The 230,686-nt window shown below is 67.8% G+C and carries 202 protein-coding genes, 1 tRNA gene, 1 other RNA gene and 5 pseudogenes (2 of these 209 cut by a window edge); 81 read left to right on the top strand and 128 right to left on the bottom strand.

Features of this window, described 5'->3' with window-relative positions:
- On the bottom strand, window positions 1-1,080 hold the 5' portion of the coding sequence (locus ACKY0X_RS09635; RefSeq protein WP_409429244.1) for a PGRS repeat-containing protein. The gene continues 1,569 nt to the left of window position 1, outside the view; 1,080 of the gene's 2,649 nt are visible here — the first part of the coding sequence; it begins with the start codon at window positions 1,078-1,080; its stop codon lies beyond the left edge, outside the window.
- Between the two features lie 148 nt (window positions 1,081-1,228).
- The gene (locus ACKY0X_RS09630; protein ID WP_409429243.1) at window positions 1,229-1,450 is read right to left on the bottom strand and encodes a DUF2892 domain-containing protein; all 222 of its coding nucleotides are present in this window, start codon (window positions 1,448-1,450) and stop codon (window positions 1,229-1,231) included.
- A 220-nt stretch (window positions 1,451-1,670) separates the two neighbouring features.
- On the opposite strand from ACKY0X_RS09630, the gene ACKY0X_RS09625 reads away from it, so the two are divergent.
- Window positions 1,671-2,870, top strand: a complete 1,200-nt coding sequence (locus tag ACKY0X_RS09625) for an NAD(P)/FAD-dependent oxidoreductase (RefSeq protein ID WP_409429242.1) — start codon at window positions 1,671-1,673, stop codon at window positions 2,868-2,870.
- Here the strand turns inward: ACKY0X_RS09625 and pheT are convergent.
- The 5 genes from pheT to ACKY0X_RS09600 form a co-directional block, all read right to left on the bottom strand.
- A complete protein-coding gene (gene pheT, locus ACKY0X_RS09620) occupies window positions 2,867-5,350 on the bottom strand; it encodes a phenylalanine--tRNA ligase subunit beta (RefSeq protein WP_409429241.1) in 2,484 nt (827 codons plus the stop codon). The two genes, ACKY0X_RS09625 and pheT, sit on opposite strands and share 4 nt — an antisense overlap.
- A complete protein-coding gene (gene pheS / locus ACKY0X_RS09615; RefSeq protein WP_409429240.1) occupies window positions 5,350-6,393 on the bottom strand; it encodes a phenylalanine--tRNA ligase subunit alpha in 1,044 nt (347 codons plus the stop codon). The genes pheT and pheS overlap by 1 nt, the downstream gene beginning before the upstream one ends.
- Window positions 6,394-6,516: 123 nt before the next feature.
- The gene (locus tag ACKY0X_RS09610) at window positions 6,517-8,649 is read right to left on the bottom strand and encodes a hypothetical protein (protein WP_409429239.1); all 2,133 of its coding nucleotides are present in this window, start codon (window positions 8,647-8,649) and stop codon (window positions 6,517-6,519) included.
- Window positions 8,650-8,828: 179 nt separating this feature from the next.
- Window positions 8,829-12,953, bottom strand: a complete 4,125-nt coding sequence (locus tag ACKY0X_RS09605) for a PE family protein (protein WP_409429238.1) — start codon at window positions 12,951-12,953, stop codon at window positions 8,829-8,831.
- Between the two features lie 142 nt (window positions 12,954-13,095).
- On the bottom strand, window positions 13,096-14,001 hold the full coding sequence (locus ACKY0X_RS09600) for an adenylate/guanylate cyclase domain-containing protein (protein ID WP_409429237.1): 906 nt from the start codon (window positions 13,999-14,001) through the stop codon (window positions 13,096-13,098).
- A gap of 155 nt (window positions 14,002-14,156) precedes the next feature.
- Between ACKY0X_RS09600 and ACKY0X_RS09595 the strand changes: the two genes are divergently transcribed.
- The gene (locus ACKY0X_RS09595; protein WP_409429236.1) at window positions 14,157-15,275 is read left to right on the top strand and encodes an oxygenase MpaB family protein; all 1,119 of its coding nucleotides are present in this window, start codon (window positions 14,157-14,159) and stop codon (window positions 15,273-15,275) included.
- Here ACKY0X_RS09595 and ACKY0X_RS09590 read toward each other — a convergent pair.
- From ACKY0X_RS09590 to infC, 4 genes are read right to left on the bottom strand one after another with little or no spacing between them, the layout of a single operon-like run.
- Window positions 15,272-16,054 (bottom strand): TrmH family RNA methyltransferase, encoded by a 783-nt coding sequence (locus ACKY0X_RS09590; protein WP_409429235.1) that lies wholly within the window; start codon window positions 16,052-16,054, stop codon window positions 15,272-15,274. The two genes, ACKY0X_RS09595 and ACKY0X_RS09590, sit on opposite strands and share 4 nt — an antisense overlap.
- 14 nt (window positions 16,055-16,068) lie before the next feature.
- Window positions 16,069-16,458 (bottom strand): 50S ribosomal protein L20, encoded by a 390-nt coding sequence (gene rplT / locus ACKY0X_RS09585; protein WP_024442881.1) that lies wholly within the window; start codon window positions 16,456-16,458, stop codon window positions 16,069-16,071.
- Window positions 16,459-16,515: 57 nt separating this feature from the next.
- Window positions 16,516-16,710: a 50S ribosomal protein L35 gene (gene rpmI, locus ACKY0X_RS09580; protein ID WP_046285567.1), complete on the bottom strand. Its 195-nt coding sequence runs from the start codon at window positions 16,708-16,710 to the stop codon at window positions 16,516-16,518.
- A gap of 26 nt (window positions 16,711-16,736) precedes the next feature.
- Window positions 16,737-17,360: a translation initiation factor IF-3 gene (gene infC / locus ACKY0X_RS09575; RefSeq protein WP_234784656.1), complete on the bottom strand. Its 624-nt coding sequence runs from the start codon at window positions 17,358-17,360 to the stop codon at window positions 16,737-16,739.
- A 439-nt stretch (window positions 17,361-17,799) separates the two neighbouring features.
- Here infC and lysX point away from each other — a divergent pair, with 439 nt between their 5' ends.
- The 4 genes from lysX (at window position 17,800) to ACKY0X_RS09555 (ending at window position 23,991) form a co-directional block, all read left to right on the top strand.
- Window positions 17,800-21,084: a bifunctional lysylphosphatidylglycerol synthetase/lysine--tRNA ligase LysX gene (gene lysX / locus ACKY0X_RS09570; RefSeq protein WP_409429570.1), complete on the top strand. Its 3,285-nt coding sequence runs from the start codon at window positions 17,800-17,802 to the stop codon at window positions 21,082-21,084.
- 59 nt (window positions 21,085-21,143) lie between these two features.
- On the top strand, window positions 21,144-22,427 hold the full coding sequence (locus ACKY0X_RS09565) for an alpha/beta hydrolase (protein ID WP_409429569.1): 1,284 nt from the start codon (window positions 21,144-21,146) through the stop codon (window positions 22,425-22,427).
- 145 nt (window positions 22,428-22,572) lie between these two features.
- Window positions 22,573-22,812 carry a hypothetical protein gene (locus tag ACKY0X_RS09560; RefSeq protein ID WP_409429234.1) on the top strand — a complete coding sequence of 80 codons (240 nt, stop codon included), beginning with the start codon at window positions 22,573-22,575 and terminating at the stop codon, window positions 22,810-22,812.
- A gap of 3 nt (window positions 22,813-22,815) precedes the next feature.
- The gene (locus ACKY0X_RS09555) at window positions 22,816-23,991 is read left to right on the top strand and encodes a winged helix DNA-binding domain-containing protein (RefSeq protein WP_409429233.1); all 1,176 of its coding nucleotides are present in this window, start codon (window positions 22,816-22,818) and stop codon (window positions 23,989-23,991) included.
- Here ACKY0X_RS09555 and ACKY0X_RS09550 read toward each other — a convergent pair.
- A complete protein-coding gene (locus ACKY0X_RS09550) occupies window positions 23,918-24,760 on the bottom strand; it encodes a hypothetical protein (protein ID WP_409429232.1) in 843 nt (280 codons plus the stop codon). The genes ACKY0X_RS09555 and ACKY0X_RS09550 overlap by 74 nt on opposite strands.
- 131 nt (window positions 24,761-24,891) lie before the next feature.
- Between ACKY0X_RS09550 and ACKY0X_RS09545 the strand changes: the two genes are divergently transcribed.
- The gene (locus ACKY0X_RS09545; RefSeq protein ID WP_409429231.1) at window positions 24,892-25,533 is read left to right on the top strand and encodes a TetR/AcrR family transcriptional regulator; all 642 of its coding nucleotides are present in this window, start codon (window positions 24,892-24,894) and stop codon (window positions 25,531-25,533) included.
- A gap of 14 nt (window positions 25,534-25,547) precedes the next feature.
- Here ACKY0X_RS09545 and uvrA read toward each other — a convergent pair whose 3' ends face one another.
- The gene (uvrA, locus tag ACKY0X_RS09540) at window positions 25,548-28,454 is read right to left on the bottom strand and encodes an excinuclease ABC subunit UvrA (RefSeq protein WP_409429230.1); all 2,907 of its coding nucleotides are present in this window, start codon (window positions 28,452-28,454) and stop codon (window positions 25,548-25,550) included.
- A gap of 57 nt (window positions 28,455-28,511) precedes the next feature.
- Here uvrA and ACKY0X_RS09535 point away from each other — a divergent pair, with 57 nt between their 5' ends.
- Window positions 28,512-29,198, top strand: a complete 687-nt coding sequence (locus ACKY0X_RS09535; protein WP_409429229.1) for an MBL fold metallo-hydrolase — start codon at window positions 28,512-28,514, stop codon at window positions 29,196-29,198.
- 139 nt (window positions 29,199-29,337) lie between these two features.
- Here the strand turns inward: ACKY0X_RS09535 and ACKY0X_RS09530 are convergent, their stop codons facing one another.
- Entirely contained in the window at window positions 29,338-29,571 is a 234-nt protein-coding gene (locus tag ACKY0X_RS09530; protein ID WP_409429228.1) for a hypothetical protein, read from the bottom strand.
- Window positions 29,572-29,737: 166 nt separating this feature from the next.
- Between ACKY0X_RS09530 and ACKY0X_RS09525 the strand changes: the two are divergent.
- The 3 genes and pseudogenes from ACKY0X_RS09525 to ACKY0X_RS09515 form a co-directional block, all read left to right on the top strand.
- Window positions 29,738-29,924, top strand: a pseudogene (locus ACKY0X_RS09525) (MBL fold metallo-hydrolase); the annotation flags it as partial.
- 708 nt (window positions 29,925-30,632) lie between these two features.
- Window positions 30,633-32,201, top strand: a complete 1,569-nt coding sequence (locus ACKY0X_RS09520; protein WP_409429227.1) for a toll/interleukin-1 receptor domain-containing protein — start codon at window positions 30,633-30,635, stop codon at window positions 32,199-32,201.
- Window positions 32,202-32,527: 326 nt separating this feature from the next.
- Window positions 32,528-32,713, top strand: a pseudogene (locus ACKY0X_RS09515) (MBL fold metallo-hydrolase); the annotation flags it as partial.
- 13 nt (window positions 32,714-32,726) lie between these two features.
- On the opposite strand, the gene ACKY0X_RS09510 reads toward ACKY0X_RS09515, so the two are convergent.
- From ACKY0X_RS09510 to ACKY0X_RS09500, 3 genes are all read right to left on the bottom strand, one after another.
- The gene (locus ACKY0X_RS09510; RefSeq protein ID WP_409429226.1) at window positions 32,727-33,389 is read right to left on the bottom strand and encodes an RES family NAD+ phosphorylase; all 663 of its coding nucleotides are present in this window, start codon (window positions 33,387-33,389) and stop codon (window positions 32,727-32,729) included.
- Window positions 33,386-33,781, bottom strand: a complete 396-nt coding sequence (locus tag ACKY0X_RS09505) for an XRE family transcriptional regulator (protein ID WP_409429225.1) — start codon at window positions 33,779-33,781, stop codon at window positions 33,386-33,388. The genes ACKY0X_RS09510 and ACKY0X_RS09505 overlap by 4 nt, the downstream gene beginning before the upstream one ends.
- A 331-nt stretch (window positions 33,782-34,112) precedes the next feature.
- Window positions 34,113-34,559 (bottom strand): universal stress protein, encoded by a 447-nt coding sequence (locus ACKY0X_RS09500; RefSeq protein WP_046285560.1) that lies wholly within the window; start codon window positions 34,557-34,559, stop codon window positions 34,113-34,115.
- 178 nt (window positions 34,560-34,737) lie between these two features.
- Here ACKY0X_RS09500 and ACKY0X_RS09495 point away from each other — a divergent pair, with 178 nt between their 5' ends.
- Window positions 34,738-36,354 (top strand): glycosyltransferase family 39 protein, encoded by a 1,617-nt coding sequence (locus tag ACKY0X_RS09495; RefSeq protein WP_409429224.1) that lies wholly within the window; start codon window positions 34,738-34,740, stop codon window positions 36,352-36,354.
- A 5-nt stretch (window positions 36,355-36,359) separates the two neighbouring features.
- On the opposite strand, the gene ACKY0X_RS09490 is transcribed toward ACKY0X_RS09495, so the two are convergent.
- Entirely contained in the window at window positions 36,360-36,719 is a 360-nt protein-coding gene (locus tag ACKY0X_RS09490) for an Rv2640c family ArsR-like transcriptional regulator (protein WP_409429223.1), read from the bottom strand.
- 102 nt (window positions 36,720-36,821) lie between these two features.
- Between ACKY0X_RS09490 and ACKY0X_RS09485 the strand changes: the two genes are divergently transcribed.
- Both ACKY0X_RS09485 and arsB read left to right on the top strand, forming a co-directional pair.
- A complete protein-coding gene (locus tag ACKY0X_RS09485; protein ID WP_409429222.1) occupies window positions 36,822-37,217 on the top strand; it encodes an ArsI/CadI family heavy metal resistance metalloenzyme in 396 nt (131 codons plus the stop codon).
- A pseudogene (gene arsB, locus ACKY0X_RS09480) lies at window positions 37,217-38,251 on the top strand (ACR3 family arsenite efflux transporter); the annotation flags it as partial. The gene ACKY0X_RS09485 and the pseudogene arsB, both read left to right, overlap by 1 nt.
- Window positions 38,252-38,268: 17 nt before the next feature.
- Here arsB and ACKY0X_RS09475 read toward each other — a convergent pair.
- Together ACKY0X_RS09475 and uvrB are read right to left on the bottom strand one after the other, a co-directional pair.
- A complete protein-coding gene (locus ACKY0X_RS09475; RefSeq protein WP_409429568.1) occupies window positions 38,269-39,699 on the bottom strand; it encodes an MFS transporter in 1,431 nt (476 codons plus the stop codon).
- A gap of 68 nt (window positions 39,700-39,767) precedes the next feature.
- A complete protein-coding gene (uvrB, locus tag ACKY0X_RS09470) occupies window positions 39,768-41,948 on the bottom strand; it encodes an excinuclease ABC subunit UvrB (protein ID WP_409429221.1) in 2,181 nt (726 codons plus the stop codon).
- 46 nt (window positions 41,949-41,994) lie between these two features.
- Between uvrB and ACKY0X_RS09465 the strand changes: the two genes are divergently transcribed.
- Window positions 41,995-42,534 (top strand): DUF402 domain-containing protein, encoded by a 540-nt coding sequence (locus tag ACKY0X_RS09465; protein ID WP_409429220.1) that lies wholly within the window; start codon window positions 41,995-41,997, stop codon window positions 42,532-42,534.
- Here the strand turns inward: ACKY0X_RS09465 and ACKY0X_RS09460 are convergent.
- The 3 genes from ACKY0X_RS09460 to ACKY0X_RS09450 form a co-directional block, all read right to left on the bottom strand.
- Window positions 42,506-45,415 carry an RND family transporter gene (locus ACKY0X_RS09460; RefSeq protein WP_409429219.1) on the bottom strand — a complete coding sequence of 970 codons (2,910 nt, stop codon included), beginning with the start codon at window positions 45,413-45,415 and terminating at the stop codon, window positions 42,506-42,508. The two genes, ACKY0X_RS09465 and ACKY0X_RS09460, sit on opposite strands and share 29 nt — an antisense overlap.
- Window positions 45,412-45,801 carry an MmpS family transport accessory protein gene (locus ACKY0X_RS09455; protein ID WP_065039591.1) on the bottom strand — a complete coding sequence of 130 codons (390 nt, stop codon included), beginning with the start codon at window positions 45,799-45,801 and terminating at the stop codon, window positions 45,412-45,414. The genes ACKY0X_RS09460 and ACKY0X_RS09455 overlap by 4 nt, the downstream gene beginning before the upstream one ends.
- A gap of 71 nt (window positions 45,802-45,872) precedes the next feature.
- Window positions 45,873-46,472, bottom strand: coding sequence for a TetR family transcriptional regulator (locus ACKY0X_RS09450; protein WP_409429218.1), 600 nt, complete (start codon window positions 46,470-46,472; stop codon window positions 45,873-45,875).
- Window positions 46,473-46,604: 132 nt separating this feature from the next.
- Between ACKY0X_RS09450 and ACKY0X_RS09445 the strand changes: the two genes are divergently transcribed.
- Window positions 46,605-47,030, top strand: coding sequence for a hypothetical protein (locus ACKY0X_RS09445; RefSeq protein WP_065039566.1), 426 nt, complete (start codon window positions 46,605-46,607; stop codon window positions 47,028-47,030).
- 11 nt (window positions 47,031-47,041) lie between these two features.
- Here the strand turns inward: ACKY0X_RS09445 and coaE are convergent, their stop codons facing one another.
- A complete protein-coding gene (gene coaE / locus ACKY0X_RS09440; protein ID WP_409429217.1) occupies window positions 47,042-48,265 on the bottom strand; it encodes a dephospho-CoA kinase in 1,224 nt (407 codons plus the stop codon).
- A 30-nt stretch (window positions 48,266-48,295) separates the two neighbouring features.
- The gene (rpsA, locus tag ACKY0X_RS09435) at window positions 48,296-49,735 is read right to left on the bottom strand and encodes a 30S ribosomal protein S1 (RefSeq protein WP_409429216.1); all 1,440 of its coding nucleotides are present in this window, start codon (window positions 49,733-49,735) and stop codon (window positions 48,296-48,298) included.
- A 174-nt stretch (window positions 49,736-49,909) separates the two neighbouring features.
- Here rpsA and ACKY0X_RS09430 point away from each other — a divergent pair, with 174 nt between their 5' ends.
- Together ACKY0X_RS09430 and ACKY0X_RS09425 are read left to right on the top strand one after the other, a co-directional pair.
- On the top strand, window positions 49,910-51,037 hold the full coding sequence (locus ACKY0X_RS09430; RefSeq protein WP_409429567.1) for a PrsW family intramembrane metalloprotease: 1,128 nt from the start codon (window positions 49,910-49,912) through the stop codon (window positions 51,035-51,037).
- Window positions 51,038-51,055: 18 nt separating this feature from the next.
- Window positions 51,056-52,021: an NAD(P)H-dependent flavin oxidoreductase gene (locus tag ACKY0X_RS09425; RefSeq protein WP_409429215.1), complete on the top strand. Its 966-nt coding sequence runs from the start codon at window positions 51,056-51,058 to the stop codon at window positions 52,019-52,021.
- A gap of 6 nt (window positions 52,022-52,027) precedes the next feature.
- Here the strand turns inward: ACKY0X_RS09425 and ACKY0X_RS09420 are convergent, their stop codons facing one another.
- Window positions 52,028-53,545: an HNH endonuclease signature motif containing protein gene (locus ACKY0X_RS09420; RefSeq protein ID WP_409429214.1), complete on the bottom strand. Its 1,518-nt coding sequence runs from the start codon at window positions 53,543-53,545 to the stop codon at window positions 52,028-52,030.
- Between the two features lie 88 nt (window positions 53,546-53,633).
- On the opposite strand from ACKY0X_RS09420, the gene ACKY0X_RS09415 reads away from it, so the two are divergent.
- Complete coding sequence (locus ACKY0X_RS09415) at window positions 53,634-53,978, top strand: transposase (RefSeq protein WP_085266571.1); 345 nt, start codon at window positions 53,634-53,636, stop codon at window positions 53,976-53,978.
- 35 nt (window positions 53,979-54,013) lie between these two features.
- Window positions 54,014-54,925 (top strand): transposase, encoded by a 912-nt coding sequence (locus ACKY0X_RS09410; protein WP_409428474.1) that lies wholly within the window; start codon window positions 54,014-54,016, stop codon window positions 54,923-54,925.
- 48 nt (window positions 54,926-54,973) lie between these two features.
- Here the strand turns inward: ACKY0X_RS09410 and polA are convergent, their stop codons facing one another.
- Together polA and ACKY0X_RS09400 are read right to left on the bottom strand one after the other, a co-directional pair.
- On the bottom strand, window positions 54,974-57,688 hold the full coding sequence (polA, locus tag ACKY0X_RS09405) for a DNA polymerase I (RefSeq protein ID WP_409429213.1): 2,715 nt from the start codon (window positions 57,686-57,688) through the stop codon (window positions 54,974-54,976).
- Window positions 57,681-58,571: a LysR family transcriptional regulator gene (locus tag ACKY0X_RS09400; RefSeq protein WP_409429212.1), complete on the bottom strand. Its 891-nt coding sequence runs from the start codon at window positions 58,569-58,571 to the stop codon at window positions 57,681-57,683. The genes polA and ACKY0X_RS09400 overlap by 8 nt, the downstream gene beginning before the upstream one ends.
- Before the next feature lie 70 nt (window positions 58,572-58,641).
- On the opposite strand from ACKY0X_RS09400, the gene ACKY0X_RS09395 reads away from it, so the two are divergent.
- Genes ACKY0X_RS09395 through ACKY0X_RS09380 form a run of 4 tightly spaced genes read left to right on the top strand, consistent with a single transcriptional unit; the run spans window position 58,642 to window position 61,723 of the window.
- Complete coding sequence (locus ACKY0X_RS09395) at window positions 58,642-59,790, top strand: FAD-dependent monooxygenase (RefSeq protein ID WP_409429211.1); 1,149 nt, start codon at window positions 58,642-58,644, stop codon at window positions 59,788-59,790.
- 49 nt (window positions 59,791-59,839) lie between these two features.
- The gene (locus ACKY0X_RS09390; protein ID WP_065042208.1) at window positions 59,840-60,283 is read left to right on the top strand and encodes a Zn-ribbon domain-containing OB-fold protein; all 444 of its coding nucleotides are present in this window, start codon (window positions 59,840-59,842) and stop codon (window positions 60,281-60,283) included.
- Window positions 60,280-61,482, top strand: coding sequence for a lipid-transfer protein (locus tag ACKY0X_RS09385; RefSeq protein WP_409429210.1), 1,203 nt, complete (start codon window positions 60,280-60,282; stop codon window positions 61,480-61,482). The genes ACKY0X_RS09390 and ACKY0X_RS09385 overlap by 4 nt, the downstream gene beginning before the upstream one ends.
- Window positions 61,483-61,492: 10 nt before the next feature.
- Window positions 61,493-61,723, top strand: a complete 231-nt coding sequence (locus ACKY0X_RS09380; protein ID WP_409429209.1) for a DUF167 domain-containing protein — start codon at window positions 61,493-61,495, stop codon at window positions 61,721-61,723.
- Here the strand turns inward: ACKY0X_RS09380 and ACKY0X_RS09375 are convergent.
- Window positions 61,698-64,004, bottom strand: coding sequence for a PEP/pyruvate-binding domain-containing protein (locus ACKY0X_RS09375; RefSeq protein ID WP_409429208.1), 2,307 nt, complete (start codon window positions 64,002-64,004; stop codon window positions 61,698-61,700). The two genes, ACKY0X_RS09380 and ACKY0X_RS09375, sit on opposite strands and share 26 nt — an antisense overlap.
- A gap of 480 nt (window positions 64,005-64,484) precedes the next feature.
- On the opposite strand from ACKY0X_RS09375, the gene gjpA (ACKY0X_RS09370) reads away from it, so the two are divergent.
- A complete protein-coding gene (gene gjpA / locus ACKY0X_RS09370; RefSeq protein ID WP_409429207.1) occupies window positions 64,485-65,576 on the top strand; it encodes an outer membrane porin GjpA in 1,092 nt (363 codons plus the stop codon).
- A gap of 47 nt (window positions 65,577-65,623) precedes the next feature.
- Window positions 65,624-68,131 (top strand): PGRS repeat-containing protein, encoded by a 2,508-nt coding sequence (locus tag ACKY0X_RS09365; RefSeq protein WP_409429206.1) that lies wholly within the window; start codon window positions 65,624-65,626, stop codon window positions 68,129-68,131.
- Between the two features lie 63 nt (window positions 68,132-68,194).
- Here ACKY0X_RS09365 and ACKY0X_RS09360 read toward each other — a convergent pair whose 3' ends face one another.
- On the bottom strand, window positions 68,195-68,860 hold the full coding sequence (locus tag ACKY0X_RS09360) for a GntR family transcriptional regulator (protein WP_409429205.1): 666 nt from the start codon (window positions 68,858-68,860) through the stop codon (window positions 68,195-68,197).
- A gap of 596 nt (window positions 68,861-69,456) precedes the next feature.
- Between ACKY0X_RS09360 and gjpA (ACKY0X_RS09355) the strand changes: the two genes are divergently transcribed.
- On the top strand, window positions 69,457-70,533 hold the full coding sequence (gjpA, locus tag ACKY0X_RS09355; protein WP_409429204.1) for an outer membrane porin GjpA: 1,077 nt from the start codon (window positions 69,457-69,459) through the stop codon (window positions 70,531-70,533).
- A gap of 48 nt (window positions 70,534-70,581) precedes the next feature.
- Window positions 70,582-72,744: a PGRS repeat-containing protein gene (locus ACKY0X_RS09350; protein ID WP_409429203.1), complete on the top strand. Its 2,163-nt coding sequence runs from the start codon at window positions 70,582-70,584 to the stop codon at window positions 72,742-72,744.
- 64 nt (window positions 72,745-72,808) lie between these two features.
- Here the strand turns inward: ACKY0X_RS09350 and ACKY0X_RS09345 are convergent, their stop codons facing one another.
- The 6 genes from ACKY0X_RS09345 to ACKY0X_RS09320 form a co-directional block, all read right to left on the bottom strand.
- A complete protein-coding gene (locus ACKY0X_RS09345) occupies window positions 72,809-73,462 on the bottom strand; it encodes a GntR family transcriptional regulator (RefSeq protein ID WP_409429202.1) in 654 nt (217 codons plus the stop codon).
- Window positions 73,463-73,470: 8 nt separating this feature from the next.
- The gene (prcA, locus tag ACKY0X_RS09340; RefSeq protein WP_409429201.1) at window positions 73,471-74,217 is read right to left on the bottom strand and encodes a proteasome subunit alpha; all 747 of its coding nucleotides are present in this window, start codon (window positions 74,215-74,217) and stop codon (window positions 73,471-73,473) included.
- Window positions 74,214-75,101: a proteasome subunit beta gene (gene prcB, locus ACKY0X_RS09335; protein ID WP_409429200.1), complete on the bottom strand. Its 888-nt coding sequence runs from the start codon at window positions 75,099-75,101 to the stop codon at window positions 74,214-74,216. Before prcB ends, prcA begins: the two co-directional genes overlap by 4 nt.
- A complete protein-coding gene (locus ACKY0X_RS09330; protein ID WP_024441366.1) occupies window positions 75,098-75,292 on the bottom strand; it encodes a ubiquitin-like protein Pup in 195 nt (64 codons plus the stop codon). The genes prcB and ACKY0X_RS09330 overlap by 4 nt, the downstream gene beginning before the upstream one ends.
- Window positions 75,293-75,375: 83 nt before the next feature.
- The gene (gene dop / locus ACKY0X_RS09325; protein ID WP_409429199.1) at window positions 75,376-76,884 is read right to left on the bottom strand and encodes a depupylase/deamidase Dop; all 1,509 of its coding nucleotides are present in this window, start codon (window positions 76,882-76,884) and stop codon (window positions 75,376-75,378) included.
- Window positions 76,885-76,906: 22 nt separating this feature from the next.
- Complete coding sequence (locus tag ACKY0X_RS09320; RefSeq protein WP_409429198.1) at window positions 76,907-77,596, bottom strand: TetR/AcrR family transcriptional regulator; 690 nt, start codon at window positions 77,594-77,596, stop codon at window positions 76,907-76,909.
- Window positions 77,597-77,680: 84 nt separating this feature from the next.
- Here ACKY0X_RS09320 and ACKY0X_RS09315 point away from each other — a divergent pair, with 84 nt between their 5' ends.
- Window positions 77,681-78,094: a hypothetical protein gene (locus ACKY0X_RS09315; protein ID WP_409429197.1), complete on the top strand. Its 414-nt coding sequence runs from the start codon at window positions 77,681-77,683 to the stop codon at window positions 78,092-78,094.
- 6 nt (window positions 78,095-78,100) lie between these two features.
- Here the strand turns inward: ACKY0X_RS09315 and arc are convergent, their stop codons facing one another.
- Entirely contained in the window at window positions 78,101-79,924 is a 1,824-nt protein-coding gene (gene arc / locus ACKY0X_RS09310) for a proteasome ATPase (protein WP_046284116.1), read from the bottom strand.
- A 165-nt stretch (window positions 79,925-80,089) separates the two neighbouring features.
- Between arc and ACKY0X_RS09305 the strand changes: the two genes are divergently transcribed.
- The 3 genes from ACKY0X_RS09305 to ACKY0X_RS09295 are packed head-to-tail and all read left to right on the top strand — an operon-like array spanning window position 80,090 to window position 81,425.
- Entirely contained in the window at window positions 80,090-80,584 is a 495-nt protein-coding gene (locus tag ACKY0X_RS09305; RefSeq protein WP_064889992.1) for a hypothetical protein, read from the top strand.
- An 11-nt stretch (window positions 80,585-80,595) separates the two neighbouring features.
- A complete protein-coding gene (locus ACKY0X_RS09300; protein WP_409429196.1) occupies window positions 80,596-81,129 on the top strand; it encodes a hypothetical protein in 534 nt (177 codons plus the stop codon).
- A gap of 2 nt (window positions 81,130-81,131) precedes the next feature.
- On the top strand, window positions 81,132-81,425 hold the full coding sequence (locus ACKY0X_RS09295; protein ID WP_409429195.1) for a DUF503 domain-containing protein: 294 nt from the start codon (window positions 81,132-81,134) through the stop codon (window positions 81,423-81,425).
- Between the two features lie 10 nt (window positions 81,426-81,435).
- Here the strand turns inward: ACKY0X_RS09295 and ACKY0X_RS09290 are convergent, their stop codons facing one another.
- Complete coding sequence (locus tag ACKY0X_RS09290) at window positions 81,436-82,272, bottom strand: tRNA (adenine-N1)-methyltransferase (RefSeq protein ID WP_409429194.1); 837 nt, start codon at window positions 82,270-82,272, stop codon at window positions 81,436-81,438.
- Window positions 82,273-82,316: 44 nt separating this feature from the next.
- Between ACKY0X_RS09290 and ACKY0X_RS09285 the strand changes: the two genes are divergently transcribed.
- Window positions 82,317-83,150, top strand: coding sequence for a RecB family exonuclease (locus ACKY0X_RS09285; RefSeq protein WP_409429193.1), 834 nt, complete (start codon window positions 82,317-82,319; stop codon window positions 83,148-83,150).
- Complete coding sequence (locus ACKY0X_RS09280) at window positions 83,147-83,926, top strand: thioesterase family protein (RefSeq protein ID WP_409429192.1); 780 nt, start codon at window positions 83,147-83,149, stop codon at window positions 83,924-83,926. The genes ACKY0X_RS09285 and ACKY0X_RS09280 overlap by 4 nt, the downstream gene beginning before the upstream one ends.
- A gap of 6 nt (window positions 83,927-83,932) precedes the next feature.
- Here ACKY0X_RS09280 and ACKY0X_RS09275 read toward each other — a convergent pair whose 3' ends face one another.
- From ACKY0X_RS09275 to metH, 5 genes are all read right to left on the bottom strand, one after another.
- Complete coding sequence (locus ACKY0X_RS09275; RefSeq protein ID WP_409429191.1) at window positions 83,933-84,415, bottom strand: DUF4126 family protein; 483 nt, start codon at window positions 84,413-84,415, stop codon at window positions 83,933-83,935.
- Window positions 84,416-84,485: 70 nt separating this feature from the next.
- Window positions 84,486-85,346 carry an ATP phosphoribosyltransferase gene (hisG, locus tag ACKY0X_RS09270; protein WP_409429190.1) on the bottom strand — a complete coding sequence of 287 codons (861 nt, stop codon included), beginning with the start codon at window positions 85,344-85,346 and terminating at the stop codon, window positions 84,486-84,488.
- Window positions 85,347-85,348: 2 nt separating this feature from the next.
- Window positions 85,349-85,630 (bottom strand): phosphoribosyl-ATP diphosphatase, encoded by a 282-nt coding sequence (locus ACKY0X_RS09265; RefSeq protein WP_046284100.1) that lies wholly within the window; start codon window positions 85,628-85,630, stop codon window positions 85,349-85,351.
- A 79-nt stretch (window positions 85,631-85,709) separates the two neighbouring features.
- On the bottom strand, window positions 85,710-86,414 hold the full coding sequence (locus ACKY0X_RS09260) for an HAD family hydrolase (RefSeq protein WP_409429566.1): 705 nt from the start codon (window positions 86,412-86,414) through the stop codon (window positions 85,710-85,712).
- Window positions 86,415-86,423: 9 nt separating this feature from the next.
- Window positions 86,424-90,170, bottom strand: a complete 3,747-nt coding sequence (metH, locus tag ACKY0X_RS09255) for a methionine synthase (RefSeq protein WP_409429189.1) — start codon at window positions 90,168-90,170, stop codon at window positions 86,424-86,426.
- A 202-nt stretch (window positions 90,171-90,372) separates the two neighbouring features.
- Between metH and ACKY0X_RS09250 the strand changes: the two genes are divergently transcribed.
- A complete protein-coding gene (locus tag ACKY0X_RS09250) occupies window positions 90,373-91,239 on the top strand; it encodes a PAC2 family protein (protein WP_046284102.1) in 867 nt (288 codons plus the stop codon).
- Between the two features lie 67 nt (window positions 91,240-91,306).
- Here the strand turns inward: ACKY0X_RS09250 and ACKY0X_RS09245 are convergent, their stop codons facing one another.
- From ACKY0X_RS09245 to ACKY0X_RS09210, 8 genes are all read right to left on the bottom strand, one after another.
- Window positions 91,307-92,185, bottom strand: coding sequence for an SDR family oxidoreductase (locus ACKY0X_RS09245; protein WP_409429188.1), 879 nt, complete (start codon window positions 92,183-92,185; stop codon window positions 91,307-91,309).
- Window positions 92,186-92,214: 29 nt separating this feature from the next.
- Window positions 92,215-93,450: a cysteine--1-D-myo-inosityl 2-amino-2-deoxy-alpha-D-glucopyranoside ligase gene (mshC, locus tag ACKY0X_RS09240; RefSeq protein WP_409429187.1), complete on the bottom strand. Its 1,236-nt coding sequence runs from the start codon at window positions 93,448-93,450 to the stop codon at window positions 92,215-92,217.
- Window positions 93,451-93,474: 24 nt separating this feature from the next.
- A complete protein-coding gene (locus ACKY0X_RS09235; protein ID WP_105295369.1) occupies window positions 93,475-94,260 on the bottom strand; it encodes a 3'(2'),5'-bisphosphate nucleotidase CysQ in 786 nt (261 codons plus the stop codon).
- A gap of 24 nt (window positions 94,261-94,284) precedes the next feature.
- Window positions 94,285-95,112: an SCO1664 family protein gene (locus ACKY0X_RS09230; RefSeq protein WP_409429186.1), complete on the bottom strand. Its 828-nt coding sequence runs from the start codon at window positions 95,110-95,112 to the stop codon at window positions 94,285-94,287.
- Complete coding sequence (locus ACKY0X_RS09225; protein WP_047321343.1) at window positions 95,096-95,689, bottom strand: DUF3090 domain-containing protein; 594 nt, start codon at window positions 95,687-95,689, stop codon at window positions 95,096-95,098. Before ACKY0X_RS09225 ends, ACKY0X_RS09230 begins: the two co-directional genes overlap by 17 nt.
- A 61-nt stretch (window positions 95,690-95,750) precedes the next feature.
- A complete protein-coding gene (locus ACKY0X_RS09220) occupies window positions 95,751-96,437 on the bottom strand; it encodes a histidine phosphatase family protein (RefSeq protein WP_409429185.1) in 687 nt (228 codons plus the stop codon).
- Window positions 96,434-97,288: an undecaprenyl-diphosphate phosphatase gene (locus ACKY0X_RS09215; RefSeq protein WP_409429565.1), complete on the bottom strand. Its 855-nt coding sequence runs from the start codon at window positions 97,286-97,288 to the stop codon at window positions 96,434-96,436. Before ACKY0X_RS09215 ends, ACKY0X_RS09220 begins: the two co-directional genes overlap by 4 nt.
- Before the next feature lie 60 nt (window positions 97,289-97,348).
- Window positions 97,349-97,642 (bottom strand): hypothetical protein, encoded by a 294-nt coding sequence (locus ACKY0X_RS09210; RefSeq protein WP_024440462.1) that lies wholly within the window; start codon window positions 97,640-97,642, stop codon window positions 97,349-97,351.
- Between the two features lie 125 nt (window positions 97,643-97,767).
- Here ACKY0X_RS09210 and ACKY0X_RS09205 point away from each other — a divergent pair, with 125 nt between their 5' ends.
- The 3 genes from ACKY0X_RS09205 to ACKY0X_RS09195 are packed head-to-tail and all read left to right on the top strand — an operon-like array spanning window position 97,768 to window position 100,143.
- Window positions 97,768-98,808: a YncE family protein gene (locus ACKY0X_RS09205; protein WP_409429184.1), complete on the top strand. Its 1,041-nt coding sequence runs from the start codon at window positions 97,768-97,770 to the stop codon at window positions 98,806-98,808.
- The gene (locus tag ACKY0X_RS09200) at window positions 98,805-99,071 is read left to right on the top strand and encodes a DUF5703 family protein (RefSeq protein WP_409429183.1); all 267 of its coding nucleotides are present in this window, start codon (window positions 98,805-98,807) and stop codon (window positions 99,069-99,071) included. Before ACKY0X_RS09205 ends, ACKY0X_RS09200 begins: the two co-directional genes overlap by 4 nt.
- Window positions 99,072-99,075: 4 nt before the next feature.
- A complete protein-coding gene (locus tag ACKY0X_RS09195) occupies window positions 99,076-100,143 on the top strand; it encodes a quinone-dependent dihydroorotate dehydrogenase (RefSeq protein ID WP_409429182.1) in 1,068 nt (355 codons plus the stop codon).
- A gap of 84 nt (window positions 100,144-100,227) precedes the next feature.
- On the opposite strand, the gene ACKY0X_RS09190 is transcribed toward ACKY0X_RS09195, so the two are convergent.
- Both ACKY0X_RS09190 and ACKY0X_RS09185 read right to left on the bottom strand, forming a co-directional pair.
- Entirely contained in the window at window positions 100,228-100,758 is a 531-nt protein-coding gene (locus ACKY0X_RS09190) for a YbhB/YbcL family Raf kinase inhibitor-like protein (RefSeq protein ID WP_064890018.1), read from the bottom strand.
- 38 nt (window positions 100,759-100,796) lie between these two features.
- Window positions 100,797-102,143 (bottom strand): M20/M25/M40 family metallo-hydrolase, encoded by a 1,347-nt coding sequence (locus ACKY0X_RS09185; protein WP_409429181.1) that lies wholly within the window; start codon window positions 102,141-102,143, stop codon window positions 100,797-100,799.
- Between the two features lie 108 nt (window positions 102,144-102,251).
- Here ACKY0X_RS09185 and ACKY0X_RS09180 point away from each other — a divergent pair.
- Window positions 102,252-102,337 (top strand) — tRNA-Leu (locus tag ACKY0X_RS09180).
- Here ACKY0X_RS09180 and ACKY0X_RS09175 read toward each other — a convergent pair.
- Window positions 102,319-102,969 (bottom strand): recombinase zinc beta ribbon domain-containing protein, encoded by a 651-nt coding sequence (locus ACKY0X_RS09175; protein ID WP_409429180.1) that lies wholly within the window; start codon window positions 102,967-102,969, stop codon window positions 102,319-102,321. The two genes, ACKY0X_RS09180 and ACKY0X_RS09175, sit on opposite strands and share 19 nt — an antisense overlap.
- A 357-nt stretch (window positions 102,970-103,326) precedes the next feature.
- Between ACKY0X_RS09175 and ACKY0X_RS09170 the strand changes: the two genes are divergently transcribed.
- Entirely contained in the window at window positions 103,327-104,724 is a 1,398-nt protein-coding gene (locus tag ACKY0X_RS09170) for a hypothetical protein (RefSeq protein WP_409429179.1), read from the top strand.
- Between the two features lie 314 nt (window positions 104,725-105,038).
- Here ACKY0X_RS09170 and ACKY0X_RS09165 read toward each other — a convergent pair whose 3' ends face one another.
- From ACKY0X_RS09165 to ACKY0X_RS09150, 4 genes are all read right to left on the bottom strand, one after another.
- Window positions 105,039-108,047: a DEAD/DEAH box helicase gene (locus ACKY0X_RS09165; RefSeq protein ID WP_409429178.1), complete on the bottom strand. Its 3,009-nt coding sequence runs from the start codon at window positions 108,045-108,047 to the stop codon at window positions 105,039-105,041.
- Between the two features lie 753 nt (window positions 108,048-108,800).
- Window positions 108,801-111,434, bottom strand: coding sequence for a hypothetical protein (locus tag ACKY0X_RS09160; RefSeq protein WP_409429177.1), 2,634 nt, complete (start codon window positions 111,432-111,434; stop codon window positions 108,801-108,803).
- Window positions 111,431-112,297 carry a zeta toxin family protein gene (locus ACKY0X_RS09155; protein WP_409429176.1) on the bottom strand — a complete coding sequence of 289 codons (867 nt, stop codon included), beginning with the start codon at window positions 112,295-112,297 and terminating at the stop codon, window positions 111,431-111,433. Before ACKY0X_RS09155 ends, ACKY0X_RS09160 begins: the two co-directional genes overlap by 4 nt.
- Window positions 112,281-112,754: a helix-turn-helix domain-containing protein gene (locus ACKY0X_RS09150; protein WP_409429564.1), complete on the bottom strand. Its 474-nt coding sequence runs from the start codon at window positions 112,752-112,754 to the stop codon at window positions 112,281-112,283. The genes ACKY0X_RS09155 and ACKY0X_RS09150 overlap by 17 nt, the downstream gene beginning before the upstream one ends.
- Before the next feature lie 421 nt (window positions 112,755-113,175).
- Here ACKY0X_RS09150 and ACKY0X_RS09145 point away from each other — a divergent pair, with 421 nt between their 5' ends.
- Both ACKY0X_RS09145 and ACKY0X_RS09140 read left to right on the top strand, forming a co-directional pair.
- Window positions 113,176-113,946 carry an NAD(P)H-dependent oxidoreductase gene (locus ACKY0X_RS09145; RefSeq protein WP_409429175.1) on the top strand — a complete coding sequence of 257 codons (771 nt, stop codon included), beginning with the start codon at window positions 113,176-113,178 and terminating at the stop codon, window positions 113,944-113,946.
- Between the two features lie 77 nt (window positions 113,947-114,023).
- Complete coding sequence (locus ACKY0X_RS09140) at window positions 114,024-114,737, top strand: phosphoribosyltransferase (RefSeq protein WP_409429174.1); 714 nt, start codon at window positions 114,024-114,026, stop codon at window positions 114,735-114,737.
- On the opposite strand, the gene ACKY0X_RS09135 is transcribed toward ACKY0X_RS09140, so the two are convergent.
- On the bottom strand, window positions 114,734-115,075 hold the full coding sequence (locus ACKY0X_RS09135) for a hypothetical protein (protein WP_409429173.1): 342 nt from the start codon (window positions 115,073-115,075) through the stop codon (window positions 114,734-114,736). The two genes, ACKY0X_RS09140 and ACKY0X_RS09135, sit on opposite strands and share 4 nt — an antisense overlap.
- Window positions 115,076-115,119: 44 nt before the next feature.
- Window positions 115,120-115,923, bottom strand: a complete 804-nt coding sequence (locus ACKY0X_RS09130) for a DivIVA domain-containing protein (RefSeq protein ID WP_046286882.1) — start codon at window positions 115,921-115,923, stop codon at window positions 115,120-115,122.
- A gap of 520 nt (window positions 115,924-116,443) precedes the next feature.
- On the opposite strand from ACKY0X_RS09130, the gene ACKY0X_RS09125 reads away from it, so the two are divergent.
- Window positions 116,444-117,241 (top strand): DUF2249 domain-containing protein, encoded by a 798-nt coding sequence (locus ACKY0X_RS09125; RefSeq protein WP_409429172.1) that lies wholly within the window; start codon window positions 116,444-116,446, stop codon window positions 117,239-117,241.
- Window positions 117,242-117,255: 14 nt separating this feature from the next.
- Here the strand turns inward: ACKY0X_RS09125 and ACKY0X_RS09120 are convergent, their stop codons facing one another.
- From ACKY0X_RS09120 to ACKY0X_RS09040, 17 genes are all read right to left on the bottom strand, one after another.
- Window positions 117,256-117,546, bottom strand: coding sequence for a YggT family protein (locus ACKY0X_RS09120; RefSeq protein ID WP_409429171.1), 291 nt, complete (start codon window positions 117,544-117,546; stop codon window positions 117,256-117,258).
- A gap of 70 nt (window positions 117,547-117,616) precedes the next feature.
- Window positions 117,617-118,279, bottom strand: coding sequence for a cell division protein SepF (locus tag ACKY0X_RS09115; protein WP_409429170.1), 663 nt, complete (start codon window positions 118,277-118,279; stop codon window positions 117,617-117,619).
- A gap of 155 nt (window positions 118,280-118,434) precedes the next feature.
- Entirely contained in the window at window positions 118,435-119,142 is a 708-nt protein-coding gene (pgeF, locus tag ACKY0X_RS09110; protein WP_409429169.1) for a peptidoglycan editing factor PgeF, read from the bottom strand.
- A gap of 65 nt (window positions 119,143-119,207) precedes the next feature.
- Window positions 119,208-120,371: a cell division protein FtsZ gene (gene ftsZ / locus ACKY0X_RS09105; RefSeq protein ID WP_409429168.1), complete on the bottom strand. Its 1,164-nt coding sequence runs from the start codon at window positions 120,369-120,371 to the stop codon at window positions 119,208-119,210.
- A gap of 256 nt (window positions 120,372-120,627) precedes the next feature.
- Window positions 120,628-121,623, bottom strand: coding sequence for a cell division protein FtsQ/DivIB (locus tag ACKY0X_RS09100; RefSeq protein WP_409429167.1), 996 nt, complete (start codon window positions 121,621-121,623; stop codon window positions 120,628-120,630).
- On the bottom strand, window positions 121,620-123,104 hold the full coding sequence (gene murC, locus ACKY0X_RS09095; protein ID WP_409429166.1) for a UDP-N-acetylmuramate--L-alanine ligase: 1,485 nt from the start codon (window positions 123,102-123,104) through the stop codon (window positions 121,620-121,622). Before murC ends, ACKY0X_RS09100 begins: the two co-directional genes overlap by 4 nt.
- 52 nt (window positions 123,105-123,156) lie before the next feature.
- Window positions 123,157-124,302 carry an undecaprenyldiphospho-muramoylpentapeptide beta-N-acetylglucosaminyltransferase gene (gene murG, locus ACKY0X_RS09090; protein WP_409429165.1) on the bottom strand — a complete coding sequence of 382 codons (1,146 nt, stop codon included), beginning with the start codon at window positions 124,300-124,302 and terminating at the stop codon, window positions 123,157-123,159.
- A 3-nt stretch (window positions 124,303-124,305) separates the two neighbouring features.
- Window positions 124,306-125,832 (bottom strand): putative lipid II flippase FtsW, encoded by a 1,527-nt coding sequence (gene ftsW / locus ACKY0X_RS09085; RefSeq protein WP_409429563.1) that lies wholly within the window; start codon window positions 125,830-125,832, stop codon window positions 124,306-124,308.
- Between the two features lie 5 nt (window positions 125,833-125,837).
- On the bottom strand, window positions 125,838-127,325 hold the full coding sequence (gene murD / locus ACKY0X_RS09080) for a UDP-N-acetylmuramoyl-L-alanine--D-glutamate ligase (RefSeq protein ID WP_409429164.1): 1,488 nt from the start codon (window positions 127,323-127,325) through the stop codon (window positions 125,838-125,840).
- A gap of 1 nt (window position 127,326) precedes the next feature.
- Window positions 127,327-128,406: a phospho-N-acetylmuramoyl-pentapeptide-transferase gene (gene mraY / locus ACKY0X_RS09075; protein WP_409429163.1), complete on the bottom strand. Its 1,080-nt coding sequence runs from the start codon at window positions 128,404-128,406 to the stop codon at window positions 127,327-127,329.
- Window positions 128,403-129,908: a UDP-N-acetylmuramoyl-tripeptide--D-alanyl-D-alanine ligase gene (murF, locus tag ACKY0X_RS09070; RefSeq protein WP_409429162.1), complete on the bottom strand. Its 1,506-nt coding sequence runs from the start codon at window positions 129,906-129,908 to the stop codon at window positions 128,403-128,405. The genes mraY and murF overlap by 4 nt, the downstream gene beginning before the upstream one ends.
- Entirely contained in the window at window positions 129,905-131,458 is a 1,554-nt protein-coding gene (locus ACKY0X_RS09065) for a UDP-N-acetylmuramoyl-L-alanyl-D-glutamate--2,6-diaminopimelate ligase (RefSeq protein ID WP_409429161.1), read from the bottom strand. Before ACKY0X_RS09065 ends, murF begins: the two co-directional genes overlap by 4 nt.
- Window positions 131,459-131,565: 107 nt before the next feature.
- On the bottom strand, window positions 131,566-133,563 hold the full coding sequence (locus tag ACKY0X_RS09060) for a peptidoglycan D,D-transpeptidase FtsI family protein (RefSeq protein WP_409429160.1): 1,998 nt from the start codon (window positions 133,561-133,563) through the stop codon (window positions 131,566-131,568).
- The gene (locus ACKY0X_RS09055; protein ID WP_409429159.1) at window positions 133,560-134,675 is read right to left on the bottom strand and encodes a hypothetical protein; all 1,116 of its coding nucleotides are present in this window, start codon (window positions 134,673-134,675) and stop codon (window positions 133,560-133,562) included. The genes ACKY0X_RS09060 and ACKY0X_RS09055 overlap by 4 nt, the downstream gene beginning before the upstream one ends.
- Window positions 134,672-135,886: a 16S rRNA (cytosine(1402)-N(4))-methyltransferase RsmH gene (rsmH, locus tag ACKY0X_RS09050; protein ID WP_409429158.1), complete on the bottom strand. Its 1,215-nt coding sequence runs from the start codon at window positions 135,884-135,886 to the stop codon at window positions 134,672-134,674. Before rsmH ends, ACKY0X_RS09055 begins: the two co-directional genes overlap by 4 nt.
- Window positions 135,861-136,292 carry a division/cell wall cluster transcriptional repressor MraZ gene (mraZ, locus tag ACKY0X_RS09045; protein WP_024440488.1) on the bottom strand — a complete coding sequence of 144 codons (432 nt, stop codon included), beginning with the start codon at window positions 136,290-136,292 and terminating at the stop codon, window positions 135,861-135,863. Before mraZ ends, rsmH begins: the two co-directional genes overlap by 26 nt.
- 315 nt (window positions 136,293-136,607) lie before the next feature.
- The gene (locus ACKY0X_RS09040; protein WP_046283782.1) at window positions 136,608-137,009 is read right to left on the bottom strand and encodes a DUF3040 domain-containing protein; all 402 of its coding nucleotides are present in this window, start codon (window positions 137,007-137,009) and stop codon (window positions 136,608-136,610) included.
- A gap of 239 nt (window positions 137,010-137,248) precedes the next feature.
- Between ACKY0X_RS09040 and ACKY0X_RS09035 the strand changes: the two genes are divergently transcribed.
- A complete protein-coding gene (locus ACKY0X_RS09035) occupies window positions 137,249-137,875 on the top strand; it encodes a GNAT family N-acetyltransferase (RefSeq protein WP_409429157.1) in 627 nt (208 codons plus the stop codon).
- A gap of 54 nt (window positions 137,876-137,929) precedes the next feature.
- Entirely contained in the window at window positions 137,930-138,622 is a 693-nt protein-coding gene (locus tag ACKY0X_RS09030) for an LppM family (lipo)protein (protein ID WP_409429156.1), read from the top strand.
- 3 nt (window positions 138,623-138,625) lie between these two features.
- Here the strand turns inward: ACKY0X_RS09030 and ACKY0X_RS09025 are convergent, their stop codons facing one another.
- Window positions 138,626-139,519 (bottom strand): mycobacterial-type methylenetetrahydrofolate reductase, encoded by an 894-nt coding sequence (locus tag ACKY0X_RS09025; protein ID WP_409429155.1) that lies wholly within the window; start codon window positions 139,517-139,519, stop codon window positions 138,626-138,628.
- Between the two features lie 223 nt (window positions 139,520-139,742).
- Here ACKY0X_RS09025 and idsA2 point away from each other — a divergent pair, with 223 nt between their 5' ends.
- Both idsA2 and ACKY0X_RS09015 read left to right on the top strand, forming a co-directional pair.
- Window positions 139,743-140,792, top strand: a complete 1,050-nt coding sequence (gene idsA2 / locus ACKY0X_RS09020; protein WP_409429562.1) for a bifunctional (2E,6E)-farnesyl/geranyl diphosphate synthase — start codon at window positions 139,743-139,745, stop codon at window positions 140,790-140,792.
- A 15-nt stretch (window positions 140,793-140,807) separates the two neighbouring features.
- Window positions 140,808-142,331 (top strand): alpha-(1->6)-mannopyranosyltransferase A, encoded by a 1,524-nt coding sequence (locus ACKY0X_RS09015; protein ID WP_409429154.1) that lies wholly within the window; start codon window positions 140,808-140,810, stop codon window positions 142,329-142,331.
- A gap of 4 nt (window positions 142,332-142,335) precedes the next feature.
- On the opposite strand, the gene ACKY0X_RS09010 is transcribed toward ACKY0X_RS09015, so the two are convergent.
- The gene (locus ACKY0X_RS09010) at window positions 142,336-142,740 is read right to left on the bottom strand and encodes an Rv2175c family DNA-binding protein (protein ID WP_409429153.1); all 405 of its coding nucleotides are present in this window, start codon (window positions 142,738-142,740) and stop codon (window positions 142,336-142,338) included.
- Window positions 142,741-142,792: 52 nt separating this feature from the next.
- Here ACKY0X_RS09010 and ACKY0X_RS09005 point away from each other — a divergent pair, with 52 nt between their 5' ends.
- Complete coding sequence (locus ACKY0X_RS09005; protein WP_409429152.1) at window positions 142,793-143,992, top strand: protein kinase domain-containing protein; 1,200 nt, start codon at window positions 142,793-142,795, stop codon at window positions 143,990-143,992.
- A gap of 30 nt (window positions 143,993-144,022) precedes the next feature.
- Here ACKY0X_RS09005 and ACKY0X_RS09000 read toward each other — a convergent pair whose 3' ends face one another.
- The 3 genes and pseudogenes from ACKY0X_RS09000 to ACKY0X_RS08990 form a co-directional block, all read right to left on the bottom strand.
- Window positions 144,023-145,417 (bottom strand): class II 3-deoxy-7-phosphoheptulonate synthase, encoded by a 1,395-nt coding sequence (locus tag ACKY0X_RS09000; RefSeq protein WP_409429151.1) that lies wholly within the window; start codon window positions 145,415-145,417, stop codon window positions 144,023-144,025.
- Window positions 145,418-145,451: 34 nt separating this feature from the next.
- Window positions 145,452-145,940, bottom strand: a complete 489-nt coding sequence (locus ACKY0X_RS08995; RefSeq protein WP_409429150.1) for a polyadenylate-specific 3'-exoribonuclease AS — start codon at window positions 145,938-145,940, stop codon at window positions 145,452-145,454.
- Between the two features lie 188 nt (window positions 145,941-146,128).
- Window positions 146,129-146,962, bottom strand: a pseudogene (locus tag ACKY0X_RS08990) (hypothetical protein); the annotation flags it as partial.
- A 93-nt stretch (window positions 146,963-147,055) separates the two neighbouring features.
- Here ACKY0X_RS08990 and ACKY0X_RS08985 point away from each other — a divergent pair.
- A complete protein-coding gene (locus ACKY0X_RS08985; RefSeq protein ID WP_409429149.1) occupies window positions 147,056-148,351 on the top strand; it encodes a glycosyltransferase 87 family protein in 1,296 nt (431 codons plus the stop codon).
- Here the strand turns inward: ACKY0X_RS08985 and ACKY0X_RS08980 are convergent.
- From ACKY0X_RS08980 to ACKY0X_RS08960, 5 genes are all read right to left on the bottom strand, one after another.
- Window positions 148,312-149,046, bottom strand: coding sequence for a 1-acyl-sn-glycerol-3-phosphate acyltransferase (locus ACKY0X_RS08980; protein ID WP_046283771.1), 735 nt, complete (start codon window positions 149,044-149,046; stop codon window positions 148,312-148,314). The two genes, ACKY0X_RS08985 and ACKY0X_RS08980, sit on opposite strands and share 40 nt — an antisense overlap.
- Window positions 149,047-149,171: 125 nt before the next feature.
- Complete coding sequence (locus ACKY0X_RS08975; protein ID WP_409429148.1) at window positions 149,172-149,570, bottom strand: hypothetical protein; 399 nt, start codon at window positions 149,568-149,570, stop codon at window positions 149,172-149,174.
- On the bottom strand, window positions 149,567-150,826 hold the full coding sequence (locus ACKY0X_RS08970; RefSeq protein ID WP_409429147.1) for an ArsA family ATPase: 1,260 nt from the start codon (window positions 150,824-150,826) through the stop codon (window positions 149,567-149,569). Before ACKY0X_RS08970 ends, ACKY0X_RS08975 begins: the two co-directional genes overlap by 4 nt.
- Before the next feature lie 35 nt (window positions 150,827-150,861).
- Window positions 150,862-151,299: an SRPBCC family protein gene (locus ACKY0X_RS08965; RefSeq protein WP_409429146.1), complete on the bottom strand. Its 438-nt coding sequence runs from the start codon at window positions 151,297-151,299 to the stop codon at window positions 150,862-150,864.
- A gap of 81 nt (window positions 151,300-151,380) precedes the next feature.
- Window positions 151,381-151,776: a polyketide cyclase / dehydrase and lipid transport gene (locus tag ACKY0X_RS08960; RefSeq protein ID WP_065039651.1), complete on the bottom strand. Its 396-nt coding sequence runs from the start codon at window positions 151,774-151,776 to the stop codon at window positions 151,381-151,383.
- Between the two features lie 185 nt (window positions 151,777-151,961).
- On the opposite strand from ACKY0X_RS08960, the gene ACKY0X_RS08955 reads away from it, so the two are divergent.
- Window positions 151,962-153,764, top strand: coding sequence for an AMP-dependent synthetase/ligase (locus tag ACKY0X_RS08955; RefSeq protein ID WP_409429145.1), 1,803 nt, complete (start codon window positions 151,962-151,964; stop codon window positions 153,762-153,764).
- A 75-nt stretch (window positions 153,765-153,839) separates the two neighbouring features.
- On the opposite strand, the gene ACKY0X_RS08950 is transcribed toward ACKY0X_RS08955, so the two are convergent.
- From ACKY0X_RS08950 to ACKY0X_RS08935, 4 genes are all read right to left on the bottom strand, one after another.
- Window positions 153,840-154,982: a glycosyltransferase family 4 protein gene (locus ACKY0X_RS08950; protein WP_409429144.1), complete on the bottom strand. Its 1,143-nt coding sequence runs from the start codon at window positions 154,980-154,982 to the stop codon at window positions 153,840-153,842.
- A 112-nt stretch (window positions 154,983-155,094) separates the two neighbouring features.
- On the bottom strand, window positions 155,095-155,859 hold the full coding sequence (locus ACKY0X_RS08945) for a hypothetical protein (protein ID WP_409429143.1): 765 nt from the start codon (window positions 155,857-155,859) through the stop codon (window positions 155,095-155,097).
- A gap of 64 nt (window positions 155,860-155,923) precedes the next feature.
- Window positions 155,924-157,060 (bottom strand): peptidoglycan hydrolase RipC, encoded by a 1,137-nt coding sequence (ripC, locus tag ACKY0X_RS08940; protein ID WP_409429561.1) that lies wholly within the window; start codon window positions 157,058-157,060, stop codon window positions 155,924-155,926.
- A 184-nt stretch (window positions 157,061-157,244) separates the two neighbouring features.
- Complete coding sequence (locus ACKY0X_RS08935) at window positions 157,245-157,511, bottom strand: hypothetical protein (protein WP_409429142.1); 267 nt, start codon at window positions 157,509-157,511, stop codon at window positions 157,245-157,247.
- A gap of 115 nt (window positions 157,512-157,626) precedes the next feature.
- On the opposite strand from ACKY0X_RS08935, the pseudogene ACKY0X_RS08930 reads away from it, so the two are divergent.
- A pseudogene (locus ACKY0X_RS08930) lies at window positions 157,627-159,519 on the top strand (DEDD exonuclease domain-containing protein); the annotation flags it as partial.
- On the opposite strand, the gene trpD reads toward ACKY0X_RS08930, so the two are convergent.
- Window positions 159,457-160,539: an anthranilate phosphoribosyltransferase gene (gene trpD, locus ACKY0X_RS08925; protein WP_409429141.1), complete on the bottom strand. Its 1,083-nt coding sequence runs from the start codon at window positions 160,537-160,539 to the stop codon at window positions 159,457-159,459. The pseudogene ACKY0X_RS08930 and the gene trpD overlap by 63 nt on opposite strands.
- Before the next feature lie 171 nt (window positions 160,540-160,710).
- Here trpD and ACKY0X_RS08920 point away from each other — a divergent pair, with 171 nt between their 5' ends.
- Genes ACKY0X_RS08920 through ACKY0X_RS08900 form a run of 5 tightly spaced genes read left to right on the top strand, consistent with a single transcriptional unit; the run spans window position 160,711 to window position 165,673 of the window.
- On the top strand, window positions 160,711-161,322 hold the full coding sequence (locus tag ACKY0X_RS08920; protein WP_046283762.1) for a heme-copper oxidase subunit III: 612 nt from the start codon (window positions 160,711-160,713) through the stop codon (window positions 161,320-161,322).
- Window positions 161,319-162,194: a cytochrome c gene (locus ACKY0X_RS08915; RefSeq protein ID WP_233428645.1), complete on the top strand. Its 876-nt coding sequence runs from the start codon at window positions 161,319-161,321 to the stop codon at window positions 162,192-162,194. Before ACKY0X_RS08920 ends, ACKY0X_RS08915 begins: the two co-directional genes overlap by 4 nt.
- Window positions 162,191-163,360 (top strand): ubiquinol-cytochrome c reductase iron-sulfur subunit, encoded by a 1,170-nt coding sequence (locus tag ACKY0X_RS08910; RefSeq protein ID WP_065038661.1) that lies wholly within the window; start codon window positions 162,191-162,193, stop codon window positions 163,358-163,360. Before ACKY0X_RS08915 ends, ACKY0X_RS08910 begins: the two co-directional genes overlap by 4 nt.
- On the top strand, window positions 163,357-164,982 hold the full coding sequence (locus tag ACKY0X_RS08905; RefSeq protein WP_065038655.1) for a cytochrome bc complex cytochrome b subunit: 1,626 nt from the start codon (window positions 163,357-163,359) through the stop codon (window positions 164,980-164,982). The genes ACKY0X_RS08910 and ACKY0X_RS08905 overlap by 4 nt, the downstream gene beginning before the upstream one ends.
- A 58-nt stretch (window positions 164,983-165,040) precedes the next feature.
- Window positions 165,041-165,673: a pyridoxal 5'-phosphate synthase gene (locus ACKY0X_RS08900; RefSeq protein WP_409429140.1), complete on the top strand. Its 633-nt coding sequence runs from the start codon at window positions 165,041-165,043 to the stop codon at window positions 165,671-165,673.
- 27 nt (window positions 165,674-165,700) lie between these two features.
- Here the strand turns inward: ACKY0X_RS08900 and ACKY0X_RS08895 are convergent, their stop codons facing one another.
- The 4 genes from ACKY0X_RS08895 to ACKY0X_RS08880 form a co-directional block, all read right to left on the bottom strand.
- The gene (locus tag ACKY0X_RS08895; protein WP_409429560.1) at window positions 165,701-166,327 is read right to left on the bottom strand and encodes a DUF2561 family protein; all 627 of its coding nucleotides are present in this window, start codon (window positions 166,325-166,327) and stop codon (window positions 165,701-165,703) included.
- An 11-nt stretch (window positions 166,328-166,338) separates the two neighbouring features.
- Complete coding sequence (locus tag ACKY0X_RS08890) at window positions 166,339-167,253, bottom strand: MmpS family transport accessory protein (protein WP_409429139.1); 915 nt, start codon at window positions 167,251-167,253, stop codon at window positions 166,339-166,341.
- Window positions 167,254-167,383: 130 nt separating this feature from the next.
- Entirely contained in the window at window positions 167,384-167,803 is a 420-nt protein-coding gene (locus ACKY0X_RS08885) for a cytochrome c oxidase subunit 4 (RefSeq protein WP_409429138.1), read from the bottom strand.
- A 10-nt stretch (window positions 167,804-167,813) separates the two neighbouring features.
- Window positions 167,814-168,893: a cytochrome c oxidase subunit II gene (locus tag ACKY0X_RS08880; protein WP_409429137.1), complete on the bottom strand. Its 1,080-nt coding sequence runs from the start codon at window positions 168,891-168,893 to the stop codon at window positions 167,814-167,816.
- 194 nt (window positions 168,894-169,087) lie between these two features.
- On the opposite strand from ACKY0X_RS08880, the gene asnB reads away from it, so the two are divergent.
- Window positions 169,088-171,043 (top strand): asparagine synthase (glutamine-hydrolyzing), encoded by a 1,956-nt coding sequence (asnB, locus tag ACKY0X_RS08875; RefSeq protein WP_409429136.1) that lies wholly within the window; start codon window positions 169,088-169,090, stop codon window positions 171,041-171,043.
- An 86-nt stretch (window positions 171,044-171,129) separates the two neighbouring features.
- On the opposite strand, the gene ACKY0X_RS08870 is transcribed toward asnB, so the two are convergent.
- The 3 genes from ACKY0X_RS08870 to ACKY0X_RS08860 form a co-directional block, all read right to left on the bottom strand.
- On the bottom strand, window positions 171,130-172,104 hold the full coding sequence (locus ACKY0X_RS08870) for a carbohydrate kinase family protein (protein WP_409429135.1): 975 nt from the start codon (window positions 172,102-172,104) through the stop codon (window positions 171,130-171,132).
- A gap of 124 nt (window positions 172,105-172,228) precedes the next feature.
- Entirely contained in the window at window positions 172,229-172,585 is a 357-nt protein-coding gene (locus tag ACKY0X_RS08865) for a HesB/IscA family protein (RefSeq protein ID WP_024440524.1), read from the bottom strand.
- Between the two features lie 109 nt (window positions 172,586-172,694).
- On the bottom strand, window positions 172,695-173,822 hold the full coding sequence (locus ACKY0X_RS08860; RefSeq protein WP_409429134.1) for a glycerate kinase: 1,128 nt from the start codon (window positions 173,820-173,822) through the stop codon (window positions 172,695-172,697).
- A gap of 69 nt (window positions 173,823-173,891) precedes the next feature.
- Here ACKY0X_RS08860 and ACKY0X_RS08855 point away from each other — a divergent pair, with 69 nt between their 5' ends.
- The 5 genes from ACKY0X_RS08855 to ACKY0X_RS08835 all read left to right on the top strand — a co-directional run bounded on the left by ACKY0X_RS08855 (window position 173,892) and on the right by ACKY0X_RS08835 (window position 178,999).
- Window positions 173,892-174,569, top strand: a complete 678-nt coding sequence (locus ACKY0X_RS08855) for a DUF3043 domain-containing protein (RefSeq protein ID WP_409429133.1) — start codon at window positions 173,892-173,894, stop codon at window positions 174,567-174,569.
- Window positions 174,570-174,600: 31 nt separating this feature from the next.
- On the top strand, window positions 174,601-175,659 hold the full coding sequence (gene cobT / locus ACKY0X_RS08850) for a nicotinate-nucleotide--dimethylbenzimidazole phosphoribosyltransferase (RefSeq protein WP_409429132.1): 1,059 nt from the start codon (window positions 174,601-174,603) through the stop codon (window positions 175,657-175,659).
- Window positions 175,656-176,390, top strand: coding sequence for an adenosylcobinamide-GDP ribazoletransferase (locus ACKY0X_RS08845; protein ID WP_409429131.1), 735 nt, complete (start codon window positions 175,656-175,658; stop codon window positions 176,388-176,390). Before cobT ends, ACKY0X_RS08845 begins: the two co-directional genes overlap by 4 nt.
- Window positions 176,391-176,515: 125 nt before the next feature.
- Window positions 176,516-176,692: a hypothetical protein gene (locus tag ACKY0X_RS08840; protein WP_409429130.1), complete on the top strand. Its 177-nt coding sequence runs from the start codon at window positions 176,516-176,518 to the stop codon at window positions 176,690-176,692.
- Between the two features lie 174 nt (window positions 176,693-176,866).
- A complete protein-coding gene (locus ACKY0X_RS08835) occupies window positions 176,867-178,999 on the top strand; it encodes a PE family protein (protein ID WP_409429129.1) in 2,133 nt (710 codons plus the stop codon).
- On the opposite strand, the gene ACKY0X_RS08830 is transcribed toward ACKY0X_RS08835, so the two are convergent.
- Together ACKY0X_RS08830 and gcvT are read right to left on the bottom strand one after the other, a co-directional pair.
- Complete coding sequence (locus tag ACKY0X_RS08830; RefSeq protein ID WP_409429128.1) at window positions 178,996-180,102, bottom strand: branched-chain amino acid aminotransferase; 1,107 nt, start codon at window positions 180,100-180,102, stop codon at window positions 178,996-178,998. The genes ACKY0X_RS08835 and ACKY0X_RS08830 overlap by 4 nt on opposite strands.
- Window positions 180,103-180,125: 23 nt before the next feature.
- Window positions 180,126-181,220 carry a glycine cleavage system aminomethyltransferase GcvT gene (gene gcvT / locus ACKY0X_RS08825; RefSeq protein WP_409429127.1) on the bottom strand — a complete coding sequence of 365 codons (1,095 nt, stop codon included), beginning with the start codon at window positions 181,218-181,220 and terminating at the stop codon, window positions 180,126-180,128.
- Window positions 181,221-181,252: 32 nt separating this feature from the next.
- Here gcvT and ACKY0X_RS08820 point away from each other — a divergent pair, with 32 nt between their 5' ends.
- Both ACKY0X_RS08820 and ACKY0X_RS08815 read left to right on the top strand, forming a co-directional pair.
- Window positions 181,253-182,341, top strand: coding sequence for an adenylate/guanylate cyclase domain-containing protein (locus tag ACKY0X_RS08820; RefSeq protein WP_409429126.1), 1,089 nt, complete (start codon window positions 181,253-181,255; stop codon window positions 182,339-182,341).
- A 9-nt stretch (window positions 182,342-182,350) separates the two neighbouring features.
- Complete coding sequence (locus tag ACKY0X_RS08815; RefSeq protein WP_409429125.1) at window positions 182,351-183,895, top strand: leucyl aminopeptidase; 1,545 nt, start codon at window positions 182,351-182,353, stop codon at window positions 183,893-183,895.
- 13 nt (window positions 183,896-183,908) lie between these two features.
- Here ACKY0X_RS08815 and ACKY0X_RS08810 read toward each other — a convergent pair whose 3' ends face one another.
- Complete coding sequence (locus ACKY0X_RS08810) at window positions 183,909-184,817, bottom strand: hypothetical protein (protein ID WP_409429124.1); 909 nt, start codon at window positions 184,815-184,817, stop codon at window positions 183,909-183,911.
- Window positions 184,818-185,049: 232 nt separating this feature from the next.
- Here ACKY0X_RS08810 and sucB point away from each other — a divergent pair, with 232 nt between their 5' ends.
- From sucB to ACKY0X_RS08785, 5 genes are read left to right on the top strand one after another with little or no spacing between them, the layout of a single operon-like run.
- Window positions 185,050-186,822, top strand: a complete 1,773-nt coding sequence (gene sucB, locus ACKY0X_RS08805) for a 2-oxoglutarate dehydrogenase, E2 component, dihydrolipoamide succinyltransferase (protein ID WP_409429123.1) — start codon at window positions 185,050-185,052, stop codon at window positions 186,820-186,822.
- Window positions 186,823-186,865: 43 nt separating this feature from the next.
- The gene (locus ACKY0X_RS08800) at window positions 186,866-187,774 is read left to right on the top strand and encodes a TIGR01777 family oxidoreductase (RefSeq protein WP_409429122.1); all 909 of its coding nucleotides are present in this window, start codon (window positions 186,866-186,868) and stop codon (window positions 187,772-187,774) included.
- A 27-nt stretch (window positions 187,775-187,801) separates the two neighbouring features.
- Window positions 187,802-188,497, top strand: coding sequence for a lipoyl(octanoyl) transferase LipB (gene lipB, locus ACKY0X_RS08795; protein WP_409429121.1), 696 nt, complete (start codon window positions 187,802-187,804; stop codon window positions 188,495-188,497).
- Window positions 188,494-189,450 carry a lipoyl synthase gene (locus ACKY0X_RS08790; protein ID WP_409429120.1) on the top strand — a complete coding sequence of 319 codons (957 nt, stop codon included), beginning with the start codon at window positions 188,494-188,496 and terminating at the stop codon, window positions 189,448-189,450. The genes lipB and ACKY0X_RS08790 overlap by 4 nt, the downstream gene beginning before the upstream one ends.
- A 47-nt stretch (window positions 189,451-189,497) precedes the next feature.
- Window positions 189,498-190,250 (top strand): DUF4191 domain-containing protein, encoded by a 753-nt coding sequence (locus ACKY0X_RS08785; RefSeq protein WP_064887713.1) that lies wholly within the window; start codon window positions 189,498-189,500, stop codon window positions 190,248-190,250.
- Between the two features lie 15 nt (window positions 190,251-190,265).
- Here the strand turns inward: ACKY0X_RS08785 and ACKY0X_RS08780 are convergent, their stop codons facing one another.
- A complete protein-coding gene (locus ACKY0X_RS08780) occupies window positions 190,266-190,736 on the bottom strand; it encodes an RDD family protein (RefSeq protein ID WP_409429119.1) in 471 nt (156 codons plus the stop codon).
- A gap of 123 nt (window positions 190,737-190,859) precedes the next feature.
- Here ACKY0X_RS08780 and glnA (ACKY0X_RS08775) point away from each other — a divergent pair, with 123 nt between their 5' ends.
- Window positions 190,860-192,296: a type I glutamate--ammonia ligase gene (gene glnA, locus ACKY0X_RS08775; protein ID WP_065039834.1), complete on the top strand. Its 1,437-nt coding sequence runs from the start codon at window positions 190,860-190,862 to the stop codon at window positions 192,294-192,296.
- Between the two features lie 71 nt (window positions 192,297-192,367).
- Here glnA (ACKY0X_RS08775) and ACKY0X_RS08770 read toward each other — a convergent pair whose 3' ends face one another.
- A complete protein-coding gene (locus ACKY0X_RS08770; RefSeq protein ID WP_409429118.1) occupies window positions 192,368-192,490 on the bottom strand; it encodes a hypothetical protein in 123 nt (40 codons plus the stop codon).
- A 125-nt stretch (window positions 192,491-192,615) separates the two neighbouring features.
- Here ACKY0X_RS08770 and ACKY0X_RS08765 point away from each other — a divergent pair, with 125 nt between their 5' ends.
- On the top strand, window positions 192,616-193,998 hold the full coding sequence (locus ACKY0X_RS08765; protein WP_409429117.1) for an HNH endonuclease signature motif containing protein: 1,383 nt from the start codon (window positions 192,616-192,618) through the stop codon (window positions 193,996-193,998).
- 363 nt (window positions 193,999-194,361) lie between these two features.
- On the top strand, window positions 194,362-195,759 hold the full coding sequence (locus ACKY0X_RS08760; protein ID WP_409429116.1) for a PE-PPE domain-containing protein: 1,398 nt from the start codon (window positions 194,362-194,364) through the stop codon (window positions 195,757-195,759).
- A 16-nt stretch (window positions 195,760-195,775) separates the two neighbouring features.
- Here ACKY0X_RS08760 and ACKY0X_RS08755 read toward each other — a convergent pair whose 3' ends face one another.
- The 4 genes from ACKY0X_RS08755 to ACKY0X_RS08740 are packed head-to-tail and all read right to left on the bottom strand — an operon-like array spanning window position 195,776 to window position 202,381.
- Window positions 195,776-196,396 carry a PaaI family thioesterase gene (locus ACKY0X_RS08755; protein WP_409429115.1) on the bottom strand — a complete coding sequence of 207 codons (621 nt, stop codon included), beginning with the start codon at window positions 196,394-196,396 and terminating at the stop codon, window positions 195,776-195,778.
- A gap of 39 nt (window positions 196,397-196,435) precedes the next feature.
- Window positions 196,436-199,462: a bifunctional [glutamine synthetase] adenylyltransferase/[glutamine synthetase]-adenylyl-L-tyrosine phosphorylase gene (locus tag ACKY0X_RS08750; RefSeq protein ID WP_409429114.1), complete on the bottom strand. Its 3,027-nt coding sequence runs from the start codon at window positions 199,460-199,462 to the stop codon at window positions 196,436-196,438.
- A gap of 16 nt (window positions 199,463-199,478) precedes the next feature.
- Window positions 199,479-200,819 carry a type I glutamate--ammonia ligase gene (gene glnA, locus ACKY0X_RS08745; protein WP_065041313.1) on the bottom strand — a complete coding sequence of 447 codons (1,341 nt, stop codon included), beginning with the start codon at window positions 200,817-200,819 and terminating at the stop codon, window positions 199,479-199,481.
- Between the two features lie 20 nt (window positions 200,820-200,839).
- On the bottom strand, window positions 200,840-202,381 hold the full coding sequence (locus ACKY0X_RS08740; RefSeq protein WP_409429113.1) for an alpha/beta hydrolase: 1,542 nt from the start codon (window positions 202,379-202,381) through the stop codon (window positions 200,840-200,842).
- A gap of 193 nt (window positions 202,382-202,574) precedes the next feature.
- Here ACKY0X_RS08740 and panB point away from each other — a divergent pair, with 193 nt between their 5' ends.
- The 3 genes from panB (at window position 202,575) to ACKY0X_RS08725 (ending at window position 205,937) form a co-directional block, all read left to right on the top strand.
- The gene (gene panB / locus ACKY0X_RS08735) at window positions 202,575-203,414 is read left to right on the top strand and encodes a 3-methyl-2-oxobutanoate hydroxymethyltransferase (RefSeq protein ID WP_409429112.1); all 840 of its coding nucleotides are present in this window, start codon (window positions 202,575-202,577) and stop codon (window positions 203,412-203,414) included.
- Window positions 203,415-203,513: 99 nt separating this feature from the next.
- A complete protein-coding gene (locus ACKY0X_RS08730) occupies window positions 203,514-204,917 on the top strand; it encodes a CHAD domain-containing protein (protein ID WP_409429111.1) in 1,404 nt (467 codons plus the stop codon).
- A gap of 516 nt (window positions 204,918-205,433) precedes the next feature.
- The gene (locus ACKY0X_RS08725) at window positions 205,434-205,937 is read left to right on the top strand and encodes a toll/interleukin-1 receptor domain-containing protein (RefSeq protein WP_409429110.1); all 504 of its coding nucleotides are present in this window, start codon (window positions 205,434-205,436) and stop codon (window positions 205,935-205,937) included.
- 172 nt (window positions 205,938-206,109) lie between these two features.
- Here the strand turns inward: ACKY0X_RS08725 and ACKY0X_RS08720 are convergent, their stop codons facing one another.
- From ACKY0X_RS08720 to ACKY0X_RS08660, 13 genes are all read right to left on the bottom strand, one after another.
- Window positions 206,110-207,870, bottom strand: a complete 1,761-nt coding sequence (locus tag ACKY0X_RS08720) for an AIPR family protein (RefSeq protein ID WP_409429109.1) — start codon at window positions 207,868-207,870, stop codon at window positions 206,110-206,112.
- 430 nt (window positions 207,871-208,300) lie between these two features.
- Window positions 208,301-208,689: RNase P RNA component class A (rnpB, locus tag ACKY0X_RS08715), an RNA gene on the bottom strand.
- 18 nt (window positions 208,690-208,707) lie between these two features.
- The gene (locus ACKY0X_RS08710; protein ID WP_409429559.1) at window positions 208,708-209,196 is read right to left on the bottom strand and encodes a CAP domain-containing protein; all 489 of its coding nucleotides are present in this window, start codon (window positions 209,194-209,196) and stop codon (window positions 208,708-208,710) included.
- A 16-nt stretch (window positions 209,197-209,212) separates the two neighbouring features.
- A complete protein-coding gene (locus ACKY0X_RS08705) occupies window positions 209,213-209,770 on the bottom strand; it encodes a hypothetical protein (RefSeq protein ID WP_409429108.1) in 558 nt (185 codons plus the stop codon).
- Between the two features lie 14 nt (window positions 209,771-209,784).
- Window positions 209,785-210,291 (bottom strand): mammalian cell entry protein, encoded by a 507-nt coding sequence (locus tag ACKY0X_RS08700; protein ID WP_409429107.1) that lies wholly within the window; start codon window positions 210,289-210,291, stop codon window positions 209,785-209,787.
- Window positions 210,258-211,694: an MCE family protein gene (locus tag ACKY0X_RS08695; protein WP_409429106.1), complete on the bottom strand. Its 1,437-nt coding sequence runs from the start codon at window positions 211,692-211,694 to the stop codon at window positions 210,258-210,260. The genes ACKY0X_RS08700 and ACKY0X_RS08695 overlap by 34 nt, the downstream gene beginning before the upstream one ends.
- A 1-nt stretch (window position 211,695) precedes the next feature.
- The gene (locus tag ACKY0X_RS08690; RefSeq protein ID WP_409429105.1) at window positions 211,696-212,811 is read right to left on the bottom strand and encodes a virulence factor Mce family protein; all 1,116 of its coding nucleotides are present in this window, start codon (window positions 212,809-212,811) and stop codon (window positions 211,696-211,698) included.
- On the bottom strand, window positions 212,808-214,115 hold the full coding sequence (locus tag ACKY0X_RS08685; RefSeq protein WP_409429104.1) for an MCE family protein: 1,308 nt from the start codon (window positions 214,113-214,115) through the stop codon (window positions 212,808-212,810). Before ACKY0X_RS08685 ends, ACKY0X_RS08690 begins: the two co-directional genes overlap by 4 nt.
- A gap of 1 nt (window position 214,116) precedes the next feature.
- On the bottom strand, window positions 214,117-215,385 hold the full coding sequence (locus ACKY0X_RS08680) for an MCE family protein (RefSeq protein ID WP_065041700.1): 1,269 nt from the start codon (window positions 215,383-215,385) through the stop codon (window positions 214,117-214,119).
- Complete coding sequence (locus tag ACKY0X_RS08675) at window positions 215,382-216,410, bottom strand: MCE family protein (RefSeq protein ID WP_409429103.1); 1,029 nt, start codon at window positions 216,408-216,410, stop codon at window positions 215,382-215,384. Before ACKY0X_RS08675 ends, ACKY0X_RS08680 begins: the two co-directional genes overlap by 4 nt.
- Window positions 216,407-217,684, bottom strand: a complete 1,278-nt coding sequence (locus ACKY0X_RS08670) for an MCE family protein (RefSeq protein WP_409429102.1) — start codon at window positions 217,682-217,684, stop codon at window positions 216,407-216,409. The genes ACKY0X_RS08675 and ACKY0X_RS08670 overlap by 4 nt, the downstream gene beginning before the upstream one ends.
- Before the next feature lie 4 nt (window positions 217,685-217,688).
- Window positions 217,689-218,492, bottom strand: coding sequence for an ABC transporter permease (locus tag ACKY0X_RS08665; RefSeq protein WP_065153560.1), 804 nt, complete (start codon window positions 218,490-218,492; stop codon window positions 217,689-217,691).
- Window positions 218,489-219,253: an MlaE family ABC transporter permease gene (locus ACKY0X_RS08660; RefSeq protein WP_065041696.1), complete on the bottom strand. Its 765-nt coding sequence runs from the start codon at window positions 219,251-219,253 to the stop codon at window positions 218,489-218,491. Before ACKY0X_RS08660 ends, ACKY0X_RS08665 begins: the two co-directional genes overlap by 4 nt.
- 360 nt (window positions 219,254-219,613) lie before the next feature.
- On the opposite strand from ACKY0X_RS08660, the gene ACKY0X_RS08655 reads away from it, so the two are divergent.
- Window positions 219,614-220,336 carry a 2OG-Fe(II) oxygenase gene (locus ACKY0X_RS08655; protein ID WP_409429558.1) on the top strand — a complete coding sequence of 241 codons (723 nt, stop codon included), beginning with the start codon at window positions 219,614-219,616 and terminating at the stop codon, window positions 220,334-220,336.
- Here the strand turns inward: ACKY0X_RS08655 and ACKY0X_RS08650 are convergent.
- The 3 genes from ACKY0X_RS08650 to ACKY0X_RS08640 form a co-directional block, all read right to left on the bottom strand.
- A complete protein-coding gene (locus tag ACKY0X_RS08650) occupies window positions 220,321-220,968 on the bottom strand; it encodes a class I SAM-dependent methyltransferase (RefSeq protein ID WP_409429101.1) in 648 nt (215 codons plus the stop codon). The two genes, ACKY0X_RS08655 and ACKY0X_RS08650, sit on opposite strands and share 16 nt — an antisense overlap.
- Entirely contained in the window at window positions 220,965-221,930 is a 966-nt protein-coding gene (locus ACKY0X_RS08645) for an NAD(P)/FAD-dependent oxidoreductase (protein ID WP_409429100.1), read from the bottom strand. The genes ACKY0X_RS08650 and ACKY0X_RS08645 overlap by 4 nt, the downstream gene beginning before the upstream one ends.
- 78 nt (window positions 221,931-222,008) lie before the next feature.
- Window positions 222,009-223,130: a YeiH family protein gene (locus ACKY0X_RS08640; RefSeq protein ID WP_409429099.1), complete on the bottom strand. Its 1,122-nt coding sequence runs from the start codon at window positions 223,128-223,130 to the stop codon at window positions 222,009-222,011.
- 236 nt (window positions 223,131-223,366) lie between these two features.
- Here ACKY0X_RS08640 and ACKY0X_RS08635 point away from each other — a divergent pair, with 236 nt between their 5' ends.
- A complete protein-coding gene (locus ACKY0X_RS08635; protein WP_409429098.1) occupies window positions 223,367-223,942 on the top strand; it encodes a helix-turn-helix domain-containing protein in 576 nt (191 codons plus the stop codon).
- Window positions 223,943-223,959: 17 nt separating this feature from the next.
- Here the strand turns inward: ACKY0X_RS08635 and ACKY0X_RS08630 are convergent, their stop codons facing one another.
- The 3 genes from ACKY0X_RS08630 to ACKY0X_RS08620 are packed head-to-tail and all read right to left on the bottom strand — an operon-like array spanning window position 223,960 to window position 226,944.
- Window positions 223,960-225,054: a bifunctional RNase H/acid phosphatase gene (locus tag ACKY0X_RS08630; protein WP_409429097.1), complete on the bottom strand. Its 1,095-nt coding sequence runs from the start codon at window positions 225,052-225,054 to the stop codon at window positions 223,960-223,962.
- Between the two features lie 25 nt (window positions 225,055-225,079).
- The gene (locus ACKY0X_RS08625; RefSeq protein WP_409429096.1) at window positions 225,080-225,814 is read right to left on the bottom strand and encodes a zinc ribbon domain-containing protein; all 735 of its coding nucleotides are present in this window, start codon (window positions 225,812-225,814) and stop codon (window positions 225,080-225,082) included.
- Entirely contained in the window at window positions 225,811-226,944 is a 1,134-nt protein-coding gene (locus ACKY0X_RS08620; RefSeq protein WP_409429095.1) for a Nif3-like dinuclear metal center hexameric protein, read from the bottom strand. Before ACKY0X_RS08620 ends, ACKY0X_RS08625 begins: the two co-directional genes overlap by 4 nt.
- Window positions 226,945-227,005: 61 nt before the next feature.
- On the opposite strand from ACKY0X_RS08620, the gene ACKY0X_RS08615 reads away from it, so the two are divergent.
- The 4 genes from ACKY0X_RS08615 to ACKY0X_RS08600 are packed head-to-tail and all read left to right on the top strand — an operon-like array spanning window position 227,006 to window position 229,907.
- Window positions 227,006-227,689 (top strand): HAD-IA family hydrolase, encoded by a 684-nt coding sequence (locus tag ACKY0X_RS08615; protein WP_409429094.1) that lies wholly within the window; start codon window positions 227,006-227,008, stop codon window positions 227,687-227,689.
- Window positions 227,682-228,176, top strand: coding sequence for a low molecular weight protein-tyrosine-phosphatase (locus tag ACKY0X_RS08610; RefSeq protein WP_046286087.1), 495 nt, complete (start codon window positions 227,682-227,684; stop codon window positions 228,174-228,176). The genes ACKY0X_RS08615 and ACKY0X_RS08610 overlap by 8 nt, the downstream gene beginning before the upstream one ends.
- Complete coding sequence (locus ACKY0X_RS08605) at window positions 228,176-229,012, top strand: SURF1 family protein (protein WP_409429093.1); 837 nt, start codon at window positions 228,176-228,178, stop codon at window positions 229,010-229,012. Before ACKY0X_RS08610 ends, ACKY0X_RS08605 begins: the two co-directional genes overlap by 1 nt.
- A gap of 34 nt (window positions 229,013-229,046) precedes the next feature.
- Window positions 229,047-229,907, top strand: a complete 861-nt coding sequence (locus ACKY0X_RS08600) for an LLM class F420-dependent oxidoreductase (RefSeq protein ID WP_409429557.1) — start codon at window positions 229,047-229,049, stop codon at window positions 229,905-229,907.
- A 3-nt stretch (window positions 229,908-229,910) separates the two neighbouring features.
- On the opposite strand, the gene fadD8 is transcribed toward ACKY0X_RS08600, so the two are convergent.
- A protein-coding gene (fadD8, locus tag ACKY0X_RS08595) for a fatty-acid--CoA ligase FadD8 (RefSeq protein ID WP_409429092.1) crosses the window boundary here: on the bottom strand, window positions 229,911-230,686 show its 3' portion. Its footprint extends 817 nt past the window's final position; only the last 776 of its 1,593 coding nucleotides appear in the window; the start codon falls outside the window, past its right edge; it ends in the stop codon at window positions 229,911-229,913.

The raw sequence follows: 230,686 nt of genomic DNA, 5'->3' as shown, positions 1-230,686 counted from the left end.
GCCGTTACCCAGCGTTCCATCGCTGCCGCGAGCGCCCTGCTGGCCCACTAGGCCGGCGGTACCGCCGGCACCGCCGACTCCGACGCTGCTACCGGCGTTGCCACCGGTACCACCGTTGCCGCCGCTGCCGCGGGTCGCGGCGTCGCCGATTGCCCCGCCGCCGCCCCGGCCGCCGTCGCCGCTGTTGCCGCCGGCGCCACCCCCGCCGCCGTTGGCGAACATCCCCGCGGCATTGCCGCCCTGACCGCCCGCGCCGCCGGCCCCGCCGACACCGCCAACCCCGCCGACACCGCCGCCCAGCGCCCACTGCCCCGCCGCACCGGTCACACCCACACCACCGTCGCCGCCGGCACCGCCGAGGCCGCCCAAGCCGAACAGCCACCCGGGCGCGGCCCCGCCGTCACCGCCGGCACCACCGGCCCCGCCGGCGATCCCGGCCCCGCCTTCGCCGCCCGCACCGCCGGAACCGGCCATCAGGCCACCGGAGCCGCCGTCGCCGCCGGCCAAACCGGCCGCTCCCGCCCCGCCGGCGCCGCCGTTGCCGATCCAGCCCACGGCGTCGCCGCCGTCGCCACCGGCCACGCCCTGGCCGGTGCCGTCATAGCCCGCCCCACCGTCGCCGAACCACAATCCGCCGTTCCCGCCGTCCGGGTTCTGCAGCGTTCCGTCAGTACCGTTTCCGATCAGGAACTGCCCGGACACCTGGTTGATGAAGTCGTCGACCTGGGTTCCGAACGGGCTGGCGATCCACTGCTGCAGGCCGTCGTGCAAGGGCTCATAGAACCACTGGTCGAGGAACGCCGTTGCATTCCAGGTATCGGCCGCGGCCGGCTCCGCCGATGCCTCGCCGAACCCGGACAACAGCGCATCCCACGCTGAGGGTTCGGTCCAGCCGTCGAAATCCGCTGGCGCAGTTTGGATCCACGCGGCGGGATCGAACAGGTCCTCGAATCCGAAGTCGGCCTGCGCCTCGGGTGCCGCACACAACGGCATCACCCCGAAAGCCAGGAATCCGGCCACCGTGCTCGTGGCCCCCACCGCCCGCTGCCGGTTGACCCGGCCGTGTCCTTGAGCATCCATGACGCACCCCATCCCCGCCCCCGCCCGGTGACTCCGAACGTCTCAGGAAACAGTCAACGAAGCGCAAACGCGGCGCACATCATCCAAACGGATGATCTTCAGGTGAACCTTCGCCGGGAAGCACGACGCGTCACCGCAACGGCGCGGGCTACGGGATCAAGCTGTCGCCGCGAATCCCGCACTCCGCGGAGGTGCGTATGCCCAGGCGGTACAGCACCAGACTCGCCGGACACCAGCCCAAGAACGCATCAAGCAGCAGGCTGAAGCCCACAAAACCGGTCAGGATCAGCCACAGGGGGCTGACGAAGTGCGCCAGCGTCGAGCTGACGAGCACCACCGTCCCCGCCATCAGGTGCAGAACACGCTCCAAGGGCCACCCCGATGGGCGCGGCGGCTTGAAAGCCGACCGCTCAGTTCCGGCAGCATGCTGGTCGCGTTTCATCGGCGTCCTCTCTCGTGGGCGGCTCGGCGGTCAGGTCCCGCCATGGACGACTTCCCCAATACCCGCTAGGGTATCTAGCATACCCCAGCGGGTATGTACGGATTTGGCCCGATGGACTGCACGAAGCCATCCAAGGAAGGAACAGCCCATGCCACAGGACCCGGCCGCCAAGAAATTGCTCATCCTCGGCGCCGGCGTCGGCGGCTTGAGCGTCATCAAGGAGATCGCCGAATACGACTCGGCAGCAGCGATACTCGACGAGATCGACATCACCATCGTCGACGAGGACTTCTCCCACTTCCTCGGATTCACCCTGCCGTGGGTGATGCGAGGCTGGCGCGCAGCCGACAGCGTGCCGATCCGGCCCACCGAAGCTGCACTGAGTCGGGTCAACCGGGTCACCGGTCGAGTCAGCGCGATCGACCCTCGGCGGCGAGAGGTCACCCTCGCCGACGACACCACGCTGGAGTTCGACGCCCTGATCCTGGCCACCGGTGCGCGCAACGCCGTGGATCGGGTGCCGGGGCTGGCCGATGCGGTGATCAACGGGGTGGCAGTTCACTACTACGACTACGACGCCGCGGCCGAGGCGCATCGTGCCCTGAGCGGTTTCTCCGGAGGGCGACTGATGTTCCTGGTGACCTCACCGGTCTATCGCTGCCCAGTGGCGCCCTACGAGGGCGCGATGCTCGCGGCCGACCTGCTGGAGGCCACCGGCGCACGGGCTGCCACCGAGATCACCGCCTACACGCCCGAAGCGCAACCCATGCCGTCCGCCGGCCCCTACGCCGGGGTAGAGCTCATCGCTTTCCTACAGCAGCGGGGCATCGCATTTCATGCCGAACACCAGGTCGCCGCCGTTGACGCCGCGCGCCGGACAGTCACATTCGACAACGGCACCGAGGCCGGTTTCGACTTGTTGATGTTCATCCCGCCGCACCGCCCGGCCGTCACCATCGGCGACGAGGAGTGGATCAGCGTCGATACCGCCACCATGGGAACCCGACACCCGGGCATCTACGCGATCGGCGACACCACGAGCGTCACCACCCCGTGGGGTCGATCGTTGCCCAAGGCAGCGGCCTTCGCCCGCAACGGCGCGGTGTCGGCGGCCCGTAGTGCCCTGCATTACCTCGGGGTCATCGACGGCACCGAGGAACTCTCCGGACAAGGCTACTGCTACCTGGACACCGGGGCCGGCGCGTCATCGCGGGGCGCCGGTGACTTCTTCGCCGAGCCCCCGCAGATTCACCTCAGCACCCCGTCGGCGGAGCTCAACCGGCAGAAGACCGACGAGGAACACCAGTGGCGGGCGCTGTGGGAGACCGAAACCCCGCTCCTGCGTTAGCGCAGCACGGCGCCGACGGCCTCGCCGGCGCGGGCGACGGCGGCATCGCGGGCCGCACTCGCCTCGTCCTCGGTCAGCGTGCGATCGGCGGCCCTAAAGCGCAGCGCGAACGCCAGCGACTTGTGGCCCTCGCCGACCTGCGGACCGGTGTAGACGTCGAAGAGCGCGATGTCCTCCAGCAGCTCACCGGCGCCCTCGCGCACCGCGTCGGCCACCGATTGGGCGGTCACCTTCTCATCGACCACCAGGGCCAGGTCCTGGAACACCGCCGGGAACGGCGACACCCGGGGAGCCGGCAGCGCCGCGGTCACTCCGATGGCGTCCAGGTCGAGTTCGACCGCACAGGTGCCCTTGGGCAGGCCCGCGCGCTCGATGACGGCCGGGTGCAGCTGGCCGGCGTGACCGATCACGGTCTCGCCGACGAGCACCTCGGCGCAGCGGCCCGGATGCCACGGCAGGTAGGCCGCGGAGCGCAGCGTGACCTCGACGCCGCTGGCACGGGCGATCACCCGTGCCGCCTCGATGGCGTCGGCGGCCTCCACCGGCCGGCCCGGGCCCCACGGTCCGCGGGGCTCGGCCAGGCCGGTCAGCGCGACCGCGATGTGCTGCGGCTGGCGCGGCAGGGCGGCGTCGATCCCGGCGATCTCGGCATCGGTCGGGCGCCGGGCGGGCGTGACGGCCGGGAATTCGGCTGGGCCCACCGACTGCACCACCTGCGCGATGGCAAACAGCGCGACGTCATTCATGCCGCGGGACACGTTGCGGCCCAAGGCTTCCAACAGGCTGGGCAGCAACGTGCTGGCCAGCTGGGGCCGGTCGGCCTCCAGCGGGTTGAGCACCGATACCGTGGCGCGGCGCGGGTCGTCATCGGCCAGCCCCCAGGTGTCGAACACCCCGGCGGGCAGGAACGGTGTGGTGAGCACCTCGACGTAGCCGGCCAGGGCCAGCGACTTGCCGATTGCGCGGCGCCGACGCTGGGTGGCGGTCAGGCCACGCCCGGCCGGTGCGGCGGGCAGCACCGACGGGATGGACTCCAGCCCCTCCAGCCGCAGCACCTCCTCGACCAGGTCGGCAGGCTGACGCAGGTCCGGCCGCCAGCTCGGCGGGGTGACGGTCAGGACGTCACCGGCGACCGCCACCTCGCAGCCGATCTGGGTCAGTCGGCGAACGGTGGTGCCCTCGGGGTAGCCGACTCCCGCGGTGCGGTCCGGCAGGTCGGCGGGAATCTCGATGGGAGCCTGGCTCCAGTCCTCGACGGGCGGGTCGCCACGCCAGTCGGTCAGGCCCGAACCGATGACTCCCCCAGCGATTTCGGCCAGCAGCCTCGCGCAGCGATCCAGCACGGCCACCGAGATGGCCGGGTCCACCGAGCGCTCGTAGCGCCGGGCGGCCTCGCTGGGCAGGTGCAGCCGCCGTGCGGTCCGCGATACCGCCGCGGGATCCCAGATTGCGGCTTCCAGCAGCACATCGGTTGAGTCGTCGCGCATTTCGGTGCTACCCGAGCCCATCACCCCGCCGATCGCGGCGGTGGCGACGTCGTCGACGATGAGCACGTCGACCGGCTCGAGCTTGCGCTCGATGTCATCCAAGGTGGTGACGGTCTCGCCGGCCGCGGCGAAGCGCACGCCGAAGCCGCCGGTGATGCGGGCCCGGTCGTGGGCGTGCATCGGGTGGCCGAGTTCGACCATGACGTAGTTGGTGGCGTCGACGGCCGGGGAGATCGCCCGGATCCCGCACAGCGCCAGGCGGCGTTGCAGCCACCACGGCGAGACCGCCGCCGGGTCAATACCGGTGACGCTGCGCAGCGCAAAGCGGCGCACCCCGGTGCCGGGTTGCACACTCAGCGGCCACGCCTCACCGTCGGCGGGCAACGCCGGAACCGCGGCTGGGTCTACGAAGTCCAGGTCCAGCGCGTTGGCGATGTCGCGCGCCAGCCCGCGTACCGACATGCAGTAGCCGCGGTCGGGGGTGATGGCCAGCTCGTAGACCACGTCGTCGAGACCTAGCACTTCCGCGGCATCCGCACCCGGCTCGGCGGTGCCTTCCGGCAGCACCAAGATGCCGGAATGATCTGTGCTCAGCCGTATTTCGGATGCCGAGCAGATCATGCCGTCGGAGGTGCGGCCGTAGGTCTTGCGGGTGGCAATCGCGAAATCACCGGGCAGCACCGCGCCGGGCAGTGCCACCGCGACCAGGTCGCCGACGACGAAATTGCTAGCACCGCAGACGATGTCGCGCGGCTCGGCTTCGCCGACGTCGACTCGGCAGGCCCGGATCGGCTTCTTGAACTCGGTGAGTTCCTCGATCTCGACGACCCGGCCGACCTTGAACGGCCCGGTGACCGGGCCCAGGGTGTGCACGCCCTCGACCTCGTGGCCGATCCGCAGCAGCGCCTGCTCGAGCTCGTCGGGGGTGATATCCGAGCAGCCTGGCGCACCGGCAACCAGGGCTTCCTTCAACCAGCTGTAGGGAATACGCATCAGGCACCCACCCCGAACGGCAGGGAGAACCGGACGTCGCCCTCGACCATGTCGCGCATGTCGGGGATTCCGTTGCGGAACTGCAGGGTTCGCTCCAATCCCATGCCGAAGGCGAAGCCGGAGTATTGGGTCGGGTCGATGCCCACCGCGCGCAGCACGTTGGGGTGCACCATTCCGCAACCGCCCCATTCCACCCAGCCGGGTCCGCCCTTCTTGCCCTCGAACCAGATGTCGACCTCGGCCGACGGCTCGGTGAAGGGGAAGAAGTGCGGCCGGATGCGGGTCTTGGCAGCCGGACCGAACTCCGACTGGGCGAAGGCGTCCAGGGTGCCACGCAGGTGTGCCATGGTCAGGCCGCGGTCGACCGCAAGCCCCTCGACCTGGTGGAACACCGGGGTATGGGTGGCGTCGAGTTCGTCGGTGCGGAAGGTGCGCCCGATCGAGACGACGTAGACCGGCAGTTCGCGGGCCAGCAGGGCACGGATCTGCACCGGCGAGGTGTGCGTGCGCAGCAGTTGCCGCGATCCGGCCGGGGCGATGTGGAAGGTGTCCTGGTCGCTGCGCGCGGGGTGGTCGACCGGGAAGTTCAGCGCGTCGAAGTTGAAGTGTTCGGCTTCGACCTCGGGGCCTTCGACCAGTTCCCAGCCCATCGCGACGAAGGTGTCGGCGACGTGTTCGGCCAGCATGGTGATGGGGTGCCGTGCGCCGACGGGCTTGCGGGCCGAGGGCAGGGTGACGTCGATGCTTTCGGCGGCCAGCACGGCGGCATCGCGCTCGGCGCGCAGCGCCGCCAGGCGCTCGTCGTAGGCGCGCTGGGCGTCGGTGCGGACGGCGTTGACGCGCTTGCCCGCGTCGGCGCGGTCGGCCTTGTCGAGCTTGGCCAGCGCTTGGCGTGCCAGCGCCAGCGGCGCCTTGTCACCGAGGTGCTCGGTTTTGGCGTGGGCCAGCGCGTCCAGGTCGGCGGCCGCGGCAAAGGCGTTACAGGCCGCGCTGACCGCAGCGGCCAGGGCGTCCTCGGACAGATCGACGGGCAGATCGGCCACGCGGCGGCGTTCTCCTCAGGTGCGCGGGTCGGACTGCGACACGACTGTGACGCAGGTGCCGATCCTATCCGGGGTGACCTGGACGACGGCACCGCGGCCGTCTCCCGTAGCCGCGTGGCAGAGCTAGGGCGCTCCGGCGCCGCCGAAACCGCCAACTCCGCCCGCCCCGTCGATGCCGAGATAGCCGGGTTCACCGCCCCGGCCGGAGAGGGTTCCCGAGGAACCGCCTCCACCGCCGTCACCGCCGGTACCGCCACTGGCGACACCGGGGACCCCGTTACCACCGGCTCCGCCGTACCCGCCGTAGCCACCCGCCGCCGAGCCGTCGACGTTGTCCCCGCCGTGCCCGCCGAAACCGCCGGCGCCCGCGCGGGGTGGCGACTCTCCGGGCCGCAGGGTCCCGGCGCTGTCCCCGCCGACACCGCCAGGGCCGCCGTCTCCGCCGGCGCCGCTTTGACCGGTACCCCCGGCACCCCCAACACCGCCATCACCGCCTCGCCAGGTTCCGGTTGTTCCCGCGCCGCCGGCACCACCGTCACCACCGGCGGTGGAGACGCTAGTCCCACCGGCGCCCCCCGCTCCGCCGGAAGCGCCCCAGCTGACCACGTCGGCACCGGTCAGACCGGCCGCGCCACTGCCACCATCCCCACCGTTACCGGCGACGCCGGAAATGGTCATACCGCCGGCACCGCCGGCACCACCGGTGCCGTTGTACGCCAAGGTCATACCCGGAACGAAACCCGTTACGCCGGTAGCGGAACCGGCGGCGCCGCCAGCACCGCCGTTGCCGGCAATGCCGAAGCTGCTCGCCCCGCCTGCACCGCCGGTACCGCCGGGACCGCCTTCAAACGAGCCGCTGCCGCCGTTACCCCCCATGCCACCGCTGCCCGCCGTGCCGTGAACGCTGGCACCGCCGACCCCTCCGGTCCCGCCGAGCCCTCCGAAGCTGCCGGTCCCGGGGGCGGCGTAGTTGTTGCCACCGGCGCCGCCTACACCCCCGGAACCGCCTACGCCGGTGTCGCTGGAGCCACCAGCGCCTCCTGCACCACCGCGACTACTGCCGCGACCATCGCCGCCCGCGCCGCCGTTACCGCCGACACCCGCCTGGTCGATGCCGGTGCCGCCGGTACCGCCTCGTCCGCCGTTTCCACCCCCAGCGGCGAAGTTCCCGTTGCCGTCTCGCCCCCCATCGCCACCGGCACCGCCATTACCGCCGGCGCCGCCGATTCCATTTGAGCCGACGAACCCGTATTGGCCCACCCCGGCTCCGGCGGCACCGCCGTTGCCGCCATCACCGCCGTTGGTCCCGACAAGCCCATGCTGGAATGCATCGACTCCGCCCACGGCACCCGCGCCGCCCCGGCCACCCGCGCCCCCGTCGCCGCTGTTGCCGATCCAGGTGCCGGCATTGCCGCCGGAACCGCCGTTCCCGCCGACGCCGCCGGCCGCGCCAGCCGGATTCGCGGTGGTGGGCGCGATCCCGCCCCCGCCGGTGCCGCCGACCCCGCCGTTGCCGCCGAATCCGAACAACGCGACCACATCGCCGCCGGCGCCACCGTTGCCGCCGGGATGCTCACCCGCGAGGCCGCCGGTGTCGGCCCACCCGGTACCGCCCATACCACCGGCACCACCGTCGCCCATCCACCAGCCACCGGCACCGCCGAGGCCGCCGTCCCCGGCCTCGACGATCCCGCTATCACCCGGCGCAGCACTGAATCCCGCTCCGCCGACCCCACCGTTGCCGAACATGCCGGCCATCCCGCCGACCCCGCCGTCAGGGGCCGACGCCGTCCCAGCAAGCCCGGCCCCGCCGTCACCGAACCAGAAGCCGCCGTCGCCAGCATCCCCGATCCCGGGCACCCAGCCGAACAGCGACGTGTTCGGACCATCGAACCCGTCGACACCGTTGCCGATCACATCCCGGCCGAACAGCAGCACCGAGGGCGCGTTGACCACGTCTAGCCACCACGCATTGGCCGGATTGGTGAGCATTGCCTGCAGGCTGTCGTACATCGGCAGATAGAGGTCTTCGTGGTACCAACTGGCCACATCGAAGGCCGCCAGCGAGCCAGCATCGGCCGGGGTCGGTTCGGAGAAGGCCGCCCAGAATGCCGGATCGAACAAGTCCTCAAATCCCAGATCCGCCCGAGCAGCCGGCGGCGCCGCCAACGCCCCGCATGCCAAGAACGTCCCCGCGGCTCCCACCGCTCTCATGGCTTTCCGCCGGTTGATCCGGGCGTATCGCTGCCCACCCATCGTCCCCTCCGTCCCTTCTGCCGTCCGAAGACTTCGGACGGCTCAGGGATTACTTAACTCGCGCGAGGGGTGCCGAACATCAGCCAAATGGCTGAGATCTAGCTTGCCGACAGAAACGGCAGACTGCCGAGACGACGAAGGCCCCGCACGTGGTGTGCAGGGCCTTCGCCGTGTGGGTTTTAGCTGCTGGGCGCCTTGGGTTCGGCTCCGTCGCCGCCAGCGCCGCCTTCGACGCCGTTCTTGTCGGTAGGCGCGGCGGGCTTGGTGCCGGCCTCGCCGGCCACGCTGCCCGACTTGCCGCCGGTGCCTCCGGTCCCGCCGGCCCCGCCCTTGATACTGCCGACGCCGTCGCCGCCGTCACCACCTTGACCGCCCTTGCCTCCCTCGCCTTCGGTGTCGGTTGCGGTGCTGCTGCCACCGTTGCCGCCCGCGCCGCCGGCGCCAACCTGGACGGCCTTGCCGTTGGTCGGCGCGGTGCCGCCGTTGCTGGTCAGGCTGCCGCCATTACCGCCCTCGCCACCGACACCACCGTTGCCTTCGGTGCTGTTGCCACCGGCCCCACCAGCGCCGCCGTTCTGGGCCCGCCAGCTCCCGCCGCCGCCGTCGCCGCCCTTGCCGCCGTTGCCGCCGTCACCGGTGGTGCCGGTTCCGCCGGCCCCACCAGCGCCGCCGATGCCGCCGGAGCCGAACTTGTTGCCGCCACTGATGCCGTCGGCGGCCTTACCGCCGGTCCCGCCATCGCCACCGGTCTCACCGTTGCCGCCGGCGCCACCGGCGCCACCGCTGCCGCCATAGCCGAGGATCTGGCCCTTGCCGGCCACGCTGCCGTTGGCGTCATTCCAGCCGGAGCCCACGGCGCCGTTCCCGCCGGCGCCGCCGTCGCCGCCAGCCTTGCTGGTGCTGGCCCCACCGGCACCGCCGCTGCCGCCGCTGCCGCCGGTGATGGTGCCCTGCCCGCCCTGACCGCCTGCACCGCCCCTGCCGCCTTCACCGCTGACGGCAGGGGTGGCGTCGCCCTCGGGGGCCTTGACGGTCGCGGCGCCACCAGCACCGCCGGCGCCGCCGGCACCGCCCCAGATGACCCGGGTGTCGGCCGGAGCGGTGTCTGCACCACCGTTGCCGCCAGTGCCACCGGCGCCGCCGTTCCCGGTCGTTGCCGCACCACCGGCGCCGCCAGCGCCACCAGCGCCAGAGATACCGACGATGGTGCCGGCCCCGAACTGTTTGCTGAATCCGTCGATGCCCCAGGTGCCGTCGGACTTCCAGCCGGTTGCGACGGCTCCGGCACCGCCATCCCCGCCCTTGCCGCCGTTGCCCGAACCGGTAACTGCGCCACCCGCGCCACCGGCGCCACCGGCGCCGCCATATTGGGTTCCGGTGCCGGCGTCGCCGCCCTTGCCGCCGTCACCACCGTTGCCGGTACCGGCGGCCGTGCCGCCCTTGCCGCCGGCGCCGCCGTTCCCGCCCTTGGTGGCAGTGCTGGTATCGCTCTCAGTCGTTTTGGGTGAAGCTTTGCCGCCGTCACCACCGTTGCCACCGTTACCGGTAGCCGTACCGCCCGCACCGCCGTTGCCGCCAGCGCCACCATTGCCGCCGGTGGTTGCGTTGCCGGTGTTTGTCTCGCCGTCCCCACCGTGGCCGCCGGCGCCACCATTGCCGTTGGTTCCACCGGTGCCGCCGTCACCGCCGGCACCACCATTGAGGTGGAGAACATCGCCGTCCGCGCCGTTTCCGCCGTTGCCGCCGTGCACCTGGTGGGGGTCATAGATCCCTTGACCGTCCGCACCCGCGGTGCCGGCTTCGCCGCCGGTGCCGCCGGTCCCTACGTCGCCCGCCGCGCCGCCCTTACCCACAGCGCCCACGCTGCCAACGTTTCCGCCCTTACCGCCGGAACCGTAGCCATACTGCCCCTTCGAATCCCAGTCCCCGTTAGCGCCGTTACCACCGCTGCCGCCCGCGCCCGCTTGGCCACCGTCGCCGCCGTCTCCGCCGCTGCCGTTGGTGCCGGACTCGGATCCACCGCCGGCACCGCCCTTGCCGCCATTGCCACCGCTGTAACCGGCACCTCCGTTGCCGCCGTTGCCGGTGCCGCCATCTTCGAAGCTGCCGTTACTGCCCGTCAGGCCGGTACCGCCGTTACCACCGTCGCCGCCATTACCGCCCTGGCCGCCAGCACCGGTGCCGGCGGCCTTGCCGCCATTACCGCCCTGGCCGCCGTGACCGCCGTTGCTCGCGACGGAGCCGTTGCCGTCGGCTCCCTTGCCCCCGGTCCCACCGTCGCCGCCGTTGCCGTTAGACCCGACGTACGCGTTGCCGCCGTTGCCGCCACTGCCACCGTCGCCGCCGTAGGCTCCGTCGCCACCGTTGCCGCCCTGGCCGCCGTCGTTGTGCTGCGCGGTACCGGCGGCACCGTCACCACCGTCACCGCCCTTACTGGCTTGGGAAGGAGCGGTACTGCCCTGACCGCCGTTGGCACCGTCTTCGGCGTCGGCACCGCCAGCCGCACCGCCGGCTCCGCCGTTGCCAGCCGCCGCGCCGTTCTCACCGGCCTGACCGCCGTCGCCGCCCTTGCCATCGCCGCCGTTTGCCCAGGTGCCGTTCGCACCGTTGCCGCCGTCACCGCCCGCACCGACCGCGCCACCCACACCGCCGGCTCCACCGTTGCCGCTCTTTCCGGCGATGCTGTCCTCGCCGCCGCCCTTAGCTCCACCCTGACCGCCGACACCGCCCACGCCGCCGCCGAAGCCGTTGCCGCCTTGACCACCATTGCCGCCGTCTTCGCCCGCAGTGGTGGCGTCATCCCCGTTCGTGCCCTTTATGCCGTCATGCCCAGCACCGCCGACGCCGCCAACACCGCCATTGCCACCGTTGCCCGCGTCGGTACCGCCTGCACCGCCGTTACCGCCGACGCCACCCTTTCCGCCGACAGACCCGAGGCCATCCATGTCATCGCCATTGGTGCCACTGATGCCGCCAGCACCACCGGTACCACCCGCGCCGCCGTTGCCGATCTTGCCGCCGTCACCACCGTTGCCGCCATTGCCGCCGGTGCCCGCCTCTTGCGTGGCATTTCCGGCACCACCGGCGCCGCCCGTGCCACCGATACCACCGTTACCGCTGTCGCCAGCGTCGCCGCCATCGCCGCCAAGACCGCCATTGCCCGCTATGTGGTCATCGGTAGCGTCAGCCCCAGCACCACCGGTACCGCCCTTACCACCGTCACCCTTGACATCACTGTCAGCGCCGTCCGCGCCCTTGAGGCCGAGCGAGCCGCCGTCACCGCCCTTGCCGCCTACACCAGCGGCGCCACCAGCACCACCGTTGCCGCCGGTTCCACCATTGAGGTTGGCCGCATCGCCCGCTGCGCCGGTACCGCCCTGGCCGCCCTCGCCACCGGCACCACCCTTGCCGCCCGCACCGCCGGTGCCGAACAGGGAACCGCTCGCGGCACCGCCATTGCCACCCTTACCGCCAGTGTCGCCCGCGGACCCCGTGCCGCCGACGCCGTTGCCGCCGTCAGCCCATGAGCCGGTAGTCCCGATCGCGCCGATCTGGCCCGCACCACCGTCACCACCCGCGCCGCCGATGCCGAACAGCCAGCCCATCGCGGCGCCACCGTTGCCGCCGTCTCCACCATCGCCGCCGGCGCCACCCGCGCCGCCGAGCCCCATGATTGAGCCGCCGAGGCCGCCCGCACCGCCGTCACCGCCCAAAGCTCCCGCGCCACCGGCGCCGCCATTGCCGAACCAGCCGGCGTTACCACCGGCGCCTCCGCCAACGGCGGCGTCCGCGTCCTCGTCAGCGCCCGCGGAGTAGCCGGCACCGCCGTCACCGAACCAGAGGCCGCCGTTGCCGCCGTTGACGCTCTCCGCAGTGCCGTCCGCACCATTGCAGATCAGGCCACAGTAATCCGGATTCGTGTTCAGCGAGTTGACTATGTCGATGATCCAGGCGTTGGCCGAGTTGTCGATAAACGACTCCATGCTCGCGTGGAACGGTTGGTAGAACAGGGTGTTGAACAGCGCCGATATGTCGAACGCGCCTGTGTCGGCGGCGGCACCCGGGTCTGCCGATGCGTTGAACCACGATCCGATGTCCCAGGCGTTGCTGTCCCAGCCGCTGTCCGAGCCTGAGATCGGGGTGAAGAGGTCAGTCAGCCAGTCGAAGTCCCAGTCGGCGCGGGCTGTAGGGGCCGCTGCCAGGGGCGCCATGCCAAATGTCAGGAACGCCGCCGCGGTGCCACCGGCACCAACCAGCCGATTCGTCTTACGGCGGTTGTTCCGACGCTGCTGCCGACCTGACATGATTCCCCGCTTCTGCTTTAAGGCGACCTGTGTAAACCGGTCAAATAGTTACCTTGCTCACCGCAGGGTATTCCAAGGAACGGGGTTCATCCACTCGTGTGAGCCAACCTGACCGGCCCACAAGGAAGTTAACGAGGCGCAATCAGTCGGCGCTTGAAGGGCTCTGGCGAACTACCTTCAGGCGGTACATCGTCAGATCTGCCGGTACGCCGCTGGTCTTGGCCGCGAGCACCTGACGGCGTGCTCGCTTGGCAACCACACCCAGTTCATCGAGGGCGGCCGGGTCGATCCGTTCCAAAGTCGGCCCGGAAACCACGATCCCGCCCTTGGCGGCGCGTTCCATGACCCGGGCGGCAATATTGACGTCCACACCGAGCCAGTCGTCGGCCAGCCGCTGGGGCCTGCCGGTGTGGATGCCGGCCCGCATCCGCGGCGTGTGTCCGTTGACCTCGACCTCGCGGATGGCCTCTTGTGCATCCAGGACCGCGGCGACTGCCACCAGCGGATCCCGGAACACGGCCATCAGCCCATCGCCCATCCGTTTCACGATGCGGCCGCCGGCGTCCAGCAGCGGCGGCTCGATCGCCCGCGACACCCGGCGCAGCAGGGTCAGGGTGGCGTCGTCGCCGGACTGCAGCGACCACGTTGAGAAGCCGACCAAATCAGTTAAGACCAGCGTTGCCTCAGCATTGCCCGGCACCCGGGACATTCGTTGGGTCAGGGCCTGCCAGACCTGCAGCGCGCCCAGGCTGACTTCACGCGAGGCCGCCGAGCGATCGCCCATCAGGCGGTCGGCCGCCCGCGCGGCGGCCTGTGGTCCCCCATCTCCGGCGGTCGACAGCGGATCACCGAATTCCGGATCCCCGGGCAACACTCGCCGCACCCGCCGGACCAAGTCCACGATCCGGACGTCGTTGGTGGTGCGGTTCAGCCAGGCCGCGGCCTCATCCAGGGAGAACGTCGGGCGGCGGTTGGTGCTGGGCTCGTCGGACATCTCCACCGCCTCCCCGAGCCCATCAGCCTGCCGAGGGGCCGGCTCGAGGTCCATGGGATTCAGGGTAGGTGGCGCTCGCCGAGACCGGCAATGACCCCGACAGTGGCACACGACACGGTTGGCGTTTTCGGGGCGACGCGCCACAACCAATGTAGACAACGATCGTTGTCACAATTATCGTAGTTTCAGGTTCCAAGACAGGAGACGTGATGACCGTTACGCCGACCGCATCCGTTGAGCAGGCGCCCGCGCCCGCCGACGAAAGTGCCCCGAGCGTTGCCAAGACCCCTCCCAAACCCGCTACCGCGGTTGAGCCGTTGAACTCCGATTCGTTGACCTGGAAGTACTTCGGCGACCTGCGCACCGGCATCATGGGCGTTTGGATCGGCGCCATCGAGAACATGTACCCCGGCCTGGGCGCCGGCGTGACCGAGCACTCCAGCATCTTGAGCGAGCCGATGCAGCGCGTGACACGGTCGGTGTACCCGATCATGGGCGTCGTCTACGACGGCATCCGGGCCCAGCACACCGGTGCCTCGATCCGCGACTACCACCGCGACATCAAGGGCGTCGACGAGAAGGGCCGGCGCTATCACGCGCTGGACCCCGACACCTTCTATTGGGCGCACGCCACGTTCTTCATGTTGATCATCAAGCTCGCCGAATACTTCGACGGTGGGCTCACTCTGGCCGAGAAGCGCCAGCTCTTCGACGAGCACGTGCAGTGGTACCAGATGTATGGCATGAGCATGCGCCCCGTGCCGAAGTCCTGGGAAGAGTTCTGCGAGTACTGGAACCGGGTGTGCGAGGACGAGCTGGAGCTGACGCCGGCCGCCATCGACATCTTGAACATCCGCATCCCGAAGCCCTGGTTCGTCCCCATGCCCGACGCGGTGTGGCACCAGATGTTCAAACCGGCACTGGCCGCCCAACGCTGGGTGGCGGCCGGACTGTTCGAGCCGGTGGTGCGAGAGAAGGCCGGTCTGCGCTGGTCAGAGGGCGACGAGGTGCTGCTACGGCTGCTGGGCAAGGTCAGCCACGTGGCATTCAGCTTCGTGCCGGACGAGATTCGGCTGCACCCGCGCGCGCTGGCCGGATACCGACGCGAGCAGGGCAAGATCCCCAGCGACACACCGCCGATCGAAGCCCCGTGGTTCAGCGGACCGCCAAAAGATCGGCGCCGCAGCGGAATGCACTACGTCCCGCCGGTCAGCCGGGGCATGAAACTGGTCGAGCGTGCCGGTGCGCTGATGCACAGCACCTTCTCGCTGGCCGCCGGCAGCGGTCTGACCCCGCGGCCACCGCGCCGTAAGCCCAAGGCCGCCTAAGCGCGGCGCTGGGCTCGCGCGCTCTGGTAGAGGCAGATCGCTGCTGCGGCAGCAACATTGAGACTCTCAGCGCCGCCGGCCATCGGGATGTGCACCCGGTGGTCGGCGGCGGCTGCGGCCTCGGCCGGCAACCCCTGGGCCTCGGGGCCGAACAGCCACGCGGTGGGCGCGGTCAGCACCGGATCGGCGTCGTCGAGGCTTAGTTCGCCGTCAAGGGCCGTCGCCAGCACCTGCAGTCCCGCCTGTCCCATCGCAGTGAGCACGGCATCGGTGTCGGCAGCCACCACGACCGGGACGTTGAAGATGCTGCCCGCGGACGAACGCAGACACTTGCCGTTATAGGGGTCGACGCTGTTGCCGGTCAGCACCACCAGGTCGGCACCGGTGGCGTCGGCGATGCGAATCAGAGTGCCGGCGTTACCGGGCTCGCCGATGCCCACGGCCACCGCCACCAGTCGCGGGGCATCGGCCAGCAATGTGTGCAGCTCCGCTTCGGCGTGCGCGCACACCGCGATCAATCCGGCCGGAGTGACGGTGTCCGACAAGGCTTTTGCCGCGCGATCGGTCACCAGCTGGACCGGTACCTGCGCTGAAGCCAGCAGATCGTGGTGACGCTGCGCCGCCGATTCGGTGGCGAAGACCTCAAGGACCAGACCGCGTGCGATCGCGGCCTCGATCAGATTAGGCCCCTCGGCCAGGAAGCGCTGTTCGCGCTTCCTGGCCACGTGCCGATGCAGCTTGACCGCCGCGACCACCCGGGCCGAACGTTCGGTCAGCATCGGCTCGGTTCGGGTCAGGCAGCCTCGCCGGAAGGCGCGTTGACATCCTCGGGCAGCGCGGCCCGAGCGACCTCGACCAGCGCGGTGAATGCAGCCGCGTCGCTGACGGCGATCTCAGCGAGGTTCTTGCGGTCCACCTCGACACCGGCGGCCTTGAGGCCCTGGATCAGCCGGTTGTAGGTGATGTCGTTGGCGCGGGCCGCCGCGTTGATGCGGGAGATCCACAGCTTCCGGAACTCACCCTTGCGGGCACGACGGTCCCGGTAGGCGTAGGTCATTGAGTGCAGCTGCTGCTCTTTGGCCTTGCGGTACAGCCGCGACCGCTGGCCACGGTAGCCCTTCGAAGCCTTCAGGACTGTACGGCGCTTCTTCTGGGCGTTGACTGCGCGCTTTACGCGTGCCATGGGGTGTTCCTACTCTCGTTGGGCGTAAGGGGAATTGCGATGCGGAGAAAGCGGCAATTAGCCGTTCAGCATCGCGTTGACGCGCTTGGTGTCGCTGGCAGCCACATCGGTGCGGCCGGCCAGACGACGGGTGCGGGTGCTCGGCTTGTGCTCGAGCAGGTGGCGGGCGTTCGCCTTCTGCCGGACGATCTTGCCGGTTCCGGTGCGACGGAATCGCTTCGAAGCGCCGCTGTGGGTTTTCGCCTTGGGCATGTTTCCTCAGTTCTGCTGTCGGGTTTTTAGTTCTCGGGCTGCTGCTCGGCCGCATCCGCCGCGGGGGCGGGAGCGGTGGCGGGTGCGGGGGGAACCGCGCCTCCACCGGCGTCTTCTGCAGCCTTGGCACGGGTTTTCGCGCCGCGGTGCGGTGCCAGCACCATCGTCATGTTGCGTCCGTCTTGCTTGGCGGAGGTCTCGACGAAGCCGTACTCGGCGACGTCGGCGCCCAGCCGCTGCAGCAGGCGGTAGCCGAGCTCGGGCCGGGACTGCTCACGGCCGCGGAACATGATCGTCACCTTGACCTTGGCCCCGGCTTCGAGGAAGCGGACCACGTGGCCCTTCTTCGTCGCATAGTCGTGGTCGTCGATCTTGGGACGCAGCTTCTGTTCCTTGACGACGGTCTGCTGCTGGTTCTTGCGAGACTCGCGCTCCTTCTGAGCCGCCTCGTACTTGTACTTGCCGTAGTCCATGATCTTGCAGACCGGCGGTTTGGCGGTCGGTGCGACTTCGACAAGGTCGAGATCGGCATCCGCGGCGACGCGAAGCGCATCCTCGATGCGCACAATGCCTACCTGCTCCCCGCCCGGGCCGATCAAACGAACCTCAGGTACACGAATGCGCTCGTTGACGCGGATCTCAGTGCTGATGGGACCTCCTTGGGTAGTCTTCGGTCGCGGCCGCCGCAGTGCTCGTCCGGACGCAGCGGCGCTGACCCCACCCACCAGCAAAAAAGCCCTGCACGAAGCAGGGCCCATACCGACCGATCACGGCTTGAAATAGCATCAAACCGCCTGCGCAGCGCGCAGAGCAGGCGGTTTGCACCGCCTGCGACCGGACCACTGAGCCGCAAGGATTGCTCCTGGGCCAGTGGTGGGAGGGAACTCCACTTGCTGTCCTGGCGTACGCCGGGACGGTCGCGAAAGCGAGTCTAGCAGCAGTTCAGGGCTGCTTCCTCCCAGCGATCACACCCACCGGCGATTCCTCACATATTTTTCGCGGCTTTTCTGCTTATTCTCGCGGGCTATGACCCTGACAGTGTCGCCCGTGCCGCGCTCACGCAGCAGCTCGAACACCCGGTTGCACTGGGTGCCTTCCGCGGCCGCCTGGGCCGTCGGTATCGCCGCCGCATTGTCGCTGCTGGCGAGCATGTCACCAGTGATCCGGTGGGCAATCCGGGTGCCCCGGGAGTTCATCGACAAGTACCTGTTCAATTTCCCGGACACCAGCCTGGCCTGGGCATTCGTCCTGGCCCTGCTGGCGGCCGCGCTCAGCGCGCACAAACGCATCGCCTGGTGGTTGCTGATCGCCAACCTGGTGGTCGCCGGCGGCTGGAACGTCAGCCGGCTGGTGTCGGACACCTCCGACCGTTTCCAAGTCATCAGCGGTGTCGCGGGCCTGGTGCTGCATGTAGTCACGATCGTGGTGCTGGTGTTGGCCCACGGCGAGTTCTGGGCCAAGGTACGGCGCGGAGCGTTGCTCAAGTCCGCCGCGACGCTGGTCGCCGGGTGGGCGGTGGCGATTCTGCTGTGCTGGGGTCTCATCGAGCTGTTCCCCGGCACGGTGACACGCCCGTTGCGCCTGCCCTACGTGGTGAACCGGGTGGTCGGCTTCGGGCTGCTCGAACCGGACTTCTTCCCCGGCAAGCCGGACTTCGGGCTCAAGGCCCTGTGTGGGCTGCTCGGGGCGCTGGCCCTGATCATCGCGGCCATCGTGCTGTTTCTGTCGCAGCGCGCCGACAACGCCCTCACCGGCCAGGACGAGTCGGCGATCCGCGGGCTGCTCGAGCAGTACGGCCAGAACGACTCGCTGGGCTACTTCGCCACCCGTCGCGACAAGTCGGTGGTGTTCGCCCCCAACGGGCGCGCCGCCATCACCTACCGGGTCGAGGTGGGCGTCTGCCTGGCCAGCGGCGATCCGGTGGGCGACCCGCGGTCGTGGCCGCAGGCCATCAACACCTGGTTGCGGGTCTGCAAGGACTACGGCTGGGCACCCGGCGTGATGGGGGCCAGCTTCGCCGGCGCGCAGGCCTACCGCGACGCCGGGCTGAGCGCCCTGGAATTGGGCGACGAGGCGATCTTGCGGCCCTCGGAGTTCAAACTGTCCGGCCCGGACATGCGCGGGGTGCGCCAGGCCGTCACCCGCGCCCGCCGCTCGGGTCTGACGGTGCGGATGCGCCGGCACGGCGAGATCGGCGCCGACGAGATGGCCCGCGTCATCGAACACGCCGACGCCTGGCGCGACACCGAATCCGAGCGCGGGTTCTCCATGGCGCTGGGCCGACTGGGCGATCCGGCCGACGCCGACTGCCTGCTGGTCGAGGCGGTACGCGGCGATCCGCGTACCGGGGAGGTCGTGGCGATGCTGTCGCTGGTGCCGTGGGGGCACAGCGGGGTGTCGCTGGATCTGATGCGCCGATCCCCGCAATCCCCCAACGGCACCATCGAACTGATGGTCAGCGAACTGGCACTGCAGGCCACCACCATCGGCGTCAGCCGGATCTCGTTGAACTTCGCGATGTTCCGGGCCGCCTTCGAACAGGGCGCGCAGCTGGGCGCCGGTCCGGTGCTGCGACTGTGGCGGCGGCTGCTGATGTTCTTCTCCCGCTGGTGGCAGCTGGAGACGCTGTACCGGTCGAACATGAAGTATCGGCCGGAGTGGGTGCCGCGCTATGCCTGCTACGAGGACGCCCGGCTGATCCCCCGCGTCGGGGTCGCCTCGGTGATCGCCGAAGGCTTTCTGGTGCTGCCCTTCTCGCGGCGCAACGAGCAGCACACCGGACACCATTCCGCCGTGCCGGCGACGATGGCCGCCTCCGGGCGGCTGCACAGCGACGGGACCGCCCCCGACACCATCGACGGCGCTGCCGCCGGCGACTTCACCGAGTCCACAGAGACGCTCCCCCGGCTTCCCGAGCAGGTCCGGGTCCGGATGGCCAAGCTGAAGTCGTTGCAGGACAGCGGCGTCGACGCCTACCCGGTGGGCGCCGCGCCCAGCCACAGTGTGAGCCAAGCCCTGGCCAGTGGCACCGAAGAGGCCGTGTCGGTGGCCGGGCGGGTGTTGCGGATGCGCGACTACGGCGGGGTGCTCTTCGCCCAGCTGCGTGACTGGTCCGGTGAGGTGCAGTTGCTGCTCGACAACTCGGTGCTCGCGCACGCCGACGGCGATGCGCGCGCCGCGGACTTCAGCGCGGGTGTCGATCTCGGCGACCTGGTCGAGGCGACCGGCCGGATGGGCCAGAGCCGCAACGGGACACCGTCGCTGCTGGTGACGCACTGGCGGTTGGTCGGCAAATGCCTGCGCCCACTGCCCGACAAATGGAAGGGCCTGACCGACCCCGAGGCCCGGGTGCGGACCCGCTACGTGGACCTGGCGATCAACTCGCAAGCGCGCGCGCTGATCACAGCCCGCAGCAATGTGCTGCGCTCCATCCGGGGCACCTTGTTCGCCAAGGGGTTTTTGGAGGTCGAGACACCGATCCTGCAGCAGCTGCACGGCGGGGCCAACGCGCGCCCGTTCGTCACCCACATCAACGCCTACGACCTGGACCTGTATCTGCGCATCGCCCCGGAGCTCTACCTCAAGCGGCTGTGCGTCGGCGGGGTGGAGCGGGTGTTCGAGCTGGGCCGGGCGTTTCGCAACGAGGGCGTCGACTACAGCCACAACCCGGAGTTCACCCTGCTGGAGGCCTACCAGGCCCACGGCGACTACCTGGCCTGGATCGACGGGGCCCGCGAGCTGATCCAGAACGCTGCGGTGGCGGCCAACGGTGCCCCGGTGGTGATGCGACCGGGCGCCGGCGACAAGCTCGAAGCGGTCGACATCTCCGGGCAGTGGCCGGTGCGCACCGTGCACGACGCGGTGTCCGATGCGCTCGGCGAGCAGATCGACGCCGGCACCGATGTGGCCACGCTGCGCCGGTTGTGCGACCGCGCCGGCGTCCACTACCTGCGGCAGTGGGATGCCGGGGCGATAGTGCTCGAGCTCTACGAGCACCTGGTCGAGGCCCGTACCGAGCAGCCCACGTTCTACACCGACTTCCCCACCTCGGTCTCGCCGTTGACCCGGCCGCACCGCAGCAAGCCGGGAGTGGCCGAGCGGTGGGACCTGGTGGCGTGGGGCGTCGAGCTGGGCACCGCCTACAGCGAACTCACCGATCCGGTGGAGCAGCGCCGACGGCTGCACCAGCAGTCGCTGCTGGCCGCCGGCGGGGACCCCGAGGCCATGGAACTCGACGAGGACTTCTTGCAGGCCATGGAGTACGCGATGCCGCCGACCGGCGGGCTGGGCATGGGCGTGGACCGCGTCGTCATGCTCATCACCGGCCACAGCATCCGGGACACCCTGCCGTTCCCGCTGGCCAAGCCGCGTTGAGCCGCATTCCGGTCCATCATGGAGGGGTGATTCTGGCGAGTGGCGAACACACCTCGCTGATGCATGGCTGGATCCCGGTCACGGTGCAGGCAGCGGCGGTGTTGTCGCTGGTCCTGGCCGTGGGCTGGCGGTCGCGCCGCTGGCTATGGCGGCTGCCGCTGATCGCCGCCCTGGGGCTCGCCGCGGCGGGGTGCGCGTACTGGTTCGTCACCGACGACGGCCTGTCCGGGCAGCCGCCGCCGATAACTCTGTGGCTGTGGATCGCGTTGACCGGTGCCGCCGCGGCGCTGCTGGTCTTGGGCTGGCGCGGTGCGGCCTGGTGGCGCCGCGGCATCGCCATTCTGGCGGTGCCGCTGTGTCTGATCAGTGCGGGTTTGACGCTCAATGCCTGGGTCGGTTACTTCCCGACCGTGCAGAGCGCCTGGGGCAACCTGACGTCGGGGCCGCTGCCCGACCAGAGCGATTTGGCCGCGGTGGATGCGATCGCCGGCTCGGGCACCCTGCCCTCGCGCGGCCACGTGCTGCAGGTGACGATTCCCGCCGACGCTTCGCATTTCAAGCATCGCGGCGAACTGGTGTATCTGCCGCCGGCGTGGTTCGCCCAAAAACCGCCGCCGGCCCTGCCGGCCGTGATGATGATCGGCGGCGAGTTCAACACGCCCGCCGACTGGCTGCGTTCCGGGGGCGCGATCAAAGCCGTCGATGACTTCGCGGCCGCCCACCACGGCAATGCACCGGTGCTGGTGTTCGTCGACTCGGGAGGCTCCTTCAACAACGACACCGAATGCGTCAACGGTCCGCGTGGCAACGCCGCCGACCATCTGACCGAGGACGTGGTGCCGTACGTGATCTCGCACTTCGGGGTCAGCGCCAAACCGTCGCAGTGGGGTGTGGTCGGCTGGTCCATGGGCGGCACCTGCGCGGTCGACCTGACCGCGATGCACCCCGACAAGTTCAGCGCCTTTGTCGACATCGCCGGCGATCTGAGCCCCAACGCGGGAACCCGCTCCCAGACCATCAGCCGGCTGTTCGGCGGCAGCGTCGACTCCTGGGCCGCGTTCGACCCGTCGACGGTGATCGCCAAGCACGGCCGGTATTCCGGGGTTTCGGGGTGGTTCGCAGTGGACAGCAGCGCAGTCAAGGCCGATACCGGCGGTCAGCTCGCCGCCGCGAAGTCACTGTGCACACTGGGCCGGGCCAACGGCATCGACTGCGCCGTGATCAGCGAGCCGGGCCAACACGACTGGCCGTTCGCCGGAAGGGTGTTCACCCACGCGCTGCCGTGGCTGGCCGCCCGGCTCAGCACCCCCGGGGTGGCGCCGGTGGGGTTCCCGAGCGTGTGACGCGGCGGTCGCGGGTGTGCTCTCGCCAGCCGCGAGTGGGAATCTGACGACGCAGCATCGGCGTGTCACGTCGTCAGATTCCCACTCGACCAGTACTGAGCGTTGATGGTCCGCTACTTCGACCGCCGGCGGTAACGTGTCGGGCATGGGCGACGAACCGACCGACCCGCAAACCGATCCCGGATTCGACGACGCCGGCGTTCCGACCTTCGAATCGGTGCGCGACAAGATCGCGAGCCGCTATCAGACCTCGATCGGCAGTCAGGAATTGGACGCCGAGACCCCCGAGGGCCGCAGCGTCGACAAGCAATTCCAGGACAGGCAGCACGCGGCCGCCGACCGACTGGAGCAGATCCGCAAGTCAATGCGCGAGGGTGAGCACTGAGACGTGCGCAGCTTCACCATCGTTGAGCGGCGAAACCGTTTGGCGCGCAGACACTTCTTGTCCCCCGACACCGCCAACGAGCCGATCACCCGGATCGCGGCGACGCTGATCGGCTTGCACGCCACCGATCCCGCCACCCCGTACCTGTCACTGTGGGCACGTTCGTCACCGTTCGGCGTCGCCGACCTCGACAGCGCACTGTATGAAAAGCGGTCGCTGGTCAAGCATTTGGCGATGCGCCGCACCCTGTGGATGGTCGATCCCGCCGATCTGCCCGCCGTGCAGGCCGCGGCCAGCGACCGGGTGGCCGACACCGAACGGCGCAAGCTGATCGCCGAGGTGGCCAAAGCCGGCGTGGCCGATGACGGCGAAAAGTGGCTGACCCAGGCTGCCGCCGCGGTCCTACGCCACCTCGACGAGAACGGCCCGGCTAGCAGCGCCGCATTGCGCGCGGCCCTGCCCGAGCTGGCCGGCACCTACGATCCCGCGCCCGGCAAGTCCTACGGCGGCCAGACCCATCTGGCACCCCGCGCGCTGACCGTGCTGGGCGCCCAGGGCCACATCGTGCGGGGTCCCAACGACGGCGGCTGGACCTCGTCGCGGCCGCAGTGGACGACCGCTGCGGACTGGCTCGGCGAGCCGGGCGTCAAGATCACCGCCGAGGCGGCGCAGGCGGACCTGGTCCGCGCCTGGCTGCGGGCGTTTGGCCCGGCTACTGCCGAGGACATCAAGTGGTGGTTCGGCACCACCAAGACCGCGATCCGAAAGGCGTTGAGCGACATCGGCGCCGTCGACGTCGACCTGCACGGCACACCCGGGCATGCGCTGCCCGACGACCTGGAGCCCGAACCCGACGTCGAGCCGTGGGGTGCGCTGCTGCCGGGACTCGACGTCACCACGATGGGCTGGTATCACCGCGACTGGTACCTCGGCGAGCACCGCGGCCAACTCTTCGACAACACCGGCAACGCCGGGCCCACGGTGTGGTGGAACGGCCGGATCGTGGGCGGCTGGTGTCAGAACGCCGCCGCCGCGGTGCAGTTGCAGCTCCTGGAAGACCCGGGCCGAAAAGCCCGCGCCGTACTGGAAAAGCGGGCACGGGAGCTCACCGAGTGGCTGGACGGAGTGCGGGTGCCGCCGCGGTTCCCGTCGCCGCTGGTGAAGGCGGCACAGCGCTGACGGCGTAGTTTCCCGAACCGGTGAACTGCCTCTTGAGCATCACGTACCCCCAGGCCAGTACCAGCCACGGCGCGATCAACCACGGGCCGTTCAGCAGAATGAACTTGACGCCCAGATCCATGAAGCTGTCGGTATTGATCGACGGAAAGCCGGCGATGATCTCGGTGCCGTAGTAATACCAGGTCAGGACTGTGTGCGTGACGGCTGTCGACATCACCAGCAAGGTTCCCCGGTAGTCGGTGAACTTGGATCGGAACAGCAGGACGAGTCCGGTGACGCCGACGCAGGCGTTGATCACCGACAGCACTTCGATCATCAAGAAGTTGGGTTCGGCGTCCAGATAGCGCAGGTCGCCGCCGTCGATGTAGTTCCACCAGGGATACGCCCACGCCGCATCGCGGGCCCCGGCGATGGCCTTGTGCAGGATCAGCCAGCCGAGTTCCCAGGTCAGATGCGTGATGTAGGAGCAGACCACGAACGGCAGAGCCACCGCCTGGAGGCGTTGAAATCGGGTCCAGGTCCGAAGCGACGGTATCGGCAGGAACGCCGCAAAAATGCCCAGGAAGTAGGCAACGGTCGCCTGCACGACCATGGCATCGGCGATGACGGGTCGGTCGACGCTGCTGTGAAATGCCAAGTAGCTGTATGTCGGAAACGCCAAGGCCAGTGAGCCGAACGCCACGATCCATACGATGCGCAGTCCGCGCGACCGCGGAAGTGTCGCCGAAATCTGCGGTGAGCTTTCCCGGCTCAGCTCTGCGGTCGCCATCGGCGCACCTCTCCCGTCTCGCCCAACCACCTGTAGTAATCTCGATTCTGTTACACAGAATCGTGATTACTGTGGCACCGTAGCACCTCGTGGACACTGGGCCAACGGTCAATCGAGAGCAGGTGGCGGCCATGGGAGCGAACCGATCCACGCCCCCTGTCGCCGACATGGCCGACGCACGCAGGGCCATGTACCAACAGCAGATCGTGGCGGCAGCCGAGTACGAGTTCAGTCGCACCGGCTTCGCCGACGCACGGGTGAGCGACATCGCCAAGACCGCCGGGGTGTCACTTGCGACGGTCTACAAGTATTTCGGCGGCAAAGACGAAATCTGGGATGCCCTCAACGCCGCGCGCATGCAGGAGTTCGTCGCCGCCGTGCGCGTACGCACAGACGAAATCGACTCCCCGCTCGAGGCGATCCTGGTCGCGGCGCGTGCCGAGGTTGAGTTCTTCGCAGCACATCCCCACTTTCTGCAGCTGCACATCAATGAAGGCCTGAGCTGGGCATCGGCGTCAGCTGACTTGGGCCGCGGAGGTCAGCGGGCCGCGTGGCGAACGGGCATGGACATGATCACCCGTGCGGCCGAGGTCGCGGTGGGCGCAGGCCAAATCACGCACCTGCCGCCGCGAATCGCTGCGGCACTGGTCATCTCGGCGTTGCAGATTTGGCTCACCGACTGGGTCTCGGCGGGCAAAACCGAGCCGATCGAGGCTGTCGCCGACGCAGTCGTACGGCACCTGCGAGTCAGCCTCGGCGCTGAGCCGGCTTAGCCAAACACGGGACCCTAGGCGCTGGCCTTACGCCGCCGTTTGACGGCTTTGGCGGGTTTGGCTGGCGGGCCCAGGATTTCGGCGAGGAACTTGCCGGTGTAGCTCTCCGGCACGGCCACCACATCCTCGGGTGTGCCGGTGGCCACCACCGTGCCGCCGCCGGCGCCGCCTTCGGGGCCCATGTCGACGATCCAGTCCGCGGTCTTGATCACGTCCAGGTTGTGCTCGATGACGATCACCGTGTTGCCCTTGTCGACCAGGCCGTTGATGACGACCAACAGTTTGGCGATGTCCTCGAAATGCAGGCCGGTGGTGGGCTCGTCGAGGATGTAGACCGTCCGGCCGGTGGAACGCTTCTGCAGTTCGGAGGCCAGCTTCACGCGCTGCGCCTCTCCCCCGGACAGCGTCGGCGCCGGCTGGCCCAGCCGCACATATCCCAGTCCGACGTCTACCAGGGTGCGCAGGTAGCGGTGGATGCCGGTGATCGGCTCGAAGAACTCCGCCGCCTCCTCGATAGACATGTCCAGCACCTCGGCGATGGTCTTGCCCTTGTAGTGCACCTCCAGGGTCTCCCGGTTGTAACGGGCACCGTGGCAGACCTCGCAGGGCACATAGACGTCCGGCAGGAAGTTCATCTCGATCTTGATGGTGCCGTCGCCGGTGCACGCCTCGCAGCGGCCGCCCTTGACGTTGAACGAGAACCGGCCGGGCTGATAGCCGCGCACCTTGGCTTCGGTGGTGGCCGCGAACAGGGTGCGGATCTTGTCGAACACCCCGGTGTAGGTGGCCGGGTTGGACCGCGGCGTGCGCCCGATCGGCGACTGGTCCACCCGCACCAGCTTGTCCAGGTGATCGAGTCCGGTGATCCGGGTGTGCCGGCCGGGCACCAGCCGGGCGCCGTTGAGCTTGTTGGCCAGCACCGTCGCCAGAATGTCGTTGACCAGGGTCGACTTGCCCGAGCCGGACACCCCGGTGACCGCGGTGAGCACGCCGAGCGGAAACGTCACGTCGACACCGGACAGGTTGTGTTCGCGCGCGCCGACCACCCCGAGTTGACGCTTGGCGTCCACCGGCCGGCGGTTCTCCGGAACCGCAATGCTTTTCGCGCCGGACAGGTAGGCGCCGGTGATCGAGTCGGTGTTGCTCAACAGGTCGCTGTAGGGACCGCTGTGCACGATCTTGCCGCCGTGCTCCCCCGCCGCCGGGCCGATGTCGACGATCCAGTCGGCGTGCGCGATGGTGTCCAGGTCGTGCTCGACGACGATCAGCGTGTTGCCCAGATCGCGCAGCCGCACCAGGGTTTCGATCAGCCGCCGGTTGTCGCGCTGATGCAGCCCGATCGACGGCTCATCGAGCACGTAGAGCACGCCGACCAGGCCCGAGCCGATCTGGGTGGCAAGCCGAATGCGTTGCGCCTCACCACCGGACAGGGTTCCGGCGGCCCGCGACAGCGTCAGATACTCCAGTCCGACGTCGAGCAGGAAGCTCAGCCGGGACTGGATCTCCTTGAGCACCTGCCCCGCGATGGCCTGCTCGCGCGGGCCCAGGGTCAAGGCGTTGAGGAAGTCCGCGCAGTCCGCGATCGACAGCTCACTGACCTGCGCAATGGATTTGCTGCCGTAGTCGCCCGCGGCCAGCGTGACCGCCAGGATCTCCGGCTTGAGCCGGGTGCCGGCGCACTCCGGGCACGGCACGTCACGCATGAACCCGGCGTAGCGTTCCTTCATCTGCTCGGATTCGGTCTGCTCCATCTTGCGCTGCAGGAACGCCATCACACCTTCGAAATCGGTGTAGTACGAGCGCGTCCGGCCGTAGCGGTTGCGGTAGCGCACGTGTACCTGCTCGTCGGAGCCCTCCAGGATCGCCTTGCGGGCCTTGGCCGGCAGTTTGCGCCACGGGGTGTCGACGTCGAAGCCCATCGCCTCCCCGAGGCTGGCCATCATCCGGGTGAAGTACTCGCTGGTGGGGCCCATCGACCAGGGCACTACCGCGCCCTCGGCCAGGGTGCGATCCGGGTCGGGCACCACCAGGTCGGCGTCGACCTCCTTGCGGATGCCCAGGCCCGCACACTCCGGGCAGGCCCCGTAGGGCGAGTTGAACGAGAACGACCGCGGCTCCAGGTCGTCGACCGACAGCGCGTGCCCGTTGGGGCAGGCCAGCTTCTCGGAGAACCGCTGTTCGCGGTGTGGGTGGTCGTCGTCCCGGTCGACGAACTCCAGCACCACGATGCCGTCGGCCAGCCCCAGCGCGGTCTCCACCGAGTCGGTGAGCCGCTGCTTGGCCGACTCCTTGACGGTGAGGCGGTCGACGACCACCTCGATGTCGTGCTTCTCCTGCTTCTTGAGCTTGGGCGGATCGGTCAGGGAGTGCACCACGCCGTCGACGCGCACTCGGCTGTAGCCCTGGGTGTTGAGCTTCTCGAAGAGGTCGGCGAACTCCCCCTTGCGGGTGCGCACCACCGGCGCCAACACCTGGAACCGCAGGCCCTCGTCCATGGCCAGTACCTGGTCGACGATCTGCTGCGGGGTCTGGCGGGCGATCCGCTCGCCACAGACCGGGCAGTGTGGGGTCCCGGCGCGGGCATAGAGCAACCGCAGGTAGTCATAGACCTCGGTGATGGTGCCGACCGTCGAGCGCGGGTTGCGGTTGGTGGACTTCTGGTCGATGGACACCGCCGGCGACAGGCCCTCGATGAAGTCCACGTCGGGCTTGTCCATCTGGCCCAGGAACTGGCGGGCGTAGGCGGACAGGGATTCGACATAGCGGCGCTGGCCCTCGGCGAAGATGGTGTCGAAGGCCAGCGAGGATTTACCCGAACCGGACAGCCCCGTGAACACGATCAACGCGTCACGCGGCAGGTCCAGATCCACACTGCGCAGGTTGTGTTCCCGCGCACCCTTGACGATCAGCCGGTCAGCCACGGGTCCATGCTAGGTGGCCCTACCGACAACCAGCTCAGGGCCAGTACCGTGACGGTCATGACCTCCCAGATCGCGGTGGACGACAACTACACCGGACACGTCGAGCCCGGAACCGCGGCACGGCGCACCCTGCCCGGGGCCACCATCATCAAGGCGTCGGTGGGCCCGATGGACAACAACGCCTACCTGGTGACCTGCACCAACACCGGCAAGACGCTGCTGATCGACGCGGCCAACGACGCCGAGAACCTGGTGGCGCTGGTGCGCGAGCACGCCCCGGACGTGGCGCTGATCGTCACCAGCCACCAGCACTTCGACCACTGGCAGGCGCTGACCGCGCTGGCCGAGGCCACCGGGGCGCCGACGGCCGCCCACGCCCTGGACGCCGAGCCGCTGCCGGTCACCCCGGAGCGCATCCTGGCCGACGGCGACACCGTGACCGTCGGCGATCTGAGCTTCGACGTGATCCACCTGCAGGGCCACACCGAGGGATCGGTGGCACTGGCGCTGGACGGCCCGGCCACCGGCGGCGTGACGCAGTTGTTCACCGGCGACTGCCTGTTCCCCGGCGGTGTCGGAAAGACTTGGCAGCCCGGGGATTTCGAACGCCTGCTGGGTGACGTGAGCCGCAAGGTGTTCGACCGCTTCGGCGACGACACCGTCGTCTACCCCGGGCACGGTGATGACACCGTATTGGGGGCCGAGCGCCCCCACCTGGCGGAGTGGCGCGAACGGGGTTGGTGAGGCGAATTCCGCAGCCCTGGCGGGAGCACGGCAGCCACATTGACTGCTTCGCGCAGCGCCCCAGTGGGTGAATAGAACGGCGCGGCTTGGAAACGACTTGACCCCGCCACTTCAGTGACGGGGTCAAGCTGTCGATCGGCTAGCAGGCGGAGTTCCGGAGAATCTCCTCGTACTTGTCCACGCCGAGATCGTCACGACCTCGAATTGCGATCCACGCCTGGATCGTCGTCGGGTTCAAGGCGGTCGTCATAGGGTGCTCTCCCACCAAAGGCAGGCGCGCAACCAACTCCGACACCACTGCATCGATGTTCACGCCAGTAGCAGTGGCCTCGACGAACTCCCGCACATCTGCACGGGTGATCTCGATCTTCATCTATTTTCTCTTTTCTGTGCCCCGGGCATGCCGGGATCCAGGCGACAGTTCAACACTCCGCCGCGCGCCCAAGTTCCCGAGTAGGCGCCCCTCGGCGTGGACGTTGACATGGTCCGGCACTGGCGACCCGGACTTCGTGAGTTTCATCCTTGGACCAAGTTGCCTCGGGGACGGCCTGTTTCCCGGCGGTCCTGGAAGGAAGCCCAGATTAGTTCGATTCGCTGATGGGCGGCCTCGAAAGCAAGGTATTCGGCCGCTATAGCGATAACACGGTCGCCTGCCCCGGCCACGGAGACGACACCACGATCGGCGTCGAACGGCCGCATCTCGCCGAGTGGCGCGAACGCGGTTGGTGGGTTTGCCGTGAATGCGGGATGCGACGGCGCGCAGCGACACGCCCGAACGACGCTGGGGGCTTCAACTTGTAGTCGCGTAGCCGCCGCGAGTCACGGGTTGCACGGGATGCGTCGAAAGCATCTGCACGCCAACCGCTCGACATGTTGATACGCCAACAATGCAAGAAGCGAACGCTGTTGCTCTGCAAACAGTTTCAGCGACATTACACGTTGAGCTGGCGTCAATCAGGGCATAATTTGGCGCACGTGACGACAGCCAGTTCCGACTCCCCGGCCGCACTCGCACGCATCACCTAGCCTGCCGACGCCGACCAGCTCGGCCCGTGGACGACCGACAGCGACAGCGACAGTCAGTTTCGCCGCTTCACGATCCACACCTCGACGGTTCTCACCGTGGCTAGCCACACGGTTGAAGTTCGCGCCGAGGGTGAGCAGCACGATAACGGCACTACATGGCGCACAATCTCCGTCGAAACGGACGAGTTCGACGGGCTCGCCGCGCTCACCCCGATCGACGCCGCCGACCGGATCGACCTGCCGCGGCGATACCGACCGCGCGACACGAGAAGGCCCGCCAACGCGCGAGACTGCCAGGACTGCCATCAGGGGCGCGACATTTGGAGCGCGCGGACACGTCGCTCCCCGTCTCACGGCCCCGTCAATATTAGGATCTGAGGGTCCGTTGGACGCACCGAACGGACGCAGGTGATTTTGCGCCTAGATAACACCAACGAACTGAAAGAGCAAGGGGATGACTTGAACGCTGCTTCAGCCGACGGCAAGCACGCTTTCATCTCTTACGTCCGTGAGGACAAGGACGAGGTCGACAGGTTATGCCGGCATCTGGAGAACGCCGGGATCCCGTACTGGCGGGACAGGAAAGATCTCGCCCCCGGCGACAAGTGGAAAGACAAGATCCGCGATGCTATTGCCTCTGGATCAATTGCATTTCTCGCTTGCTTCTCTGAGCAATCAAGGGCCAAAGAAAAGTCCTACATGAACGAGGAATTGCACTTAGCTGTCGAGCAATATCGATTGAGGCCACCCGACCGAACTTGGCTCATCCCCGTGCGCTTCGACAGCGGCGATATCCCTACCTGGAATCTTTCGACGACGGACACTCTTAGCGACCTGGACTACGCTGACCTGTTCGGAACCGACTACGCTGACAACGCAATCAAGCTGATGGAGGCCGTGAAACGCGCACTTGGTTTGACCGGCATCGACTCTTCCACGCGACGAACGGCCCTTGAGGAAACCTCCGAATCCGACAAACCTCGGTCGTTTAGGCAACTCACAAAAGAACTCATCCGTGACCGCGATCGAGAAATCGATCTGGACGATATCGTCAGCGCAGAGGTGGCACGGGTAAGGACCGCGATGCGCGATGCCGAGCGCTTTCCGACGGACTGGAAGGGAGGAACGAATAATCAGCTCGCATTGGACGGAGCGCAGGCGGCGAATGACTATTGGCGTCTTACCGAGCCCTTCTGCTGGTCGCTGCAAGTTGCTGCCCGATACGGCACCGCCGAGACACTAACCCCGTGGGTCAAGGGTTTGAAAGCATTTGCCACTGAGGCTTGCAAGATCGCTGGAGGACACACCTTCTTACTCCACCTACGGCACGTGCCTTCGCTTGTCGCGGTGTTCGTCGCCGCAATGGCGTCCTCGGGTCAAGGCAAATGGGACAACTTCAAAACGCTGCTGATCGACAACACGGTAACCGACCGGAGTTACGATGCCCAGCCCAAACTTTCGATGGTTGAGACTGTCAACCCATACACGCCCTTCGACAACGATTCGATCACCCAACTACTCGTCAACGCGCTAGTGATGGGGCAGGACCTCGAAGCGACGCAGGCTGCGATCGACAGAAAAGAAGGGATGAATTACCACACTTCCTCCTCGGCGTGGCTGCATCGGATATTGCGGCCGATCTTCGACGAACAGTTTCCTGATGACGAAGACTACGATGCCGCCTTCGACTCAACCGAAGTCATTCTCGGGTTAGTCGATCAAGACCTGTTGAACCTGAGGCACGGAGCAGACCAGCAGCGTCAGTGGTTACGGGAAACTCATTGGCTCGGACAGTCAACTTGGCGGTCGCGGCGACATGGGAACCCACTCGAAGAATTCGTCGACGACCTCGCAAAGCAGTACTCCAGCTATGCGCCGCTCCAGGCCGGACTTTTCGGCGGAGGTTACGAACGAGCCAAGACCGCCACAGAGCAATACCGGGAGTCCTTCAACCAGATGCGCAACCGCTTCTGGTGAATCAACATCGGCAACCACGGCTGACCAGTGTGTTGGCAGTGCGGCGCCGCTCGGGCGCGTGGAAAAAGCCGGAGAGATACGAGCGCCTATGCCTACGAGGTGCACCACGGCGGCCTCGGGGAGTACTCCCCCACCCCGTATGGGGCGCCTCCCGCGGCGGCGGGGATGAACGACGCTGCACGCGCGGGGCGCTCGGGGGATGGTGGTGCGGCTGCACCATTTCCGCAGAACTCTCGGCGCTTCACCTGTTTGGACCCCGTTAGGGCAGGCACGGAGCATGTAGCGCGACCCGCTCCCGCGGGTGTATTCACGGTTTGGAGCCGACGGTATTCCCGGGCGGCTTCGGAAAGACTTGGCAGCCAGGAGATTTCGCGCGCCTGCTGGGTGACGTGAGCCGCAAGGTGTTCGACTGCTTCGGCGACGACACCATCGTCGTACCCAGGCACGGCGATGACACCGTTTTGGGGGTCGAGCGACCGCACCTGGCGGAGTGGCGCGAACGGGATTGGTGAATTCCCCCGCCGGTTAGGCAGGGCAGGAAGCCTCCAGGTCCAGATTCCACTCAGTCGTGACGGTGAGAAGCGGACCGGGAGCGGGGTCCGTCAGAGGAATGGTTTCGCCCACGAGGTCCGCGTCTCCGCAGCCCTCAAATAGGGCCACACAAGGTTGAGCGTCAAGCCGAGACAAAAATCTCACGGCAGCCACACCGTCGTCGTAGAGCTCACCAGCGATCGTCTGGGTAACCACGCGTCGACTCGTCGTGATTTCGTGCAGATCAAGGTGCTCCATGCCATGTTCGACCAGAAGCGGGGCATGCCTGTCTTCTATCTGTTGACGCACTGCCCCGTCGGTTAGGTCAACCATCGGGCCGTCCAGTCTTAGTAGCGCTGGAACTAGCACGTTCTGGCGACGCCAGCTTGCAGTTACCGGCTCCGAGGCGAAGTCTTCAGCCGCTTCGGGCCCGTATCGCTCGATATGCCTGAGCTTGGCACCGAGATTTGGCCGGAGGTCTGCCAGCACCTCGCGGAGGCAGGTTTCGGGCAAGTCGGCCAGATAGAGAGTGCGGAAGCGGTGGTGAATATCGTCGAAGCGATGACTGAAGCTGTATAGCTCGCGCGGCGTGAATCCAAGTGGACTTGCGTGGTAGCCAACTCGCCACAACAGCAGTTCGGAGCCGACTTTGGTCACGCCTGAAAGCTAGCGACCTGTCTAGCCGCTTGCACGACCATCGCGAAATCAGCCGTGTCGGACGCGTCGCCGAGAACTTCGACTGGCGCACGATCGTCGAGACGCGTGTTCGTGCCAAACAACCAGGCCCGAGCAGTCTTGGCGTCGTACGCATCAACAAGCATTCGGACAACTTTGTAGCCCTCGCGCAACCTGCGTTCGGTTACATCGTGCGGTTCCGGGCCGCCTACCCGCGCGTATCGGCCGATCTGTTTTGCATCGGCAAGTCCTGCGAGGGCTGCAGCGATTCGTTGTCCGACCACTTCCTGCAGGTAGCTGGCGATTTCACGGACTGGGCGGGTTGTTGCCTCGAAATCGAGCTTCTCGGCGGCGCTGGCTGTTAGAACAGACATGCTGGGACCTCCGGACGGGCTGTATCCACTCACGAGGCTACCACTAAACCTACTTAAAACAACACCCTAAACAACACCACACCGTGCTGTGCCAGGGTATACGTGCCAGCGGACCTCCTTACGGATTTTGTCCTGCCCTATACGTCGCGCCGCGGCACACCCGAAGCCTCCTCCGATACCGTCGAGCTTCTGGCGACGCCTACTGGGTGACGTCAGCCGCAAGGTATTCGCACTGGCGGAGTGGCGCGAACGGGGTTGGTGAATCTCCCCGGCGGTCAGCGAGCCTCGACGGAGGAGAGGCGAAGCTGGACCGCCGTACTAGCCCCGGCGGCTAGCCGGTGGTGTGAACGATCAGCACATCGATCTTGGAGCGCCGTGACACGTTGGCCGGCACCGAACCGAGCAGCCGCCCGGCGATGGTACTCAGGCCGACGTTGCCGACCACCAGCAGGTCGGCCTTGACCGACTCCGCCAGCTCCACCAGCGCGTCGACCGGGGCGCCGACGATGGCCTTCTCCTCGACCTCGTAGGCGCCGGCTGCGATGGCCCGCTCCTTGGCCTCCTTGAGGATGGCGTAGATCGGGGCGTTGCCCGAAGCCTTGTAGCCCTCGTCCTTCAGAGCGTCGGCGGCGCGGGGGTCGTCGGCGTGCGGCAGGTAGGCGGTGGCGATGACGACCTTCGCGCCTTCACCGGACGCCAGATGAGCCGCGCGGTCGACGGCGCGCAGCGACGAGTCCGAGCCGTCCGTACCGACCACCACGGTCTTGTAGCCGCTCATTGGTAACCCTCCCGGTGCATTTGTCGCCTGTTCGCAAATTGAGCCATGGCGACATTAACGCGTCGACGGCCCCGATGGGGGCGATTGGCGTCACATGTCGTTTGCGGCGCGGCGCGCCCAGCCGTCTGACCGGCCAGGAAGCCCCCTCTGGCAGGACTCGTGACGTAGCTGACATGCCGTGTCCAACGGTAACGTGGAATGTCATCACCGTCACCGCTACCGACAGCGCACGCCGTTGAGCCAGGTACTGAGCCCGGCCCCGGCGCGGACTGAGGCGGGTCCGCCACTGCGCCAACCGCGCTCACCGGATGCGGCCGTAATCGCCGCCGCGGCAACGGTGATCAGCGTCATCGGCGCCAGCCGGCCGTCGCTGTGGTTCGACGAAGCAGCCACCATCTCGGCGGCGACGCACCGCTCCCTGCCGGAACTGTGGCGATTGCTCACTCACATCGACGCGGTACACGGGCTGTACTACCTGGTGATGCACGGCTGGTTCGCGGTGTTCCCCGCGACCGAATTCTGGGCGCGGGTGCCGAGCAGTCTGGCCGTCGGCGTCGGGGCTGCGGGAGTGGTGGTGCTGTCCCGCGGGTTCACCGGCCGGCAGGTATCGATGTGCGCCGGTGCGCTTTACGCGATATTGCCGCGGATGACGTGGGCCGGTGTCGAGGCGCGCCCGTATGCGTTCTCGGCGATGGCCGCGGTTTGGCTCACGGTGCTGTGGGTGACCGCGACTCGGCGCAACACCGTGCGATTGTGGGTGGGCTACGGCGTGGCCGTCGTGGCGGCGACGCTGCTGAACACCTTCACCGTGCTGATGGTGGCGGTACACGCAGTGGCGCTGCGACAGGTGGGGGCCGACGATTCGGCGCGACGGAAATGGGCTGCGGCGGCCGGGATCGCACTTGCCGTGCTGGCCCCGTTCCTCTGGTTCAGCCAGGGCCAGATCCGGCAGGTCGCCTGGATTCATGCGCTGAACCCGCAGACCTTCATCGAGATCGTCCAGCAGCAGTACTTCGACAACAGTGTGCCGTTCGCGATCCTGGCGTGGCTGATGCTCGCGAGCGCCATCGTCGCCGTTCGAAACGGCACCCGCCGGTCCCCGGGCGCCGAGACCCGACGGCTCGCGGCGCTGTGCGTGGCCTGGATGCTCATCCCGACCGTGGCCACGCTGGCCTATTCGGTGGTGGTGAAACCTGTTTACTACCCGCGGTATTTGATCGGCACGGCTCCTGCGATGGCAATCGCGCTGGCGATCGCGGTCACCACCATCGCCACTTCGCGCCGCGGCGTGATTGGCATCGTCGCCGTGTTGGCGATCGCGGCGTTGCCCAATTACGTTGCCAATCAACGCGATCGCTACACCAAGGAAAAGGGCTGGGACTACAGCGCGGTCGCCGACGTGATCGTCGCGCACGCCCGGCCCGGGGACTGCCTGCTGATCGACAACACCACCAGGTGGCTACCCGGCCCGATCCGGGCGCTGACCGCCGCGCGTCCCGAGGCGTTCGCGAAGCTGACCGACCCTGGCCTGGGGCCGCACCGCCAAACCCTGGGGCGGCTGTGGGATGGCCATCTGGGGGTGTCGGCACTGAAAGATCAGTTCGACCGTTGCCCGGCGATCTGGACCATCACCGATCACGACCGCAGTCTGCCGGCCCATCAGCGGGCCGTGATGTTGCCATTTGGAACCCGGTTTGCGCGTACCCCCGACGGCCAGATGCTGCACGCGTTGCGCTTCCACGTAATCGAACGCTGGCAGTTCACCTTCGCCCAGGTGATCAAGTCCACCCGCTGAACACCCTAGGTGCAGCAGTTGGGGTCCAGTGCCGCGCACAATGCCTGCAAGGCATCCGGACGCACCCGGTGGAACATGTTCATCCCCCGCCGGTCTGACACCACAAAACCGGCCTTGCGCAGCTGTGTCAGGTGGTGACTGACGGTGGATTCGCTCAAGCCGAGCGCCGCGGCCAGGTCGCCGGACTTCTCCTCTCCGGCGGCCGAGCTGAACAGATACGACACGATCTTGACCCGAACCGGGTCCGCTAACGCCTTGAGCCGCAACGCGATCTGCAACGCATCAGCGTCAGTCATGGGCCCCGCGGCAACCGGGGCGCAACACACCGGCGCGGTGGTGTCGATCACCGGCAGCGCTTTGGGCATGCATCCATCATGACACAGTTCATTGACATATATCGAAAAGGTGGGAATGCTGACCCCAGGATCACTAGTTCGACATATGTCTCACAACCGGAGGTGGTTGCCATGTCCCGCGTACAACTCGCACTCAACGTCGATGACCTCGACGCCGCGATCGCGTTCTACTCCCGGCTGTTCGATACCGAGCCGGCCAAGGTCAAGCCCGGCTACGCCAATTTCGCGATCGCCGACCCGCCGCTGAAGCTGGTCCTGCTGGAAAACCCTGGTCACGGCGGGACGCTGAACCACCTCGGCGTCGAGGTGGCCTCGACCGAGATCGTCCACTCCGAGATCGCCCGCCTGGGCGAAGCCGGCCTGTTGACGGAGACGGAAATGGGCACCACCTGCTGCTACGCCGTCCAGGACAAGGTCTGGGTCAGCGGCCCAGACCGCGAACGCTGGGAGGTCTACACCAAGATCGCCGATGCCGAGTCCGCCGCAACCCCGGCCTCGTGCTGCTGATGGGCGACGACGCAACCTCTACAAGACTGTCCACCCTGGACCGATTGCTACCGGCCTGGATCGGACTGGCCATGGTCGCCGGCCTGGCCCTGGGGCGGATGATCCCAGGTCTGGGTGACGGCCTCAGCGCGGTGCAGGTCGACGGGATCTCGCTGCCGATCGCCGCCGGACTGCTGATCATGATGTATCCGGTGCTGGCCAAGGTCCGCTACGACCGGCTCGACGCCGTCACCTCCGATGGGCGGCTCCTGCTCAGCTCGCTGCTACTGAACTGGGTTGTCGGTCCGGCGGTGATGTTCGCCCTGGCCTGGCTGCTCCTCGCCGATCTGCCCGAATACCGCACCGGGCTCATCGTGGTCGGCCTGGCCCGCTGCATCGCCATGGTCATCATCTGGAACGACCTGGCCTGCGGGGACCGCGAAGCCGCGGCCGTCCTCGTCGCGCTCAATTCGGTCTTCCAGGTCGTCATGTTCGCGGTGCTGGGCTGGTTCTACCTTTCCCTGCTGCCCGGCTGGCTGGGACTGCCGCAGACGAGCATCGAAGTCTCGCCATGGCAGATCGCCAGGTCAGTCGCGATCTTCCTCGGGATACCGCTGGCCGCCGGGTACTTGACCCGCCGTTGGGCCGAACGCACCAAGGGCCGCGGCTGGTATGAGAGCCGGTTCTTGCCACGGATCGGACCCTGGGCGCTTTACGGACTGCTCTTCACGATCGTCATCCTTTTCGCGCTCCAAGGCGATCAGATCACCCACCGCCCCCTCGACGTGGTCCGTATCGCGATTCCGCTGCTGGCCTATTTCGGGGTCATGTGGGGCGGCGGCTACCTCGTCGGGGCCGCGCTCGGCCTGGGTTATGCGCGCACCACCACCCTGGCGTTCACCGCCGCCGGCAACAATTTCGAGCTCGCCATCGCGGTGGCGATCGCCACCTGGGGCGCGGCCAGTGGGCAAGCCCTAGCCGGGGTGGTCGGGCCCCTCATCGAGGTTCCCGTCCTGGTCGGCATGGTCTACGCGTCGCTGGCTCTGCGAAACCGTTTCGGGGCCGTACCGCCTCAATCAGCGCCACCGACGAGTGCACCGGCACCCCGGCTGGCCCGATAGGAGACCACGAACCCCATTGCGGCGAGCACGGCGAAGATCGCGAACAGCCAGCGCGCCGCGGGCTGGCCGGCGCTCATCGCGGTGTTGACCACCAGGCCGGCGATGCCGGCGCCGAACGCCCCGCCGATCAGCGTGACGGTGTTGACGGCGGCGGCGGCGGTACCGCCCTCGGCAGGATCGTCGACGCAGCTCATCGCCCACGCCGACAGGTGCGGCCAGCCGGCACCGACACCGATGCCCACGACCAGCAGTGCCAGCGCCCAGATCGCGCCGACCGCGGTCGGGTTGTAGTGGCTCATCCGGGCGAACGCGACCACCGCTAAACCCGCCGACATCACCAGCGGCGCGCTGATCACCAGGCCGATGACCACCCGCACCTTGCTCACCGACGCGCTGGCGATCTCGCTGAAGGTCCACCCGGTCGACAGCGCCGCGCCCAGGAAGCCGGCCATCACCGGCGGCAGGTGGGCCAGCCGTTGCCCGAGTAGCGGGATGTACAGGTTGGCCTTCGTGGTGGCCATCAGCAGGCCCAACGTCAGGTAGATCCACTTCTCCCGGCCGGGCTGGAACGCGCTGGACGGCAACACCGCCGACGACGACCGCCGGTCCACCACCAGAAACAGGGCCAGCAGGGCCCCGCCGACCAGTAGCAGCCCCATCGCCCCGATCAGGCTGCGCGGCAGCTGCGCGACGCTGACCGCCAGCGCGGCGCCGCCCAGTAGCAACAGCGACCGCACCGGGAACTTCACCGACTCGCCGCGGTGCCCGGTGCTCCCGGCCGGCAGCACCACACTGACCGCCACGCCCATCGCCACGGTCAGTATCGCCATGAGGCCGAACGCCCATCGCCAGATGCCGAACTGGGCGAATAGGCCGCCGGCCGCCGGCCCGACCAGGGTGCCGACACCCCACATGGCGGACACCAGCCCCGAGGCCCGCGTCCACAGCCAGCTGGGCAGGACGGCGTTGATCAGCGCCCACCCCAGCCCGGCCAACAGGCCGCCGCCCATGCCCTGCAGGGTGCGACCGACCAGCAAGACTTCCATCTGGGGCGCCAGCGCACAGAGCACCGTGCCCAGGCCGAAGGACAGCAGGCCGATCAGGTAGGCCGAGCGGGAACCCACTCGGACCAGCACCGCGTTGGCCGCGGCCGCGGCGATCACCGATCCGACCAGGTACAGGGTGGTCACCCAGGCGTAGAACCGCTCACCGCCGATGTCCTTGATGGTGTTGGGCAGCAGGCTGATCGTCAGGAACTCGTTGGTGGCGTACAGCGCCACACCGCCGGCCAGCACGGCCGCGGTGCCGAGATAGCGCCTACCGAGCAGCTCACGCCAGCTGCCAGCGCTCACAGCGGAGTCATGCACCACTGCTTCAGTCAGTTCCACCACCGCTTGCAGTCAATCACGGATCACCATCACACGCGAAAATGGATCGCCTGCCTGGCGCGTCACTTGATTCCGGCCGCGTCCATACCCCGCAGTTCCTTCTTGAGGTCGGCGATCTCGTCGCGGATCCGGGCCGCCAGCTCGAACTGCAGATCACGCGCCGCGTTCATCATCTGCTCGGTGAGGTCCTTGACCAGATCGGCCAATTCGGCCCGTGGCATGTTGCTGGTGTCGCGGCCTTCGAAGACCCCGGCAGAAACGTATTGGCCCGCGCGTCCCAGTTCTCCCTGGGCGCGCCGCCCGCGCGAGGCATTGCGGCCCGACCCGGCGACCTCGATGGATTCAGTGTCCTCCACCTCCCGATACACCTGGTCGAGGATGTCGGCGATCTTCTTGCGCAGCGGCTGGGGGTCGATGCCGTTGGCCTCGTTGTAGGCGATCTGCTTGGCCCGGCGGCGTTCGGTTTCGTCGATGGCCTCCCGCATCGAGTCGGTGATCTTGTCGGCGTACATGTGCACTTCGCCGGAGACGTTGCGGGCGGCGCGGCCGATGGTCTGGATCAGGCTGCGGGTGGAGCGCAGGAAGCCCTCCTTGTCGGCGTCGAGGATCGACACCAGCGACACCTCCGGCAGGTCCAGACCCTCGCGGAGCAGGTTGATGCCGATCAGCACGTCGTAGTCGCCGAGCCGCAGCTGCCGCAGCAGCTCCACCCGCCGCAGCGTGTCGACCTCGGAGTGCAGGTAGCGCACCCGGATTCCCATCTCCAGCAGGTAATCGGTGAGGTCTTCGGCCATCTTCTTGGTCAGCGTGGTGACCAGCACCCGCTCGTCGGCAGCGGTGCGCTGCCGGATCTCGGCGATCAGGTCGTCGATCTGGCCCTTGGTCGGCTTCACCACGACCTTGGGGTCCACCAGGCCGGTCGGGCGGATCACCTGCTCGACGAACTCGCCGCCGGCCTGAGCCAGCTCGTAGGGCCCCGGGGTGGCCGACATGTAGACCGTCTGGCCGATCCGGTCGGCGAACTCCTCCCAGGTCAGCGGCCGGTTGTCGCATGCCGACGGCAACCGGAACCCGAACTCCACCAGGTTGCGCTTGCGCGACATGTCGCCCTCGTACATGGCGCCGATCTGCGGCACGGTGACGTGCGACTCGTCGATGATGAGCAGGAAGTCCTCGGGGAAGTAGTCGATGAGGGTGGCGGGGGCCGTTCCGGCGCCGCGACCGTCGATGTGCCGCGAGTAGTTCTCGATGCCCGAGCAGAAGCCGACCTGGCGCATCATCTCGATGTCGTAATTGGTGCGCATCCGCAGCCGCTGGGCCTCCAGCAGTTTTCCGTGGTTCTCCAGTTCTTCGAGCCGGGCGGCCAGCTCCTCCTCGATCGTGGAGATGGCCTGCGACATCCGTTCCGGGCCGGCGACGTAGTGGGTGGCCGGGAAGATGCGCAGCGAGTCGACCTTGCGCACCACGTCCCCGGTGAGCGGATGCAGGTAGTACAGCGCCTCGATCTCGTCGCCGAAGTATTCGATGCGGACCGCCAGCTCTTCGTAGGAGGGAATGATCTCGACGGTGTCGCCACGCACCCGGAAGGAGCCGCGGGTGAACGCCATGTCGTTGCGGGTGTACTGCACATCCACCAGCAGCCGCAGCAGGCCGTCCCGCGGCACCTCCGCGCCGACCTGCAGCTCCACCGAGCGGTCCAGGTAGGACTGCGGGGTGCCCAGGCCGTAGATGCAGGACACCGAGGCGACCACCACGACATCGCGCCGGGACAGCAGGCTGGAGGTCGCCGAGTGCCGCAGCCGCTCGACGTCGTCGTTGATCGAGCTGTCCTTCTCGATGTAGGTGTCGGTCTGCGCGATATAGGCTTCCGGCTGGTAGTAGTCGTAGTACGAGACGAAGTACTCGACCGCGTTGTGCGGCAACATCTCTCGTAGCTCATTGGCCAGCTGCGCGGCCAGCGTCTTATTGGGCGCCATCAGCAGGGTGGGCCGCTGCAGCCGTTCTATCAGCCAGGCCGCGGTGGCCGATTTGCCGGTGCCGGTGGCGCCCAGCAGCACCACGTCCTTCTCCCCCGAGGTGATGCGGCGTTCCAGGTCGGCGATGGCGGCCGGCTGGTCACCGGCCGGCTGGAACTCGCTGACGACGTCGAACCGGCCGCCGGCGCGGACGATGCCTTCCACGGCGTCTGCGGCGGGCCGGTACTCCGAATGCGCGACGATAGGGTGTTCGGTTGCGAAGGCCACGGAAACCAGAGTAGGCCCGAGGGCCGACAGCGAGAGGCGGCCAGCGGTGCATCCACCCAAGGAAGAGACCTTCGACCTACGCGGCTACACCAACACCGACCCGAAAGGGGTGGTGCGCGACGTCGACGTCTACACGGTGCACCCGTGGGGCCTCTACCTGGCCCGCCCCACCCCGGGCCGGGCCCAATTCCACTACCTGGAGTCCTGGCTGCTGCCGTCGCTGGGCCTGCGTGCGACCGTCTTCCACTTCAGCCCCGGGTATGAACGCGACCAGGACTTTTACCTCGACGTCGGCGAGTACACGGCCGGACCGGAACGCTGGCACTCCCGGGACCACTACCTGGATCTGGTGGTCCGCACCGCATCCGGCGTCGAGCTCGCCGACACCGACGAGCTGATGGCCGCCGTCGCCGAAGGCCTGCTGAGTCAGCACGACGCCGAACATGCGGTGCTGCGCGCGGTGGCCGCCGTCGACGGCCTGGCCCGCAACGGCTACGACCTGCACCGATGGCTGGCCGGCCAAGGCATGCCGGTGACCTGGCCGGTCAGCGACGGGCTTAGGGGGTCACCACCGGGATCTCGGTAGTCGCCGGGTCGTCGGCCCCAGGTTCGGCCCCACGGTCGGTCATAGCCGGCCGGTTGCGGGTGAGCGATGAGGTGGGCAGCACCTTGATCGGCCACCAGAACCAGCGGCCCAGCAGCGCCGCGATCGACGGCGTCATGAACGCCCGGATGATGAAGGTGTCGAACAGCAGACCCAGGCAGATCGCGGTCCCGGACTGACCGATCGAGACCAGGTCACTGCTGATCATCGCGCCCATGGTGAACGCGAACACCAGGCCCGCCTGGGTGGCCACGCTGCCCGATCCCCCGACGCCGCGGATGATCGCGGTATTCATCCCGGCGCCGAGTTCTTCCTTGAATCGGGATACCAGGAGCAGGTTGTAGTCCGATCCCACCGCCAACAGGATGATCACGGTGAACGGCAGCACGAACCAGTGCAGTTGCAGGCCGAGGATGTGCTGCCAGATCAGCACCGACAGCCCGAACGACGAGCCTAGGGAGACCGCGATCGTTCCGACGATCACCGCGGCCGCCACGAGGCTGCGGGTCAGCACCAGCATGATGATCATGATCAGGCACAGGGATGCCATCACCGCCAGCATCATGTCGTATCGCAGGAACTCGCCGATGTCGTGATAGGTCGGCGCCGTGCCGCCGATGTAGACCCGGGCTCCCTGTAGCGGAGTGCCCTTGATCGCCGCCTTGGCCGCGGTCAGCTCCTCCTCGGTCTTGGACAGCGCCGCGTTGCCGGCCGGGTCGCCCTCGTGGGTGACGATGATCTGCGCGGACTTCCCGTCCGGCGAGACCATCAACTTGAGGCCCTTCTGGAAGTCGGCGTTGTCGAAGGCTTCCGGCGGCAGGTAGAAGAAGTCGTCGTTCTTCGCAGCGTCGAAGGCCTGCCCCATGACGGTCGCGGTGTCGGTCATCCGCGCCATCTGGTTGATCATCCCGTTGAACGTGCTGTACATCGTCAGCATCGTTTCGCGGATGTCCTTGGAAATGGCGATCATCGGCGGGAGCTGCGACACCATCTGCGGCATCAGGGTGTCCATGTGCTCCAGGTCGCCCAGCATCGCCGTCATCTTGTCGCTGAGATTGTCGACCCCGTCGAGCCCGTCGAAGATCGACCGCAACGACCAGCACATCGGGATGCCGGAGCAGTGCGGCTCCCAGTAGAAGTAGTTGCGCATCGGACGCCAGAAGTCGTCGAAATCAGCCATGTGGTCCCGCATTTCATCGGTGACCTGCTTCATCTCGGTGGTGTGGCCCACCATGTCGTGGGTGACTCCGGCCTGCTCCGACATCAGAGCGTGCATGCGCTCCATGATCTCGATCATCGAACCGAGCTGATCGGTCATATGCAGCATGTCGGCCATCCGGCCCTTGAGATAGTCGAGGTTCTCGGTGATGGGCACCGACTGCATGCTCAGCTGAAACGGCACCGAGCTGTGGTCGATCGGTGCCCCCAGCGGCCGAGTGATGCTCTGTACCTTGTCGATTCCGTCCAGTCGGAAGATGTTCTTCGCGATCCGATCCAGTACCAGCATGTTGCCCGGCGTCCGCAGGTCCTGGTCGGTCTCGACGAGCACGATGTCGGGGTTCATCCGAGCCTTGGAGAAGTGTCGATACGACGCCTCATAGCCCTGAATCGACGGCAGGCTCTTGGGGATGTAGTACTGGTCGTTGTAGTTCACCGAGTACGACGGCAGCACGCCGATCCCGATCAGGGCGACGATCATGGTCACCACGAAGATCGGCCCGGGCCACCGCACGATCGCGGTCCCGATCCGGCGCCAGCCCCGCGCCGAGAGTTTCCGCTTGGACTCCAGCAGGCCGAATCGAGTGCCCAGCAGCAGAACCGCGGGGGTGATCGTCATCGCCGCGGCGACCACGACCAGCATGCCGACCGCACACGGCACACCCATGGATGCGAAGTACGGCAGCCGGGTGAATTTCAGGCAGAACGTGGCGCCGGCGATCGTCAGACCCGAGCCCAACACCACATGCGAAACACTGTGGTAGGTGGTGAAGTACGCGGTGATGCGGTCTTGGCCCGCCGCCCTGGCCTCCTGATAACGGCCGATGAAGAAGATCGCGTAGTCGGTCCCGGCCGCGATCGCCAATGAGGTCAACAGGCTCACCGCGAACGTGGACAGCCCCATGATCTCGAAGTGGCCCAGAACGGCCACGATCCCGCGCGCGGCACCCAGTTCGACGAAGACCGTGAACAAGATCAGCAGGACCGTTGCGATCGAGCGGTAGATCATCAGCAGCATGACCGTGATCACCACGAAGGTGATCGCCGTCATCTTGAGCATGCTCTCGTCGCCGGCGTCGTTCATGTCCATCGTCAGGGCGGCCTGACCGGTCACATAGACGTGCAGGCCGGGCGGCGGCGAGCTGCCGTCGACGATGTCGCGCACCGACTGCACCGATTCCTTGCCGGTGGTGGTGCCCTGGTCGCCGACCAGGTTCAGCTGCACGTAGGCGGCCTTGTCGTCCATGCTCTGGGCGCCGCCGGCGGTGATCCGGTCGCCCCAGAAGTCCTGCACGTATTCGACGTGCTCGGTGTCGGCACGCAGCTTCTCCACCAAGCCGTGGTAGTAGGTGCGCGCCTGCTCGCCGAGCGGTTCGTCGCCCTCCAGCAGGACCATCACCATGCTGTCGGAGTCGAACTGCTCGAAGTTGGCGCCCTGCTTCTTGATCGCCTGGTAGGACTGGGCGTCCTTGGCCGCCAAGGACACTGAGTGTGCCTTGCCGACCTCTTCGAGCTGCGGCACAACGACGTTGACGACGACGGTGAGCGCCAGCCACGCCACCACGACCAGCAGCGGTACGCGGTGAATGAACCTTGCGACGCGGGAATGCGTGACGGTGTCGGTGGGCGTGCTCACGTCGCTCATGCCGACTTCACCAGACAGAAGACCTGGGCGTTATGGGTGTCGACGGTCTGTTCGTCACGCACCTCGCCGTTGACGGTGATGCGGCAGCCGATGGAGCTGCTGTCGCCCTGGGCGACCACGTTGGCGAAGATGGACGTCAGCTTGGTGGAGATGGTGAACGACCACGGCAAGGTCGTGAAATCGGCACGCTGCGGCTGTGAGTTCTCGTCAAGGTAGTTCACCTGGCCAACCGTCCCCTCGGGTCCGAACACTTCATAGATGACGTCTTTGGGGATCACGGGTCTGGACTCGTCGATGAAGGCGGTGGACGCGGGTTTGGGCGCCATCACCGCATGGATACGAAAACCCGCAAACCCTGCCAGCGCCGCCACCAGGACCACGACCATCGGAATCCAGGCGCGCTTCACGAAGTCAAAAATGTTCTTTCCCTTTCGCTTTCGCGTTAGGCCCAAGGGCTCTAAAGGTGTTGCAGGGGTTCCAGCAGGCTCACACAGCGCCGGACTTCGTCCGACAACGAGCCGGCCTCCGGGTCGCGCGACCAGCGCTGGATGCCGGTGTTCGCCGTCGCCATCACCGCGCTGGCGACGACTTCGACGCGCCGATCGTCGCTGGGCGACTGGAGTCGCTGGGCGATCAGCTCGACCAGCTGCGTTTCCAGCTCGGCCAATTCGGCGGTGTGTAACCGGAGCAGCTCCGGGATCTCGCAGATCATCCGCAGCAGCGTGGTGAGGCCGACCGAGTTCTCGGTGTGGACCTCGATGTGGTTGATCACCAGTTCGGCCACGTCGGCCATCAGGCGCTCTGCGCCCGGCCCATTCCGCACCACGGCGCTGAGCTCCGGGTCGAACGGCGGGAACGGCAGCACCACCGACGTTTCCTTGTTCGGGAAATAGTTGAAGAAGGTACGTACACAGACACCCGCGCGCTCGCTGATCATCGGCACCGTCACCGCGTCGTAGCCCTGCTCGGCGATCAACTCGACCGCCGCGCGATGGATCGCCGCTTCGGTTTCGCGCCGCCGGCGTTCCCTCAGCGAGCTGACCTGCGGCGCATCCACTCGGAAATCATTGCACACAATGCAAACTTTGCGTGCCATGCAAATTTTGTGATTCCGATCTCTCGGCCGCGCGGACTGTGACGCACGCTATGCCCGAGGGGCATTGCCCCGACCGCGCTAAACTCCGCTGCTATGAACGCCAAACTGCGAATCGGTGTCGCCGCTGCCACCACCGCAGCCGTGCTCGGGTGCGGTCAGCTGATCCCCGCTCCGGCGGCCGCCGCCGACGAACTGCACAACGTGACCTACATCGCGAAGGTCGACGCCTGGTCCAGCGGCAACGTGGTCACCTTCATGCGCAACGACACCGAGACCGCCAGCGCGGACCTCGATGCGTTCGGAACCCCGTTCGAGGCCAATACCGTGATGGCCGACCCCAGCAAGGCCGGCATGGTGATCCGGCTGCGTTTCCCGACCACCGCGACCGTGCATTGCGAAATCAAGGTCGATGACGTCACCACGGTCAAGAGCGAGCGCTTCGTCAATACCTGGGGCAACACCAATGACCCCCACACCGGCGCGATGTTGTGCGGCGCGCTGATCAGCAGCATGGCCTGATCAGCTGTCTCCTAGGGACGCCACCCGGTGTCGTCGGCCCAGGCCCAGGCCCACGCCCGCCGATAAGCGGTGTCGAACCACGGTTCCTTGACGTCGCAGTACGCGTCGATGTCGCCGTCGGCGGCCGCGCGTTCGGCGGCGCGCTTGATCGCCAGATAGTCGGCCCGAGCCTCGGCATCAGCGGACAGCCACGCCGGAAACAGCAGGGCGAACTGCTGATTGGGCCAGCCCGCGACCCGGATGTGGACGTTGGTGGCCCGCCCCGGGTCGGCGGAGGCGTGAAACCGCTTCTGCCACAACGCCGGGTCATCGCTGTGATCGAACTCGGCGACGGTGCTGCGGGCATCGGGCTTGCCGCTGTCGGCGGTGATCGTCTCCAACCGCGGGTATCCGGCAGCCAGCAATGCCTCGGCCAGTTCGTCCGCCACCGCCAGGGATTCGACCGTGATCTGCACGTCGATAACGTCTTTGGCGTCCAGTCCGGACACCGAGGTTGACCCGATGTGATCGAGGCGGATCGCCCGGTGACCACAGGTGGTACGCAGTCGGGCCAAGATGCGCTGCGCCTGGTCCGGCCAGGTCGGGTCGGCCGGCACCAGCCGTGTCGAAGACGGTACTGCCCGGCGGTTGGTGAGATTGTGCGCGAACGGCAGGATCCGCTGCTCCCACAGCTCAAGTGCTTTGGCGGCCAGGTCATCCGGGCTTCCGGAGTTGTCCAGCCAGACATCGGCGACGTCGCGCCGTTGCGGCTCGGTGGCCTGCGCGGCGATCCGGGCCCGGGCGTCTGCCTCGGACATGCCGCGAATCTCGGTCAGCCGGGCCACCCGAGTCTCCACTTCGGCGTGCACCACGACCACCAGCGGGAACAGCGGTGCCATCTGCGACTCGACCAGCAGCGGAATGTCCTCGACGATCACCGCATCCGTCCCGGCCGCGGCGATCAGCTCCGAACGGCGTTGCGCCACCAGCGGATGCACGATGCCGTTGAGCGTGGCCCGCTTGTCGTCGTCACTGAATGCGATCGCGGCCAGCGCCGGACGGTCCAAAGCTCCGTCCGGAAGCAGGATGCCCGGCCCGAAGGCCTCGACCAATTTGGCGAGGCCTTCGGTACCGGGCTCCACAACTTCACGGGCGATGACGTCACCGTCAACGATGACGCCACCGTGGCGGCTGAAGGTAGCCGACACCGTCGACTTACCGGCGCCGATACCGCCGGTCAGACCGATACGCAGCATCTGCGCCCCTTCAGCCCGCTTGGGCGCGATTTAGGCGCTGTTACCGGCGAGCTTCTCACGCAGGGCAGCGAGCTGCTCGTCGCTGGCCAGCGAACCACCGGCCGGAGCCTCGTCGCGGTGCGAACCGTTGGCACCCGAGCGCGGCTCGGCGTGCTCGGCAGCGGCGAACTTCTCCATCTGCGCGGTGTGCATCTTGTGACGACGCTCGGCCTCGGCGTAGCGGGCCTCCCACTCGGTGCGCTGCTTGTCGAAACCTTCGATCCACTCGTTGGTCTCGGCGTCGAAGCCCTCGGGGAAGATGTAGTTGCCCTGCTCGTCGTAGCTGTCGGCCATGCCGTACTTCGAGGGGTCGAACTCCTCGGTGTAGTCCTCGTTGGCCTGCTTGAGGCTCAGCGAGATCCGGCGGCGGTCCAGGTCGATGTCGATGACCTTGACCATGGCGTCGTCGCCAACCGCGACCACCTGGTCCGGGACCTCGACGTGGTGCTCAGCCAGCTCGGAGATGTGCACCAAGCCCTCGATGCCCTCCTCGACACGGACGAACGCACCGAACGGCACCAGCTTGGTGACCTTGCCCGGGACGATCTGACCGATCGCGTGGGTGCGGGCGAAGTGGCGCCACGGGTCTTCCTGAGTGGCCTTGAGCGACAGCGAAACCCGCTCGCGGTCCATGTCGACGTCGAGCACCTCGACGGTGACCTCGTCGCCCACCTGAACGACCTCGGACGGGTGGTCGATGTGCTTCCAGGACAGCTCGGAGACGTGCACCAGGCCGTCCACGCCGCCCAGGTCGACGAAGGCGCCGAAGTTGACGATCGAGGAGACGACACCCTTGCGGACGGCGCCCTTCTGCAGCTGGTTGAGGAACTCGCTGCGCACCTCGGACTGGGTCTGCTCCAGCCAGGCACGACGGGACAGCACCACGTTGTTGCGGTTCTTGTCGAGCTCGATGATCTTGGCTTCGATCTCTTTGCCGATGTAGGGCTGCAGGTCGCGGACCCGGCGCATCTCCACCAGCGAGGCCGGCAGGAAGCCGCGCAGGCCGATGTCGAGGATCAGGCCGCCCTTGACGACCTCGATGACGGTGCCCTTGACGGCCTCGTCCTTCTCCTTGAGCTCTTCGATCGTGCCCCAGGCGCGCTCGTACTGGGCGCGCTTCTTGGACAGGATCAGACGACCCTCTTTGTCCTCTTTGGTCAGGACCAGGGCCTCGACCTCATCACCGACGGACACCACCTCGTGGGGGTCGACGTCGTGCTTGATGGACAGTTCGCGGGAGGGGATGACCCCTTCGGTCTTATAACCGATGTCGAGCAGGACCTCGTCCCGGTCAACCTTGACGATCGTCCCCTCGACGATGTCGCCATCGTCGAAGTACTTGATCGTTTTGTCGATGGCGGCGAGAAAGTCCTCGGCCGAGCCGATGTCGTTGACGGCTACTTGCGGCGAGGTGACGGTGGGACTTGGCATGTGTTGGGTTGCTCCGGACATTTTGGCGTAGTAGGGACTCAGCTGTTCTCACGCATGCTGCGCATGCGGTCGCCCGCGATCTGGTCTAGGACTAGTCGAGGACTACCTGTTGAGGCTACTCGACGCGTTGCACGCTGGACAAACCGGTGGCTACGCTCCCTCGCTATGCCTCAGATGCGGAACCGGCGAAGGGTCGGAGCGCCGCTCATTGTGATCGTCCTGCTCGCCGTCCTCACCGTGTTCCTGTTGCTGCTGTTCACCGCGGCTAACCCGAGCGGAACCCTGACAGCGCTGGTACTGGCGAGCATGTCGATGCTGGTGGTGCTGTTGTGCTATCGCTGGCTGGACCGCTGGGAGCCCGAGCCGCGCCGACTGCTGCAACTGGCGTTCTTGTGGGGCGCATCGGTGGCGGTGGTGCTGGCGGTCGGGCTGGAGACCTTCGGGTCCTCGGTCGCCACGGTACGGCCGCTGGTGTCGAAGGCCTTCGACATGGCGGCCATCCAGGCGCCGTTCATCGAGGAGGCCGCGAAAGGCCTGTTCCTGCTGGTCATGTTGACCGGGCGCCGACGGCTGGCGCTGAACTCGCTGACCGACTGCATGGTGTACGCGGGCGTCGTGGCGGTGGGTTTCGCCTGGATGGAGGACATCGTCTACATCGCGCCGGCCGAGTCACCGGCCCAGATGGCCGCGGTGGCCATCGCCCGGCTGATCTTCGGTCCGTTCGCCCACCCGCTGTTCACCACGATGACCGGAATCGGAGTGTTCTTCGCGCTGCGCCGCCACGGATTCTGGTCGAAGGCCATCGTGATCCTGATCGGCTACCTGGCCGCGGTCGCGATGCACGCCTCGTGGAACGCCTCGCTGGCGATGGGCGGCGGGCGGCTCTTCCTGGTGACCTACGTGTTCTGGCTGGTTCCGGTGTTCCTGCTGATGGTGCTACTGGGGATGTTGAGCCGCCGGCATGAGCAGCAGCTGGTTGCCAGCAAGCTGCCCGGCATGGTGGCCGGCGGCCTGATCAGCGCCAACGAGGCGACCTGGCTGGGCTCGATCCGCAGCCGCAAGCTCGCGATCCGTGAGGCCACCCGCATCGGTGGCCGGCCCGCCGGCAAGGCGGTCAAGAACTTCGCCGTGCAGGTGGTCCAGCTGGCGTTCATCCGGGATCGCATCGACCGGGGTTTCGGTGATCCCGAGGTGTTCGCGGTGCAGCAGGAGGACGCCTACGGGGTGGTCGCCGCCCGCACGGCTGCGCCGGTGCTCTACACGATGGCCGGGTATCACTCTCCCCTGCCGGTGCGGCGCTGATCTCCGGGAGGCATCGCGATGTCGCTGCGCAATCGCCTCACCGACTACTTCGGTATCGAGCACCCGATCGTGCTGGCGCCGATGGCGCAGGCATCCGGCGGCCGGCTCGCCGCGGCCGTCACCCATGCCGGTGGGCTCGGTCTGCTCGGCGGGGGTTATGGCGACCCTGACTGGGTGCAGCGCGAATTCGATGCCGCGGGCGAAGCGCGCGTCGGCTGCGGATTCATCACCTGGAGCCTGGCCCGCGCGCCGGAGGCTCTCGCTGTCGCACTCGACCGGAACCCGGCGGCGATCATGCTGTCCTTCGGTGATCCCGAGACGTTCGCCGGAGACATCCGCGATGCGGGCGTTCCGCTGATCTGCCAGGTGCAGACCCTGGACCAGGCGCAGGCGGCGCTGCGGGCGGGCGCGAACGTGATCGTGGCCCAAGGCGCCGAGGCCGGTGGCCACGGAATGTCGCGCCGCTCGACCATGACGTTTGTCCCGGCCGTCGTGGACCTGGTGGCCGAGCGCTCCCCGGAAACGTTCGTGGTGGCCGCGGGCGGGATCGGCGACGGGCGCGGGGTGGCCGCGGCACTGGCGCTCGGCGCCGACGGCGTTCTCATCGGTACGCGGTTCTGGGCCGCCAGCGAGGCACTCGTGTCACCGAACGCGCACCAGCGAGCCATTGAAGCCAGCGGCGAGGACACCGTCCGCACCCGCGTGTACGACCTTGTGCGACAACTCGATTGGCCCGCCCACTACGACGAACGGGCGCTGCGCAACACGTTCCTGCAGAGCTGGCACGGCGACGAGGGCCACTTGCTGGCCAATCTGCCCGCGGCCATCGCCGCCTTTGAAGCCGGGCTCGCCGCAGCGGACTTCGACATTGCGCACATCCTGATCGGCGAGGCCGTCGGCCTTATCCACGACGTGGCGCCCGCGGGTGCCATCGTGGCGCAGATCGTTCAGGACGCGACCCGAATCCTGAACCGCGGCTCGTGACGGCCGTTAGAAGGGTGGTGGGTCGTCGTCTGCGGTGGAGGTGGCTTTGGGGAACCAGACGGCGTCGAATGCAGCGTGTCGCGCTTCGCGGGCTTTATGGTTCTGGTTGCGTTCGGTAGCGATACGGGCCGCGCGGTGTTGGGCGCGGGTGCGCCGTCGGCGGGGCATCATCGCGGTGCGCTCACCACAGCGGTCATCGACGCGCTGTCGCGGTGTCGGCAGGTCCCCGGTGGGCACGCACAAGTGCGGGAACAGCCACGAACTGCCCGGGGTGGTGACGTAAGTGCACCCCGACGGCGACGTCAGGATCACCGTGCCATCGGGCAACTGCTGATCTCGCCACCCCCAAAACGTCTTCACCAAATGATGGGTGCGGCAATAACATTTGAGATTCGACGCATGCGTGGGCCCACCGTCACCGTAGGCAATCGTATGGTCCAGATCGCAGTCGAGCGCCGGGCGGTCACAACCGGGCCAACGACACGTCATATCCCGGCACCGCACAAAATCCGCCAACGCCTTCGACGGCACATACCCCGGCTCCGGCGGAGCATCGCCGGGATGCACCAACGACACCAACCGGGCCGATCGGGCGAGCTCAGCAACCACCTCCGGCGGGATCAACCCCTCGGCCCCGACCAACGAGCCCGGCGCAACCCCAGTCCCATCGACGCTGGCCCGCTCAGCGATCACATGAATCAACACCGGTGAGGCCGCCGCCCGGCCTCCCGCCGCGCAGTCCGGGCGCCCGCAGCGACAACCCAGCCGATCGGCGCGGGCCGCCAACGCCCCCATCGCATCGGCACGCCGCTGCTCACGCGTGCGCGGATCGTGCTCACACACCGTGGCGGCCAACGCATCCAGCGCCTTGTCCAGTGCACGGGCATCGGTGGTGAACAGGCTGCCGTAGATCTCGGTGAGCCCACCCTCTTGATCGCTGAAGCCGACCTCACGCTGGGCTTGGCGTTCTTTGCGGCGGCGCACCGCATCGGCATCGGCCTGGGCCACGATCTTGTCGATCTTTGCCGCCAACCGACTCCTGGTCAGCGACGGCCACCGACCCACCTGCGCCGCCAACTGCCCATCAACGACCGCCAGCACCTGCCGGTCGGTGATCAACCCGGTGCGATACACGATCGTCTGAAACAACCGCATATCGATATCGCCGGCCTTGAACACCTCGGCCACCTGCGGCAACTCCTCACGCATCACCCGCGCGTAATGCAACCGACTAGCCGCCAGCCCTTGGCTGATCCGCAACGCCGCCGCCACCTCCGCAGCCACCGCCGCCTCGGTATCGACCGCCCACACTTCGGTCTCACCACAGCGACTCAACCGCAGCGCAAACAACTCCCCGATCGCCACCAACTGCGCCGCCGCCGCCCGATTCTCCGCCCGCGCCGACACACACACCCGATCCACCAACGCCGCCGACTCCGACGTCACCGACGGATACCGCCGCTCAAACAGCTCACTAAGCCGCGCCACCGACTCCGGAGACGGAACCCGCGACTGCTCGAACATACGTTCGATTATAGCGGATTCCACTGACTCAAACTTTCTGACAGGGCCGCGTTATTCACAACGCGGCCGTGAGGAGGTTGAGTGGGTCATGGTCCGATCACGACGAACGAAGATCCCTGCGGAGGAGAAAACCCGGCTGGTGCTGGCGGTACTGGCCGGGGAGATGACCGGTGCCGAGGCCGCCCGGCGGGGCGGGGTGTCCTCGACCCAAGTGACGAAGTGGAAGCATCAGTTCCTTGAGGCCGGCGCTCAACGGATGCAGGAAGTGCCCGGTGGAGCCCCAGGGCAGGCCGGTACCCCTGAACAGCGCCGACTCCGGCGCGAGAACGAGGAACTCAAGCTCGCGCTCGCTGAGGCGACGGTGCAACTGCGGATCTGGCAGCGCGGCGCCGCGCTGATCAATCAGGTCCCTTCCAGGACCTCGAAGCCCTAAGAGAGGCAGCTCAACTGCCGGTTTCGAGGTTCGCCTTGCTCGCCGGCATCCCGGAGCGGACCTATCGACGCCGCCTGGCTCGGACGCGCGCCGGTAACCCACCCAAAGGCCCCTGGCCGGCGCCTCAAGTCGACCGTATTGAGGCCCTGGCCGCCAAATACGCCGAAGCCTGGCCAGCCTGGGGCTACCGCAAGATCGCCGCCTTAATGCGTGCCGATGGCCACGAGGTCACCAATTCCTCGGTCCAACGCGCGCTACGACGCCGCGGCCTGCTGCTGCCTCAAGGCTTCCGAGCCGACCGCAAATCATGGGCCGCGTTGCGTCGACAGGTGTTTCACGATCCGCCGACCGAGCGCAACCGGGTCTGGCAGACCGACTTCTCCGAGTTCGAAACAGCCCACGGGGGGATCTGGCGGATCAGCGCCGTGATCGACTACGTCTCCAAGTACTGCCTGGCGATCACCGTCACCCCCACCGGTCGCGGCGTCGACGCCGTGCACTGCATCCGACTCGCGGTCGAGGAAGCCGCCCGCGTACTGAACCTGGCCGACCTGCGGCTAGATCGCGGGCAGATGGCGGTCCTCGACACCCAGGACCACGTCATCGGCTACATGCCCGCCCCCATCGCCGTCGTCTCCGACAACGGGCCCTGCTACCGCGGCAAAGACTTCCAAAGCCTCTTCACCGGGCACGATCCACTACTGCGCCACATCCGCACCCGAATCAAAGCACCGCAGACCAACGGTGTCATCGAGCGCTTCTTCGGGACCCTGAAATACGAGCACCTCTTCCGCGGCTACATCGGCGACGGCGACGCACTCGACATGGAAGCCCACCGCTTCCGCATCATCTACAACACCATCCGGCCACACCAAGCCATCCAAGACCGCACCCCGCAGCAGGCCTACCTGAACCCGATCACCCAAACAAACCTGCCAACTTCTTGACTCAAGACAGGATTCCACTGACACCGGCCACCGCCGATGAGGCGACGCCTAGTGCGCGGCGGCGTCCCAAGACCGGCCGTACCCCACCGCGACCTCCAGCGGCACGCTGAGCTCGTAGGCGCTGCCCATCTTGTCGCGCACCAGCGCCTCCAGCGGCTCACGTTCGCCGTCGGCCACTTCAAACAGCAATTCGTCGTGCACCTGCAGCAGCATCCGTGACCGCAGCCCCGAGGCCTTCAACGCCTGGTCGACGTTGATCATCGCGACCTTGATGATGTCTGCCGCGCTGCCCTGGATCGGGGCGTTGAGCGCGGCCCGCTCGGCGGACTCCCGGACCTGGCGGTTGCTGCTGTCCAGTTCCGGCAGGTAACGCCGCCGGCCCAGCACCGTGGAGGTGTAGCCGTCCTTGCGGGCCTGCTCGACCACCTCGTGCAGGTAATCGCGCACTCGCCCGAACCGGTCGAAGTAGGCGTCCATCTGTTCTTTGGCCTCTTCGGTGGAGATCTTGAGCTGGGAGGCCAACCCGTAGGCGCTCAACCCGTAGGCCAGGCCGTAAGACATCGCCTTGACGCGGCGACGCATGTCCGGCGTCACCTCGTCGATGGGCACCGAAAATGCCCGCGACCCGACGAACGAGTGCAGGTCTTCGCCGGTGTTGAACGCCTCGATGAGGCCCTCGTCGGCCGACAGATGCGCCATGATGCGCATCTCGATCTGGCTGTAGTCGACCGTCATCAGCTCGGGGTAACCCGCGCCGACCACGAAGCCGTCCCGGATCTGCCGGCCGGCGTCGGTGCGGATAGGGATGTTCTGCAGGTTGGGATCGGTGGACGACAGCCGGCCGGTCGCCGCGATGGTCTGATTCAGCGTGGTGTGGATCCGGCCATCGGAGGCAACCGATTTCAGCAATCCGTCGACCGTCACCTTCAGCCGGGTGACGTCGCGGTGGGTCAGCAGGTGCTCCAGGAACGGATGGCCGGTCTTGTCGAACAGGGTCTGCAGCGCGTCGGCGTCGGTGGTGTAGCCGGTCTTGGTCTTCTTGGTCTTGGGCATGCCCAGCTCGTCGAAGAGCACCACCTGCAGCTGCTTGGGCGAGCCGAGGTTGATCTGCTTGCCGATCACCGCGTAGGCCGCCTCGGCGGCGTCGCGGATCTGGTCACCGAACCGGCTCTGCAGCTGGGTCAGGTGGTCGAGGTCGACACCGATCCCGGCGGTCTCCAGCTCGGCCAGCACCCGCTGCAACGGCAGCTCAATGTCGGCGAGCAGACCGGACGAGTCGATACGGGCCAGTTCGAGATCCAGCGCATCGGCCAGGTCGTTGACGGCACGCGCCCGCAGGATCGCGGTCTGCACGGCCTGATCGTCGACGCCCTCGGTGTCATCCAGCAACGAAAGCTGTTGCTGTTCATCGGATTCGGCGCGCAGTTCCCGGCGCAGGTAGCGCACCGAGAGGTCGTCGAGGCTGAAGCTGCGCTGACCGGGCCGCACCAGGTAGGCGGCCAGGGCGGTGTCAGAGGTGACGCCGTCCAGAGTCCAGCCGCGCCCGGCCAAGTCGTGGATGGCCAGCTTGGCCTCGTGTAGCGCCTTGGGCTTGTCGGGGTCGGCCAGCCAGGCGCCCAGCGCGGCATCGTCGTCGGTGGTGAGCGTCGCGGTGTCGATGTAGCCGCCTTCGCCGTCCGCCGAAGCCAGGGCCAGCGCGGTCGCGTCGCTGTCGAAGCTGCGGTGGGTGCCGATCACGGCCAGCCCGGTGCGGCGTCCGTCGGCGGCGTGTTCGGCCAGCCAGGAAGCCACCGTTCCTGGCTCCAGGGCACCGCCGCGGATCTCGAAGCCCTCCTCGGCCTCGGGCACCGCGCCGCCGGCGGTGGCGAGCGTCTCGAACAGCCGGTCGCGCAGCACCCGGAACTCGAGGTCGTCGAAGAGCTGATGGATCTGTTCACGGTCCCACGGCACCAGCCGCAGGGTGTCCGGCGTCTGGGCCAGCGGCACGTTGCGCACCAGGTCAGTCAACTCTCGGTTGAGGATCACGGTGGACAGGTTGGCGCGCAACGCATCTCCGACCTTGCCCTTGACGGTGTCGACCTGGTCCACCAGCCCCTGCAGGGAGCCGTATTCGGTGATCCACTTCGAGGCGGTCTTCTCCCCCACCCCGGGGATGCCCGGCAGGTTGTCGCTGGGGTCGCCGCGCAACGCCGCGAAGTCCGGGTACTGCGCCGGGGTCAGGCCGTACTTCTCGACGACCGCGTCGGGGGTGAAGCGGGTCAGGTCGCTGACGCCCTTGCGGGGGTAGAGCACGGTGACGTTCTCGTTGACCAGCTGCAGAGCGTCGCGGTCGCCGGTGACCACCAGCACCCGGTAGCCCTCGGCGTCGGCTTGGGTGGCCAGCGTGGCAATCAGGTCGTCGGCCTCAAAACCGGGTTCCGACAGCGTGGTGATGCCCAGCGCGGCCAGCACCTCCTTGGTGATGTCGATCTGGCCGCGGAACTCATCGGGTGTCGAGGACCGGGTGGCCTTGTACTCCGGGAAGCGCTCGGAGCGGAAGGTCTGCCGCGACACGTCGAACGCGGCGGCGACGTGGGTGGGGGCCTCGTCGCGCAGCAGGTTGATCAGCATCGCGGTGAACCCGTAGACCGCGTTGGTGGTCAGGCCGCTGCGGGTCTTGAAGTTCTCCGCGGGCAGGGCATAGAACGCGCGGTACGCCAGCGAGTTTCCGTCGAGAAGCAGCAGCGTCGGTTTGGTCTGACTCACGGCCCCAACTCTAGGCACCCGTCCCGACACGCAGTAACTGCCGCGCCCTGTCGACGAGCACCCGGGTGGCGGGGCTGCGCGGTCCCGACGCACGCCAGGCCAACACCAGCCGGCCCCGCAGCTCCGGTGTCAGCCGCAGTGGGTGCAGGCCCGGGCGGCCGCGGGCCATCGAGCGCGGCAGGATGGCGACCCCGAGTCCACGCTCGGCGAGTTCGGCCAGCGCCTGCGGAGTGCTGGCCTCGAATGCGATCCGTGGCGAGACGCCGACCGCCGCGCAGGCCTGGTCGAGCTGGCGGCGGATGCCGGTGCCGACCGGCAGGGTGATCAGCGGCCGCTGCGCCAACTCCGCGAGGCTGACCGTGGCATGCCCGGCCAACTCGTCGGCCGGGCCCACCGCCGCATCGACGGGCTCATCGGTGACCACCTCAATATCCAGGCCGGCGGGCTGCTCACTGGGACCGACCGAGACGATCGCCAGATCCAGGTCGCCGCCGCGAACCGCCTCGATCAGCTCATCGGAATTGGCTGTGCTGAGGGTGATTTCGACGTTCGGATACTGGGCGTGAAACTCGGCGAGCAGCCCGGGCACGTCGACGGGATGCGCGGTGACGGTGCCGATCGTGACGGTGCCGCGCACCAGCTGACTGAGCTCGTCGGCGGCCAGCCGCACATCCTCTACTGCCGCCAACGCGGCTTTGGCGTACGGCAGCACCGCCGCGCCGGCCGCCGTCGGACGAACTTTCCGGCGGGAGCGGTCCAGCAGCCGTTGGCCGAGTTCTCGCTCCAGCCGCCCGATCTGGGCGCTGACCGCCGGCTGCGCGACGTGCACCCGTTGTGCCGCGCGGGTGAAGTTCGCTTCCTCGACCACCGCCACGAAGTATTCGAGCTGCCGCAATTCCATAAGCGATTAATATAGTTTCTGGACTAAACAGATATTGGACTTATAGTTTTCGGGCCACGACGCTGAAGTCATGAGCCATTCAGACGTTGTGATCGCCGGAGCCGGCATTGGCGGATTGACCACCGCACTGACCCTGCACGCCCACGCGATCCCCGCCACCGTCGTCGAAGGCGCGCGGGAGCTGCGGCCGCTGGGTGTCGGCATCAACCTGCTGCCCCACGCCGTCCGCGAGCTGTTCGCGCTGGGCCTGGGCGAGCAGCTGTCGGCGCTGGCGATGGCACCGACCTCGCTGGCGTACTTCGACACTCGCGGCCGAGAACTGTTTCGCGAGCCGCGCGGCTTGGCGGGCGGCTACGAATTCCCGCAGTACTCGGTGCATCGCGGGGGCCTACAGCTGTTGTTGCTCGACGCCGTGCGGGAGCGGTTGGGGACGGGCGCGGTACGCACCGGATCGCGGGTGACCGGGTTCGTCGATGACGGCGACGCGGTGCGGGTGCAGCTGGGTGATGACGAACTCGCGGGCGCCGTCCTGGTGGGTGCCGACGGGATTCATTCGGCGGTGCGCGCCCAGTTGCACCCCGACGGCGACGAACTGCGGTGCTCGGGAGTCCGGATGTGGCGCGGCGCGGCTCCGGGAGAGCCGTACCTGGACGGGCAGACCATGGCGATCGTCAAGGCCGACGACGGCACCGAGTTGGTGATCTATCGGATCGGCTCGGGCCTGATCAACTGGGTGCTGCTGGTGCCCGAAGCCCCACCCGGGCCGCTTCCGGGCACCGCCCGCTGGAATCAGCGATGCGATCCGGAGCGGGTGGCTGCGCACCTGGAAGGGTGGCGGCTGGATTGGCTCGACGTCGCCGACCTGGTGGGCCGGACCGCCGACCCGCTGGAGTATCCGATGGTCGACCGCGATCCGCTGCCGTGGTGGGGCCGCGGACGCGTGACGCTGCTGGGCGACGCGGCCCACCCGATGTATCCGGTGGGCGCCAACGGCGGATCGCAGGCCATCTTGGACGCGCGCGCCCTGGCAGACAGCCTGGCAGCGCATCCGGACACCGGCCTGCGGGTCTATGAGGAGCACCGCCGGGAAGCGACCGCAGCGGTGGTGGCCGCCAACCGCGAGATGCACCGCAGTGGGGCCATCCTGCGGTCGGACAGCCTGGCCCGGGTGGCCGCCGCCTACCGGCGCGACACCGGAGCGGACCGGACGCGGGTCTGAACTTAGAACACGTTTCAGTTTCGCCGTTCCGGTTGGGTACGCTGACCGGGTGCCAGATGTAGCCTCGCAGCCGGCCATCGACGGGTGGTTCGCCACCGACGACGCCGGCCTCCCCCACCTGACCGGCGCCAAGTGTCCGCAGTGCGGCACCTACGTGTTCCCGCCGCGTGAGAACAACTGCCCCAACCCCGCCTGCGACGGCGACGTGTTGGAGCCGGTCGCGCTGTCGCGGCGCGGCAAGATCTGGAGCTACACCGAGAACCGGTACCTCCCGCCGTCTCCTTACCCGCCGAGCGACCCGTTCGAGCCGTTCGCGATCGCCGCGGTGGAGCTGGCCGACGAGGGCCTGATCGTGCTGGGCAAGGTCGTCGAGGGCACCCTGGCCGCGGACTTGAAGGTCGGCATGGAGATGGAGCTGACCACCATGCCGCTCTACACCGACGAGGACGGCGTGACGCGCACCGTCTACGCGTGGAAGAAGGTGGACGCATGAGTGCTCCTGAGCCGCTGTACATCCTGGGTGCAGGCATGCACCCGTGGGGCAAGTGGGGCCGCGACTTCACCGAGTACGGGGTCGTTGCCGCTCGTGCCGCGCTGGCCGACGCCGGCCTGAACGCGCAGCAGATCCAGTTCATCGCCGGCGCGGACACCATCCGCAACGGCTACCCGGGCTTCATCGCCGGTTCGACGTTCGCCCAGAAGCTGGGCTGGAACGGCGTCCCGGTGTCATCCTCCTACGCCGCCTGCGCCTCCGGATCGCAGGCGCTGCAGAGCGCTCGGGCCCAGATCCTGGCCGGCTTCTGCGACGTGGCGCTGGTGATCGGCGCCGACACCACCCCCAAGGGCGCGTTCGCCCCGGTCGGCGGTGAGCGCAAGAACGACCCGGACTGGCAGCGCTTCCACCTGATCGGCGCGATGAACCCGGTGTACTTCGCGCTGCTGGCGCGCCGCCGGATGGACCTCTACGGCGCCACCTCCGAGGACTTCGCGCAGGTGAAGGTGAAGAACTCCCGGCACGGCCTGAGCAACCCGAATGCCCGCTACCGCAAGGAATCCGCGGTCGAAGACGTGCTGGCCAGCCCGGTGGTCTCCGACCCGCTGCGCCAGCTCGACATCTGCGCCACCTCCGACGGTGCGGCCGCGCTGATCGTGGCCAGCGCGGAATTCGCCCGCAAGCACCTGGGTTCGCTCGAGGGTGTGCCGTCGGTGCGCGCGGTGTCCACCGTGACCCCCCGCTACCCGCAGCACCTGCCCGAATTGCCGGACATCGCAACCGATTCCACCGCCGTGGTGGCGGCCCCGGAACGGGTGTTCAAGGACCAGATCCTGGACGCCGCCTACGCCGAGGCCGGGATCGGCCCCGAGGACGTCAGCCTGGCCGAGGTCTATGACCTGTCCACCGCGCTGGAGATCGACTGGTACGAGCACCTGGGCCTGTGCGCCAAGGGCGAAGGCGAGCAGCTGCTGCGCAGCGGCGCCACCACCATCGGTGGCCGGGTTCCGGTGAACCCGTCCGGCGGGCTGGCCTGCTTCGGCGAAGCGATCCCGGCGCAGGCCATTGCCCAGGTGTGCGAGCTGACCTGGCAGCTGCGCGGTCAGGCCACCGGCCGGCAGGTCGAGGGCGCCACGGTGGGCGTCACCGCCAACCAGGGCCTGTTCGGTCACGGCTCCTCGGTGATCGTCGCCCGGTAGTTTCCCCGCGATGGCAGAAACCGTCGTCGTCAAGGTCAAGCCGGGCAGCCGCAAAGGCCCGCTGGTGGAGACCGACGACGATGGGCAACTCACGGTCTACGTGCGGGAGCAGGCCGTCGACGGCAAGGCCAACGCCGCCGTCATCCGAGTTCTGGCCGAGCATTTCGGCGTTCCGCGCAGCCGGGTCGAACTCGCGTCCGGCGCGGGCGCGCGCATCAAACGCTTCCGGATCGACCGATAGGCGGCTCATCGAGGATTCGCACGGTCCCCTGCGAGCCATCGATGTCCACCCACGCCCCGTCGGGGATGACCTGGGTGCCGTTGCCCGTGCCGATCACGCACGGTATGCCCAGTTCGCGGGCGATGATCGCGGCGTGGGACAACGTGCCGCCCACATCGATGGCCATCCCGGCCACCGCCATGAACCGCACCACCCACGACGGATCTGTGGTCCGCGCGATCAGCACATCGCCAGCGCCGAGGTCGACGGACGCGCTGGGATCGGTCACCACCCGCGCCCGTCCCCGGGCACGGCCCGGGCTCGCCGCGGCACCGGTGATGAGTGCCTGCCCCCCGACCGCGGCCGGCGGGTTGCCCGGATCGCCGGCAAACGACAACGGGGGCTCCTGCGTGGCGAATCGCGACCGAACCCGTTGGCGGGCAAGGACATCTGCCGAAGACAGCGCTGCGCTCCCCCGGAGTTCGTCGAGGGTGCGCCAGACCGCGTCCGCATCCATGAACGACACCGCGTGGCGAGCAACATCTAGATCCTGCAGGAAGGCGGTCTTTCCGATCTCCCGACCGACCAAGGCTCGGCGCGCCATGGCAATCACGCGGGCAACAGGACCGCGCAGCGCGCGCGGCAGCAGGGCGCGCAGCTCCGACTCTGCCTGACGTCGTTCATCGCGACGGCGGTCCAACGCGACACGGGGATCACGCACACCGCCGCCATCGGCCCACGCGCGTGCTGCCCGCAGCACCGGCTCCGGGTTCTGCCGCCACGACGCGGCTGCGATCTCGCCCTCGTCGGGTCCGTGGAATCCGTGCTCGCGAAGGAACTGGTCGAGCGCGATCGCGCCGCCGGAAAGCAGACCAAGATCCCTGGCCAGCTGCGCTTCGGGGAGGTCACCATCGCCGGAGAGCAGGTCGATCGCCCGGTCGCCGGCCACCCGCTCGACTGCCTGGTACAGGCTTTGGCACAGGTAAGTCTGCATGGTGTGAATGGTCAGGGTTTCCCCGAAGCGCGTGGCGGCCTCGACCAGCAGTGCCAGAGGATCGTCGGCCGGTCGCCACGCATCCCGCTGCCACGCTTGCCGTGAAGTCGCACTGACGGCTCGCAGGCGCCGATTCAGCAACGCAAGGGTGACCGGGGCACGGAAGGCCATCCGGCATGCCGTCGCGACCCGCGCACGTGTCGGTGCCGCGTCGATGTGGACCGATTCGCCGAGAAGCTGCTGGCCGAACGCGCTCGGATCCACGCCGGGGATCCGAGCGACTTGGCTCAGCAGCAAGTCGACCGACAGCACCGGCCAGCCCCGCGCGAGGGTCATCAACTGCCCCTGCCGACTCTCCCGTTGTGTCACTACGCCGAGGCGGGTTTGCGTTTGTCGCTGCGCCTCGGTGAGCCCCACACTCCACATCGACCAGGAGAGCGGCGTCGGCACGCCGGGCACGGCTTCAGCGATATTCACTCGGGTCCAACGACTTTCGGGAGCTCGCGGCGGGTCATATAGCTCGACGCTTCTCGCCTGGGCCGCCACCACGTCGGCCCCGGTGACCGGCCGCGCCTGCAGAACCCAGATCTGACCTTGTTCATCAACGACCCACTCGATGTCCTGCGGGCCGCCATACCACCGCTCAATCCGCACTGCACAGTCGGCAATGTTTCGAATCTGATTGTCGGACAACGGATAGCTCTGCGCCGATATCCCGGCATCGACGATACGCAAGCCGCTCTTGTCCACCACCGTGCGCTGGGGCGTCACCAAGCCATCGGTCACGTTTCCGCCATGTCCGTGCGCAAACTCGATGACCACCCGGTCGGTACGGCCGCTCAGCGGGTCCGCGGTGAAGGCGACGCCTCCACAGGCCGGATCGATCTGCTGCTGAACGACGACAGCCATGTCGACATCGAGCTCCAGCCCCCGCGCTTCACGGTATCGGCGAGCCCGCGAAGACGAGGTCGACGTCCAGCAATGGTCCACGGCGGCAAGCAGTTGCGTCATGCCCCGTACGTTGAGAACCGTCTCGTAGATTCCCGCATGCGAGGCACTGTCGCCGTCCTCGGACACAGCCGAGGAGCGCACCGCTACGGCGACGTCATCGCCCATGGCTTGGTAGTTCGCGACGATCGCCTCGCGTAGGTCGTCCGCTGGGACCGCATGCCCCGGGACGCCGATGACGAATCCGTCGGGTACGGGCAGCCCGGCCGCCAGCAGTTCGCCGAGGTTGGCGCCCTTGCCGCCACTGAACGCGATATCGGTTGCGCGGATGTCACGCAGTCGCTTGATGACCGCGCTCATGCACCCGGACAGGTGTTGCGGTCCACGAGCGCCATGAAACCCAAATCTATCTGCCGCGGCGCGGTCCCGGTAGTTTTCCAGCGCCCGCATCTGACTGTAGTCCGAGTTCGTAGAAACCCGTCCAAATGCTGAGACCCTAGTACGACACCGGCGTGTTTTTGGGGTGCGCGAGCCTCAGATGAAGCTACTTAGACACTATTTGCATTCATACTATCGTGGCCGTTCCAGCGCAGACCGCGCACGCTCGACGCCACGCGAACTAGCCGCCGACGGTCGAAGGGAAAACTGTAATACCTGCGCATTCGCTGGATACTTACCCACCGGGCATGCAACGGGAGACCGTCTCGCAGACCCGTTACCAGCGATAACTTCGCGCCGGTGGAACCTGTTCTGATTTTTTGTATACAAATCATCCAACTCTCAGCTACTGTCGTCCCGTTCCATGTCGCGCTGTGCCCCAGATACCTGAAGGAGACCCCTTTGCACGCCACAGTTCGCCCCTACGCCACCGCAGGTGTGGCACTGGTGGGGGCCAGTCTTGTCGCGGTGACACCGGCGGCCGCCCCACTGCCCGCTCTGCTCAAGACCGAGTCCTCCTCGGTGCAACTGGCCAGCGCGTGGCAGGACATTTTCAATGCGACATCGGCCAATCTGACTGCGATGCTGAACAACTACTACCTGGCCCCCGGGGTAGGGATGCAGCAGTTCGTGGCCAACCAGCTGGACTACGCCGACCGGTTGCTCAATGACCCGGCCGGCGCCACGAACTGGGTAAACGAGCAGATTCAGCTGCACTTGAATGCGGTGATCTCCGGCTGGGCGCTGCAGAACGCCACCGACGAAACCCGGGCCACGGTGCTCAACCACACCATGGACGGCACGCACCAGTTGATGTTCGGCCAGATCGCCGGCTACATCCCGCCGGATGTGGACAAGGACTCGATCATGCCGATCATCGACTACCTGGGCTCCCCGGCCAGTGCACTGCTCATGGCGTCGATCGGGCCGATGATCAGCCCGTGGATCGCGTTGCTCAACGGCATCACCGATGGTGACAACCCGTTCGACATCCTGGCCAATATGGGCGGCGCGTTCTTCAACGGCGCCACGCTGAACCTGGACGCGCTGTTGCCGATGATCAACGCTTCCGGTTATTTCCCGGCCGGAATGAACATGGACCATCTGGACTTTGCCTTCGCTGGTTTGCTCTCTACGGGTGCGGCCGCGGTGAGCTACCAGGTGCTGGGCCCGGGCGGTGAAATCGCGGCCGAAGTGCCGTCGGTCGGTGGCTCGCTGTTCCAAAGCGTGGGCCTCGAATTCAGCGGGGTCCCGGTGATCGGCAGCCTAGACCTGAACAGTGCCGCCATCGGGCCGATCGCTGCCTGGCAGGCCTGGGGACAGACCGTCGGCGCCCTGCTGGGCTCGGGCTGGGACGGCAAGGGCCCGGTGGTAGTCACTCCGCCGCTTGCCGGCGCTGAGCTGCCGCTGCTACCCACCGAGGCTCTAGATGACGGCGGCTCCGGTGCGGCCACCGACGCATTCGGCTGGCTCGGCGACCTGCTCGGGCTCTGAGCTCCAAAACCCGTTACCCCCATTCTTTTAGAGAGGTATCCCTGCACATGAGTCACCACATCAATGCACGCCGCGCATCCCGGGCGGTCGGCACCGCCAGTGCGGTCGGCGCATTCCTGGCATTCGGCATGACCCCCCTGACTGTGGCACCCCCGGCACAGGCCGACGAATTCGATTGGATCACCGATCTTTTCGACTCTTCTGCGTGGCTGGCTGCCCAACCGGCCGAGGTAGGTGCCTTCGACTGGACCAGCACGATCGATCAGTGGTTCTACGACCCCATTCATGACGGTCTGCAGGCCTGGATCACCAGTGACTTCGGTGAGTTGGTCAACGGCTGGATCAACACCGCGGCCGGGCAATACCTGATCGGCAACGGCATCGACGGCACCGCCGAGAACCCCGACGGCGGTAACGGCGGCCTGTGGTTCGGCGACGGCGGCGACGGCTGGGACAGCACCGAGGCCGGGGTCGCAGGCGGCAACGGCGGCAATGCGGCCGGCTGGCTCGGGGACGGCGGGACCGGTGGTGATGGCGGCATCGGAGCCAACGGTGGTGACGGCGGGGCCGGCGGGATCTGGATGGGCTTCGGTGGCAACGGCGGCAACGGCGGCGCTGCACTGGATACCGACAGCATCGGCGGCAATGGCGGACTCGGCGGCGACGCGTCCGGATGGTTCTTCGGCAACGGTGGCAACGGTGGCGCCGGGGGCAACGGCGTCGACGGTGCCGCCGGCACCTGGGCCAACGGCGGCAACGGCAACGGCGGCAACGGCGGGCTCGGCGGCAATGGTGGCAACGGCGGACGCAGCAGCTTCATGTTTGGCAACGGCGGCAACGGCGGTGCCGGCGGCAACAACGGTGCTGGCGGCGACGGTGCCGCGGGAACCGTTGACCACGTCAACGGTGGCAACGGTGGCAACGGCGCTGGGACGTCCTCCACTGGTTCCGGCGGTCTCGGCGGCGGGCGTGGCTCCAGCATCTACACCAGCCCGATGTACGGCAGCGCCGGCCAGGTCGGGGTCGGCGGTGCCGGCGGCCTCGGCGGGGATGGCGGCAACGCGTACCAAGATGGCAACGGCGACTACCTCGGTAACGGCGGCAACGGCGGCGCCGGCGGGTACGGCGGCGGGAACCTCCTGGGCGGGGTAGGCGACGGTGGTCGCGGCGGCGACGGCGGTGCCGGCGGCACCGGCCTCAACGGTGGAAACGGCGGGGCCGGCGGCAACGGCGGTCGTGCCTCCACCAACGACGCGCTGCCCGGCAACGGCGGCAACGGCGGCAACGGCGGCGACGCCACCACCGGTAAGGCCGGCAACGGCGGCAACGGCGGCCGCGCCTATGCGGGTGGACTCGCCAGCGGAAACGGCGGCAACGGCGGCAACGGCGCCACCAACGACGCCACCGTCAAGACCATCGGTGGAAACGGCGGCGCCGGTGGCTCGGCCTTCGGCAGCGGCGGCAGTGGGGCCGGCGGCAACGGTGGTACCGGCACCTACGCCGGTGGCAACGGCGGCAACGGCGGTAACAGTGGCAACGCCGGTGGGGCCGGCGGGGCCGGCGGCAACGGCGGCACCAGCACGGGCTGGAATGACGGAACGGGCACCCTCTACAGCAAGGGCGGCAACGGCGGCAACGGCGGCAACGGCGGAGCCGGCGACGCCACCACGGCCGCGGGCCAGGGCGGCGCCGGAGGTACTGGCGCCAACGGCCTCACCGGTGCCGGCGTGGTCAGCATCGGCGGCAACGGCGGCAACGGCGGCAACGGCGGCGGTGCCTCCGGTGGGATTGCCGCCGGCAACGGTGGAGCCGGCGGTGCTGGCGGCTCCGGCACCGCAACCGGCGGCAACGGCGGCAACGGCGGCGCCGGCGGAACCGCGGCGGTACCCCTCACCGGCGGCACGGGCGGCACCGCCGGCAACGGCGGAGCGGGCGGCACCGGCGGGAACAGCGGCGGTGTTGCCATGCCTGGCGGCAATCTCTATGGCGCCGGTGCCAGCCACGCGGGCAATGGCGGCAACGGCGGAGCCGGCGGCGGCGGCACCGTCGGTGCTGGCGGCGACGGCGGGGCCGGCGGCGGCGGTGGCAACGCTCAAGGCACCGTCAACGGCGGCAACGGTGGAGCGGGCGGAGCCGGCGGTAACGGCTACACGGGCGGACCCGCCGCCAACCCCCCGCACGCAGCCGGCGGCAACGGCGGCAACGGCGGGGACGCCGGAAACGGCGGCAAGGGCGGCGCCGGTGGCAACGCAGCCTCCGGTAACGGCGGCAACGGCGGAACCGGTGGAAAGGGCGGAACCGGTGGCGCCGGCAATAACGGCGGCAACGGGGGCACCGACTCCGAAGGCAACACCTTGCCCGGCGGCAACGGCGGCGACGGCGGCAACGGCGGCAATGGCGCGGCCGGAGGCGCGGGCGGCACCAGCACCGGCGGCAGCAATGGCACCGCCGGAGCAGGCGGGGCGGCCGGTACCGGTGGCGCCGCGGGCACTGGCGGCAACGGAAATCCCGCTGGACAACCCGGCACCGCCGGCAACGACGGGCAGCCCGGCTAGGCCGACGACAAGACGCTGGTATCCCCCAAAACTTCGGTTTTGGGGGATACCAGCGTCTGCACGTCAGTTGGCCGACGCGTCGTCCAGCACACCTCGCGAGGTCAACTCCGCGATCACCACCTTCGCCCGCAAGTCCGCCCGCTCCATGTTCGCGGCCCGCGCGGCCTCGGGATCCTGGCCGCGGATTGCCGCGGTCTCGGCTTCGTAGGTGTGCACGAACTCCTCATTGCCGCGGGGATAGCTCCCCCAGAATCCGCGCGGCGCGAAGACGCGTGCCGCGACGATCGCCGCCTGCAGCCGGGGACCCGCATACTCCTCGACGATGATGCGCCGGTACGCATACGCCGCCTCTTGAAACGCCTTGGGCTCCTTACTGGCTCGCAATGTCCGCAACGCCGCGTCGAGTTCGGCGAGCACCCGCGGTGTCGGATTCGTCGCCGCACGCGCCGAGGCGATCCCATTGAGCACACCGTGCAGCTCGTGCTGTTCGAGAACGGCCGCCTCATCGAACCGCTCAACAAACACACCGCGGTGATAACGGCTGGCCAAGAGTCCGTCGTGCTCGAGTTGGTCGATGCCCTGCTGAACCGGAAGCCGACTGACCCCCAGCGCGGCCGCGATCGCATCGCGGTTGATGCGGTCGCCCGTGCGCAGCTCTCCGGCAAGTACTAGGTCGACAATGTGATTGACAACCAGGTCCTTTTCCTTGACCCCGTACTTCTTGGGCATGGAGTGCTCACCTGGAACTTTCGCAAAACTCGGCAGGGCGCTTTGTTGGATCACCGAAAGCGCCCGGACCACGTGTGGCAATACGAGCCTGCAAAAACTCCACTATCTGACGTAGCGACACTTTCTCCGCCAAACCCTAGCGCAGCCGCATCGTGACACACGCGTTCGAAGGCTCTGACCGCGGCCACACGTCGCTTTCGCGGCACCCGAAGGCGCGCGCACATTAATGAGTAGAACCTGTGAGCTTTGGACAGGATGCTGCGATAACTACCCTAAATCCTGCCGGTATGGCTCCTCACGTATACATGCCAAACGGGCCACGTGCGCACAGCCCGCCGGAAAGATGCCCTAGCTTCCCGCTCCACACGACCAACGTCCACCGCAATTATTAGACGATCTACCTCGTCGTATCGGAACGATGGCCGGGTCGCTAGCAGGATCTTCCAACCCAGACAGCACGTACCCCGTCCGGCGACAGCACCCCGGACCTGCGGATTAGAACACGTTTCAGATTCACGTATACAAGACAGCAATTTCTAAGCTAGGTTCAGCTTGTCGATCTCGTGCTGTGCATCACATACCTGAAGGAGTTCCCCTTGCGCGCCACCGTTCGCCCCTATGCCACCGCTGGTGTGGCACTGGTTGGAGCCAGTCTTGTTGCGGCTTCCCCGGCTCCTATGCCGATGCCGGCTTTCCTCGATCTCCAGTCGCACGCGGTGGCGCTGGCCAGCGCCTGGGACGACGTTCTTAATGCCACATCGGCCAATGTGACCACCATGTTGAACAACTGGTATTTGGCGCCCGGAGTGGGGATGCAGCAGTTCGTGGCCAATCAGATGGGTTACTGGGACCTGTTGGCCAATGACCGCGCCGGGTCGATCAACGAGGTCACCGAGGAGATTCAGAAGCATCTGAATGCGGTGATCTCCGGGTGGGCGCTGCAGAACGAGACCGACGCGACCCACTCCACGGTGCTCAACCACACGATGGATGGCACCCATCAGTTGATGTTCGGCCAGGTCGCCGGCTACATCCCTGCGGATGTGGACAAGGAATCGATCATGCCGATCATCGACTACCTCGGCTCCCCCGCCAGTGCGGTGTTGATGGGGATGATCGGCCCGATGATCAGCCCCTGGGTGGCGCTGCTCAACGGCATCACCGACGGCGACAACCCCTTCGACATCCTGACCAACATGGGCGGCGCGTTCTTCAACGGCGCCACCCTCAACCTGGATGCCCTACTGCCGATGATCAACGCATCCGGCTACTTCCCCGCCGGCATGAACATGGACCACCTCGACTTCGCCTTCGGCGGACTGCTGTCCACCGGCACAGCCGCGGTGAGCTACCAGGTACTGGGCCCCGGTGGTGAAGTCGCCGCCGACGTGCCGGCGGTCGGTGGCTCGCTCTTCCAAAGTGTGGGTATCGAATTCAGCGGTGTCCCGGTACTGGGAACCCTCGATCTCAACAGTGCCGGCATCGGACCGATCGCGGCGTTGCAGGCCTGGGGCCAAACCGTCGGCGCCCTGCTCGGCTCGGGCTGGGACGGCAAGGGTCCGGTGGTGGTCACCCCGCCGCTGGCGGGGGCCGAACTGCCCATCATCGATGACGGTGGCGCCGCTGCAGCAACGGATGCGTTCGGCTGGCTGGGCGACCTCCTCGGCCTCTGACCCCAAAACGCTTTTACCCCACACTTCGTAGAGAGGTATCCCCTACACATGAGTCACCACACCAACTCCCGCCGGGCCTCCCGGGCAGTCGGCGCCGCCAGCGCGGTCGGTGCGTTCCTGGCCTTCGGCATCGCTCCACTGACGGCGCCGCCGGCCCAGGCCGATGAATTCGATTGGATCGCTGATCTTTTCGATCCCTCCGCATGGTCGGTCGCCGGCCCCGCCGAAGTCGGCGCCTTTGACTGGACCACCACGCTGGATCAATGGTTCTACGACCCGATCCACGCTTCCCTGGAGGGCTGGATCAACAGCGACTTCGGGTCGATGGTCAACGGCTGGATCAACACCGCCGCCGGCCAATACCTGATCGGCGACGGCGCCGACGGCACCGAGGCCAATCCCGACGGCGGCAACGGCGGCCTGTGGTTCGGCGATGGTGGAAACGGCTGGGACAGCACCGAAGCCGGCGTGGCCGGCGGTAACGGCGGCAACGCGGCCGGCTGGCTCGGCGACGGCGGAACGGGCGGCCACGGTGGTGCGGGCGCCGACGGCGGCGACGGCGGCGCAGGCGGCCTCTGGATGGGCAACGGTGGAACCGGCGGAAACGGCGGTGTCGCGATCGAGGCCGGTGGCAACGGCGGTAACGCCGGTAACGGTGGCAATGCCTCCGGCTGGTTCTTCGGCAACGGTGGCGACGGCGGTATCGGCGCCGCCGGCACAGCCGGCGCCGCAGGCACCTTCACGGGCGGCGGCGACGGCAATGGCACCGGCGGCGGCGCCGGCGGCAATGGCGGGGCCGGCGGCCGCAGCAGCTTCATGTTCGGCAACGGCGGAAACGGCGGAACCGGCGGCCATGCCGGAGCCGGCGGAAACGGCGCCACCGGCACCGCCGAGCACGTCAACGGCGGAAACGGCAGCTGGGGTAACCAAGGCGGCAACGGCGGAGCGGCCGGCGGTCGCGGGTCCAGCATCTACACCAGCCCGATGTACGGGCAGGCCGGCAGCACCGGCAACGGCGGAAACGGCGGCAACAGTGGTGACGGCGGGAACGCCTACCGGGACACCGACGGCACCTACCTCGGCAATGGCGGCAGTGCCGGCTACGGCGGGGACGCCGGTTCGGGCCGCACCGGCGGCGACGGCGGTATCGGAGGCCACGGCGGCACCGGGCTCAACGGCGGGTCCGGCGGGTACGGCGGGGCCGGCGGCGCCTCCGAGAACAACGCCATGGCAAGCCATGGCGGCAACGGCGGCGACGGCGGGGACGCCACCGCCGGACGCGGCGGCGACGGCGGCGGTGGCGGCTTCAACGCCTACGGTGTAGGCGGCAGCGGTGGCAACGGCGGCAACGGAATCGGCGCGGACGCAAGCGTCAAGACCGTCGGCGGGGACGGTGGCCTCGGCGGTGACAGCTACTCCACCGCCGCCGGATCCGGTGGCAACGGCGGCAACGGCGGAACCGGTAGCTACACCGGTGGTAACGGCGGCGCCGGCGGTTGGGGCGGCGGAAACGGCGGCAACGGCGGCACCAGCACCGGCTGGCAGCACGGCGGCAGCACCTACAGCGTCGGCGGTAACGGCGGCGATGGGGGGCTTGCTATTGCGGGCGGAGCACCCGGCGGCGACGGTGGTGCCGGTGGCAATGGCGCCACCGGTGCCGGTGTGGTCAGCGTGGGCGGCAACGGCGGCAACGGCGGGGGCGGGAGTTCCAACACCGGAAGCGTGCTCGGGCCCGGAGGCGCCGGCGGCAACGGCGGTAGCGGCGGTACAGGCGGGTCCGGAACCGCCTCGGGCGGCAACGGCGGAGCCGGCGGTAACGCCGGTGCCGGTGCGACCACGGGTGGAAACGGCGGCAACGGTGGGGCCGGCGGTGCCAGCGGCGGCGTGGAAACCCCGGCCAACGATCTCGGCCTCGGGCCTAGCCACGCCGGCAATGGCGGCAACGCCGGCAACGGCGGGGCCGGCGGAACCGGCTACCTGGCCGGTGGTCAGCCCGCCACCAGCGGTGACGGCGGCACCGGCGGACACGGCGGCAACGGCGGCAACGGCGCGGGAGCCGTCAATGGCGGCACCGGAGGCAACGGCGGCGACGGCGGGGCTGCCGGCGAGACTGCAGGCGGCCCCGGCCAGTCCGGTACCGCGTCTGCCGGGACCGCCGGCGGCGCCGGCGGAACGGGCGGCGCCGGCGCCCACTCGGCACCCGCGGGGTAGGCCGACGCCCAGACACCACGGTCGTCGGGTCCATCATGGGCCCGACGACCGCGGTGTGTCGGGATCAGCCGTTGTTCAACACGCCACGCATGGACAGCTCGGCGAGCACCACCTTGACGTGCCACTCCGACCGCTCCACACAGGCGGCTCGGGCCGCATCGGGGTCACGGTTGCGGATCGCCGTATTCTCGGCCTCGTAACTGGCGATGAGTTCAGTGGTGTAATCGTCGTAGTCCGTCCAGAATCGGATCGGCAGAAGGCCTTGCGCAGCACTGATTTCCGCTCGAAGCCGAGGGCCGGCGTACTCGTCGACGATAATCTTGCGGTACGCCACAGCCGCCTCCCCGACTGCCGGCCCCCGAGCGTCTCGCATGCTCTGCATCGCTGCGGCGAGATCGGCGAGCACGCGGGGTGTGGGGTTGGTCGCCGCCCGGGCCGACGCCATACCGACCAACATTCCGTACAACTCATGATGCTCATGCACCACGGCTTCGTCGAAGCGCTCGACGAACGCGCCGCGGCGGTAGCGGGTGCGCACAAACCCGTCGTGCTCAAGCTGGGCCACCGCCTCATGCACCGGTAGTCGGCTGACTCCTAGCTCGGCGGCAATCGCGTCGCGATCGATCCGGTCACCACCGCGCAGCTTCCCGGTCAGGACCAGGTCGATGATGTGAGCGACTACCAGGTCCTTCTCTTTGACCCCGTATTCCTTGGCCATCGCACCACCTAGCCTGGAGAGTTGTCTGACGTCTCCCCCAACGAACCTGCTTGCGGCAACAGTGATTCCAGCGCGGCACGGTTGATCCGCCGAAACGCACGCTTGGGCCGGTTGGCGTCCAGAATGGCCACCTCCAAGGTGCCCGGCCCCAGCTCGCGCGGTTCGGTGCCGTTGCCGGTATCGGTCTGCTTGAGTGCATTGACCGCGATGTGCAGCGCGTCGGCCAGCTCCGCGTTCTCCGCGTAAGACTCCTTGAGCGCGTTGGTGACCGGCTCGGTGGTGCCGCCCATCACCACGAAGTGCGGCTCATCGGTGATCGACCCATCGTAGGTGACCCGGTACAGCTCAGGCGCTTTCGTCTGGCCCTGGTAGGCGACGCCGGCCACGCACAACTCCACCTCGTAGGGCTTGGCCTGCTCGGTGAAGATGGTGCCCAGGGTCTGGGCGTAGACGTTGGCCAGCTGGCGGGCAGTGACGTCACGGCGGTCATAGGCGTAGCCGCGGGTGTCGGCGAACTGAATGCCGCCGCGGCGCAGATTCTCGAACTCGTTGATCCGACCCGCCGCGGCGAACCCCACCCGGTCGTAGAGTTCGCTGATCTTCTGCAGTGAGCGCGAAGGGTTTTCCGCGACGAACAACACGCCGTCGGCGTAGGCCAACGCCACCACGCTGCGACCGCGGGCAATGCCCTTGCGGGCGAGCTCGCTGCGCTCGCGCATCGCCTGCTCGGGCGAGATGAAGTACGGGAAGCTCATTTCTTACCCCGCTTGGTCTCCGACCCCGAATCCCCACCACGAGTTCGACTCTCCACCACCACACGGGCCAGTTCGGCGATCCGCTCCTCGGCGATGTCCACGGCGCCGTCGGCGTCGATGGTGACCGCGGTCGGGTAGATGCCCCGCACCAGATCCGGACCACCGGTGGCGGAGTCGTCATCGGCGGCGTCATAGAGCGCCTCGATGGCGACCCGCAGCGCGGTGTCGGCGTCGGTGATCTGGTTGTAGAGCTTCTTGATCGACGACTTGGCGAACAGCGAGCCCGAGCCCACCGCCTGGTAGCCCTCGCTCTCGACGTTCCAGCCGCCGGCGGCGTCGAACGACACGATGCGCCCCGCGGTCTGCGGGTCATCGGCGTCGATGTCATAGCCGGCCAACAGGGGCAACGCCACCAGGCCCTGCATCGCGGCCCCCAGGTTGCCGCGCACCATGGTCGACAATCGGTTGACCTTGCCGGCGAACGTCAGCGGGACGCCTTCGAGCTTCTCGTAGTGCTCCAGCTCCACCGCGTAAAGCCGGGCAAACTCGACGGCGATCGCCGCGGTGCCGGCAATGCCGGTCGCGGTGTACTCGTCGGTGACGTACACCTTCTGCACGTCGCGGCCGGCGATCATGTTGCCCTGCGTCGAACGGCGGTCACCGGCGATGAGGACCCCGCCCGGGTACTTCAACGCGACGATGGTGGTGCCGTGCGGCAGTTGGTCACCCACCCCACCGGTGTACGCGGCGCCCGCGCCGGTCGGCAACAATTCCGGTGCCTGCAGGCGCAGGAACTCCGAAAACGATGACAGACCTACGCCGGTGAGCGCGATTCCTGGGGTTGCTGAGTTGAGGGGCAGACGATCACGCGACAACCAGGTCACTGGCCGCCCTTTTGGACGTACGCGCGCACGAAGTCCTCGGCGTTCTCTTCCAGCACGTCGTCGATCTCGTCGAGCAGGTCATCGGTGTCCTCGGTGAGCTTCTCTCGGCGTTCCTGGCCCGCCGCAGTGCTGCCGGTGAGATCGTCGTCGTCTCCGCCGCCCCCGCCGCGCTTGGTCTGCTCCTGAGCCATTGCTGCCTCCTGAATCTCATCGGCCGCGCATGACCGCGGCCGGTTTCTCCACCCTACCGGTCGGCGCCGATGTTGCTCGGGGTCTATGTGGTGAGTTGTTGGACCAGTTCGGCGGCGCTGTCCACCGAGTCCAGCAAAGCTCCGACGTGCGCCTTGCTGCCGCGCAGCGGCTCCAGGGTGGGGATCCGCACCAGCGAGTCCCCGCCCAGGTCGAAGATCACCGAGTCCCAGCTCGCGGCGGCAATGTCGGCCCCGAACCGGCGCAGGCACTCGCCACGGAAGTACGCCCGGGTGTCGGTCGGCGGGTTGTCGACGGCGGCCAGCACCTGCTGCTCGGTGATCAGACGGCGCATCGAGCCACGGGCGACCAGCCGGTTGTACAGGCCCTTGTCCAGCCGCACGTCGGAGTACTGCAAGTCGATCAGGTGCAGCCGAGGCGCCGACCAGCTCAGGTTCTCCCGCTGCCGGAAGCCCTCCAGTAGCCGCAGCTTGGCCGGCCAGTCCAGCAGGTCGGCGCACTCCATCGGGTCACGCTCGAGCTGGTCGAGCACCCGGGCCCAGGTCTCGATGATGTCGGTGGCACGCGGATCCGGATCGCGACTCTCCACCAGCTTGGCCACCCGCTCGAGGTAGATCCGTTGCAGCGCAAGGCCGGTCATCTCGCGGCCGTCGGCCAGTGCGACGGTGGCCCGCAGGGTCGGGTCCCGGCTGATGACGTGCACCGCGCGCACCGGCCGGGCCAAGACCAGATCGCTCAGGTCGATCCCGTGCTCGGCGCCCTCCTCGATCAGGTCGAGGACCAGCGCGGTGGTGCCCACCTTCAGATAGGTCGACGTTTCGGCGAGGTTGGCGTCGCCGATGATCACGTGCAGCCGGCGGTACTTGTCGGCGTCGGCGTGCGGCTCGTCGCGGGTGTTGATGATGCCGCGTTTGAGCGTGGTCTCCAGGCCGACTTCGACCTCGATGTAGTCGGCGCGCTGGGAGAGCTGGAAACCCGGCTCGTCGCCCGCGGCACCCAAACCGACCCGCCCGGAACCGGTGACCACCTGCCGAGACACCAGAAACGGGGTCAGACCGGCGATGATCGCCGAGAACGGCGTCTGCCGGCTCATCAGGTAGTTCTCGTGGGTGCCGTAGGAGGCGCCCTTGTTGTCGATGTTGTTCTTGTACAGCTGCAGCTTGGCCGCGCCAGGGACGCTGGCCACGTAGCGCGCCGCGGCCTCCATCACCCGCTCGCCGGCCTTGTCCCAGATGACCGCATCCAGCGGATCGGTGACTTCGGGCGCGGAGTATTCGGGGTGGGCGTGATCGACGTAGAGCCGGGCCCCGTTGGTGAGGATCATGTTGGCCGCGCCGACCTCGTCGGCGTCGATGATCGGCGGCGGGCCGCTTGAGCGGCTCAGGTCGAAACCGCGGGCATCGCGCAACGGCGATTCCACCTCGTAGTCCCAGCGGGTGCGCTTGGCGCGCGGAATGCCCGCGGCTGCGGCGTAGGCCAGCACCGCCTGGGTAGAGGTGAGGATCGGGTTCGCGGTGGGATCTGATGGCGAAGCGATGCCGTATTCGACTTCGGTCCCGATGATCCGCTGCATGGCTAGAGCCTAGGCGAGGGCCCTAACTCCCCGGCGTCACCGTCGCTTTGGCGGTACCCAAGGTCCGGTGGACCATCTCCTTGGCCGCGGCGATGACGGCGGCTTCGTCGGGCTCAGCGTCCGCCAGGTACGCGGCGTTCAGCAGGCCGTCGACGGCGTAGTACAACAGCGCGGCGGTGGTGGGCGGATCGGCTACCGTGGCCACTCCAGCGGCCACGGCCGCCGCAACGGAGTCGGCGAGCAGCGTGACGACTTTGACGTCGGATTGGCGCAATCGGCGCAGCCCGTCGCCGGACGCCTGGGAGAACACCGCTCGGTGTAGGGCGGCGTTGGCCATGTCGTAGCGGATCATCTGCTCGATCAGCGCATCGAGCGCTGCCGGCCAACCGGGCGCCGAGGGCCGCGCGGCGGCGAGCTGCTCCTGCACGGTGTCCAGAAAGGTATCGAGGTAGTCGGCCCATAACCGGGCCAGCAGGTGATCCTTGGACTCGAAGTACAGGTAGAACGTGCCCTTGGCGACCTGGGCCGCGGCGGTGACCTTGTCCACCGTCAGCTCGGTAGGCCCGTCCGCCAACAGCAGACCGCGGGCCACCTCGAGCAATTGGCTTTCCCGTTCCGCCGCCGGCAGCGTCGTGCGCCGACGCCCAGACCCTTGCTGCGCCACTGCGTCGTCCTTTCCCGAGTCGGTACCGCCGTGGACGGTGCCGGACACGATTGACAGCCGCGGAAATTCCACCCTACCGTATATGACTGACGGTCAGTCAGTTATCCAAGCGGACAGGCGGAGGAGGCTCGTATGGCAACAACCGACACGGCTGCCGGTGTGGACCTGCCGGTGACGAAGAATCTGAACAGCGCATTGAACGCGATGGCCATCGGTCGGATGATCCTTGCCGCGCTCTCACTGGGCGCACCGAGGCAATTCGCCAAGCTCGTCGGGGTCACGCCGTCGGCAGAACTCACCTACATGACCAGGATCTACGGTGTCCGAGCATTTGCGATGGGCCTGGGCTATCTCACCAGCGGCACCGCGGAACGCCACCGTTGGAAGCGGCTCTCGCTAATGGTGGACGCCATCGACACCATCAACGGCATCGGCCACCTCGCACGCCGCGACCTGCCGCTGCGCGCGGCCGTGACCATGGTCGGTCTCACCGGCTCGTATGCGGCCATCGGCGCGACCAGAGTCGCCACCGAACGGTTCGGATAGCTCCGACTACAGGTACTGGCCCAGGTTGGACTCGGTGTCGATGGCCCGGCTAGCGCTGGAGCTCTTGCCGGTGACCAGGGTGCGGATGTAGACGATCCGCTCGCCCTTCTTGCCCGAGATCCGCGCCCAGTCATCGGGGTTGGTGGTGTTGGGCAGGTCCTCGTTCTCGGCGAACTCGTCGACGATCGAGTCCAGCAGGTGCTGGATGCGCAGACCCGGCTGGCCGGTCTCCAAAACCGACTTGATGGCGTTCTTCTTCGCCCGGTCGACCACGTTCTGGATCATCGCCCCGGAGTTGAAGTCCTTGAAGTACATGACCTCTTTGTCACCGTTGGCGTAGGTGACCTCCAGGAACCGGTTGTCGTCGATCTCGGCGTACATCCGGTCGACGACCTTCTCGATCATCGCCTTGATGCAGGCCGCGCGGTCCCCGCCGAACTCGGCGAGGTCGTCGGCGTGCACCGGCAGCGTCTCGACCAGGTACTTCGAGAAAATGTCTTGCGCGGCTTCGGCATCCGGGCGCTCGATCTTGATCTTGACGTCCAGGCGGCCGGGCCGCAGGATCGCCGGGTCGATCATGTCCTCGCGGTTGGAGGCGCCGATCACGATGACGTTCTCCAGCCCCTCCACGCCGTCGATCTCGCTCAGCAGCTGCGGCACGACGGTGGTCTCCACGTCCGAGGAGACCCCGGTGCCGCGGGTGCGGAAGATCGAGTCCATCTCGTCGAAGAACACGATCACCGGGGTGCCCTCGGAGGCCTTCTCCCGCGCCCGCTGGAAGATCAGCCGGATGTGGCGTTCGGTCTCACCCACGAACTTGTTCAGCAGCTCGGGACCCTTGATGTTGAGGAAGTACGACTTGGCCTCATGGGCGTCGTCGCCGCGCACCTCGGCCATCTTCTTGGCCAGCGAGTTCGCCACCGCCTTGGCGATCAGCGTCTTACCGCAGCCGGGCGGGCCATAGAGCAGCACACCTTTGGGCGGACGCAGCGCATATTCGCGGTAGAGGTCCTTGTGCAGGAACGGCAGCTCCACCGCGTCGCGGATCTGCTCGATCTGGCGAGTCAGGCCGCCGATGTCGCCGTAGCTGACGTCGGGCACCTCCTCGAGCACCAGGTCCTCAACCTCGGCCTTGGGGATGCGCTCGAAGGCGTAGCCGGCCTTGGTGTCGACCAGCAGCGAGTCACCGGGGCGCAGCTTGCGGGGACGCCGGTCATCCGACAGCGCGTCGGGGTTGCTCTCGGGAAGATCCGCGGCGACCAGCGGCTCGGCCAGCCAGACGATGCGCTCCTCATCGGCGTGGCCCACCACCAACGCCCGGTGCCCGTCGGACAGAATTTCGCGCAACGTGGATATTTCGCCGACCGACTCGAAATTGCCGGCCTCGACGACCGTCAGCGCCTCGTTGAGGCGGACCGTCTGGCCCTTCCGAAGGGTTGCTACGTCGATGTTGGGCGAGATGTTCAGCCGCATCCGGCGCCCCGAGGTGAACACGTCGACGGTGTCGTCCTCGTGACTGCCCAACAGCACGCCGTAACCGCTCGGCGGCTGACCGAGTCGATCGACCTCCTCACGCAACGCCAACAACTGCTGACGCGCCTCTTTGAGGGTGTCCATCAGCTTGGAGTTTCGCGCGGTCAGTGAGTCAATATGCGCTTCGAGCTGGCGCACGTCGCGGCCCACGCGAGTGGTGTCCTGCGGGGTGTTGTCGAGCTGCGCGCGCAACACCGCGGCTTCGCGGCGTAGTTCTTCCAACTCGGCGAAGTCATCACCGGGCGTGCCCGGCCCCCCGGACGCGTCGAATGTCTCAGGACGCGGCGAATCTTCCATGTTGCTCATGGTGCGCTCCTTTCCCGAACTGGAAGTTGAAGCGACGGATACCTCAACGCTACCGGCCATTGTGCATTCGCGTGCTCTGTGGCAATCCGACACACCGGCTCCGCTGCTAGCCTCGCTCTCAAATCGGGTGACCAACCGGGCCTAGAAAGGATCCGAATGAACGTGAAATCCCTCGCCACGGGGATGGCAGCCGTCGCGGCCATCAGCGCGGCCGTTTCAACTGTGAGCTACCTGGCAACGCCGGCGCCTGCCGCCGCCGAGGCACCCACGACGGTGTTCTTCGCGCCGCTGCCGTTGGACCCGGCTGCCGCCGTACCGGCCCCCGAGCAGCTGGCCAGCGTGCTCAACACGCTGGCCGACCCCGGTGTCCCCGCCGCCGGCAAGTCCGACCTCGTCGAGGGCGGCCTGGGCCCGGTCGAGACCGGTGCCATCGACCACCGGCTGCAGAAGGCGCTCAAGAAGGGCGCCCTCCCGCTGTCGATCAGCGTGTCCAACGTCGTACCGGCCGGACCCGGAGCGGCCAGCGCAGACGTCACCGCGTCGGGGCCGAAGCTGGAGCCGCACTCGGTGAATCTCACATTCGTCGACCAGGGTGGCTGGAAGCTCTCCCGGTCCTCGCTGTTGTCGTTGTCGCAGCTGACGTCGAACTGATCACAGATCTGATGTACCGGCATCGCAGCACCGTTGCCGCCGCGCTCGCGGCGGCAACGGTGCTGCTGTCGGGCTGTAGCGGCCACCAGCCGGCGGAGCCGGTGGCCGAGGTTCCGGTGACGTCGACGACGGTTCCTGTCCAGGTGCCGTCGTCGGCCTTGCCGGCACCCGAGGCATTGACCGACGTGCTGTACCGGCTGTCGGACCCCGAGGTGCCCGGCGCAGACAAGCTGGCACTCATCGAGGGCGCCAAACCCGCCGACGCCGCAACCATCGACAAGTTCGCCACCGCACTCAAAGACGGCGGCTATCTGCCGCTGAGCCTCGAAGCCGCCGCACTCGGCTGGTCAGACCGCTCCCCAGGCAACGTGACCGCCGACGTCACGGTCAACACGGCCAATCCCGCCACCGGCACGTTCTTCTTCCCGATGGAGTTCACCCCCAATCACGGCGACTGGCAGCTGTCGCAGGCCACCGCCAAGAGCCTGCTGGCGTTCGGCAACGCCAAGACCAGCAGCACTGAGCCGGCACCGCCGGCGCCCTAACGATGTGGATCGGCTGGCTCGAATTCGATCTGCTGCTCGGTGACGTGCACTCGCTCAAGCAGAAGCGCTCGGTGGTGCGACCGATCGTCGCGGAGTTACGTCGCAAGTTCGATGTGTCTGCCGCTGAGACGGGTTCGCCGGATCTGCACCGGCGCAGTGGAATTGGGGTGTCGGCGGTCTCCGGCGACCGCGGGCATCTGGTGCAGATCCTGGACGCGGCCGAGCGGCTGGTGGCCGACCGGCCAGAGATCGAGCTGCTGTCGGTGCGCCGCGGGTTGAGCCGCAGCGACGACTGAGGCCTCGCAGTTAGGCGGGTCCCCGCTTGCGCCCCAACCGAGTCGGGGTGACGGTGTCCGGTGCCAGCCGGCGCGCGCAGACCAAAAATGCGGTGTGGCCACGCATCGCGTGCTGGGGCCGCACCGCTAAGCCGACGACGTTCCAGCCGCGCTGCATGGTCTCCCAGGACCGCGGCTCGGTCCAGCACTGCTGCTCACGCAGCGCCTCGTTCACCTGGGACAACTGCGTGACCGTGGCGACGTAGATCACCAGCACGCCGCCGGGAACCAGGACCCGCGAGACGGTGCCCAGCACGTCCCAGGGCGCCAGCATGTCCAGCACCACCCGATCGATCGACCCGTCGGGCAGGTCGCAGTCGGCCACATCGCCCATCACCAACTGCCAGTTGTCGGGCTGGTGCCCCAGGAAGGTCTCGACGTTGGCGCGGGCGTGCACGGCATGGTCGTCGCGCAGCTCGTAGGAGATCACCTTGCCTTCGGGCCCCACTGCCCGCAGCAGCGACAGTGTCAGGGCCCCCGACCCGGCGCCGGCCTCGAGCACCCGCGCCCCGGGAAAGATGTCGCCCTCGTGGATGATCTGCGCGGAGTCCTTCGGGTAGATCACCTGGGCGCCGCGCGGCATCGACATCACGTAGTCGACCAGCAGCGGCCGCAGCACCAGGAACGGGTCGCCATTGGCGGACTTGACCACGCTGCCGTCGGGCAGCCCGATCACCTCGTCATGCGGAATGGCCCCGCGGTGGGTGTGGAAGTCACCGCCGGGGACCAGCACCGTGGTGTAGCGGCGCCCCTTGGCGTCGGTGAACTGGGCCCGATCGCCCGCCTGAAAAATCCCGGATTCGGACACAGCCGTCCACCCTACGCAGCGTGTGCGAGCGGGGTTGTCAGTGCATGCCCGTAGGGTTCCCGAGTATGAGCAAGCCTGCGTTATCCCCGTCGCGGGCGGCCGATTTCAAACAGTGTCCGCTGCTGTACCGATTCCGGGCCATTGACCGGCTCCCGGAACCGCCGTCAGCAGCGCAACTGCGCGGCTCGGTCGTCCACGGCGCACTGGAGCGGCTCTACGCGCTGCCCGCACCCCAGCGTGACCCCGAGACCGCCCGGGAGCTGGTGGTCCCGGCCTGGGAGCACCTGATCAGCACCTCCCCGGACGTGGGCTCGGGGCTGGACGCCGAGCGGCTCATGGCCGAGGCACGCAAGCTGCTGGCCGGTTACTACCGGCTGGAGGATCCCCGCCGTTTCGACCCGCAGAGCTGTGAGCAGCGGGTCGAGGTCGAGCTAGCCGACGGCACCCTGCTACGCGGTTTCGTCGACCGCATCGACGTCTCCGCGACCGGCGAACTGCGGGTGGTCGACTACAAGACCGGCCGGGCGCCGTCGGCGACCGGGAGGCTGTCCGAGGCCGCCGAATCGAAGGCGCTGTTCCAGATGAAGTTCTATGCGGTGGCCCTGCTGCGGTCCCGCGGCGTGATGCCCGCCCGGTTGCGGCTGATCTATCTGGCCGACGGACAGCTGCTGGACTACTCCCCCGAGCACGCCGAGTTGCTGCGTTTCGAGAAGACCTTGATCGCGATCTGGCAGGCCATCCAAACGGCCGGTGCCACTGGCGATTTCCGCCCGCAGCCGTCACGCCTGTGCGACTGGTGCGCGCACCGCGCGCTGTGTCCGTCGTTCGGGGGGACCCCGCCGCCCTACCCCGGCTGGCCGGCCGACAGCGCGGCATGACCGGCAGCTACTACCGGCGCGCGGAGGGTTCCGGCGGCATCATCTATGAATCCACCGACCTGACCCGCAGCAACTGGGGCCAGCTGCAGCACGGCTCTCCCCCGCTGGCGCTGCTGACCCGCGAGGTCGAGCAGTTGCTCGACGGATCGGATCAGCGGATCGCCCGGTTGAGCCTGGACATCCTGGGGGCGATACCGGTGGCCCCAGTGCGGGTTTCGGCCCGGGTGCAGCGGCCCGGCCGGCGGATCGCTCTGCTGGAAGCCGAGATGTTCACCTGCGACGACGACCGGCCGGTGGCGCGGCTGAGCGCCTGGGCGCTGGCCACCTCCGACACCACCGCGGTGTCCTCCGACCGGCACGCGCCCCTGATCAGCGGGCCGTCGCTACCGCCGCCGGAGTGGTTCGCGCAGGCCAGCGGTTACGCCCATTCGGTGCGCTGGCGGGTCCAGCCGGATGCGCCTGACGGCACCGCGGTCGCGTGGTTGAGTCCGCAGGTGCACCTGGTGGACAGTGAGCCGACCACCGCCCTGCAGCGGTTGGCCATGGTGGTCGACTCCGCGAACGGCGTCGGCGCCGCACTGGATGTGGGCGAGTACATGTTCATGAACACCGACACCGTGGTGCACCTGCACCGGCTGCCGACCGGAGCGGATTTCGGGTTGCGAGCCCGCGCCTCCATCGGACCCGATGGGGTGGGCGTCACCACCGCCGAGTTGTTCGACGACGACGGATTCTTCGGGACGTCAGCGCAGGCACTGCTGGTGCAGCGGCGCTGAGAAGGTTCAGACCACCGCGGTCAACGCGGCGATCGCCAGACCGCCCAGCACCGCGATGACGTCCTCCACCAGTGCGATCGGCAGGTCGTGGCCGCCGTTCGCGGCGACCAGGCGCTGACGCATGGCGAAACCCACCAGGGTGCCGATCACCGCACCGATGATGCCCGCACCGAGTGCCGTCCAGGTGTAGTTCCAGGCCGTGCCGAGCACCGCACCGGCGAACCCGCCCAGCACGATCCGCGCGCCGAACTGCATGGGCACGGTGCGCGCCGGCGTGCTGGGCAGTTGATCGGTGACGAATTCACCGATCGCCAGCAACGTCAAGATGGTGACGGTCGCCGGATGGGTCAGCCACTCGACCCACGTCCCGTTCAAGTTGATCCACTGCAGGACGGCGGCCCAGGCCATTACGGCCGGCGCGGTAAACGCGCGCAGCCCGGCAACGGCACCGATGAACAGCGCGAGCACCAGCACGATGAAATGCGTCACCACTACCTCCCGGGCCAGTCGAGCCGACCACCGGACGCTAACACGGCAAAGGCTCAGCTACCGGAACTGATCAAAATCGGCAGAATCTGATGTCCGAGGCGAGGATGGCCTTCGCGCCGATCGCGGCCAACTCGTCCATGATCGCGTTGACCTCGCGTCGTGGCACCAGCGCGCGCACCGCGGCCCACTCCGGGTCGGCCAGCGGCGCGATGGTCGGCGACTCCAGGCCCGGGGTGATCGCGACGGCCTGCTCGAGCACGCCACGCGGACAGTCGTAGTCGAGCATCAGGTACTGCTGACCGAACACCACGCCCTGCACCCGGGCGGCGAGTTGGTCACGGGCGGCAGCGGTCTCGGCGCTGCGGCCATTGGACGTGGCGCCCTCGATCAACACCGCTTCGGAGTCGCACAGCGACTCACCGAAAGCCACCAGACCGTGCTGGCGCAGGGTGCGCCCGGAGCCCACCACATCGGCGATCGCGTCGGCCACCCCCAACTGGATGGAGATCTCCACCGCCCCGTCGAGCCGGATGACGGTGGCCTCGATGCCCTTGCCGGCCAGGTCCTTGCGGACCAGGTTCGGGTAAGCGGTGGCGATGCGCTTGCCGGCCAGGTCCGCGGCGACCCAGTCCCGCCCGGCCGGGGCGGCGTAACGGAATCGCGAGTAGCCGAAGCCCAGTGCCAGCCGCTCGGCCACCGGCGCCCCGGACTCGGCCGCCAGATCCCGTCCGGTGATCCCGAAGTCCAGCTCGCCGGACCCGACGTAGATGGCGATGTCCTTGGGCCGCAGGAAGAAGAACTCGACCTTGTTGGCCGGGTCGATGACCGTCAGATCCTTGGCGTCGGTGCGGCTGCGGTAGCCGGCCTCCGACAGCATTGCCGCGGCAGCTTCACTGAGCGCCCCCTTGTTGGGGACCGCAACACGCAACATGCTCACAGCTTTCCGTAGACGTCGGACAGCGTCAGCCCGCGCGAGATCATCAGCACCTGGGTCCAATACATCAGCTGGCTGATCTCCTCGGCCAGGTCTTCATCGGACTGGTGCTCGGCGGCCAGCCACACCTCACCGGCCTCCTCCAGGATCTTCTTGCCGATCGTGTGTACACCGGCGTCCAGCGCCGCCACGGTGCCGCTGCCGGCCGGCCGGGTCGCGGCACGCTCGCCGAGCTCGGCGAACAGCTCCTCGAAGGTCTTCACGAGCAGGGATTGTTTCATGTCCGGTCAGGGGCGGTCACGGCAGTTTCGCTAGGCGGGCCTTCGGCTACCGCCGCGAGCGTGCACAGATGCACCGCTTTTACGGCGTGTCGACGTGCAGACACGCACGCTCGCGAGCTGACGACGCGGCCAGCTGGGCGCAGATTTCGTGCAGGTCCGCCAACCCGAGCCCGGTCAGGGACGCCACCTGGTGGCGTCGAGCGCCGGCCGGCACCGGTAGCGCGTTGGGCACGACCAGCACCGCGCACCCGGCCGCCTCGGCCGCGGCGGCACCCGTCGGCGAGTCCTCCACGGCCAAACACCAGCGCGGATCGGTGTCCAGCAGCTGAGCGGCACGCAGATAGGGATCCGGCGCCGGCTTGCCCGCGGGCACCTCGTCACCACAGACCACCGCCGCGAAATAGTGCCGGCCGATGCTGCCCAGCGCCCGCTCGGCCAGCATCCGCGGGGTGTTGGTCACCAAGGCCGTCGGCATCCCCGCACCGGCCAGCTCCTCGAGCAACTCCCGGGCGCCGTCGCACCAGGGCAGGCCCGCGTCGAACAGTTCACCGGTGAAATCGTGCAGCCAGCGCGCCGAGGCCGCCATGGCCGCCGGATCGAGCGGCAGCCCCAGGTCGTCGTAGACGATCCGCATGGTGTCCTCGGCACACCCGCCGACCGTGGACGCCCGGACTTCCGGGGTCAGCACCCCGCCGAGGCGGTCGTAGAGCGCGTCCATCGCGACGTCCCACAGCTTCTCGGAATCGACCAGGGTGCCGTCCATGTCGCACAGCACCGCCCGCAGCGCCAGGGGTCAGTCCTCCGGGTTGTAGGCGAGGTTGGAGGACAGCCAGCGCTCACCTTCCCGCAGGGTCCAGCCCTTGCGCTTGGAGTAGTCGGCGACCTGGTCCTGGGCCATCCGGCCCACCACGAAGTACTGCGACTGCGGGTGCGAGTAGTACCAGCCGCTGACGGCGGCGCCGGGCCACATCGCCATCGACTCGGTCAGCTCGATGCCGGTGCGCGTGTGGACGTCCATCAACTCCCACAACGTCGCCTTCTCGGTGTGTTCCGGGCAGGCCGGGTAGCCGGGAGCGGGGCGAATGCCCTGGTACTTCTCGGCGATCAGTGCCTCGTTGTCCAACTGCTCGTCGGGCTGGAATCCCCAGAACTCCTTGCGAACCCGCTGGTGCATCCGTTCGGCGAAGGCCTCCGCCAACCGGTCGGCGATCGACTCCAGCAGGATCGCGCTGTAGTCGTCGAGGGCCTCCTTGAACTCCGCGATCTTCTCGCCGCTGCCCAGCCCCGCGGTGACGGCGAAGGCGCCGACATAGTCCGCCAGACCGGTGTCCTTGGGCGCGATGTAGTCACCCAGCGACCGGTTCGGGATGCCGGCCCGGTGCTCGCCCTGCTGGCGCAGGTTGTGCAACGTGGCCCGCACCTCGGTACGGGTCTCGTCGGTGTAGATCTCGACGTCGTCGCCGCCGGGGACGGCGTTGGCCGGGAAGAAGCCGATGACCCCGTTGGCGCGCAGCCACTTCTCCTTGATCAGGGTGTCGAGCATTGCCTGGGCGTCGTCGTAGAGCTTGCGCGCGGCCTCGCCCGACACCGGGTTGTTGAGGATGTCGGGGAAGCGCCCCTTCATCTCCCAGGCGTTGAAGAACGGCTGCCAGTCGATGAACTCGCGCAACTCGGCGAGGTCGTAGTCAAGGAACTCGCGCACCCCGAGGCCCTGGGCGGGCACCGGCGGCGTGTAGCCGTCCCACTCGATCGGTGTCCGGTTCGCGCGGGCCTTCTCCAACGGCACCATCGGCCGCTCGTTCTTCTGGGCGTGCCGTTCCCGCAGGGCCGCGTAGTCGGCCTCGGTGGACTCCAGCAGCGCCGGGCGCTGCTTGTCGTCGAGCAGCGCGGCCGCGACCGGCACCGAGCGAGACGCATCCTTGACCCAGACCACCGGACCGCTGCGGCGTGGCGAGATCTTCACCGCCGTGTGGGCCCGCGAGGTGGTCGCGCCACCGATCAGCAGCGGGATCTGAAGGCCTTCGCGTTCCATCTCGACGGCGAAGTTGACCATCTCGTCCAGCGACGGGGTGATCAGCCCGGACAAGCCGATGATGTCGGCGTCGTGCTCCTTGGCCGCGGTCAGGATCTTCTCGGCGGGCACCATCACACCGAGGTCGACCACGGTGTAGTTGTTGCACTGCAGCACAACCCCGACGATGTTCTTGCCGATGTCGTGGACGTCGCCCTTTACGGTCGCCATCACGATCGTGCCGTTGGTGTTGTCGGCTTCCCCGGGCTGCTTCTCCGCCTCGATGTACGGCAGCAGGTAGGCCACGGCCTTCTTCATCACCCGGGCCGACTTCACGACCTGGGGCAGGAACATCTTGCCCGCGCCGAAGAGGTCGCCGACGACGTTCATGCCGTCCATCAGCGGGCCCTCGATCACCTCGATCGGTCGGCCGCCCGCCGCGGCGATCTCGGCCCGCAGCTCCTCGGTGTCGGCGTCGACGTGGGCATCGATGCCCTTGACCAGGGCGTGCGTGATCCGCTCGCGGACCGGCAGGGATCGCCACTCGGCGGCCGCGGGGTCTTCCGCCTTCTCGGAGGTGTTGAACCGTTCGGCGATCTCCAGCAGCCGCTCGGCGGCATCGGGACGACGGTTGAGCACCACGTCCTCGATGCGGTCGCGCAGTTCGAGGTCGATCGAGTCGTAGGGCACCAGGGCGCCGGCGTTGACGATGCCCATGTCCAGGCCGGCCTTGATGGCGTGGAACAGGAACACCGCGTGGATCGCCTCGCGGACCGGGTTGTTGCCCCGGAACGAGAACGACACGTTCGAGATGCCGCCGGAGATGTGCACCCCGGGCAGATTCTCCTTGATCCAGGCGCAGGCCTCGATGAAGTCGATGCCGTAGGTGGCGTGCTCCTCGATGCCGGTCGCCAGCGCGAAGCAGTTGGGGTCGAAGATGATGTCCTCGGCCGGGAAGCCGACCTGCTCGGTCAGGATCCGGTAGGCGCGCCCACAGATCTCCTTGCGGCGCTCCAGGTTGTCGGCCTGCCCCTGCTCGTCGAAGGCCATCACGACCACGGCGGCACCGTACTTGCGGCACAGCCGGGCCTCGCGGATGAACTTCTCCTCGCCCTCCTTCATGGAGATCGAGTTGACGATCGGCTTGCCCTGGACGTTCTTCAGGCCCGCCTCGATGACCTCCCACTTGGACGAGTCGATCATCACCGGGACGCGGCTGATGTCCGGTTCGGTCGCGATTAGTTTGGTGAACCGGTCCATCGCGGCGACGCCGTCGATCATGCCTTCGTCCATGTTGATGTCGATGACCTGCGCACCGACCTCGACCTGCTGCAGCGCGACCGACAGCGCGGTGTCGTAATCCTCGGCCTTGATCAGGTTGCGGAACCGGGCGGAGCCGGTGATGTTGGTGCGTTCACCGATGTTGACGAACAGGGAGCCGTCGGTGATGTTGAGCGGTTCCAGGCCCGAAAGCCGGGTGGCCACCTCGATCTCGGGCAGCACGCGCGGCGGCTTGCCCTCGACGACCTTGGCGATCTCGGCGATGTGCGGCGGCGCCGTCCCGCAGCAACCCCCGACGATGTTGACCAGCCCGGCGTCGGCGAAGTCGGCGATGTAGCCGGCCTGCCGCTCCGGGGACTCGTCGTATTCGCCAAAGGCGTTGGGCAGGCCCGCGTTCGGATAGCAGGAGACGTAGGTGTCGGCGATCCGCGCCATCTCGGCGATGTAGGGCCGCATCTCCGGCGCGCCCAGGGCGCAGTTGAGGCCCACCGCGATCGGCTTCGCGTGCCGGATCGAGTTCCAGAACGCCTCGGTGACCTGCCCTGACAGCGTGCGCCCGGAGGCATCGGTGATGGTGCCGGAGATGATCACCGGCCAGCGGCGGCCGCGGTCCTCGAACAGCGTCTCGACGGCGAACACCGCCGCCTTGGAGTTCAGCGAGTCGAAAATGGTCTCGATGAGCAGGATGTCGGCGCCACCGTCGACCAGGCCGTTGGCGGCTTCGAGGTAGGCGGCGACCAGTTGGTCGTAGGAGACGTTGCGGGCGCCCGGGTCGTTGACGTCCGGCGAGATCGACGCGGTGCGGGTGGTCGGCCCGAGCGCACCGGCCACGTAGCGCGGCTTGTCCGGGGTGCTGAACTCGTCGGCCGCCTTGCGGGCCAGGGCGGCTCCGGCGTAGTTCAGCTCGTAGCTCAGGTCGACCATGTCGTAGTCGGCGAGCGAGACCGCGTTCGCGTTGAACGTGTTGGTCTCCAGGATGTCCGCGCCCGCCTCGAGGTATTCGCGGTGGATGCCCTCGATGATCTGCGGTTGCGTCAGGGTGAGCAGGTCATTGTTGCCCTGCAGCGCGGTCGGCCACTCGGTGAATCGGTCGCCGCGGTAACCGGCCTCGTCCGGACGGTCCCGCTGAATGGCCGTGCCCATCGCGCCGTCGATCACCATGATCCGCTGGCTCAACGCAGCCTTCAGCTCGTCGGTGCAGTCAGGCCGGATGTTGGGCGCGAAGATTTCGGCCTCGGGGACAGTCATGCGGGCTCCTTCCGTGGCGGAAGGCGTCCTTAACTCTGTCGAGCGTGGCGGCCACCGGCAGAGACCGGCGAACCGTTGCAACGCCTCTCGACGTGAAAAGTCTACGTGGTCACCCAGCGTCGGGACGAATGCCCCGACCAACATGCCGACTCCCCCGGTCCGGTGCGGCCCGTGATCTTTGCGCAGGCCTTACCCTGGCCTTGTGACCCGACCGGATGACGGCGCTGCCCTTCCCGAACTGCACGACACCATCGTCGTGGCTGCGTTCGAGGGCTGGAATGACGCCGGCGACGCCGCCAGCGACGCGGTGCAGCATCTCAACAGCATCTGGGAGGCCCGGCTGATCGTCGAGATCGACGACGAGGCCTACTACGACTACCAGGTGAATCGGCCGGTGATTCGCCAGCTCGACGGCGTCACCCGGGAGCTGGTCTGGCCGTCGATGCGCATTTCGCACTGCCGGCCGCCGGGCAGCGATCGCGACATCGTGCTGATGCACGGCGTCGAGCCGAACATGCGGTGGCGGTCGTTCTGCGCCGAGCTGCTGGCGGTGATCGAAGAACTCGACGTCGACACCGTGGTGATCCTGGGCGCGCTGCTGGCCGACACCCCGCACACCCGGCCGGTGCCGGTGTCGGGGGCCGCGTACTCGGCGGAGTCGGCCACCCGCTTCGGGTTGACCGAGACCCGCTACGAAGGTCCGACCGGGATCACCGGGGTGTTCCAGGACGCCTGTGTGGCGGCCGGGATTCCGGCGGTCACCTTCTGGGCGGCGGTGCCGCACTACGTCTCGCAGCCTCCCAACCCCAAGGCCACGGTCGCCCTGCTGCGCCGCGTCGAGGACGCCCTGGACATCGAGGTCCCGCTGGGTGACCTGCCGGCGCAGGCCGAGGAGTGGGAGCTGGCGGTCAGCGAGATGGCCAGCGAGGACGACGAGATCGCCGACTACGTGGCCTCCTTGGAGGAACGCGGCGACGCCGAGGTCGACATGACCGAGGCGCTGAACAAGATCGACGGCGACGCGTTGGCCGCCGAGTTCGAGCGCTACCTGCGGCGCCGGCGGCGCTGAATCCGCCGTGCTCATGCGGCGGTCCCAGCTTCGCCTCTCCTCCGTCGAGCCTCGCTGAACCGCCGGGCTACTTTTCCTTTTCCCGGGCCTCGTTGTAGGCACTGGTGGAGCGGCCCAGCGCGGCGACTTCGGCGTCCATCCGCGGCACGATGGCGGCGGCTCCCTTGATGAAGGGGGCTTCCACCTGCCGCAGCGTCAGCACCGGCTTGAGCCAACGCAACACCCCCACCCAACCCGGGCAGTAGACGCGGCGCCGACGGCCCTCGATACCCGCGACGAAGGCGTCGACACACTTGTCGACGGTGGTGGTCTTGTTCAGCGGCCACGGCAGTTTGGCCAGCATCTCGTCGAAGGCCCCCAGGTCGGCCTTGGTGTCGCGAACCAAGGGGGTGTCGATCCAACCCATGTGGGCCGACCCGACCTCCACGCCCTGGTAGGCGACCTCCTGGCGCAGCGCGCTGGCGAAGTGCTCGACGCCGGCCTTGGCCGCGTCGTAGGACGCCATCCCGGCCAGCGGAGTGAACGCTGCCAGCGAGGACACGACCAGTACATAACCGCGACGCTCGATGATCGATGGCAATGCCGCGCGCACGGTGTTGAACACCCCGACCACGTCGATGTCGATGACCCGCTTGAACGTCTCGGGATCCACATTCAGCACCGAGCCGTAGCTGGCGATGCCGGCGTTGGCGACGACGGTGTCGATGCCGCCGAATCGCTGCACGGCCTGCGCAGCCACCGCCTGCATTTCGGACAGATCCCGCACGTCGGCGACGGCGGTCAGCACCCGGTCACCGAGGTCGTCGGCCAGCTTGGTGAGGGCGGCCTCATCCAGGTCCGTCACCACCACAGAGGCACCCTGGGAGTGCAGCCGGCGGGCCAGCTGCTCGCCGATACCGTGCGCGCCACCGGTGATGAAAATGACTTGGGAGTGAATCGAAGACATGGGCTCAACCTACCCCCGCGGCGGGTGGCCTACAGCGCCACTCCCAGCAGCGCATCCACCGCCGTGGCCACCAGCCGCGGTGCGGCAGCGTCGTGTCCGCCGTACTCGCACGCATCGGTCGCCCAGCCGTCCAACGCGGCCAACGCCTTGACGGTGTCCAGGTCGTCGGCCAGGTAGTGACGCACCCGGCCGATGACGTCCTCGGCAGCCGGTCCGGCCGGCAGCGTCGTCGCGGCCCGCCAACGGTCCAGCCTCGCCTCGGCCGCCGCCAGGGTCGCGTCGTCCCAGAACCGGTCGCTGCGGTAGTGCCCGGCCAGCAGGCCCAGCCGGATCGCGGCCGGATCGGTCCCCTGAGCGCGCAGCTTGGAAACCAGCACCAGGTTGCCGCGGCTCTTGGACATCTTGTGCCCGTCCCAGCCGATCATGCCCGCGTGCACGTAGTGCCGGGCGAAACGGCGCTCCCCCGTGAGGGATTCGGCATGCGCGGCGGAGAACTCGTGGTGCGGGAAGACCAGATCGGAGCCACCGCCCTGGATGTCGAGACCGGAGCCGATACGGCTCAACGCGATCGCCGCACACTCGACATGCCAACCCGGCCGGCCGGCCCCGAACGGCGCAGACCAACTGGGCTCACCCGGACGGGCGGCGCGCCACAACAAGGCGTCGAGCGGGTCGGCCTTGCCGGCCCGATCCGGGTCGCCGCCGCGCTCGGCGAACAGCTCCAACATGGTGGCGCGATCGAATCCGGATTCGTAGCCGAACTGCTCGGTGGCGTCGGCGCGGAAGTAGATGTCGGGGTAGTCGCCGTCGACGACGTAGGCCGATCCAGCGGCGAGCATCTTTTCGACGAGCTCTACAACCTCGGCTATGGCCTCGGTGGCCGCCACGTAGTCGTGGGGCGGCAGCACCCGCAAGGCGGTCATATCGGTGCCGAACAGCTCGACCTGACTGGCCGCCAGCTCCTCCCACTGCACCCCGTCGCGCTCGGCACGCTCGAGCAGCGGGTCGTCGACGTCTGTGACGTTCTGCACGTAGTTCACCTGGTGGCCGGCGTCGAGCCAGAGCCGGTGAATCAGGTCGAACACCAGATAGGTGGCGGCGTGGCCGAGGTGCGTGGCGTCATAGGGCGTGATGCCGCAGACGTACATGCTGGCCGTCGGGCCGGGCGACACCGGGCGCACCTGCCGGTCGGCGGTGTCATAGAGGCGCAGCGCCGGGCCGCGCCCGGGCAGGACCGGAACGGCCGGCGCGGACCACGATTGCATGCCCACGACTTTAAGGCCCCTCCTCTAAAGGACCGTCCGCCGCATCGCGTCCAGCAGAATCGGCGCCACGTCGGGCCGGCACATCAGCAGGTCGGGCAGGTAGGGGTCGGGGCGGTTGTAGCGCAACGGCGAACCGTCGATGCGGGAGGCGTGCAGGCCCGCCGCCAGCACCACACCGGCCGGGGCCGCCGAATCCCATTCCCACTGCCCGCCGGCGTGCAGATAGGCGTCCACGTCGCCGCGCACCACGGCCATCGCCTTGGCGCCCGCCGAACCCATCAGCACCGGCTCCACCGGCAACACCTCGCGGATGAGCCGGACCACCGCGGGCATCCGGGATGCGCTGACCGCGACCCGAATGGGGTTCGGCGGCCCGGCCGGCGTGGCGGGCCGGGCGACCGTGTCGGTGCGGAAGACCACGTTGCTTCGATTGTCATAGGCTGGCAGTGACACCGCGGCGTCGGTGATGGTGCCGAAGCCGTCGGGGCCGCCACGCTGCCACAGCGCGATGTGCACCGCCCAGTCGTCGCGTCCGGGTGTGGTGAATTCGCGGGTGCCGTCGAGTGGGTCGACGATCCAGACCCGGTCCGACCGCAGCCGGGCCAGGTTGTCCGGCGATTCCTCGCTGAGCACCGCGTCGCCGGGGCGCGCGTCACGCAGCCTGCGGATGATCAGCTGGTTGGCTCGGCCGTCGCCGGTGTCGCCGAGGTGCCACGGTTGCGCGAAGCCCACCTCGTCACGCACCGCCAGCAAGAGTTTTCCGGCCTCGACTGCCAGTTCGGCGGCCAGCGCCGCGTCGGTCAGCGTCACGTTTGGCAGTATCCCCGACGCGAACTAGAACGCCGGCCAAGGGATCGGGCGATGGCGGTTCGGGCCGGGCATCACCGGGTGGTCCAGCAGGTCGGCGACGCGGCAGCGCAGTGCCGCGATCTCCTCGGCGGTCAGGTGCGGTTGCAGCGCTGCCGCCAGCGGGCCATCCAGCGCCACCAGCAGCCGCGACAGGGCCGGCAACGCCTCGTCGTCCAGGTCGGACACCGACTTGCCCGCCCACCCCCACAGCACGGTGCGCAACTTGTCCTGGGTGTGCAGGCTCACGCCGTGGTCAACGCCGTAGACGCGGCCGTCGGTGCCGCACAGCACGTGTCCGCCCTTGCGGTCGGCGTTGTTGATCACCACGTCGAAGACGGCGAGGCGGCGCAACCGAATGTCGTCGGCGTGCACCAGCGTGACCGGGCCGCCGTCGTGGCCGTAAGCCTGCAACACCGGCAGGTAGCCCGCCGGAACGTGATCGCCCGGAACCACGTCGACCAGGCCGGGCTCCGACGAACCGTCCTGCGCTTCGTCCTCGTCTTCGGGTTGATCCACCCAGCGCTGCACCATGCCCGGGCCCGCCGGACCGTCCCGAATGATGGTGTAGGGCACCAGATTCCAGCCCAACTCGACCGAGATCAGGTGCGCGCCGAGTTCGCGGCCGGCCAGGGTGCCGTCGGGGAAATCCCAGAGCGGCTGTTCACCGGCGACCGGCTTGTAGACGCAGTGGACGCGCTGCTCCCCCAGCGTGGCCTGGCACAGAAAGGTGGCGTTGCTCGCCGAGCGGATTCGGCCCAGGATCTCCAGCTCCCCGGAGCGCAACGCCTCCCGGTCGTCAGATATCTGCGTCATCGGGCTCATCGTCGGGCCCGAAAGCACCCCGCCGATAGCCGTTGGTGCGCACGCACATGTGACCGGCGGGGTCCAGCGGCTCGTCGCACAGCGGACACGGCGGGCGGCCCGCCGAGATGACCCGGTTGGAGCGGGTGGCGAACTGGCGCGCGGACTCCGGGGTGAGGAACACCCGCACCGCGTCCGGCCCCTCGTCGGTGTCGTCGAGCACCACCGAGGCGTCGAATTCGGCGTCACTGACCGCGAGCAGCTCCACCACCACCGTCTGCGCCTCGGAATCCCAACCCAACCCCATGGTGCCAACCCGGAACTCCGCGTCCACCGGTGTGACCAGCGGGTCCAGGTCGTCGATCTCGGTGGGCTCGGGCGGCACCGGGGTGCCGAATCGGCGGTTGACCTCCAGCAGCAGCGCACCGATCCGTTCTGACAGCACCGCGACCTGCTGCTTTTCCAGCACCACCGAGACCACCCGCTCGTCGTGGACGGCCTGCAGATAGAAGGTGCGGTTGCCGGGCTGGCCGACGGTCCCGGCCACGAAACGGTCGGGGGTGCGGAAGACGTGAATTGCTCGGGACATGGCATCTCCAAAATACCGGCAGTTGAGGCGGCCGACGGTATCTGGCTTCGGCGAGGTGGGCCTAGGTGGTGGACCCGCCGACCACCGCGTCGCTTTCACCGACGGGACCGGCCGGCGAACTCTGTACCGCGGCGGCCAACGACGCTCCGGTGTGGTTGAGGTGAATCACGAAGGGACGCAACGGCGTGTAGCGGATCACGCTGGCCGATGCCGGGTCGGCGGTGATCCGCTGAAAGCCATCCAGATGCACGCCGAGCGCGTCGGCGATGACGGCCTTGATGACGTCGCCGTGGGTGCACGCCACCCACAGCACATCGGCGCCGTGTTGCTCGGCCAGCTGCCGGTCGTGGTCGCGGACCGCGGTGACGGCCCGGGCCTGCACCTGCGCCAGGCCTTCACCATCGGGGAAGATCGCCGCGCTGGGCTGTGCCTGCACCACCCGCCACAGCGGCTCGGCGGTCAGCTCGCTGATCTTGCGCCCCGTCCAGGTGCCGTAGTCGACCTCGGCCAGCCGGTCGTCGACGAGGGGCTCCAGCCCCAGGGCAGCGGCCAGCGGCTCGACGGTGCGGCGGCAGCGCAGCAGCGGTGAGCGCACCACCGCCTTGATCGGCAGGCCGTCGAGCCGGCCGACGAGCTGTGCGGCCTGCTCGCGGCCCAGGTCGTCGAGTTCGACGCCTTCGGTGCGCCCGGCGAGCACCCCGGAGGTGTTCGAGGTGGACCGGCCATGGCGCAGCAGGATGACGGTCATGACGAGGCCGCCAACACGCCGGTGGCCAGCAGGATCAGGATCGTGGTCCCGGCGATGACCCGGTACCCGACAAACCAGTACATGGTGTGACTGCTGACGAACCGCAGCAGCCAGCTGATCGCCGCGTAGCCGACGACGAAGGTGATCACCACCGAGACCAGCAGTTGCAGCCCGGTGGCGCTCATTCCCTCGGTGACCGGATTGAAGGCGTTGGGCAGTTCGTGCAGGCCCGAGGCGAAGACCGCCGGGATGCCCAGCAGGAAGCCGAACCGGGCGGCCAGCGCCCGGTCCATTCCCAGGAACAGGCCGGCGCTGATCGTCGCCCCGGAGCGCGAGACGCCCGGGATCAGTGCCAGACACTGCGCGGCGCCGACCAGGAAGCCGTCCCTGACGGTCAACTGTTCGGCATGCCGTTTCTGGCGGCCGACGTACTCGGCGGCGGCGATCACCAGCGAAAACCCGACCATCGCCGAGGCGATCACCCAGAGGTTGCGTACGTCGCCGCGGATGAAGTGCTGGAACAGCACGCCGACGATCACGATCGGGATGCTGCCGACGATGACGTACCAGCCCATCCGGTAGTCGGTCTTGCGTTCGGCGGGCAGGGGTGTTTTGGCCAGCGCCGAGGCCACCCCGGACAGCCAGGCGGTGGCGATGCGCGCGATGTCCTTGGCGAAATAGACCAGTACGGCGATCTCGGTGCCGATTTGGGTGACCGCGGTGAAGGAGGCGCCGGCGTCACCGGCGAAGAACAGCCGGGAGACCAGGGCCAGGTGTCCCGAGGATGAGACAGGCAGAAACTCGGTGAGGCCCTGGACGATCGCCAGGACGACTACTTGCGGCCACGACATCACAGCCGCCTCGACTACCGATACGACCTCAGTCACGACGATGACCGTACCGGGCGGGTGTCAGCGGGTCAGACCGGATACCACGTCGCGCACCGCGGCGGCCAGGCTGCGCTCATCGGTGACGTCGATCTCGAAAAGGTGCCGGCTCGCGGTGGCGACCACGTCCTCGTCGTGCGGGACCGGGCCGGCCAGGCGGGGCCGGTAGATGTCCACCACGAGCTTCTGCTGCTCAGTGTGGAAGGAGAAACTGCGGCCGTCGCCGACCTCGCCGAAACCACTGGCGAAGGCCCCCGTCCAGATCTCCTCGATGCGGAACTCCGAACATGCCAGCTGCCAGTCATCGACCACAGTCATGGCCGAGAGGTTACACCTAAGCGAACTTATTGTTCGGCCGGACATGCGAGCTTCACCTCGCCGCCTTCCTTAGAATCGGGTATCTGCACCAACCCGCCACCATGACGAGCTGGAAGAGCTGACCTGTGCCCAAGAGCGCCACCCGCCGGCCACGCCGGTCCCTGCACGGCTTGTTGTTGCCACTGCTGCTGCTCACAGCGTGCTCATCCAATCCCATCACCGCGCCGCCGCCCACGATCGCGCCCGCCGAGCCCGCCGTTTCCCCGGTCGCCGCGGTGCGCCCAGCCGGCACGGTACGGCCGCTGGTCGGCCACGCCACCGGCGCGGTGTTCGACGCCGCGACCAAACTGCTGGCGGTGCTGTCCCCCGGCCCGGACCCGCAGGCCGCTGCCACGCTCGGCCTGGTGGGCGACTCGAGCCACCCGCCCGCCGCGGTGGCGCTGCCGGGGCCGGCGAGCGCACTGGCCGGCGACGGCAACGGCTCGGTGTACCTGTCCGACCGTGGTGGCTACTACACCGTCGACCTAGCCACCCGCAGCATCAAACGCGTCGACGTCGCCGACGCCGCCGGTGTCGAATTCACCGCGATCGGCCGGCGGGCCGACGGAATCGTGGTGTTGGGGAGCGCCGACGGCGCGGTCTACACGCTGGCCGAGGACGGCACGCGGATCGCCGAGCAGTCCAAGATCTTCGCCCGGGTCGACCAGATCGTGACCCAGGGCGATATCGCGGTGGTGCTCGATCGCGGCCAGACCTCGGTGACGACCATCGGCACCGACGGCAAGCCGCAGTACGCGCTGCGGGCGGGCCAGGGCGCGACCACCCTGGCCGCCGCCGCACACGGGCCGGTGCTGGCCGCCGACCCCCGCAGTGGCCGGCTGCTGGTCTACGGCGTGGATCCGCTGATGCTGCACCAGGATTATCCGGTGCCGCATGCCCCCTACGGGCTGGCCGGGGCGGGCGGGTTTGCCTGGGTGTCGCAAACCGGGACGAACTCCGTGGTCGGCTACGATTTGACCACCGGAATTCCCGTGGAGAAGGTTCGCTATCCGACCGTGCAGCAACCCAACACCCTGGCCTTGGACGAGAAGTCGGACACCTTGTACGTGGTGTCGGGCTCCGGCGCTGGGGTCCAGGTGATCGAGCATGCCGCGAGGCCACAGTGACCGCGCTGCGCCCCCGCCGGATGCCGGTCGGCTGGGACACCGAACTGTCCGATGACTACGAATGGATTCCGCTGCGACTGCCCCCGGAGGTCACCCGGATCGGCGCGTCCACCCGGCTGTCCATCGAAGCCGAATACCGAGGTTGGGAGCTGACCCGAGTGCGGTTGTACACCGACGGAAGCAGGCGGGTGTTGCTGCGCCGCAAGAAATCTGCCGCGAACGCGATCAGCGGTGGCCGCTGCGTCGACCAGCCGGGACTGTAGACCGATGGGTCTTTACGGCGCAGTGCGCCGGGCGTTCTTCATGGTGCCGGCCGAGCGCATCCACACCCTCGTGTTCGCGGGGCTGCGCGGCGCCGCCGCGACCCCGCCGGCACGCCGGGCCCTGCAGCGCCGCCTCGCCCCACACGACCCGCTGCTGGCCAGCACCGTGTTCGGGGTGCAATTCCCCGGGCCGCTCGGGCTGGCCGCCGGGTTCGACAAGGACGGTCACGGGGTAAACGCTTGGGGCGCAATGGGTTTCGGCTACGCCGAAGTGGGCACCGTGACGGCGGCGGCACAACCGGGCAATCCCGCGCCGCGCCTGTTCCGGCTGCCCGACGACCGCGCGCTGCTCAATCGGATGGGCTTCAACAACCACGGTGCCGCTGCCCTGGCGGCGCAGTTGGCGCGGCACCGGTCCGACGTGCCGATCGGGGTGAACATCGGCAAGACCAAGGTCACGCCGCCCGAGGGCGCGGTCGAGGACTATCGCACCAGCGCCCGGCTGCTGGCCCCCCTGGCCGCCTACCTGGTGGTCAACGTCAGCTCGCCGAACACGCCGGGACTGCGCGACCTGCAGGCCGTCGAGTCGCTGCGGCCCATATTGGCCGCGGTGCGCGCCGAGACCACCAAGCCGGTGCTGGTGAAAATCGCCCCGGATCTGGCCGACACCGATCTGGATGCCATCGCCGACCTGTGCGTGGAGTTAGGCCTGGCCGGCATCGTGGCGACCAACACCACGGTGTCGCGCGACGGCCTGGCGACCCCGGGGGTCGCCGACTTGGGGCCCGGCGGCATCTCCGGCCCGCCTGTGGCGCGCCGGGCGCTGGAGGTGCTGCGGCGGTTGTACGCCCGGGTGGGCGACCGGCTGGTGCTGATCAGTGTGGGCGGGATCGAGACCGCCGACGACGCCTGGGAGCGCATCACCGCCGGCGCCTCACTGCTGCAGGGCTACACCGGCTTCATCTACGGCGGTGGCCTGTGGGCCCGCCATATCCACGACGGCCTGGCCCAGCGGTTGCGCAACGGCGGGTTTGCGTCGCTGACCGAGGCCGTCGGGTCCGCCGCGCGCTAGCGCGAGCAGACACCAAAGCCCCCAAATCGCGGCCGAAATGGGGGCTTTGGTGTCTGCTCGCCGGGAGGTGCGGCTACTTCAGCACTACTTCTGCTCGTAGGTGCCAACGATCACCGCGCGCGCGATCGCGTGCATGAACAGGTTGAAGCCCAGGTAGGCGGGGCTGGCGTCCTCGGCCAGCTCCAGCTTCTCGACGTCGACGGCGTGCACCGCGACGTAGTAGCGGTGCGCCCCGTGACCGGCCGGCGGCGCGGCACCCACGTAGCGGCGCATTCCGGCGTCGTTGACCAGGGTCAGCGCGTCGCCGGGCAGCAGGCTGCCGTCTCCGACGCCCTCGGGCAGCTCGGTGCAGGTGGCCGGCAGGTTGGCCACCGCCCAGTGCCAGAAGCCCGACGCGGTGGGCGCGTCCGGGTCGTAGACGGTGACCGCGAAGCTGCGGGTCTCCTCGGGAAAGCCCGACCAGCTCAGCTGCGGGCTGGCGTCTTCACCGCCGGCACCCATGATTCCGCTGACCTGGGCTTTGCCCAGCGACTGGCCGTCGGTCAGCGACGTGGAGGTGAGCGTGAACGTCGGCAGCTTGGGCAGCGCGGCGTACGGGTCGGGTGCTGTGGTCATGACTGGTCCTCTCGTAGTGGATCAACTTGGTCGTTTGGTCAGCAGTGTGTCAGGAAGTGGTGCAGTACGCGGGTACCAAACTCCAGCGCGTCAACCGGAACGCGTTCGTCGACTCCGTGGAACAGCGCGGAGAAATCGAGGTCGGGCGGAAGCCGCAGCGGAGCGAACCCGAAGCACCGAATACCCAACTTGGCGAACGCTTTTGCGTCCGTTCCCCCGGACAACATGTAGGGCACGGTTCGGGCGTCGGGGTCACAGGCCAGCAGCGCGGCATTCATCGCCTCGACCAGGTCACCGTCGAAGGTCGTCTCGACGGGCGGTTGGTGGGCGACCCACTCCCGGGTCACGTCGGGGCCGATCAGCGCGTCGACCTCGGCCTCGAACGCCGCCTGGCGTCCGGGCAGCACCCGGCAGTCCACTACCGCCTCGGCCGTCGCCGGGATCACGTTGGCCTTGTAGCCGGCCGCCAGCATGGTCGGGGTCGCGGTGTCGCGCAGGGTGGCGTTGACGATGCGGGAGATCGGTCCCAGCTTCTCGATCATCCCTTCCAGGTCCGGGGAGTCGACGTCGATGGTGTGCCCGGTCTCCTCGCCGACCGCGGCTAGGAACTCCACCACGGCATCGGAGAGCACCAGCGGGAACCGGTGCCGGCCCAGCCGGGCCACCGCCTCGGCCAGGGTGGTGACGGCGTTGTCGTCGTTGATCATCGACCCGTGCCCGGCCCGGCCGTGGGCCCGCAGCCGCATCCAGGACAGCCCCTTCTCCGCGGTCTCGATCAGGTACAGCCGGCGCTCGCCGCCGTCGCGCCGGGGCACGGTCAGCGAGAAACCGCCGACCTCCCCGATCGCCTCGGTGACCCCGGCGAACAGGTCGGGGCGGTTCTGGACGATCCACTGCGCCCCGTATTTGCCGCCGGCCTCCTCGTCGGCGACGAACGCGAACACCAGGTCGCGCGGCGGGGTGATGCCGGCTCGGGCCAGGTGCCGGGCCACCGCGATCATCATGCCGACCATGTCCTTCATGTCGACCGCGCCGCGGCCCCAGACGTAGCCGTCTTCGATCGCGCCGGAGAACGGGTGCACGCTCCAGTCGCTGGCCTCAGCGGGCACCACGTCGAGGTGCCCGTGAATCAGCAGTGCCCCGCGGCTTGGATCGCTGCCTTTGAGCCGGGCGAACACGTTCCCCCGCCCCGGCGCACCGGATTCGAGGTATTCGGTCTCATAGCCCACTTCCTCGAGTTGGGCGGCCACCCAGCGCGCGCAGTCTGCCTCACCTTTGGTGGTGGCCGGCTCTCCGGTGTTGGAAGTGTCGAAACGGATGAGCGTGCTGACGAGTTCGACCACCTCGTCCACTGCGTCGCCGGCAGGATCGGGGAAATCGGTCACAGCTACCTTTACTACCACTTCACGCCCCTGCGGATCGCGTTGCGAGGGCTGGGTTTGGGTCCAGCGAAGGGCATCCGTTAGCCTTAGCTGCCCGGCACGGCCGGGTTGGTCCGAGTGGCGGAATGGCAGACGCGCTAGCTTGAGGTGCTAGTGCCCTATTAACGGGCGTGGGGGTTCAAGTCCCCCCTCGGACACATCCGGCGACACGACTCAGGTCGGCCGTCGCCTTGACTTGGCGCAGGTGGGGATCGTAATCAAGACGCAGGCCCAGGCTCGCGTACACCTGAGCACGTTCGGCCCCGGTTGCTTCACCCAGCACCGCTGCTAGCCCACCCAATTCCTGCACCAACTCGCTGATCTGTTTAGCCGACATGGCGCGGGGTCGCTCGACTCGTTCCAGGCGCGCCTTCAGCTCGTCGCGCTGGGCGGTACGGCGACGCAATGCATCGGTGAGGTCGTCGACGGCCACGCCGGACTCCACGGCGGCAATCAAAGCGGCAATCTTGCTGTTCGCCTCGCCGAGCTGGCGCAGCAAGGCGACGTTGCCTGCTTCCGGGTCCACTTCCTGACCGCGGGCCAGGTCTTCTGAATCGGCCAGGCTGGCGATCCATTCGTCGAGTCGAGGTGTCACCGCGTCCTCACGTAGGTAGACCGTGCGCGGGTGATCCGTCAGGTCTACAGGTACAGAACGCGACTTACCCAGTTCACACCGGTAGAGGATGCGTGTTGTTTGCTTGCCGCCGCGAGCGGCGCTCTGCATCCGCCGTCCGCAGACGGCGCAGAACAGGACCCCGCGGAGTGCGTTAGCCCTCAGTGGTATCAGCAACTCGAATCGAGCGGATCAATGCTGAGGCGATCGCAACCCTGCCGAGGCGATCGTCGGTGGCCGTGAGGATCGGATTGTCAGCTGCGGTCGACACAGGGACAAGTAAACAACGTCCTGAAGATGCAACGACCCCGTACGGCCCAACTTGGCTAGCGGTTGACAGATCCGACGAGCGGCCACCCGTGTCGGTTCCGGTCGAAAAGTGAGCAGGTGATTCCGGAACCGACAGGAGGGCAGAAGCGACGCCGCCCCCTATGCATCGAAACAGACGAGCGTGACCTCTCTGAGTGACAAAATGCGGAAAGCGCACTCCATCGATTAACGGCGAAGATGGCCGATGCCCACGAAGGCGGTCAGATGACAGCACCCAGCGATGACGATGGCGTGTTCGAACCGTTTGCCGACGGCGTAACTGCCAGTTCAGGCCCGCCATATGAAGGCAGCAACGTGTGCCGCGCAGCTGCGCTCGCATTCCTGCTTCGAGGAGCTGCGACGGCGGCAGGCGGGCTCACCACCGAGCTGCGCGCACTGGGCTTTTCCGACCTCGTTCTCGAAGACAACGCCCGCGACTGGACGGGGCAAAATCCACTTGACCGACTGGGCAGATACACGACCAGGGCCGACACCAACTTTGACCACATCCGGATGCGCGGCTGGGCCGAGCTGAACGAGAACGCCGATCCCGCAGGAGGGGTCGGCTTCCTGTTCGCGATGCTCGGCAGTGCGCTTGAACGAGAGTCAGCCGCAGCAGCCGCGGCCCTCTGGCGCGGACTGAGCCTGGCCACACAGTTACCGCTGCGGTCGGCCAGCGCCCGCCGACGGATTTTCGAGCGGTTGTACTTCGGCTTGGATTTCGACTTCGACAGGCGCGACGGCTTCTGGCCGCTGTACCCCATCGGGCTCGGGGAATCCCCGCTGTCGGCCGTCGATTCCGACGCGAGGGTGCAATGGGACCCGGACCGTTGGTCGGCGACCTACCAACAATTTTCGTACCGGCTCGGGACCGGTGACCGCTACGTCGATGCTTACGTCCTCGCAGCACTGGCGTTTGCCAGGCTCGATCAAGCGCTCCGCTCGCCCGACACCATCACCCGATCACTTGGGGCTGCCGCGTTAGCTCCTGAAGCTGACACATACGAACCGGCACCCGAACTCGATCTGCAGGCCCCGTCAGACGCAGTTTCGACATGCCCCTCGGTATCAACGATGATTCACGGCACCTCGGCATACATGGGCGACTGGTGGCGACCGCGCGTCGGCGACTTTCACCGATTCATCGGCGACAAGTACCGGCGGAACCTCTACAGCGGCGGCGCGCACTTTCATTGGAGCGGCAACTACAGTGCGCGACACCGCGCCCGGGCCGCAGAGTTCTTCGCCGAGTGGGTAGCCGACCGCGCGCCGGCCGGCATTCAGTCACTATTCGCCCACAGTTACGGTGGCGAGATCGCGGCGCGTGCCCTGACTCTAGGAACGCCGAGCCAAGAGCTGATCCTTCTCAGTACCCCTGTGACGAGCCACGTCATGGCTGCCGCCCAGTCGAGTGCGCGGTTGATCGATATTCGCTTGCCATTCGATCCCGTACTGGCCCTCGAGCTGAAGGCCCAACGGATTCCCTTGAACCACAACGTCACAACGGTACTGACATCGCGGCGACTCGATCATGGTGCTACGCATAAAGAGTCGGTGTGGCTGGCCGACGACATCGCAGCGCGCGCCCAGCTTCAGCACGATCCGAATCTCGTCGACGGGTAGATCGTCCCGCGACTCCCGCGGATCAACCCCCAGAAGGCCCGCGATCTTCTCCAGCGTCTGCAAGGTGATACTCCGCTCCCCTCGCTCGACGCTACCCATTCATTTATGTACGGTCGGCACCCAAGTTTTCGGCGAAAGCTTCCTGCAAGAAGGCGCTCGTCATGCTGCCCAGATCCAACTAGCGTCGAGCACGTCTGATGCAGTATCGACGATCTCCTCGGCGACTCATCGATAGCATTACTGACTACCGAGGCGTAGTTCGCGTTACACAACTCAGTTAACCCCCGTGTCGCACCAGTACTCAGCGAACCCCGTCACGTGCTCGCGACAATGGAGAGTCCTGAAGTGAGCGACACTGCATCGTGCCAAACGGTTAGCAGTTCGGCGATCTGCTGCGCAGATGTGGGGACGGGCTCAAGGATGAGTTGTCCATTCAACTGCGACAGGGAAATGCCAGGTTGGACGATACCGATAGTGCAGTTGATCTTGGGCACAAACTTGACGAACGAGTACAACGGGTGCTCAGGGACAAGGCCACAAAGGACTTTTAGCAACCCTTCACGCCCTTCGATGACTCTCAGTCGTGGGTGTCGGTCCCCTACCAACCGAGCTCCCAACTCCTCCCACAACCCACGGTCGGTTGCCCATCGCCGGCTTTTAATCGCCTGCGCTAGAAGGACTTGCAGATCGGATACTCTAACGCTGGGTTTACCCCCGGCGGCCTTAGCATGCCAGAGGCTCACGTTGACTTCTACTGGCTTTGGCGAAACCTCAAGCACGATGTAATCAGCAATTTCGCCAGGCCCGTCGTTGTTCAGAATCCACCGGTGGCGGAGTCGCTTTGGCCTTGCCAGCAACCATCGCTTGAACGCGTCCCCAACTGTCTCGGGCTCCGCAGAGTCCGTTTCGGTCTCCCTCGTGATGTCGACCTTCGACCAGTCAAGCACTGTCGTTGGAATATCGGGCAACTCACGACGCACGTCGGCAGGGGCATACAGGGTCGGGCCGATTACCGTTCGGCCATCACTGTAGTAGATGCTCGGCGGTCGGCTCGTGAGCAGCTCGCTCAGTGACGTCTCGGAGCCATACCCGCGCCTGACCACCACTGGCGCGAGGTCGTGGAACGAACCATCCCGTTCCTGCCACCCTCTCCATACAGGTTGCACGTCATCTGCTGGTGAGAAGCCAGCGATAGGGAGCCGATCCACCGTCCTCTGTTCGTGCGGGTCTTCTCGGAGTTGAAGATCAGCCAGCGGTAGATCGTCGACGAATCGACCTTGTACATACAATGCCGGATCGAGTTCGATTGCCGCGATGAGCGGTTCAGTTGGAAACTCATCAATTCGCATCCCTCGACTCATCGCCGGAAGGAGACGACCGAGCGGCTGCGCCGGCGGAAACCAATAGCGGTCGATGAAGTCTGAGATGTGCTCTTCGTAGAGTCGCAGTTTGACGTGACGAGACTCCCACATCTTGCCTTTGCCCGTAGCAACGCCAGCCGTGTAGGAGCCATCGCTGCCGTCAATCTGGGCCATCGCGTGGCCCAGCGCGCCCCTTCCGGTGTCCGCATCGCGCAGTCCCCGGTCGACGCCCTTGCCTGCGAACATCTTGTATGACGGCACGCCTTCGCTACCCAAGTAGGTGGTTCGGACTCCGATATTCGAAACGGACAGACGTTCGAGACTATCGAACGCATCTTGAAGACGCTGTGGGTTTGCGGGACGCGAACTTTCAGGCAACGCAAGGATTTCGAGCAATACCTTGACTACATTCTGATCACGAGAGTTGACGGCAAGAACACCGACTTGACCAGTTTGTGCAGCCGCGCGCCACGACAGAAGGTGTATCGCGAACTCGTCAGAGTCGAGACCTGGCGCTAAATGCCACTTGGGCCGGTCTCTCGTTGCAGTCACTACGACGAGCGAGTTGCCTTCTGGCGTTACCGCGGAGTAGAAGACCGTTGCTCCTCTGATCGTTTGGCCAGCGTGAAGCTCTTCTGGCAATGCGCCCGATGTGAAGCTCGGTGTCCAGCCCTGTTCGGAGACTTCGTAAAGGATTGCTTGCACACTTGGCGCGATAGCCTCAACTGACAGTTCCGGAGGCGCGTCTTGCAACTGTGCAGCGTAGCTTCGATCGGCCTGAATCGCCTCGATCTCGTCATCAATCAAACCGGGAAGCACGCGAGTCCAGTCCGCATCCTCGGCCCACAGCTGTCGGACAACCCCCTGCAATTGCGGGTAGACGTCGACATCTTTGGGCGTCACGATCACCGACTCCTGCGGATAGTCCGCCTCGACTCGCGCGAGCCGGCCAATGAGCTGGACAGTTGCCACGGTCGACTTGTGCTTGTCGTGGTAGGCAGCCACGCGAAGCCTTGGGAGGTCGAAACCTTCACCCAACATATCGACAACTGCTACGCCTCGGACGTCGCCGTTCCTCAGCCCTTCGATGATCGTTGTGCGCATTTGGGCCGTCATCCCGCGTGATGCCAAAACCGGCAGGTCCAAACCGAACTCGGCGTACAGTCCCGAAAGCTCGTGCGCACGTCCGATAGTGGCTGCACGAACCAGCAGTGCGCTGGTGGCATGGTGGGCGGAGTTCATGTGCCGCACCACCTCTTCAGCAACGATCCGATCAGCAACTTCTCGGGGCGTCCCGGACTCCAGGTCGATGACGACCGGCCGAACCTCCTTATAGATTCCTTCAGCAAGAGCCTGGCGCAGCGGATAGTGGTAGACGATATCCCCGGGGATTCGCTGCCCGTCGCGCCGTTGCGGTGTTGCCGTCAGGAGCACGCTTCGTGCGGTGGAATGGTGATCTAAGATCGCACGCCAGGTGGCAGCTGGTGCGTGGTGAGCTTCATCAATCACGACCAGGTCGAATAGGTCAATTGGTGGCGCAGCCTCGTAATTGACTGGGCTGATCGATTGCGGTAAACCGACAACGACGTCAGCAGACCGCAGGGTCTCCCAATCGGCAACACGGCCAGTCACTTCAATAACTGTGGGCGGCACTCCCCCGATCCGAGCACCAATAGACCGCAGCACAGATTCGTTGCGAAAGTCGTCCGCTAGTTGCTTTCGTAAGTCGCGCGACGGCACTACGACGAGGACGCGACTTGCCCCGAGCAGGTAGGGCGCAGCTGTGGCGATTGCACTTTTCCCGGCACCCGTCGGCACTGAGATTACTGCGGGATTTTGGTGGGGCAGAGACCAATAGGCGAGCAGGGACCCGAGCGCACCCTTTTGGGGTGCACGCCACTGGGGCGTCGCTGGCGTCTGGAACAGAGAGAAACTGCCATTGCCAGAGTAGTGACCAGTCACCGAGTCAGGCCCGCCACCACATAGCCGGTGCGCCTGCCCGAATCGCGAGCCGCGAGGGTTTCATCTCTCCTAATCGCCGCGTGAGAGTGTATGAGTGTATTCCTGCACACAGCATTAGACTTCCCCATCGTCCGGTATCCGCACGGTCAACTGCCCCAGCTCTCGCCCTTCCGCTCATCGCCTAAACATCGAGTCGAGACGGTCGAAACCTGACGCTCTCAGCACCATATCTACGTCGGTCGCTTTCACCCAAACATTTTGACGAACTTGGCGCCATTGCAATCGACAATCGTGTCGGGAAGTCGTGAGTACCCGTTCGGCGTCGGTTTTCCTGCCGCGATGCAACCCATGCCGAGGTCGAAGTCAGCTCCGAACCCACACCGTTCCTTCGCCGGTTGATGCCGGCGCCAGTTTCGTTGCGGTGGTCCGCGGAAGGGGTGCGCAAACCACCGCCACTGCGTACCGTCGATGACGCACACCTACTCGGACATCGTGCCAGCTTAGTCATGCCGGTGGATAACCGTGTGGTTCTCCACAATCCCTGATACATCCGGTAATCAGAGTCTTCGCAAGTAACTCCGATACCGATTGGGGCTGACGGTACTCCAGCAGTCAATCCCCGCGGTGTGCGGGCTGCTCCGTGCACTGGCCCAAGGCGACTACATAGTTTTCGAGCGAAAATAGATGTGATAGCTGGGTTTGCCGGGGCCGGAGTAGGAGCGCAACGCAATGCACTACCCGACTTCGGACCGCCTACAACGCGTCGGCCTTTCCTACCGTCATCGTCGGCCATCGAGGGTCATCGGGCAGCCAGACATCGAGCACAGGAACGCGGGCTCCTGGTGGGACTGAGAAGTGAACTTCGCCCGCGCAGTCGTCGAGGTTGCGCCATCGGGCGATGACGATGTTGGCCAACTCAGGTGAATAGTGTTGATTCTCTGCCGGTTTGAGGACGAACTCGATCAGCGCGGGCGTGCCGAGGCTTTGGAGAGTGGCAGCCAGCGCAGGAGCGCGGCTTCCGCATGTTTGCCAGAAGTAGGTGATCTCCCCTCCCCAATGGCCGAAGAGGGGCTCGACACCGTCTTCGAATACTGAGAGCGTTTGTAGCACTGTCAGCGCCCATATCTCGTTGGTCCGCGCGGCGCGGTGGCCACCGTCCATCAGGGCGCCTGTTGTCTGGATGAGCTGCACTTGCTCGGCGGTCAACAGGCCTTCGCCTTGAGCTCGTTCCAACTTGTCTGCGAGAAGTTCCTCGGATGCGGCCCTGAGTCCGTGTGTTCGGATGTCGTCGATCTCGGAGTCGAGCAGACGGGTGCACTGGTAGACGATGATGCCACGCTCGGACAGCACGCTCATGATGCGATTGGACAGGTCGTCTGGGGGCCGTAGATCGGCTGTGAAAGTTGTTTGGCAGTCGGGGTGCCGCGCAGCCTCCTGGGCCGCGCTCCGCAGCTCGGGTGGCCAGGTATCGGGTTCGTCGAGCTTGATCTGCGGCACATCGAGCGATCCGACGCGACGTCCGAGCACGTGGCCCTCCAGTGCACCCGCCGCATCCGGCAACGGCGAGAAGGTTTTCTGCAACGTGTCATTGCGATACGGACGTGCGACAATGCCATCGCCCTCCACGCCGTACCTCGCCGACAGTGCGTACTGCGCGACAGTACCCAAGATGAGCTTCTGATCACCGACTTCCACGATGAGCTTGAGCATCACCAGAAGCTGGTATTCGCTGGTGAAGTCGATCTCCTGTTCTGGTCCTGCGTCATCCGCAGGGCGACCAACTACCGTGCCAATACTGTCCCACGCAGTGATCACCGCTTGACCATTCACGAGCGCCGACGCTTCAAAAACAGCGTTGATATCGCGCCTGGTCAGCGTGGTCAAGTCCGGGATACGGATCGGCGTGGGAGTGTGCTGTTGGATGATCACCAAGGCGCGAAGATAATCCATGACGTCGTCGTGGAACTTGGGATGTCTTTCGTCGGGGATGTCACGGTAATCGACGAAGGGGCCCAGCCGTTCAGCGACCTGCAGGGTGTTGGGCGCCGTAAGATCTTGCAAGAACTCGATGGAGGGCAGCGCGGAAACTACCTCGGCGCCGACAATATCTTCGCGGGTGAAATGCCATGTTCCCGTTTGGTTTTCAGTGTCGCTAAGTAGCTCGACAGTGAGAAAGCCTGTGGCATCGGTGCCGTATTCTCGTGTGCCGGTCCCGTCGGGCCCACGGGTCACCGTGATAGCGAATGACAACTCTTCACCGAAAGCACCAGCGGGCGTGCGGATCCGAAATCGGACATCGTAGTTCACCCCTGGTGACTGCATCGACACCTCGGCCAAGCCCTGGGTTCCCAGGCCTCCGGGAAGATCGGCGTCGACGTGCGCCTGCGCGGTCAACGGCGTGCCGTACTTGCGCCACATGTCGAAGGCGTGCCGGTCGAATGTCGCTTCGGCGCTAGCGAACGTCAGCCGGATCGGTATGGGCCGTTCGTTGAGCGCTTCGGCGAACCGCTGGTAGATACGAAAGGTGAGCGTCCAGCCATCTGAGAGTGGTTGTTGGGTCGCAGCCACCAGGTCCGGCGCAGTCACGATCTCGGTCGCAGCGCGATCGAGATCGAATCCCTGCTGGCTGAGGCCAGCGATGACGGCGAGATCGGGTGGAGTGGGGTCGACACTGAATGCGTAGAGAAAGTGCGGGTCCTTGTCGAGCGCGTTCTTGAGGTTGTCTAGGTGGCTGCGCACATCGGCCGGGGCCAGTAGTTCCCCGGGGGTGGGCACGGCGGCCTCCGGGCCGCGGATGAGCGACACGAGCTCAGTGAAGGCCTGGTTGAGGTGCTCGCGCCCTCCATGCATGTAGTAGTCGACGACGAAGGGATACTTCGCGGCCAGGGTGACGCAGGCTGATCGGCCTTCCCAGTCGATGATGCGTCCCGGCTGGTTGTGCCAGGCCGTGATGCGGGCCTTCTCGTCGTCGGTGAGCGGCGGCTGCTTTTTGTCCAGTTTGATAAATCGGGCATCGTCGAACATTTCGGCGATGACATTGCCTGGCATCGCGTTGAACCAATCCAGCTGCGCGTCGATCGTGTTGTCGACCGGCGCCAGCAGGTACCAGTTGGCCAGTGGGATGCCGCGGCGGACCAACCCGATCAGCACCCGCCGAAACGATTTCTCGACTTGCCCCTTCTGGCCGGCGGTCAGCGTTCCATGGAAGTACTTGATCTGGTAGACGTCGAATGTTTCGGGTGCCTCCGGGTTCGGGTTGAGCACGTCGATGCCGTAGTCGCCCCGCGATGGGCGAACGCGTACCGCTCGCCGGTGCTCGTTGTAGAGCAGGACGGCCAGAAGCGTTTCAGCTTGGCCAGGTTCGAGCTCGGACCACGGGACCATCACTGGAGGTAGGACCTTTCGTAGATGACTTCCATTGGGCCCGTTGCCGATCGGCGCAGGATTGTCACGTGCACGCGAGGAATCTCCCCGGTCTGGATCGCGGTGTTGATGACGTTTTTGGCGTTAGTGGTGCAGATGGATTCGGCGCCGGCAGCCGGGTAGCACATGTCGATCGCGTCGATCGGGGTGAACCGGCCGCCGAGTGGGTCTTGACCTTTGGCCCATTCGAGACGCAGCTTCCACCAACGGTCGAGGGCATTTTCGTGGGCTTCCTCTTGTTCGATATCGATGCCGTACACCTCGACGTCGAAGTAGTCGTTGTCGGCGAGCTCGCGAAAGATTTTGGGCCCCTGGAGTTGCCAAGTGAGGGTGCCCTCGATGACCACATTCTCCTTGAGGCTTGTGCACGTTTCTCGGATGGCTTCGGCGAGGCGCACTGACTCGACATGCACGAGTGCGGACAATTCGCGTGGCGCGACTCCATGGCCGTCGGCAAATGGTGGCATGGTTAGCAGGCTGTCATAGACGCCATCAGCGATGGCTTGCCTGATGATGTGGTCCTTGATGATGTCGGCGTCGATGATGCGGTATTCATCAAGATCGGCGATCCGGGCCCTCAGTAGGGCACTTTTGCCGGCACCGGGTGGCCCCGCTGTGACGATGGCGGTGCGGCCGCCGAGACGGGGGTTGGCCTGGCACAGATACCAGTCGATGGTGTCTCTCTGAAACCGGGCCCGGCCGATGTCGCCGCGCGGGTAGAGACGTGCGGTGCTTTGGTCGGAGTCACGATGCAGAGGCGCTCCGAAAGCCGATAATTCGGCGAACTGGGCGGCGACTTGCGCACGCAGATCAAGGGAAGGGTGCATTGCCTTGGCGGTCGGCCAACTGTCGGAATTCGTCGTCGCTGAGTTGGCCGCGGTAGAAGGCCATCTCGATGGCGTCCCAGTCGCCGGTCATGTACGCGTCAGTGGCTACACCCCCGATACGGACCACACCCCCGAACGTGTACTGCCAGTTCATTAGCTTGTCCATCATCTGCTCGGTAGTGATGATTCCGGCGGTGCGCTGGTCGATGATCTCGGCGGGCTTGACGTCCAGCTGGCTGGGATCGTCGTTGACGCGCCGCAGGATGCGCTGGATCGTGGCCTGGGACTGGTTGCCGACCAGGTCGCTGATCTGGCGTTGGCTGAGACCCTGGACGGTCGCCGCTTCATAGATCTCGCGTTCGAGTTCGCGATCGGCGACGCGCCGACGAGCTGCGATAGCTGCCAGTCGCTGCTCGGCCTGTTGGGCGATGGTCTGGCTGGCGGATTCGGTAGACATCATCACACCTCCTGATTCATTATGAATCAGGAGGTGTGCGCCGTCAACGGCGCCAGATGAGGTCGCCGGAGAAAGCGACACCGCCTCGGCACCCTGGTCGAACGCTTCTAGGTCACGACCAGGCACGAGAACGTCCCTTCGCCAACCGTAAACTCGCTGGTCAACAACTCAACTCAAAGACCTCAACCCGTGTCGCAAGCGGCCAACTCCCCCCTCGGACACAATTTTTTGTGGTGAGTCGGGTCATCGGTTACACCTGAGTCGGGTCATCGGTTTATACGGAGCCCCGGTCCTTTGGCCGGGATTTTTCGTTGGGGCGCCGGTAGTTGCGGCTGAAAGCGTGTACTGCTCGGCCAAAGTCGGATCTCGCCGCGACTGCTGTAATGGCGGTGTGACAAGGACTAGACCACGGGCTCTGTGGGTGTACGCCCACCCGGACCGTAAGTCGTTCAACCACCAACTGTTCGCCGCCGGCCGCGCCGAGTTGAGCAGCACCTACGACGTTTCCACAACTGACCTCTATGCCGAACGGTTCGATCCTGTTCTTTCGCACCGTGACCTCGGCTCGCACGCCGGCGTCGACGGCACCTTCTTGAACCGATGGGCCACGGCATACCACGCAGGTGACCTTCCAGACGAGATCCGCGCGGCGCAGCAAATGCTCTTAGATGCCGATCTCATCGTGCTGCAATTCCCACTCTGGTGGTACGGCCTTCCGGCAATCCTCAAGGGGTGGATTGATCGTGTATTCACGTCGGGTTTCGGGTTTGATCTGCCGCCCGGACCAGATCGCCTGCCGCGGCGCTACGGCGAGGGCCTGCTGGCGGGCAAGCGAGCCCTTGTCATCGTCAGCGCTGGCGAGACGGCCGCCGCACTCGGCCCGCGAGGCCTCGGCGGCGACATCGATACGCTGCTGTTCGGCCTCACGCACGGCGTGCTCTGGTACACCGGCGTAGCCCCCTACCCAACGCACATGATCGCCGACGCAGATGACCTCGACGCAGCCGGCGTTCAGCGCGAGCTCGGTCGGCTTACGGACCGCATTGCCCGCCTGGACGACGAAGCGGTGATTCCCTACCGCCGACTCGACAGCGGCGACTATCGACCAGGCCGAGTGCTGCGCACTGAACTTGCGCCGGGGCGTATCGACCTCGGCCTGCATCTGTCAACGACGAACGAAGATGATCAGTAGGCCTCGTCGACATCAGTCCCACGGCCCGGGCCGATCCCGCCGCCGGATGCCCCAACCGTCGTAGGCTCGATGGGGAGATGACTCGTCCAGGCGCGTACCTTCGCCAGCCGGCGCCACGCACCTTTCACGACCGCCGTGACGCCGGCCGGGCCCTGGCCGAGCTCTTGACCGGCTACCTGTCCGATTACCTGCCCGGCGTAGCGGGCGCCCAGGGCGTGGTGGTGCTGGGATTGGCCCGCGGCGGAGTGCCGGTCGCCTGGGAGGTCGCCGCCGCGCTGGGGGCGCCGCTGGACGTGTTTCTGGTCCGCAAGCTCGGTGTGCCGCAGCAGCCCGAGTTGGCCATGGGCGCGCTGGCCGGCGGCCAAGTGGTGATGAACGACGAGGTGGTCCGCAGCCTGCGGATCAGCGATGACGAGGTGCAGTCGGTGATCGACCGCGAGACCACCGAGTTAGGCCGCCGCGAACGTGTCTACCGTGGCGACCGGCCGCCGGCCGATCTGCGCGGCCGGGTGGTGATCTTGGTCGACGACGGCATCGCCACCGGTGCGAGTGTGCTGGCGGCGGTGCGGGCGGTCCAGGCGGCCGAGCCGGCGTCGATCATCGTCGCCGTGCCGGTCGCGCCACCGTCCGCGCGCCGCAAGATCGCCCAGGAAGCCGACGACATCGTTTGCGTCACCACCCCCGACGCCTTCGACGCCGTGGGACAGGTCTATCGCGACTTTGACCAGACCGACGACGACGAAGTCCGCGACCTGCTGGCCGCACCGACTACGGGCCGAGCAGCGGGCTAGTCGGCCGAGTGGTTAGCGGGCTCCTCGGCGGCCTCTTCGGTCGCCTCGGCGGCCTCAGCGTCGAAGTCCGCCACCTCGGCGGCGTCGGAGTTCTCGAGATCAACAGCGTCATCGTCGGCGGAAACCTCGGACTCCTCGACAGCGTCCCCGGCATCCAAGGGCGCCTCGACCGCTGGGGCGTTCGCGCGCCGCTCCCGCAAGGCGTCCACGATCAGCAGCAGCACGCCCAGCACGCTCGCACCGATGCAGACCCACGCCACCAGCGCATTGCTGGTGACGACGGCGAACACCAATGCGGCCAGGCCGATTACCGCCAATACCAATGCGATGACCAGCATCGAATCACCTCCAGTCCGACGGGCGAACTACTCGACTCCGACGGTCAGTTGGTGCCGCGGTTGAAATGGTTGAACCCGCCGCCGTCGCCGGTGGCGCTGCTGTCGACCGGTGCAGCCGAGCCGCGCTGGCCCAACTCCTCGAGCTGGGATTCCAGGTAGGTCTTGAGCCGGGTGCGGTACTCGCGCTCGAAGGTGCGCAGCTGTTCGAGGCGACCTTCCAGCACGGTGCGCTGCTGGTTGATGGTGCCCATGATCTCGGAGTGCTTGCGCTCGGCGTCGGCCTGCAGCGCGTCGGCCTTCTCCTGAGCCTGGCGCAGCTGGGTCTCCGAACGGGTCTGCGCGTCGGACAGCATGGCGTCGGCACGCTGGCGAGCTTCGGCGACCGTCGTCTCCGCGGTTTGGCGCGCCTCGGTGAGGATCTGGTCGGCGTTGGCGCGGGCGTCGGCCATCATCTTCTCCGACTCGGCCCGGGCGGTGCCGGTCAACCGGTCGGCGGTGTCCTGGGCCAGGCTCAGCACGCGCGCCGCCTTGAGGTGCTGCTCCTCGGAAGGCACTTCGGCTGCCGGCGCGGCGACCACGGGCTGCGGCGGCGCCACCGGCTCCGGGGCGGGCTCGTAGGCCGGGATCGACGGAATCGACTGGGCGCCGCCACCGGCACGGGCCGCGGCCAGGTCCTGGTCGAGCTCGCTCACCCGCTGACGCAGGTCGGCGTTCTCCTCGATGAGGCGCGTCAGCTCGGTCTCCACCAAGTCAAGGAAGGCGTCGACCTCGTCCTCGTTGTAGCCGCGCTTCCCAATCGGCGGTTTGCTGAACGCGACGTTATGTACGTCGGCCGGTGTTAGTGGCATCGTCTGCCCCCTCGAGTCAGGTAGTAGTTAGCGCCGATCGGGCACGATAGTCGACCGGGAAAACGCTCGCCGTGTGTAACTGCCGTCCATCCTGTCACATCCGCCGCTGCGCTCGGCAATGTGAACGATATTAAGAGTGAATTTCAAATTGCTGCCACAGAAATCACGCTTTGGCAAACGGAAGCCCTGAGGGCGATCGGCGATCCCGGCCGGTGAGCGGTGCCGGCAGATCACCGCGGCGAGACCAAAACCGCCGGGAACTGGGCCTCGTGCCGGCGCCGACAGCCGGGTGCGGTTCGCCCCTTCCAGCCGAGGGCAGCAAAGTGCTTAGGCGCCCCACCAGCGAAATGTGATCTATTTCGCTTCGCGTCCAAACGTGTCGTCCGCCGCTCCCGCGGCCCCGGCCGAGCCGGCAGGGGCTACCGGCACGGCCACCTGCACCGTATTATTCACAATCGCGGCCCGTAAATATTCGTGACGGGGTCGAACCACGCGGGACCGACCGGAGGGACACTCGGCAATGACAACCAATGACGTGGTCATGGCGACCAGCGCAGCGGACTCGGCAGCCGTCGAGGACATCCGATCTCGCTACGCCGAACTCCTCGGCCGCCAGGCCGCCCTGGGTGCAGCGTTGTTCGCCGCGGTCGCCGGGCCGGCCTTCGACGAGGCTCATCGGGCCGCGCGGGCCTCCATCGACCAGGTGGTACGACCCCAGTTACGGGCCGCGGTGGAGCTGTTATTCCCGGCCGTGGCCGGTGTCGAGCGCTCGCGGCTGCTAGTCGAAGGCCTGCTCGGTGACATCCAGCTGATCGAGCAGGTGGCGGCGCGCATCGCCCAGGGCACCGACCGGGTTCAGCTGGTCGCCCACACCGAGGTCCTGCGCGTACTGCTGGAGGCCGTGCTGGGCAAGGTCGCCGACCTGCTGCTGCCCGCACTCGCCCAGGCCAGCGGCGTCTCGCTGGCTGCACTGGCCGCCCAACTGCCCGGCCTGGATGACGTCGCCTCCGGGTCGGCTCCCACCGCCCAGCCCCGCTCCGCGACCCACGGGCACGACGGCCACGCCGGATGCGGTTGCGGCGAGGAGGACGACGAGACGCCCGAGCTCGACGTGCGCGAGGTTCCGCACGCCATCAGGCATGCGACGGTGTTCGGCGCCTTCGACGCGGTTCCGGTGGGCGGCTCGCTGCTGCTGGTGGCCCCACACGACCCGATTCCGCTGCTGCGTCAGCTCGCTGAGCGCAGCGGTGGCCGGCTGGCGGTCGGCTACGAGGAGCGTGGCCCGGAGGCCTGGCGGTTGCGGCTGACCCGCGTCTGAGCCCCGCTCCGGCCCTAAGCGGCGTGCTGCAGGGCCAATTCCATCCCGACGAACGCGATTAGCAGCAGCACCATGATCGACAGATCGATGCGCACCGCCCCGATAGTCAACTGCGGGATGAGCCGTCGCAGCAGCTTCACCGGCGGATCGGTGATGCTCATGATCAGTTCCAGGACCACCACGGTGGCACCCGTCGGGTGCCAGTCACGGCTGAACGAGCGGATGAACTCGATGACGATCCGAGCGATCAGCAACAGCCAGAAGACAAATAGCGCGATGCCAAGAATCGTGAAGAACAGCGCCAACGGAATGCGACCTTACTGACGAGGGTGTGCCCGCATCAGCAGTGCTGACCGGCTCGACTGCCGTTCCAGCCTACCGATAGGCGTAGAAGCCGGTCTCGGCGATGCGGCGACGCTCCTCCGGGGAGACGTCGACGTCGGCCGGCGACAGCAGAAACACCTTGGTCGCGACCTTGTCGAAGGAGCCGCGCAGGGCGAAGGCAAGACCCGCCGCGAAGTCGACCAGTCGCTTGGCGTCGGCGTTGTCCATCGACACCAGGTCCATGATGACCGGGGTGCCGTCGCGGAACCGCTCGCCGATGGTGCGGGCCTCGCTGTAGTCCTTGGGCCGCAGCGTGGTGATCTTCGACAGCGGGCTGCTCTCGTCGAACATCTGCGCCATCCGGCGAGGCTCCATCGCCAGGGCGCCGCGGGTCGAGCCGCGCAGCGAGGAGAACCGGCGCTCGAAGTCGCGGGGACGGTCGAACTCACGCGCCCGGTAGCGGGGGTCGTCCTCGTAGCCGCCGCCCCGGTAGCCCGCCGGTGCGTCGTCGTAGTCGCGGTCCTCGAAGCGGTCGTCGTAGCGGCTCTCCGCGCGGCCGCCTACGCGGTCGAAAACGTCCTCGCCGAATCGCTCCGCCCGAGGCGCGTAGTCACGCGACCCGGCGCGGTCATCGCCGTCGTCGTAGTAGTCGTCGTCGTAGTCCTCCATAGGAGCCATCCCGAAGTAGGCCTTGACCTTGTGGAGTGTGCTCATCCTTGGACCCTTCTAGGCTGATGACTGTGATGAAGGTGTGACTGAAGTGACTAATAACGGTGACGGTAACGGCAGCGAGCGCATTGGCGCGGCACCGACACGCGGACAGCTCCCACCGGTTTCACCCACCCCCTCTAGCGACCTCTACCGAGCACTCATTCCAGCCACACCAGGGACGCCAGCCGACCGGTGAGTCCGTCGCGACGATGACTGAACAGTTTCGGGTCCGCGGCCGTACAACGCGGGTCGGCGTCGATGGCCTGCACGCCCAATCCCCTTAGTTGACGCGCGATTCCGGCCCGCAGGTCCAGGCCGACAGTGCCCGCCGAGGTGACCGTGCGACTGCCCGGCAGCGCCGCCTCGACCTCGTCGGCCATCTCTGCGGGCACCTCGTAGTGCAGCCCGCTGACCGCCGGGCCCAGCAAAACCGAAACGTCGCCGGCTCGCGCCCCGGCCGCCAGCATGTACTCCAGCGCGCGAGCGACCACACCGTGCTGCGCGCCGACTCGGCCGGCATGGACCGCGGCGACCACCCCGGCCCGCGCGTCGGCCATCAGCACCGGGACGCAGTCGGCGGTGACCACCACCATCGCCAGCCGGGGCACGGTGGTCACCAGTGCATCGGTGGCGTCGATCGGGGTGTCGCGTGGCCCGTCGACGACCACCACGTGATCGCCGTGGACCTGGTTCATCCACACCAACCGGTCGGGACCAAGGCCGGTGGCCTTGGCCAGCCGCGCGCGGTTGGCCGCCACCGCGGCCGGGTCATCGCCGACATGGTCGCCGAGGTTGAAGCTGTCGAACGGTGCCTTCGACACGCCACCGGAGCGGGTGGTCGTCACCCGCCGGATGCGAAAAGTCATGGGATGAAGGCTAGTGGTGGTCGCGAGCGCGGCGAAGCCGGGCGAAGCGGGCCAGCGCCATCAGTTCAGTGCCGCATGAACGGTGGCACGTCGACGTCGTCGTCGTCGCAGCCGTCATCGCCATTGCGTCCACCGACGCTGACCGTCGCACCATTGGTGGCAGTCGGCACACTGACCGCATCGACCGGGTCGAACAGCGACGTGCTGACCTTGCCGGCCTGTCCGGGCGCCATCGCGTGCCGGGCCGCACCGGCCGTACCGGTCACCGGCTTGCGGCCGGAGCCCGCCGAGTCGAAGCCGGCCGCGATCACCGTGACCCGCACCTCGTCGCCGAGGGAGTCGTCGATCACGGTGCCGAAGATGATGTTGGCCTCGGGGTGCGCGGCGTCCTGCACCAGCGATGCCGCCTCGTTGATCTCGAACAACCCCAGGTCGCTGCCGCCGGCGACCGACATCAGCACGCCCTGGGCGCCTTCCATCGAGGCTTCCAGCAGCGGCGAGTTGATCGCGATCTCGGCGGCCTTGAGCGCCCGCCCGTCGCCGCGGGCCGATCCGATGCCCATCAGCGCGGTGCCGGCGCCGCTCATGATGCCCTTGACATCGGCGAAGTCCACGTTGATCAGGCCGGGGGTGGTGATCAGGTCGGTGATGCCCTGGACACCGTTGAGCAACACCTCGTCGGCGCTGCGGAACGCGTCCATCAGCGAGACCTGGGCGTCGCCCATCTGCAGCAGTCGGTCATTGGGGATCACGATCAGGGTGTCGCAGCTCTCCCGCAGCGCGGTGATGCCGTTCTCGGCCTGGTTGCTGCGCCGCTTGCCCTCGAAGGAGAACGGCCGGGTGACCACGCCGACGGTCAGTGCGCCGAGCTTGCGCGCGATGGTCGCGACCACCGGGGCACCTCCGGTGCCGGTGCCGCCGCCCTCGCCGGCGGTGACGAACACCATGTCGGCGCCGCGCAGCAGCTCCTCGATCTCGTCCTTGGCGTCTTCGGCGGCCCGACGACCCACTTCGGGGTCGGCGCCGGCGCCGAGGCCGCGTGTGGAGTCACGGCCGACGTCGAGTTTGACGTCGGCGTCGCTCATCAGCAATGCCTGCGCGTCGGTGTTGATCGCGATGAACTCAACGCCCTTGAGGCCCTGCTCGATCATCCGGTTGACGGCGTTGACGCCGCCACCACCGATACCCACGACTTTGATGACGGCCAGATAGTTGTGCGGTGGGGTCATCGTTCGTCTTCCTCCCTGGTGGGATTGGAGTCCTCTCTCGGGCCGGGCTTGACGCGGAACTCCCCGATTCTGTCTTCAACAAAACCCTCAACCTCAACCAAAGGCTTAGAGTTATGTCAAGTTGTTCCGCGCAACCGCCACAGTAGGGCCGCCTGCGCCGTCATCGGCGCCGACGCGCCGAGACACGCCCAGCGAATTTTCCTGTAGGGCGGGTCTTCCCGCTGACCCTTCACCCGTGGAGTGGGGTTCGACGGCGCTATCGGACGGTGGGCAGGTCCGGACTCGACACGTCATAGGTGTGGCCGGGCTGGGTCAACAACGCCGCCAGCTTCTGGGCCTTCTCCGCGGTGCGGTCGGTGTTGCCCCAGACCACCACCCGGCCATCGGCCAGCGTCAGGGTGATCGACGCCACCGACGGCGCGGCCACCCGGCTGATCTGGCCGGCCACCTCGGGTGCCAGCGAGGTCATCACCTGCAGGGCGGCCAAAGTGGACGGGTCCGCCGGGCCGGGATTGTCCACATCGAAGAACGGCAGCATCCTCGGCGGCGCACCGGTCGCGAAGTCGACGCCGTCCCGGTCGAACAGGTGCGGGCCGTCGGGAAAGTCCTTGTAGACCACCGGTACTCGCTCAACCACCGCGATCCCCAGTACCGAGGGATACTGCCGCTGCACCCGGGTGCTGGCCACCCGTCGGATCGTCGCGACCCGATCGGCCACACTGCCGGTGTCGATCTGCAGCAATGGCGTTCCCAGCTGCACCCGCGCCACGTCCAGCACTTCCTCACGGGTCACCGTCGCGATCCCGCTGACCTCGATCTCGCGCACCGACATCAACGGGGTGAAGTACAAGATCAACCCGAGCCCAACCACGAGCACCGCCGCCAGGAAGACCGCCAACACCATCTTCAGGCCCCGAATGGTGCCGCGGGGAACGCCTTTCGCCGGTTCGGCAGAACCCGTGCGCAGTCGCCGCTTCGCCTCGCGGCGGGCCTGTTCGATCGCCTCGGCACGCGCCTGCGCGGCGCGCCGCTCCGCGCGTTCTCGGCGGGCCCGGCGCCGCGGTCCCTCCACCTCGGCGGGCTCGTCGGCGGCTTCGGCCTCTGGGTCCTCTGCGGCGCCTGCGCCGGCTTCGCCCTGCGGGACAACATCCGGGTCCGGCTCAGCGGCTTCGGCGGCTTCGCTTTCGGGGACGTCCGCGGCGTCGTCCGGATCCTCCGGTGGAACAGCCGGGGTTTCGGGCGGCACGGTCACAGCGCGCCCGGGCTGCCGGGACGGGTCCGATCGCTGCGCGCCCGCAACGCGCTGACGATCTCCGGGCCCAGCACGGTGACGTCGCCGGCGCCCATGGTGATGATCACGTCGCCCGGACCGGCTGCCGCTGCCACCGCCTCGGGCACCGCCGAGAAGTCGGGCAGGTAATGCACCGGCACACTGACATGTTCGGCGACACTGGCGCCGCTCACCCCGGGCAACGGCTGCTCGCGCGCGCCGTAGACGTCGAGGACGAAAACCTCGTCGGCGCCATTCAGCGACCGGCCGAACTCGGTGGCGAATTCCTTTGTCCGCGAATACAGATGCGGCTGAAACACCACCAGGCTGCGCCCGGTTCCACGCTCGTCCAGCAGGGCCCGAACCGCGGTCAAGGTCGCGGCGATCTCGGTGGGATGGTGTGCATAGTCGTCGAAGACCCGAACCGATCCCGTGACGCCCGCCGACCCGACCAGCTCGAATCGTCGCCGCACCCCGTCGAACCCGGCCAGGCCGTCGAGCACCGCATCCAGCGGCGCACCGACCTCGACCGCCGCCAGCAGCGCACCGAGCGCGTTAAGCGCCATGTGGCGTCCGGGCACCGACAGTCGCATCGCCCTGCGCTCGCCCGTTCCAGCCAGCATGATCTCGGCGACCGCTCCGGTGCCCTGCTGCTCCCAGGCGACCAGCTCGCCGTCGAGCGCCGCCGTCCCGGGGCGTTCGGTGCCGTAACGCAGCACCCGGATGCCCTGTGCCGCAGTGCGCTCGGCCAGCTCGGCGCCGCCGGGGTCATCGACGCACACCACCGCTGCCCCACCCGGCGCAATGCGCTCGACGAACGCGTCGAACACCTGCGTATAGGCCTCGGCACTACCGAAGAAGTCGAGGTGGTCCGCCTCGATGTTGGTCACCACCGCGACGTTGGGGGTGTACTCCAACAGCGAGCCGTCGCTCTCGTCGGCCTCGGCGACGAACAGCGGCCCGCTGCCGTGATGGGCGTTGGTGCCGGCTTCTGCACCGGCAGAACCCAATTCGCCACCAACCGCGAACGACGGATCGAGCCCACAGTGCTGCAACGCGACCACCAGCATCGATGTGGTGGTGGTCTTGCCGTGGGTGCCGGTGACCATCAGCGTGGTGCGCCCGGCCATCAGCTTCGCCAGCACCGCCGGTCGCAATACCACCGGGATGCCGCGACGACGGGCCTCGACGAGCTCGGGGTTGGTCTTGGGAATCGCCGCGTGGGTGGTGACCACCGTGGTGACCCCACCGGGCAGCAGATCCAGGGCCGACGCGTCATGACCGATGCGCACCTGCGCGCCCCGGGCCCGAAGCGCGTGAATCCCGCGCGACTCCTTGGCATCCGAGCCCGAGACGAGCCCCCCACGGTCCAGCAGGATGCGGGCGATACCGGACATGCCCGCTCCCCCGATGCCGACCATGTGCACCCGGCTCAGCTCCGGCGGCAGCTGGTCGGCGCTCACTGGTCGCCCCTGGCTGCGCTCGCGACTTCCAGTGCGACCCTGCTTATGCCGCTCACTGGTCGCCCCTCGCTGCGCTCGCGACTTCCAGTGCGACGGAAGCCACCCGTCGCGCCGCCTCCGGGTGCCCGGCCAGCACCGCGGCGCTGGTCATCGCGGCCAGCCGCGCGGTATCGGTGAGCAGCCCGGCGACGGTATCGGCCACGAAATCCGGGGTCAGCGAGGCGTCGTCGACCAGGATTCCACCACCGGCGTTGACCACCGGAAGCGCGTTGAGGCGCTGTTCACCGTTGCCGATCGGCAGCGGCACGTACACCGCGGGCAGCCCGACCGCCGACACTTCGGCAACCGTCATCGCCCCGGAACGGCAGATCGCCAGGTCCGCGGCCGCATACGCCAGGTCCATCCGGTCCAGATAGGGCACCGCGACATACGGTGGATCACCCGCACCGGGCGCCGGCAGGTCCAGGATGTTCTTGGGTCCGTGCGCGTGCAATACCGAAACGCCCGCGGCGGCAAGATGTTTGGCCGCACCGGCCACCGCCTGGTTGATCGAGCGAGCGCCCTGCGATCCGCCGAAGACCAGCAGCACCCGAGCGTCGTCGGCAAAGCCGAACTCAGCGCGGGCCGCCGCACGCAGCGCGGCCCGGTCCAAGCTGGTGATCGCGGCCCGCACCGGCACCCCGACCACCTCGGGGTGGGCCAGGCCGCAGTCGGGAACTGCCGACAGCACCCGCTGCGCGCCCCGGGCGCCGACCCGGTTGGCCAAGCCGGCGCGGGCATTGGCCTCGTGGATCACCACCGGCACCCGCTTGGCGCCGAGACCGCGCGCGGCCAGATAGGCCGGCAGCGCCACGTAGCCGCCGAAGCCGATCACCACGTCGGCCTGCACATCGCGCAGCACCGCCCGGGTCTCGCGAACAGCACGCAGCACCCGCAGCGGCAGCCGGGCCAGGTCGGCATTGATCTTGCGGGGCAATGGCACCGGGGTGATCAGCTCCAGGTCGTAACCGCGGGCTGGCACCAACCGGGTCTCCAGACCGCGCGCGGTGCCCAACGCGGTGATCCGGACGTCGGCGTCCAGGGCACGGAGCGCGTCGGCGACCGCCATCGCAGGTTCGACATGGCCGGCAGTGCCCCCGCCGGCGAGGACTACCGATAACGACGCACCGCGGTCCGCTGAGATGACCGAGTCGTTCACCGCCTATCGCTGACCTTCCAATGCGCGTACGCGTCCGCCAGTCGGACGCGCCCCGGCGTGACGCCGGCCGCCTCCATTTTGCCCTGCGCGCCCGGCGCCTCGACCGGCCGCCCGAGCCGGCGCCTGCGCTGCGGCGCGCTGGCGGCCCGCGCGGGCCGGAGCCTGTCGGGGGCTCTGGGCCGTTCGTGGCCGTGGGGACGCCTGCGGACGCGACCGCAGCCGGTCGCGCAGGGCCTCAAGACGGGTCGGCGAGTACGGCTCGGGCAGCGGCAGCCGCAGAATCCGGTTCATCCGGTCGTCCTGGCCGGCGCGCAGCGCCGCCACCGCCTCCGGTTCGTGCCGGGCCGCGTTGGCCATGATGCCGACCATGAACAGCGTTGTCGCCGTGGAGGTTCCACCCGCAGAAATGAGCGGCAGCTGGATTCCGGTGACGGGCAGCAGCCCGATCACGTAGCCGACATTGATGAACGACTGACCGATCACCCACATCGTGGTGGCGGCGGTCAGCAGCCGCAGGAACGGGTCCGCGGAGCGCTTGGCGATCCGCATGCCGGTGTAGGCGAACAGCCCGAACAGCGCCAGCAGCCCGAACCCGCCGATGAAGCCGAGCTCCTCGCCGATGATGGCGAAGATGAAGTCGTTGTGCGCGTTGGGCAGGTAGTTCCATTTCGCGGTGCCCTGCCCCAGGCCGTCGCCGAAGATGCCGCCGTTGGCCAGTGCGAACTTCGCCTGCCGCGCCTGGTAGCCGGCGCCCTGCAAGTCGGCGTCGGGGTCCAGCCAGGATCGCACCCGGTCGGAGCGGTAGCCCTCGGTCACCGCCATGATCGCGGCGGCGGCGACGATGGCCGCCAACGAAGTGAGAAACACCCGCAACGGCAGACCGGCGTACCACAACAGCGACAGCAGGATGATGCCCAGCGACACCGTCTGCCCGAGGTCGGGCTGGGCGACGATCAGCACCAGCGCAACCACGGCGGCCGGCACCAGCGGGACGAGCATCTCGCCCAGCGTCGCCCGTTCCATGCGCCGGCTTGCCAACAGGTGTGCGCCCCAGATGACGAAGGCGATCTTGGCCAGCTCGGAGGGCTGCATGGAGAAACCGGCGATGACGAACCAGCCGCGGGAGCCGTTGGAGAGCGTGCCGATGCCCGGGATCAGCACCAGCACCAGCAGCACGATGGTGAAGGCGAAACCGGCAAAAGCCATGCGCCGCATGAATCGGACCGGCATGCGTAACGCCACATAACAGCCGACCAGTCCGATCACGGTCCACAGCACCTGCTTGCCGAAGATCCGCCACGCGGATCCGTCGGTGCCGTAGGACTCCACCCCCGAAGCCGACAGCACCATGATCAGGCCGAGCGTGGTCAACAGCGCGGCCACCGCCACGATCAGATGGAACGACGTCATCGGCCGGCCCAGCCAGGCGCCGAACCGGGTGCGCGGCTCGCGCTTGGCGGCCTTGTCCGCGGTGTCATCGGAAGTGGCGGCATCTGGGGCCCCGGCATCCCGCCGCAGCCGGGCCAGGATGCCGATCACACCGATCCTGCCGCGGACCGTGCGGCGGCGGCGAACGCGTCGCCCCGGGCGCCGTAGCCGGCGAACTGGTCGAAGGATGCCCCCGCCGGAGCCAGCAGCACCGTGTCCCCGGGCCGGGCCAGGTCGCGGGCGGCGGCCACCACCGCTGTCATCACCCGTGACCCCAGCGTCTCATCGGCCCCATCAGCTACTCGCTTCACATGAGTAACTGGAGACACAGCAGTATCACCCATATCAATATCCTCGCCCGTCACAACGTGGACGACGGGGACATCCGGTGCGTGTCGTGATAACGCCTTGGCAACCTCGCCGCGATCTCGGCCGATCAGCACGGCCCCGGCCAGGTGAGCAGCGATTCTGGCGACGGTCGGTTCGATCGAGGCGCCCTTGAGCAGTCCACCGGCCACCCAGATCACCCGCGGGTGGGCCAGCACCGACGCCTCGGCCGCGTGCGGGTTGGTGGCCTTGGAGTCGTCGACGTAGCTGATCCCGCCGTCGACCACAACCAGTTCGGCGCGATGCCGCCCGACCTGGAACGACGCCAGCGCCTCGGCGATCGCCTGCGGGGGCACGTCGACGCTGCGGGCCAGCGCGGCGGCCGCCAGCGCGTCCAGAATCCCGACCGGGCCGGGCACCGGTATCGACGCCGCCGGGGCCAGCGCGACCTCGTCGCCCCCCGCTGCCACAAAGGCCCGGTCCACCAGCATGCCGTCGATCACGCCGAGCTCGCCGGGCGCCGGTTCGCCGAGCCGGAAACCCACTTTGACCGAGGCGGGCGCGGTGTCGCGCAGCGCCGCGGCAGGGGCGTCGTCCATGCCGACCACCGCGACCCGGCCGGCCAGCGCGCGGGCCTTGTCGGCGGTGTAGGCGGCCATGCTGCCGTGCCAGTCCAGGTGGTCCTCGGCGATGTTGAGCACCGCGCCGGCCTCGGGGCGCAGCGACGGGGCCCAGTGCAGCTGGAAGCTGGACAGCTCGACGGCCAGCAGTTCGGATTCATGCGGCGGTCCCAGCACGTCCAGCACGGGGCTGCCGATGTTGCCGCACACCTGGGCGCGCCGGCCCGCGGCGGACAGCATGGCGTGCAGCATCGAGGTGGTCGTGGTCTTGCCGTTGGTACCGGTCACCACCAGCCAGCGCCGCGGCGGCCCGTAGTGGCCCGCGGCGTCGAGCCGCCAGGCCAGCTCCACGTCACCCCAGATCGGCACACCGGCCGCCGCGGCCGCGGCCAACACCGGTGTGTCCGGGCCGAATCCGGGACTGGTGACCACCAAGGTGTAGCCGCCGATCTGCGCCGCGGCTTCCGCCGGGCTGCAGGTGGTGACCTCGGAATAGGCGCCCAGTGCGGCCACGTTGTCGTCGCACACCGTCACGTCCAGCCCGAAGGGCGCCAACGCCTTCACGATGGCACGGCCGGTGATGCCGGCCCCAGCGACGAGCACCCGCGCGCCGGCGGACAGCACGCCCAGCCCCGGTTCGGGCGTCATCTCAGCCGCCTACGGCGGTGAACCACTCGCCGTAGAACATGGAGACGCCCAATCCGCAGGCGATGGCGGTGAGCAGCCAGAAGCGGATGATCACGGTGGTCTCAGCCCAGCCGGCCAACTCGAAATGGTGATGGAACGGGGCCATCCGGAACACCCGGCGGCCGGTGCTGCGGAACGCCACGATCTGGACGACCACCGAGGTGATCTCGGCGACGAAGAGCCCCCCGAGCACCACCGCGAGGATCTCGGTGCGCGTGGTGATCGACATGCCGGCGATCACGCCGCCCAGCGCCAGCGAACCGGTGTCGCCCATGAAGATCTTGGCCGGCGCGGCGTTCCACCACAGGAATCCGATGCAGGCGCCGGCGGTCGCGGCGGCGATCAGCGCCAGGTCCAGCGGGTCGCGCACGTTGTAGCAGCCCAGCCCGGGTGCGATCGCGCAGGCGTTGCGGTGCTGCATCACGGTGATCAGCACGTAGGCGGCGCTGACCATTGCCATGGATCCGGCGGCCAGGCCGTCGAGGCCGTCGGTGAAGTTGACCGCGTTCGACCAGGCGCTGACGATCAGGATCACGAACAGCACGAACACCGCCGCGGGCAGTGTGACGGTGGCGATGTCGCGCACATAGGACAGTTGCAGGCTGCCCGGGGTCAGACCGGAGCTGTTGCGGAAGCACAGCACCAGCAGACCGAACAGGGTGGCCGCGGTCACCTGCCCGACGGTCTTGGCGGTCTTGTTCAGACCGAGGTTGCGCGACCGCCGGATCTTGATCAGGTCGTCGAGGAAGCCGACGCCGCCCAGCGCGGTGGCCAGCCCCAGGACCAGCAGGCCCGACGCCGTCGGCCCGGTGCCGTAGAAGACCAGGCCGGCCAGTTCAGCGGCCAGGTAGCCCGCCCAGATCCCGGCCACGATGGCCACACCGCCCATCGACGGGGTGCCGCGTTTGCTCTGGTGGCTGGCCGGTCCGTCCTCGCGGATCTCCTGCCCGAATCCCTGCTTGGTGAACACCCGAATCAGCACGGGGGTCAGCAGGATCGCGACCAGCAGCGCGACACCGGCGGCGATGAGGATCATTATCATCGGCGATCTCCTGGGTCTTCGCTGGTCAGCGCGTCAGCCAACGCGGTCAGACCCGCGGAGTTCGACGCCTTGACCAGTACCACGTCCCCCGCCTGCAGTTCGGCGCGCAACAGAGCTAGGGCGGCATCGACGTCGGGCACCGCGGTGGCTTCGGCGCCCCAGGATCCCTCCATCACTGCGCCGTGCAGCATCGCGCCCATCGATCTCCCTACTCCGACGACAATGAGACGAGACACATCTAAGCGCACCGCGAGCCGGCCGATGCGGTCATGCTCAGATATCGCGTCCTCGCCGAGCTCAGCCATCTCTCCCAGCACCGCCCAGCTGTGGCGCTTCTCCCCCGGATTCTCACCGCGGGCGATCCAGGCCAGCGCCTGCAGCGCCGCCCGCATGGAGTCTGGGTTGGCGTTGTAGGAGTCGTCGATTACGGTCACGCCGTCGGCGCGGGTGCTGACGTGCATCCGATGCCCCGATGCCGGTCCGGCACCGGCCAGCGCGTCGGCCACCTGTTGCGGGGTGGCACCGCATTCCAAGGCCACGGCAGCGGCGCACAGTGCGTTGCCCACCTGGTGATCGCCCGAGACTCCCAGCGACACAGCCACTTCGCCGGCCGCACCCTCGGAGTGCAGGGTGAACCGCGGGCGGGCCAGTTCGTCGAGCACCACCGGCCCGGCCCACACGTCGGCGGGAGCGGAGCGGCTGACCCGCACCACTCGTGCGACGGTCTTGTCGGCCATCGCGGCCACCGCCGAGTCATCGACGTTGAGGATCACCACGCCGGATTCCGGAACAGCTTGTGCCAGCTCGGCTTTGGTCGCGGCGATAGCCTCGCGGGAGCCGAACTCGCCCAGGTGGGCGGTCCCGACGTTGAGTACCACCGCGATCTGCGGCGGGGCGATCGCCGCCAGCGCCGCGATGTTGCCGCGATGCCGGGCAGACAACTCCAGGACCAGATAGTCGGTGTTCTCGTCGGCCCGCAGCACCGTCCACGGGTGGCCCAGCTCGTTGTTGAACGATCCAGGCGGGGCGATCACCTCCCCCAGTGGCGCCAGCACCGTGGCGATCAGGTCCTTGGTGGAGGTTTTGCCCGACGACCCGGTCACACCGACGATCGTCAGTCCCTGGGCAACCAGGGCGGCGGCCACCGCGGCGGCCAGTTTGGCCAGTGCGGCCAGCACCGCGGCACCAGATCCGGCCTCGTCGTCATGCTCGAGCGCACCGGATCGACTGTCGGATGCGACCGGCTCCACAACGATGGCGGGGACCCCGACCGGGCGGGCTGCCAACACCGCCACCGCGCCGGCATCGATCGCCGACGCCGCATGGTCGTGGCCGTCGGCCCGGGCGCCGGGCAGCGCCAGAAACAGTGCGCCCGGGGTGATCCGGCGGGAGTCGAATTCCACGGTGCCGGTGATGACGGTGCGCTCGGCCTGCTCCGGGGTGATGTCGGCCAGTCGGCCGCCGACGATCTCGGCGATCTGCGCGACGGTCAGCGCGATCATCGGTGCTCCTCGCGCGCTTCCAGCGCCTGGGCCAGCTCCACCCGATCATCGAACGGCTGGGTGTGCCCGGCGGCGGTCTGCCCGCTCTCGTGTCCCTTGCCCGCGATCAGCACCACATCCCCGGGCTGAGCCCAGGCCACCGCGTGCTCGATCGCGGCTCGCCGGTCACCGATCTCGACCACCTGGGCAGGTCCCGTGGCGGCACCGGTCAACACGGCGCGTCGGATGTCGGCGGGGTCTTCCCCGCGCGGGTTGTCGTCGGTGACCACGACCAGGTCGGCGGACTCCGCTGCAATCCGGCCCATCGGTTCACGTTTGCCGTGGTCGCGATCGCCGCCGGCGCCGAACACCACGACCAGCCGCCCGGTGGTGTCGCGCAGCTCTTGGCGCAGGGTCGCCAGCACCGCCGCCAACGCCCCGGGCTTGTGCGCGTAGTCGACCAGGGCCAGGAAGCCCTGACCACGATCGATCGACTCCATTCGTCCCGGCACCCGCGCCTCGCGCAGGCCGGGGGCCGCCTGCTCCGGCGACACTCCGACCGCGTCAAGAATGGCCAGCGCCACAAGGCAATTGGCCACGTTGTAGTCGCCGGGCAGCCCGATGCCGATGGGGTGGTGCACACCGGCGGGGTCGACGGCGATGAACTCTCGTCCCCGGGATCCGCCCGCGCTCACCCGTTCCACACCCCAGTCCGCGGGGCGGCCCGTCGCGCTGACGGTGACCGGCGCGCTCGCCCGCGCCGCCATTGCCGCACCGGCGTCGTCGTCAATACAGACCACCGAGCGGGCGGCGTGCAGCGGCGACGCCGGATCGAACAGTCGGGCCTTGGCCTCGAAGTAGTCGGCCATGGTCGGGTGGAAGTCGAGATGATCGCGGGACAGGTTGGTGAAGGCGCCCACCGCGAATCGGGTGCCGTCGACCCGGCCCAGTGTCAGGGCGTGGCTGGACACCTCCATGACCGCGGTGTCCACCCCGCGCTGCGCCATCGCGGCCAGCAGTGCCTGCAGGGCCGGCGCTTCGGGGGTGGTCAAGGCGCTGGGCAGGTCGACGCCGTCGATGCGCACACCGACCGTGCCGATCAGTCCGGCGGTGCGGCCGGCGGCCCGCAACCCGGCCTCGACCAGATAGGTGGTGGTGGTCTTGCCCGACGTCCCGGTGATCCCGATGACGGTGACCCGATCGCACGGATGCCCGTAGACCTGCGCCGCGAGTTCACCCAGCACGGCGCGGGGCTCCGGATGAACCAGGACCGGTAAGCCGGGTAGCGCTGCACCGTCGGCGATCTCGGCGGCCCCGGCCCCGTCGGAGAGCACCGCGACCGCACCCCGGGCGACCGCGTCGGCCGCGAAGCGTGCACCGTGGGTTGTCGCGCCGGGCAGCGCCGCGAACAGGTCACCGGGTCGGGCATCCTGGGCGCGCAGGGTCACCCCGGTGATCGGCAGGTCCGGAACCGCCTCGCCGGCTACCGCGACCGCCCCGATCTGGGCGGCGAGCACCCGCAGCGACGTGCCTGCACCGACGTCGGGGCGCAGAGCAGCAGGCACCGCCATCACCTCCATCCGCTGCGGCCGGGTCGTCCGGATCGGCCCTGAGACTACCTAGGCGGGCCGGGTCCACTGCGCAGGCGATCCGGCTTGACCGACGGCGGGTCGTGGGACTACATCGCCTGCAGGACCAGCGGCGGTCCCGGGTCCGGCGACAGCGGCACATTGTGACGCTGCAGCAACCACCCGGCGATGTTGTGGAACAGCGGCGCCGCCGAGGTGCCCGGCGACCCGTCCGCGGCGCGATGGGGGTTGTTCATCATCAGGCCGATGACGTAACGCGGATTGTCCGCCGGCGCTATCCCCGCGAAGGTGATCCAGTAGACGTCGTCGTAGTAGCAACCGCACGCCGGGTTGATCTGCTGTGCGGTACCGGTCTTGCCGGCGATCTGGTAACCGTCGACGGCGGCCTGCCATCCGGTGCCCTGCTGAACACCGGTCGGATCACGTTGCACCACCGAGCGCAGCATGTTGCGCACGGTCGCCGCGGTCTGCTCCGAAACCACCCGGACTCCTTCGGGCCGAGGTTCCTCGGCGCGGCTGCCATCGGGGGAAATGGTCGCCTTGATGATCCGCGGCGGAATCCGCACGCCGTCGTTGGCGATGGCCTGGTACATCCCGGCCATCTGCAGCAGCGTCATCGAAAGACCCTGGCCGATGGGCAGGTTGGCGAAGGAGCTGCCGGACCATTGGTCCACCGGAGGTACCAGCCCGGCGCTCTCACCGGGCAGAGCGACACCGGTGCGCTGGCCGAGCCCGAACTTCTCCACCATGTCGAACCAGCGTTCGGGGCCCACTCGTTGCGCCAGCATCAGGGTGCCGACGTTGGAGGATTTTCCGAAGATCCCGGTGATGGTGTACGGCGCGACGCCGTGCTCCCAGGCGTCGCTTACGGTGATGTCGGCGACGTTGATCGATCCTGGTACCTGCAGGACGTCGTCGGGATGCCCGAGGCCGTATTCGATGACCGAGGCGGCGGTGATGATCTTGTTCACCGAGCCCGGCTCGAACGGTGAGGACACCGCCAGGTTGCCGAGCTGGCGGTCCTCCTGGCGCCCGATGTCTTGGGAGGGGTCGAACGTGTTGTCGCCGGCCATCGCCAGCACCTCACCGCTCTTGGCGTCCAACACCACGGCCGTGACATCGTGTGCGCCGGTGACGTTCTTGGCCTGCTGCACCTGCTGCTGGACGTAGAACTGAATGTCGTCGTCGAGGGTGAGCTGGATCGTCGACCCGTTGACGGCCTTGTGCCGGTTGCGGTAGCTGCCCGGGATGACCACGCCGTCCGAGCCGCGGTCGTAGGTGACCGACCCGTCCGTTCCGGCCAGCACGGCATCCATCGAGTCCTCCAGACCCAACAGTCCGTGGCCGTCCCAGTCGATGCCGCCGATGATGTTGGCCGCCAGCGACCCACCCGGATATTGGCGCAGATCCTGCCGCTCGCTACCGACCTCGGGGCATTTCTCGGTGATCACCTCGGCCACCGCAGGGTCAACGGCACGGGCGAGATAGACGAAGGTCTCGTTGCTGCGCAGCTTCTTCAGCAGGGCTGCGGAGTCCGGCTTATTGCCGAGGCGGGTGGAGATCTCCTTGGCGATCTGCTGCAGCCGCAGCTGCGGATCGGGGGCCGACGGATCCTTCTTCTTGGCGTCGGCGAGCTGCTTGCCGATCTTGACCGGCTGGAATGACAGCGCCCGGGCCTCGATGGTGAAGGCGAGCTTGTCACCGGTGCGGTCGATTATGTCGCCGCGCATCGCCTGCTGGACGTCGGTGACCTTGAGTTGTCCGGCGGCTTCGGCCCGCAGCCCGGAGGCCCGAGGCACCTGCAGGTAGAACAGCTGAGCTGCCGACAAGGCCAGCACCAGGAAGATGACCGCGTTGCCGGTGCGGTGCCGGAACACGAACGAAGCGCTACGCAGTCCCACCTCGGTGGCCTGGCGGGTACGACGCTCGCGCGCCGAATGTCCGGTCGCGGTAGTCGCTTTGGGCGCCTTAGCGGATTTGGCCGGCTTGGCCGGCGAGGTGGCGGATCGGCGGGCCTTTCGCGAGGCAGCTGCGGTCGAGCCGTCGGCGCGACGTGCCGGACCGGTTCCCCGCGCGGGCCGTCTCATCGCGCGACTCCTCCGGCCACCGGCGTCGCCAGGACTTCCGGCGGCAGCGGGGGTTGCGGAGGCAGGACGGCCTCGGGCGGCAGCACCGCCGCCGGAGGCAGGACCGACGCCGGCGGAAGGGTTCCGCCCACCGGCAGCACCGTCTCGGGCGGCACCACCGACCCGGGCGGCAAAGCGACGGGCGGCAAGGCGTCAGACGGGACGGCCGGTGGTGTCGCCAGCGGCGGGATGTCTTGCGCGCCAGGCCCAGGCAACGGACCGGCCGGCGGCACGCCGGGAACGCCCGGCAGGCCCGGAATGATCAGCGGCGCACCGGGCACGCCCGGAGCCGGCGGGACGGCGGCGGGCAGGTGGCGGCTGTCGAGCTTGGGCCCGGCCGGGGGCACCCGAACCGGCACCTCGACCGGTGGTGCCACATCGTCGGGCAGCTTGGTGTTCAGCGGCGGCGGCGGCGCACCCTCGGCGGGCTTCGGTGTCCCGACGACCACCCAGTTGCCGATCGGGTCCTGCACCAGATGCGCGGTGTCGCGGCTGGGGATCATGCCCAGTTCGCGGGCCGCCTCGGCAAGCGCGGGTGCGGATTCGGCGGTGAGCACGTCACGCTCGAGCGCTTCCTTCTGCTGCATGAGCACCCGGTTGCGCTCCCGGATGTTGCCCAACTGGTAGGACCGCTCGGCGGCGTCCGTCGACAGCCACAGGGTGATTCCCAGCCCGATGCCGAGCGCCCCGATGATCAGCACGACGAACGGAACCTTGGCAGCCAGCGTGCGCGGCCGCAGGTCGACCGAGGCCAGCCGAGCGATCAGACGTTCGCGCAACGGGACGCGTACAACCTTGGGCGCCTTGGCCTTACGGGCCTTCGCCCGCGCCTTGGCCTGCTTGGTGTTCTTCGGCGGCACCGGCCGGGGGTCCGGGCGAAGCGACGCCGCCTTCTGCGGGCCGGTGCGCGACCGCGCCTGGAGACCCGCCGCGGGCGTGGTCCCACGCTGCCGCCGCGGGCCCCGGGCCTGCGTCTGCTCGGTGACCCGCCGCGCGCCGGTGCGCGTTGCGCTCTCGGGGTTACGGCGACGGTCGCCCTGCCGTGCCGTGGGCTTGCGCTTGGTCGCCATCACTTCCCCCTCGATGCCACGATCGGGCCGGCCTGGACCCGCTCAACCGCACGTAGCCGGACCGAGCCCGCTCGTGGGTTGCGCTCGACCTCATCCGCCTCGGCCTTTTCGGCGCCCCGCGTCAACGTCGTGAACTTCGGTTCGTCGCCGGGCAATTCGACCGGGAGCCCGACCGGTGTGCGAGACGCGGTGGCCGCGGCGAACTGCTGCTTGACGATGCGGTCCTCTAACGACTGGTAGGACATCACCGCCACGCGTCCACCCACCGCCAGCGCATCCAGCGCCGCGGGCAATGCGTCTCGCAGTGAGTCCAATTCGCCGTTGACCGCGATGCGCAGCGCCTGGAACGTGCGCTTGGCCGGGTGTCCCCCGGTGCGTCGCGCCGGCGCCGGAATCGCTTCGTAGAGCAACGCCGTCAGTTCCCCGGTCGAGGTGAACGGGGTCTGGGCCCGGCGGCGCACGATGTAGGAGGCGATCCGCGATGCGAAACGCTCCTCGCCGAAGCGCCGCAGGATGTCGGTCAGCGCGGCCGCGTCGTAGGTGTTCACGATGTCGGCGGCGGTGAGTTCGGCCTGCGGGTCCATTCGCATATCCAGCGGCGCATCCTGCGCGTAGGAGAATCCCCGCTCCACCCGGTCGAGCTGCATCGAGGACACCCCGAGGTCGAACAACACCGCAGCCACCGACCCGGTTGCGGCCAAGCCGGATTCGGCCAGCGCCGCGGGAATCCCGTCGTATCGGGTGCGGACCGTCTGGAGCCGATCGCCAAAGCGGGCCAACCGCGCCCCGGCGATCTCGAGTGCGGTGGTGTCGCGGTCCAGGCCGATGACTCGCAGGCCGGGGAACTCGCTCAAGAACCGCTCGGTGTGCCCGCCGGCCCCGAGGGTGGCGTCCACCAAGGTCGCGCCCTGGCCGTCGGGCGACTGCCTGGTCAGCGCCGGAGCCAGCAGCTCCACGCAACGGTCCAGCAGGACCGGCACATGTCCGAATTCGCCCTGTTCGGCCACAGCAATACCTCCCTGTTGCGGCCAATGAATTGCACGATCGATCGGTCTCCGGGACCCACGGCGTGCGACCCGGCTGCAGGCGGCCCTTGCCTCGAGGTCCCTGCCCGACGGCGCGAACCTGACGTTGGGGAAGTACGTCAGGGTCGGTTCGGACAGAGGCCACGAGGCACGGGCGCGCGCCTCAGATGATGTCGCTGAGTGCTTCATCGCTGGCCGCGGAGAAGTTCTCTTCGTGTGTCTGTTGGTAGTCGCTCCAGGCCTGCGCGTCCCAGATCTCCAGGTAGTCGACCGACCCGATGACCACGCATTCCTTGGACAGGTTGGCGTAGCGACGGTGGTCGGGCGACAAGGTGATCCGGCCCTGGGCGTCGGGGTGCTGTTCGTCCGTGGCGGCGGCCAGGTTGCGCAGGAATGCTCGCGCGTCCGGGTTGCTGCGCGAAGCCTTGGCCGCCCGGCGGGCCAACTGCTCGAACTCCGCGCGGGGATACACGGCCAGGCTGTGGTCCTGACTCTTAGTGACCATCAACCCTCCCGCCAGCGCATCGCGAAACTTCGCGGGCAGTGTCAGCCGCCCCTTGTCGTCGAGCTTGGGCGTATAGGTGCCGAGGAACATCGGCCACCTCCCGCCATGTCGACTTCGCAGCCCACGATACCCCACAATCCCCCACTACGCACCATTTACTAGGTCGATTCCACCCCTTTGCCCCACTAGATGGGCCATAGTGCCATCCGAGCACGCGAAAAAGGGCCCCACTGGTCGCCAAACGACCAGTTCAGAGCCAATGGAGGCAAAGTGGGGCGAGGTGGGGTACCTGCACTGAAGCGCTGCCCCCGGGACGGGTCACCGGAGCTGCCGCGCGCACAAAGGCCAAGAAAAAAGGGCAGCCGATCGGCTGCCCTTTCACATCACACGTGCCGCTGGTTCGGCCTAAGGCTCGAACCGGCGACGGAAACGGTCTTCCATCCGGCTGGCGAACGTACCGCCGCCCTTGACCCGCCGCTGCGAACTCCCGCCCGGCTTGGCCGCACCGTCGCGGCTTGCGGTCGCGTGGTTACCGGTGATGGCGAACACCACTCCACCGAACATGACCACGAATCCCAGCACGCTCAGAATCAGGAATGCCGAATTGACGGTGGTCGCATAGATCGGGATACCGGAGACCAGCATCACCAGACCGACCACGAACAATGTCATGCCCTGCACCCGCCGGCGGGTGGTCGGGGTACGCAGAGCGCCGCCGCGAACGCTGGAAGCGAACTTGGGGTCCTCGGCGTACAGCGCGCTCTCGATCTCGTCGAGCATGCGCTGTTCATGATCGGAGAGTGGCATTCGTCCCTCCTTGCCGACGGCCGCTCATATCATTGCCCACGGCGCAATACGGACTGGTGCGGGCAACTAACACTGATAATACGAGGTAGGCCTGCGCCGTACCACAGGCTTCACCAGCCGATTGTAGCGGCGGTCCGGCGATGTCGAACCACAACGGCCGACGCCATAGGGCCCAACCCGGATAATAGGACTCCGGGCATCGGGCACGCTCCCACTTCTTCGGGAAAGGAACCTGCACGTTGGTGACCTTCCTCCTCGACATGTCGCCGCGCGAAATGGCGGATCACCTCGGTGCGGCCCTGCGCGTCTACGTCACCGCGATGGGCTACCCCCCGGGCACCGAGAGCCAACGTGCCGCCATGTGGCTCGATCACACCCGCCGAACCGGCTGGCGAGCGGTGGCCGCCTTCCAAGACAACAACGACAACGAAGCCGGCCATGTTGGCGAGATTCGTCAGCCGGAGGCCGCGCCGTCCGGATTGAACGGCGCCGAGCTGCTGGGCGTGGCCTACGGCTACTGCGGAGCCCCCGACCAGTGGTGGCAACAGCAGGTGGTGCTGGGCCTGCAGCGCCGCGGCCTGCCCCACCCCGACATCGCGCGCCTGATGGCCAGTTACTTCGAACTGACCGAGCTGCACGTCGCGCCACGCGCGCAGGGCAGCGGCCTGGGTGAGGCCCTGGCACGTCGTCTGCTGGCCGGGCGGCCCGAAGCCAATGTGCTGCTATCCACACCGGAGACCAATGGCGAAGGCAACCGTGCCTGGCGGTTGTACCGGCGGCTGGGGTTCACCGACGTCATCCGCGGTCACCACTTCGCCGGCGATCCCCGGCCATTCGCCATCTTGGGCCGCCCACTGCCGTTGTAAGGCCAAGCGCCGCGTCGTCACCGGAGCCGCCGACTGGTCTGGCACGATGACGTCGTGCATGTTCGGCGTTCGCTACGCACCTACCGTCGCCTGGTGGCCCTGGTCGCGCTGCTGTTGATCGCGGTGCCGTTGGCCGGGTGCGTGCGCATCCGGGCCAACATCACCGTCTCCCCCAACGATCAGGTCTCCGGCCAGATCGTCGTTGCGGCCAAGCCGCGCAACGACAACGACACCGGCCCCAAGCTCAGCGCCGACCTGCCGTTCCCGCAGAAGGTCGCGATCTCCAACTACAGCAGGGACGGCTACGTGGGCTCCCAGGCGGTGTTCTCCGATCTGACCTTCGCCGAACTGCCGCAGCTGGCCGAGATGCACCGCGACGCGGCCGGGGTGGACTTGTCGCTGCGCCGCGCCGGCAACCTGGTGATCCTGGAAGGCCGGGTGGATCTCACCTCACTGGGCGACCCGGAAGCCGACGTCGAGTTGAGCGTCGCGTTCCCCGGCGAGGTGACCTCCACCAACGGCGAACGCATCGGCAGCGACACGGTGCAGTGGAGGCTCAAGCCGGGCGTGGTGAGCACCATGAGCGCCCAAGCCCGCTACACCGATCCCAGTACCCGCTCCTTCGCCCATGCCGCGCTGTGGCTGATCCTGTCCACGCTCGCCGCGGCGGGCGCGGTTGCGGCAATCGCCTGGTACGGGCGGGACCGCTCACCGCGGTTCAGCTCCCCCGACGACAGCGCCGGCTGAGGATCAGCGGGTCTGCGGCGACCAGTACTCGAGCATCTGCGCGAAGGTGCGGAATGCCGCCGCGGACACCCCGTAGGTGGCCTCGAAATGGATGCTCAGCGGGAAGCCCAGGTCCGCGACACCGTCGATCACCCGCTTGTACAGGTCGAGCATCAGCTTGCACCGCTGGTCGGGGTCGCTGTCGGCGAGCGTCTTGACGAAGTCCTGTTCGGCGGCCACCGCCGCGTTGCCCGGATCCTGAATCAGCCAGTTGATCAGGCCGATCCGGTTCTCGAAGGACGGCACGAAGCCGAACGACAGCAAGAGCTCCGGGCGCGCCTCACTGTGCTTGGCGAACTCGGTCAAGAACGGCACGATCGCGTCTGAGTACAGCAGCTGGGTCAGCCCGAACGTCGCCCCGCGCTCACATTTGAAGTTGAACCGGCCGATCTCGTCGGCCCGGGTGGGAATCAAGATGACGCCGCGGTTGGCCACGTCGGAGCGGAAGGTCGCCAGCGCGTCGGTCGGCGGCACCCCCGCGCCCTCGCCGTCGGCCATGGTGCGGGGCACGCCGACGAAGACCACGCCCTCGATCCCCGCGCCGGTCAGATCGCCCAGCCGGCTCCGCAGCGCCGCCTCGTCGGAGAACGAGGTGACCTGGGTGCACAACCCGGCCATGCCCGGCAGCTCGGGCCGAATCGCATTCCAGAAGTCCAGCACGTCGAGCTTGGGCTTCATCTCGATCGGGCGATCGTCGTCCTCGTTGATCATCCCCGGCATCAGGATGTGACGGATCCGCCCCTCGAGGCCGGCCTCGGCGGCGAACCGCACAACCTTGTGCGCCTCCTCGATCGTCTGCTCGGGTCCCTTTTCCACGTTGGGTGGGACAAGCTCGAGTGCGACGGTGTTCAAGGTCACGTACCAGCTCCTCATGAAAGACAGTCAGCAGACAGTCAACATTGCCACAGGGCAGGAACGGGCAGCGTTGGCCGCCTCCGGCCGCTACCGGCCGCAGTCCCCCCGGCTGTGGTGGCACACTCTACGCTGGACCCACGCTGGGGGTCCCCGGCCGGGCAGCACAGAAAGGGGCGCCGAGCTGAGTTTCAAGGCATCCGCAGCGACTACACCGTCGGCCGCCGAGCTGGCCGCGGCCGTGACCGAAACGCTGCGCTCCCACCTACGCACCCGCCGCACCGAGACCGCCTACATCGGCGACGACTACGAGGCGTTGATCACCGGCCTCGAAGAGTTCGTGCTCATCGGCGGCAAACGGCTGCGCCCGGCGTTCGCCTACTGGGGCTGGCGCGCCATCACCGGCCGCGATGCCGACGACGGCGAACTGCTGCTGTTCTCCGCGCTGGAACTGCTGCACGCCTGCGCACTGGTGCACGACGACGTCATCGACGCCTCAGCCACCCGCCGCGGCAATCCCACCACCCACCGCAAGTTCGCCGAGCTGCACCGTGCCCGCGGGTGGCGGGGCTCGGCCGACCAGTTCGGGATGTCGGCCGCCATTCTGCTCGGCGACCTGTCGCTGGTGTGGGCTGACGACATCGTCGCCGGTGCCGATCTGCCGGCCGACGCCCGGCGGCGCGTACGGGGCGTGTGGTCGGACATCCGTACCGAGGTGCTGGGCGGCCAGTACCTCGACATCGTCGCCGAATCCAGCGGCGTTGACTCGATCGCCTCGGCGATGCGCGTCAACACCTACAAGACCGCGTCCTACACGGTGGTGCGCCCGCTGCAGCTAGGGGTCGCCGCCGCGGCCGACCGGCCCGACATCCAGGCGCTGTTCCACGAGCTCGGCACCGACCTGGGCGTGGCGTTCCAGCTGCGCGACGACGTGCTGGGGGTGTTCGGCGATCCAGCGGTGACCGGCAAGCCCACCGGCGACGACCTGCGTTCAGGCAAGCGCACCGTGCTGCTGGCCGAGGCTGTCGAGCTGGCCGACAAGTCGGATCCGGTGGCGGCCAACCGGTTACGCAACGCGATCGGCACCGCGCTGACCGAGGCGCAGGTCCGTGAACTGTGCGAGATGATCGAGGCGGTCGGCGCGCTGGCAGCCGTCGAGGACCGTATCGATCTGCTGACCCGCCGCGCCATGGCCGCGCTGGCGGCCGCACCCATCGACGAGGTTGCCAAAGCCGGACTCACCGACCTGGCCCGCCGGGTCGCCGACCGGTCCGCCTGATCGCCCGGAGCGCCGATGTCGAACCCCACCACCCCGCCTGTGTCCCGCGCGTCCAGTGACGCCGCGAGCGGCCTGTCCCGACTGCGGCAGTTCGCCGCCGGCGAGCAGGCGGGAGCGGCATGGCTCGGCTGCCTGGGCGCGCTGCTGATCACCCTGGGCGGCTTGGGCGCCGGCAGCACCCGCATCCAGGACCCGGTGCTGGATTCCCTGCACCTGTCGTGGCTGCGCTTCGGCCACGGCCTGGTGCTGTCGTCGGTGCTGCTGTGGGCTGGGGTCGCGGTGATGCTGGTGGCCTGGCTCGGCCTGGGCCGGCGGGTGATCGAGGGCACCGTGAGCACCTACACGTTGATCGCCACCACCGGTTTCTGGCTGGCGCCGCTGCTGCTGTCGGTCCCGGTGTTCAGCCGCGACACCTACTCCTACCTGGCCCAGGGCGCCCTGCTACGGGATGGATTCGATCCGTACGTGGTCGGGCCGGTGGACAACCCCAATCCCCTGCTCGAAGATGTCAGCCCGATCTGGGCGGCGACGACGGCACCGTATGGCCCGGCGTTCATCCTGGTCGCCAAGCTCGTCACGATGCTGGTGGGCAACAACGTGGTGGCCGGCACCATGGTGTTGCGCCTGTGCATGCTGCCCGGGCTGGCGCTGCTGATCTGGGCCGCACCCCGGGTGGCCGCCCGTGTCGGTGGCAGCGCGCCCGCGGCGCTGTATCTGGCCGTGCTCAACCCGCTGGTGATCATCCACCTGATGGGTGGGGTGCACAACGAGATGCTGATGGTCGGCCTGGTGATCGCCGGGATCGCGCTGACCCTGGAGCGCCGTCACCTGGCGGGGATAACGCTGGTGGCGCTGGCGGCGGCGGTAAAGGCCACCGCCGCAATCGCATTGCCGTTCCTGGTGTGGATCTGGATGCGCCGCCTGCGGGAACGGGCCGGTTATCCGACGGTGGTCGCATTCGCCGCCGCGGCGGCGGTGTCCACGGCGATCATCGTCGCGGTGTTCGCCGTGCTCTCGGCCCTGGCCGGAGTGGGCCTGGGCTGGTTGACCGCACTGCTGGCCGGCAACGTCAAGATCATCAACTGGCTCACTGTGCCGACCGCGGCCGCCAACCTGATCCACGCCGTCGGCGGATTGTTCGCCCCGGTCAACTTCTATGCCGTGCTGCACATCACCCGGATCAGCGGGGTCGCGGTGATCGGGCTGCTGCTGCCGGTGCTGTGGTGGCGGGCGCGGCGCGACGATCGATCTGCGGTCGCCGGGATCGCCTGGGCGATGCTGGTGGTGGTGCTGTTCGTGCCGGCCGCCCTGCCCTGGTACTACACCTGGCCACTGGCGGTGGCGGCCACCGTGGTCCGTTCACCGACCGCGATCGCCGCGATCGCCGCGGCGTCGACCTGGATCATGGTGATCTTCAAACCCGACGGCTCGCATGGCATGTACACCTGGCTGCATGTGATCGGCGCGACGGGATGCGCCGTGTACGCCTGGTACCGGCTGTCGCGGGCACAACAAGCGCCTGCCCTCGACGCCGCTTGAAACCTCAGTACGCCATGGCTTGCGCCCGGCGCATCACCTCACGGGCCTGATGTGCGTGCAGCGCATCGATCGGGCGAGCATTGTCGATCGACTCCCGCGTGCCGTCGTGGGTCAGCGACAGCGACGAATCCGGGGTGAACAGCCACCGCACGATGTCGGTCTGCTGGTAGCCACCGTCGTGCAGCACGGCCAGGAGCCCGGGCAGGCTCTTGACAACGTCCCCCTCGGCGGTGAAAAACACCTGCGGGACCATGAGTACGCCGTCCCGCCGCACCGCAACCAGATGGTTGTCACGCAGGAACTGGTGCACTTTGGTGACTGGTACCCCGAGCATTTCGGCGACTGTCGGCAGGTCAAAGGTCGGTTCGTCGGGCTCAAGTACATCTTCGGAGGCCGGAATGCTGCTCACGACACAAGTTTAAAGCCGCCGGACCGGCCATCGGCACACATACCATGACCAGGTGACTGGAGCGTGGGGCGGCGACGCACTGGAGGGCGCGCTGCTCGACGGCCGGTACCGGGTTGGCACCCGGATCGCTACCGGCGGCACCTCCACGGTGTACCGCGGTCTGGACGAGCGCCTGGACCGCCCGGTCGCGATCAAGGTGATGGATCTGCGCTACGCCGGCGACCAGCAGTTCCTGACCCGATTCCAGCTCGAGGCCCGCGCGGTCGCCCGGCTCAAGGACCCGGGGCTGGTGGCGGTGTACGACCAGGGTTTCGGCACCCCGCACGACCCCGGGCAGCCGTTTCTGGTGATGGAACTCGTCGAGGGTGGGACGCTGCGCGAACTGCTCAACGAACGCGGCCCGATGCCGCCACATGCGGTCGCCGCGGTGCTGCGGCCGGTGCTGGGAGCCCTGGGGATCGCGCATCGGGCCGGGCTGGTGCACCGCGACGTCAAACCGGAGAACATCCTGATCTCCGACGACAGCGACGTGAAGGTGGTCGACTTCGGGTTGGTTCGCGCCATCGCGGCGGCTGGAATCACCTCCACCAACGTGATTCTGGGCACCGCCGCCTATCTGTCCCCCGAACAGGTCCGCGACGGCAACGCCGGCCCCGCCAGCGACGTGTACGGGGTCGGGGTGCTCACCTACGAGCTGTTGACCGGAGACACGCCGTTCTCCGGTGATTCGTCGTTGACGGTGGCCTACCAGCGGCTGGATCACGATGTCCCGCCACCGAGTTCGGCTATCGACGGCGTCCCCGCCGAATTCGACGACCTGGTGGCTCGGGCCACCGCTCGCGAACCGGCGGAGCGCTATGCCGACGGGCTCGAGATGGCGCACGCGGTTGATGTGATCACCGAGCGGCTGGCGCTGCCGGCGTTCCGGGTGCCGGCCCCCCGAAACTCCGCCCAGCACAACGCCGCCCCGGACCACCGCGCACCGCAACACCCGGTGCCGCCGCACCACCAGACACCGCAACATCAGACACTGCACATGACCCGCGGCCCGGCGGACTGGGTGCAGGACACCGATACCCACTATGAGTTGGTGACCGGGCAATTCGGCGGCGTCGAACTGAGCCGCTTCGTGTTGGAGCGCCAGCACGCGCGCCGGATGGTGGTCATCTGGCTCGCCGTGGTGTTCGCAACCACCACGTTGGTCGCCGCGTTGGCGTGGACGCTGGGCAACAACGTCGGCGCGTTGCTGTAACCGTGCCCACGCCCTAGCCGCGGGAACCAGCTAGCCGCGCAGCATCTCCGCAACCAGGAAGGACAGCTCCAGCGACTGCTGGGTGTTGAGCCGCGGGTCGCACGCCGTCTCGTAGCGGCCACCCAGGTCCGCATCCGAAATGTCCTGGGCGCCACCGAGACACTCGGTGACGTCTTCCCCGGTGAACTCCAGGTGGATGCCGCCGGGGTGGGTGCCCAGCGCGTGATGCACCTCGAAGAAGCCCTGGACCTCGTCGACGATCCGATCGAAGTGCCGGGTCTTGTGACCGGTGGAGGCCTCGTGGGTGTTGCCGTGCATCGGGTCGCACTGCCAGATCACCTGGTGGCCGGTGGCCTGCACCTTCTCGATGATGCCCGGCAGCAGGTCACGAACCTTGCTGTTACCCATCCGGCTGATCAGCGTCAGACGCCCCGGAACATTGTGCGGGTCAAGACGTTCCACGTACTCGACCGCCTGGTCGGGCGTGGTGGTGGGACCGAGCTTGACCCCGATCGGGTTGGCGATCACCTCGGCGAGCGCGATGTGCGCGTGATCGAGCTGGCGGGTCCGCTCCCCGATCCACACGTAGTGCGCCGACAGGTCGTAGAGCTTGGGCTGGCCGTCGGCTGTATCGCCCGGGCCCATCCGCAGCATGGCCCGCTCGTAGTCGAGCACCAGCGCCTCGTGGCTGGCGTAGATCTCGGCGGTCTGGAGCTCCCGGTCGGCGACCCCGCATGCGCTCATGAACTTCAGGCCGCGGTCGATCTCACCGGCCAGCGCCTCGTAGCGGGCACCCGCCGGTGAGGTACGGACGAATTCCCGGTTCCAGTCGTGCACCAGCTCCAGCGATGCCAGGCCCGACGACGTCAGCGCTCGGACCAGGTTCATCGCCGCACTGGCGTTGGCGTAGGCCCGCACCAAACGCGACGGGTCGTGTTCGCGCGATTCGGCATCCGGGGCCAGGCCGTTGACCATGTCGCCGCGGTAGGACTTCAGCCCCAGCGAGTCGATGTCGGCCGAGCGCGGCTTGGCGTACTGACCGGCGATGCGGGCCATCTTGACCACGGGCATGCTGGCCCCGTAGGTCAGCACCACGGCCATCTGCAGCAGAGTGCGGATGTTGCCCTTGATGTGCGGCTCGGTGTTGTCGGTGAAGGTCTCGGCGCAGTCGCCGCCCTGCAGCAGGAAAGCCTCGCCGCGGGCGACCTGGGCCAGCTGCACCTTCAGACGCTCGATCTCGGACGCCACCGTGATCGGCGGGACGCTCTCCAACACTGTGCGCATGGCCTTGGCCTGGTCAGCGGGCCAGCTCGGCTGCTGGACGGCCGGCCGGGCCAGCGCGGCGTCGAGGCGCTCGCGCAGGTCCGCGGGCAGCGGCGGCAGCGCCGGCAGCTGGTCGATGGGTACGTCAACGGTCCAGTTCACCCGACCATGGTAGCCGGGCGCCGACGTGCGCTGATCAGGCCAGTTCGGTCTGGGTGATCACCTGGAAACGGCGCAGCTGGTCGCGGGCGTCCACCAGCGCATCGTGACTGCCCGCCGACCGCGGCGGCAGGCGCGGCCGGTCCCGGTCTTCCCACAACTGCCGAAGCTCGTGGGTGAAGCGCGGGATCGGCGCCGGCAGATCGGGCATGGTGCCCCACAACTGGCAGAGCACCACGTGGTCGTAGGCGCCCACCCAGGCCCACAACTCGATCGGCTCACCGCGCTCGACGCCGAAGAACTCCTCCAGATCCGCGCGGATCCGGCTGCGCGAGCGCCACGTCTGCGAAGCCGGCGACGGCAGCTTCGGCAGGACATGGGTGCGCACCCACGACCCGGCCCGGTCCGGGTCGAACTCGGTGGAGACCGCATAGTATTCGCGCCCGTCCTCGGCGACCACGCCGATCGAGATCAGCTCGATGGTGCGGCCGTCCTCGATGAATTCGGTGTCGTAGAAGTACCTCATTGCCACGGCCTGCCCGGCCGGTGTATCCGAGGAATCGCGACCGGCCGGGTCGGCGCCGAGGCCTCCGAAACCGCCCGGTTGGGCCCGGAGCGGCCGGGCGCACCCGCGGCGGGCGCCGGCCCGGCCGGAGGCCTGACGGGCGGTCTGCCGATGGGGACCTGCAGTCGGGGAGCCATGAACTGCACCGTCGGCGCCGACGCTGCCCGCACCTCACGATCGAGCTCGGCGTCGACGGCGCGCTCATCGGGCACCTGCGGCCGGCCCGCCACCGCATCCTGCAACCAGAGCTTGGCCGCAATCACCGGCCGGCGCAGCCGGCGCTCCCGCTCCAGCGCCCGATGCATGCGCGCCCGATCAGGCAGGTAGCGCCACCGCGCCCACGGTGCGTGCGGCCGGGACAGCCGCACCGCACCCACCACCAGCAGCGGAAAGAAGAACATCCCGATCAATCCGGTCCACACCTTGCCTTTCAACAACACCATCACGCCCAACGGCAACGCCATCACCAGGCTGGCGATCACCCCCGCATGGATCAACGGTGAGGAGGTGTCGTGCCAGGTCGACAGCACAAATGTCAGAGGATGAAATCCCAGCACCAAAAGTCCGGTGACCGCGGCGGCGGCGAAGACGGCGTCCACCGAGGCACGGCCGTCCTCCTCCCAGTACACGTCGGACAGGTGCAGGATCAGCGCGTACTCGTCGAGCACCAGCGCCGCCCCGATCCCGAACGCTATCGCAGCCAGGCTGAACGCCGGCTCGTGCGCGTTCGGCCCGGCGGCCACCAGCGTTACTCCGGCGACCATCACCAACACGACCCCGAAGACCACGTGGTGAATGTGCTTGGAGCCGAAGTGCAGATTGCGGGGCTGCCACCACCGCGGCGGACCGGGGTTTGCGGCCTGGCTGCGGATGTAGCGAACCACGGAGCGGGTCACCAGAAACGTCACCAGGAAGGCCAGCAGACAGCCCAGCAACGGCAGTCTGCCACGGCCGACGATGTCGTCGCGGAACCATTCCAGCACCTAATGCAACGTACGCCCTCGCGGCACACCACGCCGGGATCGCCACAGGTATGGCTCGGTTTAACGTCGCTACCCGATAGGCTGTGCTGCGACATGACTACATCGCGGCCGCCCGACCCGGGCCGTCGGCACGGGGGCATCAGCGGTAGGGCCGTTTGGTGGATCTTCACGTTGCTGGCGATTGCAGCCTTGGGCTACACGACATGGCGGGCGTTGGGCAGCACGCCGTATCACATCGACGTCGACGTCTACCGGATGGCGGCCCAGGCCTGGCGTGAGGGCCGGCCGCTCTACGGCGAGGACTGGTTCCAAACCCAGATCGACGGGACGGTTCTGCCATTCACCTATCCCCCGATCGCCGCGGTGATGTTCGCTCCCCTCACGTGGGTGTCGCTGGGCACCGCGACCGCCGCGCTGACCGTCCTCTCGACGCTGCTGCTGGTGGTGTCGATCACGATCGTGCTCACCGGTCTGGGGGTCCGATTCGATCGGCGACCCGACTGCGGGCCGGCCTGGTGGCACCGCGGCGTAGTGGCGGTGGCGATCGTGGCGGCGTCCATCTGGCTCGATGCCGAACCGATCTGGGCCAACTTCGACTTCGGCCAGGTCAATGCGGTGCTGATGACGCTGGTGATCGCCGACTGTGTGCCGCGGCGCACCTACTGGCCGCGCGGCGCGCTGCTGGGCGTCGCGGTGGCACTCAAGCTGACCCCGGCGGTCTTCCTGCTCTACTTCCTGTTACGTCGCGACCGGCGCGCCGCGATCACCACCGTGGCGTCGTTCCTGGCGGCAACCCTGGTGGGCTTCGTGATGGCCTGGAGCGACTCCTGGCAGTACTGGACGCACACCGTCAGCGATACCGACCGCATCGGCGGGGCGAGCCTGAACACCAACCAGAACCTGGCCGGCGCCCTCGCCCGGCTGCCGCTGGACGACCAGGTGCGCTCGGTGCTGTGGCTGGCGGGGTGCCTGTTGGTGCTCGCGGCGATGTGGTGGGCGGCCCGCCGGGTGCTCGCTGCCGGTGAGCCGATCTTGGCGCTGGTCTGCGTGGCACTGTTCGGGTTGGTGGTGTCGCCGGTGTCGTGGTCACACCACTGGGTGTGGATGCTGCCCGCCGTGGTGGTCACGACGGTGGTGGCCTACCGGCATCGTGCGGCCGTGCTCGGCGTGCTCAGCGTGGCCGGGGTGGCGCTGATGATGCGCAGCCCGATCGAGTTGCTGCCTGAACATCACGAGGCCGGCGCGGCATGGTGGCGCCAGCTGGCCGGGACGTCCTACGTGTGGTGGGCGCTGGCGGTGATCATCGCGGCTGGCGCCACGCTGCGGCCCGCCTCCCGGACGAGTCCGGATCAGCCCGCCGCGGTCTCCGGAAACCGGGCGACCGGCTGACCCGTGGCCCCGTCCTGTTGCGGGACACCGTTTTTGACGCTGGCCGCGTAGATGTCGACGTATTCCTGCCCGGACAGCCGCATCAATTCGTAGATCACCTCGTCGGTGACGGCACGTTCGATGAAACGGTTGTCGGCCATCCCGTCGAAGCGGGAGAAATCCATCGGCTCGCCGAAGCGGACGGTGACCCGGCCGAAGCGCAGCATCTTGGTGCCGGGCGGGTTGACGACGTTGGTGCCGACCATGACGACCGGGATCACCGGGACGCCGGTGTGCAGCGCGAGCCGCGCCAGTCCGGTCTTGCCCTTGTACAACCGGCCATCGGGTGAGCGGGTGCCCTCGGGGTAGATACCGAGCAGCTTGCCCTGCCCCAGGATCCGCTGAGCGGTGGTCAGCGCGGCCTGTGCGGCGTCAGAGTCGTTGCGGTCGATGGGAACCTGACCGACTGCGGTGTAGAACGAGCGGGTGAGCCAGCCCTTGATGCCGGTGCCGGTGAAGTACTCCGACTTGGCCAGGAAGGTGATCCGGCGGCGCACGACCAGCGGCAGGTAGAAGCTGTCCATGACGGCGAGGTGATTGCTGGCCAGGATGGCCGCACCGTCGTCAGGGATGTTCTCCAGTCCCTCGACTTTCGGCCGCCCGATCAGGGCCAGCAGAGGCCCGAAGAATACGTACTTGACCAGCCAGTACCACATGGCCCCTCCCTCCTGCCCCGACTAGGCGGCCGTGTTCGCGCCAACTTTACCGACCGCGCGTGGCTAGGGCCACACGGTGATTCGTCACATCGCGAATTCCGTGCAATTCCTCAGCTTTCGGCTTTTCAGGTTTCCGTTTCAATGGTGACCGGAATCGGCTCATAGCTGGGCCGGGCCGGCGACTGGTCGCCGCCACCGCCTCCGCCGGGCGAGCCGGGATCGGTCGGAGGCGGCGCCCCACCGCTCGGCTCGGCCTCTCCGACCACTGCGCGGATCACCTCATATAGCGCGACGCTGTGCTCGGCGACGATGGTGAGCAGCGGATGTTCTTCCCCGGTCACCAGCGCCGCCAGCGCGCAGACCGGGCACCACACCTGTTGGCATTTGCCCGGGCCGTCGCCCGACGAGGCCGCCAACAGCGCCGCGGCGCGCACCGCCGGGTCAAGTCGATCCAGGATCGCCTGGGCGAGCTTGCGCAGCTCGGGACCGAGCTCACCCAGATCGGGGTGCGCGCCAGCGTTCAACGTCGCACCTCCTCATCGCCAGTCACCGGCCACACGCCCGGATCCGGCCGGAAACGCACCGTCAGTTCGCTGCCACGCAGCGTTGCGTCCACGACCGTGCACCGCCGCAGTACCGACGCCAACCGAACGCGGCGTCGGGTGCCACCTGCACCGATGATCAGATCATCTCCGGATCGCCCCAGGCTCAGCGCACCGGAATCAACCTGGGGTAACTCTAACCGCAGCCGATACACCGCCCCCAGACCGGAACCGGACTCCCGGTCGACCACCGGCCGCACCGGACCGGGTGGCGCCGATCCGTCGCGGCGGCGACTGTTCGCCAGCAGATCGCCTAGGGCTTTGGGGCCGATAGGCTCTCCCGCCAGGTGCGGGACCAGCACCATCGCCACATCACCGATGGCGCGGTCGACCTCGTCGAGGACACTGCTCTGTTCCCTGATCCGTTCGGCATACCAGTCGAACGCCGGGTGCGCCGGCAGGTTGGTGTATACGTACGAATCATCCTGCAACAAAATCTGATTGACGATCAGCTCCGCCACCCGGACGCCGGTCAGCGACAGCGAGCCCAGGGTCCGGACGGCTTCGGCGGCCACGACGCGCTCGGCGGTCAGCACCAGGTGCGCGGCGACCGTCGTCTCATCGGTCAGCCGCTCGGCAAGCCGCTCGGCGGCGCCGCTGATCCGCTCGATCAGCTCGACCAGTGCGGTCGATCGGGGCTCCTCGGTTCCGCTGAGCCGACGGTGCCGCGGCCAGGACCGCTCGGCGTAGAGCGCCACCGTCGCAGGCAGTGTCAGCATCCGCATCGCATCGGCGGTGGACGCACAGTCGACGACGACACGGTCCCATTGCCCGCTGTCTGCGAGTTCGCCGACCTCGTGCAGGCCCAGCACCTCCTGAACGCCTGGAAGCGCCGAAAGTTCTTCGGGTGCAACGCTTCCCAGGTCGGACTCGGGGAACCGCGCGGCTAGGACGTCGACCACGCCCACCCAGTGCCGCTCCAGCAGGGCCAGGGTGTCCAACGCCAGCACGTCCAGGCAGCCGCCGCCCACTCCGGCACCGTCGACGTCCACCGTGATGGGGGCCCGGCCGTCACTGGGAGGCACCGGCAGTCCGAGCACGTCCCCAACCGAATGGGCCTGGTCGGTGGAGATCAGCAGCACCCGGTCGCCAGCGCACGCCAGCGAGACCGCGGTCGCCGCCGCACACGTGGACTTGCCTACGCCACCCTTGCCGACGAACAGACTGATCGCAGGCACTGGAAGTGTTGTCGGCGTTCCTGCCTCAGGCGGCCTCACTCAGCCTCTGCTCGCTTCTTCAGGTCCTTCAACGCGGTGTCGGTCAGCCGCCGCTCCGCCTTGCGCTTGAGCAGGCCGATCATCGGAATCATCAGATCCACCGACAACTCGTAGCGGACCTCGGTTCCAGATCCCTTGGGCGTCAAGCGATATTCGCCGTTGAGAGCCTTCAGCAGTGAACTGGATGCCAGCGACCAGCGCACCGAGCGACGATCTGCCGACCAGTCATAGTCCAGCACCATGGTGTCCTTGAGCACAGCCGCGTCGAGCACCAACCGCGCCACCTTCGGATAGCCGTCGGCATCGGTTTCGAGCACTTCGGCCTCGGTGTACTCCGAGACCCAGTCGGGATAAGCGCCGATGTCGGCGATCACCTTCATCACCGTGTCCGGATCCGCCGCGATGTAGATCGTCTGAGCTGTCTTATCCGCCACGTACTTACTTCCCTAACTCGCTCGCGCCCGCCACACGGCCCTCGGCAGAGACGCTACCTCGCCGTCCCAAGCCAGGCCGGGTCAACTGACGGCGATCGGAGAGACCCCCACCGGCCGGGAACGCTCAAGGCGGTCCTTGATCTCGAAGGCCATCCGCTTACCGGCCACCCGGCGACGGTGATTGAGCTTCGGCAAGTTCAGCCGGGCCAGCTGCCGGCCGGTCACACCGGCGGGTTCGGCGTGCAGGAAGTAGTGCAGCAGCACACCATCGAGCATCGGCTCCAGCCAGATCTCCATGGTGCCGGTCAGCGGCCCGCTCACCGTCCACCGCATGCCCTTGTCGGCACGATCCTCGACGACCTGCAGCTGCAGGTCCGGCCACCATCGCTGCCAACTCGAACGATCGGCGACAGCCGCCCCGACCTGCTCGCCGGAAGCGGCGACGAACGTCTCGTCGGCGACCTGGATACTGTTCATGGCCCGCAAGCGTATCGAACACGCTTGCGCAACCTTTCCCCGCTATCTCTGCGCCGGGACGCGGCACCGCCGGTGATCATCTTTCCCGGTGGGCGTGCCGCAACGTGAACACCGTCACGGTCCTCATCAGGCGCCGACTAGGCTGGAGCGGATCGACACCCCGGTTGGCAAGAGAGGTCATCGCAATGCGTGAGTTCAGTGTTCCCGCGCCGTTCACCGTCGAGGAGCACGACAACGTCGCCGCGGTCGTATTCGAGCACGAGCGCAACAGCCCCGACTTCGTCATCTACCAGCGGTTGGTCGACGGCGCCTGGACCGACGTCACCTGTGCAGAAGCCGCCGCGCAGATCCGTTCGGCCGCACTGGGCCTGATCAGCCAGGGTGTGGCGGCCGGCGACCGGGTGGTCATCTTCTCGGCCACCCGCTACGAGTGGGCCATCCTGGACTACGCGATCCTGTCCATCGGCGCGGTGACCGTTCCGATCTACGAGACGTCGTCGGCCGAGCAGGTCCGCTGGGTCATGCAGGACTCCAGCGCGGTGGTGGCGTTCGCCGAAACCGACGCCCACGCCCAGATTGTCAACGAACTCGCCGGCGACCTGCCGTCGCTGCGGCGGGTGTTTACCATCGACGGCTCGGACACCCCGGCACTCGACGAGCTTGCCGCGGCCGCCGCCGGCCAGGACCCGGCGCAGGTCACTGCGCGCCTCGACGCGCTGCGGGCCACCGACCCGGCGACGCTGATCTATACCTCGGGCACCACCGGCCGCCCCAAGGGCTGCGAGCTCACCCACTCCAACCTCATCCACGAGGTGCGCGGCACCCAGGCCGCGCTGCCGACCCTGATGACGTCCGGCCAGCGTCTGCTGGTCTTCCTGCCGCTGGCCCACGTATTGGCTCGCGCCCTGAGCATCGCCGGCTTCGCCAACAAGGTCACGGTCGGATTCACCAGCGACATCAAGAACCTGGTGCCGATGTTCTCGGTGTTCAAGCCGACCGTGGTGGTCTCGGTGCCGCGGGTGTTCGAGAAGGTGTACAACACCGCCGCCCAAAACGCCGCCAACGACGGCAAGGGCCGCATCTTCGAGATGGCGGCGCAGACCGCGGTGGACTGGAGCGAGGCCACCGACCGCGGCGGACCCGGCCTGTTGCTGCGCGCCAAGCACGCCCTGTTCGACAAGCTGGTGTACCACAAGCTACGTACCGCGCTGGGCGGCAACTGCCGCGCCTCGGTCTCCGGTGGAGCGCCGCTGGGCGAGCGGCTGGGCCACTTCTACCGCGGCGTCGGGCTGTCCATCTACGAGGGCTACGGCCTGACCGAGACCACCGCCGCCATCACCGTCAACCCGGTCGCCGGCATGAAGGTCGGGACCGTCGGAAAGCTGGTGCCCGGCAACAGCATGCGCATCGCCGAGGACGGCGAGCTGCTGGTGCGCGGCGGCGTGGTCTTCAGCGGTTACTGGCAGAACGAGCAGGCCACCGCCGACGCGTTCACCGACGGCTGGTTCCGCACCGGCGACCTGGCCGCCATTGACGACGAGGGCTACCTGAAGATCACCGGCCGCAAGAAGGAGATCATCGTCACCGCGGGCGGCAAGAACGTCGCCCCCGCGGTGCTCGAGGACCAGCTGCGGTCGCACCCGCTGATCAGCCAGGCGATGGTCGTCGGCGACGCCAAGCCGTTCATCGGCGCACTGATCACCATCGACCCCGAGGCCATCGAGGGCTGGAAGCAGCGCAACGGCAAGGCCAGCAACGCAACCCCGGCGGATCTGGCCACCGACCCGGATCTGATCGCCGAGGTGGACGCGGCCGTCAAGCAGGCCAATCTGGCTGTCTCGCACGCCGAGTCGATCCGCAAGTTCCAGATCCTGCCGGTCGACTTCACCGAGGCCACCGGCGAGCTGACCCCCACGATGAAGGTCAAGCGCAACGTGGTCGCCGAGAAGTTCGCCGACGCGATCGAAGCGATCTACGCGAAGGGCTGAGCTCTCCGCGCCGAGTGTGCGGAATCATCGGGCCGAACGGCGGTTGCGCCCCTCAAAACGCACACTCGCGGGAGGTCAGGCCTGCAGCAGGTCGGCCATTCGTCCGGCCAGCGTGTCCCAGCGCCAGTGCCCCGTCGCCCATTCGCGTCCGGCGGCAGCCATCGCGGCGGCCCGATCGGGGTCGGCGAGCAGTCCGGCGATGGCATCACCGATCTGTTCCACAGAGCGGCCGTCGACCACCAGCCCGGTCCGATTGTGCAGCACGGTTTCGGGGGCACCACCTGAGTTACCGGCGACCACCGGTACCCCGGCCGCCGACGCCTCCAGGAACACGATGCCCAGGCCTTCCACGTCGAGCCCGGCGCCGCGGGTGCGGCACGGCATCGCGAACACGTCACCGAGCGCGTAGTAGGCCGGCAACTCGGCGGCCGGCACACCGCCGGTGAAGGTCACCGCATCGGCAACGCGACGCTCATCGGCCAGCTTGTGCAGCGTCTCGGCGTAGGGGCCGCCGCCGACGATCACCAGTGCGGCCCCGGCCACGTGTTTCTGGATCGCCGGCAGCGCCCTGATCAACATGTCTTGGCCCTTGCGGGGCACCAGTCGCGATACGCAGACGACGGTGGGACGTTCCCCCAGCCCGTGCCGGGCCCGCAATTCGGCGCGGACCGCGGGATCGGGACGGAACCGGTCGGTGTCCACGCCCGGCGGCAGGTGCTCCAACGCGGCGTTTGGGCCGAACGCCGAGGCGAACCGGCCGCGGGTGTAGTGGCTGACGAAGGTGACGGTGTCGCAGGAGTCGCCGATGCGGCGCAGCACCGAACGGGCCCCCGGCAGCATCGACCAGCCCACCTCGTGACCGTGCGTGCTGGCCACCACCCGAGTGGCGCCGGCGGAGCGCGCCCGGTTGGCCAGCAGCGCCAGCGGCGCGGCCGCACCGAACCAGACGGTCTGGGCGCCCACGTCGGCGATGAGCCGACGCATCCGGGAGTCGACCGCCGGGCCGGGCAACATCAGCGTGCCGGGATGGCGCACCACTTGATAGCCGGCGGATTTCGCGGCGTCGTCGAAGGCCTCGGCGCCCTTCCACTGCGGCGCGTACACCGTCACCTCATGGCGCCCGCTAGCGGTGATGCGGCGCACCAACTCCTCCAGGTAGGACTGGATGCCGCCGGGGCGCGGCGGAAAATCGTTGGTTACCAGCAGGACCCGGCTCACTGCAGGGATGCTAGCGGGCTGACGAGGCAGGCCGCCCGCGGCCCACTGAGGAAGCGCGCAATCAGGCACAGCGGGCTGACGAGGCGGGCCGCCCGCGGCCCGGGGTGGGCCGTCACCCCCGCCACTGCTGCCATCCGGCGAGCAGCTCGGGCAGATCCACCCCGAGCACCAACGGCACCGCCACCGCCGGCGGCACATGTCCAGGGCCGCAGGCGGTCAGATAGAGCTCACGCAACTTGGCGGTTCCGAAGCGCTCGGCCACGAATCGAGCGAACTCCCACGCCCGGTCGTAGGCCTGTGTTCGGCGCGGTCCGGGAGCATCCAGGTCGGCATCCGAGGGCAACGCCAGCACCGGTCCGGCCGGCCCGACCGTCTGATCCCCGGTGGGTCGTGCGACGAAATCGGCCACCCCCTCGGTGAGCCAGCGCGGCGCATCAAACGCAGTGTCGGTGCGGGCCGCGTAGTGAAACAGCTCATGGGTCAACACGATTCGCAGTGCCGGTGTGCTCATCGCGGCGGCCCCGGGCGCGAAGACGATCCGCTGACCGACTGCTGTCCGACGCTCCGGATCCACCCGGTCGGCGACCGCGACGGCGGCGACATCCGACCACTGCGCAACATCAGCGCTGTCACTAACGCTGCCGCCGGCCAGCTCGACGAACTGCCGATCCGACCCGGTGGCCGTCACTTGGATGTGGTGCGACCAGTCGCTCCCCCAGAACGCTTCGACGGCGTCGACGGCGCTGCCGATGTTTGCGGCCACCCGCGACAGCAATTCTTCGCCGGGCTGCCCGCCGAGGTTCTCCAGAACGACGCTGCGGTCATCGCCGACGATCAGCGCCACCGCCGCCGACCGGCGAGCGGCCGTGGCCAGCAACGCGACACCGCTGATGAGCTCGACAATCAGCAGCGCCGCGAGCAGGCGGCGGACTTTCCGGCGCTCAGTAACGGCGCGCGTTGTGGATCGGGCCGGAAGAGTTCATCGGGACCACCCGGACCGGCTGACCGTAGGTGGACGAGTGGATCATCATGCCGTCGCCGACGTAGATCCCCGAGTGCGACGCGTCCGAGTAGAAGGTCAGCACGTCACCGGGCTGCAGGTCGGACAGCGACACCGCCTGCCCGCCGTTGGCCTGCGCCTGGCTGGAGTGCGGCAGGTTGATGCCGGCCTGGTGGAACGCCCACATCACCAGTCCCGAGCAGTCGAATCCGCCCGGTGCGGCCCCGCCCCAGACATACGGCGTGCCGACCTGGGTCAACGCCGCCTGCACGGCGGTCGCGGCGGCTCCGCCACCGGAGGCTCCCATAGCCACATCCATCGGGGGCGGCGCGTCGGACCCGGGCATCGGGAATCCGGGGAATCCGGGTGCCGGCGGCACGCCCTCGGGGCCGGGCTCGCCCGGAACGGCTTCGGGCCCGGCGCCGGGGCCGGCCATCGCCGTGCGCTGCTCGGGCGTCAGTGCGTAGTACTGCGACTTCACCACCGAGATCTGCAGCTGCAGACGGCTTTGGCGGGCTTGCAGCTCGGCACGGACCGCGGCGGCCTGCTCGGCCGCCGTCCGGGCGTCGTCAGCCGATTTGGCGGAGGCCTGCTCAGCCTGATCGGCCTGCTCGCTGGCGGCACGGAAACGGTCCAGCTGCACCGACAGGTCGCCGGCAACCACCCGCTGCACACCGAGCTTGTCGATCAGTTGTTGCGGGGACTCGGCGGTCAGGATGGCGTCCGCGCCGCCGACCCGGCCACCCATGTAGGTGGTAGCGGCAAAGCGGTTGACGGCCGCTCGGTAGGTGGTCAGCTGCTCGCGGGCTGAATCCAGGGCGGCTTGGTCGGCGGCGTGCGCATTGTCCGCGGCCTGCTGCGCGGCGAGCTTCTCATCGAGATTGAGCTGCGCGGTGTGCATGGCCTCGGTGGTCTGCTCGGCCTGCCGGGACAGTTCGCTGAGCTTCGCCAGGGCATCGTCGGCGGGGTCTGCGTGGACGTTTCCGACCAACACGCTGCTCAGAGTCGTGACACCAACTACCAAACCGGCTGCGGCGCCGAAGGCAGGGCGCCTCAAAGCACGCAGACGCCACTGCATACGTTCGAGCTCCAAGATTGCATCCTTAACACTGCCCAGGGAGGCACAGGGGGTGTACCGCCGCCGAAACGTAAGGTCTCGAATAGGTTACGGAATGGCAACGTCGTTGTCCATCACGAATTGCCGACTGTAACAGTCAGGATTGTGAAAGTTCTAAGGCCACTTATCCGGGGTTCGTCCCTGGTCAGGCCACACCGGAGCGGCGCGACGGTCCGCGCTCGCCGCGGATCGGGACTAACCGCAATCGCGGCGCCATCCCGGCCTCGGCAAGCACATCGAGCGCCGCTCGCTCGTCTTCGAGCAGCTCGTTGGGTACACCCAGCAACACGCTGACCACACAGTCCCGGCATGCCGGTCCGCGCACCGCGCAGTCATCGCAGTCGATCACCATCGGATCCGAATCCGCCCGGCGCGCGCCGCGGTCATCCGAGTGTCCCGAGATCTGTCCCATGACGATTCCTCTCGATCAGTTGCCGGCACGCTAACTCCGGGCACCGACAACCTGTTGCTGGTGCGTCCTGTTGTCGGTACGTCGTGTTGTCGGTGCGGGCGCATACGGTTCGGCCATGACCACCGGCTCTGGCACCGAGCAGCTGAGCTTCCCGCCTTTCGAAGCCCAGCTCGAAGCCGACTTCGACGCCGCCCCGGCCGACCTGCGCGACACCACCTTCGTGGTGGTGGACCTGGAGACCACCGGCGGGCGGGCTTCGCCAAGAGGGGACGACGAAGCGGACGCCATCACCGAGATCGGCGCGGTCAAAGTGCGTGGTGGCGTGGTCGAGGGTGAGTTCGCCACGCTGATCAACCCGCAGCGCGGCATTCCGCCGCAGATCGTCAGGCTGACCGGTATCACCACCGCCATGGTCTATGAGGCGCCCACGATCGAGGCCGTGCTGCCGTCCTTCCTCGAGTTCGCCGGCTTCGACCGCGGGTCGGTGCTGGTCGCCCACAACGCCGGGTTCGACGTCGGGTTCTTGACCGCCGCCGCGCAGCGCTGCGATCTGGCCTGGCCGCGGCCGCCGGTGCTGTGCACGGTGCGGCTTGCACGCCGCGTGCTCAGCCGCGACGAGGCACCCAGCGTCCGGCTTGCCGAGTTGTCCCGACTGTTCGCGGTAAGCACCACCCCCACCCACCGGGCACTCGACGACGCCCGCGCCACCGTCGACGTCCTGCACGCGCTGATCGAGCGGCTGGGCAACCAGCAGGTCAACACCTTCGTCGACCTGCGTGCCTACCTGTCGCACACCACACCGGCCCAGCGCCGCAAGCGCAGCCTGGCCGTCGGGCTGCCGGAGCTGCCCGGCGTCTACCTGTTCCGCGGCCCCTCCGACGAAGTGCTCTACATCGGCACCTCCACCAACCTGCGCCGACGAGTCGCGCAGTACTTCAACGGCTCCGAACGCCGCAGCCGCATCGCCGAGATGGTGGCGCTGGCCACCCGGATCGATCACGTCGAATGCGCGCATCCGCTGGAGGCCGGGGTGCGTGAACTACGACTGCTGGCCGCGGCCGCTCCGCCCTACAACCGACGATCGAAGTTTCCTCGGCGGTGGTGGTGGATCACCCTGACAGGCGAGGCTTTCCCCCGCCTGACCGTGGTGCGCTCCCCGCGCCACGATCGGGCCATCGGCCCGTTCCGTTCGCGGGCCGACGCCGCCGAGGCCGCCGCCCTGTTTTCCCGGTTCACCGGAGTCCGAACCTGCACAACGCGATTGGGCCGGACCAGTCGGCACCGCTGCCTACCGGCCGAAGTCAGCCCCTGCCCGGCGACGCCGAACACAACCGCAGACGAGTACGCCGAAGCGGTCGGGCGTGCGGCCGCGTTGCTCGACGGTGCCGACAACACCGCCCTGGGCGCCGCGGTGCTGCAGGTGAACGCGCTGGCTGATCGCGGGCATTACGAAAGTGCGGCACGGCTGCGCGATCGCACCGCGGCAGCCATCGATGCCCTGTGGCGCAGTCAGCGCGCCCGCGCCCTGGTGGCGCTGCCCGAGCTGGTGGCCGCAGCGCCAGATGGCGCCGGCGGATGGCAGCTCGCGGTAATCCGCCACGGCCGGTTGGCTGCCGCGGGGTGCGCTGCACGCGGTGTCCCGCCGATGCCCGTCGTCGATGCGATCACGCTGGGGGCCGAGACGGTGCTGCCCGAGCCAGCGCCATTGGCCGGCGCTCTGGTCGAGGAGACCATGCTCATCGCCCGCTGGCTGGCAGCTCCCGGGGTGCGCATCGTGCGCGTCGGTGGGGCCGGCGGTTCAGCGAGGCTCGACGAAGGAGAGCCGAAGCTGGGACCGCCGCATGAGCCCGGCGGGGCCGAAGAACCCGACGGGTGGACTTCCCCGCTGGCTTCGGCCGGGCCGTGGACGTCGTGGGCGGCGCTGGCCCGCTCGGCGCGGTTGGCCTCAGAGCTGAGCGCCGAAGCGGACCCAGCGCGCCAACAACTGTTCGGCCGCGCCGCTGTCGATCGCCTCGACCGCGCGCGTCAGCCCGTCTTCCCAGGCCGGCAGCCACTCAGCGCTGCTGGATAGCCCCGCGTGGGCCACCAGCGCGCCGGCCGCGTTGAGCACCACGGCGTCGCGCACGGCGCCCTTGGTTCCGGCGAGAACCGAACGGGCCTCCTCGGCGTTGGCCTGCGCGTCGCCGCCGAGCAGCTCGCCCACCTCCGCGCGGGCGAACCCGAAACCGGCCGGGTCGAACGTCAGCCGGTCGATGGTGCCGGCCTGCACTCGCCAGATCGTGCTGGTCGTGGTGGTCGTCAGTTCGTCGAGGCCATCATCCCCGTGTACCACCAGCACGCTGGACCGCCGCGCTGCGAATACACCGGCCATCACTTCGGCCAGCTCGCCGAACGCGCACCCGATCAGCCCGGCCCGCGGCCGCGCCGGGTTGGTCAGCGGCCCCAGCAGGTTGAACACCGTCGGGACGCCGATCTCGCGCCGCGCCACCGAGGCATTGCGATACGACGGCTGGAATTGCGGGGCGAAGCAGAACCCGATACCGACCTCGGCGACACTGCGCGCCACCTCGTCGGGCCCCAGGTCGATTCGCACCCCCAGCGCCTCCAGGGTGTCGGCGCCCCCGGACAGCGAGCTCGCCGACCGGTTGCCGTGCTTGACCACCGGCACGCCGGCGGCGGCCACCACGATCGCCGCCATGGTGGACAGGTTCACCGTGTTGGCGCCGTCCCCGCCCGTGCCCACCACGTCGACGGTGTCGGTACCGATCTTGTCGGTGGGCACCTTGCGTCCGAAGGACAGCATCACGTCGGCCAGCTCACCGACCTCGGCGGCGGTCGGGCCCTTCATCTGCATCGCCACCCCGAACGCCGCAATCTGCGCGGAGGTGGCGGAGCCGGCCATGATCTGTTCCATCGCCCAGGCCGCCTGCCCCCGAGGCAGGTCTCGACCGGACGTCAGGCCACCCAGGACCTGTCGCCACTGCACTATCTGCGCTTTCGGCTGCGCCGCACTACCTGGCTCGACCACGCGCCGATCGTCGCACGCGGCCTCCGTGACGCCAAAGCCAACCGGAAACAGGGCCCGAAACAAGTGGAAGACAGAGCGCTAACGGGCCGGTAACAGCACCTACCACACCAGTTCAAACGAATTGCCAGCCCCGGGTGGAGTTCTACAACTACATAGCGTCATACTTGCGGGGTGACGAGCGCTGTGGGGTCCTCGGGTACTGCCATTACTTCTCGTGTGCATTCGCTGAACCGTCCCAACATGGTCAGCGTCGGCACCATCGTGTGGCTGTCCAGTGAATTGATGTTCTTTGCCGGTTTGTTCGCGATGTACTTCACGGCACGCGCGCAGTCCGGAGGTGCCTGGCCACCACCGCCAACGGAGTTGAATCTCGCGCTGGCGGTCCCGGTGACGCTGGTGCTGATCGCGTCATCGTTCACCTGCCAGATGGGCGTGTTCGCCGCCGAGCGCGGCGACGTGTTCGGGCTGCGCCGGTGGTACCTGCTGACCTTCCTGATGGGGCTGTTCTTCGTCTGTGGTCAGGCCTACGAGTACTCCCACCTGATCGCGCACGGCACCACCATCCCGTCGAGCGCCTACGGCACCGTGTTCTACCTGACTACCGGGTTCCACGGCCTGCACGTCATCGGTGGGTTGGTCGCCTTCATCTTCCTGATGCTGCGCACCACGATGAGCAAGTTCACCCCGGCTCAGGCCACCGCCTCGATCGTCGTGTCCTACTACTGGCACTTCGTCGACATCGTGTGGATCGCACTGTTCGCCACGATCTACTTCATCCGATGAGCAACCGCCCGATGAACAGGAGTGTCCGGTTGAAGACACTGAAGAAGTGGGCCCGACCTGGCAACAACGACACCGTCGCCCGCCGGCGCCTGCGCCGTCGGGCCTCGGGCGGACTGCTGCTGCTGGTCGCCCTGGCCCTGGCCGGTGGAATGGCCGCGCTGCTGACCCCGACCCCGCAGGTTGCGGTGGCCGACGAGTCGGCCTCGGCCCTGCTGCGGACCGGTAAGCAGCTCTTCGACACCTCGTGTGTGAGCTGCCACGGCGCCAACCTGCAGGGTGAGGTGGGCCGCGGTCCGAGCCTGATCGGCGTCGGTGAAGCCGCCGTCTACTTCCAGGTCTCCAGCGGCCGGATGCCCGCGGTCCGCGGTGAGGCGCAGGCCCCCCGCACGTACCCGTTCTTCGACGACAAGCAGATCGACGCCCTGGGCGCCTACGTCCAGGCCAACGGCGGCGGACCCACCGTGGTGCGCAACGCCGATGGCAGCATCGCGCAGGCTTCGCTGCGCGGCGACGACCTGGGCCGCGGTGGCGACCTCTTCCGGCTCAACTGCGCGTCCTGCCACAACTTCACCGGCCGGGGCGGCGCCCTGTCCTCGGGTAAGTACGCGCCCGACCTGGAGCCGGCCAGCGAGCAGCAGATCCTGACCGCGATGCTGTCGGGCCCGCAGAACATGCCGCGCTTCTCCGACCGGCAGATCTCCATGGAGGAGAAGAAGGACATCATCGCCTACGTGAAATCCGTTACCGAGGAACGCGATCCGGGCGGCTACGGGCTCGGCGGGTTCGGCCCGGCGCCCGAGGGAATGGTGATTTGGATTATCGGCATGGTCGCAGCCATCGCCGCGGCAATGTGGATCGGGGCACGCTCATGAGCAGCAACGACAAGACCGAACTCCCCGACGACGCTGCACTGGCGACGATGAGCAACGATGAGCTGCTGGCTCTCGGCGGCAGCATCGACGGTGTCAACACCGTTTTCAAGGAGCCGCGCTGGCCGGTCGAGGGCACGCGGGCCGAGAAGCGCGCCGAGCGCCGGGTCGCGGCCTGGTTCCTGGCGGGTGGCGGCTTCGGGCTGGCCCTGTTGCTGGTCTTCCTGTTCTGGCCGTGGGAGTACGCACCGCTGGAGTCCCCGGACGGCTTGGCCTACTCGCTGGCAACTCCGCTGTACGGCTTGACCTTCGGGCTCTCGGTGCTGTGCATCGCGATCGGCGCGGTGCTGTTCGTCAAGAAGTTCATCCCCGAAGAGATCACCATCCAGGACCGTCACGACGGCAGCTCCCCCGAGATCGACCGTAAGACCGTGGCGGCCCAGCTGACCGACGCGTTCGAGGGCTCGACCATCGGGCGGCGCAAGCTGCTGGGTGCGTCGCTGGGCGTCGGATTCGGCGCCTTCGGCCTGGGCACCTTGGTGGCCGGCGCCGGTGGCCTGATCAAGAACCCGTGGAAGCCGGTCGTCGACACCGCCGAAGGCAAGAAGGCCGCGCTGTGGACGTCCGGATGGACCCCGCGCTACCCCGGCGAGACCATCTACCTGGCCCGCGCGACCGGTCAGAGCACCAACTCGCCGTTCGTCAAGATGCGGCCCGAGGACCTCGACGCCGGCGGTATGGAGACCGTGTTCCCGTGGCGTGAGTCCGACGGCGACGGCACCACCGAAGAATCGAACGAGAAGCTCACCGCGATCATGATGGGCGTCCGGAACCCGGTGATGCTGATCCGCATCCGGCCCGACGACATGCCCAAGGTGGTCAAGCGCCAAGGCCAGGAGAGCTTCAACTACGGCGACTTCTTCGCCTACACCAAGATCTGCTCGCACCTGGGTTGCCCGTCTTCCCTGTTCGAGCAGCAGACCTATCGGATCCTGTGCCCGTGCCACCAGTCGCAGTTCGACGCGCTGCACTTCGCCAAGCCGGTCTTCGGCCCGGCGGCTCGCGCACTGGCACAGCTGCCGATCACCATTGACGCCAATGGTCATCTGGTCGCCAACGGCGACTTCATCGAACCTGTCGGACCGGCCTTCTGGGAGCGCACCTCATGAGCCCTGCAATCGGCGACCTGCTCGCACGCCAAGCAGACGACATCGATACCCGTTACCACCCGGCGGCCGCGCTACGCCGCCAGTTCAACAAGGTCTTCCCGACGCACTGGTCGTTCCTGCTCGGTGAGATCGCGTTGTACAGCTTCATCATCTTGCTGCTGTCCGGCGTCTACCTGACGCTGTTCTTCGACCCGTCGATGGCCGAGGTCATCTACCACGGCGTCTACCAGCCGCTCAACGGCGTGCAGATGTCGCGGGCCTACGAGTCGGCGCTCGACATCTCCTTCGAGGTGCGCGGCGGCCTGTTCGTCCGCCAGCTGCACCACTGGGCCGCGCTGATGTTCGCGGCGTCGATCATGGTGCACCTGGCGCGCATCTTCTTCACCGGCGCGTTCCGTCGGCCGCGTGAGGCGAACTGGGTGATCGGGTCGCTGCTGCTGATCCTGGCCATGTTCGAGGGCTACTTCGGTTACTCGCTGCCCGACGACCTGCTGTCCGGTATCGGTCTGCGCGCCGCGCTGTCCTCGATCACGCTGGGCATGCCGGTGATCGGCACCTGGCTGCACTGGGCGCTGTTCGGCGGCGACTTCCCGGGCACCATCTTGATCCCCCGGCTCTACGCACTGCACATCCTGTTGATCCCGGGCATCATCCTGGCCCTGATCGGCGTGCACATGGCGCTGGTGTGGTTCCAGAAGCACACCCAGTTCCCCGGACCGGGCCGCACCGAGACCAACGTCGTCGGCGTGCGGGTGCTGCCGGTCTTCGCGATCAAGTCGGGCGCGTTCTTCGCGATGATCACCGGCATCCTGGGCCTGATGGGCGGGTTGCTGCAGATCAACGCGATCTGGAACCTGGGGCCCTACCGCCCGTCGCAGGTGTCGGCGGGTAGCCAGCCGGACTTCTACATGATGTGGACCGAGGGTCTGGCCCGTCTCTGGCCGGCCTGGGAGTTCTACTTCTGGGGCCACACCGTTCCCGGCCCGGTCGGTGTCGCGCTGATCATGGGTCTGGTCTTCATCCTGCTGATGGTCTACCCGTTCCTGGAGAAGAAGTTCACCGGCGACTACGCGCACCACAACCTGCTGCAGCGTCCCCGGGATGCTCCGGTCCGTACCGCGATCGGCGCCATGGCGATCAGCTTCTACATGGTGCTGACCCTGGCCGCGATGAACGACATCATCGCGTGGAAGTTCCACATCTCGCTGAACGCGACGACCTGGATCGGCCGTATCGGGATGGTGGTGCTGCCGCCGTTTATCTTCTTCATCACCTACCGGTGGTGCATCGGCCTGCAGCGCAGTGACCGTGACGTGCTCGAGCACGGCATCGAGACCGGCATCATCAAGCGGCTGCCGCACGGTGCCTACATCGAGCTGCACCAGCCGCTGGGCCCGGTCGACGACCACGGCCACCCGATTCCGCTGGAATATGCCGGTGCACCGCTGCCCAAGAAGATGAACAAGCTCGGTTCGGGCGGTGCTCCCGGTAGCGGCAGCTTCCTGACGGCCGACCCGGTCGACGAGGACGCCGCGCTCACCGAGGCGGCACACGCCAGCGAGCGGCGTGCGCTGACCGCACTGGCCGAGCACCAAGGCGGTAACACCAACGGTCACCATTAGGCCCACTGGGTCCGAACAATCGGGCAGCCTGCGCAATCTCCTGCGCGGGCTGCCCGTTTTGGTTGGTGCGGCACCGGAATTCGACCCGGCGCAAGCACCGGCCGATCCGGTCGCCCTGTTCATCGAGTGGCTGCTGCACGCTGTCGACAGCGGCGTGGCAGAACCCCACGCGATGACGTTGTCGACGGTCGGCGCGGCGACCGGGACTGCCCCAGCGCGGCCGTCGGCGCGGGTGTTGATCCTCAAAGACGTCGACGCCGCCGGTTGGCACTTCGGCGTCAGCTCGGCCAGTCGCAAGGGTGCCGATCTTGACCGCAATCCCGCTGTCTCACTGACGTTTTACTGGCCCACATTGGGCCGTCAGGTCAGGATCGACGGCATGGCACTCCCCGACCCACCCTCGGTGACCGCCGACGACTTCCTGGCCCGCTCGCAAGGCGCCCGGGCGATGGTGCTCACCGGCCGGCAGAGTGAGCCCTACGCCGATCCGGCAGAGATCAGCGAGGCACTCGCCAGGGCACATCTGGAGCTCGAGCACTCCCCTACCCTGGTGCCTGCGGAGTGGGTGTCGTACGCGGTCCGGGCCGACGCCGTCGAATTCTGGCAGGCCGACGCTAGCCGCCGGCACCGCAGGCTGCGCTACGAACGGGACGACGACACCAGCTGGTCAACGACGCTGCTCTGGCCATAGCCAGGCTCGGTGGGACAACGGCGCCGCTCAGCCGAAACGAGACGGCAGCTCCAGTACCTCACCCAGTTGGCGCAGGTACAGCCACGGGATCACCGGCATGGCGGCAGCACCGACCCCGGCCAACCCGTAGCAGACCCACGAGCCGGTGTCTTTGCCGACGGCCATCAGATAGGTCGCCAACGCGACCAAAGTCAACGCGCCGCCCACCGCGCTGGCTAGCACCGTGATGCCACGCAGCAACACCCGGTCCACCTGAGCCTGGTTGGGCAGCACCTGGCGTGTACCGGCCGCCCGCCGGCCCGGAGCATCGAATCCGGGCTGCTGGAGCGGAGCGTCCTGGGCGTTCGGGCGCGGCGGCTTGGCCGGCGCCTGCGGGGGGAAGCCGGGGGGCCGCGGCGGACCGGGCTGGCGCGCGCGGAGCAGCACCGGGATGGCCGCGAGGATGACCAACGCCGAGGCGCCGATCACGATGTAGAGCAGGCCGCTGTGCGAACTCTCGGTCGGCTCGTGAAAGCCTCGCCCGAGATCCACGAGTGCCACTGTGGCCGCCACGCTCATGCCCAGCAGCGTCAGCCAGATCGCTGCGCACGCGCCCAGCAGGATGCGGTCAGTGACCTCCGGGGACTGCCCCGGTCGAATGAATCGATCCACCATGTTCCCGCCGGTCATCCGCAGCTCGTCGCCGGTGCGTCATTGCTGTTGGAGAACAACACCCTACCGTCACTGCTGGTGATCGAGCAGTTGAGTTTGCTCAGCCGCAGCATGCTGGTCGCTTCTACCGAACCGATCTCCGACTGGGAGATCGGTGTCAGGGTCAGCGACCACGGGATGTAGGCGTTGCGCTGTGTACGACGTTGCCCGGAGGCATCCACGTAGGTGATCGTGATCTGGTCGAACGGCGCCTTGGTGCCCGTCACCGAATAAGTCACCTGCAGCGGCTTCGCCTGCGTGGTCGTGGTGGTCTCCTGCGTCGTGGTCGATGGCTCCGGTGCCGGCTCCTCGCTCGCCGGCGGCGGCGGGGGCGGCGGCGGCTCTTCGCTGCTGGGCGGCGGAGGCGGCGGCTCCTCGCTGGTGGGCGGCGGAGGCGGCGGCACCGTGGTGCTGGTGCTGGTCCGGGTGATCTCGTCCTGTACCGGCGGTACCGAGACCGTGCTGCTCGTGGTCGCGGGCGTCGCCAGGTCGTGGGTTTCGGTGCGGGCGAACAGCAATGCCACCGACACCACCAGCGAGACCGCGGCGATGATCACCGTGACGCCGACCACCCACGGCCACCGGGGCGTCTTGGCGCCCGGCTCCGGTTCGTCGGGCACGTCGTAGTTGTCGTAGTCGTAGAGCCGCGGATCCACCGGAACGTAAGGGCCGCTCAGAAACTGCTCGGATTCGGGCGCCGAGTAGGCCTGCGAGTACGCGGTGTTGTCGGCCGGCACGGCGGCCGGAGTGGCCGTCACATCGTCCAGCGGCTGAATCTCCCCACCCGCGCCTGCGTCGGGGGCCCTGTCAGAGGCTAGGTCTGGGGCCGGCTGACCGTTGCCGGAGCCCTCGTCTCCAGAGCCCGCCTCTGGGGGATTCGGCCCGCTCATTCCCGCCTATCCTCTTCAAACCGCCGAGCCACGACCTCACCGGCTGCGGTAGACATCAACCACCGTTGGTCATTGTGCATCGGCAACCCTACCCAAGCGGGTCGACACGGCGGCCGCAGCCGAGATCTGGTCAGTGCTTCTCGGGGCCGATGTAGTACTCGAAGACCAGTCCGGCCACGCTCGACAACACGAACACCACGCCGGCAGCGATCAGCCACGGAAGCCACAGAGCCATACCGACGGCGACCACCGACCCGGACAGCGCGATCAAGATCGGCCACCAGCTGTGCGGGCTGAAGAAACCCAACTCACCGGCGCCGTCACTGACCTCGGCCGCCTCGTAGTCCTCGGGACGGGTGTCCAACCGGCGTGCCACGAACCGGAAGAAGGTAGCCACGATCATGGCCATCATGCCGGTCAGGAACAGCGCGGTGGTGCCGGCCCATTCCACACCGCCGGTGGCGAACTTGCCGGTCAGCACCGCGTAGATCACGCCGACCATCAGGAAGAAGGTGGCGACGAACTCGAACAGCCTGGATTCGATGCGCATGCGGTTGTCCCTACTTGTTGCTGGCTTGCGGGGCTAGCAGGCCACGGCGGCTGTCGAACGGGAACGTGGTGGTCGCCAACGGTTCCTGCTTGATCGCCTCCAGCGCCTCGGCGTTGGTCTTTCCGGCGATGCGCTGATCCAGATAGGCCTTGAAGTCATTGGGCGAGACCACCCGGACTTCGAAGTTCATCATCGCGTGGTAGGTGCCGCACATCTCGGCGCAGTGGCCGACGAACGCGCCTTCCTTGGTGATCTCGGCAACCTGGAAGGTGTTCACCTGGTTGTTGCGCTCGGGCCAGGCGATGACGTCACGCTTGAACAGGAACTCGGGAACCCAGAAGGCGTGGATGACGTCGGCCGAGTTGAGCACGAACTCGATGCGCTTACCGCTGGGCAGCACCAGCACCGGGATCTCTCCGGTGGTGCCGACCGTCTCGATCTTGTCGAAGTTCAGGTAGGTGCGGTCCTCGGTGTTGAGGCCCTGGACCGGCCCGCGCAGTTCCTCACCGTGCGCGTCCACGCCCTCCGGCTTGGACGTCATCGCGTCCTTGCGCGCCTGGTCCACGCCGTCGTAGCTCAGGGTGTGGTCGTGGAAGTCGACCTTCTGGTAACCGAACTTCCAGTTCCACTGGAAGGCGGTGACGTCGACGACCACCTCGGGGTTGGGCTCGTGGTGCAGCATCTTCTCCTGCACCACGACGGTGAAGTAGAAGATCACCGCGACGGCCAGGAACGGCAGGACGGTGAGTCCGAGCTCCAGCGGCATGTTGTAGCCGAACTGGCGCGGCAGCTCGGTGTCGGTCGCCTTCTTGCGGTGGAAGATCATCGACCAGAAGATCATTCCCCAGACGAGCCCACCGATCACCACCGAAGCGATGACCATGCCGATCCACAGCTGGTAGTTCGCCTCAGCCTCGGGCGTGATGCCCTTGGGCCAGCCGAAACCGACCACATCGGTCCAGTCGACGCTGCAACCGCTGAGCGTTACCGCCAGCAGTCCGAGCACGCTGACCGCGGTCAGCGGTCGAAGCAGACGGCGATGTGCAACGCCCTGCCCGCGACGTGTCACGTTGGTGCCTCCTCGAGTCACAGAACGGGCCGACTGACCCGGCGGAGCAGTCGAATACTACGCAGCGTAGACCACCCGGATCACCGAGGTTTGATGTACCTGCCGGTTGGCCGCCCCGGTGTGTTGACCACCTCATCTGGCTCCACAGCTTCTTCGCAGGCCTACATGGGCCTTCGCAGTTCAACGCCGATAGCGGTGCGGCATACTGGGACCCGATGTGTGGACTGCTGGCCTTCGTGTGTGCCCCGGCCGGCACGACACCCGGCCCTGATGTGGCCGAAGTCGCCGGCGCGGTGTCCCGCGCAACCCATCTGATGCGCCACCGCGGCCCGGACGAGCCAGGCGGCATCTGGGCCGGGGACCGCGTGGTGTTCGGGTTCAACCGGCTGTCGTTCATCGACATCGCCCATTCCCACCAGCCCATGCGGTGGGGCCCGCCAGAGGCTCCGGAGCGCTACGAGCTGGTGTTCAACGGCGAGATCTACAACTACCTGGAACTGCGTGATGAGCTGGCCGCCGAACACGGCGCGGTGTTCGCCACCGACGGTGACGGCGAGGCGATCGTCGCGGGCTACCACTACTGGGGCACCGAGGTGCTGTCGCGGCTGCGCGGGATGTTCGCCTTCGCGGTGTGGGACACCGTGGCCGGCGAGCTGTTCTGTGCCCGCGACCCGTTCGGGATCAAGCCGCTGTTCATTGCGTCCGGCCCAGGCGGCACCGTGGTGGGCAGCGAGAAGAAGTGCCTGCTGGATCTTGCTGAAGTCGTGGGGTTTGATGTTGGGGCCACCGCCATCGATACCCGCGCGCTGCAGCACTACACGGTCCTGCAGTACGTGCCGGAACCGGAGACGCTGCACCGCGGTATTCGCCGGCTGGAATCGGGCTGCTATGCCCGGATTCGGCCCGGCGGAGAGCCGGAGACCACCCGCTACTTCCGGCCGCGGTTCGACGCCACCCCGATCACCCGCGACACCGAGCAGGCACGCTACGACGAGATCACCGCGGTGCTGGAGGACTCGGTCGCCAAGCACATGCGGGCTGACGTCACCGTCGGCGCGTTCCTGTCCGGCGGAATCGACTCCACCGCGATCGCCGCGCTGGCGATGCGCCACAACCCCAAACTGATCACTTTCACCACCGGATTCGAGCGGGAGGGCTTCTCCGAGGTCGACGTCGCCGCTGCCTCCGCCGAGGCGATCGGCGCCCGGCACGTGGTCAAGGTGGTCAGCCCGGCCGAGTTCGTCGCCGCCCTGCCCGAGATCGTCTGGTACCTCGACGACCCGGTCGCCGACCCGGCGCTGGTACCGCTGTACTTCATCGCCGCCGAAGCCCGCAAGCACGTCAAGGTGGTGCTCTCCGGCGAAGGCGCCGACGAGCTGTTCGGCGGCTACACGATCTATCGAGAGCCACTGTCGCTGCGACCGTTCGACTACCTGCCGGGACCGGTGCGCCGATCCCTGGGCAAGGCGTCGCGGCCATTGCCCGAGGGCATGCGCGGCAAGAGCCTGCTGCACCGCGGGTCACTCACACTGCAGGAGCGCTACTACGGCAACGCACGCAGCTTCTCCGACGAGCAACTGCGCGCGGTGCTGCCGGGCTTCTCCCCCGACTGGACCCACACCGACGTCACCGCCCCGGTGTATGCCGAGTCCGCCGGTTGGGACCCGGTGGCCCGCATGCAGCACATCGATCTGTTCACCTGGCTGCGCGGCGACATCCTGGTCAAGGCCGACAAGATGACGATGGCCAATTCACTGGAGCTGCGGGTGCCGTTCTTGGACCCGGAGGTGTTCGCGGTCGCGTCGCGCCTGCCGGTGTCGGCCAAGATCACCCGCACCACCACCAAGTACGCGCTGCGTCGGGCGTTGGAGCCGATCATTCCCGCGCATGTGCTGCACCGCCCCAAGCTCGGCTTCCCGGTGCCGCTGCGGCACTGGCTGCGCGCCGGTGAGCTGTTGGAGTGGGCCTACGCCACGGTGGACGCCACCGGCGCCGACCACCTGATCGATGTCGCCGCGGTGCGCACGATGCTCGACGAGCACCGCCTCGGCACCGCCGATCACAGTCGTCGGCTGTGGACCGTGCTGATCTTCATGCTGTGGCACGCGATCTTCGTCGAGCACACCGTGGTGCCGACCATCAGGGAGCCGGACTACCCCGTGCGGCTCTAACCCCCGCGAGGCTCTAACCCCCGCGAGCAGACGTAAAAGCCCCCTGATTCGGCACGAATAGGGGGCTTTTACGTCTGCTCGGCAGATTACTTGAGCGCGGCGTCGATCTCGGCCGCGGCGGCGTCGCCGTAGGCATCCGCCAGGCGGCTCACCGCGGCGGCCCGGTCCCACACCCATTCCTGGGTTCCGGTGGACTCCAGCACCAGCACCGCTACCAGCGAACCGAGCTGCGCGGACCGCTCCAGGCTCAACCCGGCGCTGCGGCCGGTGAGGAAGCCGGCGCGGAACGCGTCGCCGACGCCGGTCGGGTCGGTCTGGGACTTCTCCGGAACCACGCCGACGTGGACGCGGGAGCCGTCCGGCGAGACGATGTCGACGCCGTCGCCGCCCAGGGTGGTCACCCGCAGTCCCACCTGCTTCATGACGTCGGCCTCGGTCCAGCCGGTCTTGGACAGCAGCAGGTCCCACTCGTAGTCGTTGGTGAACAGGTAGGCGGCACCGTCGATGAGCTTACGGATCTCGTCGCCGGTCAGCCGGGCCAGCTGCTGCGACGGGTCAGCGGCGAACGCCAGCCCCAGCTTGCGGCACTCCTCGGTGTGCAAGAACATGGCCTCGGGGTCGTTGGCCCCGACGATCACCAGTTCCGGCTTCCCGGCCGTCTCGACCAGCTTGGCCAGCGAGATGTTGCGGGCCTCCGACATCGCGCCCGGGTAGAACGACGCGATCTGGGCCATGTCTTGGTCGGTGGTGCAGACGAACCGGGCGGTGTGCGCCGTGGTCGAGGTCAGCACGTGGTCGCAGTCGACGCCGTGCGAGACCAGCCACTGCCGGTAGTCGGCGAAGTCAGCACCGGCGGCGCCGACCAGGGCGGCGTCGCCACCGAGCACACCGATGGCGAAGGCGATGTTGCCCGCCACGCCACCCCGGTGCACCACCAGGTCATCGACCAGGAAGCTCAGCGAAACCTTCTGCAGGTGATCGGCCAGCAGCTGTTCGGAGAACCGACCCGGAAAGCGCATCAGATGGTCGGTCGCAATCGAACCGGTCACCGCAATCGTCACTGAACAATCCCCCTCATATCGTCACCATTGGGCCTGGATGTGGATACCCACGGTAGCGCCCCGGTGCCACCTGCTCGGCGCCGGGCAGCACAAAACCCGCGGCGCAGGAGATGAAATCAGGTGCTCAGTTGAACGAATCGCCGCACGAGCACGAGCCGCCGGCGTTGGGGTTCTCGATGGTGAAGCCCTGCTTGTCGATCTGGTCGGCGTAGCCGATCTCGGCACCCTGCAGGTACGGCGCGCTCATCCGGTCGACGGTCAGCGTGACGCCGTTGAACTCCGCGACCACGTCACCGTCAAGGCTGCGGTCGTCGAAGAACAGGTTGTAGCGCAGGCCGGCGCAGCCGCCCGGCTGGACCGAGATCCGCAGGGTCAGGTCGTCACGACCCTCCTGTTCCAGCAGCGCCTTCACCTTGGCCGCGGCCTCATCGGTCAAGACCACGCCGTGAGACTCGGTGGTCGACTGATCCTGGACAGTCATTGCGTCTCCCTATTGCGGTTGATCATGGGGGCGGGTCCGGCCTCGACTCGAGGCGCTCGAACCCACCACAACAACGATACCCTGCGCCAACGTGTTCCCTACCGACGATTCACCCGGGTGAACCCGCCGGACGCCCACCGATCTGCGCCGCTGTGACGCTGGTCAGCCCGATCAGCTGGTTGGCAGCGTCGATCAAGGCCAGCCGCACGGAGCCGGCATAGTCGGCGATTGCCCGGGCGGCCAGCACCCCGGCCGACCGCAGGGCGGGTTCGTCCAGGCTGATCTGTCCGGCCAGGACCAGCAGCGGTAACTCCCGCGCGCGGGCCGCCGCCGCCAGCGAACCGACCACCTTTCCGTGCAGCGACTGCTGATCGAAGTGGCCCTCGCCGGTGACCAGGACGTCGGTGTCGGCGAGCGCGGCCTCCAGACCGGTGTGGCGGGCCACGATCTCGGACCCGGATTCGATGGTGCCGCCCAGCGCCAGCACGGCTGCCCCGATTCCTCCTGCTGCCCCGGCGCCCGACGCCGCGCTGGCCTCCCACCCGGCGGCGGCGTCTAGTTCGGTCGCCCAAGCGGCCAGCCTGCTTTCGAGTACCGCGACCGTGGCGGCGTCGGCGCCCTTCTGCGGCCCGAACACACGGGCCGAGCCCCACGGGCCCAGCAGCGGATATTCCACGTCGCAGGCGGCGACCAATTCGACCCCCGTGAGCCGCCGGCGTCCAGCGGCCAGGCCACCTAGTTCATCGACCATGCCGCGACCGCCGTCGGTACACGCACTGCCGCCGAGCCCGATGACGATCCGCTGCGCCCCGGCCGCCAGCGCGGCGGCGACGAGCTGTCCCACCCCCATGCTGTGGGCAAGTAGCGCCGTCCGCGGCGACGGCGGTTCGCCGAGCACTCCCAACCCACAGGCCTGGGCACATTCCAGATAGGCCGTTTTGGAAGCGGCATCCCAGACCCATTCGGCGTCGACCGGGTCATCCAGCGGTCCGCTGACCCGGACCTGCTCCACCGTGCCCAGCACGCTGGCCAGCACTGCGACGAAGCCCGGGCCGCCGTCGGACTGCGGTGCGATCGCCAGCCGGTCGTGGGGTCGGCTGCGATGCCAGCCCGTCGAGATGGCGGCGGCGGCCTGCACCGCGGTCAGAGTCTCGCCGAAACAGTCCGGCGCGATCAGCACCCGAAGCGCCCGCGCCCGAGGACCGGCCGAGCCGCCGGAACCCGGGTGATCAGCCATCACTGCAGCGTATAGAGCCGCGCGGACGGCGCCGCAGGCCGGGCGGACCGGGCAAGTAATCTGGCGGGCGTGAAGTTGCCGGGGCGTAGAAAAGACGAGACTCAGTCCGCTGAGTCCGTGGTCTCCGCCGTCTCTCTCGACGGCGACGAGTCTGAGGGCGCCGCTCGTGGCGGCGTCACCGCGCCCAAAGGCCGGCCGACCCCCAAGCGCAGCGCCGCGGCCAAGCGTCGCGGCCCGGTGGCGCCGGCTCCGATGACCTCCGCGGAGGCCCGGGCCCGGCGCAAGTCGCTGGCCGGCCCGAAGCTGAGCAAGGAAGAGCGCCGGATCGCGAAGGCCGAGCGTCGTGAGCGGATGGCCGACCGCCGGGAACGGATGCTGTCCGGCGACGAGGCGGCGCTGCTGGAACGCGACCGCGGCCCGGTGCGCCGGTACGTTCGCGACATCGTCGACGCCCGCTACAACCTGCTGGGCCTGTTCATGCCGGTCGCGCTGGGCCTGATGTTCATCATGATGGCGGTCCCGCAGGTCCAGTACTACATTTCGCCGGCGATGATGCTGCTGATGGTCTTGATGGCCGTCGACGGGGTGCTGGTGGCCCGCAAGGCCGGCCGGATGGCTGACGCCAAGTTCCCGAACAATGTCGAAAGCCGTTGGAAGCTGGGGCTGTACGCCGCCAGCCGCGCATCCACACTGCGCCGCATGCGGGCACCGCGCCCGCAGGTGCGGCGCGGCGAACGCCTCGACTGAGCCCGAATCGGGGCCGACAACCTTGGAATTCGTGGATTTCCCACCGGTCAGCCCACCCGATGCCGCGGTGGCAGCAGCCGCCCGGGCCCGGCAGGACTCACTGACCAAACCGGCGGGTTCACTGGGCCGACTGGAGGCCCTCTCGGTGTGGGCGGCGGCCTGTCAAGGGCAGTGTCCGCCACGACAGTTCGAGCGCGTCCGCGTTGTGGTGTTCGCCGGCGATCACGGCGTAACCCGGGGACGGGTGTCTGCCTACCCCGCAGAGGTGACGGCACAGATGGTCGCCAACATCGACCGGGGCGGCGCGGCCATCAACGCGCTGGCCGCGATCGGCGGGGCCGGGGTGCGGGTGGTGGACATTGCCGTCAACGACGGTGCGACCGACTCCCCCGCGATGTCGACAGGGCCCGGTGTCTACAAGGTGCGACGCGGCAGCGGTGACATCACGAGCGAGGACGCCCTGACCGCCGAGGAGACCCTGGCCGCGGTCGAGGCCGGCCGGTGCATCGCCGACGAGGAAGTCGACGGTGGCGCAGATCTGCTCATCCCCGGCGATATGGGGATCGGAAACACCACCGTCTCAGCCACATTGATCGCAGCGCTGACCGGCGCCGAACCTTCCGACGTGGTCGGCCACGGGACGGGCATCGATGACGCCGGCTGGGCGCGCAAGACCGCGGCGGTGCGCGACGCCCTGTTCCGGTCCCGGACGCAGCACGCCGACCCGCTTTCGCTGCTGCGCTGTTGCGGTGGTGCCGACTTCGCGGCCCTGGCGGGTTTCTGTGCCCAGGCCGCGGTGCGGCGCACCCCGGTGCTGCTCGACGGTCTGGCGTCGACGGCCGCCGCGCTGGTCGCCGACCGGCTGGCCCCGGGCGCGCGGGCATGGTGGCAGGCCGGCCACCGCTCCCCCGAGCCGGCACACGCGCTGGCCTGCGCGGCACTGGGATTGGAGCCGATCCTGGATCTGGGGATGCGGTTGGGCGAGGGCACCGGTGCCGCGGTTGCGCTGCCGGTACTGCGCGCCGCGGTCGCGGCATTGTCGTCGATGTCGACGTTTGCTGAGGCCGGCGTCAGCGACCGATCATCGTGATCGCTTCCCTGGCAGCGTCTTTCGCCTTCGGAACGATTCTTCCCGTTCCCACCGACCGACCGCCGGGCCGCGGGGCGATGACCGCGTTCCCCGTGGTCGGCGCCGCTCTCGGCGCGCTGGCCGCGGCCGTGGTGTGGGCCGGCGAATACGCCTTCGGCCCGGGCAGCCCGGTGACCGGCCTACTGGCCGTGGCGGCGCTGTTGGCCGCCACTCGAGGACTGCACATCGACGGGGTGGCCGACACGGCTGACGGCTTGGGGTGCGCCCGGCCCGCCGCGCAGGCGCTGCAGGTGATGCGTGAGGGGTCGACCGGCCCGTTCGGGGTCGTCGCGGTGGTGTTGGTGATCGGTCTGCAGGCCACGACCTTCCCGATGCTGGGCGCGGGGCAGATCGTGCTCGCGGTCTGCGCAGGCCGGGTGGCCGCGGTGTTGGCCTGCCGGCGCTCGGTGCCCGCCGCGGCCGGAAGCATGCTGGGCGCCACGGTGGCCGGCAGTCAGCCGCTACCGGTTGCGGCCGCCTGGGTGGTGGCACTGCTGGCCGCCGCGATACCTGCCGGCTCGGCGCCGTGGCAGGGGCCGGTTGCGGTCGCCGCAGCCCTGATTTGCGCCGCTATGCTGGTAAAACGCTGTGTGCGCCGCTTTGGTGGCATCACTGGCGATGTGCTCGGGGCCGTCATCGAGTGGACGGTAACACTGCTCGCGGCAGCGCTCGCCGCCCTGACCAGCGGTTGAGCATCGCTTCTTTTTCGCATCCTTTCCGGACTTCCGGACATTTCTCCGACACGATGTGTTACACCCAAATGATCTTTGTAGAAATTGCGTCGGTGATTAACATCGTGATCCTGGGAGGGAACTGGATGTCACGCCATCAGCACTACAGCAAGCGGAGTCGGGAATCACGCAAGGCGATGAACGACGGCGCCGCTGATGACGACGACGTTGACGACGACTACCCCGACTGTTGCGAGCGCTTGGTTGTGGATTGGTCACCGGTGGCCGACGACGCCGACTTGCCGCCGGACCCGGTGAGCTGAGCCCCGTCCGCTGGCATTGGCGATTCCAATGCCGATCGCGCAGACCTGCCGCTACGTAGTGCACTCCCCCATGCGCGAAAAGTGCGGTAGTCGACTACTGCACTCACCCCCTGCTCAGCTCCCCTAAGTTCCGTGCATAGCGAATTGCCAGGTTCCTCGGGGAAGGAAACGGCTATGTCCGGTCCGCGTCGTAGTCCAACAACTCAAGCCCGTCTGACCAGGTTGGGCGGCACGGCGGGTGCATTCCTGGCGTTTGGGCTCAGCCCACTGGCCAGCGTGCCTCCGGCCCAGGCCGACCCACTTGCCGACTGGATCATCGATCTGTTCGATCCGGCGAACTGGTCGTGGCTGAGCGTCGAGAGCACCGGCGGCCTGGAAACAGCGGACTGGACTGGTTTGCTGTCCAGTCTTGGCGACCCTGCCAGCCCCGGGCTGGCGCTGTCGCCGGCCGCCCCCACCATGGCCGAGTTGTTCGACACCTGGATCTACACACCGATACACGACGCCGGCCAGGCCTGGCTGGCCACCCAGTCCGGCATCGACATCAGCACCTGGATCAACGAGACCTTCGGCAATGGGCAAATGCTCATCGGAAACGGTGCCGACGGGATCGACGGCGGCACCACCGAACAGGCCATGGGCGGCGCCGGTGGACTGTGGTTCGGTGACGGCGGCGACGGCGGCACCGCGTTCGGCGGTATCGGCGGCCAGGGGGGCAACGCCGGGTTCTTCGGCAACGGCGGCACGGGCGGCGACGACGGGCCGGGCGGGGCGGACGGCTGGTTCGGACGTGCCGGAGACGGCGGGGCCGGCGGCACCTTCATGGGCAACGGAGGCGACGGCGGGGCAGGCGGCTTCGGCGCCAACGGCGGACAGGGCGGCCACGGCGGGACCGGCGGAGACGCCGTGGCCTGGTTGTTCGGCAATGGGGGGGCCGGTGGGGCCGGCGGGGCCGGAGACAACGGCGCAACCGGCCTCACCGGCGGCGACGGGGGCTACGGCGGCGACGGCGGCAGCACCACCGCGCTCTTCGGTGACGGCGGCATCGGCGGGGCCGGCGGCGCGGGCGGCCACGGCGGCTCCGGCGGCGCCATGGGCAACGGCGGCGACGGCGGCTACGGCGGGCACGGTGGAAACACCGCCTCCGGTGTCGCCGGCGGCGGCGGTGCGGGCGGCCGCGCGGGCAATGGCGGTGACGGGGGCACCACCTCCGGCAGCGGCGGAAACGGCGGCAGCGGCGGGCACGGCGGCAACAGCGGTTCGGGATCCGGCAACGCCGCACGCAATGCGGGCGTCGGCGGGGACGGCGGCCGCGGCGGCGACGGCGGCAAGGGTAACGGCGCCAGCCACGGTGCGGGTGCCGGTGGATGGGGCGGCTGGGGCGGCTTCGGCAATATCGGCGGCGCGGGGGGCGACGGCGGTGATGGTGGTAACGGGATCGGCGGGGCGATCGGCAATTACGGCGGTTCCGGCGGGTCGTCGGGGGCCGGCGTCACCGCCGTCGGTGCCGGCGGCAACGGTGGCCACGGCGGTGCCGACGGTGGCGGAGTAGGCGGGGTCGGCGGCTCCGGCGCAGCAGCCGCCAGCGGCAGCAATGCAGGCGGTGGAGGCGGCGGGGGCGGCGGCATCGGCAGTGCGGGTGGCACCGGCGGCGCCGGCGGCGCGGGGGGTGCCGCCGGGGCCGGTAGCGGCCTGTCCTTCACCGGAGATTGGGCGGGCATCGGTGGCGGGGGCGGCCGCGGCGGCACCGGCGGTGCCGGTGTGGGCCTCGGTAGCACCGGCGGTGCGGGCGGCCACGGCGGCCAGGGTGGCGACGGCACCGGTATCGGCGGCCGGGGCGGTGGCTACGGCATCGGCGGTAGCGGCGGCGTGGGTGGCGACGGCGGCGTTGCCTTCAACGGCGCGACCGGCGGCGCGGGCGGCGAGGGAGGCGTCGGCGGCAATGGCACCGGCGGCAGCTTCGCCGTCGGGCAGGGCGCCATCGGCGGCGTCGGCGGCGACGGCGGCCGGGGCGGCTACGTCGATGGCTCCGTCGATGCGGGCGCCGACGGCTACAACGACCTGCTTGGTGGCGCAGGCGGCGACGGCGGTGCCGGCGGCAACGCGACCACTGCCGCCGCGGGCACCGCCACCGGCGGGTTCGGCGGCACCGGCGGCCAGGGCGGGGTCGCCCACCCCGGCGCGGATGGCATCGGCGGTGTGGGCGGCGCGGGCCAAACCGTCACCGACGGCTTCGGGGCCAACGGCGGGCCCGGCGGCCCCGGCGGTATTGATGGCACACCCGGTACACCGGGCACGCCGGGCTAATCCAGCCGGGCCATCCACCCATGAGTGTCGGCGAAGGTGCCGCGCTGGATTCCGGTCAAAGTGTCGCGCAGCGCCATGGTGACCTCACCGGGCTCGCCGTCGGCGATGGTGAACTCGCCGTCCGCGGATTTGACCTGCGACACCGGGGTGATGACCGCGGCCGTCCCGCAGGCGAACACCTCGGTGATCTCTCCGGAAGCGGCCTTCTTCTGCCATTCACTGACGTCGATTTTGCGTTCTTCGACACTGAATCCAGCGTCAGTGGCCAACTGCAGCAACGAATCCCGTGTGATGCCGGGCAGCAGTGAGCCGGACAGCTCCGGGGTGACCAGGCGCGCCGAGCCACCGGTGCCGAACACGAAGAACAGGTTCATCCCGCCCATCTCTTCGACGTAGCGCCGCTCCGCCGCATCCAGCCACACCACCTGGTCGCAGCCGTTGTCGGCGGCCTGCGCCTGGGCGACCAGCGACGCGGCGTAGTTACCGCCGAACTTGGCGGCGCCGGTACCGCCGGGACAGGCCCGCACGAACTCCGTCGACAGCCAGACACTGACCGGCTTGATCCCGCCCTTGAAGTACGCCCCGGCCGGTGAGCCCATCACCAGGCAGCGGTACTCGTTGGCCGGGCGAACGCCCAGTCCCGGCTCGGTGGCGAAGACGAATGGGCGCAGGTACAGCGACTCCTCGCCGCCCGCCGCCGGAACCCAGGCGCCGTCCACGGCAATCAACTGCCGCAGCGACTCGATGAACAGATCGTCGGGCAGCTCCGGGATGGCCAGCCGGCGCGACGATGCCCGCATCCGGGCAGCGTTCGCCTCGGGCCGGAACGAGACGATCGATCCATCGGTCCACCGGTAGGCCTTGAGCCCTTCGAAGACTTCTTGCGCGTAGTGCAGGACGATGGCCGACGGGTCCAGTTCGATGGGCCCGTACGGGATGACCCGCGCATTGTGCCAACCCGCGTCTCTCGCGTAGTCGATCGACACCATGTGGTCGGTGTGGTACTTGCCGAAACCCGGCTCCGCCAAAATGGATTCGCGCACCTCGTCGGGCGTCGGATTTGCGGTGACCGACACGTGGAACTCGAGGAGGCTGCTCGTCATGCAGCGATTGTATAACCGGTGCGCTAGCGGGTTTTTGCCGTGACGAACGGCGGCGTCACCACCTCGCATTCGACGGCGCGGCCACGCACGTCGACGGTGAGCTGGGCACCATCTTCAACACCCGCATCTACGTCGATCAGCGCCAGGGCAATGCCGGCCTTCAGCGTCGGCGAGAACGTGCCCGAGGTGGTGACCCCGACCCGGCGGTCGCCGTCGAGCACGGCCAGGTCGGCACGCAACACTCCCCTTCCCGTGGCGCGCAGGCCGCGCAGCAGCCGCGCGGGGCCGGCGGCCTTCTCTGCCAGCAGCGCGTCGCGGCCGAAGAACGATTCCTTCTTCCAACCGATCGCCCAACCACAGCGGGCCTGCAGCGGCGAGATGCTCGGCGACAGTTCGTGCCCGTGCAGCGCGTAGCCCATCTCGGTGCGCAGGGTGTCGCGGGCTCCCAGACCGGCCGGCTCACCGCCGATCGGCTGCACGGCCTCCACCAGTGCGTCGAACACCACCCCGGCGGATTCCCACTCCGGCAGCAGCTCGTAGCCGTGTTCACCGGTGTAGCCGGACCGACACACCCGTACCGGCACGCCGTCGTAGGAAGCATCGGCGAACGCCATGTAATCCATCTCGGTGGGCAGACCAAGACCCGCCACCACCTCGGCCGATCGCGGACCCTGTACCGCCAGCACCGCGCGCGAACGGTGTTCGTCGGTGATCGTCACCCCTGCCGGCGCGGCCTCCTGCAGCACAGCCACCACGGCCGCGGTGTTGGCGGCATTGGGCACCAGAAAGATCTCGTCGTCGGAGATGTAGTAGGCGATCAAGTCGTCGATAACGCCACCGGATTCGTTGCAGCACAAGGTGTATTGGGCTTGCCCTGGCACGATTCTGGTCAGGTCGTTGGTGAGCGTCGCATTGACGAAGGCTGCCGCGCCCGGGCCGCGAACGGTCGCCTTGCCCAGGTGGCTGACGTCGAACAGACCCACGCTGGCGCGGGTGGCATTGTGCTCGGCGACGGTGCCGGCGTAGGACACCGGCATCAGCCACCCGCCGAACTCGGCGAAGCTGGCGCCCAGCGCGCGGTGACGGTCTTCCAGGGGTCCGTGTTGCAGTTCGCTCACGTCAAGCCACCCTAATCGGCACACTTGTATAAATGGTGGATTGGGATGCGCTCGAAGCTGCCGGTATCGCTGACGCCAGGAACCGTGCGGGCCTGGTCGAGTATCTCGACGGTCTGGGTTTCTCCGCCGAAGAGATGGCCGACGCCGAGCGCCGGGGCCGATTGTTCGGCCTGGCCGGTGACGCGGTCGGGCGTTCCGGCCCACCGGACTACACGTTGCGCACCGCCGCCGAGGCGTTGGGTGTGTCAGTCGACGACGTCGCGCAGGCCTGGCGGATGCTCGGGCTCAGCGTTCCCAGCCCCGACACGCCCGCGCTGAGCCAGGCCGACGTGGACGGGTTGGCCACCTGGGTCCAGATGCGGTCCTACCTCGGCGAGCCGGTCGACGGCTTCCTACGGGTGCTGGGCGCGACGATGGCGCGCCTGGCCGAGGCGGAGTCGTCGATGATCCGGCTCAGCGCGCCCGACATGTGGTTGGGCCACACCCGCGACGAACTGCGCACCGCCCGGGCCTGGCGGTCGGTCGCCGAATACATCCCGCGCATCGGCGCGATGATCGACGCCGTCCACCGCCAGCACCAGGTCAGCCACCGCACCTTCCTCGAGGGGCTGGCCGGCGGGCCGGCGGCCAGCCTGATGTGCGGCGTCGGATTCGCCGACCTGACCGGTTTCACCGCGCTGACGCGGGTCCTCACGTCCGCGGAGCTGGCCACGCTGCTCACCGATTTCGCCGGCACCGTCGCCGACGTCGTGCATTGCGACGGAGGGCGGGTGGTCAAGTTCATCGGCGACGCGGTGATGTGGGTGAGCGCGACCGGGGACCTGCTGGCCCGGGCCGCGATCGACCTGGTCGACCATCCCAAGGCCCGCAAAGCCGGACTGCAGGTACGCGCCGGGGTGGCCTACGGCGAGATGCTCGCGATCAACGGCGACTACTTCGGCACCCCGGTCAATCTGGCCGCGCGCCTGGTGGATGCGGCCGTACCCGGCCAGGTGCTGGCGTCTACCTGCGTCCGCGAAGAACTGCCCGACTGGCCGGCCACCCTTCAGGAACCGTTGACGCTCAAGGGTTTCGACGAGCCCGTCCCGGCATACGAATTGCACCCGAACCCAGATCGTTAGGGTGTGCTTGTGAGCACCGAACCCGGATACCCCGCCCCCTCCGTCACCGTCGCCGCCTCGCTGCCCTCGAACGCCGATGAGGCCGTGCTGATCGTGCCGGTCGTCTCGGCCGGTGACGAGGCTGAATCCACCGCGTCGGTCGCCACTACCGAGCCGGCGCTGCCCGCCGAGGCGATCGCCGAGATCGAGGCGGGACTGCGTGCGCTGGGCGCCAAGGGCGGCAGTGAGCAGGTGCATCGGCTGGTGGTGGCGTCACTGCCGGTGGCCAGCGTGGTGACCGTCGGGCTGGGCAAGGCGCGCGATTCCTGGTCGGCCGACACCGTTCGCCGGGCCGCCGGCAATGCGGCGCGTTCCCTGAACGGCACCGCCACGGTGATCAGTGCGCTGAGCGGGCTGCCCGGCGACGGGGTGCTCGCCGCCAGTGTCGAGGGACTGCTGCTGGGCGGCTACCGCTTCACCGCGTTCCGCAGCGAGAAGACCGCCCCCAAGGAACCGGGCCTGCGCGCGGTGACCGTGCTGTCCACCACCGCCGACGCCGAGGCGCAGGCGGCGCGCGGCGCCGACATCGCGGCCGCGGTGGCCACCGCCCGCGACTTCGTCAACACTCCGCCCAGTCACCTGTTTCCGGCCGAATTCGCCGACCGCGCCAAGGCGCTGGGCGAGGGGGCCGGACTGGAGGTCGAGGTGCTTGACGAGCAGGCGCTTGCCGAGGCCGGCTACGGCGGAGTGATCGGTGTCGGTCAAGGCTCCTCGCGCCCGCCGCGTCTGGTGCGGTTGATCCACCGCGGATCACGCCTGCGCGACGACCCGGACGGCGCCAAGAAGGTGGCGCTGGTCGGCAAGGGCATCACCTTCGACACCGGTGGCATCTCGATCAAGCCGGCTGCCTCGATGCATCACATGACCTCCGACATGGGCGGGGCCGCTGCGGTGATCGCGACGGTGGTGCTGGCCGCCCGCCGCGGCCTGCCGATCGACGTGACCGCGACCGTGCCGATGGCCGAGAACATGCCGTCGTCCACCGCGCAGCGCCCGGGCGATGTGCTCACCCAGTACGGCGGCATCACCGTCGAGGTGCTCAACACCGACGCCGAGGGCCGGCTGATCCTGGCCGACGCGATCGTGCGGGCCTGCGAGGACAACCCGGACTATCTCATCGAGACCTCGACGCTGACCGGCGCACAGACCGTTGCACTGGGCGCGCGCATTCCCGGCGTGATGGGCTCGGACGACTTCCGCGATCGGGTGGCGTCCATCTCGCAGGCCGTCGGCGAGAACGGCTGGCCGATGCCGCTGCCCGACGAGCTCAAAGAGGAGCTGAAGTCGACGGTGGCCGACCTGGCCAACGTCAGTGGTCAGCGTTTCGCCGGGATGCTGGTCGCCGGGGTGTACCTGCGTGAGTTCGTCGCCGACGGCGTCGACTGGGTCCACATCGACGTTGCGGGACCGGCCTACAACTCCGGCGGCGCCTGGGGCTACACCGGCAAGGGCGGCACCGGGGTGCCGACGCGCACCATGTTCGCGGTTCTGGAAGACATCGCCGCGAAGGGATGACCGACGGCGGGCGTCAGGCGTTCTCGTCGGCGCTCTCGGCCTTCTGCACCGGGCAAGGCGGCCTTGCGGCGTTTTCGACGCCCCGCTGAAACGACAGCGCCGTACTGAGCACCAACATCAACACGGCGAACACGGCAACCCAGAACCAGGCTTCTGTCGAGTCCAGGTGGGACGCCACATCGGTTTTCGGCAGCGCCGCCATCGAGCGAACGATCGCCGCGATGATCACCACGGTGCTCAAGTACGGGAATGCGGTACGGATGCGGCCTGCCAGAGGCCCGATCGCTGATTCGCTGCGCCGTCGCGCCCGTCCAAGGAACCACCCGATCGCACAGACCACCGCGATGGCGACCGTGATGGGCACCGACAGTCGGTTGGCGTCGTCCCACAACGGCTGCAACGGCTGATGCGTCTGCGGGTCACCGAGCGAGAGCGCCAGGTCCGTCAGCGTCGCCTCTACGAAGAACACCGCAATCGGCGGGACCAGGACCGCCACGATGAACACGCAATGTCTGATCAGCGTTCCGGCGCTGCCCGACACGAACTGCACCACGGCGTACAGCAGAATGTAGAGCGAGGCCACAAATGATATGCCGCCCAACAGTTCTGCGGATGTGGCTCGACCGCTGCCGATCGCACATCCCTGTTCCCCGGCCAGCAGACTGTATTGCACCGCCGTCAGGAACAACCCCAGAAATGCGTTCATCAGCGCGACCCCGGTGAGGGTCTCGTGCTCGACTTCGCGCGGGTCCGGCGAATGCCCGTCGCTACGACGCCGATACGCACGATCGAGCACCAGATTGATGACGACGAACGCGAAACCGGCCAGCAAACCGGCTAGTTGGGCATAGTTGCGGGCTACGAGGGATACGTCGAAGCCGGTCCACAGCTCACAGGCTGCAGCGATCTGCTCAGCGGGCACGCGCGAGATATTAGTGACGCTTCGGCGGTCGCAGTAGCGCTTTGACCGACGATGCGATGCGCCATACCCGACGGCGTCGAGAGCCGTTCGACCGCCACCTCGATGTGTGCCGACGACGACGCAATGACAGGATGGTTTTCGACAGTCCACCTGGGCACCGCCCTCGCCTCACCACTGACGTGGTATCCAGGAAACGACGTGCAGCGACCGATCGAGCGAGGAGTCAACAACGATGGCCTTCTCAGTCCAGATGCCCGCCCTCGGTGAGAGCGTCACCGAAGGAACGGTGACCCGCTGGCTCAAGCAGGAAGGCGACACCGTCGAGGTCGACGAGCCGCTCCTGGAGGTCTCCACCGACAAGGTCGACACCGAAATCCCCTCACCGGTGGCCGGTGTGCTGACCAAGATCGTCGCCGGCGAGGACACCACGGTCGAGGTCGGCGGTGAGCTGGCCTTGATCGGCGAGGCCGGTGAAAGCAGCGAGGCCCCGTCGGCCCCCGCGGCACCGGCGGCCGAGCCCGCGCCGGCCCAGCCGGCTCCCGCTGCCGAAGTACCGGCCCCGGCCGCCCCCGCGCCCGCTGCCCCGGCCGCACCCGCTGCCCAGGAGGCCGCCGGAGACGGCACCCCGGTGCTGATGCCCGAGTTGGGTGAGTCGGTCACCGAAGGCACCGTGACGCGCTGGCTCAAGCAGGTCGGCGACACCGTCGAGGTCGACGAGCCGCTGGTGGAGGTCTCCACCGACAAGGTCGACACCGAGATCCCCTCACCGGTGGCCGGCACCCTGCTGTCGATCACCGCCGGTGAAGACACCACCGTCGAGGTCGGCGGTGAGCTGGCCCGGATCGGTTCGGGCGCCCCGGCGGCCCCCGCCGCCCCGGCCCCCGCCGCCCCGGCTCCCACGCCCGCTCCCGCGGCTCCCGCCCCCGCACCGGCGGCTCCGGCGCCTGCGCCCGAGCCTGCTCCCCCTGCATCGGCACCCGCGCCGCAGGCCAAGCCCGAACCCGCCCCGGCTCCGGCACCCGCCGCGCCCGCTCCGGCGCAGCCCGCTGCCGGCGAGGCCCCGTCCGGCGACGCCGCACGGTATGTGACGCCGTTGGTGCGCAAGCTCGCCGCCGACAAGAACGTCGACCTGAGCCGTGTCACCGGCACCGGAGTCGGCGGGCGAATCCGCAAGCAGGACGTCCTGGCCTTCGCCGAGAAGCAGGCGCAGCCGCAGCAGGCGCCCGCGGCTCCGGCCGCCCCGCGCCCGGCCGCTTCGGCCCCCGCCTCGGCGCTGGCGCACCTGCGTGGCACGACCGCCAAGGCCAACCGGATCCGTCAGATCACGGCCAAGAAGACCCGCGAATCCCTGCAGGCCACGGCGCAGCTCACCCAGACCCACGAGGTCGACATGACCAAGATCGTGGCGCTGCGGGCCAGGGCGAAGGCGGACTTCGCCGAGCGCGAGGGCGTCAACCTGACCTACCTGCCGTTCATCGCCCGTGCGGTGATCGACGCCCTCAAGGCACATCCGAACGTCAACGCCAGCTACAACGAGGACGCCGGAGAGATCACCTACTACGACGCCGAGCACCTCGGCTTCGCGGTGGACACCGAGCAGGGTCTGCTGTCGCCGGTGGTCCACAACGCCGGTGATCTCTCGCTGGCCGGCCTCGCGCGGGCCATCGCTGACATCGCCGCCCGGGCACGCTCGGGCAACCTCAAGCCCGACGAACTGTCGGGGGGCACCTTCACGATCACCAACATCGGCAGCCAGGGTGCACTGTTCGACACCCCCATCCTGGTTCCGCCGCAGGCCGCCATGCTCGGCACCGGAGCCATCGTCAAACGGCCGCGGGTCATCGTCGACGAAGCCGGCAACGAGTCGATCGGTGTGCGTTCGGTGTCCTACCTGCCGCTGACCTACGACCACCGTTTGATCGACGGTGCCGACGCCGGCCGGTTCGTGACCACGATCAAGAACCGACTCGAAGAAGGTGCGTTCGAGGCGGACCTGGGTCTCTAACGGCGCCGGGGGCTTTTCCGAAGAGCTGCAAGAGGATTCAGCTGTGAGCAACGCCACCGTCGCGATCGCCGGCTCGTCCGGACTGATCGGCTCGGCCCTGGTCTCGGCGTTGCGCGCCGACAATCGCCAGGTGCTGCGGATCGTGCGGCGGGCACCGGCCCATGCCGGCGAGCTGCAATGGGATCCCGAAGCCGGCCAGATCGACGTGGGCGCACTGGCCGGGGTCGACGCCGTGGTCAATCTGTGCGGCGTCGGCGTCGGCGACCGCCGCTGGTCGGGGGCGTTCAAGCAGAGCCTGCGCGACAGCCGGATCGCCCCGACCGAGGTGCTGTCGGCCGCGGTGGCCCAGGCCGGCGTACCGGTCCTGGTCAATGCCAGCGGGGTCGGCTATTACGGCGACACCGGCAACCGCGTCGTCGACGAGTCCGCCTCGGCCGGAACCGATTTCCTGGCCCAGCTCGCCGAGGACTGGGAAGGCGCAACCGCGTCCGCCCAAGCTTCCGGCGCCCGCGTGGTACTGGCTCGCACCGGCATCGTGCTGTCGCGATCAGGCGGCGCCCTAGGCCGGTTGCGCCCGCTGTTCTCCCTGGGACTCGGCGCCCGGATCGGCAACGGCCGGCAGTACATGTCGTGGATCAGCATGGAGGACGAGGTGCGGGCACTGTTGTTCGCGATCTCGCATGACACGCTGTCGGGCCCGGTGAACCTGACCGGGCCCGCACCGGTGACCAACGCTGAGTTCACCGCCGCGCTGGGGCGCGCCGTCAACCGCCCGACCCGGCTGCTGCTACCCGGCTTCGCGGTCCGTGCCGGGCTCGGCGAATTCGCCGACAGCCTCCTCACCGGCCAGCGAGCCATTCCCGCCGTGTTGGAGCAGGCCGGTTTCCGGTTTGCCCACCACACCGTCGGCGAGGCCCTGGCCTACGCCACCTCCCGACCGACCCCGCTGTAGCAACCCCGCGCCGAGTAGCCTGCCAACATGGTGTCCATCCGCTCCAGCGCCGCCCCGATCGAGGTGCGCCAGCTGGGCACCGTCGACTATGGCGACGCCTGGCAGATGCAACGTGAGCTGGCAGACGCCAGGGCAGCCGGCGGCCCGGACACCCTGCTGCTGTTGGAGCATCCCCCGGTCTACACCGCCGGACGGCGCACCGAGCCGCAGGAACGCCCACTGGACGGCACCCCGGTGGTCGACACCGACCGGGGCGGCAAGATCACCTGGCACGGCCCGGGCCAGCTCGTGGGATACCCGGTGATCGGCCTCGCCGAACCTTTGGACGTGGTGAATTACGTTCGACGCCTTGAAGAATCACTTATCGAGGTATGTAACACCTTGGGTCTCAACACGGTTCGGATAGACGGCAGGTCCGGTGTGTGGCTGCCGCCGGGCGGTGGGCGGCCGGCCCGCAAGGTCGCCGCGATCGGTGTCCGAGTGGCGCGCGCCACCACATTGCACGGGTTCGCGCTCAATTGTGATTGTGATCTCAGTGCGTTCGGCTCGATTGTGCCGTGCGGGATCACCGACGCGGGGGTTACATCCCTGTCTGCGGAGCTGGGCTTTGTGACCGGCGTCGAGGATGTTCGGCAGGCGGTGGCCAACGCGGTCGTCGATGCTCTCGACGGCGTGCTGCCGGTGCGCGAGCATCCCGGTCCGCGCGTAACATCGACCAGGTGAGTGCCGCCCCGGAAGGCCGTAGGTTAAGCCGTGCCGAAGCACGCAACGCTGAAACTCCGATCGAACGCAAACCCCCGTGGATCAAGACCCGCGCCCGCATGGGCCCGAGCTACACCCAGCTCAAGGTTCTGGTCAAGCAGGAAAAGCTCCACACGGTGTGCGAGGAGGCGGGCTGCCCCAACATCTACGAGTGTTGGGAAGACCGGGAGGCCACCTTCCTGATCGGCGGCGAGGTCTGCACCCGCAACTGTTCGTTCTGTCTGATCAAGTCAGGTAAGCCGCCGGAGTTGGACCGCGACGAGCCGCGCCGGGTCGCCGAGAGCGTGCAGTCCATGGGCCTGCGGTATTCGACGGTCACCGGTGTCGCCCGCGACGATCTGCCCGATCAGGGCTCCTGGCTCTACGCCGAGACGGTGCGGGCCATCAAGGCCCTCAACCCGTCCACGGGTGTCGAACTGTTGATCCCCGACTTCGGCGGACGGCCCGACCTTTTGGGCGAAGTGTTCGAATCACGCCCGGAAGTGCTGGCGCACAACGTCGAAACCGTGCCGCGCATCTTCAAATTGATCCGACCCGGATTCAGCTACGAGCGCAGCCTTGACGTGCTGACCCAGGCCCGTGACGCCGGATTGGTGGCCAAGAGCAACCTCATCCTGGGTATGGGCGAGACCGCCGACGAGATCCGAGCGGCACTGGCCGACCTGTACGACGCCGGCGCCGAGCTGGTCACCATCACGCAGTACCTGCGCCCCACCGAGCGGCACCACCCGATCGACCGATGGGTCAAACCCGAGGAGTTCGTCGAGCACGCCCGCTATGCCGAGGAGCTGGGCTTCGCCGGAGTGATGTCCGGGCCGCTGGTGCGCTCGTCGTATCGGGCCGGGCGGCTCTACCAGCAGGCGCTGGAGAACCGGGCGCGCCGCGAACAGGCCCCCGCCACCGCCCACGGCTGACTGACGCCCCGGCTGGCGGTAAGCCCCGCTGGGTATCCTTGGTGACTATGCCCAGACCGCGCACCACCACCGAGAACAAGGCTGCCCGGGCGGAAGCGAAAGCCGCCCGCAAGGCCGCCAGCAAGCAGCGCCGCACCCAGCTGTGGCAGGCCTTCCAGCTGCAGCGCAAAGAGGACAAGCGGCTGGTGCCCTACATGGTCGGCGCCTTCGTGCTGGTGGCCGGGGTGACGACGGCCCTGGCGCTCAACGGCGGCACGTTCGCCAAGGTGACGACGATTCCGCTCGGCCTGGTGCTGGGCGGCTTGGTGGCATTCATCATCTTCGGCCGGCGCGCGCAGCGGTCGGTCTACCTCAAAGCCGAGGGGCAGGCCGGGGCTGCGGCGTGGGCGCTGGACAACCTGCGTGGCAAGTGGCGGGTGACCCCGGGGGTGTCCGCCACCGGCCAGCTCGACGCCGTGCATCGGGTGATCGGGCGGCCGGGCATCATCTTCGTCGCCGAGGGCTCGCCCTCCCGGCTCAAGCCTCTGCTGGCTCAGGAGAAGAAGCGCACCGCCCGGCTCGTCGGTGACGTGCCGATCTATGACGTGGTGGTGGGCGCCGGCGACGGTGAGGTTCCGCTGGCCAAGCTGGAGCGTTACCTGACCAAGCTGCCGGCCAACATCACGACGAAGCAGATGGAATCGCTGGAGTCGCGGCTGGCCGCGCTGGGTTCGCGGACCGGAACCGCGGCCATGCCCAAGGGCCCGCTGCCCGGCGGTGCGAAGGTGCGTGGCGTTCAGCGCGCGGTGCGCCGGCGCTAGCTGGCCGCCAGAAATTCAGCGGCTGCGCACCACGGCCGTGGCGGTGGCCCGGTCCTGCAGGCCGCGGCCGTCGGCGTCGGCGAACAATGCCGGGACCACCAGCGCAATCAGCAATCCGCGGATCGCGGCGCGACCGATGCCCACGCCCAGGCCTGGGCCGTCGATGGGGACCACTCGCAGCCCGCAGGCGTACTGGCCCGGTGTGAAACCGAACAGCCGCACCGAGGCCACCCCGAGGACCAGCCAGATCCCCAGCACCACCGTTGCCAGGAATTCCGGCGTCACCACCCCCGCTGCCACGCCCAGACCGGCCAGTCCGTAGCCCACCATCCAGTCGAGGGCCAGGGCCACCATGCGGCGCCCCATCGGAGCCAGGGAACCGGGGCCGCTGGACGGCAAACCCAGGCCCTGTCCCGGGGCGTTGTCGGGGTGGCTGGGTCCGGCAGACTCCGGCCCGGACAGCCACGAGGAGAAGGTGCGGCTCATGGCCCCTACGATAGGCGGGCGGCGAACCCGACCCGGCGTCGCAGGGTCCAGCCGCGATTGCGTAACGTCAGCACGGGCAACCTCAGCGTCCGACCGGGGCTACCAGCGGAGGAGAACACTTCTGTGACCGACAAGACGGCCGACGACATTCTCAAGCTCGTCGCCGATGAGAACGTGGAGTACGTCGACATCCAGTTCTGTGACTTGCCCGGTCAGATGCAACATCTGTCGATCCCCGCGTCCACGCTGGACGCGAGCGTGTTCGAAGACGGGCTGGCCTTCGACGGATCCTCGATCCGCGGCTTCCAGTCCATCCACGAGTCCGACATGATGCTGCTCCCCGACTTCTCCACCGCCCAGATCGATCCGTTCCGGGCGGCCAAGACGTTGAACCTCAACTTCTTCGTCCACGACCCGTTCACCCGTGAGCCCTACTCGCGCGACCCGCGTAACGTCGCCCGCAAAGCCGAGAACTACCTCACCAGCACCGGCATTGCCGACACGGCTTACTTCGGCGCCGAGGCCGAGTTCTACATCTTCGACTCGGTGCGCTTCGACTCGCAGATGAACGGCACCTTCTACGAGGTGGACTCGGATTCGGGCTGGTGGAACACCGGCTCACCGACCGAGGCCGACGGACGGGCCAACCGCGGCTACAAGACCCGCCCCAAGGGCGGCTACTTCCCCGTCGCCCCCAACGACCAGTACGTCGACCTGCGCGACACCATGACCACCAACCTGGCCAACGCCGGCTTCACCCTGGAGCGCGGCCACCACGAATGTGGCTCCGGTGGTCAGGCGGAGATCAACTACAAGTTCAACACGCTGCTGCACGCCGCCGACGACGTGATGCTGTTCAAATACATCATCAAGAACACCGCCTGGGCCAACGGCAAGACAGTCACGTTCATGCCCAAGCCCCTGTTCGGTGACAACGGCTCCGGCATGCACGTCCACCTGTCGTTGTGGAAGGGCGGCCAGCCGCTGTTCTACGACGAGGCCGGCTATGCCGGACTGTCCGACACCGCACGCCACTGCATCGGCGGCATCCTGCACCATGCGCCGTCGCTGTTGGCGTTCACCAACCCCACCATCAACTCGTTCAAGCGCCTGGTGCCGCACTACGAGGCGCCGATCAACCTGGTTTACAGCCAGCGCAACCGTTCGGCCTGCGTGCGTATCCCGATCACCGGTACCAACCCCAAGGCCAAGCGGCTGGAGTTCCGCTGCCCGGACTCCTCCAGCAACCCCTACCTGGCGTTCGCAGCCATGTTGATGGCCGGCATCGACGGCATCAAGAACAAGATCGAGCCCGCGGCCCCGGTCGACAAGGACCTCTACGAGCTGCCGCCGGATGAGGCCGCCGACATCCCGCAGGCGCCCACCACGCTGGCCGAGGTGATGGACAACCTCGAGGCCGACCACGAATACCTCACCGAGGGCGGCGTATTCACCTCAGACCTCATCGAGAACTGGATCCGCTACAAGCGCGACCACGAGATCACCCCGATCAGCGTACGGCCGCACCCGTACGAGTTCGCGCTGTATTACGACTGCTGAGGGCTGACGCACCTAAGGTAACGTCGCCGTCTTCTGCGGGTAACGCAGTGGCGGTCAGCTACACCGGTCGGTCAGAACGAGAAGTCGAAGAGCTCTGCCGTGGGCAGGACGTCGTCGAGGAAGCTTCCGATCCACACGATGGGCATCGACGCGATCGCGGCCGGGATCGTCTCGGAGAAGGTGATGCCGAGCATCTGGAATGAAGCACTGACGGCGCCCGGGACCGATCGTTATCCCCAGTTGGGGGTTGATCCACAGGCTGGCCTTCCCGGGACTGTCTTCCGGTGTTGTTGTCGGGGGTGGTTTTTAGCGTCGGGGTATGGCAACGGTCTTGGGTGCGGTGGCGGCGCGGGAGCAGATCTGCGCTGCCCTCGATGCCATTGACGCCGCCCACGCGGTGTTGCGGGCGACCTCGACCGATCTGGTGGGCAACGCCATTCGCATCGACGTCGCCGACCGGCTAGAAAACCAGGAACGCGTGAATCGCGGGTTGATGTATCGGATCTTCGGCGAACTCGCCGACCCACCCGACGGGTCCGGTTCGATTGCCGAAGCACGAGCCGCCGTATGGAAACGGCTGCGCATCACCCCACGCGAGATCACCCGGCGTTGCCGCCTGGCCGCCCGCATCCGGCCCCGACGCTCCCTGACCGGCGCGGTGATCCCACCCGAACTCCCGGCCCTCGCCGCCGCCGTCGAATCCGGTTCTATTGGGGAAGACCACATCCGCGCGATCTGCCAAGCCGTCGATGTCCTGCCCGGATCGGTGACTCCGCCCCAGATCGCGCAGGCAGAAGCCGCCCTGGTCTCCCACGCCACCGCAGTCGATTCAGGTGTGCTCACCAAAATCGGCCAACGCATCGCCGATCACCTCAACCCCGACGGCCTGTTCAGCGACCGCGACCGCGCACGACGGCGCGCACTGACACTGGGCCGCCAAGGCCCCGACGGCATGTCCAAACTCACCGGCCTCCTGGACCCTCAAACCCGCGCCTACTTCGAAGCCGTTGCGGCCACGGTGCGCCCCGGCCGCCACCAGCCCGACCCCAGCGACCCCGCCGCCGGTGACTCCCGCACGGCGGCGCAGCGCTGCCACGACGCCCTGCGCCTAGCCCTATCGACCGCCATCGCCTCCGGCAAACTCGGCACCCACCGCGGCCACCCCGTCACCGTCGTGGTCACCACCACCCTGGCCGAACTCAACCAAGCCGCCCACGCCGCAAGCGACCCCACCATCGCCATGCCACCGCCAGCGCTCACCGGCGGCGGATCCCGACTGCCGATGCGCGACCTGATCGCCATGGCCGCCCAATCGATGCACTACCTCGCCGTCTTCGACAACCACACCAAACGCCCGCTCTACCTCGGCCGCCAAAAACGCGTCGCCACCGCTGACCAACGCCTCATCTGCTATGCCCGCGACCGCGGCTGCACCCGACCAAACTGCCTGGAACCGGGCTATCACTGCGAAGTGCACCACTCCACACCCTGGGCACACGGCGGACGCACCAACGCCGACGAACTGTTCTTCGCCTGCGGCTGCGACCACACCGACGCCACCGACGGCCACCAACAAACCATCCCCACCAACGGACGCCTCGGCTGGACCGACGGCACCGGACCACCCCAAATCAACCACGCCCACCACCCCGAAGAACTCATCGAAACCGACCCCGACCCGCCCAACAACGAAGCCGCGTAGCGGCGAATTACCCGCACAATTCTGTGCATTTGCCGGGAGCCGGAGAAAGCGCACTAGCCTGTCCCGAAACAACCGGGGCCGCATGGACAACGATTACGCTGATTGCCGAAATATACTCATGGACACGGCATTTCACTCGCTCTGCGTCGACACCGAGACGCCACTAGCCGACCGACCACGGCCCCACCGATTCCGCCATAGGCATTTGCCGGGGCGGCCCTACCCGCCAAAAGAGATGGGCCGGTAACGGCCGTTACCAAACCCCAAAACATGTGATTGAACTTAGAAACAATCCGTTGTAACTTATCGCCAGATCAGTAACTTTCCATCTAAAGGGCCTGTTTTCCACGAAAGGAACCGCCCATGGCTGACCGCAGATTGCTCCCGCTGGCCATCGCGCCGCTGCTGATCGCCAGTCCCGCCCTACCCGCAAGCGTGGCGGCCCCAGGACTGAAGTCGGTCTCCGCACAGGTGGTCCTGCTCGACACCGAGGCGTGGGGCATGGGTGGCAGTGGCATGCCGATCCCCAGCCAAGCGGTCATCGACGCGGTCGGCTCGCGCTACATCATGCCCACCTCGCCGATCTTCCCCGGCCAGCCGATCTTCCCGGTCGACTCGATTCATCCCCTCTTCACCCCGGAGGGCCTGTATCCGATCACCGGCACCAAGTCTCTGATGCTCGACCAGTCGCTGGCGCAAGGCGTACAGATCCTGGACGCCACCATCAAGGAGCGGCTCACCCTGGGCCACGACCTCGTCGTGGTCGGCGCCTCGCAGAGCTCAACTCTGGCCGGACTGGAGATGCGCAATCTGCTGGCACTGCCTGCTGATCAGATCCCGACGTCCGATCAGCTGTCGTTCGTCCTGCTGGTCGACCCCAGCAATCCCAACGGGGGTCTGCTCTCCCGCTTCGGAGACCCGGGCCTGCCGCCGCTGACCGTTCCGAGCATGGGAGTGACGTTCAGCGGAGCAACCCCGTCGGAAACCCCTTGGGACACCGCGATGTACAACATCGAATACGACGGCTTCTCGGACTTCCCGCGCTACCCGCTCAACTTTCTGTCCGTTCTCAACGCGGTCTTGGGGATCGCGTTTGTGCACAGCTCCATCGCTGACCTCTCCGACGAGCAGATCGCCCAGGCCGTTCTGATGCCGGTGTCGGACGGCTACGGCGGCAACACCGATTACTTCATGATCCCCACCGAGAACCTGCCGTTGCTGGAACCGCTGCGGTTCCTCCCGATCCTGGGCGACCCGCTGGCCGATCTGCTGCAGCCGGCGCTGCGAGTCCTGGTCAACCTGGGCTACGGCAACATCGAACACGGCTGGGACACCGGCCCGGCCGACCTGTCGACACCGTTCGGGGTGTTCCCGAACCTCGATCTGGGCGACGTCCTCACCGCGCTGGGCAACGGCGTCCAGCAGGGCTGGCAGGACTTCATCAACGACCTGGGCTCGCTGCCCAGCCTGCCCGAAGCCCTGGCGAACAGCGCGGATGCCCTCGGCGGCTTCAGCGATGTGGTCAACGGCTTCTCCGCGGCGCTGGCAGGCGGCTATTCGGCCCTGCTGCCGATCGCCGACCTGGTCAATGCCCTGCTGACCACCCTGCCGGCCTACAACGTCAGTCTGTTCGCACAGGAGCTCGCCTCCGGCGACCTACTCGATGCCCTGATGATGCCGCTCGCGGCTGATGTCGGCCTGGTCACCACCGGACTCGGAATCGGCCTGTTGAGCGTGGCGTCGGCCTTTAGCTTGTTCTAAAGGCGCACTACGGCCGTCACTCGAGCCCGTCGCGGGCCCAGGAAGGCGTGATGAAGACCCCCTCGGCCTCCACGGTGATCCCGTTGGCGTCGGCGATATGGCCGCGGGCATAGGTTTTCACGCCGTCCTTGCGGTAGATCGATGCTTCGGCGTGCAACGGCCCCAGGGGCGTACCGCGCAGGTACTTCACCGTGATCGTGCCGGTGTAGCGCGGTTTGGTCAGGCCGTCGCTGGCGGCCTCACCGAGCACATGGTCAAGGACCAGCGCGCTGACCCCGCCGTGAACCAGCGACGGCGGGCCCTCGTAGGCCGCGCCGAGGTGAAAGTCACTCCAGCAGTGCCCATTCTCTCCGTGCTGGATCACCAGCGGCGGGGCGATCGGGTTACGCAGACCCACGACGGCGTTGCCCCACGCCAGCGGCCGCCCGTCCACGACGTAGCGCAGTCCCGGTGAGTCGCTGAGGGTTCCGCCACGAAGCCGCTCGGTCAGCTCCTGCAATTGGGCGGTCACCTCGCGAGCCGTGGCGTCGTCGGCCTGGGTGCGGATGGTGGCGTCGATCAGGTCGCGGACCGCCTGGGCCAGCGGACCGTAGCGCTCCACCAGCTGCCCGCTCTCGTCCGCGCTGATTGTCGGCACGTTCGAATGAGCCCTGAAATCCACCACAGAGGTCCTCCTTCAGTCTCCGAATACCTTGCGCGCGACGACCTTCGCACGCCGTGTCACCCGGAGGTAGTTGTCCAAGAACTCACCGCCGTCGCCGCCGGGCCAGCCGGCGGCCACCGCGACCGCGTTCAGCGCGCGGCCCGGCCCGGGCAGTTGGTCGGTGGGTTTGCCACGAACCAGCACCAGCGCGTTGCGCGCACGGGTGGCGATCAGCCAGGCCTGCCGGAGCCGGTCCACTTCGTCTTCATCGAGCAGCCCGGCAGCGGCGATGGCGTCCAGGGTTTCCAGCGTAGAGGTGTTGTGCAGCGCCGGAACACGGTGGGCATGGCGCAGTTGCAGCAGCTGCACGGTCCACTCGACGTCGGCCAGACCGCCACGGCCCAGTTTGGTGTGCGTATTGGGGTCGGCCCCACGCGGCAGTCGCTCGGCGTCGACCCGCGCCTTGATCCGGCGAATCTCACGTACCGCGTCGGCCGACACCCCGCCAGGCGGATAGCGGGTGGCGTCGACCATCTGCAGGAAGCGGTTGCCCAGGTCCGCATCACCGGCGACGCTGTGCGCCCGCAGCAGCGCCTGGATCTCCCAGGGCTGCGCCCACTGGTCGTAGTAGGCCGCGTAGGAGGCCAGCGTGCGCACCGGCGGGCCGTTGCGGCCCTCGGGACGCAGGTTGATGTCGACCTGCAGGGGTGGATCGACGCTGGCGGTGCCCAGCAACGCCCGGACCTGCTCGACGATCGACGTGGCCCAGCGCACCGCGTCGGCATCGCTCACCCCGGTCGCCTTCTCGTTGGCCTCGCACACGAACATGACGTCGGCGTCCGAGCCGTAGCCGAGTTCGCCTCCGCCGAGTCGGCCCATGCCGATCACCGCGATCTTCGCCGGCGCTTCCTGTACGTCTGTGTCGGGTGAGCCGGGCAGATTGACCCGGACGATCGCGTCCAGGGCGGCCTGCAACACCGCCGCCCACACCGCGGTCAGTGCCCGGCAGACATCGGTGACATCGAGCATGCCCAGCAGGTCCGCCGAGGCGATACGGGCCAATTCGTGGCGCCGCAGGCTGCGGGCCGACGCGATCGCGCGCACCGGGTCGGGGTGGCGGCCCGCCGACGCGATCAGCGCCCGCGACACCGCGTCCGAATCGGTGTCGAGCAGCTTGGGACCGGTCGGTCCATCGCCATAGGCCTGGATGACGTCGGGTGAGCGCATCAACAGTTCCGGGATGTAGGCCGAGGTGCCCAGCACCCGCATCAACCGCTTGGCCACGGCGCTGCTGTCGCGCAACGTGCTCAGATACCAGCGCTGCTGAGCCATCGCCTCGCTGAGCCGCCGGTAGGCCAGCAGCCCCGCGTCGGGATTGGGCGTGTCCGACAGCCAATACAGCAGGGTGGGCAGCAGCACCGCCTGCACCCGACCCCGGCGACCGCTCTGGTTGGTCAGCGCACCCAGATGGGTCAGCGCGTTGTGCGGTGCCTCGTAGCCGAGTGCCGCCAGCTGCCGTTCCGCGGCACCGGGAGTCAATCCCCCGGCCAGCTCCAGTCCCGCCGGACCGACGGCCTCCAGCAGCGGTTGGTAGAAGAGCTTGGCATGCAGCCGCGACACCCGCCGGTTCTGCGCTTTGAGCTCTTCGCGAAGGACGCCCAGGGCGTCGTGACGGCCATCCGGGCGGACATGGGCGGAGCGGGCCAGCCAGCGCAGCGCCTCGTCGTCATCGGGCGGCGGGAGCATGTGGGTGCGCTTGAGCCGCTGCAGCTGCAGGCGGTGTTCCAGGAGCCGCAGGAACTCATAGGAGGCGGTCAGATCGGCCGAATCCTCCCGGCCGATATAACCGCCGGCGCCCAAGGCGGCCAGGGCGTCGACCGTGGATGCCACGTGCAATGACTCATCGCTGCGGCCGTGCACCAGCTGCAGCAGCTGCACGGCGAACTCCACGTCGCGCAGTCCCCCGGATCCCAGCTTGATCTCGCGGGTCCGGATCTCGGCGGGTACCAGCTGCGCCACTCTGCGACGCATCGCCTGCACGTCGGTGACGAAATCCTCACGCTCGCATGCGGTCCAGACCATCGGCAGCAGCGCGTCGATGTAGGCCTGGCCCAATTCGACGTCGCCGACGGCGGCGCGCGCCTTGAGCAGCGCCTGGAACTCCCAGGTCTTGGCCCACCGTTGGTAGTAGGCGATGTGCGATTCCAGGGTTCGCACCAGCGAGCCGTGCCGGCCCTCCGGCCGCAACCCGGCGTCCACTTCGAAGAACGCCTCGCCGGCCACCCGCATCAGCTCACCGGCGACTCGGGTGCTCACCGCGTCGGCTTCCTCGGCGACGAAGATGACGTCGACGTCGCTGACGTAATTCAGTTCCCGCGCACCGCATTTGCCCATCGCGATCACGGCAATCCGCGGCACGTCGGCACCGGCGTCGGGCCCACAAACCTGCAGTTCGGCCACCCGCAGGGCGGCCGCCAGCGCGGCGTCGGCCAGGTCGGCCAGGTGCTCGCCTACCGCCACGAAGGGTAGGGCCGGCAGCTGTTCGACGGTGGGCGCCAGGTCTATCGACGCCAACACCAGCATCCGGTCGCGGTACAGCGACCGGAGCCGATCGATGTAGGCGCCGTCGGTGGTGGCGGCAACGCAGTCGGTGAACATCGCGCACAGTTCTGCCGCCGACGGCAGCGCGATCGTGTAGTCGTCGGAGTCGACCGGACTGGCCAACAACTTCCAGGTCTCGGGATGGGTGATCAGGTGATCGCCCAGCGTCAGTGAGGATCCCAGTACCGCGAACAGGCGCCCGCGTAGTCCCCGGTCGGCCATGAGCGCTGCGCTCAGTTCGGCCCAGTCGATGCCCGGAGCTTCCGACAGCCGGACCAGGGTGCGCAACGCGACGTCGGCATCGGGAGCACGCGACAGCGCCCAGAGCACGTCGACGTGCGGTTGGGTGTACGCGCTGTACCAACCCAGAGCAGTCAGATCCGCTGCGGCGTACCGGTCCACCAGACCGAGGCGCCCGACGCTGGGCAGCTTGCGGCGCTGAGCTCCGGGATAGGCCATGAGGCTTCGGAGACTCCTACAGCGCCAGGTAGTTCTGCAGCTCGTAGGGGGTCACGTGGCTGCGGTAGTTCGCCCACTCCTGACGCTTGTTACGCAGGAAGAAATCGAAGACCTGCTCCCCCAACGCTTCCGCGACCAGCTCGGAGTTCTCCATCTCGCTCAGCGCGCGCTCCAGGGTGCCGGGCAGTTCCTTGTAGCCCATCGCCCGGCGCTCCTCGGGAGTCAGCGCCCACACGTTGTCCTCGGCCTCCGGGCCGAGCTCGTAACCCTGCTCCACCCCACGCAGCCCGGCGGCCAACAGTACCGCGAAGGCCAGGTAGGGGTTGCATGCCGAGTCCGGGCTGCGTACTTCGATGCGCCGCGACGACGTCTTGTGCGGGCTGTACATCGGAACCCGCACCAGCGCAGAGCGGTTGGAGGCGCCCCAGGACGCCGCGGTGGGTGCTTCCCCACCGTGGATCAGGCGCTTGTAGGAGTTAACCCACTGGTTGGTGACGGCGCTGATCTCGTTGGCGTGCTCGAGAATCCCGGCGATGAACGACTTGGCGGTGGCCGACAGCTGCAGCGGGTCGTCCGGGCTGTGGAAGGCGTTGACTTCGCCCTCGAACAGGCTCATGTGGGTGTGCATGGCCGAACCGGCGTGCTCGCGGAACGGCTTGGGCATGAACGACGCCCGCACACCCTCCTTGAGCGCGATCTCTTTGATCAGGTAGCGGAACGTCATCACGTTGTCGGCCATCGACAGCGCGTCGGCGTAGCGCAGGTCGATCTCCTGCTGGCCGGGAGCGTTCTCGTGGTGGCTGTACTCCACCGAGATGCCCATCGACTCCAGCGCGTCGATCGCGTGCCGGCGGAAGTTGGCGGCCGAACCGTGGATCGACTGGTCGAAGTAGCCCGCGTCGTCGGCCGGAACCGGGGTGCTCCCGTCGTAGGGGCCGGGCTCCAGCAGGAAGAACTCGATCTCGGGGTGCACGTAGCAGGCGAAACCCAGCTCGCCGGCCTTGGCCAGCTGCCGGCGCAACACATGCCGTGACGACGCCCAGGCCGGCGATCCGTCCGGCATGGTGATGTCGCAGAACATCCGCGCCGAGTACTGCCGGCCGGAGTCGGACACCCACGGCAGCAGCTGGAAGGTTGACGGATCCGGGTGGGCGACCATATCGGATTCGAAGACCCGGGCGAAGCCCTCGATCGCCGAGCCGTCGAAGCCCACGCCTTCGTCGAAGGCGCCCTCGAGCTCGGCGGGGGCGATCGCGACCGATTTCAGATAACCGAGGACATCGGTGAACCAGAGCCGGACGAAACGGATGTCGCGTTCCTCCAGCGTGCGGAGCACAAACTCCTTCTGACGGTCCATACCGCGAAGCGTATCAGCGCTCAGCACTTAGCATCGGTTGGCGGCAACGTGCCGTCGACCAGGTATCGCGTGGCGAATCGGTCCACGCATTCGTTGCCCTGGAAAACCACCGTGTGCTGGGTTCCGTTGAACGTCAGCAGACCCCCGCCCAGCTGCTTGGCCAAGTCCACGCCCGCCTGGTAGGGGGTGGCCGGGTCGCGGGTGGTGGAGACCACCATCGTGGGCGGCAGGTCCGGGACCGAAAGAGCGTGCGGCTCAGTGGTCGGCGGTACCGGCCAGAAGGCGCAGGTGCCCAGCGGGGCGTCGCCGGTGAACTTTCCGTAGCTCATGAACGGCGCCACCTCGCGCGAACGCCGGTCTTCCTCGATCACCTTGGCGCGGTCGGTGACCGGCGGCTGGTCGACGCAGTTGACCGCGACCCGGGCATCGGTGGCGTTTGTGTAGTGGCCCTTGGCGTCCCGGCGCATATATAGGTCGGCCAGGCTCAGCATGATGTCGCCGCGACCGCCGGCCAGATCGGACAGGCCATCGTTGAGGTGCGTCCAGAACGTCGGCGAGTACAGCGCCATGATGGTGCCGACGATCGCGTCGCTGTAGCTCAGCCCGCGCGGGTCCTTGGTCTTGGCGGGCTTGTCCACCAGCGGGTCGACCAGACTGTGGTAGACGTCGACGGCCTTGGCCGGGTCGGTGCCCAGCGGGCATTCGGCTTCCTTGGCACAGTCGGCCGCGAAGTCGTCGAACGCGCCCTGGAACGCCTGCGCCTGCCGCAGATCCTCTTCGATCGGGTCGGCGTTGGGGTCCACCGCGCCGTCCAGGATCATCGCGCGCACGTTCTGCGGGTAGGCCTCGGCGTATGCCGAGCCGATCCGGGTGCCGTAGGAGTAGCCCAGATAGGTCAGCTTGTCGTCGCCCAACCCGGCGCGGATCGCGTCGAGGTCGCGGGCGACGTTGACGGTGCCGACGTTGGCCAGAAACTCCTTACCGGTCTTTTCCAGGCAGCGCTCGACGTATTCCTTGGTCTCGCTCTCGATGCGCGCCACGCCCTCGGGGCTGTAGTCGACCTGGTTCAGGGCCCGCAGCCGGTCGTTCTCCTTGTCGGAGTTGCACCAGACCGCCGGCCGTGACGACGCCACTCCGCGCGGGTCGAACCCGACCAGATCGAACTGCTCACGGACCTGACGCGGCAGCGAGCTGACCAAACCCACCGCGGTTTCGATGCCGGACTCCCCCGGCCCGCCCGGGTTGATCACCAACGAGCCGATCTTGTCCTTGGTGGCCGGGAATCGGATCATGGCCAGCCGGGCGACGGCGCCCTGGGGCTTGGAGTAGTCCACCGGAACTGCGATGAACCCGCACTGGGCGTCGGCGGGCACCTTGATGTTGGTGTCGGCGGTGAACCGGCACTTGTCCCATTGGACCGGCTGGCCGACCCGCGGCACGGCCAGCACCGCGTGGCCCGGCGTCATTCGGGTGCAGCTGCCGACGGTGAATGCCACCATCGCAATCGCGAGGCAGGTCAGGGCGGTGCGCGTCATCCTGTCGCGGCGCGTCGGCGAGCTCATGACACCACATGCTGCCATGCACGCCCGTGCAAGCCCGGCCACCTGCTGCGCCGCGCGCGTGGCGGTGTGAGGAAATCCACTGCACGAGGAGGTTCAGCTGCGCGGCCGCAGGTGGCACACTGGGCATGTCAGACGACCCGGGGACCCGAGTTACGGGCTTCGAGGATCGACCCGAACAATTCGAGGGACAACGATGTCTGAGCACGTTTATGGCGCTTCACCCGACCCTGTTCGCATTGCACCGCAGACCCGCGTCCACCATCTGCAGCAGATGAAGGCCGAGGGTCGCAAATGGGGCATGTTGACGGTCTACGACTACTCGTCGGCCCGCATCTTCGACGACGCCGGCATTCCGGTGCTGCTGGTCGGCGACTCGGCGGCCAATGTGGTCTACGGCTACGACACCACCGTCGCCATCACCATCGACGAACTACTTCCGCTGGTGCGCGCGGTGGTGCGCGGTGCCCCGCACGCGCTGGTGGTCGCCGATCTGCCGTTCGGCTCCTATGAAGGCGGGCCGGCGGTGGCGCTGGCCACCGCCACCCGGTTCATGAAGGAGGGTGGCGCGCACGCGGTCAAGCTGGAGGGCGGCGAGCGGGTGGCCGACCAGATCGCCACGCTGACCGCGGCCGGCATCCCCGTGATGGCGCACATCGGGTTCACCCCGCAGAGCGTCAACGCCCTCGGGGGCTACCGGGTGCAGGGGCGCGGTGACGCCGCCGAGCAGACCATTCACGACGCGATCGCGGTGGCCGAAGCCGGTGCGTTCGCGGTGGTGATGGAGATGGTCCCCGCCGAGCTGGCCACCCAGATCACCGGAAAGCTGACCATTCCCACCGTCGGGATCGGCGCCGGGCCCAACTGCGACGCCCAGGTTCTGGTGTGGCAGGACATGGCCGGGATGACCACCGGCAAGACCGCTCGATTCGTCAAGCGCTTCGGCGACGTGGGCGGCGAGTTGCGCCGCGCCGCAGAGCAGTACGCCGCCGAGGTGACAGCGGGCACTTTCCCGGCCGAGGAGCACTGCTTCTAGAACGCCATGTTCATGCGGCGGTTCCAGCGTCGCCTCGCCTCCGGCGAGCCTCGCTAAACCGCCGTGTCCGGGCGGTCCGGATGTGACAGGCTGGATGGCGTGTCTGCAACCGACCCGAGCACCTCTCGGTTTCGCGAGGTGGAACGCAAGTTCGACGTTGACGCAGCGGCGATCTCGCCGTCCTTCGACGGCATCGCCGGGGTCGCCCACGTCGAGCAGGTGTCGGCACAGGATCTTGCGGCTGTCTACTTCGACACCCCCGGGCACGACCTGGCGGCCCGACGAGTCACGTTGCGCCGGCGTACCGGCGGCCCCGACGCCGGTTGGCACCTGAAACTTCCTGCCGGGCTGGACACCCGCACCGAGGTGCGCGCGCCCCTGGGCCCAGAGGTTCCGGACGAGCTGCTGGATGTGGTGCGGGCGATCGTGCGGGATCGGCCGCTGGCACCGGTGGCACGCATACACACCGCCCGCGGCATGGTGGTGCTGCGCGACGATCAGGGTGAGGTGCTGGCCGAGTTCTGCGACGACCAGGTCACCGCGTCGGCGGGCGATGACGCCGAACAGCACTGGCGGGAATGGGAACTGGAACTGGGCAGCGGAGACCTTGAGCTGCTGGACCGGCTGAGCAACCGGCTGCTCGACACCGGCGCCGGGCCGGCCGGCTACGGCTCCAAACTAGCCCGGGTGCTGGGGGCGCCGCCGGTGCCTGCGCATCCGACCGATCGCCTGCATCGTGCGCTAGCCGAGCAGATCGACCAACTGCTGGTCTGGGATCGCGCGGTGCGCGCCGACGCCGACGACGCGATTCATCAGATGCGGGTGACGATCCGGCGGATCCGCAGCCTGTTGCAGGGCGAGGAGGCGGCCCACGCGCCGCTGCTCGACGAACTGCAGGAGCTGGGAGCGGTGCTCGGTGTCGCCCGCGACGCCGAGGTCTTGGCCCAGCGCTATCAGCAGGCGCTCGATGAGCTGACGCCGGAGCTGGTCCGCGGGCCGGTGAGCGAACGGCTGGTCGGCGGCTCGCTGCGCCGCTATCAGACGGGGCGGCGGCGCAGCCTGGCCGCGATGCGCTCCCCGCGGTACTTCCGGCTGCTCGACGGCCTCGACGATCTGGTCAGCGCGCCGGCCGCCGAGCGGTACGCCACGGTGGACATCGCCTACCGGCGGCTGCGCAAGGCGGTGAAGGCCGCCAAGAAGGCCGCCGACCGCGACGCGGCACTGCACCGGATCCGCAAGGCCGCCAAGCGGCTGCGCTACGCCGCCGCGGCAGCGAACAAGAAGAAGATCGCCAAGCGGGCCAAGACGATTCAGACCGTGCTCGGCGACCACCAGGACAGCGTGGTCAGCCGGAAACATCTGCTGCAGCAGGCCGATGCCGCGGTGGCCGCCGGCGAGGACACCTTCACCTACGGGCTGCTGTATGCCCGCGAGGTCGACCTCGCCGCGCGGAGCCGGGCGGCGTTGCGGCCCGCGCTGCGCAAGCTGAAGCGGCTGGTGTAGGCGGGGCGGACGAGCTGGCCTGTAAGCCGGAAATTGATTCTTGGCATTTTCCGCAGGTCACCGCGATTTGGTGTCATTGGTGGCATGTGGCGGCCAGTGGTGTGTAAGTACAGGTGAGAGCGATTCTCTTGGCCTACCTCAAGCTGCCACTAGTGGGTTGGAGAGTGCTGCTGTGCGTAGCGTCTGCGTAGCGGCGTTGCCGGTGACCCCAGTTGCACCCCTGCGGCCCTGGCACCGCGTGCCAGATCGGAACTCCGGCGATTTGTCGGTCCGCGCAATTAACATCGAACCGTGAGCAGATGCACAGCGCCCATACGAGGACACCACACCGCGAGTGGTGCCGCCGCCTGCCCGGTTCACGGTGGTCGCGGTTCGTACTCCCGTCAGACCTACTACTCTTCGCCGTCTTACTACTCCCCGCCGTCCTACGAGCCGCGGTACTCTCCGCGGGCCAGTGTCGGGTCCAGTGGGTCCAGCGGGCGCGTACGACCGAAGTGGTCACCGAGCAATTCCTCCGTGACCTATACCCCTCAGCAGGTACAGGCGCTGGCTCCTGTTCGTCGCCAGATTGAGGAGCGAGCGCAGGCCTACCCCGACCTTCGTGACGTCTTCCTGTGCCACGCGTGGGATGACCGGCGGGGCGTTGCCAAGGATTTGCACGACCTGCTCGTCGCCAAGAACGTGTCAGTTTGGTTTAGCGAAAAAGACATACTGCCCGGCGTGCCGTTCCTGCGCGCTATCGACAAGGGGCTCGCGAACTCACGTGCAGGGCTTGTGATGGTCACGCCTTCGTTGTTGGCTCGCATCAAGCTGGAGACAATTGCAGCAAAGGAACTCTCAGCACTCCTGGCGGGCAACCTACTCGTCCCCGTTGTCCACGGCACGACGTACGAGGCCCTGCGAGCGGTCAGCCCCCTCCTGGGTTCGCGGAACGGTTTTGACACCAACGATGACCCGATGGAAGTCATCGCCATCAAGATCGCCGAGCTAGTCGACCTGACGAGGCCGGTTGACGCGTAGTTGCTGCGCGGCGCGTCGTGTAAATGCGGCTGGCCGATGCTAGCGTCGGCGAGAATCGAAGACGCATTTGCGTGACCAATAGTTCGCGGGACGTGACGACGCTACGCAGTAGAACATGAGCTGAAATAGTCTGCGTAATCGCAACGCGGTTCACTTCTGACAATATATTTGCTCAATCGAGGACTACGTCAGAAACAACTTCCTCAATCACGGTATCCCGCAACTTCACCCATGCCTCCTCGTCACGAGCTAAGTTGTATTCCGGCTGCACCGACTTTCCCTTGCGGTTCTTGTACTCAATACGGAGTACACTTCGGGCTTTATTAATTATCGGGTCAACGTGTTTTGCAAATGTTGCCTTCGACGCGGTCAAAGTCACGTAGTCCTCGAAGCTATCTCCCCTAACTTTTTCGAGTGCTGCACCAACCAGAGCTGTGACATATCGAGCCAGTCGGTAGAGATACTTTGCTTCGTCAGTATCTTTGCCTTTTTCGTCCTGCTTTAATATCTTACTGATAGCCTGAATACGGTCATGTATAGCTATCGCAGCGCCAGTTCGATGCAACTCTTCTTCTGACCAAAACGTCATCATCTTTCCACCTACCCCGAACGCCTCATAGTAACGCGCCTCCCTGTCGAAAAATGCAGCCGGCTCCCTGTAACTAGCAACCGGCCCGTAAATGAATGCGTGTCGGATTCCCGCCAGTTGCTCGATCCTAAGGCCTCGCCCCGTCGCTCCCTTGGGCTTATGTCCAGATTTATTAATGTAGTACATGTTTGGAATCGCTCCGTGGCCCGCAATCTTGGTGAGGCTATCGCGAAGCCAGATCTGGATTACATCGTTAGAGAAGAAATCGGCCACCTTGACTGGATTTTGCGTATTGTTGTACCGGATAATATTTTCAGTGAACGATCCACCATATTTCTCGTCAGTACTGGTCAAGCGAAATAAGACGTACACATCAGGGTTCTGATACTTTCGCGCCGCCTTAACTAACGCACTGACCGTCTGTGCACCATTAATAATTTGAAGACGTTGGGCCGTGACGACGTTACCTTCTAACTTGTAGCCACTGCAAACAGCAGAAATACCGTTGTTGTAGTAGATGAAATTTTTTCCCTCATCTTCGGATGCCGCGGTCTCCACTATCTTTGGGTTAACCTTTTTGCTCGTCAACGGCAATCGGACGTTGAGATTGAAGAGAGAAAGGCCAATTCCTTTTTGATTGTATATGCCAACTAATTCATTGGCTTTTACGGCACCGATGATGGTCTGGTATGGGCTCCCCAACTCAATGAACTTGTCCTCTTGGAAGTGCAGCACGACTTCTTCTAACAGGCCACCTTGGGTCGCGCTCGTCAGCTCTTCATCCCTCTTGGCTAGTTCCACCACGCCTAAAAGTTCGCAAGTGATACTTCGATCCTGCTGCAGATACGCATCGTTCTTTGCCTCTACCAGTTCCTGCAGCTTCTTTTTATTGCCAACGCTGACATTTGTCACAAATCGAAGAATGACTTCCCAGCCGTCCTCAATCTTTGTTTCAAAGTTGGCAATCAGATCTTGAATTTGATCACCGCCCGTTTCCGCATATTCGTGTCGAATTATGCGATCTGGAACATCAAAAAATGCAGCAACTTTGTCTTCATCGAGATCCTTTGAGCGCCACGCAGCCTGGATAAACTGGATTCGCTTACCTATCTCGTCTTCAAGAACAACATCAATTTTGAGGTCATTGCCCCTGCAAATATATTCCGACAAGTCAGCTTCGGACGTAAGCTCGCTTTCAAGGATAGAATCGAAGCCTTCTTCCTGCACGAACAGATGTGCGGCATACCCTTCGAGACCACGTTCGAATGATTCAACGTTGTACTTGTATTTCTGCGCGTAGAACGCACAGATTTCTCGCAGGTCAGCATCTGTCTTGACTGCCACGCCCCGTACTCCTTACGTCAAGGGAAACCAGCTATGGCGCCACCTCCACTGGGAGCCAACCGGCAAGGTCAACATATACACCGCCACCGCCGCACGCTGACACCAGTTCGGGCACGGGAGCACCCATCGTCACCAGAGGGATGCCAGCCAGCGCGACCCGCTCCGAAGTCTCAAGTCACAGCCCCCGCCTCAAAACTAAAGAACTGAGACAGCGTCACCGCCACTTACAGGGCCCTGATAACGCCCAGGCCGATCTGTCGCAAAAGTTGCCTCAAGACGCCTGTCACATATTCACATGTTCTGAGAGTTTTGAGACGCTGCGCGGATGGCCGCGTCCGTTTCACGGCCCGGATCGCTACGCAGCTGTGCGTAGCAGCTGCGTAGCGCCAGGGCCTACCGGCCCTATATTGCCTGGTCAATGGCAGCGGGGCGGACGAGTTGGCCTGTAAGCCGGATTCTGTCCCGCACCGCGGATGCGGTGCGGCGGCGACCATCCATCTGGGCACACCGTCGCCGGGTACCTCAAGCGGCCTACCCGCAGATTCGGGCGAGCAGCCCTCAAACACCTGCGCGACCGCACCGAAATGCGGCCTTCTTGGCCTTGCTTCGGGTGGGGTTTACCAAGCCGTCCCGGTCACCCGGAACGCTGGTGCGCTCTTACCGCACCGTTTCACCCTTACCACCTTGCGGTGGCGGTCTGTTTTCTGTGGCACTGTCCCGCGAGTCACCTCGGATTGCTGTTAGCAATCACCCTGCTCTGTGAAGTCCGGACTTTCCTCGACCCGCTTTTACGCGTGCCGCGGCCGCCCGGCCAACTCGTCCGCGCTGATCACCGTACTACGCGGTGCCCCGCAATGCCGCACCGTAAACGGCGACCACCACGGATCGGTCTGGGCTGTTCTCCGACCACACGCCGATCGCGGTGTTGGCGCAGTCGGACATGATGGCGAAATCCGCGGGGTCGTAATACCACCGGTTGAGGATCTCGATGCCGCTGATGGCCACCGCGGGGTTGATCGCCACGGTTTCGGCGACCGTCCCGGGAAAGCCGGCGGCCTGCCCGCGGGTCTGCGGCGTGGAGCCGTCGGAACCGAGGTCACCGTCCAGATCCCGATGTCCGAGAACGTCTTTGGCGTGCCATTCGGCGGCTAGCACCAACCGGGGGTCGACCATCACCTTCTCAGCGCAGCCGGCCTGGTGGTGAATCGTGTAGACGTTGGTCACGACACTGTCGTTGAGGCGCGAATTGTCGGCAGCGGCAACCGGCAGCGTCCCCGCCCCACCAATCACGATCGCCAGCAGGGCCGCGCGTCGCACATCAAACATCATGTGGCACCTGGCCCTACACCGGGTCGAACTGCGAGACCAGCCACCGGCCTCCGACCTTGTCCAAGGTGACCCGCACACTCGATGCGGTCGTGGTCGGCGGCCCGTTGCCGATCGTGGTCGCTTGATCCACGAAGAGCAGGACCACCGCGTGGCGCGCGCTCGCGGTCACCGACGACGCCGCGGGCACCGTCACCACGGTCGAAATGTGCTGCTGTTTGGCGCCGGGCGCCACCACTTCCTTGATCAGTTGGGTGTACTCGTCGCGGAAGGCGCCGGTCATGCCCTCGGCGGCGGCCGCCGACGCGGACTCCACGGTGTCCGGGCGGTACGACAGCATCGCGATGGTGGCCTCGGTCGCGGTCTGTACCGACTGTGCGGCCGCCTCCTGGGCCACCCGCGCCGAGACGTCCTGCCAGCGGAAGTAGCCGGCCACCACCGTCAGAATCACGGCCAGACCGGCCAGCAGGGCGATCACCACCGGCCGCCGATCCCGCTTCGGCCGATCGGCGACAGCGGCGACATCGGCGGCGGTGCTGCTCTCGGGCGCATCAATCGTGGGAGCTGTCGTCATGGTTGAACCCCTGCTCACTGAACAAACGCGATGTTGGATACTTTGGGGCCATCGCCGGTGTCTTGCAGGCTGATTCGCATCCGCCAGCGGCGCGGTTCCGGTTGGACTTCCCCGGCGATCGTGGTGCGCACCGAGACCGCCAGCAGGACGTCGGCTTGGTCGCCGTCCACCGATTCCAGGCCGGCCTCGGTAACGGTGCCTTCCGATGCCGACTGAGCCTGTTTGACGACGTCGACGAAGGGCCGAGATCGCTGGCCGAAGTCGTCGCGGAACGCCCCGGTCGTCGAATCGATGATGCGCTGCACATCGGCGTCGGCCTGCGCATAGCTGATCGTCGTCAGGTTGACCGCCGCTTGACGCGCGACCTGGACGTAGCTCTCGCGGTGCTGCTGCGCCTGTTGGATCTGGTGGTCGCGGTAGCCGAGCCAGCCGACCGTACCGGCCAGCGCCGCCACGGCCAGGATCGCGCCTGCCGCTGCTCGGCGGTCTATTCGCCCGGGGGCAACAACATCGTCTGCCATGTCTGATCCTTCCGCTGGGGGGCCAGGTCGGCCCGGGTTTGGCGCTTGCCGTCTGGGCCCACATAGCTGCCGGTCTGCGGGTCGTAGGGCACGAAGGCGACCGGCGGCTGCGGCGCAGGGGCACGCGGCGGGTCCTGCGGCACAGCCTGACCGGACAACGTGGCGTTGGGATCGCCCTTCCAGTTGTAGCCGTCGTTGAGCGGGATGTACGACTCGTCGCTCTCGCACATCTCGACGGTGGGCGCACGTTTGGCGGGATCGTTCTCGCAGGGAATGTTGCGTGCGCCACGCACATTGAGGTCCGAGTCCTGCGGCACCCGGCAGTACAGCTCGCCGGCGGGCCGATCCGGGTAGTCGACGGAACTGGGGGCCCGCTGCTGGCGGACCGGCAGGAATCCGGTGTTGCACGGCGGCGGGTAGTTCATATTGAGGTTGAAATCCAGGTAGATGCCGCGATAGGGCGTGTTGAGGCCCGAATCGGCCAGGGTGATCGCCGACATCACCGCCGTCCCCTGCGGAAACAGCACCAGCAGCTGCTCGATGCCCTGGCGGAACGTCACCGCGATCTGACCGAGGCTGACCATGTTGGCCAGCAACACCGGCAGCGCCGGAGCCACCCGGCCCAGCAGTGCATTGGCCTCATCGAGCGCCGGGGCGCCGACGCTGAGCAGGCCCGCAAACGCCCGATCCTCGGCGCTGAGCTGACCGGTGATCGACGCCAGCCGCCGCGCCCACGTCGCGATCGAATCCGCGGTGTCCACTTGGGAATTCAGGACCGGTGGGGTCTCATCAATTAACTGCGCGAAAGGCTGCGCGGCCTCGCCGCCTTCGATGGCCAGCGACGTCGATCCGGCGACGATGCGGGACAGTTCCGCACCGAGACCGCCCACCGCCTTGTCGGCCTCGTCGATGACGGTACGCAGATCGTCGTGCGGGATCGCCAGCAGCGCACGGTTGGTGGCGTCGAGCAGGTTGGCGATGTCGGCGGGAATGCGCACCTTGTCCGCCGGGATCACGTCACCGGCACGCAGCATCCGGTGCTCGGCGGCGCCGGCGGTCGGGGTGAGTTCGAGGAACTGTTCACCGATCGCCGAGCGGCTGTGCACCGCGGCGGTCAGCTGTGCGGGCACCTTGATCGAGGAGTTCAGTTTCAGGACCGCACGCACCCCGTCGGCGTCGACGTCGATGGCGCTGACCCTGCCGATCTCGGTGCCCCGGTAGGTCACCACCGATGTCGGGTACAGCCCGCCGGACGCCGGCAGTTCGACGGTCACCGTGTAGCGGCCGATGCCGAACAGCGCCGGGACCTTGACGAAGCCGAACACCATCACCCCGCCGGCGACCAGGGTGACCGTCGCCAGGATCGCCAGTTGGGTCCAGACGGTGCGGGACAGTCGAAACACCTCAGTACCCCCCGAAGTGGTAGGGGGCGACCAACGGGTTGCCGGCGGTGTACGGGCTGGGCATCTGACCGACGGTTCTCCCCCACTGGAGTTCCAACTCGGTGAGGTCTCCTTCCCAACGTGTTCCGGTGAACAGGCCGCTGTCGATCCGGCTCAACGTCAGGTCGACGACCAGGCTGATGTTGGCGAAGTCGCCGCGAAACCAATTGGGGATGTTGCTCTTAACCCAGGGATAGGTGGACAAGAAGTCCAGGCCCTGCGTCAGCGCCGGACCGGCGTCGGCCAGCGAGCGCAACACCGGGGCGATGTTGCGCAGGTTGGCCACCAGGGCCTCCCTGCTCTGTTCGACGGTGGAGACGGCGATGGCGCTGAACTTTCCGAGCGCGTCAGCGGCGTCGGCGATCTTGGTGCGCTCCTGCGCCAGCACCGCCAGTGCCTGCGGGATCGTGGTCAGCGCCTTGTCGACGGTGTGGTTCTGTCGGGCGAACTGGCCGACCAGACCGTTCAGCTTCTCGGTGGCCGAGATGATGTCATCGGTCTGATCGTTGAGTGCGGCGATGAAGGTGTCCAATTGCGTGAGCAGGCTGCGCATGTCGCTCTCACGCCCCGCCAGCGCGCGAGCAAAGCTCTGGTTGATCTCCTGCAGCTGTGCCAGTCCGCCCCCGTTGAGCAGCAGCGAAACCGACGCCAGGGTCTGCTCGGTGGTCGGATAGGTGGCGGCCTTCGACAGCGGGATGACCGCGCCGTCTTGCAGTTCGCCGCGCGGCGGCTCGTCGGTCGGTGGCGCCAACTCGATATGCATCGAACCGAGCAGGCTGGTCTGTCCGACTTTGGCGGTGCTGTTCGCCGGCAGGTGCACGCTGTTGTCGATGCGCATGGTCACCAGCGCGTGCCAGTCCTGGACCTCGATCTTGGTCACATTGCCCACGTTGACGTCGGCGACCCGCACCCGTGAGTTCTGTTGAATGACCACGACATCGGGTAACTGGGCCGAGATCGTGTAGGTGCCGTCGCCGCGTCCGGTGCCGGGCAGGCTCAGCGAGTTCAGGCCCCGCCACTGGCAGCCGCTGGCCCCGAAGGCGACGGTGATGCTCAGCGCGATGATCACGAGCCTCACGGGGTGCCCTCCGGTGGCGACGACGGCAGCAGCAGGCCGGGCAAGCCCAGCTCGGGGTCGACGGGCTGGCGGGGCGGCTCGGCCGGTTGTGGGGCAGCGCCGGGCCGGAGCCGGTCTTCGCTGTAGGTGATTTCGTTGGGCCGCGCCGCGGTGCCGACGAACGGGTTGCCGCCGATCGGCAGAAAGTTGTATTGGCGGTTCTTGATGATCGGCGCCAGATACTGCACGCACAACTTCGAGGCCTGCAGTGAATTCGCCCGCGCCAGGGCTTCGATTCCGCTGCAGATGAATTGGACGGTGTTGGCGAAGTTGCCGAGCGCCATTACCCCGGTGATCGCGCTTTGGGCCGGTTGGTAGATGTTCACGAAGTTCTGGAACACCGACGGGGCAATGTGCAGAACCTGTTTGAGGTCGCCGCGGCTTTCGTCGAGGGCGGAGGTGATCGCCGTCAGGTGATCGACGGTGACGCCGAAGCCCTCCCGGTTCTCGCCGATGAATCCGCGTAGGTCGTTGACCACGCCGTCGAGGCTCGTCATGGCGTCGGCGAATTCGCGGGGCGAATTGTTCAGCAAGGTGGTGATATCGGCAAGGTTGACGTTGAACGCCGCCAACAGGTCGCTGCTGGAGGTCAGCGCCGAGACCAGCAGTTGCATGTTGCGGACTGTGCTGAAGATGTCGGTGCTGTGATCGCCCAGCGCCGACATCGCCTGCGACAGTTTGATCACCGTCTCGCGTGCGGTGTCGCCCTGGCCCCGCAGGTTGGCCACCGCGGTGTTGACGAAGGCGCCGACGGCGCTGCGGCCGGCGGTGTCAGACGGCTGCAGGGAATCGGTGAGTTTCTCCAGCTGCTGCCGAAAGTCGTCCCATTCGACCGGAACCGCCGTGCGGTCCTGGCCAATGCTGGCACCGTCGGCCAGTTCGGGACCACCCGTGTAGGCCGGGACAAGCTGGATCGCCCTGGCGCTCACCAACGACGGCGACAGGATCGCTGCCCGCACATCGGCGGGTACCTGGTACTGGCCGCCGACGGAAAAGGTCACCTTGGCGGTGTCCGGAAGCGGTTCGATGCGCTCGACGGTGCCGACGGCAACGCCCAGGATGCGGATCTCGTCGCCGGTGTAGAGCCCGTTGGTGTTGGTGAAGTAGGCGGTGTAGACGTGCTTGCGCAGCTGCGCCCAGGGCGGGCCGGCCACCAGGAACACTGCGATGACAAGGCTCGACACCAATACGGCCGCGGTCGCCAGCCGCAACAGTCGCGCGCGGTTGGCCGGCAGGGTTACACCGGCCACGGAGTGAGTGCCCATGTCAGTTGCCCCCGTCTGCCGCCGGGCCGAGCGCGGGCGGGCCTGGGGGCGGTCCGCCCGGTGGCGGCGCCGGCAGCGGCTCTCGGTAGGGATAGCGCGGGTCTCCGGGTTTGCCGGTGATGGCATCCGGCAGGGTCAGATTGGGTTCGCCGCCCTGTCCGGTGCGTGGAAACGGCATCGGCAGTGGTGGGGTGCCGGGCTGGCCGACGGCCGGGTCGTTCAGCTGCGAGGGCAGCAGCACATTGGGGTCCAGACCCAGATCGGAGAAGGCGGCTTCGATGGCCGGCTGCGCCAGTTGGCCCGGAATCAGGTTCACCACTGAGGCTTTGAAGAACGGCCCGGATCCCAGCACCTCGCCGAACGACATGGCGTAGCGGCGAAACAGGTAGAGCGTGCGCTGCAGGTCGGCTCGGCGGTTGTCGAGGATCTCGAGAACGCCGTTGAGCTTGTCCACCGCGGGCTTGAGTTGCTGACGGTTGTCGTCGACCACGGCCGACACCTGTCGCGACACCGCGGTCAGATTGGCCATCAGCGCGTCGACGGAATTGCGTTGTGACAACAGTTCGCTCAGCAGGGCGTTGCTGTTGGCGACCAGGCCGGCGATCTGCTCGCTGCGCCGCGCCAGCACCCCGGTGACGTTGTTGGCGTCGGCCAGCAGCTGACGCAGCGTGGCGTCGCGCTTATCGAGGGTGTCGGAGAAACGAGCCACTCCCTGCAGCGCCATCTTGAGGTCCGGTGGCGTGTCTTTGAAGGTCTCGGCCAGAGTGGTCAGCGCCGAGGACAACTGGGTGGTGTCCAGGCCGCTGATGACGGCGGTCAGATCTCCCAGGGCATCCGGCAGATCGTAGGGGGACGTGGTGCGTTCCACCGGTATCGGACCGGTGAGGTGGCCGTCGCCGCGCGGGGTCAGTTCCAGGAACTTGTTGCCCAACACCGTTTCGGTCTTGATCGCGGCCTCTGTCCGGTCGCCGAGCACGACTCCCTTGCGGACCGTGAACGTCACCCGGACCCGGTTGCCCTCTAGCCGTAGACCGGCAACCCGGCCGACGTCGAGCCCCGACACTCGGACGTCACTGTTGGATTTGATGCCGCCGGCCTCGGTGAAGTAGGCGGCGTAGTCGGAGGTGCCCTTGACCAGCGGCAGCCTGTCATAGCTGAACACCGCGACCACCAAGGCGATCAGCAGGAGTATGCCGGTGACGCCGACCGCGGGCCGATTGCGTTCGGCCAGCGGTTTGATGGTGATCCGCGGCAGTTTCGGTCTGGTCATTTCGGGGCGCACCGTCCGGTCGTCTGGTTCATGATCTTGGAGTAGAGCGGTTGGCCGCCTTTACCATTCACCTTGATCACCAGGTCACACATGTAGAAGCCGAAATAGTCGCCGTAGAGCCCGTTGCGCGCCAGAACCTGGTAGGCGTCGGGCAGTGTCTTGACCAGATCGTCGACATAGTCGCGGTCGGCCATCACCTGGCCGGCGGCCCGATCGGTTTGCACCACCACGTCACGAATGGGTTCGCGGGCAACGGTCAGTAGGTCGGCGACCGAGCCGGCGGCGGCGTTGACGTAGGCCACGCCCTTGGTGAGATCGGTGCGGCGATCCGCCAGTCCCTGGACCATCTGGGTCAGCGAATCCAGCCCGTGGCCGAATTCTCGGTCGCGGGTGCTGAAGGTGCCCAGCACGGTGTTGAGGTTGGTGATCACCTGGCCGATCAGTTCGTCGCGGCCGGCCAGTGTCGTGGTCAGTGCCGAGGTCTGCGACAACACCGAGGCGATGGTGCCGCCCTGGCCCTGAAATACCTTGAGCAGCTCACCGCTGAGCGCGTTCACCTGGTCGGGGTCCAATGCACGGAACAGCGGCCGGAATCCTCCGATGAGGGCATCCACATCGAGTGCGGGTTCGGTCCGCGTCAGCGGAATCGTCTGGCCCGGTTGCAGGGTGCGTACCGACCCCGCGCCCTGCTCCAACGACAGGTAGCGGTCGCCGATGAGGTTCTCGTAGCGCACCGCCGCCCGGGTGCCCTCGGTGAGCGTCAGCCCCCGGTCGATCAAGAAGTCGACCGTGACGGTGCCGTCGGGACGCAACGCCATCTTGGTGACCTTGCCGATCTCGACACCGGCGATGCGAACGAAGTTGCCGCCCTTGAGACCCGACACGTTGGTGAACTCGGCCCGGTAGCCGACCCGGGAGTCGAATCGGAACTGCCCGAACACCGTGACCAGGATGAAGATGAACACCAAGCACGTCACCGTGAACAACACGACCCAGGTCGAGGTCTTGCCGATATTGCCTCTCATGGCGACTCCGGCCCGGGCGCGGGCGGTCCGGGGTAGCGGATTCTCGGCGGTTCCGGCTCCGGCTTGGTCACCGGGAAGTAGTTGGCGAAGCCGGGAAAACCGATGCCCGGGTTGGGCCGAACGTCCAGGCCGGTACCGAATCCGGTGTCGGTCACCAGATACTTCACCGGGAAGTTCTTGCTCACGTCGGGTAGCGAGCCGCAGCTGGGCCTGCCGCCCGGCCCGCCCCGGGCGTTGACCAGAGGCAAGTTGTCGGGGTAGCGGTACGGGTCGTCGCCGGCGAGCATCGCGGCGTCCATGATGACCGATCTACCGTTGCCGCCCATAGCGTCTCGTCCGCCGTTCTCCAGGAACCATTGCGCCCCCTGGAACAGGCAGGTGTAGGTCGGCGAGTACTCCTCGAGCAGGTCGGTGGTCGGCGCCATCAGGTTGAGCGCTTGAACCAGTCCGGGCTGGTTTGCGCCGATGGTGTCGATTCCGGTCACGGAGAATCCGACCGCGGCGAGCAGCAGCGCGTCGAGTTCGCCGGCCTGGCCGGACAGGGTGGTGCTGGTGGTGGTCGCGGAGTCCAGGATTTCCAGGATGTTCTGCGCGGCAACGGAATATGCCTGGGTGGTCTGGCCGAATAGTTGCCAGTCGCGCTGCACGGTCGGCATGCGTGGGTTCACCGCTGTCAGCATCGTGTTGGCTCCGGTGATCGCCCGCCCGATAACGTCTCCCCTGCCCCGCACCGATTCGGCCACCGCCGACAGCACCGAGTTGAGCTTGGCGGGGTCGATGGCGTGCACCACCGCCTGCAGGTTCTCGAACATGGTGTTGACTTCCACCGTCACGTTGCGTGAGCGCAACACCGCGCCGGCCTTGAGCCGTTGGCCACTGGGACCGCCGGAGGGGATTACCAGATCGACGTACTTGGCGCCGAACGCCGTACTCGACTTGATCTCGGCTTCGATGTTGCTCGGCAAATATCCGAAGGACCGTGGGTACATCTTCAGATTCAGGGTGGACAGTCGGGAGTGATCGGTCCCCGGTTGGCTGCCGATGGATCTCACCTCGCCGATCTGGATACCGCGAAGTTTCACCTTCGCCCCGTCCTCCATCACCAAGCCGGCTCGATCGGAGACCAGAGTGAGCGGGACATAGCCCCGGAACGCTCCTGAGAACAGCAGGGCGGTCATGGCGCACAAGGCCGTGATCACTACCACCAGGACGGGCGACCACCAGATCGGGTCGATCCCGCCGCGGCGGGATCTGTTGCGGGTACCGATATTCATCGCCTCACCCCGACAGATGGAAATTGCCGGACTGTCCGTAGACGGACAGTGTGATGGTCAGCAGCACAAACACCGTCGCGGTGACCGAGGTGCGCACGGCGCGGCCGACGGCCTCGCCGACCCCGGCCGGGCCACCGCTGGCGGTGAAGCCGTAGTAGGTATGCACCACCATGACCGCGGTGGCCATCGACAGCGCGGCCAGAAACGACCACAGCAGATCGGTGGGCTCTAAGAAGGTGGAGAAGTAGTGGTCGTAGACGCCCCGCGACTGCCCGTAGATCACGGTGGTGCCGAAGCGAGTCGCCAAGAACGCCATCAGCACCGCGACGGTGTAAAGCGGGATCACCACCAGCACGCCGGCCACGATCCGGGTGGCGGCAAGGTAGGTGATCGACCGAATGCCCATTGCTTCCAGCGCGTCAATCTCTTCGTTGATCCGCATCGAACCGATCTGCGCGGTCGCACCGGCACCGATGGTCGCGGCCAGCGCCACCCCGGCGGTGGCCGGGGCGATGAACCGGACGTTGAGGAAGGCGCCCAGGAAACCGGTCAGTGCTTCAATTCCGACGTTGGACAAGGTGTTGTAGCCCTGCACGGCGATCAGGGCCCCGGTGGACAAGGTGAGGAAGCCGACGATCACCACGGTGCCGCCGATGACGGCCAGCGCACCGGCGCCCATTCCCATCACCGCGATCAACCGCAGCACCTCGCCGGGGTAGCGGCGGACCGCGTCGCCGATGGCGGCCAGTGCGGCGCCGTAGAAGGCAGTCTGTTCGCCCACCCGCCGGGCGGTCTCCGCGGCCGTCACGGCGCGACCTTCACACCGAAGGCGGTGGCCAGGATGTTGATCAGAAACAGCGCCATGAACGCGAACACCACGGTCTCGTTCACCGCATTGCCCACCGACGTCGGGCCACCACCCACCGACAACCCCTTGTAGCAGGCGATCAGCCCGGCCGACAGGCCGAACAGCAGCGCCTTGATCAGCGAAACCACCACCTGCGGCAGTCCGGTCAACAGCGTCATCCCGGCGACGAATGCGCCCGGCGTGACGTGCTGCACGAACACCACGAAGGCATAACTTCCGGTCAGGCCCACCACCGCGACCACCGAATAGAGCATCACCGCAACGAATGTCGCCGCGATCACGCGGGGAACGACCAGTGCCTCGACGGGGTTGACCCCGATCACCTTCATGGCGTCGATCTCCTCGCGAATCGTGCGGGCACCCAGATCAGCGCACATGGCGGTGGCGCCCGCCCCCGACACGACGATGGCGGTCACTACCGGGCCGACCTGGGTGACGGCCGCCAGCGCCGCACCGGCGCCGGACAGGTCGGAGGCGCCGATCTCCAGCAGCACGATGTTGAGCGTGAAGACGATGAGCACGGTGTAGGGAATCGACAGCATGATCGTCGGGACGATCGACACCCGGGCCACGAACCAGATCTGATTGATCAGCTCACGCCACGCCCACGGGGGTCGCGCCATCGCCGCGAACGTCTCGCCGGCAAGCACGACGAAATCGCCGACCGCGATCGCGGGCTTGGTCCAGGAGGGCCCGCTCATCGCTGCCTGCCTCTGATGTTCGCCAACGCGTCAGCCCGTTCGTGCTCGCACGCGCCGACCGGTCAATGACAGCTCCGCCACTGCCCCACCGGATTCGCACGTCACCGCTGATCTCCCGCGCATTGCCACTCCCCTCCTGTAGTTGGCCGAACAGTAGAAGTGCGGGAATTAGCTGTCAACGACCCCAAATGGCCTACTACCGCGCTGTTCACGGAAGCTGCTGGTTGCCAGGCGCCGGCGATTTGGCGCACGGCGATTTAATCGAACCGACCCGAACGACGGCACTCATTCGCGCCCCGCAGCACGGTTCGCGGGCCGTGGCGCACACTCGATAGCACCCGATCGGAAGGATTCCAGGTGATGGCGACGACGGCGACGCGCTGGGAGCGGCGGGTGAATGCCGGCGACTGGGACACCATCGCCGCCGAACTCGACGAGTGCGGCGGCGCCCTGCTGCCTCGGCTGCTGACCGTCGCCGAGGCCGCGCGGCTGCGGCGTTGCTACGCCGACGATGAGCGCTTCCGTGCCACGGTCGACATGCAGCGCCATCGCTACGGGTCCGGGCAGTACCGGTATTTCGCGGCGCCGGCACCCGATCCGGTCGATGCGCTCAAGCGGGCGTTGTACCCACATCTGCTACCGATCGCCCGGGACTGGGCTACCCGGCTGGGTCGGGATGCGCCCTGGCCCGACGACTTCGACGAGTGGCTGAAACAGTGTCACCGGGCCGGTCAGACCAAACCGACCGCCCTGATGTTGCGCTACGGCCCCGGTGACTGGAATGCGCTGCACCGGGACCTCTACGGCGAGTTGGTGTTTCCGCTACAGGTGGTGATCAATCTCAGTGACCCCGCCGTCGATTACACCGGGGGTGAGTTTCTGCTCGTCGAGCAGCGCCCACGTGCGCAGTCTCGGGGCGTGGCCGTGCAGCTGCCACACGGGCACGGTTATCTGTTCACCACCCGCGATCGCCCGGTGCGCTCCACCCGCGGCTGGTCGACGGCGCCGGTGCGCCACGGCGTCTCACCGATCCGCTCGGGTGAGCGCTTCACACTGGGGCTGATCTTTCACGACGCCGCTTGAGCATCCAACCGGCGCAGCAGCATCACGTTGTCGATCCACTGTACGACCTCGCCGTCGGGCCCGACGCTGTCGCGGCCGACACTGTCCGCGCGCAGCCGACGCCACTGGGAATCGTCGAAGTGCAGGCTGGTGAGAACCTCCTCGACGGTGGCGAAGTGATGCTCGTGTGCATCCTTGCCGGCCCCCGGCGGCGGCGCCGCATGATCGACGATCAACAGCAGCCCGCCTGGTGCCACCGCGCCCGCGGCGCGGCGCAGCACCGCCTCGCGTTCCAGTGGCACCGGCGAGTGCAGGAACTGCGCCGACACCAGGTCGAAGCGGCCGACGGGGAAGCTGGTGGACAGATCGTGGCGCTCGAAACGGATGCGAGATAACAGGTCTCGCCGCTCGGCTGCGGCGCGGGCCCGTTCCAGCGCGTTGGCCGAGACATCGACCGCCACCACCTGCCAGCCCTGCTCGGCCAGCCAGATCGCGTCGCCGCCCTCACCACAGCCCAGATCCAGTGCCCGGCCCGGCGCCAGGTCCGCGGCGATCTCGGCGAGCTGGACGTTGACCCGCCCACTCCACACCGGATCGTCGCCACCGTAGAACTCGTCCCAGAATTCGCGTGGGTCGCGCACGGCGTCGGTCATCGGTCCACTTCCTTTTCCGTCATTGCGTTGCCGGGAGGCAACGGCAATCCGTAGTCGTCGGCGGCCAGGCTCTGCACCACCGCCGCCGCGGCGCGGGAGCCCGCTGCGATCGCGGCAGCCACCTGTGGCATCTCCCCCGTCAGGTCTCCCGCCGCGAACACTCCGGGAATCGAGGTGCGGCACAACGGATCGACGCCGACCGGGTCGTGCGCCACGGGCCCTGGTGCCGTAACGGCCACGCCGAGGCGCTCGGCCAGTTGATCGCGCTGCCGCAGAGCCGCCGCGACCAGAAGTCCGCGCCTGGGCAATCGCTCACCGTCGGCGAACACCACCGCCGACAGCTCGCCGTCGTGCGCGTCCAGCGCCGCCACCGGCCGCTCGTCTACCCGAACGCCGGCATTGGCCAGCCGGGTGCGGTCGTCCGCGCCGAGCTCGGCAGGACCGCCGGTGAGAACCACGATGTCGTCGCTCCAGCACCGCAGCAGCAGCGCCAGGTGAACGGCCCGGGCACCGTCGGCCAGCACCGCCAACGGCAGATCCCGCACTTCCCAGCCGTGGCAGAACGGGCAGTGAAACACCGATCGGCCCCACAGCTGCGCTACGCCGGGGAGATCCGGTGGCAGGTAGGCCATTCCGGTGGCCAACAGCACCCGGCGCGTTCGTTCTACGCGACCGCCGGCAAGCCGCACCACGAACTCGCCGTCGATGCTTTCGATGTCTGCCACTTCACCGGCGCGGATCTGCACACCGTAGGAGACGAGTTCGTCGCGGCCGAGTCGATAGAGCTCGAGCGGCGGGCGGCCGTCGTGGCCCAACAGGCCGCCGATTCCGTGCGCGCTGCGGTTGCTCTGCTGGCCCGCGTCGATCAGCAAGGTCTTTCGCCGGGCTCGGCCCAGTACCAGACCGGCGCTAAGCCCTGCCGCGCCGCCGCCCACCACGATGCAATCCCAGATTTCGCTCATGCATCGAGCATGCAGCCTGTAGCGCCAAACAGCACGCTCGTTTGCCATCCAGGCAAACGGCCCCCCGGGGCCCGGCTTTCAGGAGGCGGCCACACCCCAGCCCAGCCAGCGCGAGGTGAATAGCACCAGCCCCAACGACACCGTGGCCACCACCACCAGGCCGATGACAGCCACCAGCAGTGGCCGCCAACCCGCCCGGGCGATCTGCCGAAAGTCGGTGGACAGGCCGACGCCGGCGAACGTCAGCAGGAACGCCCATCGCGACACGTTGCCCAGGCTGGCCAGCTGAGCCTTGTCCAGCCACCCCAGCGTGGCCACCGTGGACACCACCAGGAAACCCAGAACGAATTTGGGGAACTGGTGCCAGATGAACGCCGCCTTGGCTCGAAAACCGGAGGCCACCTGGTCGGCCTGTCCGCGCGCCGCCCAGTACACCGCAAAGCCCAATACCACGAACCCGATCAGGGCGTTGCGCACGGATTTCACCAGCACCGCGATCTTGCCGGCCTCGTCGGAGAACAGGTAACCGGTGGCGGTGGTCTCCGCGGTGTTGTCCACCGATAGGCCTGCCCACAAACCGAACTCATGGTCACTCAACCCGATCAGGTGGCCTAGCGGCGGTAACACGAACAGGCCCACCGCACCGAGCGCCAGGATGGCGGCAATCGCATAGCTGACGTCGGAGTTCTTGGCTCGGATAGCTCCCTTCGACGCGATGATCGCCGACACCCCGCAGATCGAGGTGCCGATCGCCAGCAGTGACCCGAGCTTTCCCGACAAGCCGAAAAGATGCGCTGCGCCAAGGATTATCGCGCCGGCAATCGTCATGTCCAGCAGAATCTGAATCAGGCTGATACCGCCCAGTTTGGCGATGTCGCCGAGCACGAAGCGGGAACCCAGCGCGACGATGCCGACCTTGAGCCAGAACTCGTAGGTCAGCACCCCCGGCAGGAAGACCCGGTGCAGTCCCACGGTGTTTCGGATCACGAGTCCGATGACGATGGCCCACAACACGTATTCGATGTCGGGCACCGTCGCGTGCAGCTGATGGCCCAGCGCCAGCCACCACCGCTGGGCATACTTGCCGAGCAGTCCCACGGTAAGCAGCAAGGCGAACCCGGGCAGATAGTCCAGCGGGCGCCGGCTGGAAAAGATCGCCTCTGGTTCGGCGTGGTCGGAATCGGACCGTGTCGTGGTCATTTCGTCACCACGGAATCTTCGGGAGCAAATCGGCCAGGGCCAGCGCAATGAGCACGCCGACCACGAGGTTCGCCCATCCGTCCACGCCCAACCACTTCATCTGCGGCCTCTCGTCAGCGGTTCGGGCGTAACGGTATGACATCGCCGGTGCGCGATGACAGAGTTCAAATCACCGTCGCTGAAAAGTCGCACTCACGGTTGCCGTCCCACCGAAGGTGCTGGCAACCTGGATTGCTATGCAGGCAAGCAGTGGCGACGGCGGCGTGGATCTACTGGTGCGGCGTCGACTGCGTGAGCTACGCACCCAGCAGGGGCTGACCCTGGAGGATGTGGCGACGCGCGCCGGTATCGACGTCTCGACGTTGAGCAGGCTGGAATCGGGCAAGCGACGCCTGGCATTGGATCATCTGCCTCGACTGGCCGAGGCACTGTCGGTCAGCACCGACGACTTGCTGCGCGCCCCGCAACACCAGGACCCGCGGGTGCGGGGTGCCTCGCACAGTCACAACGGCATCACCTATTGGCCGCTGACCCGCCACGGCCCGGCCGGGGGTTTGCATGCCTTCAAGATCCGGGTCGGTATGCGTCGCCGGCGGCCCGCCGAGTTGCCGGTGCACGAAGGCCACGAGTGGATGTACATGCTGTCCGGCCGACTCCGGCTGGTGCTGGGCGACGATGATTTCCTGATCGGGCCCGGCGAGGCGGTCGAGTTCTCCACCTGGACACCGCATTGGTTCGGTGCGGTCGACGGTCCGGCCGAGGCCATCGTGATCTTCGGAACCCACGGCGAACGCGTGCACCTGCACGACTAACGCGCGCAGGCCGCCGGCTACAGGTAAGCCGTCTGATTCACCAGCCGCACCGACGCCGGCCCGTCGCCGTAAAACTCGGCGATGCTCAGCGACGCCAGGTCCAGGTGCAGCCGGTACAGGATGGCGGGGCCGGCGTCCAGCGCCAGGCGCAGCACGGTCTTGATCGGTGTCACATGCGACACCACCAGCACGGTGGTGCCGGCGTGGTCGGCGACGATTCGGTCGCGCGCGGCCTGCACCCGCTGCTGCACGGCGTCGAAGCTCTCCCCACCGGGGGGCTGCGTGGAGGTGTCCTTGAGCCAGCGGCGGTGCAGGTCGGGATCGCGCTCGGCGGCCTCGGCGAAGGTCAGCCCCTCCCACGCGCCGAAGTCGGTTTCGGTCAGGTCCTCATCGACGGTCACATCCAACCGAAGCAGCCGCGCCGCCGCCTCGGCGGTGTCGCGGCAACGCTGCAGCGGCGAGCTGATGACCGCGGCGATGCCCCCGTGCTGGGCCAAGTAGCGCGCCGCGGCATCGGCCTGCCGCCGACCGGTGTCGGTCAGCGGCAGGTTGCCACGTCCGGAGTAGCGCCGGTTCACCGACAGTTCGGTCTGCCCGTGGCGCAGCAACAGCAGCCGAGTAGCCGTTCCCGTCGCGCCGGTCCAGCCGGGAGCTGTCGGGGCAGGCGCGGGCGCCGTCTCCACCGGCTGCGGTTCAGGCCTCTCGATTCCGGCAGCGGCGTCCATCGCCTCGTTGGCCAGCCGGTCCGCATGGGAATTCTTCTCCCGCGGAATCCAGGAGTAGCGGACATGGTCGAACTTCGCCGCCAGCTCGCGGGCCTGCCGGTGCAGCGTGATCAGGTCCGGATGCTTGACCTTCCACCGGCCGGCCATCTGTTCGACCACCAGCTTGGAGTCCATGAACACCGCTACCTCGGCGGCGCCCAACCGGGCCGCCTCGGTCAATCCCGCGACCAGGCCCCGGTATTCGGCAACGTTGTTGGTGGCAACACCGATGGCCTCCTTGGCCTCGGCGAGCAGCGAGGTGCGATCGGCGGACCACACCACCGCCCCATAGCCGGCCGGGCCCGGGTTTCCGCGCGACCCACCGTCGGCTTCAACGACGACCTTCATCCCCCCACCCTCACCGGCCAGAGCACTAACCGAAGTTCTTGACCCGCAGCAGGATCGTGTTGCATTCCGGGCACCGCAGGACCTCTTCGGGCTCCGCTGCCGAGATCTTCGCCAGCTGGCCGCGGTCGATTTCGATCCGGCAGGCGCCGCACTGGCCCCCGCGCAACAGGCCCGCGCCGACTCCCGCCGAGGCCCGCTGCCGCTCATAGAGCGCCAACAGCTCGGCGTCGATCTCGGCGGCCAGTCGTTCACGGCTGCCCGAACGCTGGCCGCGGGTGGTCTCGATCTCCTCTAAGGCGGTGTCGATCGCCTCCTGCACTCGGCCCAAATCAGCAGCCAGGCCCTCCAGCACGCTCGCTTCGGCGCTGGCCTGGGTCTGCAGTTGCTCACGCTGCTCCATCAACTCCAGCAGCGAGTCCTCCAAGCTGGACTGACGCTTCTGCAGGGTCTCCAGCTCATGCTGCAGATCGACGACCTGTTTGGGGCTGGCCTGCCCGGAGTCCAGTAGGGCGCGGTCGCGGTCCTCACGCTGGCGCACCGCGTCGATCTCCGACTCGAACCGACCGGCTTGAGCGTCCAAGTCCTCCAAGGCCAACTCCAGCGCGGCCAACCGATCGGCGGCGGCGGTGTGCTCGGCCTGGATCCGCTCGCGCTCCTGCTGCTCGGGAAGGTTCCCGACGCGGTGCGCCATCCGGGCCAGTTCGGCGTCGAGTTCCGACAGTTCCAGCAGTGAACGTTGCTGTGCTTCTTCAGCCCTCATGACCGGCCTCCTTCATGCGCGAGATTCCAGGGGTCGGTGCGCAGCGTGCTGACACGCACCGGCAGCGTCGCACCGAAATGCGAGCGAAGTACATCGGCGGCCTGCGCGCACCACGGGTATTCACTGGCCCAGTGGGCCACGTCGACCAGCGCCATCGCCGACCGGCGGGAATGCTCGTCAGCCGGATGGTGGCGCAGGTCCGCGGTGACGTAGACCTGTGCGTCGGCGGCGGCCGCGGCATCGAGCAGGGAGTCCCCCGCGCCGCCGCAGACCGCTACTCGCGAGACCGCCATGTCGGGGTCTCCCGAGGCACGCACGCCCCACGAGGTGGCCGGCAGGCCCGCGGCGACGCGGGCGACGAACGCACTCAACGGCTCCGGGTTGGCCAGGCTGCCGATCCGGCCGATCCCCACCCCGGCGGGCAGCGGCTGCAACGCGAAGATGTCGAACGCCGGTTCCTCGTAGGGATGGGCAGCCAGCAGCGCCGCGTGAATCGCACCGCGGGCCCGCGCCGGCGCCACCACTTCGACGCGGTCCTCGGGAACGAATTCCACCTGGCCCACTCGTCCGATCGCCGGCGTCGCACCATGGCCAGGCAGGAACTGGCCGGTGCCCGGCACACTCCAACTGCACTGCGCGTAGTCACCGATATGACCCGCGCCGGCCGCGAACACCGCGGCCCGGACCGCCTCGGCGTGCTCTGCCGGCGTGTAGATCACCCACTTGTCGGTGTCTGCCCGCGGGCCCGCCGGCTCCAACACGGACTCCACGGTCAGCCCGAGCGCTGCCGCGAGCGCATCCGAGACCCCGGGCGAGGCCGCATCGGCATTGGTGTGGGCGGTGAACAGCGCCCGACCGGTGCGGATCAACCGGTGCACCAGCGAGCCCTTGGGGGTGCTGGCCGCCACGGTGTCCACCCCGCGCAGCAGCAGCGGATGGTGGGCCAGCAGCAGGCCGCCGTCGGGCACCTCGTCGACCACCGCCGACGTGGCGTCGACCGCGATCGTCACCGAGCTCACCGAGTCGTCGGGGTCACCGCAGACCAGCCCGACCGAGTCCCAGGAGTGGGCCAGCCCGGGCGGGTAGGCCGCATCCAGTACGTCAATGACGTCAGCCAGCCGCGCGGTCACACTGCAAGACAGTAGTGCGCCACCCGGCGAGCTCTCCGCGCACGTCGGGGACAATGGGACCGTGACGCGCACGAGCACCGCCGCCGCCGAATTGGTCATCTTCGACCTCGACGGCACCCTGACCGACTCCGCGGCCGGGATCGTCGCTAGTTTCCGGCACGCGCTGGACCACATCGGCGCGCCGATTCCCGAGGGTGATCTGGCTGCTCGGCTGGTCGGCCCGCCGATGCACCACACCCTGGCCGCGATGGGCCTCGGCGAGCAGACCGAGGCCGCGGTCGCCGCCTACCGCGCCGACTACACCAGCCGCGGATGGCAGATGAACACCATGTTCGACGGCGTCGCCGCGCTGCTGCGCGACCTGCAAGCCGCCGGGGTCCGGCTGGCCGTGGCGACCTCCAAAGTGGAGCCGACGGCGCGCAAGATCCTCGCTCATTTCGGGCTCGACGGTTATTTCGAGGTGGTCGCCGGCGCCAGCGTCGACGGCACCCGGGCCGCGAAGTCCGAGGTGGTGGCACACGCTCTGGCTCAACTGGCGCCGCTGCCCGCGCGGGTGCTGATGGTGGGCGACCGACGCCACGATGTGGACGGTGCGGCCGCGCACGGCATCGACACGGTTCTGGTCGGCTGGGGCTACGGCCAGGCCGACTACGCGGACACCGCCGATGCCGGTCTTGATTCCCTCGACGGTCCCCTCGCCCGGGTGCAGACCGTCACCGAACTACGGGAGGTACTCGGTGTCTGAGCCGATGCTGCATGTCACGTTCGTCTGCACCGGCAACATCTGCCGCTCGCCGATGGCGGAGAAGATGTTCGCCCACCAGCTCGCGCAGCGCGGGCTGGGCGGCGCCGTACGGGTGACCAGCGCCGGGACCGCGGACTGGCACGTGGGCAAGGGCGCCGACGAACGCACCAACCGAGTGCTGCGCGACAACGGCTACCCGGTAGAGCACAGTGCCGCCCAGGTCGGGCCCGAGCACGAGGCAGCGGACCTGGTGGTGGCGCTGGGACGCAACCATGTCGGGCTGCTGCAGGGGCTGGGTATTCCGGCCGAGCGGATCCGGATGCTGCGGTCCTTCGACCCGCGTTCGGGAGCGGCCGTGCCCGACGTCGACGACCCCTACTACGGCGGCCACGATGACTTCGTGCAGGCGTTCACCGTCATCGCGGCAGCACTGCCGGGCCTGCACGCCTGGGTTGACGGGCAGCTGGCGTTGGGCGAGAGCGGCTGATGCGACGCCTGGCCTTCCTGCTGCGCCCGAGCTGGCTGGCTCTGGCGGCGGTAGTGCTGGGCTTCGCCTACCTGTGCTTCACCGTGCTGGCGCCGTGGCAACTGGGCAAGAACACCACCACCTCCCGCGCGAACAGCCAACTCGAGCACGCGTTGACCGCCGAACCCGTGCCGGTGACCACGCTGCTGCCGCATCAGGATTCGTCCGCGCCGGACGAGCAGTGGCGGCCGGTGACCGCCACCGGGCACTACCTGGCCGAGAAGCAAGTGCTGGTGCGGTTGCGGTCGATCGACGGAGTGCCCGCGGTGGAGGTACTGGCGCCGTTCGCCGTCAAAGGCGGCCCGACCGTGCTGGTGAATCGCGGCTACGTGCGCACCGACGACGGCGGCTCGCGGCTGCCGGACATTGCGGCACCGCCGGATTCCGAGGTCACCATCACCGCGCGGCTGCGTGACTCCCAAGGCGCCATTGAAGGCAAGAACCCGTTCACCGAGAACGGTTTTCGCCAGGTGTACTCGATCAACACCGAGCAGGTCGCGGCGGTGACCGGTGTCGCGCTGACCGGGTCCTACCTGCAGCTCGTCGAAGATCAGCCCGGCGGCTTGGGTCTGATCGCGCTGCCGCGCCGGGATGCCGGCCCGTTCCTGTCGTACGGGATTCAGTGGATCGCGTTCGGGATCCTGGCGCCAATAGGCCTGGGGTACTTCGCGTTCGCCGAGCTGCGGGCACGCCGTGCGGAGCGCGCAGTGATGCAACCCGAGGCCGAAGACGACGAGCCAGCGCCACCGATGACCGTCGAGCAGAAGCTCGCCGACAGATACGGCCGGCGCCGCTAGGCCCCCGACACCGCTGTGCCATCCTGGGGCCATGGTGAACGTCACGGGTGTCGGGATCTGGAGTGCGCCGCTGCGCTACGGCGATCAGGGCGAGGCCGCCGAAGCGGCCGCCGAATTGGAAGAACTGGGCTTCGGCGTGCTGTGGATACCCGACGTGGGGGGTCCGGTGTTCGACGCGGTGGGCAACCTGCTGTCGGCCACCCGCAGCGCGGTCATCGCCACCGGCATCCTGAACCTTTGGATGCACGCCCCGGCCGACGTCGCGGCGTCCTACGCATCGCTGACCGCGACACACGGTGACCGGTTCCTGCTCGGCATCGGGGTCAGCCACGCTCCGCTGATCGACGCCGGGGATCCCGGTCGATACCGCCGCCCACTGCGCGCCATGAGCGAGTTTCTCGACGGGCTCGACGCCGCCGACGCGCCGGTGCCGGTCAAGTCGCGGGTGCTCGCGGCCCTGGGGCCCAAGATGCTCGACTTGGCCGCCTCCCGCAGTCGCGGCGCCCACCCCTACCTGACCACCCCCGAGCACACCCGGTTTGCCCGCGAACAACTCGGCGACGGGCCATTACTGCTGCCCGAGCAGACCGGCATTTTGTGCGCCAGCCGCGACGAAGCACGCGCGATCGGCACCAAGTGGCTGGGCTCCTATTTGGCGCTGCCCAACTACGCCAACAACCTGCTGCGGTCAGGCTTTTCCGAGGACGACATCGCCTCGGTCAGCGATCGGCTGTTCGACGCGATCATCGCCTGGGGAACCCCGGAGGCCGTGCTCAGCCGGGTCGCCGAGCACCAGGCCGCCGGAGCCGACCACGTCTGCGTCCAGCTGCTGGATGCCGACCCGCGCGCCTTCCCTCGGGAGCAGTGGCGGCAGCTGGCCGCAGCGCTGGGCTGAACCTCAGCCGACGGAACGCTCTGCGCCGGACCAGAACTGGGCGCGCACGGCCTTCTTGTCCGGCTTGCCCAGCGCGGTCACCGGCACCGATTCGGTGACGATCACCTGTTTGGGCGACTGGACCGACCCCTTGCGCTCCTTGACCGCGGACTGGATCTCGGCGGTCATCGTGGCTACCGCGGCGGCATCGCTGTCCACGCCCGGACGCAGCACCACCACCGCGGTCACCGCCTCGCCCCACTTCTCGTCGGGGGTTCCGATCACGCACACCTGGGCCACCGAGGGGTGCTCGGCGATGACGTCCTCGACCTCGCGGGGGAACACATTGAAGCCGCCGGTGACGATCATGTCCTTGGTGCGGTCGACGATGTAGTAGAAGCCGTCTTCATCCTCACGCGCCAGGTCGCCGGTGTGCATCCAGCCGTCCTTGAACGTCTCAGCGGTGGCCTCCGGAAGCTTCCAGTAGCCGCCCGACAGCAGCGGCCCGGACACGCAGATCTCGCCGACCTCGCCCTGGGGCACCGGGTTGCCGTCGTCGCCCAGCAGCGCGACCCGGGCGAACAGGGTGGGGCGGCCGCATGAGGTGAGTCGCTTCTGGTCGTGGTCCCCCTTGGCCAGGTAGGTGATCACCATCGGCGCCTCGGACTGGCCGTAGTACTGGGCGAAGATCGGGCCGAACCGATCGATGGCCTCCTGCAGCCGGACCGGGTTCATCGCCGAGGCGCCGTAGTACACCGTCTCCAGCGAGGACAGGTCGCGGGTGTGCGAATCCGGGTGAT

Source organism: Mycobacterium sp. SMC-11 (assembly GCF_046250095.1).
Classification (GTDB): Bacteria; Actinomycetota; Actinomycetes; order Mycobacteriales; family Mycobacteriaceae; genus Mycobacterium; species Mycobacterium heraklionense_A.
This window is presented reverse-complemented; position numbering and strand designations above follow the sequence as displayed.

Bases quoted from the DNA above. Each gene is read 5' to 3' on its own strand.
- ACKY0X_RS09625 (WP_409429242.1), top strand. From the start codon at position 1,671: ATGCCACAGGACCCGGCCGCCAAGAAATTGCTCATCCTCGGCGCCGGC.
- pheT (WP_409429241.1), bottom strand. From the start codon at position 5,350: ATGCGTATTCCCTACAGCTGGTTGAAGGAAGCCCTGGTTGCCGGTGCG.
- ACKY0X_RS09610 (WP_409429239.1), bottom strand. From the start codon at position 8,649: ATGGGTGGGCAGCGATACGCCCGGATCAACCGGCGGAAAGCCATGAGA.
- ACKY0X_RS09605 (WP_409429238.1), bottom strand. From the start codon at position 12,953: ATGTCAGGTCGGCAGCAGCGTCGGAACAACCGCCGTAAGACGAATCGG.
- ACKY0X_RS09600 (WP_409429237.1), bottom strand. From the start codon at position 14,001: ATGGACCTCGAGCCGGCCCCTCGGCAGGCTGATGGGCTCGGGGAGGCG.
- ACKY0X_RS09595 (WP_409429236.1), top strand. From the start codon at position 14,157: ATGACCGTTACGCCGACCGCATCCGTTGAGCAGGCGCCCGCGCCCGCC.
- ACKY0X_RS09590 (WP_409429235.1), bottom strand. From the start codon at position 16,054: ATGCTGACCGAACGTTCGGCCCGGGTGGTCGCGGCGGTCAAGCTGCAT.
- rplT (WP_024442881.1), bottom strand. From the start codon at position 16,458: ATGGCACGCGTAAAGCGCGCAGTCAACGCCCAGAAGAAGCGCCGTACA.
- rpmI (WP_046285567.1), bottom strand. From the start codon at position 16,710: ATGCCCAAGGCGAAAACCCACAGCGGCGCTTCGAAGCGATTCCGTCGC.
- ACKY0X_RS09565 (WP_409429569.1), top strand. From the start codon at position 21,144: ATGCATGGCTGGATCCCGGTCACGGTGCAGGCAGCGGCGGTGTTGTCG.
- ACKY0X_RS09560 (WP_409429234.1), top strand. From the start codon at position 22,573: ATGGGCGACGAACCGACCGACCCGCAAACCGATCCCGGATTCGACGAC.
- ACKY0X_RS09550 (WP_409429232.1), bottom strand. From the start codon at position 24,760: ATGGCGACCGCAGAGCTGAGCCGGGAAAGCTCACCGCAGATTTCGGCG.
- ACKY0X_RS09545 (WP_409429231.1), top strand. From the start codon at position 24,892: ATGGGAGCGAACCGATCCACGCCCCCTGTCGCCGACATGGCCGACGCA.
- ACKY0X_RS09535 (WP_409429229.1), top strand. From the start codon at position 28,512: ATGACCTCCCAGATCGCGGTGGACGACAACTACACCGGACACGTCGAG.
- ACKY0X_RS09530 (WP_409429228.1), bottom strand. From the start codon at position 29,571: ATGAAGATCGAGATCACCCGTGCAGATGTGCGGGAGTTCGTCGAGGCC.
- ACKY0X_RS09505 (WP_409429225.1), bottom strand. From the start codon at position 33,781: ATGTCTGTTCTAACAGCCAGCGCCGCCGAGAAGCTCGATTTCGAGGCA.
- ACKY0X_RS09500 (WP_046285560.1), bottom strand. From the start codon at position 34,559: ATGAGCGGCTACAAGACCGTGGTGGTCGGTACGGACGGCTCGGACTCG.
- ACKY0X_RS09490 (WP_409429223.1), bottom strand. From the start codon at position 36,719: ATGCCCAAAGCGCTGCCGGTGATCGACACCACCGCGCCGGTGTGTTGC.
- ACKY0X_RS09485 (WP_409429222.1), top strand. From the start codon at position 36,822: ATGTCCCGCGTACAACTCGCACTCAACGTCGATGACCTCGACGCCGCG.
- ACKY0X_RS09460 (WP_409429219.1), bottom strand. From the start codon at position 45,415: ATGAGCGACGTGAGCACGCCCACCGACACCGTCACGCATTCCCGCGTC.
- ACKY0X_RS09455 (WP_065039591.1), bottom strand. From the start codon at position 45,801: ATGGTCGTGGTCCTGGTGGCGGCGCTGGCAGGGTTTGCGGGTTTTCGT.
- ACKY0X_RS09445 (WP_065039566.1), top strand. From the start codon at position 46,605: ATGAACGCCAAACTGCGAATCGGTGTCGCCGCTGCCACCACCGCAGCC.
- coaE (WP_409429217.1), bottom strand. From the start codon at position 48,265: ATGCTGCGTATCGGTCTGACCGGCGGTATCGGCGCCGGTAAGTCGACG.
- rpsA (WP_409429216.1), bottom strand. From the start codon at position 49,735: ATGCCAAGTCCCACCGTCACCTCGCCGCAAGTAGCCGTCAACGACATC.
- ACKY0X_RS09430 (WP_409429567.1), top strand. From the start codon at position 49,910: ATGCGGAACCGGCGAAGGGTCGGAGCGCCGCTCATTGTGATCGTCCTG.
- ACKY0X_RS09425 (WP_409429215.1), top strand. From the start codon at position 51,056: ATGTCGCTGCGCAATCGCCTCACCGACTACTTCGGTATCGAGCACCCG.
- ACKY0X_RS09420 (WP_409429214.1), bottom strand. From the start codon at position 53,545: ATGTTCGAGCAGTCGCGGGTTCCGTCTCCGGAGTCGGTGGCGCGGCTT.
- ACKY0X_RS09415 (WP_085266571.1), top strand. From the start codon at position 53,634: ATGGTCCGATCACGACGAACGAAGATCCCTGCGGAGGAGAAAACCCGG.
- ACKY0X_RS09400 (WP_409429212.1), bottom strand. From the start codon at position 58,571: ATGGAATTGCGGCAGCTCGAATACTTCGTGGCGGTGGTCGAGGAAGCG.
- ACKY0X_RS09395 (WP_409429211.1), top strand. From the start codon at position 58,642: ATGAGCCATTCAGACGTTGTGATCGCCGGAGCCGGCATTGGCGGATTG.
- ACKY0X_RS09385 (WP_409429210.1), top strand. From the start codon at position 60,280: ATGAGTGCTCCTGAGCCGCTGTACATCCTGGGTGCAGGCATGCACCCG.
- ACKY0X_RS09380 (WP_409429209.1), top strand. From the start codon at position 61,493: ATGGCAGAAACCGTCGTCGTCAAGGTCAAGCCGGGCAGCCGCAAAGGC.
- ACKY0X_RS09375 (WP_409429208.1), bottom strand. From the start codon at position 64,004: ATGAGCGCGGTCATCAAGCGACTGCGTGACATCCGCGCAACCGATATC.
- ACKY0X_RS09365 (WP_409429206.1), top strand. From the start codon at position 65,624: ATGAGTCACCACATCAATGCACGCCGCGCATCCCGGGCGGTCGGCACC.
- ACKY0X_RS09360 (WP_409429205.1), bottom strand. From the start codon at position 68,860: ATGCCCAAGAAGTACGGGGTCAAGGAAAAGGACCTGGTTGTCAATCAC.
- ACKY0X_RS09350 (WP_409429203.1), top strand. From the start codon at position 70,582: ATGAGTCACCACACCAACTCCCGCCGGGCCTCCCGGGCAGTCGGCGCC.
- ACKY0X_RS09345 (WP_409429202.1), bottom strand. From the start codon at position 73,462: ATGGCCAAGGAATACGGGGTCAAAGAGAAGGACCTGGTAGTCGCTCAC.
- prcA (WP_409429201.1), bottom strand. From the start codon at position 74,217: ATGAGCTTCCCGTACTTCATCTCGCCCGAGCAGGCGATGCGCGAGCGC.
- ACKY0X_RS09330 (WP_024441366.1), bottom strand. From the start codon at position 75,292: ATGGCTCAGGAGCAGACCAAGCGCGGCGGGGGCGGCGGAGACGACGAC.
- dop (WP_409429199.1), bottom strand. From the start codon at position 76,884: ATGCAGCGGATCATCGGGACCGAAGTCGAATACGGCATCGCTTCGCCA.
- ACKY0X_RS09315 (WP_409429197.1), top strand. From the start codon at position 77,681: ATGGCAACAACCGACACGGCTGCCGGTGTGGACCTGCCGGTGACGAAG.
- arc (WP_046284116.1), bottom strand. From the start codon at position 79,924: ATGGAAGATTCGCCGCGTCCTGAGACATTCGACGCGTCCGGGGGGCCG.
- ACKY0X_RS09305 (WP_064889992.1), top strand. From the start codon at position 80,090: ATGAACGTGAAATCCCTCGCCACGGGGATGGCAGCCGTCGCGGCCATC.
- ACKY0X_RS09300 (WP_409429196.1), top strand. From the start codon at position 80,596: ATGTACCGGCATCGCAGCACCGTTGCCGCCGCGCTCGCGGCGGCAACG.
- ACKY0X_RS09295 (WP_409429195.1), top strand. From the start codon at position 81,132: ATGTGGATCGGCTGGCTCGAATTCGATCTGCTGCTCGGTGACGTGCAC.
- ACKY0X_RS09285 (WP_409429193.1), top strand. From the start codon at position 82,317: ATGCCCGTAGGGTTCCCGAGTATGAGCAAGCCTGCGTTATCCCCGTCG.
- ACKY0X_RS09280 (WP_409429192.1), top strand. From the start codon at position 83,147: ATGACCGGCAGCTACTACCGGCGCGCGGAGGGTTCCGGCGGCATCATC.
- hisG (WP_409429190.1), bottom strand. From the start codon at position 85,346: ATGTTGCGTGTTGCGGTCCCCAACAAGGGGGCGCTCAGTGAAGCTGCC.
- ACKY0X_RS09265 (WP_046284100.1), bottom strand. From the start codon at position 85,630: ATGAAACAATCCCTGCTCGTGAAGACCTTCGAGGAGCTGTTCGCCGAG.
- metH (WP_409429189.1), bottom strand. From the start codon at position 90,170: ATGACTGTCCCCGAGGCCGAAATCTTCGCGCCCAACATCCGGCCTGAC.
- ACKY0X_RS09245 (WP_409429188.1), bottom strand. From the start codon at position 92,185: ATGTCTTCGATTCACTCCCAAGTCATTTTCATCACCGGTGGCGCGCAC.
- mshC (WP_409429187.1), bottom strand. From the start codon at position 93,450: ATGCAATCGTGGTCCGCGCCGGCCGTTCCGGTCCTGCCCGGGCGCGGC.
- ACKY0X_RS09230 (WP_409429186.1), bottom strand. From the start codon at position 95,112: ATGACGCAGATATCTGACGACCGGGAGGCGTTGCGCTCCGGGGAGCTG.
- ACKY0X_RS09225 (WP_047321343.1), bottom strand. From the start codon at position 95,689: ATGTCCCGAGCAATTCACGTCTTCCGCACCCCCGACCGTTTCGTGGCC.
- ACKY0X_RS09220 (WP_409429185.1), bottom strand. From the start codon at position 96,437: ATGACCGTCATCCTGCTGCGCCATGGCCGGTCCACCTCGAACACCTCC.
- ACKY0X_RS09215 (WP_409429565.1), bottom strand. From the start codon at position 97,288: ATGTCGTGGCCGCAAGTAGTCGTCCTGGCGATCGTCCAGGGCCTCACC.
- ACKY0X_RS09210 (WP_024440462.1), bottom strand. From the start codon at position 97,642: ATGACTGTGGTCGATGACTGGCAGCTGGCATGTTCGGAGTTCCGCATC.
- ACKY0X_RS09195 (WP_409429182.1), top strand. From the start codon at position 99,076: ATGGGTCTTTACGGCGCAGTGCGCCGGGCGTTCTTCATGGTGCCGGCC.
- ACKY0X_RS09190 (WP_064890018.1), bottom strand. From the start codon at position 100,758: ATGACCACAGCACCCGACCCGTACGCCGCGCTGCCCAAGCTGCCGACG.
- ACKY0X_RS09170 (WP_409429179.1), top strand. From the start codon at position 103,327: ATGACAGCACCCAGCGATGACGATGGCGTGTTCGAACCGTTTGCCGAC.
- ACKY0X_RS09155 (WP_409429176.1), bottom strand. From the start codon at position 112,297: ATGCACCCTTCCCTTGATCTGCGTGCGCAAGTCGCCGCCCAGTTCGCC.
- ACKY0X_RS09150 (WP_409429564.1), bottom strand. From the start codon at position 112,754: ATGTCTACCGAATCCGCCAGCCAGACCATCGCCCAACAGGCCGAGCAG.
- ACKY0X_RS09140 (WP_409429174.1), top strand. From the start codon at position 114,024: ATGACTCGTCCAGGCGCGTACCTTCGCCAGCCGGCGCCACGCACCTTT.
- ACKY0X_RS09135 (WP_409429173.1), bottom strand. From the start codon at position 115,075: ATGCTGGTCATCGCATTGGTATTGGCGGTAATCGGCCTGGCCGCATTG.
- ACKY0X_RS09130 (WP_046286882.1), bottom strand. From the start codon at position 115,923: ATGCCACTAACACCGGCCGACGTACATAACGTCGCGTTCAGCAAACCG.
- ACKY0X_RS09125 (WP_409429172.1), top strand. From the start codon at position 116,444: ATGACAACCAATGACGTGGTCATGGCGACCAGCGCAGCGGACTCGGCA.
- ACKY0X_RS09115 (WP_409429170.1), bottom strand. From the start codon at position 118,279: ATGAGCACACTCCACAAGGTCAAGGCCTACTTCGGGATGGCTCCTATG.
- pgeF (WP_409429169.1), bottom strand. From the start codon at position 119,142: ATGACTTTTCGCATCCGGCGGGTGACGACCACCCGCTCCGGTGGCGTG.
- ftsZ (WP_409429168.1), bottom strand. From the start codon at position 120,371: ATGACCCCACCGCACAACTATCTGGCCGTCATCAAAGTCGTGGGTATC.
- murD (WP_409429164.1), bottom strand. From the start codon at position 127,325: ATGACGCCCGAACCGGGGCTGGGCGTGCTGTCCGCCGGCGCGCGGGTG.
- mraY (WP_409429163.1), bottom strand. From the start codon at position 128,406: ATGATAATGATCCTCATCGCCGCCGGTGTCGCGCTGCTGGTCGCGATC.
- murF (WP_409429162.1), bottom strand. From the start codon at position 129,908: ATGATCGCGCTGACCGTCGCGCAGATCGCCGAGATCGTCGGCGGCCGA.
- ACKY0X_RS09065 (WP_409429161.1), bottom strand. From the start codon at position 131,458: ATGGCGGTGCCTGCTGCTCTGCGCCCCGACGTCGGTGCAGGCACGTCG.
- ACKY0X_RS09060 (WP_409429160.1), bottom strand. From the start codon at position 133,563: ATGAGACGGCCCGCGCGGGGAACCGGTCCGGCACGTCGCGCCGACGGC.
- rsmH (WP_409429158.1), bottom strand. From the start codon at position 135,886: ATGAAGCACTCAGCGACATCATCTGAGGCGCGCGCCCGTGCCTCGTGG.
- mraZ (WP_024440488.1), bottom strand. From the start codon at position 136,292: ATGTTCCTCGGCACCTATACGCCCAAGCTCGACGACAAGGGGCGGCTG.
- ACKY0X_RS09040 (WP_046283782.1), bottom strand. From the start codon at position 137,009: ATGCCACTCTCCGATCATGAACAGCGCATGCTCGACGAGATCGAGAGC.
- ACKY0X_RS09015 (WP_409429154.1), top strand. From the start codon at position 140,808: ATGTCGAACCCCACCACCCCGCCTGTGTCCCGCGCGTCCAGTGACGCC.
- ACKY0X_RS08995 (WP_409429150.1), bottom strand. From the start codon at position 145,940: ATGAGGTACTTCTACGACACCGAATTCATCGAGGACGGCCGCACCATC.
- ACKY0X_RS08985 (WP_409429149.1), top strand. From the start codon at position 147,056: ATGACTACATCGCGGCCGCCCGACCCGGGCCGTCGGCACGGGGGCATC.
- ACKY0X_RS08980 (WP_046283771.1), bottom strand. From the start codon at position 149,046: ATGTGGTACTGGCTGGTCAAGTACGTATTCTTCGGGCCTCTGCTGGCC.
- ACKY0X_RS08960 (WP_065039651.1), bottom strand. From the start codon at position 151,776: ATGAACAGTATCCAGGTCGCCGACGAGACGTTCGTCGCCGCTTCCGGC.
- ACKY0X_RS08955 (WP_409429145.1), top strand. From the start codon at position 151,962: ATGCGTGAGTTCAGTGTTCCCGCGCCGTTCACCGTCGAGGAGCACGAC.
- ripC (WP_409429561.1), bottom strand. From the start codon at position 157,060: ATGCAGTGGCGTCTGCGTGCTTTGAGGCGCCCTGCCTTCGGCGCCGCA.
- ACKY0X_RS08935 (WP_409429142.1), bottom strand. From the start codon at position 157,511: ATGGGACAGATCTCGGGACACTCGGATGACCGCGGCGCGCGCCGGGCG.
- ACKY0X_RS08915 (WP_233428645.1), top strand. From the start codon at position 161,319: ATGAGCAACCGCCCGATGAACAGGAGTGTCCGGTTGAAGACACTGAAG.
- ACKY0X_RS08910 (WP_065038661.1), top strand. From the start codon at position 162,191: ATGAGCAGCAACGACAAGACCGAACTCCCCGACGACGCTGCACTGGCG.
- ACKY0X_RS08905 (WP_065038655.1), top strand. From the start codon at position 163,357: ATGAGCCCTGCAATCGGCGACCTGCTCGCACGCCAAGCAGACGACATC.
- ACKY0X_RS08895 (WP_409429560.1), bottom strand. From the start codon at position 166,327: ATGGTGGATCGATTCATTCGACCGGGGCAGTCCCCGGAGGTCACTGAC.
- ACKY0X_RS08890 (WP_409429139.1), bottom strand. From the start codon at position 167,253: ATGAGCGGGCCGAATCCCCCAGAGGCGGGCTCTGGAGACGAGGGCTCC.
- ACKY0X_RS08885 (WP_409429138.1), bottom strand. From the start codon at position 167,803: ATGCGCATCGAATCCAGGCTGTTCGAGTTCGTCGCCACCTTCTTCCTG.
- asnB (WP_409429136.1), top strand. From the start codon at position 169,088: ATGTGTGGACTGCTGGCCTTCGTGTGTGCCCCGGCCGGCACGACACCC.
- ACKY0X_RS08865 (WP_024440524.1), bottom strand. From the start codon at position 172,585: ATGACTGTCCAGGATCAGTCGACCACCGAGTCTCACGGCGTGGTCTTG.
- ACKY0X_RS08860 (WP_409429134.1), bottom strand. From the start codon at position 173,822: ATGGCTGATCACCCGGGTTCCGGCGGCTCGGCCGGTCCTCGGGCGCGG.
- ACKY0X_RS08840 (WP_409429130.1), top strand. From the start codon at position 176,516: ATGTCACGCCATCAGCACTACAGCAAGCGGAGTCGGGAATCACGCAAG.
- ACKY0X_RS08835 (WP_409429129.1), top strand. From the start codon at position 176,867: ATGTCCGGTCCGCGTCGTAGTCCAACAACTCAAGCCCGTCTGACCAGG.
- ACKY0X_RS08830 (WP_409429128.1), bottom strand. From the start codon at position 180,102: ATGACGAGCAGCCTCCTCGAGTTCCACGTGTCGGTCACCGCAAATCCG.
- ACKY0X_RS08820 (WP_409429126.1), top strand. From the start codon at position 181,253: ATGGTGGATTGGGATGCGCTCGAAGCTGCCGGTATCGCTGACGCCAGG.
- sucB (WP_409429123.1), top strand. From the start codon at position 185,050: ATGGCCTTCTCAGTCCAGATGCCCGCCCTCGGTGAGAGCGTCACCGAA.
- lipB (WP_409429121.1), top strand. From the start codon at position 187,802: ATGGTGTCCATCCGCTCCAGCGCCGCCCCGATCGAGGTGCGCCAGCTG.
- ACKY0X_RS08785 (WP_064887713.1), top strand. From the start codon at position 189,498: ATGCCCAGACCGCGCACCACCACCGAGAACAAGGCTGCCCGGGCGGAA.
- ACKY0X_RS08780 (WP_409429119.1), bottom strand. From the start codon at position 190,736: ATGAGCCGCACCTTCTCCTCGTGGCTGTCCGGGCCGGAGTCTGCCGGA.
- ACKY0X_RS08770 (WP_409429118.1), bottom strand. From the start codon at position 192,490: ATGCTCGGCATCACCTTCTCCGAGACGATCCCGGCCGCGATCGCGTCG.
- ACKY0X_RS08765 (WP_409429117.1), top strand. From the start codon at position 192,616: ATGGCAACGGTCTTGGGTGCGGTGGCGGCGCGGGAGCAGATCTGCGCT.
- ACKY0X_RS08760 (WP_409429116.1), top strand. From the start codon at position 194,362: ATGGCTGACCGCAGATTGCTCCCGCTGGCCATCGCGCCGCTGCTGATC.
- ACKY0X_RS08750 (WP_409429114.1), bottom strand. From the start codon at position 199,462: ATGGCCTATCCCGGAGCTCAGCGCCGCAAGCTGCCCAGCGTCGGGCGC.
- glnA (WP_065041313.1), bottom strand. From the start codon at position 200,819: ATGGACCGTCAGAAGGAGTTTGTGCTCCGCACGCTGGAGGAACGCGAC.
- ACKY0X_RS08740 (WP_409429113.1), bottom strand. From the start codon at position 202,381: ATGAGCTCGCCGACGCGCCGCGACAGGATGACGCGCACCGCCCTGACC.
- panB (WP_409429112.1), top strand. From the start codon at position 202,575: ATGTCTGAGCACGTTTATGGCGCTTCACCCGACCCTGTTCGCATTGCA.
- ACKY0X_RS08710 (WP_409429559.1), bottom strand. From the start codon at position 209,196: ATGTTTGATGTGCGACGCGCGGCCCTGCTGGCGATCGTGATTGGTGGG.
- ACKY0X_RS08705 (WP_409429108.1), bottom strand. From the start codon at position 209,770: ATGACGACAGCTCCCACGATTGATGCGCCCGAGAGCAGCACCGCCGCC.
- ACKY0X_RS08700 (WP_409429107.1), bottom strand. From the start codon at position 210,291: ATGGCAGACGATGTTGTTGCCCCCGGGCGAATAGACCGCCGAGCAGCG.
- ACKY0X_RS08685 (WP_409429104.1), bottom strand. From the start codon at position 214,115: ATGGGCACTCACTCCGTGGCCGGTGTAACCCTGCCGGCCAACCGCGCG.
- ACKY0X_RS08680 (WP_065041700.1), bottom strand. From the start codon at position 215,385: ATGACCAGACCGAAACTGCCGCGGATCACCATCAAACCGCTGGCCGAA.
- ACKY0X_RS08675 (WP_409429103.1), bottom strand. From the start codon at position 216,410: ATGAGAGGCAATATCGGCAAGACCTCGACCTGGGTCGTGTTGTTCACG.
- ACKY0X_RS08670 (WP_409429102.1), bottom strand. From the start codon at position 217,684: ATGAATATCGGTACCCGCAACAGATCCCGCCGCGGCGGGATCGACCCG.
- ACKY0X_RS08660 (WP_065041696.1), bottom strand. From the start codon at position 219,253: ATGAGCGGGCCCTCCTGGACCAAGCCCGCGATCGCGGTCGGCGATTTC.
- ACKY0X_RS08655 (WP_409429558.1), top strand. From the start codon at position 219,614: ATGGCGACGACGGCGACGCGCTGGGAGCGGCGGGTGAATGCCGGCGAC.
- ACKY0X_RS08650 (WP_409429101.1), bottom strand. From the start codon at position 220,968: ATGACCGACGCCGTGCGCGACCCACGCGAATTCTGGGACGAGTTCTAC.
- ACKY0X_RS08645 (WP_409429100.1), bottom strand. From the start codon at position 221,930: ATGAGCGAAATCTGGGATTGCATCGTGGTGGGCGGCGGCGCGGCAGGG.
- ACKY0X_RS08640 (WP_409429099.1), bottom strand. From the start codon at position 223,130: ATGACCACGACACGGTCCGATTCCGACCACGCCGAACCAGAGGCGATC.
- ACKY0X_RS08635 (WP_409429098.1), top strand. From the start codon at position 223,367: ATGCAGGCAAGCAGTGGCGACGGCGGCGTGGATCTACTGGTGCGGCGT.
- ACKY0X_RS08630 (WP_409429097.1), bottom strand. From the start codon at position 225,054: ATGAAGGTCGTCGTTGAAGCCGACGGTGGGTCGCGCGGAAACCCGGGC.
- ACKY0X_RS08625 (WP_409429096.1), bottom strand. From the start codon at position 225,814: ATGAGGGCTGAAGAAGCACAGCAACGTTCACTGCTGGAACTGTCGGAA.
- ACKY0X_RS08605 (WP_409429093.1), top strand. From the start codon at position 228,176: ATGCGACGCCTGGCCTTCCTGCTGCGCCCGAGCTGGCTGGCTCTGGCG.